The following is a 201,064-nucleotide window of genomic DNA, read 5'->3' on the forward strand; positions in this document are numbered from 1 at the left end:
TCTCCGGCACCGGCGGAGGGTGCCCTCGTCGGAAACGGCCGGCCGGACCGAGGACGGACACCCCCCACCCCGGCCCCGACCCACCACGCACCGCAGGCGAGACACCAGCCCACCACGCACCGCAACGGGCCGCCGCAGGCACCAAAGGGGCGCGGGGAACGGCGCGAGCAGCCACAACGCGACCCGCACAGGCGCCGCAGGCAACGGCGACCAGCCACAACGCACCCGCAGACGACAACGCACCCAGCGCCGCAGGCACCCGCGCCGCAGGCCCCCCTCAAGCCGGCGGAGCCCCCCACGTGGTCGTCCCCCGCGCCGCCCCCCGCCCCAGCCCCGTCCGATACGCGTCGAGGGCCGCCTCCACCCGCCCCGTCCGCCGCAGCAGATCCCCCAGCAACCGGCACAGGTCCGCCAGATCCCCCGCCGCCCCCGCCCGCTCCAGCAGACTCAGCGCCCGCACATAGTGCTCCTCCGCCGCCTCACTGTCCCGCCCGTCCTCCGCGATGATCCCCAGCAACCGGTGCGCCGCAGCGGCATGTACCGCCCCCCGCTCGCTGGACAGTTCCCCCAGCACCTCCCGCAACAGCTCCGCCGCCTCGTCCGACCGCCCCCGCCGGTGCAGCACGTCCGCCAGCTCCACGGCGACCTGGCTGCTGTACAGCCCGGCCCGCCCCGCTGTCAGCATGGCCCGCGCCTCGCGCAACTCCGCCTCGGCCCGCTCCAGTTGCCCGTCCTGCGCGGACACATACCCGCGCATCCAGTGACAGTGGGCCAGCTCGGTCCGGATCTGCAGCTGCCGGTACAGCTCGGCCGCCTTGGCCAGCGAGGCGTCCGCCTCGGCGAGCCGCCCCTCCGCGAGCATCGTCCGCGCCACCGACCGGTGCATCCGTGCGACGAGCGCCGGATCGTCCACCCGCGGCGCGAGCGCCAGCGCGAACTCCGCGGCCTGCGCGGCCCGCACCTGCGCCCCGAGGTCCATGTACGGCCCGATCGCCGACGCATACAGCAGCAACAGCGCGTCCGGATCGTGCAGTCCGCCACGGTTCAGCTCGTCGATCGTCGACTCCAGCAGGTACACGGCGTACCGCAGCTCACCGGCCAGGTAGTGCGCCACCGCCCGCCCCCGCACGGCGGGCGCCCGCGCCGGCAGCGGCGCGTCCGCGAGCCGCGCCTCGGCCCGCTCGAAGCACTCGCGGGCCGTCGTGAGATCCCCGGTGTCGATCCCGCACTCGCCGAGCCCGAGCAGCGCCTCCGCCTCGATCTCGGCGAGCCCATGCTCCTCCGCCTCCGCCAGCAGAGCCGCGTACCGGGCCGCCGCCTGCTCCGCGTCACCGCCGGCCAGGGTGCGCTGCGCCTCGGTGAGCCGCAGCCGCAGATCGGTGACGAGCCGCGCGGACCGTCCGGTCGCCAGCTCCTCGAACGCGACGCCGAGCCGCTCGGCGAGATGCCGCAGGGCCGCGTCGGACGGCCGCACCCGCCCGGCCTCCAGCGTGGAGATGTACGCCGGCGTGTACACGGGCTCGGCCAGCTGCCGCTGCGTCAGCCCCCGCCGGCTCCGCAACCGCTGCACCCGCCGCCCGATGACCTCGGGCGCGTCCCGCTCCCGACCCCCACCACCGCCGGCCCCACCGCCACCGGACCCACCGGACCCACCGGACCCGTCCGATCCACCGAACCCGCCCGATCCGCCGGACCCGCCACCCGAAACACCCATCCCCAGCCCCCAACTCCCGGAGTCACCCTTGCCGTTGGCTTCCGGCACCCCCTAGGTTAAACAGCGACTTAAGCCCACTTAACAAGCCACTGTCATCGTCCGCCCGCTGCGAGGTTGCCGTGCACGTCCGCCCCTCCGCACGCCACGACCAGCCCTGTACCCGCCCGCGCCCGGCCGGCGCTACCCCGGTCACCCGGGGCGTCGTCGCAGCCGTACTCGCCGTCGCGGCCTTGATCACGGCGGCCAACGCCTGCCCGGCGAAGGCGTCCACCCACCCCATCACCACGGTGCAGCCCCGCTGGCCCGGCCACCCGTAGACAGCCACGGGCAGCCGCATCCAGCCGGGCCAGCCGGACAGCCGCAGGCAGCCGCAGGCCCCCGCGCAGGAACCACCTCAGTGCGGCAGCTCCCGCCGCAGCGCCCGGTTCAGCGACTCCGCCAGTTCCTGGTCGCTCGGCGTCTGCGCGCCCCCGCCCCGCGGCCCCACGTCGTACAGCGGACCCAGGGTGGTGATCAGCGTGCGGGACACCGCGCCGTACAGGGGAGTGCGCGGGCGCTGCACGGCCTCGCGCAGGGCCGGCAGCAGGATCTGCCGGCGGTAGCTGAGACCGCCGAGCCGGTCCGGTGGCGTCCGGCCGGGGCTCTCGCCGGTCGGGGACGCCGACGGCGTCTCGGCGTACACCGGCGCGTGCGTGCATGCGGCGCCGTCCTCGTAGGCGGACGTCCGTGTCGCCGCGAACCCGGCCCGCAGCAGACACCGTTCGCTGTCCGGATCGGTGAGGAAGCGGATCAGGTCGTACGCGTGCGTCGCCCGCTCGCCCGCCGTCGTCGACGTGACCGCGAGGTCCTGCCCGCCGAGCACCGCCTTGCCGGGCAGCCGGGTCACCCCCAGCTTGTCCTTGAACGTCCCGTACAGCGTCGGATACACGTACGGCCAGTGCCGCAGGAACGCCGTGCGGCCGCGTGCGAAGTCGTCGAGCGAGCGGGCCTCGTCGGAGTCGTAGGCGTCCCGCAGCGTGTACGCCGTCCCGGTGCGCCGGCGCAGTTCGCCGATCCCGGCCGCGAGCTGCTCCTCATCGCCCCGGTAGCGCCCCGAGGAGTCGGTGAGCCGGACGTCGTCGCCCCACGCGGAGGCGAACGCCTCGACGGCGTTGACGGTCCGCCCCTCGTAGCCGTCGAGCTGCGTGGTCCACCCGGCCTCGTATCCCGTCGGCCGCTTGCGGTTGAGCGCCTCGATCAGCGCCCGCAGCTCGTCCCAGCTCACGCCGGTGCCGAGATCGCTGCGCCCGCTGACGGCCGCCACCTCGTCCCGCCGGTAGTAGAGCAGCCCGACATCGCTGTTGAAGGGCACCGCGTACCGTTCGCCGTCCCACCGGGAGGTGTCGTCCACGGACTCCACGAGATCGGACCCGCGTTCCACGGCACTGTCCGGCAGCGGCTGGATCAGCCGGGCCGCGGCGAACTCCGGCACCCAGGTCACGTCCAGATTGACCACGTCGTAGGAGGCGCTGCCCGACTGCAGCGCGCCGAGCAGCTGACTGCGCTGCGCGTCGGCCGAGCCGGGCAGTTCCACCAGCCGGGCCCGGTAGCCGCCCTCCGGCTGGGTGCGGTTCCAGGCGTCGATCAGCTGCTGCCGGATGCCGCCCTTGCCGGTGACGTCCCGTCCGCTGGCGACCATGATCCAGTGGGACGACGACGAGGACCCGGGCGGGGTGTCGTCGTCCGCGCCGCCCGTGCCCGTGCAGGCCGCCACGGCGAGCAGCGCGAGGACGGCGGCGAACCGTCGCAGTCCCATGCCTCCCGGCCTCATTCCTCCCCCGTCCCGGTCCGCGCGACCTCGTCGTGCAGCGCCGCCCCCAGGTCGTCGCCGGGGTCCAGGCAGCGCCCCGAACTCGCCGCGGCCACCCGCGCGTCGGGCCGGCCGCCGTCACAACCACCGTTGGCCAGCGACACCATGACGACCGGTACACGCGCCGTACGCGCCCGCTGGAGGACCTCGTCGAGCTGGTGTCCGCTCAGCCGGTTGTCGTCCTCGTCGTCGGTGAGGTAGACGATCAGCTGCGGCCGCTGGTCGTCGGTGCCGCGCCCGTGCAGGAACCCCAGGGCGTCCAGGAGCGCCGCGTGCGGGTCCGCCTCGGCGTCGCGCACGCGGGCCCGGCCGCCGGGATCGAGGGCGCGGACGCCGTCGGCGCGCCGGTGGGTGCCGAACGGCAGGAGCTCGCTGTGGGTGGGCCCCGACGTGCCGGCCACCGCCCACACGCCGTACTCGTCCCGGTCACCGAGCCCGCCCAGGGACTGCTTCAGCAGGCCCGGCCCCCCGCTGGGCCCCTCCCACAGCCCGGCCATGGAGCCGGAGCTGTCGAGCAGGAACAGCACCTGGCCGGGGCCGCCCGCGCTGCGGTAGCGCTCCAGCACGGCGTTCATAGCGGTCGGTTCGGCCGCCTCGCGCGGGGCGGCGGGGTCGGCCAGCACACCGGGCGCGGCCTTGCCCTGCCCGAGCAGCCGGTGCGGGGCGTCGGCGGAGCGAAAGCCGTAGTCGCCGAGGACCTTGCGGCCGCCGTCACCGCCGAGCCAGTCGTGGAACCGCTGTACGGCCTCGTCCCGGGCCTCCGCGTCCCGGTCGCCGTCCTCCCAGCGCACCCGTACGAACGCCGGCTGCAGGGCGGGCACGTCGTCGGGGTACTGCGCGACGCGCTCGGCGCGCACCATCTCCGAGGCGCAGCCGAGGCCGCTCTTGAGCAGGAACTCGGGCGCGAGCACGCCGGTGCGCCGGTCCTGGGCGGGGTCGTAGGGCAGGGAGCACAGCAGCTCGCCGGCGGTCGGCGCGGGCGACCCGTTCTGCCGCACGCTCCGTTCGACGGCCCGCGTGTCAGCTCCGCCGGCGTACAGCCCCAGCGTGGCGAGGAGCGCGGTGTCGGTGAACTCCGGGTCGGGACGCAGGACTGCGGAGCGCCCTCCGCGCGCCTCGAAGCGGGCGACCAGCTCGGCCAGCCCGCCGCCGGACCCGGCCGACGCCGTGCCGGCCCCCGCACCGGACACGGTGCCGGCGGCCGCGCCGGACCGGGAACCGTCCCCGCCCGGCACCGCGAGCACCACCGGTGAGTAGGCCAACGGCTCGCCCAGCTGCTCCACATGGGCGAAGACCCGTTCCCCCTGTCCGGCGGTCACCCGGGTGACGTCGGCCGGGGAGGCCGGGATCCACACGTCCGGCTGCGGTCCGACGTCCCGTTGCGGATCGTCGTCGTCGCGGGGCTGCTGCCAGGCGTCGGTGCGGTCCCGCAGCGCGGCGACCGCGTCGGCGGCGCCCGCGCTGTCGACCGTGATGCCGGTGCGGCGGCAGCCGTCACCGGTGTCCGACGCGACGTAGGCGTCCGCGGCCGCGGTCAGCGCCGGCTCCAGGTCGGGGTCGGTCAGCACCCGCAGCTCCAGCGGCGGGGCACACGGGGCGTCGTCACCGAGCAGTACGGCGACGGCGTAGCCCCCGGCGGCCGTGGCGGCGAGGGCGAGCAGCAGGATCAGCCAGAGGCGGAGCCGGCGCCGCAGCCGGGCCGCCGTCTCGCGCCAGAGGGCCGCGACGGCCCGTAACGCCGCCCGCCGCCCGCGCCGGGGCGCCCGCCGGGGCCGGGATGCCGGTTCGGTGCGGGGCCGGGGCCGGGGCACGGGCACAGGCACGGGCTCAGGTCCGTGCACCGGCCGACGGGCCACCGCACGCAGCAGGACGTCCTGCCCCGGCTCCCAGGCCGCCTGCGGATCCTGGTGGTCACCGGCCCCGGTGGGGACCCGCGCCTTCGCCATCCGCTCCTTCAGCGCGGCGTACAGATCGCTCAGCCACAGCTCGCCCCCGCTGCCGGCGCCGTCGGTTCCGCTCCTGTCGAGGGCGCGGACCAGGTGCCGGGTGAAGGGGGTGGCCCGGTTGCCGCCTCCCGGGTGGATGAGCCGGTTGGCCTGCACGCTCATCAGCAGCAGGATCTTCTGCCGTTCGCGGGGCTCGAAGCGGTGCCAGACACCGGCGGCGTTCCCGGCGTAACAGCAGTCCAGGATCACCACGATCCGCTCGGCGCCGCTGGCCGCCAGCACGGCGAGCACCTCGGTCAGCGGCACGGCGCCGGGGAACACGTCGTGCCGCCCCCGCGCCACGCGCGCGTTGCGCATCTGCAGGAAGAGTTCGTCGCCCGCGGCGGTGACGATGCCGTGCCCGGCGAAGTAGAGCAGCAGCAGCCCCCGCGCGTCCCGCGCCACCCGGTGCAGGGCCGCGGCGAACTCGTCGTGGGCGGGCGAGACGCACGGCACGACCTCCCCCTCGCGGAAGAGCCCGCCGCGGTAGAGGGCCTCGGTGAGGGTGGTGCGGTTGTAGCGGACGGCGGGCAGCTGCCCGGGCACGCCGTCGGGGGCGTCGGCCCTGGTGTGGTCGTACTCGGACACGCCGACGACGAGCGCCCGGTTCGCCTTCCCCCGCGGGTCGAAGCTCACCGGTTCAGTCCTCGTCGGAGTCCAGTGGCTCGACCCGTGTCCTCGGCGGTTCGCCGTCCTCGACGCGCCGGCGGTTGGCCTGCCAGGCCCTGACCGCGCGGCTGGTGTACTCGGCCAGCGCGGCGACCGTGGTGACGTCCCCGGCGATGCGGAGCGCGATCTCCCACGCGGAGCCCATGTGCTCCCCGGCCGCGTCCGTGCCCGGCCGCACCTCGATCTGCAGCGTTCCCCCGCGCACCAGGTCCTGGAGCGGCTGTTCCTGTTCCAGCCACGCCTGGAGCGCGCTCACGTCGGTTCTGCTCGCGCTCGCGTCCAGACTGACCCGTACGCCCACCCCGGCCACTGCGTCCCCCTCAGCCATGTGCCTCATCATGACACCGGCTCAGGTGGTGAAGGGAGACCTCGGACGGACCTCGCGCCCCTCGGGTGCGCGCCCCCGCGCCCGGCCGCTCACACCCGGGTCGCCGACTCCGGCCGGCCGTCCAACTGCCGCAGCTGGCCCAGCACATGATCCAGGGCGCCCTCCCGCCGCCCCGGCACGCGGCTGCGCACCTCGGCGAGCGCCGCGCCCAGGTCCCGCGCCCGGCCGGCGTCACGGATCGACGCCCACTGGTGGTGCGCCCGGTCCACCGCGGCCTCCACCGCGGGCGCGTCGGGGGCCTGCCCGGCGGCGAGCCGCGCCGAGGCGACCTCGAGCCAGGTACGGCAGCTGCGCACCGGGTCCCCGGCGAACATCGCGAGGTCGGCGCGGACCTCGGTCCAGTGCAGCGCCTCGTCGGAGCCGGGGCCGTGCGCCCGCCGGGCGGCCTGTTCCCACTGCGCGGCGAGCGCGTCGGCGTCGGCGTGCCGTCCTTCGCGCACCGCGGTGCTGAGCGCCACGTGCGGGTCGCCGGGAGCCGGTCCGGGCGCGCTCAGCACCAGGTCGTGCAGCGGGCCGTCCGCGGCGATCCGGGCCAGCGCCTGCTCGTGCAGCTGCGGCAACGGCGGCCGCCGCCCGCTGCGCAGGATCGTCGCGACGGCCTTCATGTACGCCGGTGCCGCCACGCTGCGCCGGCCGGGCGGCGGTGCGATGCGACCGTAAACGGCGGTGCCGCGGCCGGAGTCGAGGGCCGAGGTGCGCAGCCACTGCCAGCACTCGGCGTCGGCGTGCAGGTCGACCACGAGGGCGGTGCTGCCGCCGGCCCGCAGCCGCAGTTCCTCGCGGAACCAGTGCCAGGGGAAGGCGGTGTAGCGCACGCTGGCGGCGGTGGTGCGGGCCAGCGCCAGATGGGGCAGGCGCTGACGCCGGTCCAGCTGGAGCTGCCCGGTGACGAACACGGTCAGCGGCCCGGGCGCGGCCGCGGCGGCCCGCAGCCGGGTCAGCACGGCCTGCGGCTCGAGCGGGTCGGCGAGTTCGACGACGTTCGCGGTGTCCGTCCCGGCGAGCACGGCGGGCGGCACGGCGGCCAGGACGGGGAGCACGGAGGCCGCGTCCACCAGACATCCCCGCCCCACCGGCGAGGCCGCGAGCAGCAGCACGGTTCCGGCCATGGGCCACTCCCCCCTGACGACTGTCGTGGATCACGTACGGCAGCACCGTAACCGCTGCGGCTGCAAAGGGGGACCGGGGGACGGGACGACGGCCGGGGGCGGCGGGCCCCGCGGGGCGGTACGGCGCGGTACGGGGGGCGGTACCGGGGCGGTTGGGAGGCCGTACCGGGGCGGATGGCCTGGTTCGGTTCGAGGCCCGGAGCGTCGGGGGCGGGGCGCGTCCGGGGCGTGCGCGCCGTGGGAGTGCCGGATGCGGGATGCCGGATGCCGGATGCCGGATGCCGGGTCAGCGGAGACGGTGCACGGCGAAGACCGTCGTGTCGTCGGCGAGGTGGCCCCCGCAGTGGTGCAGGGTCGCGTCACGGACATGCGCGACCAGGCGGTCCGGCTCGGCGGTGCGGGGATCCGCCCTGACGGCGCGGGCGAGGTCCTCGGCCAGCGGGTAGAAGCAGCCGGTGTCGTCCCGGGCCTCGGTCACCCCGTCGGTGACCAGCAGCAGCGTCTCCTCGGGGGCCAGCGGCACCCGGCGCGCGCGGGGCGGGGCGCCGGTGAGGTCGCCGAGGCCGAGCGGAAGGCCGTCACCCTCCGGCAGGGGCCGTACGCTCGCGGGGCCCACCGCGAGCGGCGGCTCGTGGCCGAAGAGGACCAGGTCGACGGCGTCGGGCACGCCGGGCGGGAAGTGCAGCAGGACGGCCGTGGCGAAGCGGTCGGCGTCGGCGCGGCCGAGGGCGACCGTGTGGCCGCGGTGGCGCGCCATACGGGTCTCCAGACGCCGGGCGACGGTCAGCAGGTCCGGTTCGTGGTACGCCGCCTCCCGGAACGTGCCCAGCAGCGCGGCCGCCGCCTCGACCGCGCCGAGCCCCTTGCCCTGGACGTCGCCCAGCAGCACGCGGGTGCCGTGGGGGCCGGGCTGGATGTCGTAGAAGTCGCCGCCCATGCGGGCGTCGGTGTCCGCCGCGAGGTAGACGGCGGCGTGGTCGAGGCCGCCCCAGTGCGGGGGCAGCGGACGCAGCACGGTACGGCGGGTGGTGTCGGCGATCTGCATCATGTGCAGCATCCGCCGCTCGTCGCGCACCCGGACCGCGCAGGCCAGCGTGGCGAGCACACCGCCGACCGTGACGAGGACGAAGTCCGCCAGACCGGCCTGGTACCGGTTCGGCCACGCGCCGTCCACGACGACGTAGGTGACGACCGCGAGCACCGCGAAGGCGGCGGTGCCCCGCACCCCGCAGATCGCCGCGGCGATGCCGGGCACCAGCACGATCCAGGAGACGATGCGGAACTCTCCGGGTGTGTTGATGTCGACGACGGCGATCGCGGCGAGCAGCAGCAACGGCGGCACCCAGGCCACGCTGTGGCCGCGGATCTGCAGCAGCTGGTGGCGGTGCACGACGTCCCGGCGCGGCACGCGGGGCGAGCGGCCGGGAAGCCGTCGGCCTCCCGGAGCGGGCGCCTGCGCGCCCCCGCGCCGCGGGCCGCCATCGCCGCCGGCCAGGCCCTCGCTGTCCGTGCCGCCGCTCACGCACCCCAGCGAAACACGGGCCCGCGCGGCTCGCATCAGCGTCCGCCACAGGGGCACACGTCGACTTGCCGGTGGTCCCCGCCAGGTGTGCTCTGGAAGGCGGGGGCGAGGAGAGAGAGGAGCGCTCTCATGGCTCATGCGGCACCCGCACCCGGGAGCGGCCGTACGCGCGGCTCGATCGGCACCCGCCTCGGCGCGCTCGGCGCCCGCCGGGCGCCCAACGGACTGCCCGACGTCTTCAGCGAACGGACCCACACCCTGGCGAGGTACGGCGTCCCCGTCGTCCTCGGGCTCGTCTACGGCTACTGGGCCGCGGCCAACCGTCGCGGCGGCGGACCCATCACGGGCTGGAACCTGCTGTTCGGCTTCGTCACCGCGATCGTGTTCATCGTGGCGTGCATCGGCGTCGCCCTCTTCGCCCCGCGGCTCACGCGCGAACTGCACTCAGGCGTGAAATCGGCCTTCGCAGGCATCTCCATCGGCTTCCTGTACAGCCAGACAGGGGACTCCATCCTGCGCTCCGTGGCGCTGGGGCTGATCACCGGCGCGGCCATCTACCTGGTGTTCTTCTACCGCTACTACACGCGGGAGGACGCGGAGGGCAACCGCATCCGGTGAGGGGCGCCGTGCCGTGCGGCGGCCCGCCCGCCGCACGGCGGGACCGGCGCGCACACGTGGGCCCCGGTGTGGTGCACCGGGGCCCACGTTTCCCTCATCCCTCCACTCACCGGACCGCCGGAACCCGGTTCCGGGCGCCCGGAGAGGACTCGGACGAACCGCACGCGGCGCTTCCTGCTCCCCCGTACCGGAACGTCCGCCAGCACCAGGAAACACCCGTTCGGGTGAACGCTCCACCGGAGGGCGGAAAGCCCAGGTCCCGGCGGCGCGACGGCTCACCCGTACGGCGCACGCCCGCTGGCGGCGTCCGCGCCGGGGGCGTTGTCTTGAGGCGTGTCGTCACGACGCCTGCGGACCGCTTCGTCGGCCGTTCTCATCGTCCTGTCCTGCCTGCTGGTGCCGCTCGGCGCGCTGGCGGCCTGGGCGGCGTACGGCCTGACGGACACCGGGCGGTACGTCGCCACGATGGCGCCGCTGGCCGGTGACCCCGCCGTGCAGGGGCAGATCGCCGACACCGTCGGCGAGGGCATCCTGCGGCAGGTCGGCACCGGGACGGCGCACGGTGCGATGGGGCCGTTCGTGCACGACGCGGTGCGGTCGTTCACCCAGACCGAGGCGTTCCGCGCCGCGTGGGACACGGCGAACCGGTCCGCCCACGACGCCGTGCTGCGGGCGTTGCGGGAGGACGACGACCGGCCGGTGACCGTCGACCTCGCGCCGGTCGCCGCCCAGGTCAAGCGGCAGCTCGCCGAGGACCATGTGCCGCTGGCCGCGCGGATCCCCGTGCGCCACACGGAGGTCGCGCTGGTACCGGCGGACGATCTGTCGCGGCTGCGGAAGGGATATGACGTGCTGGAGGTCGCGGGGTTCTGGCTGCCCGTCGCGGCCGTCGCCCTGGCGGCCGCCGGGATCGGGCTCGCCGCGTGCCGGCGGCGGGCGCTGACCGCGACGGCCCTGGGCACGGCGGTGGGCGGGGCGCTGCTCGGGGTCGCGGTCGCGGTGGTGCGGCGGGTGACGTTGCGGGGGTTGCCGACGGAGGTCTCCGCGAAGGCGGCGGGGGCGGTGTACGACGCGCTGACCGAGACGTTGCGTACGGCGTCGTGGATGCTGCTGACGTTGGGACTGACGGTGGCGGGACTGACATGGCTGCTGGCTCGCGCCGGGCGTCGGCGCGGGGCGTCGGTGCCGGCACCGGACCCGACACCCGAGCCGGCGGCTCCACGGGTGTGAGGGGGATTCGTCTTCGTCTGCGGGCGGGTGACGGGTTGCTCGCGCCGTTCACCGCGCCCCTTTTTGTGCCTGCGGCGGCCCCTTGCGGTCCGGTGGCCGGTTGCGGTCGCGCCTACGGCCGGTGGGTGAGTCGGGGCCGGGGTGGGGCTGGGCGGTCCTCCACGGCGGACGGCAACCGCAACCCCCTAGGGGCGCGGGGAACTGCGCGACCGGGCACGACGCGCCCGCACACGGCAACGCACCCCCGGCCCGGGAGGGGGAAGCGGCCGTCTCTAGGGTCGCTGCCATGTCTGAGTTCCTCGCTTTCGACGACCACGGCCCCCACTCCTCGCTGCCGCCCCTGGTCCTTGTCCACGGTCATCCCTTCGACCGCACGATGTGGGCCCCGCAGGCCGCCGCCTTCGGGGCCGCCCGCCGGGTGATCGTCCCCGACCTGCGCGGCTACGGCGCCTCCCCGGTGGTGCCGGGCAGCACGCCGCTGTCCGTCTTCGCGCGGGACATCGAGGCGCTGCTGGACGACCTGGGCGTGGACGGCTTCGTGCTGGCCGGGCTGTCCATGGGCGGGCAGATCGCCATGGAGTGCTACGACCGCTTCGGCGACCGGATGCGCGGCCTGGTCCTCGCCGACACCTTCCCGGCGGCGGAGAGCGAGGACGGCAAGGCCGTGCGCAACGCCATGGCCGACCGTCTGCTGCGTGAGGGCATGCGCGGGTACGCCGACGAGGTGCTGGAGAGGATGGTCGCCCCGTACGCGGAGGAAGCCGTGAAGGCGCACGTGCACCGCATGATGACGTCCGCACCGCCCGAGGGCGCCGCCGCCGCCCTGCGCGGCCGTGCCGAACGCCCCGACTACCGCGCTCTGCTGACCCGGGTGGCCGTGCCGGCGCTGGTGGTGGTCGGCGCCGACGACACGTACACGCCGGTCGCCGACGCCGAGGCGATGCACGCCGCCCTCCCCGACTCCACCCTGGTGGTGATCGAGCGCGCGGCCCACCTGCCCAACCTGGAGCGCGCGCAGGAGTTCAACGCGGCGCTGGCCGCGTTCCTGTCCCGGGTGGACGCCACGGCCGCCGCCTGAGGACGCGGAACTGCCCGTGCGGCAGGCCGGCGGAGAGACCATCCTTGAGCTGTGGGTGCCTGCCGAGGAGCTGGACGAGTTCACCGCGCGCGTCGTGGACCGCATCGAGGTCGTGCACGTCTTCCCGCGACGTGGACTCCGGGGCCGCCCGGCGTGGTGGCGCCGGCGGTTCGGGGCGGCGGATGAGCGCCTGGTTCGCGGCCCTGCTGCTGGCCGCGGTGACCGTCCTGCTCGGGTGCCGGATCGCCGACACCGACGCCGTCACGCCCGTCCCCCAGCTGCTGGCCTTCCTGCCGTGGCTGCTGGTGCCGACCGGTGCCGGGCTGCTGCTGGCGCTGCTGGGCCGGTGGTGGGGCGGCGTGGTGTGGGGTGTGGTCGTGCTGGGCCTGCTCGCCTGGTTCATCCAGCCGTACGGCAAGGACAGCGAGCCCGCGGGGCCGGCCGTCGCCTCCTTCCGCGTCCTGACCTCGAACACGCAGTTCGGCCGGGCCACCGACGCCCTGGTCGCGGCCGTGCGGGAGCAGCGGCCGGACGTGGTGTTCGTGCAGGAATGCGACCACCTGCGGTGCGACACCACGCTGCGCCGGGAACTCGCCGCCACCTACCCGTACCGGCAGTCCGTGGACGGCGCCGGCTCCCAGGGCTCGGTCATCCTCAGCCGCTTCCCGCTCACCGCCGCCCCCGGCGTGCCCGCCTCCATGGGCATGCCCGGCGCCGTCGCCGACGTCCACGGGCACGCCGTACACCTGCAGCTGGCGCACCCCATGCCGCCGGTGCCCGGCGGGCTCGGGCCGTGGCGCCGCGAGCTGGGCCGGCTGCGCGACTTCGCCGCGGCCGCCCGGGGCACGCCGACGATCGTCGCCGGTGACTTCAACGCCTCCCAGGACCACGCCGCCTTCCGCCGCATCCTGGACACCGGCCTGTACGACGCCGCCCGGCTCGCCGGGCACGACCGCGCCCCGAGCTGGCCGTCCCGCACCACGCCCGTCTTCGGCGTGCAGATCGACCATGTGCTGCTGTCGGGCGACTTCTCCGTCACCCGGTCCCGCTTCCTGAAACTGGCCGGCAGCGACCACCGCACCCTCGTCACCGACGTCACCCTGCACCGGCGCTGACCCACCGGACAACGGCGACGCGGGCCGCCCTGTGCAGGAGGGCGACCCGCGTCCCGGTGGGGGTGTGGGGAGCGGCAGGGGGGCTAGCGGACCTTGTGCAGGGCCTTGTCCAGGGCGGCGGCGAAGCCGTACGCCCACAGCTGGTTGACGCGGGAGCGCTCGGTCGCGTTCGGGTAGGGGTTCGTGCAGGACGGGCCGGGGCCGCCGCCCGACATCAGCTCGCTGCACGGGCCGGAGTAGTGGTCCGGCAGTCCGAGGACGTGCCCGGTCTCGTGCGCGGTCACCCGCGTGGAGTCGTACTGCTGGTTCTGCCGGTAGTCGAGGAAGACGTAGCCGCTGCCGTGGCCGTCCGTGGAGGCGTACGAGCCACGGGAGTCGTTGCCCTCGTAGTACGCGAAGTCGGCGTTCGAGCCGGCGGCGAGCCTGACGTTGGCCACCGAGCTGTTCCATATCTGGGCGGCGCGGGATATCTGCGTTCTGAACGACGGCGCGCCGGAGGGGTCGTAGACCACGGTGACGGCGGCGGTGCTGCTCGGGTTCGCGGCCCGCTTGGCGGCGACCGACCTGACCACCGCCTCGAAGAAGGCCTGGTTCGCCCTGGCCTCGGCCGCCGAACCGGTGTAGCCCTGGTACTGCTGCGGGGCCGGCGCCGGGGAGGCCGCGGCCAGGCCGGGCGCGGCCAGGCCGAAGGCGATCGCGGTGGCCGCCGTGACGGCGGACAGGGGCATACGCATACGCATCGATGACTCCTGGGGTGGGGGTCGAGTCACTTGCCATCCGTGAGTGTCGGCGCCGCCGCGGCGCCTGTGATGATGCCAACCGGCGATAGCCCGGCCCTATCCCCGCCCAACCAGCCCTTTTACGCCGGTAGTTGAACCCCTGGTGAAACCCTGGCTTCCGCTTTACTCTCCGGGGGCATGGAGCTCGAGGTGAGGCACCTCCGCGCGCTGTGCGCCATCGCGGACACCGGCAGCCTGCACCGGGCAGCCCGTCAACTCGGCGTCTCTCAGCCCTCGTTGAGCGGCCAGCTGCGCCGGATCGAACAGGGGCTGGGCGGCGCGCTGTTCCTGCGCACCCGCACCGGCTGCCGCCCCACCCCGCTCGGCCGGCTGGTGCTCAGCCGGGCCCGGCCCCTGGTCGCCGACCTGCGCTCGCTGGTCGCCGAGGCCCGCGCCGCCGCCGCGGGCGGTCCCCATCTGCGCATCGGTTCCACCGCCAGCCGCGCCCTGCCCGGCTGGCTGCGCCGGCTGCGGCAACGCTGTCAGGAACCCAGCCTGCACATGGACGTCTCCCCGAACGCCCTGCTGCGCATGGTCGCCGACGGCCAGCTCGACGTGGCGTTCGTGCACGAGGTCGAGGGCTGCCCGCTGCGCGTCCCCGAGGGGCTGCGCACCCGCGTCCTGGTCGAACGCGAACCGCAGTTCGTGTCGCTGCCGGCCGACCACCCGGCCGCCGCCAAACCGGTCGTCGACCTCGCCGACCTCGCCGGGGACCGCTGGATGGTCGACCCCACCGTGGACGGCGAGTCGGACGCCGTCCACCGCATGCTGCGCCTCGCCGGGCTGAGCCCCCGTGTCCTGCACGGCGACTACCACACGGCCGCCTCCCTGGTCGCCACCGGCGAGGTCGTCACCGTCTGCCAGCCCACGTCCCTGTCCCGCCCCGAGTCGGCCGTACGCCGGCTGCGGGGCGACCCGCTCGGCGTACGGCTGCTGCTCGCGGCCCGGACGGAGACGGAACTGGACGGCGTGTGCCCGGCGCTGCGGGAGGCGTACTGGGAGGCGGCGCGCCAGTCCCCGGCGTACCGGGAGTGGCTGGAAGGCACCGCCGCCGCGCTCGCGTTCTCGCAGGCGTGAGGACCGGCGGGGGCTGCCGGGCGGGTGCGGGTCAGACGCCGATGTCCTCGCCGTCGGCCCGCCACACCGCCACGACCGCCGGTCGGACGATCTTCCCCGGGCCGTCGGGCCAGACGCTGGCCGGCTTCTCCACCGACGCCCCGTCGACCTCACCGGGATGCTGTACGGCGACCAGCACCCGCCGGTCCTGCACGAGCGGACCGCAGGTCTCGGCGCCGGTCGGCACGGTCAGGAACTGCTTCAGCTCACCGCGCCGCTCGCCCCGTGTCGCCACGCCGAACAGGCCGTCGTGCGAGCCGAGCTGGTTGCCGTCGGTGGAGATCCACAGGTTGCCGTGCGGATCGAAGGCCACGTTGTCCGGGCAGGAGATGGGGCTGACCCGGTCCTTGGGGAACCCGGCGAAGTAGGTGGACGCGTCGCCCGGGTCACCGGCGACGAGGAACAGCGACCAGGCGAAGGCGGTGGCGTCGGCCCGGCCGTGCCGCTCGGTCAGCTCCAGGATGTGCCCGTGCTTGTTGCCGTTGCGCGGGTTGGCCTCGTCGGCCGGGGCGTAACCGCTCTTCCCCCGGTTGGAGTTGTTGGTCAGGACGACGTACACCTTGCCGGTGTGCGGGGAGGGCTGGATGTCCTCGGGGCGGTCCATCTTCGTCGCGCCCACCTTGTCACCGGCGAGCCGGGTGAAGACGAACACCTCCTCGGCACTCATCCCCTCCACGTGCGAGACGGCACCGTCGGCGGTGGCGGTGGCCAGGGGGATCCACTGGCCGCCGCCGTCGAACTCCCCGTCCGAGGGGAGCGTGCCGCTGCCGTCGAACTCGGCGGCCGGTGAGTCGCCGGTCAGCCGGGCGACGTACAGCGTGCCCTCGTCGAGCAGCGACAGATTGTGCTCGCGCACGGCCCGGGAGCTGCCGTGGCGCATCCGCTTGGCTCCGACGAACTTGTAGAAGTAGTCGAACCGCTCGTCGTCGCCGGAGTACACGACGGGCCGCCCGTCCTCGGTGAGCCGCACGGTCGCGGCCTCGTGCTTGAACCGCCCGAGCGCGGTGTGCTTGCGCGGCGTGGAGGAGGGGTCGTACGGATCGAACTCGACCACGTACCCGAACCGGTGCACCTCGTTGGGCTCCTGCGCGAGGTCGAAGCGCCGGTCGAAGCGTTCCCACTTGCGCTCGGTGGCGCCGGTGCCGATGCCGTACCGCTTGTCGGTGGCGCGGCTGCCGTGGGCGAAGTACTGGTTGAAGTTCTCCTCGCCGTGCAGGGTGGTCCCCCACGGCGTGGTGCCGCCGGAGCAGTTGTTGAGCGTGCCGAGGACCCTGCGGCCGGTGGGGTCGGCGGAGGTCTTCAGCAGGTCGGAGCCCGCGGCCGGTCCGGTGAGCCGGAAGGGGGTGGTGGCGGTGACGCGCCGGTTGAGGTGATGCCGCGGGACGGCGGTCAGCCTGCCGCTGCGGTGGTCCTCCTCCACCACGACGGCGGACAGCCCGTGAGCCGCCCACGCGACCTCGGCCTGCTGCCGGGTCGGGTTCTCGGGGTCGTAGCCGCGGAACATGAGCACCTCGTCGGTGTACTCGTGGTTGGCGACGAGGAGCTGCCGGTGCCGCTCACCGGGCAGCGGCAGCAGGGCGAGGAAGTCGTTGTTGTACCCGAACTGCCCGGCCTGCGCGGCCGCGGTCTGCCGTTCCGGGTCGAAGGCGGGCGCCCCGCGCAGGATGGGCTCGCCCCAGCGGATCACCACGTTCTGGCGGTAGCCCTCGGGGACGGTGACCTGGTCGGCGGTGTTGGGCGCGACCGGCGTGAACCGCAGCCCGCGGGCGGCGCGGCCGTGGCGCTCCGACCCCGCGGTGGCGGCGGCGGCCGGTGGGGCGCCGGCGACGGTGACGCTCCCGGCCGCGGCGGCCACGGTGACGACGGCGGCGGCCCGCAGCGCGCTGCGGCGGCTGAGGGCGCCGGCGATGACGTCACCGACGTAGGCGTTGGCGCTGGTGTTGGGCACCTCGTGGAAGCAGGCGTCACCGCACCGGAACCGGCAGGTCAGGGCGGAGCGCCCACCCGGATGCACAGCGGACGGTGTCCCTATGAGCGGCAGCAGCTTGCGCACTTTACTCTCCCCTTGCGTGCCCTTGGTGTGATCGTGACGGTAGGGGCGTGCGCATGCGGAAGCACTGCGACCGGATGAACGGAGGGTGAACCCGCCGGGGCCTTCGGGGTGTTGACACCGGCGTTTCCGCCCTGCTCACCCCTCCCCAAGATCACCACTCGGGGCCGCTAACCTTACGTGTCCGTCCTGGCCAGGGATCTACGGGCATCAACTCACGCGAAGGGTTGCGCACATGGGCATTCTCACTCTCCTGCGGAACGCGTTCGGCCGATCACGCAAGGGACGCACGGCCGAGGCAGAGAGTGCGGAACCGACGGCGGAGCACCAGGTGACGGCGGCGGAGAAGCCGTCGGAGCCGGTGGAGCCGACCGCGGCCGAGGCGACCCCGGCGGCGGTGCCCGCACAGCCGCCGACGCCCACGGCACCGGCGACCCCGGACGCCGCTCCCCGCATCCCGGAACCCCGCCCGGAACTCCGCGATACCCACGACCTGGTGGCAGCAGCCTTCGACCACGTCACGGTCCCCAACCCGTCCCGCCCGACCGACCCGAACGCATCCACCCCGGAGCCCCCCGAGCCGGCCCCGACCGCCCAGACGCAGGAGAAGCCGGAGCCGGCGGAGCCGGAAGCGGAGTCGGCGAAGCCGGAGGCGGAGTCGGCGGAGCCTGAGGTGGCCACGGCGCAGCCGGAGGCGGAGTCGGCGGAGCCTGAGGTGGCCACGGCGCAGCCGGAGGCGGCGGAGTCGCAGACTGCGAAGCCGGAGGCGGGAGAGCCGGAGGCGGGAGAGCCGGAGGCGGGAGAGCCGGAGGCGGGAGAGCCGGAGGCGGGAGAGCCGGAGACGGCGACGGCGGAACAGGAGCCGGAGCCCGAGGCCGAGGCCGAGGCGACCAAGCCCGAGGCGGGCACGGCGCAGCCGGAGGCAGAGGCGACCGAGGAGAAGCCCCAGGCCACAGCCACAGCCACAGCCCCGGAGCCCACGCAGGACGCAGAGCCGGAGTCGGCGAAGCCGGAGGCAGAGGCGACCAAGCCCGAGCCGGAGGCAGAAGAGGCGGCGAAGCCGGAGCCGGAGGCAGAGGCGGAGCCGACTGCCGTGGCGCCGGCGTCCGTAGAGGTGGCCGCGGAGGCGCAGCCCGAGGCCGCCGCCCCGGAAGCGAGCACCGACCAGGCGCAGCCCGAGGCCGCGGAGGATCAGTCCGCCCCGGCCACCCCCGAGGCGACGGCGTCCGAGGACGAGCCGGCGGAGCCGGCTGCCGCCCCGGAGCCCGCGGCCGCCGACGGCGCGGACGCCCCGCAGGGGCCACCCGCACCCGACAACGAATCCCGCACGGGTGGTGCGGGTGGGAACGACACGGCCGAAGGCGAAGCCGAGGCCGAGGCCGAGGCCGAGCAGCCGGCCGACACCCCGGGCATCCCGCTCACCCGCCTCAAGGCCACCGCCCCCGCCCTGGCCACCGCCTACAAGGCCGCCACCGCCGCCCTCAAGAAGCAGAACCTCACCGGCGCCCGCGCCAAGGTCTACCTCGTCCTCGACCGCTCCGCGAGCATGCGCCCGTACTACAAGGACGGGTCCGCCCAGGCCCTCGCCGAGCAGACCCTCGCCCTCGCCGCGCACCTCGACCCCGAGGCCACGGTCCCGGTCGTCCTCTTCTCCACGGAGGTGGACGGCACCGGCGAGCTCACCCTCACCGACCACGAGAACAAGATCGACGAGCTGCACGCCGGCCTCGGCCGCATGGGCCGCACCAGCTACCACGCCGCTGTCCAGCAGGTGATCGACCTGCACCAGAAGTCGCAGGACCCCACCGCCCCCGCCCTCGTCGTCTTCCAGACCGACGGCGCCCCGGACGCGAAGACCCCCGCGACCCAGTCCCTCACGGACGCGGCGCAGAACCACCCCGCCCTCTTCTTCTCCTTCGTCGCCTTCGGTGAGCACGACAACAAGGCGTTCGACTACCTCCGCAAGCTGAAGACGGACAACACGTCCTTCTTCCACGCCGGCCCCGCCCCCCGCGAGCTCACCGACAAGGAGCTCTACGAAGGCGTACTGGCGGCCTGGCGGCCGTAAGCCCGCCGCAGGGACCCCGCACACGGGGGGGTGGACGCCGGACCACGGCCGTCCACCCCCCGAAACGCGTGTGAGTCGATCTTCACGCGCCCAGTAGGATTTCGACCATGGCGGCCACTGGATCCGAGAAGCAGGCGGGGAAGGCGTACTACGTCTCCACGCCCATCTACTACGTCAACGACGCTCCTCACCTGGGCCACGCCTACACGACCGTTGCAGGGGACGTGCTCACGCGCTGGCACCGTCAGCGCGGCGAGAAGGTGTGGTACCTCACCGGCACGGACGAGCACGGTCAGAAGATCATGCGCACGGCCGACGCCAACGGCGTCACCCCCCAGGAATGGTGCGACAAGCTCGTCACCGAGGCCTGGAAGCCTCTCTGGGAGCACCTGGAGATCGCGAACGACGACTTCATCCGCACCACGCAGAAGCGGCACACCGACCGCGTCCAGGAGTTCGTGCAGGACCTGTACGACAAGGACGAGATCTACAAGGGCGGCTACGAGGGCCCGTACTGCGTGGGCTGCGAGGAGTACAAGCTCCCCGGCGAGCTGCTCGACGGCGAGGGCGAGTACGCGGGTCAGAAGCTCTGCCCGATCCACAAGAAGCCGGTGGAGATCCTCAGCGAGGAGAACTACTTCTTCAAGCTGAGCGAGTACACCGACAAGCTCCTCGCCCACTACGAGGCGAACCCCGACTTCATCCAGCCCGAGTCCGCGCGCAACGAGGTGCTGAACTTCGTCCGCCAGGGCCTGCAGGACCTGTCGATCTCCCGCTCGACGTTCGACTGGGGCATCCCGATCCCCTGGGACGCCAAGCACGTCATCTACGTCTGGGTCGACGCGCTGCTGAACTACGCCACGGCGGTCGGCTACAACGAGAACCCGGAGAAGTTCGAGGCGACCTTCCCGGCCGACGTGCACCTCGTCGGCAAGGACATCCTCCGCTTCCACGCGGTGATCTGGCCCGCCATGCTGATGGCGCAGGGCCTGCCGCTGCCGAAGAAGATCGCCGCGAACGGCTGGCTGATGGTCGGCGGCGAGAAGATGTCGAAGTCGAACCTGACCGGCATCAAGCCGCAGGACCTCACCTCGCACTTCGGCGTGGACGCCTACCGCTGGTACTTCCTGCGCGCGATCGCGTTCGGCCAGGACGGCTCCTTCTCCTGGGAGGACTTCTCCGCCCGGTACACCTCCGAGCTGGCCAACGACTACGGCAACCTCGCCTCCCGGGTGGCGGCCATGGTCGGCAAGTACTTCGGCGGCACGCTGCCCGAGGCCACGGCCGACGGGGACGCCGAGAAGGCGATCCACGACGGGCTGGCCAAGGCGGTCGCCGAGGCGGACCGCCGCATCGGCGAGGAGCTGGACTTCCAGGGCGGCATCCTGGCGGTCTTCGACTTCGTCAAGCAGGTCAACGGCTACATCACCGAGCAGGAGCCCTGGAAGGTCGCCAAGGACGACTCTCCGGAGGGCCGGGCCCGGCTGGCGACGATCCTCTACACGGCCGCCGAGGCGCTGCGCGCGGTGGCGGTGCTGCTGAACCCGGTCATGCCGGAGACCTCGCAGAAGCTGTGGGACTCGCTGGGCGCGGAGCCCGTCCTGGGCGCGCTGGCCGAGCAGCGGGTGCAGGAGGCCGCCGACTGGGGCCGCCTGCCCGCCGGCGCCACGGTCACCAAGGGCGCGGTCCTCTTCCCGCGCCTGGAGGAGAAGCCCACCGCGTGACGCCGTAGGACGCACGGACCGCCCCCGAGGAGCCCCGCTCCCGGGGGCGGTCCGCTGTCCGCATCGGCGCGCCCGGCACCGCCCCGGCCCGGTGTCTGACAGCATGGGGCTTTCGTGAACCTCTCCGCGCCCCACCACCGTCTCCTCGAGGATGTCGTCACCGCCGGCACCCCGCACGGGCTGGTCCTGGCCGGCGGATACGCCCTTCAGGCGCACGGTCTGCTGACCCGCCCGCACGCCGACGTCGACCTCGCGACGCAGAGCCCCGACCCGATGGACCGGATCGCGGGTGACGTCCGCACCGCCCTGGAGGCGCGCGGCCGTCAGGTGCGTACCGTCTCCGTGACCCCGCTGACGGCGCAGCTCACCGTCACCGATCCGCCGACGGGCGAGGAATGTGCCCTGGCCCTGCACAAAGAGGCGTTCTGGCATCCGCCGGTGCTCAGCGAGGCCGGTCCCGCGCTGTCCCTGGAGGACGCGGTCGGCACCAAGATCCGGGCCCTGTACGACCGGGGCGCCGCCGTGGACCTGATCGACGCGCGGGCCGCCGCAGCCCGCTTCGGCTTCCCCGACCTGGAGGAGCTGGGCCGCCGCCATGCCCACGACCCCTTCGACCTGCCCACCCTCCAGTCCCGTCTCACCGGCACCGACTGGTACCCGGACAGCGCCTTCACGGCGTACGGCCTGCCGGCGGAGGAGATCGCCGCGCTGCGCGCCTGGGCCCAGCAGTGGTCCGACGACATCGCCGAACGCCTCCTGGAGGACGGTGCCTCACCCGATGACGCCGGCGACCCGGACGGGTAGATTGCGCAAGATCGCTGTCACGTTCATCCGGGGGGGAACCACATGGCACTGTTCGGCAACGCGCACACCATCGACTCGGGCGAGGCGCAGCAGGAGTACGCCCGGCTGCTCGGCCAGGGCGAGCAGGTGCACGCCGCGTATCTGCTGATCCGCGACACCATCCTGTTCACCGACCGGCGGCTGATCCTGATCGACAAGCAGGGCATCACCGGCAAGAAGGTGGAGTACCACTCCGTCCCCTACCGCAGCATCACGCACTTCGCGGTGGAGACCGCCGGCACCTTCGACCTGGACGCCGAGCTGAAGATCTGGGTGTCCGGCACGGCCGCCCCGATCGAGAAGACGTTCACCAAGGGCGTCGACATCTACGAGGTCCAGGCGATCCTGACGCAGTTCGTCGCCAAGTGACACCCGCCCGGTGACACCTTCCTGGTGACACCCGCCCGGTGACACCTCCCTGGTGACACCTGCCTGGTGACACCGAAGGCGCCCGGGGCCGACGAGGTCCCGGGCGCCTTCGCGTGCGTGGCCGACTACTTCGGCTGCGGCTTGACCACCGACAGGTGCAGCTCCTTCAGGCGGGCCGCCTCCAGCTCGGTCGGCGCGCCCATCATCAGGTCCTGGGCGTTGCCGTTGAGCGGGAAGGCGATGGTCTCGCGGATGTTCGGCTCGTCCGCGAGCAGCATGACGATGCGGTCCACGCCGGGGGCGATGCCGCCGTGCGGCGGGGCGCCGAAGCGGAACGCGCGGAGCATGCCGGCGAACTTCTCCTCGACGGTCTCGCGGTCGTAGCCCGCGATCTCGAACGCCTTGAGCATGATCTCCGGCTCGTGGTTGCGGATCGCGCCGGAGGACAGCTCGACGCCGTTGCAGACGATGTCGTACTGCCAGCCCAGGATGTCCAGCGGGTCCTGGGTCTCAAGGGCCTCCAGGCCGCCCTGCGGCATGGAGAACGGGTTGTGCGAGAAGTCGATCGCGCCCGTGTCCTCGTCCTTCTCGTACATCGGGAAGTCGACGATCCAGCAGAAGCGGAAGACGTTCTCCTCGAACTGGCCGGCGCGCTTGGCGGCCTCGACGCGTACCGCGCCCATGATCTTTGAGACCTCGTCGAACTCGCCCGCGCCGAAGAAGACGGCGTGGCCGGCCTCCAGGCCGAGACGCTCGGTGAGGACCTTGACGTTCTCCTCGGTGAGGAACTTCGCGATCGGGCCGGACAGCTGGCCGTCCTCGCCGACGCGGACCCAGGCCAGGCCCTTGGCGCCCTGCGACACCGCGAAGTCGCCGAGCTGGTCGAAGAACTTGCGCGGCTGGTCCTGGACCGCCGGTACGGGCAGCGCGCGCACGTGCTTGCCGGCGAACGCCTTGAACTCGCTGTTCTCGAAGACGTCCGTGAGGTCGACCAGCTCCAGCTTGGCGCGCAGGTCGGGCTTGTCCGAGCCGTACTTCAGCATCGCCTCGCGGAAGGGGATGCGGGGGAACGGCGATGTGACATGACGGCCGCCGCCGAACTCCTCGAACAGCTCGGTCATCAGCTTCTCGACGGGCTGGAAGACGTCCTCCTGCTCGACGAAGGACATCTCGATGTCGAGCTGGTAGAACTCGCCGGGCGAGCGGTCGGCGCGCGCGTCCTCGTCGCGGAAGCAGGGCGCGATCTGGAAGTAGCGGTCGAAGCCGGAGATCATCAGCAGCTGCTTGAACTGCTGCGGCGCCTGCGGCAGGGCGTAGAACTTGCCCGGGTTCAGGCGGGAAGGCACGACGAAGTCACGGGCGCCCTCGGGGGAGGTCGCGGACAGGATCGGCGTCGCCATCTCGTTGAAGCCCAGCGCCGTCATCTTGTGGCGGATCGCGGAGATCACGGCCGTGCGCAGCATGATGTTCTTGTGCATGCGCTCGCGGCGCAGGTCGAGGAAGCGGTACTCCAGGCGCCGCTCCTCGTTGACGCCGTCCTCGGCGTTGATCGTGAAGGGCAGCGGCTGCGCCGCGCCGAGCAGCTCGACCTCGGCGACCTCCACCTCGATCTCACCGGTGGGCAGCTCGGGGTTCACGTTCTCGGTTCCACGTGAAACAACGCGGCCGTCGACACGGACCGTGGACTCCTTGGAGATGGAGTCCAGCGCCTCGTACGCGGGCGTGCCGGGGCGGGCGACCAGCTGCGTGATGCCGTAGTGGTCGCGCAGATCGATGAAGAGGATGCCGCCCAGGTCGCGCCGATTGTGCAGCCAGCCACTCAGCCGGACGTCGGTGCCGACGTCAGAGGCGCGGAGCTCGCCGCAGGTGTGGGACCTGTACCGATGCATCGTCGTTCATCCAGTCTTCGCGGATCGGGTATCTCCGGGGCCCGGTGCCCGGACTTTTCAAGGGTACCGGCCGCCCCGCGATCGCCTCCCCACCCTTACCGCCCGGGCAGCCTCACAGGCTGCCGCACAGGCCGTCGTGCAGGCCGCCGTGCCGGCCACGCGGGCCGCCGTGCGGAGCCGCCGGCCCGCTGCGCCCACCTGCTTCGGTGGCATGATGCGAACAGATCTTCTTAAAGTGGGGCAATGCGTACTGGTGAGCCCCTGCCCGACGTGGAGGAGGTCCTCGCCGCCCTCGCGACCGGCCTGTGGCACTGGGACACCGCAGCCGGGCAGGTCACCGTGGACGCGGAGGCGGCGCGGCTGCTCGGGCTGCCCGCCGAACCGGCCGTGCTCACCGAGGCCCAGGTTCGCGCCCGGCTGCACCCCGTCGACTGGAACGAGATCACCGGCGTCATCCAGCTGGCGGTCGCCGAGGGCACCCTCGCCGAGGTGCGCATCCGGATCATGGACGAGACGGGCCGCGTCCTGCGCGTGGTGCGCTCGCGCTCCAAGCCGGCCTTCGACCGGGAGAAGAAGGCGTACGAACTGATCGGCACCCTCCAGGAGGTCACCGAGCCCGCGCCGGGCACTCCGGCGGGCCGCAGCGCGGTGACCGGCGACTGGCGGCGCTCCCGGGAGGCGTTCCTGCTGGACGCGGGCCGCGCGCTGGCCGAGGCCCGCTCCACGGCCGAGGTGCTGCGGGTGGCCGCGGGCCTGTCGATGCCGGGGTTCTCGCCGGACGGGCTCGCGGTGTTCGGCGCCGAGGCCGACCGGCTGACCATCATCGGCCACCACGGGCAGCAGCAGGGCGACGAGGGCCCCTTCGCCCAGATGGCGCTGAGCACGGACTATCCGGCCGCCGAGGTGGTGCGCACCGGCCGCGCGGTCTACCTGTCCTCGCCGGAGGAGTACAAGGCGCGCTACCCGCTCACCTGGCCACTCGCCCAGCGCTTCAACCGGCAGTCGTGGGCCTTCCTGCCGCTGACGGTCTCCGGTCGCACGATGGGCGCCTGGATGGCCGCCTTCACCTACCCGGTCGCCTTCACGCCCGACGAGCGGTCCGTGCTGACGACGGTGGCACGGATGCTCGCCCAGGCCCTGTCCCGGGCCGGCGCGGCCGAGACCGAGCGGGAGCTGACCGACGGACTGCAACGCTCGATGCTGCCGGTACTGGGCCCGAAGATCCCCGGCATGAGCATCGCCGCCCGGTACGTCCCGACCGGCGGCGGACTCCAGGTCGGCGGCGACTGGTACGACATGATCCCCCTGCCGGGCAACCGGTTCGCCCTGGTCATCGGCGACGTCCAGGGCCACGACGTACGGGCGGCCGGGCTGATGGGCCAGCTGCGCACGGCCCTGCGTGCCTACGCCGCCGAGGGCCACCGCCCCGACGCGGTCCTCTCCCGCGCCTCCCGCTTCTTCCACGGCATCACCCACACCGACGACCCCGGCGAGCTGCGCTTCGCGACCTGCCTGTACGTCGAGGTCGACCCGGCGTCCGGGGTCGTGCTCTCCGCGCGGGCCGGGCATCTGGACCCGGCGGTCCGCATGCCCGACGGAACGGTGCTGCACCGGCCCACGGCCGGCGGCCTGCCCCTCGGCATCGACCCGGACAGCGACTACCCGACCACCCGGCTCACCCTGATGCCCGGCGAGACGCTGCTGCTGTGCACCGACGGCCTGATCGAGACCGGCGGCCACGACCTGGACTCCGGCTGGGCACGGGTCCGCACGATCATGGAGACCCACGAAGGGAACCTCGACGCCCTCGCCGACGCCCTGGTCCAGGCGGTCCACGGCCCTTCCTCCCATCACACGACCGGCCCGCTCACCGACCGCCGCGAGGACGACATAGCCCTGGTGCTGCTCGGCCGGCACACGGCGGGCGAGGGCGGCTCCGCCGCCGCACGGACGCCGGTGCGGCGCTCGGTGCTGACCGTCGCGCAGGCCGAACCCGAGCGGGTCGCCACGGCCCGGCAGCAGCTGCGCGAACTGCTGCACGACTGGCCCTCCCCGGACCAGGTCGACTCCGCCGTCCTGCTGGTCTCCGAGATGCTCACCAACGTCCTCGTGCACACCGACGCCGACGCGCTGCTCGTCGCCGAGGTCGGCGGCCCACCGGGCGAGCGCCGCATCCGGGTGGAGGTCACCGACACCAGCGACGACCTGCCCCACCGCCGCCGGCCCGGCGAGCTGGCCTCCTCCGGGCGCGGCCTGGTCCTGATGGAACTGCTCGCCGACGACTGGGGCGTGGCCCCGCGCGGCGAAGGCAAGAGCATCTGGTGCGAGCTGGGCGAGAAGAACGGGGACGGCTTCGAGCGGGGCGAGAAGGCGGGAAACGGCTTCGAGCCGGACGAGACGAGCGAGGACGGTTTCGAGCGGGGTGAGACGAGCCGGGACGGCGAGGGCCGCCTCGACGAGCACCTCGACGGCCTGGAGAGCGGCCTGGAGAGCTAGGCGCACTCCGACGTCCACCCCGGAGCCGGACGTGGCTGTCGGGGCCTGGAGGAGCGGGACGCGGCCGGCTGGACGCGGCTACGGGGCGCGCTGACCGGACGGCCGCTGCTCGGTGCCGGCGGCGCCGGTCTCGCGGTGCCCCCGTTCCTGGTCGTCCTGGTCGCTCTCCGGGCCGACGCGGCCGCCCGGATGGCGCAGGGCGCAGAGGTAGCCGATGCCGAGGGCGATCGCCATGCCGTAGAAGACCCACTGGTTGGCCTCGGCGAAGTCGCCCCGGATCGCGGACATCGCGCCGCGCATGGTCGAGGCGAGCGGGCCGCCGCCGGTGGGACTGGTGGCGTCCGGGTTGCCGGTGACCGCCTCGGCCACGTCCCCGGCCGCCGAGCGCGCCGCGTCCGCCGGCATCCCGCGCCCGCGCAGGGTGTCCGTGACGTGGTCGGTCATCGCGTGGGTGAGCAGGGTGCCGTACACGGCCAGGCCGATGCTCGCGGCGAAGTTGCGCACGGTCTGCGTGACGCCGGTGACCTCGCCGTACGAGGCGCCGATCGCGCGGTTGACGGCGTCCGTGGAGGCCGGCGCGAGGATGAAGCCGATGCCGGCGCCCGCGAGCGCGGCGTAGGGCCACTGGTCGTGCATGGACAGGTCGGTCAGCTTCCCGGCCCACAGCGCGAACCCGACCGCACCGACCACACAGCCCGCCTTCATCGCGGGGCGCGCCCCCCGTTTGTCCAGGATCCGCCCGCCCCACTGGGAGGCGAGGGCGAAGCCGGCGAAGAAGTACAGCAGGTACAGCGCGGCCTGGTTGGGGGAGGCGCTGAGCGAGATCTGGGCGTAGACCGAGGCGAAGAAGAACAGCGGGACGAACGCCAGCATCGCGAAGAACAGCACCAGCACGTCGACGGTGAACGCCCGGTCGCGGAACACCGCGAGGTTGACCAGCGGGTGCCGCACGCCCAGCTCGTAGCGGCAGAAGACGCCGAGGACGGCGAGGCCGCCCACGATGCAGCCCCAGGTCGCCGCGGAGTCCCAGCCCCAGGTCGCCGCCTGCTGGAAGCCGAGGACGCTCAGGCCCATGCCGACGGCGATCAGGACCGCGCCGGGCACGTCGAGCGGCTCGTCGCGGCGGTGGGCGGGCACACGGGCGAGCGCGGTGAGGGCGAGCGCCACGATCGCGACGGGCACGTTGACCCAGAAGATCGCCCGCCAGGTCCAGTCCGTCAGCCAGCCGCCCAGCAGCGGGCCGATGGCGGTCAGGGCACCGGTGAGGCCGAAGAAGAGGGCGAGGGCGCGGCCCCTGCGTTCCACCGGGAACACCGCCACGACCACCGCGAGCGCCGCCGGGAACAGCAGCGCGGCGCCGAAGCCCTGGGTGGCCCGGAAGACCACGAGCCAGGTCAGCGGGGAACCGCCGGTGGGCACACAGCCGCACAGCACCGAGGAGACGACGAAGACCAGGGAGCCGGCGACGACGACGCGGCGCGGCCCGAACAGGTCGGCGAGGCGGCCGCCGAGCGCGAAGAACGCCGCGAGGGCGAGCAGGTAGGCGTTGACCACCCACTGCATGCCGGAGCTGGTCAGATGGAGTTCGGAGACGATGTCGGGGGCGGCGATCGACACGATCGTCTGGTCGATGAAGGTCATCGCCACGGCGCACATCATGGCCGCGAGGGCCAGCGGCTGCGAGGTCGCGCGTCCGGCGCCGACCGCGCCCCGGTTCCGTCTCGTGCGCGTTCCGCTCACCCGATCAGTCTGCGCCGACGCACCTCAGGCCGCATCCGCACCCGCACCCCCGTGGGCCTCACGCCCGCATCCGCACCCGCGCCTCCCGGGCCTCACGCCGCATCGGCGGGTTCGCCGCCGCGTTCCCTCAGTTCCTGTACGACGCCGAAGGCGGCCGCGGTGAGCGGTACGGCGAGCAGCATGCCGAGGATGCCGGCCACGGACGCACCCGCGGTGATCGCGAGCATGACGGTCGCCGGATGCATCTGCACGGTCCGGCTCTGGATCGCCGGTTGCAGCACATGCCCCTCCAGCACCTGCACGGCGAGCACCACCCCGAGCGCCCACAGCGCGATCACGAACCCGCGGTCGGCGAGCGCGACGAGCACGGCGACCGCACCGGAGATGAACGCGCCGAGATACGGGATGTACGCCCCGACGAACACCAGCGCGCCCAGTCCCACGGCGCCGGGCACGTGCAGGATCAGCAGGCCGACGGTGATGCACAGGGCGTCGATCAGGGCGATGAGGGTGGTGCCGCGCATGAAGCCCTCCACGGCCCGGTAGGCCCGCCGGGCCACCGCCTCCAGGGTGTCGGCGCCGCCGCGCGGAGCCAGTGCCCGCACCATGCCGGCGGCCTTGTCGGAGTCGCGCAGGAAGAAGAAGACGAGCAGCAGGGCGAGGACGGCCATGGCGATGGACTCGCCGACCACGCTGACCCCGCTGATGACGTTGTGCGCGGCGGTCCCGCCGAACTTGCCGAGCAGCCGGCGGCCGTTGGAGGCGAGGTCGTCCAGCGAGGTGCCGGCCGCCCCGAAGTGGTCGGCGACGCCCCGGGCCGCGTCCTTGAGGGAGGAGACGATCTGGTCGCCGGTGTCGATCAGCGCGGCCACCACGATGTACACCGCGCCACCGACCACGGCGACGACGGCGACACAGGTGAGACCGGCGGCCATCGACCGGTTGACGTGCGCCTTCACCAGCCACCGGTGCAGCGGCCGGAGCAGCGCGGTGCCGAGAAGCGCCAGCAGCACCGGGGTCACGGCCGTCCGCAGCTCCGAGCACAGCCGTACGCCGACCCAGCCGACGCCCGCGACGAGCAGGGCGAGCGCGCACCACGCGGCGAGACGGCGGGCGGAGTCGGGGAGCAGCTGCACCCCTTCAGCGCACCACGCGCCGGGCGGGCTGTCCCGTCGGGACGGCCCGCCCGGGTGACAGGGCGTCAGACAGCCGAGGTGCCAGGCGTCGAGCCCCTGGCTCACGGGGCGTCAGGCATCACCGCCCGGGCTCACGGGGTGTCAGCCCTGCGGACCTTCCTCCGTCATGCCGTGCACGGCCGGGACGGTGCCCAGGCGGCCCTTCTGGAAGTCCTCGAAGGCCTGCATGAGTTCGTCCTTGGTGTTCATCACGAACGGGCCGTAGTGGGCCATGGGCTCGCGGATCGGCTGCCCGCCGAGCAGCACGACCTCCAGGTCCGGCGTGTGCCCGTCCTGCTTGTCGTCCGCGCGGACGGTCAGCGAGGACCCGGCGCCGAACACGGCGGTCTGCCCCATGTGGATCGGGCGCCGCTCGGCGCCCACGCTGCCGCGTCCGGCCAGCACGTACGCCAGGCCGTTGAACTCCTGCCGCCAGGGCAGGGTGATCTCGGCGCCCGGCGCGAGCGTGGCGTGGACCATGGTGATCGGCGTGTGCGTGATGCCGGGACCGGCGTGCCCGTCCAGCTCACCGGCGATGACACGCAGCAGCGCGCCGCCGTCGGGCGAGGTGAGCAGCTGGACGGAGCCCGCGCGGATGTCCTGGTAGCGCGGCGCCATCATCTTGTCCTTGGCCGGGAGGTTCACCCACAGCTGCAGGCCGTGGAAGAGGCCGCCCGAGACGACCAGGTGCTCCGGCGGCGCCTCGATGTGCAGCAGACCGGAGCCGGCCGTCATCCACTGGGTGTCGCCGTTGGTGATGGTGCCGCCACCGCCCTGGGAGTCCTGGTGGTCGAAGATCCCGTCGATGATGTAGGTGACGGTCTCGAAGCCGCGGTGGGGGTGCCAGGGGGTGCCCTTGGGCTCGCCCGGCGCGTACTCCACCTCACCCATCTGGTCCATCATGATGAACGGGTCGAGGTGGCGGTAGTTGATCCCGGCGAACGCCCGGCGCACCGGGAAGCCCTCGCCCTCGAATCCGGCCGGCGCGGTGGTGACCGCGAGCACGGGCCGCGCCACGGCATCGGCGGGAGCGGTCACGCGGGGGAGCATCAGCGGGTTCTCGACGGTCACTGCAGGCATGGTCGGTACCTCCTTGGTACGCCCACTTTAGTTGAGCGTTGAACTTCCTGCCACTCGGAACCACAAAACTCCGGAACTCATTCCCGACTACGGACTCCCGCCGCCCCGGGACCCACGGTCACGGCACACCCCCAGCCCGCCATCCCGAACGCCGCCCCCCTCCGGCCGACGGACAGCCACCGCGGGACGACTCCGGCCCGGCGAAGGCGTACACGACAAGGACAGCCGAGGGCCACCCGCCGGACCACGGGACGGCAGCGGCGGCGGCAGCGCGGTAGGCCGACCCTTACGCTCCTACGCCCCGCGCGGCCGCGCCCCGGCGTGATCAAGGTGCGGCACACGACGGCCCCGCCCGCTCCGGACACCGACGAGCGAGCCGACACGGGCGCGCCCGCCTCCACACCCCCGGCGCCACACCCGGCGGCCCTCGCGAGCCGGCCGAACGGACGCCGCCCCACCCCCGCCCCCGCCATCACCGCAGACGCGGCGACCGCGACCGCGTCGCCGACGGCTTCGCCCTCACGACGGCCGGTTCACCGGCACCCGTGCCGGCCCGCGCGCCTCGCGGCGCAGGCGGCCGCCCCGGGCACCGCAGCAGGGGAGTACGACGGCGGTACCGCACCGCCGGCAGGCCGAGACAGGCGCCGGTCGCGGCTCCCAGCCGCCGCCGCAGGCAAACAGACGCCGGCCGCGACTCCCCGCCGACCCCCGGAGGGAACCGTCAGCCGCCGTACATCCGGCGCATCGCGAAATCGACCATCTGTTCGACCGCCTTCGCGTCGAAGACCATGCGGTGCTCGCCCTCCATGTCCAGGACGAAGCCGTAGCCGGTCGGCAGGAGGTCGATCACCTCGGCTCCGGTGATCACGAAGTACTTGGACTCCTTGCCCGCGTAGCGGCGCAGCTCCTTCAGCGAGGTGAACATCGGGATCACCGGCTGCTGCGTGTTGTGCAGCGCCAGGAAGCCCGGGGTGTCACCGCGCGGGCAGTACACCTTCGACGTGGCGAAGATCTGCTGGAAGTCCTCCGGCGCCATCTGCCCGGTGGTGAAGGCGCGCACGGCGTCGGCGAGGGACGGCGGCGACGGCTCGGGGTACAGCGGCGGCTGCTGCCCGTATCCGCCCGCCATCGGCTGCTGCGGCGGGGCGTACTGCTGCTGGGCGCCGTTCTGGTCGTAGCCGTACATGACCGTAAGCGTACTGACACCATGGCGAGGGGTGGGTCACAGATACCCGGATCGGGGTTGCGGGATATTACCGACGGGTAGCATCATCGTAGCTACTTGCTGGTACGTGTAAAGGCGCGAGGAGTCCAGTGCCTCGCCGAATCCTCAACGGAGCCGTCACCATGGGGCACTACAAGTCGAATCTCCGCGACATCGAGTTCAACCTCTTCGAAGTACTGGGGCGCGACAAGGTGTACGGCACCGGCCCGTTCGAGGAGATGGATCTCGACACCGCCAAGAGCGTCCTGGAGGAGCTGACCCGCCTCTCCGAGAACGAGCTGGCCGCGTCCTTCGCCGACGCCGACCGCAACCCGCCGGTCTTCGACCCGGAGACCAACACCGCGCCCGTCCCGGCGTCCTTCAAGAACAGCTACCAGGCGTTCATGGACTCCGAGTACTGGCGCCTCGGTCTGCCCGAGGAGATCGGCGGCACCACCTCGCCGCGCTCCCTGATCTGGGCGTACGCCGAGCTGATCCTGGGCGCCAACCCGGCCGTGTGGATGTACTCCTCGGGCCCCGCGTTCGCCGGCATCCTCTTCGAGGAGGGCAACGAGGTCCAGAAGCACATCGCCAAGGTCGCCGTCGAGAAGCAGTGGGGCTCCACCATGGTCCTCACCGAGCCGGACGCCGGCTCGGACGTGGGCGCCGGCCGCACCAAGGCCGTGCAGCAGGAGGACGGCTCCTGGCACATCGAGGGCGTGAAGCGCTTCATCACCTCCGGTGAGCACGACATGTCGGAGAACATCCTCCACTACGTGCTCGCCCGTCCCGAGGGCGCCGGCCCCGGCACCAAGGGCCTGTCCCTCTTCCTCGTCCCGAAGTACCTCTTCGACTTCGAGACCGGCGAGCTGGGCGAGCGCAACGGCGTCTACGCCACCAACGTCGAGCACAAGATGGGCCTGAAGGCCTCCAACACGTGCGAGATGACCTTCGGCGACCAGCACCCCGCCAAGGGCTGGCTGATCGGCGACAAGCACGACGGCATCCGCCAGATGTTCCGGATCATCGAGTTCGCCCGCATGATGGTCGGCACGAAGGCGATCTCCACGCTCTCCACCGGCTACCTCAACGCGCTGGAGTACGCCAAGGAGCGCGTCCAGGGCCCGGACCTGGCCAACTTCATGGACAAGACCGCGCCCAAGGTCACCATCACCCACCACCCCGACGTGCGCCGCTCGCTGATCACGCAGAAGGCGTACGCGGAGGGCATGCGCGCCCTCGTCCTCTACACCGCCTCGATCCAGGACGCCATCCAGATCAAGGAGGCCAACGGCGAGGACGCCTCGGCCGAGGAGGCGCTGAACGACCTGCTCCTGCCGATCGTCAAGGGCTACGGCTCCGAGAAGGGTTACGAGCAGCTCGCCCAGTCGCTGCAGACCTTCGGCGGCTCCGGCTTCCTCCAGGAGTACCCGATCGAGCAGTACATCCGGGACTCCAAGATCGACACCCTCTACGAGGGCACCACCGCGATCCAGGGCCAGGACTTCTTCTTCCGGAAGATCGTCCGCAACCAGGGTGCCGCGCTGAACTCCCTCGCCGAGGACATCAAGAAGTTCCTGGCGCTCGGCACCGGCGGCGAGGAGCTGGCCGGCGCCCGCGAGCACCTGGCCAAGGCCGCCGTGGAGCTGGAGGCGATCGTCGGCCTGATGCTGACCGACCTCGCCGCCACCGAGCAGGACACCAAGAACATCTACAAGGTGGGCCTGAACACCACCCGCCTGCTCATGGCCTCGGGTGACGTCGTCGTCGGCTACCTGCTGCTCAAGGGCGCCGCGATCGCCGCCGAGAAGCTGGCCACGGCCTCCGCCAAGGACAAGGCGTTCTACACCGGCAAGATCGCCGCCGCGAAGTTCTTCGCCGCCAACGTCCTGCCCGGCGTCACCTGCGCCCGCAAGGTCGCCGAGGGCGTCGACCTGGATCTGATGGAGCTGGACGAGGCCGCGTTCTAGGAACCGGCGAACACCCCGGGGACACCGCTCAGCCGGCGGGCTCCCCCTCCACACAGTCCTCACGAGGGCCTGCTCCCGCTGGACCGGGAGCGGGCCCTCGTCCGTCGTTAAGGTGAACCCATGAGCGAACCCTCACGCCCGGCCGCCGCCGCCACACCCTTCGACCGCGGCCACACCGACGACCTGATGACCTTCCTCGCGGCGAGCCCGTCGCCGTACCACGCCGTGGCCAACGCCGCCGAGCGGCTGGAGAAGGCCGGCTTCCGCCAGGTCGACGAGACGGACGCCTGGGACGGGACGAGCGGCGGCAAGTACGTGACGCGCGGCGGCGCCATCGTCGCCTGGTACGTGCCCGAGGGCGCCGCACCCCACACACCGTTCCGCATCGTCGGCGCGCACACCGACTCCCCCAACCTGCGCGTGAAGCCGCTGCCCGACGCGGGCGCCCACGGCTGGCGCCAGGTCGCGGTGGAGATCTACGGCGGCCCCCTGCTGAACTCCTGGCTCGACCGCGACCTGGGCCTGGCCGGCCGGCTCACCCTGCGCGACGGCGGCACCCGCCTGGTGAACGTGGACCGCCCGCTGCTGCGCGTCCCGCAGCTCGCGATCCACCTCGACCGATCGGTGGGCACCGAGGGCCTCAAGCTCGACAAGCAGCGGCACTCGCAGCCGATCTGGGGCCTGGGCGACGACGTCCGCGAGGGCGACCTGATCTCCTTCCTGGAGCAGGAGGCCGGCCTTCCGGGCGGCTCGGTCACCGGCTGGGACCTGATGACCCACTCCGTGGAGGCGCCCGCCTACCTCGGCCGCGACCGGGAGCTGGTGGCCGGCCCGCGCATGGACAACCTGCTGTCGGTGCACGCGGCCGTCGCGGCGCTCACCGCCGCCTCCGCCCGCGACCTGCCCTGCATCCCCGTCCTCGCCGCCTTCGACCACGAGGAGAACGGCTCGCAGTCCGACACCGGGGCCGACGGTCCGCTGCTCGGATCGGTGCTGGAGCGTTCGGTGTTCGCGCGCGGCGGGTCGTACGAGGACCGGGCGCGTGCCTTCGCAGGCACCGTCTGCCTCTCCTCCGACACCGGTCACGCGGTGCACCCCAACTACGCGGAGCGCCACGACCCCACGCACCACCCGCGTGTCAACGGCGGCCCCCTGCTCAAGGTCAACGTCAACAACCGCTATGCCACGGACGGTTCTGGCCGCGCGGTGTTCGCCGCCGCCTGTGAGAAGGCCGGCGTGCCGTTCCAGTCGTTCGTCTCCAACAACTCCATGCCGTGCGGCACCACCATCGGCCCCATCACGGCGGCCCGGCACGGCATCCGCACCGTCGACATCGGCGTGGCGATCCTCTCCATGCACAGCGCGCGGGAGTTGTGCGGCGCCGACGACCCGTATCTGCTGGCCAACGCGCTGGTCGCGTTCCTGGAGAGCTAGGAACGCCCGTCGCCCGCATGGGGGTTGACAACCGGGGTACCCGACTGTCCGGGCCGGAAAGACCGGACCGGACAGGGAGGCGACACTCATGGGCCTCGGCGGGTGCATCATCCTCATCGCCGTGGGAGCCATTCTCACGTTCGCGACCGACTGGCACATGCAGGGGGTCAACCTCGACCTGGTCGGCATCATCCTGATGATCGTCGGACTGATCGGTGTGTCGACCTTCAGCAGCATCGCGCGCCGCCGGCGCGTCATGGTGCCGCCGACGACGACCACGGTCGTCGAGGAGGAACGACACCACCACACGCGCGACGGCTACAGCGACGGCTTCGGCGTCTGACCCGTACGCCTACCGCTCCTGCTCGTCCATCCCGGCGAGCACCAGCGGCAGCCGGTCGGCGCCGCCCTCGGTGAGGCGGACCGGAACGCCCCAGTCCTGCTGGTGGACATGGCAGGCCGGGTACGGGTTCGCCGGGTCGTCGTCGCAGGACGCGGCCATCGCGGAGACGTGCAGGACGCCCTGCTCGACGGCGGGGTTCAGGGCGAGGGTGCGGGACAGGTCGGTTCCCGCGCCCTCGCCCTCCAGCAGCAGCTCGGGCGGGGTGGCGGAGACCAGCAGCCGGGTGGACGGGCCGTACCGAATGTCCAGCTTCTGCCCAGGCGGCGCCTGGAAGACGACGTCCAGCCGGAGCGCGCCGGGCGCGACCTCGGTGGCCTGGCGCCGGGTGCGGTGGGCCACGGCCTCCACCCGGACCGCTTCCTCCGGCAGCCGCAGCCGGGTCAGCCGGTGCCGGGCGGACTCCACCACCACGATGTCGTCGCCGGCCAGGACCGCGTCACTCGGCTCCCGCAGATCCGTGGCCAGCGTCGTGACCTCCCCGGTCGCGGGGTCGTAGCGGCGCAGCGCGTGGTTGTAGGTGTCGCAGACGGCGACCGAGCCGTCGGGCAGCGCGGTGACCCCGAGCGGGTGCTGCAACAGCGCCTGGCCGGCGGCGCCGTCGCGGTGGCCGAAGTCGAACAGACCGGTGCCGACGGCTGTGTGCACACTGCCGTCGGGCTCCACCCAGCGCAGCGCGCTCGTCTCGGAGTCGGCCAGCCACAGCCGCTCGGGCGTGGCCGCCAGCCCGGACGGCTGAGCGAACCAGGCCTCGGCGGCGGACCCGTCGACGAGTCCCTCATTGGTCGTGCCGGCGGTGACGGTCACCGACCGCGTCGCCGGGTCGTAGGCCCACAGCTGGTGCACCCCGGCCATGGCGATCCACACCCGGTCCTGCCACCAGGCAACGTCCCACGGCGACGACAGATCGACCTCCCGCGCGGGGCCCGCGGTGGGCGCGCCCTGCATCCACTGCCGCCCGGTCCCGGCGAGCGTGGTGACCTCACCGCTCGCGGGGTCGTAGCGGCGCAGGGCGTGATTGACCGTGTCGGCGACGACCACGGACCCGTCGTCGAGGAGCGCCAGCCCCTGCGGCTCGTTGAAGGCGGCTCGGTCGGGGCCGCCGTCGGTGAAGCCGCGCACACCGGACCCGATCCGCCGCACCACGCTCTCCCCGTCGGCCCGAAGCTCCACGAGCTGATGCCGGGTGGTGTCGCTGACCAGGAGGTTCCCGGACGGCAGCAGCACCGCCTTGCCCGGGAACCGCAGGGTGGTCGGCTCCGGCTCCGGCGGCACGTACGGCCCCTCGCCGCGCCGCAGGGTGCCCTTGGCCGCGTGCTCGGCCTCCAGTTCCGTCACCAGCCGCTCGATGGCGTGCACATGCCCCTCACCGGCGTGCTGCGCGACGACGTATCCCTCCGGGTCGATCACCACGAGCGTCGGCCACGCCCGCACCGCGTACTGCTTCCACGTGGCGAGCTCGGGGTCGTCCAGCACGGGATGCTCCACGCCGTACCGCTCGACGGCGTCCACGACGGCCCCGTGCTCGGCCTCGTGCACGAACTTCGGCGAGTGGACCCCGATCACGACGACGGTGTCCTGATGCTTGGCCTCCAGCTCCCGCAGCTCGTCGAGGACGTGCAGGCAGTTGATGCAGCAAAACGTCCAGAAGTCGAGCACGACGATACGTCCGCGCAGGTCGGCGAGGGCGTACTGGCGACCGCCGGTGTTCAGCCAGCCACCCTTGCCGACCAGCTCGGGGGCACGGACTCGGACGCGACGGGATGCGGAGCGGCTCATGGACCAAGGGTGCCACCCGCCTGTGACAGTCAGCCGAGCGCGTGGCCCGTCGTCGCGTCCACATGGGCCGGTACCTCGTCGTGGCGGTCGCCGACCGTGAGGGTGCCCGAGGGCTCGAGGAGCAGGATCTCCGCCGGGCCGGGGGCGTACGGCTTGTGTTCCGTGCCGCGCGGGACCGTGAAGAGCGAGCCCTGCGGCAGGACCACCGTGCGTTCCCCGGACGGCTCGCGCAGGCCGATGTGCAGTTCGCCGGAGAGGACCAGGAAGAACTCGTCGGTGTGCTCGTGGACGTGCCAGACGTGCTCGCCCTCCACCTTGGCGACGCGGACGTCGTAGTCGTTGACGGTGGTGACGATGCGCGGGCTCCACCGCTCGGTGAAGGAGGCGAGGGCGGTGGCCAGGGAGATCGGTTCGCTGCTCATGGCGTCATCCTGCGGCCGGCCGGCGGGGCGCGCGAGTGCTAGGAATCGCACATGCCGCAAGAATCCTCGCACCGTGTCGTCCTGATCGTGGACGAGAACTCCAACCCCTTCGAGATGAGCTGCGCCATCGAGGTGTTCGGCCTGCGCCGCCCGGAACTCGGCCGCGAGCTGTACGACTTCCGGCTGTGCGCGGACACGCCCGCGACCCGGATGCGGGACGGGTTCTTCACCCTCAGCGGTGTCGCGGGGCTGGAGGCCGCCGAGGAGGCGGACACGCTGATCGTGCCGAACCGCCCGGACACCGACACCCCGCGCTCCCCGCGCGTACTGGACGCGGTGCGTCGGGCGCACGCGCGGGGCACCCGCCTCATCGGCTTCTGCTCCGGCGCGTTCACGCTCGCGGAGGCCGGACTGCTCGACGGCCGCCGGGCGGCCTGCCACTGGATGTGGGCCCAGTCGTTCCGGGACCGGTTCCCCGAGGTACGGCTCGAACCGGACGTGCTGTTCGTGGACGACGGCGACATCCTCACCGCCTCCGGCAGCGCGTCGGCCCTCGATCTCGGCCTGCACGTGGTCCGGCGCGACCACGGCGCGGAGATCGCCAACCACGTCTCCCGGCGCCTGGTGTTCGCCGCCCACCGCGACGGCGGCCAGCGCCAGTTCGTGGAACGTCCCGTGCCCGCGGTGGCGGACGTGTCCCTCGCCCCCGTGCTGGCCTGGGCGCAGGAACGGATCGGTGAGCCGCTCACGGTCGCCGACCTCGCGGCACGCGCGCGTGTCAGCCCCGCCACCCTGCACCGCCGCTTCCGCAGCCAGCTCGGCACGACACCGCTGGCCTGGCTCACGGCCGAGCGCGTCACCCTGGCCCGGCGGCTGATCGAACGCGGTGAGGAACGGCTGGACGTGGTCGCCGCCCGCAGCGGACTCGGGACCGCAGCCAACCTGCGGGCGCGGCTGCGGCGCGAGACCGGACTCAGCCCGTCGGCCTACCGGCGGCGTTTCTCGGGGGTCGCCGGGGAAGCGCTCAGAGCATGAGATTCCTCGTGTACGACCGGCTCCTCGGCATCGGTGACGACTACTGGATCGAGGACAACCGCGGCAGCAAGGTCTTCCTCGTCGACGGCAAGGCCATGCGCCTGCGGGACACCTGGGAACTGAAGGACACCCAGGGGCGGGTCCTGATCGACATCCACCAGAAGATGTTCGCCCTGCGCGACACGATGGTGATCGAGCGGGCCGGCGAACCCCTGGCGACGATCAAACGCCGACGGCTGTCCCTGCTGCGCAACCACTACCGGGTGTCCCTGGCCGACGGCACGGAGCTGGACGTCAGCGGCAAGATCCTGGACCGGGAGTTCGCCGTGGAGTACGACGGCGAACTGCTGGCCGTGATCTCCCGGCGCTGGCTCACCGTCCGCGACACCTACGGCATCGACGTCATCCGCGACGACGCGGACCCGGCGCTGCTCATCGCGATCGCGGTGTGCGTGATCCACCTGGCGGAGAAGGAACGCGAGGACGACTGAGACGGCCTACGGCGGACGCCGGGGGGCGGGCGAGGGGCTGGCGGGGGCCGGTCCGTGCCGGGCCGGGGTTCGCTCCGGGGGCCGCCGTGCCGGGCTGCGACTGACCCGCCGGGCTGCGGCTGACGTGCCGGTGCCGTGCTCCCGGGGCCGCCGGCCGGCGCCGGGGATGGGGGTCGGCGCCGTACGCCGACGGCGGCCGGTCGGCGCCAGGGCGGCGCGGCGGCGCCGTATGCCGGCGGTGGGCCGGCCGACGCCAAGGCCGCGTGGCGCGACCGTACGCCGGTCGTGGGCCGGTGCCGGCGCCGAGGGCTGCGTGCAGGCGCCGTACGCCGGGGGCGGGCCGATGCCGGGGGCGAGGCTGCGTGCAGGCGCAGGGGCCGAGCGTCGGCGCCGTACGCCGACGGTGGGCCTGGGCCCGGCGTGCCGGGACCGGCGCTGGGCCGGTGCGGGGTCGGCACCGCCGTGCCGTCGTGCCGCCGCGGCGCTAGTGCCGTGGCGGCTCCAGCCCCAGCACCCGGTCCTTCAGCGCCGGGAACTGCTCACGGGTCGTGGCGACCTTCGCCGGGTCGAACTCCACCGTGAGGACCTCCTCCCCGGCGCCCGCCTCGGCGAGGACCTCCCCCCACGGATCGACCACGATCGAGTGACCCGCCTGCGGAACTCCCGCGTGCGTCCCGGCCGTTCCACAGGCGAGCACGAACGCCTGGTTCTCCACCGCCCGCGCCTGAGCCAGCAGCGTCCAGTGCGCCCGGCGGCGCTCCGGCCAGCCCGCCGGGATCACCAGGGTCTCGGCGCCCGCGTCGACGAGACCGCGGAAGAGTTCGGGGAAACGGAGGTCGTAACAGGTGCCCACACCAAGCGTCGTCCACGGCAGACGCACCGTCACCAGCTCACGCCCCGCGCCCATGAGCACCGCCTCGCCCTTGTCGAAGCCGAAGCGGTGGATCTTGCGGTAGGCGGCGGCGAGGTCACCGGAGGGGGAGAAGACGAGGGAGGTGTTGTAAAGGGGACCGTCGGGGTCCCGCTCGGGGATCGAGCCGGCGTGCAGCCACACCCCCGCGTCGCTCGCGGCCTTGGCCATCGCCTCGAAGGTCGGACCCTCGAGCGGCTCGGCCTCGGTGCCGAACTCCTCGTAGGCGAAGGCCCCGCACGTCCACAGCTCCGGCAGGACGACGAGGTCCGCGGAACCGGCCTGTTCCCGCACCAGGGAGGCGGCCCGCAGCCGCCGTTCCGCCACCGATTCGCCCTCGTTCACGGCGATCTGGATCAAAGAGGCGCGCACACTACCACCGTCCTGGCAAACGGGCCGCCCACGCGGGCGGCCACACGGCCTACGATCGTCACGAGAAAGCACTGCCGGGGTGCCTCGGAGCAGCGTAACTTAGCCATTCCAGACACCGCCGAGTGCAGCCGCCTCCCACTGGCACCGCCGCCACCACCTGCCCGTGTACCGACCGCCGAGGGGTCCCGTTTCCGTGAGTCTGCATCCCACTCTCCAGCCCTACGCCGATGCCTGGACCCACTCCATCGAGGCGATATCCGAGCTGGTGCAGCCGCTGGCGGACGCCGACTGGAACCGTCGTACCCCCTGCCCGGGCTGGTCGGTGCGCGACATCGTGTCGCACGTCATCGGCCTGGACTGCGAGATGCTCGGCGATCCCCGCCCCATCCACACGCTCCCGCGCGACCTGTTCCACGTCACCAACGACCATCAGCGCTACATGGAGATGCAGGTCGACGTCCGCCGCCACCACACGGCGCCGGAGATGACCGCCGAGCTGGAGTACACGGTCATCCGGCGCAACCGTCAGCTGCGCAACGACTCCCGCGACCCCGGCACCAAGGTGCGCGGCCCCCTCGGCGCCGAGCTCACGCTGGAGGAGTCGATGCGGCGGCACGCCTTCGACGTGTGGGTGCACGAGCAGGACCTGCGCACGGCCCTCGGCCGCCCCGGCAACCTGGACTCCCCGGGCGCGTACGTCGCGCGCGACATGCTGCTGGACGCGCTGCCGCAGGTCGTCGCCGAGCGCGCCCAGGCACCGCGCAGCTCGGCGGTCGTCTTCGACGTGCACGGCCCGGTCGAGTTCCTGCGCACGATCCGCGTCGACATCCAGGGCCGCGGCAGCCTGGAGAGCACCCCCGCCCTCGGCCCCGCCGCCACCCTCACCCTCGACTGGGAGACCTACGTCCGTGTGGCGTGCGGCCGCGTGCACCCGGACTCGGCGTCGGACCGCATCAAGACGGAGGGCGACCTGGACCTGGCGGCGGAGATCCTGCGCAACTTCGCGGTGACGCCCTGAGGGGGCACAACCCTCACGCCGGCACGTGCACCGTCTCCACCCGGCTCGCCACCAACCGCTCCCGCTCCCTGCGTGCCGCGCGCCTGCGCAGCCGCAGGATCTGTGAGACGCCGAGTGCCTGGAGCACGAACACGGCCGAGAAGGCCACGGTGTAGTCGTCGCCGGTGGCGTCCAGCAGCACGCCCACCGCGAACAGGGTCGTCATGGAGGCCACGAAACCCCCCATGTTGGTGATCCCGGAGGCCGTGCCCTGCCGTTCCGGCGGGTTCGCGGGCCGGGCGAAGTCGAAGCCGATCATCGACGCCGGCCCGCACGCCCCGAGCACCGCGCACAGCACGATCAGCAGCCACATCGGGGCGTGCGCGCCGGGGTAGGCGAGCGTGGCGGCCCACAGCAGCGCCGTCGTCCCGACGGTGCCCAGCGCCAGCGGCAGCCGCGCCTCGTGGTGCCGGGCGACGATCTGGCCGTAGACCAGGCCGATGACCATGTTGGACAGCACGACGAGGGTGAGCAGTTCGCCGGCCGTGGCGCGGCTGAGCCCCTGGTCCTCGACGAGGAACGGCAGCCCCCACAGCAGCAGGAACACCATCGCCGGGAACTGGGTCGTGAAGTGCACCCACAGCCCCAGCCGGGTTCCCGGCTCCCGCCAGGACGCGGCTATCTGGCGCCGCACATAGGCCGCGCCCTGGTGCGCCGGCGGCTCCGGCTCGAAGCCCTCCGGGTGGTCCTTCAGGAAGAGCAGCAGCAGGACGAAGACGACGACACCGGCGATCGCGCTGCCCCCGAACGCGGCGTTCCAGCCGATGCCGTGCAGCAGCCGCGCCAGCACCAGCGTGGAGACGAGGTTGCCGGCCATGCCCACCAGACCGGCGAGCTGCGCGACCAGCGGTCCGCGCCGGGCGGGGAACCAGCGTCCGCCGAGCCGCAGCACGCTGATGAACGTCATCGCGTCGCCGCAGCCCAGCAGCGCCCGCGAGGCGAGCGCCATGCCGTACGACGGCAGGAAGGCGAAGCCGAGCTGCCCGATCGTGAACAGCACGACCCCGAGACCCAGCACCTTCTTGGTGCCGAGCCGGTCCACGAGCAGGCCGACGGGTATCTGCATGCCGGCGTAGACGAGCAGCTGGAGGATGGAGAAGGTGGACAGTGCGGAGGCGCCCACGTGGAAGCGCTCGACGGCGTCGAGGCCGGCCACCCCCAGGGACGTACGGAAGATGACGGCGACGAAGTAGACGGCGACGCCGATGGACCAGACGGCGATCGCGCGCCGTCCGCCCGGCGGATCACCCGGCAGGGCGGTGGAGGAGGACGCGGAGCTCATCGGACCTCCCCCCGGGCCAGGTGGGAGAACCAGCCCACGTGCCGGTGGACGACGCCCACGGCCTGCTCCGCGTCTCCGGAGCGCAGCGCGGCGAGGATCTCCTCGTGCTCGGCGAGGGTCTTGGCGATCCGGTCGGGGTGGGAGTGCATGACGGCTACCCCCATCCGCAGCTGCCGGTCCCGGAGCTGGTCGTACAGGCGCGACAGGATCTCGTTCCCGCCGCTGCGGACGATCTCGGCGTGGAAGCAGCGGTCGGTGACGGCCGCGGCGGCGAAGTCGCCGGCGGCGGCCTGCGCCTTCTGCTTCGCGAGCAGCTGCTCCAGCCGCTCGATGAGCCCCGGCGGGGCGGGCACGGCCTTGCGGGCCGCGTGCTCCTCGACCAGCAGCCGCGTCTCGACGACATCGGCGATCTCCTGGGCGGAGACCGGCAGGACGAGGGCTCCCTTCTTCGGGTAGAGCCTGATCAGCCCCTCCACCTCGAGCCGCAGCAGCGCCTCGCGCACCGGGGTGCGGGAGACCCCGACGGCCTCGGCGAGCTCCCCCTCGGTGAGGAGGGTGCCGCCTTCGTAGCGGCGGTCCAGGACGCCCTGCTTGACATGGGCGTAGACGCGGTCGGCGGCGGGTGGTTGCTTCACGGGTGCGGACGGGGCGGATGGCATGCCGACAGGATAGATACATCACGTACGCAATCGGCACCCCGTTCCAGCATCCGGACGGGAGCACGCTCCCCCTCCACCGGCTCCCCCTCCGCGGACTCCCTCCACCAGCTCCCCCTCCGCCGGCTCCCTCCACCGGCTCCCCCTCCGCCGGCTCCCTCCGCCGGCTCCCTCCGCCGGCTCCCTCCGCCGGCTCCCCCTCCGCCGGCTCCCCCTCCGCCGGTTCCCCCTTCCGCCGCCCCGGAAGAGTGACGAACCGAACTACCCCCGAACCGTGTACAACCATCGGCGCCAGGTACGCGTCATACCCGTGCGGCCTCACCTGCTTTCCCCTCAACAGGCCGTTCCCTAAGGGGCATTCACACATAATCGGGGTATCTCAGTTGATTACCGCCATTTCCGGCATCAAGGGCACCCGGCTCCGTCGTGCCGCCGCGGTCACCGTCACCGCCGGCGCCCTGCTCACCACCGGCGCCCTCACCGCGGCCCCCGCGCAGGCCGTCACCACGCCGTCCATCGCCGCCAAGGGCGGCTACGTGATGAACAACGGCACCGGCAAGGACCTGTACAACAAGGCAGCGGACACCCGGCGTTCCACCGGCTCGACGACGAAGATCATGACCGCGAAGGTCGTGCTCTCGCAGCCGAACCTCAACCTGGACGCCAAGGTCACCATCCAGAAGGCGTACAGCGACTACGTCGTCTCCAAGAACGCCTCGCAGGCCCACCTGATCGTCGGCGACAAGGTCACCGTCCGTCAGCTGCTCTACGGGCTGATGCTGCCCTCCGGCTGCGACGCCGCCTACGCGCTGGCCGACAAGTTCGGCACCGGCACCACCCGCGACGCACGCGTGAAGTCCTTCATCGGCAAGATGAACGCCAACGCCAAGAGCCTCGGCCTGAAGAACACCCACTTCGACTCCTTCGACGGCATCGGCAACGGCGGCAACTACTCGACGCCGCGCGACCTCACGAAGATCGCCTCCAGCGCGATGAAGAACGCCAACTTCCGCGCGATCGTGAAGACGAAGTCCTACACCGCGAAGACCATCACCAAGACGGGCAGCACCCGCACGATGGGCGCGTGGACCAACACCAACACGCTGCTGAGCAGCTACAGCGGCACCATCGGCGTCAAGACCGGTTCCGGCAAGGAGGCCGGCTACTGCCTGGTCTTCGCCGCGACCCGGGGCGGCAAGACCGTCATCGGCACGGTCCTGGCCTCGACGAACGCCTCGGTCCGCGCATCGGACGCGACGAAGCTCCTGAACTACGGCTTCTCGAAGGCCTGACACCCCAGCACGCCGCACACCTGACGGGCCCGCCGCACCCAGCGGCGGGCCCGTCGCCCGTCCGTCCCGCCTCCATCCGGCCGGCGGGGGACCCAGGGCGGGGCGCCGCCGTACGTGCTCGACCGGCGCTGAGAAAAAGAAGGGCGGTCGCACGACGAACGTGCGACCGCCTTTCCCGTGACCCCGGCCTGCCCGCCGGAGACGGCTGTCACGCCCAGGTGATCAGCCGCTTCGGCTGTTCCAGGATCGCCGCCACGTCGGCCAGGACCTTGGAGCCCAACTCGCCGTCCACCAGGCGGTGGTCGAAGCTGAGCGCCAGCGTGGTGACCTGGCGCGGCTTGACCTTGCCCTTGTGGACCCACGGCTGGAGCTTGATCGCGCCGACCGCGAGGATCGCCGACTCGCCGGGGTTGAGGATCGGCGTGCCGGTGTCGACGCCGAAGACGCCGACGTTGGTGATCGTCACCGTGCCGCCCTGCATCGCCGCCGGGGACGTCTTGCCCTCGCGGGCCGTCGTCACCAGGTCGCTCAGCGCGTCGGACAGCTCCGGCAGCGTCTTGGCGTGGGCGTCCTTGATGTTGGGGACGATCAGGCCGCGCGGGGTGGCCGCCGCGATGCCGAGGTTGACGTAGTGCTTGACCACGATCTCCTGGGCCGCCTCGTCCCAGGACGCGTTGATGTCCGGGTTGCGGCGGATGGCGATCAGCAGCGCCTTGGCGATCAGCAGGAGGGGGTTCACACGGCGGCCGGCGAACTCCTTGTCCTGCTTCAGCTCCTCGACCAGCTTCATGGTGCGGGTCACGTCGATCGTCACGAACTCCGTGACGTGCGGCGCCGTGAACGCCGAGCCGACCATCGCCGCGGCCGTCGCCTTGCGGACACCCTTGACGGGGATACGGGTCTCGCGGCCCGTGTCGTACGACACCGGAGCGGCCGCAGCGGCAGGGGCGGCCGTCCTGGCGGGCTCGGGCGCCGGTTCCGTGGCCGGTTCCGTGACCTGCTGCGGGGCCGCCGCCGCGTGGACGTCCTCGCGGGTGATGACGCCGTCCGGGCCGCTCGGGGTGACCGTCGCGAGGTCGACGCCGAGGTCCTTGGCGAGCTTGCGCACCGGCGGCTTGGCCAGCGGACGCGGCCGGTCCACGACGTCCACGGGGGCGGCGTCGTCACGGCCGTGGCCGTTCAGCTCCGCCTGGACCGCCGCCGCGGCGGGCTCCGGCGCGGTGGCCGGGGCCTTGCGCGGGCGGCGCTTCGTGGAGGAGGTCGCCACGCCGTAGCCGACCAGGACCGGCTGGCGCCCCGAGCCGACGGGCTGCGCGCCCTGCGGCTCCTCGGCCTTCGGAGCCTCGGCCGCCGGGGCCTCGGGCTGCGGTGCCTGCTCGACCGGTGCGCCGCCGGCGACGTCGACCGTGATGATCGCCGTGCCCACGTCGACCGTGGTGCCCTCGGGGAAGCGCAGCTCGCGGACCACGCCGTCGTAGGGGATGGGCAGTTCGACGGCCGCCTTGGCGGTCTCGACCTCGCACACCACCTGGCCGTCGGTGACCGTGTCGCCCGGCTGGACGTACCACTTGAGGATCTCGGCCTCGGTGAGTCCCTCGCCCACGTCGGGCATCTTGAACTCGCGTACGGACCCTTCAGTCATCGTCGTCACGACCCTCTCCTCAGTACGCCAGGGCACGGTCGACGGCGTCGAGCACCCGGTCCAGGTCCGGCAGATACTCCTCCTCCAGGCGGGCCGGCGGGTACGGGGCGTGGTAACCGCCCACGCGCAGCACCGGCGCCTCCAGGTGGTAGAAGCAGCGCTCCGTGATCCGGGCGGCGATCTCCGCGCCGGAGCCGAAGAACACCGGCGCCTCGTGGACGACGACCAGGCGGCGGGTCTTCTCCACCGAGGCCTGGATGGTGTCGAAGTCCAGCGGGGAGACCGAGCGCAGGTCCAGGACCTCCAGGCTGCGGCCCTCCTCGGCGGCCGCGTCGGCGACCTCCTGGCAGAGCTTCACCATTGGGCCGTAGGCGGCGAGGGTCAGGTCGGTGCCCGCGCGGACCACCTGGGCCTTGTGCAGCGGGCCGGGGATCGCCTCGGTGTTGACCTCGCCCTTGTCCCAGTAGCGCCGCTTGGGCTCGAAGAAGATCACCGGGTCGTCGCTCTGGATGGCCTGCTGCATCATCCAGTACGCGTCGGAGGCGTTGGACGGGGAGACCACCTTCAGGCCCGCCACGTGCGCGAAGAGCGACTCGGGGGACTCGGAGTGGTGCTCCACGGCGCCGATGCCGCCGCCGTAGGGGATGCGGATGACGACCGGGAGCTTGACCTTGCCCAGCGAGCGGGCGTGCATCTTCGCCAGCTGGGTGACGATCTGGTCGTACGCCGGGAAGACGAAGCCGTCGAACTGGATCTCCACTACCGGGCGGTACCCGCGCAGGGCCAGGCCGATGGCCGTGCCGACGATGCCGGACTCGGCGAGCGGGGTGTCGATGACACGGTCGTCACCGAAGTCCTTCTGCAGGCCGTCCGTCACCCGGAAGACGCCGCCGAGCTTGCCGACGTCCTCGCCCATGATGAGGACCTTGGGGTCGGCTTCCAGGGCGCGGCGCAGCGACTCGGTGATCGCCTTGGCCAGGGCCATGTTCTTGAAGGGCGCAGCCTCCGGTGCCATGTCAGACCCCCTCTGCGTCCGTGAACGACGCCTGGTAGGCGGCGAACTGGGCGCGTTCCTCGTCGACGAGCGCGTGCCCGTCCGCGTACACGTTCTCGAAGATGGCGAAGTGGTCCGGGTCCACCATGGCGCGGACCGCTTCGCGCACTCGTTTGCCCAACGCTTCGCTCTCGGCCTCGAGTTCCGCGAAGAATCCCTCGTCCGCGTGGTTCGAGGCCTCCAGGTAGCGGCGAAGGCGAAGGATCGGGTCCTTGGCCTCCCAGGCGAGCCGCTCCTCGTCACCGCGGTAGCGGGTGGGGTCGTCGGAGGTGGTGTGGGCGCCCATGCGGTAGGTCCACGCCTCGATCAGCGCCGGGCCCTCGCCGCGCCGGGCGCGCTCCAGCGCCCACCGGGTGACGGCGAGGGAGGCCAGCACGTCGTTGCCGTCGACGCGCACGCCCGGGAAGCCGAAGCCCTGGGCGCGCTGGTAGAGGGGCACGCGGGTCTGCTTCTCGTTGGACTCGGAGATCGCCCACTGGTTGTTCTGGCAGAAGAACACGACCGGCGCGTTGTAGACGGCGGCGAAGTTGAACGCCTCGCTCACGTCGCCCTGGCTGGAGGCGCCGTCACCGAAGTAGGCGATGACCGCGCTGTCCGCGCCGTCCTTGGCGATGCCCATGGCGTAGCCGGTGGCGTGCAGCGCCTGGGAGCCGATGACGATCGTGTAGAGGTGGAAGTTGTTGCCGTTGGGGTCCCAGCCGCCGTTGTTCACGCCGCGGAACATGCCGAGGAGGTTGGTCGGGTCGACGCCGCGGCACCAGGCGACGCCGTGCTCGCGGTAGGTCGGGAAGACGTAGTCGTCCTCGCGGGTGGCGCGGCCGGAGCCGATCTGGGCGGCCTCCTGGCCGAGCAGCGAGGCCCACAGGCCCAGCTCGCCCTGGCGCTGCAGGGAGGTGGCCTCGGCGTCGAAGCGGCGGGTGAGCACCATGTCGCGGTAGAGGCCGCGCAGCTCCTCGGGGGTGATGCCGGCGACGTAGGCGTCGTACTCGGCGTTCTTGACCCGCTTGCCCTCGGGCGTGAGCAGCTGTACGAGCTCGGGCTCGGCGCTCTTCGCGGCGCGGGTGGTGCGGGTGGCGCGCTTGGTACCGGTGGTGCCGGCCGTCTTGCTGCCGTCGGTCCCGGCCTTGCTTGCGGCGCTGCGTCGCGGCTTGCGCGGGGCAGTGCTCTCCACGGTCACGTGTGCTCCTCCGTCGGTCCGGCCCCCGGGGTTGCCAGTGGGCCTGAAGGTCCCCCCTGCTCGATAGAGCTCGGGGGAGGCTCACCTGATCCGACCACCGGGCACGGGGTGGGTGCCACTCGGCCGGGAACAGGCGTGACAGGTGCCCCGGCGAGCGCCCTGCAACAATCACGTTACCCAGTGCTCCACATTTCTGTGAAACCCCTCCTGACCTGCGTTTTTACTCGGATTTCCAAGTATTTTTGATAGGAGGTCCGAGTACTGCGCGTGGTTTTCGGGGATGCCGCTGGTCACGGCCGTGCAGGGGGCCGGAACAGGGGGCACGTTATCCCGGCCACCCCCGGCTCGGGAAGAGCCTGCGGGTGACGGCACCCTCGGCGGGATTCGGCGAGATTCGGCAGATTCGGCGAGATTATGCGGGAGCTTGTTCCGGACCCGCGGTGGCCTTACGCCCATTTCGGCGCGGTGACACCTTTCAGCCCCGCCCTCCTCACTCCCCCGGACCACTTCCGGTACACCCTGCGACCGGAAATGACTGTCTGTGACAACGCCCAGCTCACGGCCTCGATTCCTGCCCTAGCATCGGGCGCGTGCCGCGCCCGTGTGTACCACCCCCCGCGCCCCCAGCGCCCCCGTTACGCGCCCTGCTGAGCCGCTACGCCGCCGGTTCCGCACTCGCCTGCGAGCCGGTCGCCCAGGGCCTGCTGAACCGCGGCTACCACCTGTGCACCACCCGCGGCCGCTACTTCCTCAAGCACCACTCCGACCCCGACACCGCCGACCCGGCCGCGATCGAGCGCCGGCACCGCGCCACCCAGCGCCTGGCCGACCTCGGGGTCCCCGTCGTCCCGCCGCTGGCCGGCCGCGACGGCCGGACCGTCGCCGTGATCGGCGGGCACGCCTACGCCCTGCACCCGTGGATCGACGGCCGCCACCGCCACGGCGGCCAGCTCACCCGGGCCGAGTCCGCGCGTCTGGGCGCCCTCCTGGGCGCCGTGCACGCCTGCCTGGAGCGCGTGATGCCCCCCAAGGGACGCACTCGCCCCTCCGCGAGCCCCCACCCCGTGGAGAGCGCCGACCCGGCGGCCACGTTCACCCTGATCGACGAGCTCCTCGCGCGCGTGCGCCGCCACCGCCCCGCCGACTCCTTCGACGAGCTGGCCCGCCACCGCCTGCTGGAGCGCCGCGAGCTGCTGCAGCGGCACGCCGACCGGCGCCCTCCGCGCGGCGGCCCGGTGGGCTGGGTGCACGGCGACTTCCACCCGTTCAACCTGCTCTACCGCGACAAGGCGCCCGCCGCGATCGTCGACTGGGACCGCCTCGGCGTGCAGCCGCGCGCCGAGGAGGCCGTACGCGCCGCCGTGATCTTCTTCGTCCAGCCGGGGGGCACCCTGCATCTGCCCAAGGTGCGCGCCTACGCACGCGCGTACCGGCGCGCCACCGGGGCCACGCCCTCCGAACTGGCGGCGGCCGTGCACCGGGTGTGGTGGGAGCGGCTGAACGACTTCTGGATGCTGCGCTGGCACTACGAGCGCGACGACCGGCGCGCGGACCCGCAGTTCCCGGCGGCGTCCGCGCTCGTGGTGTGGTGGACGCGGCGCTACGACGCGGTGTGCGACGCGTTCACGCAGTGAGCCGCCACCGCGTCCCGCCGCGCACGGACACGGGCGCCTGACGCCCCGTGGAGACAGCACGCGCGCGTGGCGCCCCGAGGGAGCTTCACGCGCGCGTGGCGAAGGCGACGGGGCGTCAGGGGGTGGTGCCGCTGCCCCCGACGGTCACGCCGGTCGTCGTCCCGCTGCCGGTCGTCGTCCCGCCGTTGTTCGTCGTACCGCTGCCGGTCGTCGTGCCGCCGTTGTTCGTCGTCCCGCCGTCCGTCGTGCTTCCGCCGTCCGTCGTGCCGCCGTCGGTGGTGCCGCCGTCCGTGGTGCCGCCGTTGCCCGTGCCGCCGTCCGTCGGGTTCGAGGACTGGGTACCGGAGTCGGTCGGCTCGTCGGAGGGCGGATTGCTGTTCTGCTGCGACGGCGTGTACGACGGGGTGTACGACGGCTGGTTCCACGAGCCGCCGCCCGAACCGGTGTTGTCGTCCGACGTCCCGCCCGAGCCGTCGTCGGTCGTCTCGTCGCTCGGCGACGGGGTGGGGCTCTCCTGCGTCTGGGACCGGGAGACGCTCGGCGACGGGGTGGTGTCCGGGTTGCCGCCCTTGGTGCCCGTGCCCTTGACGGCCAGCGCCACACCCGCGGCGATCGCGATCACCGCGAGCACCGCGAGGACCCACAGCTTCCCGCGGCCGCTGCCCTTGTTGCCGTGCCCCTCGAAACCGCCGTCGTCGCCGCTGCCGTACCCGGTGGGCAGGATCGGCTGCGGGATCTGCGCGGTACCGGGGCCGTGGTCGCCGGGGTGCGCCATGACGGCCGTGTGCGCGAAACCGCCCGCCGGGGTGTGCCGGCCGTCGTGCACCGCCACCGGGCCGGTGTTCCAGGTGCCGGTGTGGCCGCCCTGGTCGTACAGCATCTGCAGCGCGTACTGGACCAGGCCGCGCATCTCCTCGGCCGTCTGGAAGCGGTCGTCGGGCTCCTTGGCCAGCGACCGCATCACCAGGCCGTCCAGCTCCGGCGGGCAGCCGTCGGACGCCTCGGACGGCGGCGTGGGAATGTCCTGCACGTGCTGGTAGACCACCGACAGCGGGGTCTCGCCGGTGAACGGCGGCCGCAGCGAGAGCAGTTCGTACAGCAGGCAGCCCACCGCGTACAGGTCGGAGCGGTGGTCGACGGCCTTGCCGAGCGCCTGCTCCGGCGACAGGTACTGCGGGGTGCCCATCACCATGCCGGTCTGCGTCATCGTCGTCGACGCGCCGTGCAGGGCGCGGGCGATGCCGAAGTCCATCACCTTCACGGCACCGTTGTCGGTGATGATGACGTTGGCCGGCTTGATGTCGCGGTGCACGATGCCGTGCTGGTGCGAGTAGGCGAGCGCCTCCAGCACCCCGGAGACGATGATGAGCGCCTGCTCCGGGCCCGGCGCCTCGGCGTTGAGCAGCAGGTCGCGGATCGTACGACCCTCGACCAGCTCCATGACGATGTACGGCACGCTCTGGCCGCCGACGACGTCCTCGCCGGAGTCGTACACGGCGACGATGGCGTGGTGGTTGAGACCGGCCACCGACTGCGCCTCACGCGTGAAGCGGGCCTTGGACACCGGGTCCTCGGCCAGGTCGGCGCGCAGCAGCTTGACCGCGACGGTGCGCCCGAGGCGTACGTCCTCGGCCGCGAACACCTCCGCCATGCCGCCCCGGCCGAGCCGGTGCGTCAGCCGGTACCGGCCGTCGCCGACAAGCCCGCCGTTGCCCCAGTTCTCCGGCGCGTCCGACATACCGCCGCCAGTCGCCTCGGGGTCGGACGGGCCCTGAGCGCGCTGCTGCTGTGCCATCAGTCCTCGCCGTCGTTTCTGCCCGCGGTGCGCGCGGTGTTGTTACGGTCTCCGTCGGCCACGCTACAGCCTCGGCGCAAGGCGCCGGTCCCGGATGGGCGTGCTGACCGGTACGAGACGGACCGGCCATCAAACCCCGCATCCCTCCGCTCGTGCAAATTCTGTGTACCGGCCGTACGGCGCCTGTAACGCTTCCGCGACGCTTCTTTCGCGTACGGTCACGGAACGGGCACCGAGCTTGACGTGTCAGTGCCCTGGGGCAGACTTGGCCGGGAATAGCACAGTGGATCAACGAACATCCGAGATCGTCGGCGCCGAAAGGGCTGTGGGGGACGCGAGATGAGCCAGGACGGCGCACAGGGCCGCTATGCGGGGCAGGCGCTCGCGAACGGCCGGTACCAGCTGCGCGATCTGCTCGGCGAGGGCGGCATGGCGTCGGTGCACCTGGCCTACGACGCCGTGCTCGACCGGCAGGTCGCGATCAAGACACTGCACACCGAACTGGGCCGCGAACAGGCCTTCCGTGAGCGCTTCCGCCGTGAGGCCCAGGCCGTGGCGAAGCTCACGCACACCAACATCGTCTCGGTCTTCGACACCGGCGAGGACGATCTGGGCGGCGCGACGATGCCGTACATCGTCATGGAGTACGTCGAGGGCCGCCCGCTCGGCTCGGTGCTCGCCGACGACATCCACCAGCACGGCGCGATGCCCGCCGACAAGGCGCTGAAGATCACCGCCGATGTGCTCGCGGCGCTGGAGATCAGCCACGAGATGGGGCTGGTCCACCGCGACATCAAGCCCGGCAACGTGATGATGACCAAGCGCGGCGTGGTCAAGGTGATGGACTTCGGCATCGCACGCGCGATGCAGTCCGGTGTCACCTCGATGACGCAGACCGGCATGGTCGTCGGCACCCCGCAGTACCTCTCGCCCGAGCAGGCCCTGGGCCGCGGCGTGGACGCGCGCAGCGACCTGTACTCGGTCGGCATCATGCTGTTCCAGCTGGTCACCGGGCGACTGCCGTTCGACGCGGATTCGCCGCTCGCGATCGCGTACGCGCACGTGCAGGAGGAGCCGCCGCTGGCCTCCTCGATCAACCGCGCCCTGCCGCCGGCCGTCGACGCGCTGATCACGCGGGCGCTGAAGAAGAACCCGAACGAGCGGTTCCCGACGGCCGAGTCCATGCGCGACGAGTGCCTGCGCGTGGCGGCGTCCTTCCAGGCGGCCCCGCCGAGCATCGTCCCGGGCACCCAGACGCAGAGCGGATCGGGCGTCGGCTCCGCGGTGTTCCCGCCGCTCGACCAGAGCGCGCCGGCCCCGCACGGCAGCGTCCAGACGCCGTACCAGCCGGCCCCGGCACCGAACCCCACGCCGGTCCCGAACCCGTACGGCACCCCGTCGCCTGCCACGCCCGCCCCCGCGTACGGCTACCCGCAGCAGGGCGGCTACCAGACGCCGTACGCGGCGCAGCCGCCGGCCGCGTCGACGCCGCCGCCGTACAACATCACGCCGCAGACCTCGGCCCCGTCGGGCGGGGGCGGCAAAAGCAACAAGCCGGTGATCATCGGTTCGGTCGTCGTCGCCCTGCTCGCCGTCGGCGGCCTCCTCGTCGCCCTGCTGGCCAACCAGGGCAACGACGACAACCAGGGCCAGGACGGCGGGACGACCCCGACGGCGTCCGCATCCGCGTCCAAGGCGGCCGGCTACCTGGGCCCGGACCTCACGCGCACGGTCAAGAAGGACGAGTGCACCGAGCCGCAGAAGTCGTGGAACGACGAGACCAAGATCGAGCTCCCCGACTTCCGGTACAAGAACATCGACTCGGTGAAGGCCTGTGCGCAGGCCGCCGGCTGGAAGCTCGACATCAAGAAGGTCGACGAGAACACCTACGGCGACGGCACGGTCATGCTGCAGTTCCCCGCGCCCGGCACCGACATCGACCCGAAGAACGTCGAGGTCCAGCTGAACGTCTCCACGGGCAACCCGGCGTCGTAACGGCCCGGGGCGCGCGAGCGTACGAAGGGGGCCCGGCGGTGAACGCCGGGCCCCCTTCGTCACATCGGCGGACGGTGACTTCCGACGGCGGAGGGTGACCGTCGGCCTTGCGTCGGGCGCGCCTACAGGTACGGGCCGCCCGTGCGGCCGGCCGCGCGCAGGTCGTCCTGGCCTTCGTGCATCGCGCCCGGCGGGAGGGCGCGGCGCATCTGCTCCAGCTGGGCCCGCGCCGCCATCTGCTGGGCGAACAGGGTCGTCTGGATCCCGTGGAAGAGCCCCTCCAGCCAGCCGACCAACTGGGCCTGCGCGATACGCAGTTCCGCGTCGGTGGGGGTCACGTCGTCGGTGAACGGCAGCGAGAGCCGCTCCAGTTCCTCCACCAGCTCCGGGGCCAGACCGTCCTCCAGTTCCTTCACCGAACTGGCGTGGATCTCTTTCAGCCGGGCCCGGCTCGCCTCGTCCAGAGGAGCCACGCGCACCTCCTCGAGCAGCTGCTTGATCATGCTCCCGATGCGCATGACCTTCGCGGGCTGCTCGACCTGCTCCGTCACCGGAGTCTCGCGGGGCTCGTCGTCTGAGTCGACACCGCCGAGCGCCATGCCGTCCTGGCCCACGACCAGGATCTTCTGGGCGTTCTCCGGCGACCTATCGTTCCTCGGCATCTCCATACCGTCATTCTCTCGCACCCCTGTACCTCACCACGGTGGTGCCCCCTGCGGAGGTAGATCCACCCTTTCCGTCCGACGGGGCAATCCGGAATGCTGGGTCTGTCCGCCCGTGCCAGGCTTGTTCCATCGATCTTGGCGGCCTGTTCCCGGGAGGGGGTCACCGACGTGACTCCATGGCGGCGCGCGACACGCGCGACAAGGGTGTGCGGGGTTCTCGCGGGGGTCGCGGCGAGCACACTGGCGGGCGGGGCGGCCGCACCCGCCTCGGCGGCCGTGCCGGCGTCCACCGGCGTGCTCTCCGTGATCAGGCCCTCCCTCGGGGCCCCGGTGCCGCTCGCCGGCCCCTCCGCGCGTGAGCCTGCCCGCGAGACGGAGCCCTCCCGGGCCTCCGGCGGCTCCGAGGACTCCGCGGACGCCGGCGAGGCCGACGGCGCGGACGACGCGGACGGCTCCGCCCCCACCTCGTCGTCCGGCTCGTCGGACGACGACGCGCACGGCCCCGCCTCCTCGCACTCCTCCTCGGCGCACCCGTCGCACCATTCCCACTCCCCCGCGCGCCCGGACTCCTCCGCTCCCGCCGAGCGGCCCCCGCATTCCTCCGCCGCCCCCTTCTCCGCGCGGCCCGGCCCCTCCGCGTCCACGGATCCGTCCGCCTCCGCCTCCGCCGACGCGACCCGCCGGGCCGGAAGCCGGGCCGGAGAGGGGCGGGAGCGGCCGGGGCGCGCCCACGACCCGCTGCGGGAGAGCGCACAGGGCGAGGGGACGGGGGAGAACGAGGACGCCGGGCAGGGCGTCGACGACGACATGGCCGTGCCGCAGGAGACGTCACAGGAGGCCGGGCTGATCCCGTCGGCGTCCGCCCTGGCGCCCGCGCGGCAGTCGGCGGCACGGGCGGAGGGCCCCGTCGACCCGGTACTGCGGATCCTGCCGCTCGGCAGCGGTCTGGTCCTTGTCGGCCTGGGGCTGGCCCTCGGGCTGCTCGCCCTGCGACTGCGCCGCGATCCCCGGCTGTTCCGCCCCTGGACCGGGGGCCGCTAGATCCTTCGGTACCGCCCCTTGTCGCACCGCCGTATCCGAGTAATGTGAATTACATGATTACACCGGATCAGCAAGAGCGATTGCGCGGCTGGTTCGCCGGCCGGTTGCCGGACGATCTCTTCGTCAGGCTGGTGGAGGTGACGGTCGATCGCGAGGAGATCACCGTCATCGGTGAGATACCTCAGCCCCGGCTGCCCGACGCCGCTTCGGCCGTGGAGCGGGAGGCAGCGGCGCAGAGCCGGGTGCAGGAGTTCCGCGAGCGGTCCCGCGAGGAGCGGATGGGCGTGGCGCGCGAAGCCGAACACCGGTTCCGCAAGAAGGTGTCGTGGGGCGTCGAGTGCGGCGGTGCACGGGTGATGTTCACGCAGGTCGCCGCGCCGGTGATGACCCGGCTGCGGCAGCCCGAGCGGCAGGTGCTCGACACGCTGGTCGCCGCCGGCGTCGCCCGCAGCCGCAGCGACGCGCTCGCCTGGTGCGTACGGCTGGTACGGCGGCACACCGACGACTGGCTGACCGAGCTGCGGGACTCCCTGGAACACGTCCAGCGCGTCCGTGCCCAGGGCCCCGACGCCGAGTCCGCTGACGAACCCGACGACGGGGACCGGACCTAGGTCCTGGTCAGGGGGCGATCAGCAGCACCTTGCCGATGTGCCCGCTGTCCTCCACGACCCGGTGGGCGGCCGCCGCGTCACTCATCGGCAGCTCGCGGTCGACGACGGGCCGCACATGCCCTTCGGCCAGCAACGGCCACACATGCTCACGTACGGCCGCGACGATGGCCGCCTTCTCGCTGAGCGGCCGGGCCCGCAGCGAGGTCGCGCTGATCGCGCCGCGCTTGCTCAGCAGCGCGCCGATGTTCAGCTCGCCCTTCACACCGCCCTGCATCCCGATGATCGCCAGGCGGCCGTTGACGGCGAGCGCACGGACATTGCGGTCGAGGTACTTGGCGCCCATGTTGTCGAGGATGACGTCCGCGCCGGCCCCGTCGGTGGCCTCCCGGACCTCCTCCACGAAGTCCTGCTCGCGGTAGTTGACCAGGATGTCCGCGCCCAGCTCGGCGCAGTACTCCAGCTTCTCCTTGGTGCCCGCCGTCACCGCGACCTTCGCGCCGAGCGCCTTGGCCAGCTGGATCGCCATCGTGCCGATACCACTGGAGCCGCCGTGCACCAGCAGCGTCTCACCGGGACGCAGATGGGCGACCATGAAGACGTTCGACCAGACCGTGCAGACGACCTCGGGCAGCGCCGCGGCCCGCCGGAGGTCCAGGCCCCGCGGCACCGGCAGCAACTGCCCGGCCGGCACGGCGACCTTCTGGGCGTAACCACCGCCCGACAGCAGCGCGCAGACCTCGTCGCCGACGCTCCACCCGGACACTCCGGGTCCGAGGGCGGCGATCCGTCCGGAGCACTCCAGGCCGGGGTACGGAGAGGCGCCCGGCGGCGGTTCGTAGAACCCCTGCCGCTGCAGGATGTCGGCCCGGTTGACGGCGCTGGCCACCACCTCGACCAGGACCTCGCCCTCGCCGGGCACCGGATCGGGGACCTCGTCCCACACCAGCGCCTCAGGACCACCAGGTTCGGGAATCGTGATCGCATGCATGAGGGCGACGCTACTCCTGCACGCTGTCGCCCGCGGGCGAGGTCGGGCTCAGGCCGGGCCGGGACCTTCCTGCGGCTCGGGGACACGCACGATCGTGATGACCCGGTCCGCCAACTGCAGTACCCCCACGGCCGGATCGTCGTAACCGAGCACCCGGTGCCCACGGACAACGCTCACCACCAGGTCGGCCGTCTCACGTGGGCTGCGGCCCGCCTCCGCCCGGGTGACCGGACGCTCCACCAGGTCGAGCCCGCTGCCCTGCTGGATGAGGTCCTCCATGACCAGCCCCGCCGCGGGACTGAGGACGGACAGGCCCAGCAGCCGGCCCGCCGCACCCGCGCTGGTGATGACCTCGTCGGCGCCCGACTGCTTCAGCAGCGGTGCGTTCTCCTCCTCGCGCACCGCGGCCACGATCGTCGCCTCCGGGTTGAGCTGCCGGGCCGTCAGCGTCACCAGGACGGCCGTGTCGTCGCGCTGGGTCGCGATGATGATCCGCCCCGCCCGCTGCACCTCCGCCCGGCGCAGCACGTCACTGCGGGTGCCGTCACCGACCACGCCCGTGTAGCCCTCGGCGGTCGCGGCGTCGACCACTTTCGCCGACGGGTCGATCACCACGACCCGCTCCTTCTTCAGCCCTGTCGCGCACACGGTCCGGATCGCGGACCGTCCCTTGGTGCCGAACCCGACGACGACGGTGTGGTCGCGCACGAGGGGCCCTCCCGATTCGTGTTGGATCCTGACGGGCATGGTCCCGTCCGCAACCATGGTGCCGTCCGAACGGATCAACGAGACAGGGGCACACGCATGTCAGGGGGCACACGATGAAGGCCGAGCACCGACCGACGCGGGGGGCGCGGACGTCGTCGCTGCTGCGGTCCGTCTGGTACCGCTCCCGTACCGAGGCCCGCGACGACGCCGAGGCCGGCCGGACCATCGCCATGCCGACCCAGACGGCCACGCCCCCGCTGCAGCAGGTCCTGCGCCGCCTCGCCGTGGCCCTGCTGGTCCTCGTCGTCACCACACTGATCGTCTACGTCGACCGCGACGGCTACCGCGACAGCGCGGACAACTCCGTCGACCTGCTGGACGCGGCCTACTACGCCACCGTCACCCTCTCCACGACCGGCTACGGCGACATCACCCCGGTCGGTGACACCGCCCGGCTCGTGAACATCCTCGTCATCACACCCCTGCGGGTGCTGTTCCTGATCATCCTGGTCGGCACCACCCTCGAGGTCCTCACCGAGCGCACCCGTCAGCAGGTCCGCATCCATCGCTGGCGTGCCCGCACCCAGGACCACGTGGTGGTCATCGGATACGGCACCAAGGGCCGCCACGCCGTGCAGACGCTCGTCGGGCAGGGCATCCCCAAGGACCGGATCGTCGTCGTGGACGCCGAGCGCAAGGTGGCGAACGCGGCCTCCGACGACGGGCTGGTCTCCGTCACCGGTGACGCCACCCGGTCCGAGACGCTGCTCAAGGCGGAGGTGCAGCGGGCCGGCCGGGTCATCGTCGCCCCGCAGCGCGACGACACCGCAACCCTCGTCACGCTCACCGCCCGCCAGCTCAACCGGCGCGCCACCATCGTCGCCGCGGTACGGGAGGACGAGAACGCTCCGCTGCTCAAGCAGTCGGGGGCCGACACGGTGATCACCACGTCCAGTTCGGCGGGGCGCCTGCTCGGGGTGTCCATGGTGAGCCCGTCCGTGGCCCGGACGCTGGAGGACCTGATGACCCTGGGCAGCGGGCTGGACATCGCCGAACGGGCGGTGACCGCCGAAGAGGTCGGGAAGACGCCGCGCGCCTGTGCCGACCTGGTGGTGGCGGTCGTCCGTGGAAAGCAGCTGCTGGACTACACCGACCCCCGGCTGGCCGAACTGCGCGCCGGCGACCGGGTGATCACGGTCAGCCGGGCAGTGCCGGTGCCGGCGGAGGACTGAGTCTTCACGCGGCAGCGCGCCGGGGCACCGCGCACCGTTTCACGTGAAACAGCCAGCACGGCACCGTTTCACCTGAAACAGCCCGCACAGCACCGTTTCACGTGAAACAGCCAGCACGGCACCGTTTCACGTGAAACAGACGCCGATGCCCGCGGTCGCCCACGGCAGGTCCAGCATCTCGGTCTCCTGGCCCTGCTGGGCGCCTCCCGGCGGAACGACGGCGAGGGCGTCCGCCGCCGCGATACCGCGCAGCATCGCCGGGCCGTTGTAATGCAGCGGCACGGCCTGGTCACCGCGCAGGACGACGGGGACGAGTCGCGTGTCGTACGGGTGGCCGTGCACCGCGTCCCGCAGCGGCAGCGTGTAGCCCTCGGGCACCGGATGGGCCGCGAGGGCACGCACCAACGGCTGGGCGAGCGTGAGCAGGCCGGACACCGCGGCGAGCGGGTTGCCGGGGAGTCCGACGAGGTGGCGGCCGTCCTTGAGACGGGCGAGCAGCATCGGGTGTCCGGGACGCACCTTGACGCCGTCGACCAGCAGCTCGGCGCCGATGCGGCGCAGCGTGGGGTGGACGTGGTCGACGGGGCCCGAGGCGGTGCCGCCGGTGGTGACGATCAGGTCGGCGTCCGAGGTGGTGACGGCGGTGTGCAGGGCCTCTGCATCGTCCCCGAGCCGCCGTACGGCGGTGACGTCGGCGCCGAGCGCGCGCAGCCACGGCGGCAGCAGCGGGCCGAGAGCGTCACGGATCAGCCCGTCGTGCGGCAGCCCTTCGGTGAGCAGTTCGTCCCCGAGGACGAACAGGTCGACGCGGGGCCGGCGCACGGCGGTGAGGGTGTCGTATCCGGCGGCGGCGGCCAAGCCGAGGACCGCAGGGGTGACGAGGGCACCGGCGGGCAGCAACTGATCGCCGGTGCGGCACTCCTGGCCCCGTGGGCGGATGTCCTGGCCGGTGCCCATCTCCCGGGTGGCGTGCAGCCGGCCCTTGTCGTCGATACGGCCGTGTTCACTGCGGAGCACGGCCGTGGTGTCCGCGGGGACGCGTGCACCGGTGGCGATGCGGACGGCCTCGCCGTCCACGAGCGGTGCGGGTTCGCCGTGCCCCGCGAGCACGCCGGTCTCGCGGACGTCCCACGGACCCGGCCCGGCGACCGCCCAGCCGTCCATCGCCGAGGTGTCGAAGGAGGGGAGGTCGGTGAGGGCGGTGAGCGGGGCGGCCAGGCTGAGACCGAGCGCGTCGGCCAGCGGTACCGAGACGGTCGCGTCGCGCGGGTCGCGCCGCCGTCCGGCGCGGGCGGCGATCGCCCGGGCATCGGGCCAGGGGGTGGCCTTGTGACCGGCGTGGGAGTCGGCGTGGCCGTGCCGCTCGGCTGCCTCGGGCCCGGAGGCGGGTGCGGGGACGTGGTCGCCGCCGGAGCCGTGGCCGGCCCGCGCCGGGTAGGACCGGTCGTGCCGGGGCTGGTCCTTCACGAGGGCGAGCGCCTCGTCGACGTCGAGGTCGTCGGCGTCCCGCTCGTCCCGGACACCCCCGGCCGTCATCCGGCGTCCGGGCGGGTGTCGGGCGTGGCGTCGGGGGCCACATCAGGCTTGTCGCCGCCCTCGCCGGCCCAGCGCTGGGCGAGGGCCGCGGCCTTGTGGGCGGCGTCGGCGACGGCCTGGGGGCCGCCTCCGGCGCGGGCGGCCGCGTAGCCGACGAGGAAGGTGGTCAGCGGGGCCGCGGGCCGGGCCACGCCGTGGGCCGCGTCGCGGGCGAGGTCGAGCAGGACGCCGGTGTCGACGTCGAGGTCGATGCCCAGCTCGTCCTTGACCGTGGAGATCCATTCATCCAACACGTGCCCATGCTCCCTGATGCGTGCTCTGGCGGTGGCGATGTCGTCCCAGGTGTCGCAGTCGAAGGACGCGACCGGGTCGGTGATGCGAGTGAGGTCGAGGAGGGCCGTGAGCCGCCGCAGGGGCAGGCCGCCGAGGCCGCCGTGGTCGGCGCCGAGACGGGTGAGGGCGCGGCGCAGGCTGGCGGCGCGGTAGGCCGCGACGAGCGGCTGGTCGCGGCCGTCGGGGTCGCTGAGCAGCACACCGTCGGTGTGGGTCTCACGCAGGGCGGCGAGCAGCCGGGCGACGCTGTGCCGGTCGAGGAAGGGCAGGTCGGCGGAGAGGAGCAGGACCCGGTCGGCCGTGGTGTGCCGCAGTCCGGCGCCGAGGGCGGCGAGCGGGCCGCCGCCGGGCGGTTCCTCGCGGGCCCAGGTGACCGGGCGGGCGGTGGGCCGGGGGTCGGCGACCACGATGGTGGTGCGCGCGCCGGCGCAGGCCGCGAGGACACGGTCGAGCAGCGGCCGTCCGCCCACACGCACGCCGGGTTTGTCGGCGCCGCCGAGCCGCCGGGCGGCACCACCGGCCAGGACGACGGCGTCGTAGCTGTCCGGGGCGGAGCCGTCGCCGGGGCCGGGGGACTCGTAGGCGGTCACCCCCCGAGTATGCGCGCCCCCGCGATCACAGGGAACGCGGGAGCCTCACCGTGGGCACGGCGGACGCCGGGGGTGCGGCAGACGCCGGGGGTGCGGGCTTGGTGTGCCGTGCCCTCCGGCGCCCGCGGCCGCGCGCCACCGCGTGCGCCCGCCCGCACACCACTGCGCGCCCCCGGCCGCACACCACTGCGCCTCCCGGCGGCGTACCGCGGCGTGTACCGGCCGCGCGCCGCGGTGCCCGGCCGCACCGTCCTCACAGGGTGCGCAGCAGCACCGCCGGTTGTTCCACGCAGTCGGCGACGTACCGCAGGAAGCCGCCCGCCGTGCCGCCGTCGCACACCCGGTGGTCGAAGGTGAGCGAGAGCTGCACGACCTGGCGCACCGCCAGCTCACCGTCGTGGACCCACGGCTTGGGCACGATGCGTCCCACGCCGAGCATGGCCGCCTCGGGGTGATTGATGATCGGCGTGGAGCCGTCGACACCGAACACGCCGTAGTTGTTCAGCGTGAAGGTGCCGCCGGTCAGTTCGGCGGGCGTGAGCGCCCCGGTCCGGGCCGACTCGGTCAGCCGGGCGAACTCCGCGGTGAGCGACTCGGCGTCGCGGGCGTGCGCGTCCCGGACGACGGGCACGACCAGCCCGCGGTCGGTCTGCGCGGCGAACCCGAGGTGCACCTGGTCGAGCTGGACGACTTCCCTGGCTTCGGTGTCGACGGTGGAGTTCAGCTCGGGGAATCGGGCGAGGGCGGCGGTGCAGATGCGGGCCAGCAGGGCGATCAGGGAGATCTTCGGGCCGCCGGCGGCGTTCATCGCGGCCCGGGCACGCATCAGCTCGGTCGCGTCGGCGTCGACCCAGCAGGTCGCGTCGGGAATCTCCCGGCGGCTGCGGGACAGCTTGTCCGCGACGGCCCCGCGAACGCCCTTGAGGGGCGTGCGGATGCCACCGATGGCCGAGGACGACGCCCGGGAAGCGGGCGCGGACGAGGCCCGGGACGCGGGCGCGGTCCCTGCCGGAGCGCCGGCGGACACGCTCGTCCCCCGTACGGACGGCTCGGCGGCCGGCCGGCTCGGCTGCGCCGCGGCGGCGCGCAGCGCGTACTCCACGTCCGCGCGCAGGATCAGCCCGTCGGGTCCGGAACCGTGCAGTTCCCGCAGGTCCAGGCCGCCTTCGCGGGCGAGCCGCCGCACCAGCGGGGAGATGACGGGCACGGGGCCCTCGGGGTGCGGCCGGTCGGCGGCGCCTTCGGTGTGCGGGGTGTCGGGCTGGACGATCCCCGGCTCGCGGAAGCCCGCCAGGCCCGGCTCCGGGCGGGCCGTCCCGGACGCCCGGTCGGCCCCCTGTGCCCGCGCGCCGGGCGAGGTGCCGCGCCCCGGCGCGGACGCGCCGCCCGGCGTGCCCGGTCCGGTGAGCCCGGTCGGCCGCACCCGGCGGCGGCGGGCGGGGGGTGCTCCGGTGCCGTAGCCGACGAGGACGTTGCCCGACCCTTCGGCGGTGCCGGTGCCCGTTCGCGAACCCTCGGCGGTGGTGGACCGGGCGGTCGCGGCGTGCACGTCACCGTCGTCGCCGGAGGCTGGGGCGCCGACGGCCACCGTCAGCAGGGGCGCGCCGACGGGCAGTTCCTGGCCCTCCTCGCCGAAGCGGGCGGTGACCACACCGCCGTAGGGGCAGGGCACCTCGACCATCGCCTTGGCGGTCTCCACCTCGACGACGGGCTGGTCGACGGCGACGACGTCACCGACCTCGACCAGCCAGCGCACGATCTCCGCCTCGGTGAGCCCCTCCCCGAGATCGGGAAGCTTGAACTCCAGCACCTGTGCCATCAGCCCTCGGCCTCCCACTGCAGACGCGCCACGGCGTCCAGGATCCGGTCGACGCCGGGAAGATGGTGCCGCTCCAGCATGGGCGGCGGGTAGGGGATGTCGAAGCCGGCCACACGCAGCACCGGCGCCTCCAGGTGGTGGAAGCAGCGCTCGGTGACGCGGGCCGCGATCTCTCCGCCCGGGCCGCCGAACCCGCCCGACTCGTGGACGACGATCGCGCGCCCGGTGCGCCGTACGGACGCGCACACGGTCTCGTCGTCGAACGGCACCAGGGAACGCAGATCGACGACCTCGAGGTCCCATCCCTCGGCGCCGGCGGCCTCGGCGGCCTCCAGGCAGACGGGCACGGACGGGCCGTAGGTGATCAGGGTGGCGCTGCTGCCGGGGCGGCGCACCACCGCGCGCCCTATCGGCTCCACGGGCGTGGGCTCCTCGGCGTTCCAGGAGTCCTTCGACCAGTACAGCCGCTTGGGTTCGAGGAAGACCACGGGGTCGTCGGAGGCGATGGCCGCGCGCAGCAGCCCGTAGGCGTCGGCGACGGTCGCGGGCGTGACGACATGGAGCCCCGGAGTCGCCATGTAGTACGCCTCGGAGGAGTCGCTGTGGTGCTCGACGCCGCCGATGCCGCCGCCGTAGGGGACGCGGATGGTGATCGGCAGGGGCATCGTGCCGCGGGTGCGGTTGCGCATGCGGGCGACGTGGCTGATCAGCTGCTCGAACGCCGGGTAGGCGAAGGCGTCGAACTGCATCTCGACGACCGGGCGCAGGCCGTACATGGCCATGCCGACGGCGGTGCCGAGGATGCCGGCCTCCGCGAGCGGGGTGTCGGTGACGCGGTCCTCGCCGAACTCCTTGGCCAGGCCGTCGGTGACCCGGAAGACGCCGCCGAGGGTGCCGACGTCCTCGCCCATGACGTGCACGGCGGGGTCGGCCGCCAGCGCGTCGCGCAACGCGCGCGTGAGGGCCTGCGCCATGGTGGCGGGCTTGACGGCGACGGTCGTCATCGGTGCGTCCCTTCCCGGCCGGCCTCGTGCTCGGCCGCCAGCTCGGCCTCCAGCAGGGCACGCTGCTCGCGCAGTTGGGGTGTGGGCTCGGCGAAGACGTGGTCGAACAGGTCGGCGGCGTCGAGCTGCGGGTCGCGGTTCATGCGCTCGCGCAGGTCGGCGGCCATGGCCTCGGCGTCCTGGCGGGCGGCCTCGATGCCTGCCTCGTCGAGGAGTCCCCGCTCGGTCAGCTCGTGCTCCAGCAGCTGGATCGGGTCGTGCGCGCGCCAGGCGTCGACCTCGCCGTCGCCGCGGTAGCGGGTGGCGTCGTCGGCGTTGGTGTGGGCGTCCACGCGGTAGGTGATCGCCTCGACGAGGGTGGGGCCGCCTCCGGCACGCGCGTGCCGTACGGCGTCGGTGAGGACCTCGTGCAGGGCGGCGGCGTCGTTGCCGTCGACGAGCCGGCCGGGCATGCCGTAGCCGACGGCCTTGTGCGCCAGGGAGGGCGCGGCGGTCTGCTTGGCGAGCGGTACGGAGATGGCGAAGCCGTTGTTCTGCACCAGGAAGACGACCGGGGCCTGCCAGACGGCGGCGAAGTTCAGCGCTTCGTGGAAGTCGCCCTCGCTGGTGCCGCCGTCGCCGACCAGGGCGAGGGCGACCACGTCGTCGCCCTTGAGGCGGGCTGCGTGCGCGAGACCGACGGCGTGCGGAAGCTGGGTGGCCAGCGGGGTGCACAGCGGCGCGACCCGGTGCTCGTGGGGGTCGTAGCCGGTGTGCCAGTCGCCGCGCAGCAGGGTGAGTGCCTCGACGGGGTCGACACCGCGGGCGACGGCGGCGAGCGTGTCGCGGTAGCTGGGGAAGAGCCAGTCCTGCTCCTGCAGCACGAGGGCAGCGGCGACCTCGCAGGCCTCCTGGCCGGTGCTGGAGGGGTAGACGGCGAGCCGGCCCTGCTTGGTGAGGGCGGTGGCCTGGGCGTTGTAGCGGCGGCCGCGCACCAGGTGCGCGTACAGGCGGCGCAGCAGCGCGGGGTCGGCCTTGGCGGCGGCCTCGGTGCCGAGGACCCGGTAGGGCTCGGTGTCGGGCAGCAGCGGCGCGGGGTCCGTGCGGGGCTGCCAGGCGGGCGGCGGCGAGGGCTTGTAAGCGCCTCGCTGCTCCATGACCGTCATGACGGCACCTCCTCATGGGGGCGGCTGTAGGCGCAGCCTCTGTGATGCGCCTCACCTACCGATTGTTCGGTCGCCGGCACATTTTGGCTACGGGTGGCCTCAGGCTGTGGACAAACGGTTCTCCACAGCTTGGGATGAACGCAGTACGTCCACGGCAGGAAGGTGGGGGGACATGGCATCTGAACAAATGGCCGATCCCGCGGGCTCCGCGGCGACCCCGCCGGTCCCGGCGAGCCCGGCCGGCGGCGCTCCGCTGCCCCCCGCGCGGCCGCTGGACGCCATCGACCACGACATCCTGAAGATGCTCCAGACCGACGGCCGTGCCTCGATACGGTCCGTCGCCGAGCGCGTCCACGTCTCGCGCGCGAACGCCTACGCGCGCATCAACCGCCTCGTCGAGGACGGCGTCATCCGCGGGTTCGGCGCCCGCGTCGACCACGAGCGGGCCGGGCAGGGCACGTCCGCGTACATCACGCTGAAGATCGTGCAGAACTCCTGGCGGACGGTGCGCGAGCAGTTGCGGCAGCTGCCCGGCGCGTCCCACATCGCCTTGGTGGGCGGTGACTTCGACGTCCTGCTGCTGGTGCACACCCCGGACAACCGGGCGCTGCGCGAGGTGGTGCTCACCCGGCTCCAGGCGATCCCGGAGGTGCTCAGCACGCGCACGCTGCTGGTGTTCGAGGAGGAGGACCTGGAGCCGCAGGGCTGAGATCCGGTACGGGACCGTCAGCCCCCCGCCATGGCCACACCCAGCATCAGCGCGAACAGCATCGGCAGCAGCACACACCCGAGCCCGGCGCCGGCGGCCAGCATGCGCGGCGTGCGCAGGGAGCGGCGGTGCGGGAGCGTCCAGGAGAGCGCGAGCAGACCGACCGCCCAGTAGAAGATCCCGCCGAGAGCGCCGATGCCGTCCTCGGACCGGAACCACCAGTACTCCAGCACCAGGAAGGGCAGGCCGCACAGGGAGGCCACCAAAGGCGCCCGCCACCACGTCGGATGAGGCGTGGGCGGCCGCAGGTCGTCGTCGGACATGCCGCCCACCCCATCACCACCGGCGGACCGCAGCATCCGGTCACCTACTCACGCCCGCACGCACGCGTACTCAGGTGATTGGTCACCGCCCCCGCGGGCCAGGCGCGTACTCAGGCGAACGGTCACCGGCCCCGCGGGCAGGGCACGCACTCCGGTGGCCCGGCACCGCCCCAGCGCTCAGGCCTGCCGCAGCCCCCCGAAGACCAGCACGACGACCGCCTCGGCGACTTCCCGTTCACTCATGCCGCGGCCGTCGGGCCGGTACCACTCCACGATGGAGTTGATCATTCCGAAGACCAGCCGGGTCGCGAGCCGCACCTCCACGTCGCCGCGCACGTCCCCGTCCGCGGCCGCCGCCTTGAGCAGTTCGGCGACCCGGTGGTCGAACTCACGGCGCCGCTCCAGGGCCCACCGCTCGGTGGCGGTGTTGCCGCGCACCCGCAGCAGCAGCGTCACGTACGGCAGTTCGGCGATCAGCACCTCGACCATGCGCCGCACGACGTACTCCAGCCGGTCCGCGGCGCGCCCCACGCACGCGTGCTCCTCGTCGAGGATCGCGAACAGCCCGTCCAGCGCCCGGCTCACCGCACGCCGCAGCAACTCCTCCTTGCCGGCGACGTGGTGGTAGATCGACGACTTGGAGATGCCGGCCGCTTTGGACAGGTGCTCCATGGACGTGCCGTCGTAGCCGCGCTCGTTGAAGACGCGCACGGCCACGGACAGCAGCGTCTCCGGGGTGTACGTGTCGCGCTTGGCGGTGGTCATGGAGTGCCCTCCCGCGAGTCGGCGGCGTGCGCGTGGCGGTACAGCGCGAGGGAGGGCGCGTAACGGCCCGACGGCTCGCGCAGACTCAGCTCCTCCAGCAGGTCGTGCACCCAGGTGGCGCCCACCCGGCGGCCCCATTCGAAGGGGCCGAGCGGGTAGTTGACGCCCAGGCGCATCGCCGTGTCGATGTCCTCCTCGGTGGCCACGCCCTTGGCGACGGCGTCGTGCGCGAGGTCGACGATCCGGGCGACCGTGCGGGCGACGATCATTCCGGGGACGTCGCCGATGAGGCTGACCTTCTTGCCGAGCGCCTGGAACAGCCCGGTCGCCTCGGCGACGGCCCGGGCGGAGGTGTCCTGGGAGGCGGACAGGGCGATGCGGCCGGCCCTGCGGTAGTCCAGGGCGAGGTCGAAGTAGACGACGTCGCGGAACTCCACGGAGGTCTGGCCGTCGGCGAGGGCGAGGTGGCCACCGCTGGGCAGCACAAGGCGGGTGCCGTTGTCCTCGTCCTCCTCACGGACCTGGATGCCCGCCTCGCGGATCAGCGGAAGCAGTTCGGAGGCCGGGCCCAGGTCGCCCTCCGCGACGACGTAGGCGGGCGCCTTGTGCGGCTCGGCGGTGTGCGGCTCGGGCCGCTCGGCGCCCTCGCGGTAGTCGTACCAGCCCTGGCCGCTCTTGCGGCCGAGCCGGCCGGACTCCACCAGGCGGCGCTGGGCGAGGGACGGGGTGAAGCGCACGTCCTGGAAGAAGGACTGCCACACCGACTGCGTGACCGACTCGTTGACGTCCTGGCCGATCAGGTCGGTCAGTTCGAAGGCGCCCATCCTGAAGCCGCCGGACTCGCGCAGGACGGCGTCGATGGTGGCCGGATCGGCGCCCTGGTACTCCAGGACGGCGAACGCCTCGGCGTAGAAGGGCCGCGCGATGCGGTTGACGATGAAGCCGGGGGTGTCGGCGCAGGCGACCGGCGTCTTCCCCCAGGTCCGGGCGGTCTCGTACGCGCGCGTGGCGGAGGTGACGTCGGTGGCGTACCCGGAGACGACCTCGACCAGCGGCAGCAGCGGCGCGGGGTTGAAGAAGTGCAGGCCGACGAACCGGCCGGGCCGGCGCAGGGCGCCGCCGATCGCGGTGACCGACAGGGAGGAGGTGTTGGTGGCGAGCAGGCAGTCCTCGCCGACGACGTCCTCCAGGTCCCGGAACAGCTGCTGTTTGACGTCCAGCCGCTCCAGGACCGCCTCGACGACGAGCGCGCAGTCGGCCAGGTCGGTGAGGGAGTCGGCGGGAGTGAGCCGGGCGCGGGCCGCGTCGCGGGCGGCGGCGGAGAGGCGGTCCTTCTCGACGAGCCGGTCGAGGCGGGCGCCGATCGCTTCGGCCGCTTGACGGGCGCGTCCCGGCGCGGCGTCGTACAGCCGCACGGGGTGGCCCGCGACCAGCGCGACCTGGGCGATGCCCTGGCCCATGGTGCCGGTGCCGACGACGGCCACGGGGCTGCTGAGGTCGAGTGCTGTCATGTGCGCGATCCTCCCGCACGGGGTTTTCCACAGATGCGGCAGGCCCCCTTGTCCCGACCGATCGTTCGGTTACTCTAACTCTGTCCTGCTGTTCCCGCCCATGGTTTCGCCCAGGTCATGAACTCGACGAAGAGTTCTCGAGACAGGAGTTGGTCCCGCATGGCCGCCGAACTGACCGCGCACGACCTGATCGCCAGGCACCGGCCCACCCTCGACCAGGCGCTCGAGGCCATCCGCACGCGCGCGTACTGGTCCCCGCACCCCGAGCACCCCAAGGCCTACGGCGAGGAGCACGGCAGCCTGGACGCGGCGGCGGGCAAGGCCGCCTTCGACGCCCTGCTGGGCAGCCGCCTCGACCTCGACCAGCCCGGCACCGACGACTGGGTCGGCGGCGAGGTCTCCCCGTACGGCATCGAGCTGGGTGTGACGTACCCGCACGCGGACCTCGACGTGCTGCTGCCCGCGATGAAGGCCGGGCAGCGCGCCTGGCGGGACGCGGGCCCGCAGGTGCGCGCGGCGGTCTGCGTGGAGATCCTCAAGCGGATCAGCGACCGGACGCACGAGTTCGCGCACGCGGTCATGCACACCTCCGGCCAGGCGTTCATGATGGCGTTCCAGGCGGGCGGCCCGCACGCCCAGGACCGCGGTCTGGAGGCGGTGGCCTACGCGTACGCGGAGCAGACCCGCACGCCCGAGGCCGCCGAGTGGTCCAAGCCGCAGGGCAAGCGCGACCCGCTGACCCTGACCAAGGAGTTCACGCCGGTCCCGCGCGGCATCGGCCTGGTCATCGGCTGCAACACCTTCCCGACCTGGAACGGCTTCCCTGGCCTGTTCGCGTCCCTGGCCACCGGCAACGCCGTGCTGGTCAAGCCGCACCCGCGCGCGGTGCTGCCGCTGGCTCTCACCGTGCAGATCGCGCGCCAGGTGCTCACCGAGGCCGGTTTCGACGCCAACCTGGTGGCGCTGGCCGCCGAGCGGCCCGGCGAGGGCATCGCCAAGACGCTCGCCACGCGCCCCGAGATCCGGATCATCGACTACACCGGCTCGACCTCCTTCGGCGACTGGCTGGAGGCCCACGCCCGACAGGCGCAGGTCTACACCGAGAAGGCCGGCGTCAACACGGTGATCGTCCACTCCACGGACAACTACAAGGGGATGCTCGCCAACCTGGCGTTCTCGCTGTCCCTGTACAGCGGCCAGATGTGCACCACCCCGCAGAACCTGCTCATCCCGCGCGAGGGCATCCACACCGACGCGGGCCCCAAGTCCTACGACGAGGTGGTCGCCGACCTCGCGCAGGCGGTGGATGGCCTGCTCGGCGACGACGCCCGGGCGAACGCCCTGCTCGGCGCGATCGTCAACCCCGACGTCAAGGCCCGTCTGGAGGCCGCGGCCGGGCTGGGCGAGGTCGCCCTCGCCTCCCGTGAGATCGTCAACCCGGAGTTCCCCGGCGCGGTCGTGCGCACCCCGGTGATCGTCAAGCTGGACGGTGCCAAGCCGGACGACGAGGCCGCCTACATGAGCGAGTGCTTCGGGCCGGTCTCCTTCGCCGTCGCGGTCGACTCGCTCACCGACGCCGTCGAGCTGCTGCGGCGCACGGTCCGCGAGAAGGGCGCGATGACCGTCGGGGCGTACACCACCGACAGCGAGGCCGCGCAGCAGATCGAGGAGGTCTGCCTGGAGGAGGCCGCACAGCTGTCCTTCAACCTCACCGGCGGGGTGTACGTGAACCAGACGGCGGCGTTCTCCGACTTCCACGGCTCGGGCGGCAACCCCGCGGCCAACGCCGCACTGACCGACGGTGCGTTCGTCGCGAACCGCTTCCGCGTGGTCGAGGTGCGCCGGGAGGCGTAGGTCCGGCGGGTGTGCCCCGGGGACGCAGGCACACTCCCAGCAGATGCCCCTCACGGGGGCGTGCGCCTAGCGGGGCGCGCCCCCGGTGACGCTCCAGTGGTACAGCGTCATGGCCACGCTGGTGGCCAGGTTGTAGCTGGAGACCTGGGGGCGCATCGGCAGCGCCAGCAACTGGTCCGCACGCGCGCGCAGGGCGGCGGACAGCCCGCTGCGCTCGGAGCCGAAGGCGAGGACGGCGTCGTCGGGGAGTTTCACGCCCCGGATGTCCTCGCCCTCGGGGTCCAGCGCGAACACCGGACCGGGCGGCAGCTCCTCGACGTCCAGCCGCTCCACGGCGGTCGCGAAGTGCAGCCCCGCGCCGCCACGCACCACCGTGGGATGCCAGGGGTCCAGGGTGCCGGTGGTGACCACGCCGGTCGCCCCGAAACCGGCGGCCAGCCGGATCACGGCCCCGGCGTTGCCCAGGTTGCGCGGGTTGTCCAGCACGACGACCGGTGCCCGCCGGGGCAGACGCGCCAGCGTCCGCAACTGTGCCTCCCGCGCCGGCCGCACGGCCAGCGCGGCCACGCCCGTGGGGTGCGGGCGCGGCACCAGCGAGGCGTACGTCGCTTCCGGCACCTCGGTCAGCAGCTCCCGCAGCGTCCGCCGCACGTCCGGGGCCAGCTCGTCGGCCAGCGCGAGGGCGGCGCCGCGGTCGGTGGCGACCGCCACCGGGACGCCCGCCCCGAAGCGCAGGGCGTGCTTGAGGGCGTGGAAGCCGTCGAGGAGCACCGCCGAGTCGGCCAGGCGCCGCCAGTCGGCCAGCGGATCGGTCATGCCGTAGAGCCTACGTGCGGCTGCTCCGCGGCCTCCGCCGTGCGCGGCCGCGGAAGCTCGCCCCTCGCCCCGCGCGCGAACACACGGTCACGCACGCGTGCCGCCGGCCTCTCCAGCCGGCGCAGGAACGACGTGGGCAGGAAGACGGAGTCCGCGACGATCATCGCGAGCGAGAAGAACGGCAGGCCGAGGACGACGGCGATCACGGCGTGCTCGGTCATCATGGCGGCCAGCAGCACGTTCTTCACCCGCCGGTTGAACAGGGTGAACGGGAAGGCGACCTGCACGATCACGGTCCCGTAGGTCACGATCAGCATCATCGTGCCGCTGGAGGACATCAGATCGGCCAGCCACGGCCAGGGCGTGAAGTAGTCCAGGTGGAGCGGGTAGTAGACGGCGGTGCCGTCCTGCCAGCGCGAGCCCTGGATCTTGTACCAGCCGGCCGTGGCGTAGATCAGACAGGCCTCGGCCATGATCACCACGAGGGCGCCGTTGTGCAGCAGGTTGGCGATCACGTCGAGCAGGACGCGCGGTTCACCGCCGCGCGAGCGCCCCCCGACGAGCCACCGCAGGCCGTGCGCCAGCCAGGCCGCCCACAGCAGGGCCGGTATCTCCCACTCCTGGGAGCCGAACCGGCCGCCCGCGGTCGCCATGACCAGCACCACGCCGAGCACCGCCCACAGCGCGGGCCCCACACGGTCCGCCACCCGCTCGCCACGCGCGTGTGCCTGCTCGGCCCGCCGCTCCCGGCGCGCGTCCAGCGACCACACCTGGCCGCACCGCGTGAACACGAGGTAGATCGACATCAGGTGCAGCACGTTGTCGCCGCCGTCACCCATGAAGACGCTGCGGTTCTGCAGCGACAGCACGCCGACCATGAACAGCAGCGACATGGTGCGGGTGCGCCAGCCGAGGGCCAGCAGTGCCGAGGCGACCACGGCGAGCACGTAGACGATCTCGAACCACATCCGGCTGTCGGACCACATCAGCACGGTGAACGCGCCGTTGGTGCCGATCAGCTGCTGGGCCAGGTCCCAGCTCCACGGGCCGTCGGGGCCGTACAGCTCGGCGCGGTGGGGGAACTCCCGCAGCAGGAACAGCAGCCAGGTCGAGGCGAAGCCGATCCGGATCAGCGCGGTCTGGTACGGGCCGTGGGCGGCTTCGGTGACGCGGGCGATCGCGCCGGACACCGACAGGGCGAGGCGGTTCACCGGGCACCTCCGGGGGTGTCGTCCTGCGCCACCGTCCACCAGGGCAGCACCCGGAACACCGGCTTCTGGGAGACCTTCTCACTGCTCCACCGCGGCGGGGCCACGGCGGTCGTACGGGAGCGGAACTGCACGCGCTCGACGGTTGCGCCGGCACCGGCCACGCCCGACCGGTCCAGGCGCAGCACCGCGATGCGGCGCAGGTACGTCTCGGACAGCGTGCCGCGCAGCCCCACGGGGCGGCTGTCGCCGGTGTGGCTGGCGGTGAAGAAGTCCCAGGCGCGCCGCAGCTCGTTCTGCTGGGTGTGGCTCGGCAGCGGGTTGTGCTCGATGGCCCGGCCGTCCTGCGCGGACAGCCCGTACCAGCCGGTGGTGCGCAGGTCGCCGCCCGCGGTGCGGATCTCGGCGCGGACCTCGACGGCGATGTTCTGCTGGAGGGGGTTGGGCGCGAACAGCTTCCAGTTCTGCTCGAACTCCGGGTAGATCCACTCGTCGACTGCCGTGCCGTGCTTGCGGCTGACCGTGTTGGCGGGCGCGACGTGCAGGAACACCATGCCTATCTGCACGCACACCGCCACCGCCACGACGGCGAGCGCCAGCGCGGCCCCCACCTGGTAGCGGGGGGAGAGCGCGGCGACGCCGGTGCGCGGGGGTGCGGGGGACGCCTCGGTCGTCCGGGCGTCGGCCGTCCGGGCGTCGGTGGCCTGCGGGTCGGCCGTCTGCGGGCCGGCTGTCTGCGCGTCGGCCGTCCGGGCGTAGTCGGCCGGTGGTACCTGCGGCACGGGCGGCCGCTCCCGGTCCGCCGGGCGGTCGTCCGATCCCGGCGGCGCGCTGCCGCCGCCGTACGCGTCGTTCCCGCCGTACGTGTCCATTCCGCCCCGTCTTTCGATGTCCTGATGTCCGGCCCTGCCGTGCCCGCCCGCGGCCCCTGCCCCGGCGCCTGCGGGGATACGGCCGCGGCGCGCCCGCACGGAACGGTACTCAGCCCCAGCGGCCCCGCACAGCCCCACCCCGCACGGCGGTCCCACCGGCCCGGCACGGACGGAGAACCCACCGGACCGGCACGGACACAGGACCCGAGCGCCGGCCGCTCGTCCTTCCGCGCCGGGCGCGGCCTTCGCGCGAGGTTTTCCACAGGGCCGGCCGCAGGTTGTCCACAGCGGTTGACACCTTACGACGCCCGTCCCACCATGGAATCGCACGGACCGAACGATCGGTCGGGAGCATGCCGGGTCAGCACCCAAGGTCGAGGGGGACCAGATGGCGACAGCAGCCGCGCACGACACGAGCCGCACCACGGCGCCCGGCGCCCAGGACGGCGCCGAGGCCGGATACGAGCGTGCCTTCGACGCCGCCGTGGCCGCCGACGAGCGCATCGAGCCGCGCGACTGGATGCCGGACGCCTACCGCGCGACGCTGGTCCGCCAGATCGCACAGCACGCGCACTCCGAGATCATCGGCATGCAGCCGGAAGCCAACTGGATCACGCGCGCGCCCTCACTGCGCCGCAAGGCGATCCTGATGGCCAAGGTCCAGGACGAAGCCGGCCACGGCCTGTATCTCTACAGCGCGGCCGAGACCCTCGGCACCGGCCGCGACGAGCTGCTCGACAAGCTGCACACCGGCCGCCAGAAGTACTCCTCGATCTTCAACTACCCGACGCTGACCTGGGCGGACGTCGGCGCGATCGGCTGGCTGGTGGACGGCGCCGCGATCACCAACCAGGTCCCGCTGTGCCGCTGCTCCTACGGACCCTACGCACGCGCGATGGTCCGTATCTGCAAGGAGGAGTCCTTCCACCAGCGCCAGGGCTACGAGCTGCTGCTCACCCTGAGCAAGGGCACGCCGGAGCAGCACGCGATGGCGCAGGACGCGGTGAACCGCTGGTGGTGGCCGTCGCTGATGATGTTCGGCCCGCCCGACGACGAGTCGGCGCACTCGGCCCAGTCGATGGCCTGGAAGATCAAGCGCCACTCCAACGACGAGCTGCGCCAGCGCTTCGTGGACATCTGCGTCCCGCAGGCCGAGAGCCTCGGTCTGACGCTCCCCGACCCGGAGCTGACGTGGAACGAGGAGCGGGGTCACTACGACTTCGGGGCGATCGACTGGTCGGAGTTCCGGGACGTCCTCAAGGGCAACGGCCCGTGCAACGACCAGCGCATCACCCAGCGCCGACGCGCCCACGAGGAGGGCGCGTGGGTGCGCGAGGCGGCCGCGGCCCACGCGGCGAAGCACACCGGCACCGGCGCCGGGACGCACACCGGCATCAGGGGAGTGGAGCAGGCATGACGAACACCGACTGGCCGCTGTGGGAGGTCTTCGTGCGCTCGCGCCGGGGCCTCGCCCACACCCACGCCGGCAGCCTGCACGCGCCCGACGCGGAGCTCGCCCTGCGCAACGCCCGCGATCTGTACACCCGGCGCGGTGAAGGCGTGTCCATCTGGGTGGTCCCCTCCGCGGCGATCACCGCGTCCTCGCCCGACGAGAAGGACCCGTTCTTCGAGCCGGCCGCCGACAAGCCGTACCGGCATCCGACCTTCTACGAGATCCCGGACGGGGTGAAGCACCTGTGACCACGACGGTTCCCGCCACGGCGGCCCTCGCGCTGGGCGACGACGCGCTGGTGCTCTCCCACCGCCTCGGGGAGTGGATGGGGCACGCCCCCGTGCTGGAGGAGGAGGTCGCCCTCGCCAACATCGCCCTCGACCTGCTCGGCCAGGCCCGGGTGCTGCTGTCGATGGCCGGCGACGAGGACGACCTGGCCTATCTGCGCGAGGAACGCGCCTTCACCAACCTCCAGCTGGTGGAGCAGCCCAACGGCGACTTCGCGCACACCATCGCCCGGCAGCTGTACTTCTCCACCTACCAGCACCTGCTGTACGGCCAACTGGCCACCGGCGACGGCCCGTTCGCCCCGCTCGCCGCGAAAGCCGTGAAGGAGACCGCCTACCACCGCGACCACGCCGAGCAGTGGACGCTGCGCCTGGGCGACGGCACGGAGGAGAGCCACGCCCGCATGCAGCGCGCCTGCGAGACGCTGTGGCGCTTCACCGGCGAGATGTTCCAGCCCGTCGAGGGCCTGGACGGCGTGGACCGTGACGCGCTGCGCGAGAGCTGGCTCGCCTCGGTCGGGGAGGTGCTCGCCCGCGCGACCCTGACCCTGCCCGAGGGCCCGCAGTCCGGGGCGTGGACGGCCGGAGCCGGCCGGGAGGGGCTGCACACCGAGTCGTTCGGCCGGATGCTCGCCGAGATGCAGCACCTGCACCGCAGCCACCCGGGGGCGTCATGGTGACGACCACCCCGCTCGAGGAGGAACTGCTCAGGATCGCCGGTGCGGTTCCCGACCCAGAGCTGCCCGTGCTCACCCTGGAGGAGCTGGGGGTCGTGCGGGCGGTACGGATGCGCGGCGCGGACGCGGTCGAGGTCGAGCTGACGCCGACGTACACGGGCTGCCCGGCGCTGGAGACCATGAGCACCGACATAGAGCGGGCGCTGCACGCGCACGGCGTGCGCGAGGTCACCGTCCGCACCGTGCTCTCACCGGCCTGGTCCACGGACGACATCAGTGACGAAGGGCGCCGCAAACTGCGCGAGTTCGGCATCGCGCCGCCGCGCGTCCGGCGGGAGGGCGGACCGGTCACGGTCGCGCTGGGGCCGACACGCACCTCGGGCGGCGAGGAAGCGGACCCGGTCCGCTGCCCCCACTGCGGCTGCGCCGACACCGAGCTGCTCAGCCGTTTCTCCTCCACCGCGTGCAAGGCACTGCGTCGCTGCCTCGCCTGCCGCGAACCCTTCGACCACTTCAAGGAGTTGTGATGGCCCGCTTCCACCGGCTCCCCGTGGCCGAGGTCGACCGGCTCACCGACGACTCCGTCGCGCTGACCTTCGCCGTCCCCGAGGAACTGCGCGAGGAGTTCCGGCATGCGGCGGGGCAGCACCTCGCCCTGCGCCGGATCGCCGACGGCACGGAGATACGCCGGACGTACTCCATCTGCTCCCCGGCGCCCGCGCCGGACGGACCGGGCCCGCGCACCCTGCGGATCGGTGTGCGGCTGGTGGAGGGCGGGGCGTTCTCCACGTATGCGCTGAAGGAGATCAACGTCGGGGACGAGGTGGAGGTGATGACCCCGGCGGGGCGCTTCACCCTCGACCCGGCGCCCGGGCTGTACGCGGCGGTCGTCGGCGGCAGTGGCATCACCCCGGTGCTGTCGATCGCGGCCACCGTGCTGGCACGCGAGCCGCGGGCCCGTTTCTGCCTGGTACGCAGCGACCGGACGTCCGCCTCGACGATGTTCCTCGAAGAGGTCGCCGACCTGAAGGACCGCTACCCGGACCGGCTGCAGCTGGTGACCGTGCTGTCCCGGGAGGAGCAGCAGGCGGGGCTGCCGTCCGGACGCCTCGACCAGGAGCGGCTGACCGGTCTGCTGCCGGCGCTGCTGCCGGTCGGTGAGGTCGCGGGGTGGTTCCTGTGCGGGCCGTTCGGGCTGGTGCAGCAGGCGGAGCGGGCACTGCGCGAGCTGGGCGTGGCCCGGGCCCGGATCCACGAGGAGATCTTCCACGTGGACGCGGCCTCCCCCACACCGGCCTCCGGCGCCCCGGCGCACAGCGCCGTCACCGCCCGCCTCGACGGACGCGGTGGCACCTGGCCGGTCCAGGAGGGCGAGACGCTGCTGGAGACGGTGCTGCGCAACCGGCCCGACGCGCCCTACGCCTGCAAGGGCGGCGTGTGCGGCACGTGCCGGGCCTTCCTGGTCTCCGGTGAGGTGCGCATGGACCGCAACTTCGCACTGGAGCCGGAGGAGACGGAGGCCGGCTACGTCCTCGCGTGCCAGTCGCATCCCGTGACGGAACGGGTGGAGCTGGACTTCGACCGCTGAGACGGCCTCGACGGCTGAGACGGCCCCGACCGCTGTGAGACAGCTTGCGGACGGCGGCCCCGGCCGACGGCGGCCCCGTCGGCGGGCTGGCCCGTCGGTGGGGCGGCCCGTCGGTGGGGCTGCCGTCGGCAGGGCGGACCGTGCGGAAGGCGTCGGGACGACGTCCGAACAACACCGGGACGGCGTCAGGACGACAGGCCGGTCCCTACAGGACGTGCCCGGGCTTGCCCTCGTCGGTGATCACGGGGCGGCCGGTGGCGGCCCACACCTGCATGCCGCCGTCGACGTTCACCGCGTCGATGCCCTGCTGGGCCAGGTACATCGTGACCTGGGCGGACCGCGCGCCCGAGCGGCAGATGACGTGGACGCGGCCGTCCTGCGGCGCGGCCTCGGTCAGCTCGCCGTAGCGGACCACGAACTCGCTGATCGGGATGTGCAGGGCGCCCTCGGCGTGGCCCGCCTGCCATTCGTCGTGCTCACGGACGTCCAGCAGGAAGTCGCCGTCCTTGACGTCCTTGGCCTCGACCGTGGGAACACCAGCTCCAAAACTCATGCACCCGACGCTACCGGACGCGGGCGACGGTCCTACGGCTGCTGCCCGACCAGCGCCGCCAGTTCCGTCTCACGGGCGGTGATGTCGCTCTGCAACTGCCCGGCGATCTCCACGAGCAGCTGGTCGGGGTCGTCCGGGGCGAGGCGCAGCATGGAGCCGATCGCGCTCTCCTCCAGTTCCCGCTGGAGCACCGTGAGCAGGTCCTTGCGCTGGGCGAGCCACTCCAGGCGGGCGTACAGCTCCTCGCTGGGGCTGGGCCGGCGCTCCGGCGGCACCGGGCCGGCCGCCCACTCCGCGACCAGCTCGCGCAGCTCGGTCTCGTCGCCACGGGCGTAGGCGGCGTTGACCCGGGTGATGAACTCCTCGCGCCGCACGCGCTCGCTCTCCTCCTGGGCCAGGTCGGGGTGGGCCTTGCGGGCCAGCTCCCGGTACAGCCGGCGCGCCTCCTCGCTGGGCCGCACCCGCTGCGGCGGCCTGACCTGCTGCTCGGTGAGCATCGCGGCCGCTTCCGGGAACAGCCCGGACTCGTCCATCCAGCCGTGCATCAGGTCCTCGACCCCGGGGATCGGTTCCAGCCGGGCCCGCAGCTCCCGCGCGCGGCGCTGGTCCTCGGGGTCGCCGGTGCGCTCCGCCCGGGCCTCGGCGATCCTGGCGTCCAGCTCCTCGATACGGGCGTACATCGGGCCGAGCCGCTGGTGGTGGAGGCGGGAGAAGTTCTCGACCTCCACCCGGAACGTCTCCACCGCGATCTCGTACTCGATCAGCGCCTGCTCGGCGGCCCGCACGGCCCGCTCCAGCCGCTCCTCGGGCCGCGACTGCTCAGCTTCCGGGGTCGTCACCCGGCCAGCGTATGCGCTGTGCCGGGCCCGCGCCGGTGACGAGGGTTTTGGTGCCGCTTATGACCGGCTTCTCCACGCTGTGGTCACCGTCACACACGCCCCGGCCACCGCCGTCGTGGTGTGGCGTCCCCCACCGTGACTCACACCCCCGCCACGGCGTTGCCTCCCCCACGGCGACTCACACCGCCCTCATGGCGTTGCTCCCCCCACCGTGACTCACACCCCCGTCTCCGCCGCGATCCTCCCCGTCCTGATCGCCGCCACCAGGTCCGTGTGGTCCGCCTCCGTGCGGTCGGCGTAGGCCAGGGCGAACGTGGCGATCGCCTCGTCCAGTTCCTCGTTCTTGCCGCAGTAGCCGGCGATGACGCGCGGGTCGGCGCTGTGCGAGTGGGCGCGGGCCAGCAGCGCGCCGGTCATGCGGCCGTAGTCGTCGACCTGGTCGGCGGCGAGGGCGGCCGGGTCGACACTGCCCTTGCGGTTGCGGAACTGCCGGACCTGGAAGGGGCGGCCCTGCACCGTCGTCCAGCCCAGCAGGATGTCGCTGACGACCTGCATGCGCTTCTGCCCCAGCACCACCCGGCGACCCTCGTGCTCCACGTCCGGCACCGCGAAGCCGGCGGCGGCCAGATGGGGCACCAGGGCGGACGGCCGGGCCTCCTTCACCTGCAGCACCAGCGGTTCGCCCCGGTGGTCGAGGAGCAGCACGACGTACGACCGCGTGCCCACGCTGCCCGTACCGACGACGCGGAAGGCGACGTCGTGCACCGCGTGCCGGGCCAGCAGCGGCAGACGGTCCTCGGAGAGGGTGGAGAGATAGGACTCCAGCGACGCGGCCACCGCCGCCGCCTCGGCGTCGGGTACCGCCCGCAGCACCGGCGGCGCGGGCACGAACCGGCGCCCGCCGTCCTCGGCCGGCTCCGTCGACTTCGCCGCGAAACGGCCGCTGGTGTTGGCCCGCGCCTTCTCCGAGACGCGCTCCAGCGTGCCGAGCAGATCGTGGGCGTCGGTGTGGGAGACCAGTTCCTCGTCGGCGATGGCGTTCCACGCGTCCAGCACCGGCAGCTTCGCCAGCAGCCGCATGGTGCGCCGGTAGGCACCCACCGCGTCGAAGGCGGCCTGGCGGCAGACGTCCTCGTCGGCGCCGGCCTCGCGTCCTGCGAGCACCAGCGAGGCGGCGAGCCGCTTCAGGTCCCACTCCCAGGGTCCCGGCACGGTCTCGTCGAAGTCGTTCAGGTCGATGACCAGTCCGCCGCGCGCGTCGCCGTACAGGCCGAAGTTCGCGGCGTGCGCGTCCCCGCAGATCTGCGCGGTGATCCGGGTCATCGGCGTGCGTGCGAGGTCGTATGCCATCAGGCCGGCGGATCCGCGCAGGAACGCGAACGGTGTGGCCGCCATCCGGCCGACCCGGATCGGCGTCAGTTCGGGCAGCCGGCCCTGGCTCGACTCCTCCACCGCGCTCACCGCGTCCGGACGGCCGGCGTCGAGATCCAGCTCGGCGTGCGCCCGGCGCGGCACCCGGCGGCGCAGCGCCTTGCCCTCCTCCTTCGGCGAGCCCGCCCCGGGCCACTCGGCGAAGCCCCGTACCCGGGGAAGCCGCCGCAGGGCGGCCGTCGCCGTCCCCTCCGCCCGCGTGGACGCCTTCGGCCCTCCCTGCACCTCGGACACCACCGCACCGATCTCGGTCACCGCGACCGCCTCCCCCGAACATCAACCGACGGGACATCAACCGATCGGACATCAACCGACCGGACATCAACCGACCGGACATCAACCGACCGAACCAGAGCCGCGCGGCACCAGCCGCGCGACCACCAACGCGTGGAGACCGTACAGCCGGTGGCCGGATCCCGTCAGACCTGGGGACGACTCGGCGGTTGTGGACAACCCGGGCCCCCTTTCCAGCCACCGGGCCGCCGGGAAATCCCGGTGCCCGGACACCGCCCGGCGGTGTAGAGATGGGGGCGATGACGACCTCGGACAAGACGACGCTCCAGGAGCCGCCACCCCCGATGCACGAGGGCGAGGCCTCCACCGATCCCGCCCTCGTCCGCCGCCTCCTGCGCGACCAGTTCCCGCGGTGGGCGCACCTGCCCGTCACCCGCCTCGCCTCCGGGGGGACGGTGAACGCGATCTACCGCCTCGGCGACGAGCTGACCGTCCGGCTGCCGCTGCTCGCGGGCGGCGCCGAGGACCTCGACGACGAGGCGCGCTGGCTGCCGCGGCTCGCCCCGCTGCTGCCGGTGCCGATCCCCGAGGTGGTCGCCCTGGGCGAGCCCGCCGAGGGCTACCCGCACCGGTGGGCGATCCACCGCTGGCTGGACGGCGAGGTCCTCCACGAAGGCGAGGCGTCCGACGACCTGGCCCGCGACCTGGCGGCCTTCGTCACCACCCTGCGCCGAGCCGCCGACCCCGCCCACACCGCCCACACCGCCGACTCCGCCCTCGCCGACGGCCCCGCCCACACCGCCGACGGCCCCGCCCACACCGCCGACGGCCCCGCCCACACCGCCGCCGACCCCTCCCACACCGCCGCCCACACCGCCCTCGCCGACGGCCCCCGGGCCTACCGGGGCGCCCCCCTGCGCACGGTCGACGACGGGACCCGCGCGGCGATCGAGGAACTGCGCCGCACGGACGAGCCCTTCGACGCGGACGCGCTCCTCGCCGCCTGGGACACCGCGCTTCAGGCGCCGGACTGGACGGCAGCCCCCTGCTGGACGCACTCCGACCTCATGCCAGGCAATCTGCTGGGCGCCGGCGGCCGGCTGGCCGGCGTCCTCGACTTCGGCACGGCCGGCGTGGGCGACCCGGCCGTCGATCTCATCCCGGCGTGGAACCTGCTCACGCCCGGCACCCGCCGCGTCTTCCGCGACGGTGCCGACACCGACGACGCCACCTGGGCGCGGGGCCGCGGCTGGGCCCTGTCCATGGCGGCGACCCAACTGCCGTACTACCGGCACACCAATCCGGTGATCTCCGCCAACGCCCGTTACGTCCTGCACCAGATCCTGGACGACCGCTGAGACCTTCCTCACAGCGGACCCGGCCGGATCCACGGCCGCACCCGGCCATGAAAACGACGAGAGGCCGGTCGTTGAACGACCGGCCTCTCGCCTGTTGTGCGCGAGGGGGGAGTTGAACCCCCACGCCCTTGCGGGCACTGGAACCTGAATCCAGCGCGTCTGCCTATTCCGCCACCCGCGCATTGCGTGTGTCCTCCGGCTCCGTTCCTTTCGGCCCGGCGCCTTCCGACACCCAGAACATTAGCACGTCGTCCGGGGTGGATTCACATCCCTTCCCGCCGGCCCCCGCCCCCGCCCCGCGACCAGCGCGGCCCGGCGCCCGCACCCCCTGAACAGCGCGTCCGGTGCCGCACCCCGGGCAGCGCCCCGGCACCCTGGGAGCCCCGCGCAACGGCCGCCGGCACGCCGGGCGCCCCGCGCAACGGCCCCCAGCAGCCTCATGCCCCGCGCAACCGCCCGCGGCGCCCCGACAGCCCCACACCCTCCGCGCAACCCCCCGCGCCCCTCAGGTCTCGGCCGCACCCCCGGCACGTATCAACCTCGTACCGGTCCCGGCCGTCCCCCTTCAGGCGGAGGGAGCGCACAGCCGGGTGCGGGACACTGGTTTGCGGCCGCCTCTACGATCCTGGGCAGAAGTACCCCGCAAGGGGTACGAGGCATCAAGGACTCACCGAGGTGTCGACACCCAGTCGACCGGGCCGACAGGGGGAACCAGCCGATCGACCGGCGCGTGGATACGATCAGTAAGCAGTACCAGGTAGGGCAGTACCCGCACGGCGGGCAGCAGGACGGCAGGATCGACGGAGGAGGTGCCCCATGGGAGTCCTGAAGAAGTTCGAGCAGCGCCTCGAAGGTCTGGTCAACGGCACCTTCGCCAAGGTCTTCAAGTCCGAGGTCCAGCCCGTGGAGATCGCCGGTGCGCTCCAGCGTGAGTGCGACAACAACGCGACCATCTGGAACCGCGACCGCACGGTGGTCCCCAACGACTTCATCGTCGAGCTCTCCACCCCGGACTACGAGCGGCTGAGCCCCTACTCCGGACAGCTCGGCGACGAACTCGCCGGGATGGTGCGCGACTACGCCAAGCAGCAGCGCTACACCTTCATGGGCCCGATCAAGGTCCACCTGGAGAAGGCCGACGACCTCGACACCGGTCTGTACCGGGTGCGCAGCCGCACGCTCGCCTCGTCCTCCAGCCAGCAGGCGCCCGGCGCGCCCGCGGCGGGGCAGCAGGGCGGCTACGGCTACCCGCAGCCCGGACGGCCGGCCGCGCACGGAGCGCCCGGCGCGCCCGCCGCAGCGCCCCCCATGCCGTCAGCCCCGCCGCCCGGCGGCCGCCCCGGCGGGTACGGCTACCCGCAGCCGGCGAGCCCCCAGCGGCCCCCGGCCACCGCGCCGGCGTCCGGCGGACGCACCCGCTACTGGATCGAGATCAACGGCACCCGCCACCAGATCTCCCGCCCGACGCTGGTGCTGGGTCGCAGCACCGACGCCGATGTGCGGATCGACGACCCCGGCGTGAGCCGCAGGCACTGCGAGATCCGGACCGGAACGCCCTCGACGATCCAGGATCTCGGATCCACCAACGGCATCGTGGTGGACGGGCAGCACACCACCCGCGCTACGCTCCGCGACGGCTCGCGGATCGTCGTGGGCAGCACCACCGTTATCTATAGGCAAGCCGAAGGGTGAAGCGGGGGCAATGTCAGAGCTGACCCTCACGGTCATGCGGCTGGGTTTCCTGGCCGTCCTGTGGCTGTTCGTGATCGTGGCCGTGCAGGTCATCCGCAGCGACCTGTTCGGAACGCGCGTCACACAGCGCGCCGCCCGGCGGGACGCCGGCCGGCCGCAGCAGGCCCAGCGCCAGGCGCCACCGCAGCAGCGCCAGCAGCAGGGCGGCGGCCGCCAGCGCCGTAACGCCCCCACCAAACTCGTCGTGACCGAGGGCACGCTCACCGGCACCACCGTCGCGCTGCAGGGCCAGACCATCACCCTGGGCCGGGCGCACGACTCGACGATCGTGCTGGACGACGACTACGCCTCCAGCCGCCATGCCAGGATCTACCCGGACCAGAACGGTCAGTGGATCGTCGAGGACCTGGGCTCCACCAACGGCACGTACCTCGACCGGACGCGGCTGACGACCCCGACGCCGATCCAGCCGGGCGCGCCGATCCGCATCGGCAAGACCGTCATCGAGCTGCGGAAGTAGTGCTACGTCATGAATGAGCGCGAGCGGAGCGAGCACGCAGCGGCGGTTCACACCCCGGACCCCGGCGCGCTCCCGACCGGAGGGTGGGCAGTGTGGCTCGACACGACCGGCTGCATGCGGAGCCGACGGGCGAGGTGGGCATGAGTCTGTCACTGCGCTTCGCCGCCGGATCGCACAAAGGCATGATCCGCGAGGGCAACGAGGACTCCGGGTACGCCGGTCCCCGGCTGCTCGCGATCGCCGACGGCATGGGCGGGCAGGCGGCCGGTGAGGTCGCCTCCTCCGAGGTGATCTCCACCATCGTCGCCCTCGACGACGACATCCCCGGTTCCGACATCCTCACCGCGCTCGGCGCCGCCGTGCAGCGCGCCAACGACCAGCTGCGGCAGATGGTCGAGGAGGACCCCTCGCTGGAGGGCATGGGCACCACGCTCACCGCCCTGCTGTGGACGGGCCAGCGCCTCGGCCTGGTGCACGTCGGCGACTCCCGCGCCTACCTGCTGCGCGACGGCGTCCTCACGCAGATCACGCAGGACCACACCTGGGTGCAGCGTCTGGTCGACGAGGGCAGGATCACCGAGGAAGAGGCCACCACCCACCCGCAGCGCTCGCTGCTGATGCGCGCCCTCGGCAGCGGCGACCACGTCGATCCGGACCTGTCGATCCGCGAGGTGCGGGCCGGCGACCGCTATCTGATCTGCTCCGACGGGCTGTCCGGAGTCGTCTCCCACCAGACGATGGAGGACACCCTCGCCAGCTACCAGGGCCCGCAGGAGACCGTGCAGCAGCTGATCGAGCTGGCGCTGCGCGGCGGCGGCCCCGACAACATCACCGTGATCGTCGCCGACGTCCTGGACCTGGACACCGGTGACACGCTCGCCGGGCAGCTGTCCGACACGCCGGTCGTGGTCGGCGCGGTCGCCGAGAACCAGCACCACCACCACGACAACGGCATCATGCAGACGCCCGCCGGCCGCGCCTCCGGGCTGGGCCGGCACGCCGCGCCCGGTGGTGGCGGCGGTGAGTTCGGGCCGCCCGGCTCGGGCGACACCACCGGCTTCATCCCGGCCGGCAGCTTCGGCGACTGGGACGAGGACGACTTCGCCAAGCCGCGCAAGAGCCGCAGGTGGATCAAGAGATCCCTGTACTCGGTGCTGGCGCTGGCCGTCATCGGCGGCGGCCTGTACGGCGGCTGGCGCTGGACCCAGACCCAGTACTACGTCGGCGCCAAGGACGAGCACGTCGCGCTGTACCGCGGCATCAGCCAGGACCTGGCGTGGGTGTCGCTGTCGAAGGTGGAGACGGACCACCCCGAGATCGAACTCAAGTACCTGCCGCCCTACCAGCAGAAGCAGGTCAAGAACACGATCGCGGAGGGCGACCTCGCCGGTGCCCGCAAGAAGGTCGACGAGCTCGCCGTGCAGGCCTCCGCCTGCAAGAAGCAGGCCGAGCGCAACGCCGCCGAGAACGAGCACAACGCGAAGACGGGTCAGGGCGAGGCCGGAGGCACCACGGGAACCACTCCCGCCTCCTTCACGTCCAAGGTCACACCGACCCCTTCGGCCACAGGAAAACCGGGCACGAAGACCCCGTCGACCCCGTCCACCTCACCGACCCCCACCGCCCATCCCAGCCCCGGCCCCAGCCTCTCGGAGGAAGAGCAGAAGGTCGTCTCGCTGTGCGGTAAGCAGTAGGCAAGCCGTGAGAGGCCCTGTCACACGATGAGCAGTACTACCAACACGTCGTCGCACCACACGTCCACGATCGGCGCCATCGGCGCGCCGAGCCGGCGCAACACCGAGCTCGCGCTGCTGGTCTTCGCGGTCGCCATCCCGGTGTTCGCCTACGCCAACGTCGGGCTCGCGATCAACGACAAGGTGCCCGCCGGTCTGCTGAGCTACGGCCTGGGCCTCGGCCTGCTGGCCGGCGTCGCCCATCTCGTCGTCCGAAAGTTCGCGCCGTACGCGGATCCGCTGCTGCTGCCGCTGGCCACGCTGCTCAACGGCCTGGGACTGGTCGTCATCTGGCGGCTGGACCAGTCGAAGCTGCTGCAGTCCATCAAGCAGGCCGGCACCGCGGCGCCGCGGCAGCTGATGTACACCGCGATGGGCATCGCGCTGTTCATCGTCGTGCTGATCTTCCTCAAGGACCACCGCGTCCTGCAGCGCTACACCTACATCTCCATGGTCGGCGCGCTGTTCCTGCTGCTGCTGCCGCTGGTGCCGGGTCTCGGGCAGAACATCTACGGCGCGAAGATCTGGATCTCCGTGGCCGGTTTCTCCATCCAGCCCGGTGAGTTCGCCAAGATCGTGCTGGCGGTGTTCTTCGCCGGCTATCTGATGGTGAAGAGGGACGCGCTCGCGCTCGCCAGCCGCCGCTTCATGGGCCTGTACCTGCCGCGCGGCCGTGACCTCGGCCCGATCCTGGTGGTCTGGTTCATCTCCATCCTCATCCTGGTCTTCGAGACCGACCTCGGTACCTCCCTGCTGTTCTTCGGCATGTTCGTGATCATGCTGTACGTCGCCACCGAGCGGACCAGCTGGATCGTCTTCGGTCTGCTGATGTCCGGTGCCGGCGCGGTCGGCGTCGCGAGCTTCGAGCCGCACGTCCAGCAGCGTGTCCAGGCCTGGCTCGACCCGATGAAGGAGTACACGCTCTCCCGGCAGGGCGTCGCCGGCCACTCCGAGCAGGCGATGCAGGCGCTGTGGGCGTTCGGCTCCGGCGGCACCCTCGGCTCCGGCCTCGGCCAGGGCCACAGCGACCTGATCCGGTTCGCCGCCAACTCCGACTTCATCCTCGCCACGTTCGGCGAGGAGCTGGGCCTGGCCGGCCTGATGGCGCTGCTGCTGATCTACGGCCTGATCGTGGAGCGCGGCGTGCGCACCGCCCTCGCCGCCCGCGACCCGTTCGGCAAGCTGCTCGCCATCGGCCTGTCCGGCGCGTTCGCGCTGCAGGTGTTCGTCGTGGCCGGCGGTGTGATGGGCCTCATCCCGCTGACCGGTATGACGATGCCCTTCCTGGCGTACGGCGGTTCCTCCGTCATCGCCAACTGGGCCCTGATCGGGATCCTGATCCGGATCAGCGACACCGCGCGCCGCCCGGCCCCCGCGCCCGCCAGCAACCCCGACGCCGAGATGACCCAGGTGGTCCGTCCGTGAACAAGCCCCTGCGCCGCATCGCGATCTTCTGCGGCCTCCTGGTCCTCACCCTGCTGATCCGGGACAACTGGCTGCAGTACGTCAAGGCCGACTCGCTCGCCACCGACAAGGACAACCGCCGCGTCACCATCGCCCGCTACTCCACCCCGCGCGGCGACATCATCGTCGGCGGCGGGGAGGCGATCACCGGCTCGGCGAAGACCAGCACCAGCGGGCTGAACGACCTGAAGTTCAAGCGCACCTACAAGAACGGCCCCATGTGGGCGCCGGTCACCGGGTACGCCTCGCAGGCCTTCGGCGCCAACCAGCTGGAGTCCCTGGAGGACGGCATCCTCACCGGCACCGACGACCGGCTGTTCTTCCGCAACACCCTCGACATGGTCACCGGCAAGGAGAAGCAGGGCGGCAACGTCGTCACCACGCTCAACGCCGCCGCGCAGAAGGCCGCGTTCAACGGCCTGAAGAAGCAGGGCGGCAAGGGCGCCGTCGTCGCGCTGGACCCGGCCACCGGCAAGATCCTCGCGCTCGCCTCCTACCCGTCGTACGACCCGTCGGCCTTCGCCGGCAACTCCGACGACGACGCCAAGGCCTGGCAGAAGCTGCAGAAGAAGGAGAACGCCGCCGACCCGATGCTGAACCGGGCGCTGCGCGAGACCTACCCGCCGGGCTCCACGTTCAAGGTGGTCACCGCGGCGGCCGCGCTGGAGAACGGGCTCTACCCGGACGCGGACACCAAGACCAACTCGCCGCTGCCGTGGATCATGCCGGGCACCACGACCCCGCTGAAGAACGAGGGCAACATCCCCTGCGAGAACGCCACCATGCGCGAGGCCCTGCGGGTCTCCTGCAACAGCGTCTTCGGCAAGATCGGCGCCGACCTCGGCAACGACAAGATGCTGGCGGAGGCGAAGAAGTTCGGCTTCGACGCGGAGCAGTTCACGCCGGTGCGCTCCAGCGCCTCGGTCTTCTCCGACGACATGAACAAGTCGCAGACCGCGCTGTCCTCCATCGGCCAGTTCAACACCGCGGCCACCCCGCTGCAGATGGCCATGGTCGCCTCCGCCGTCGCCAACGACGGCAAGCTGATGAAGCCGTACATGGTCGACCAGCTCCAGACGTCGAACCTCGACCCGATCGAGCAGACCGACCCGCAGGAGCTGAGCCGGCCGCTGTCGCCGAAGAACGCGCAGGTCCTGCAGTCGATGATGGAGACCGTCGTCAAGGACGGCACCGGTAAGAACGCGCAGATCGACGGCGTCACCGTCGGCGGCAAGACCGGTACCGCCCAGCACGGTGTGGAGAACAGCGCGAACCCCTACGCCTGGTTCATCTCCTACGCCAAGCTCGCCGACGGCAGCTCCCCGGTCGCCGTCGCCGTGGTCGTGGAGGACGAGAACGCCAACCGGGACGACATCTCCGGTGGCGGTCTCGCCGCCCCCATCGCGAAGAGCGTGATGGAGGCGGTCATCAACAACAAGAAGTGAACCGGATCACGTCGTCTGCACATTGCCGCACGTTGCGATACCGGTCCTGTATCGGGTGACGGGCTTGGCCAGGTCACACAAACCGATCCGGGTACGGTAGGCCCGGACGACAGCCTCCGGCCGCACGGGCGTGCCGGTCGGGACCGATGGAGAGGGCTGGTAGGTAGCTATGGAAGAGCCGCGTCGCCTCGGCGGCCGGTACGAGCTGGGCCAGGTGCTCGGCCGTGGTGGCATGGCGGAGGTCTACCTCGCGCAGGACACCCGCCTCGGCCGCACGGTGGCGGTGAAGACGCTGCGCGCGGATCTCGCGCGTGACCCGTCCTTCCAGGCCCGTTTCCGCCGGGAGGCCCAGTCGGCCGCCTCGCTCAACCATCCCGCGATCGTCGCGGTCTACGACACGGGCGAGGACTACATCGACGGGGTCTCGATCCCGTACATCGTCATGGAGTACGTCGACGGCTCCACGCTCCGTGAGCTGCTTCACTCCGGCCGCAAGCTGCTGCCGGAGCGGACGCTGGAGATGACCATCGGCATTCTCCAGGCCCTGGAGTACTCGCACCGGGCGGGCATCGTCCACCGCGACATCAAGCCGGCCAACGTCATGCTGACGCGCACCGGCCAGGTCAAGGTGATGGACTTCGGCATCGCCCGCGCCATGGGCGACTCCGGCATGACGATGACGCAGACCGCGGCGGTCATCGGCACCGCGCAGTACCTGTCGCCGGAGCAGGCGAAGGGCGAGCAGGTCGACGCCCGCTCCGACCTGTACTCGACGGGCTGCCTGCTGTACGAGCTGCTCACGGTACGGCCGCCGTTCGTCGGCGACTCGCCCGTGGCAGTGGCCTACCAGCACGTACGGGAAGAGCCGCAGGCCCCGTCGGTCTTCGACCCCGAGATCACGCCGGAGATGGACGCGATCGTCCTGAAGGCCCTGGTCAAGGACCCGAACTACCGCTACCAGTCGGCCGACGAGATGCGCGCCGACATCGAGGCGTGCCTCGACGGCCAGCCGGTCGCCGCCACCGCCGCCATGGGCTCGGTGGCCTACGGCGGCTACCCCGACGACCAGCACACGACCGCGCTGCGCTCCGACGGCGGCCCCGCCGGGGCGACGACGATGCTGCCGCCCATGAACCCGGACGACGGCGGCTACGGCTACGACGACCGTCCGGACCGGCGCCGCCAGAAGAAGTCCAACACGTCCACGATCCTGCTGGTCGTCGCGGCGATCCTGGTCCTTGTCGGCGCGATCCTGATCGGCAAGTACATCTTCACCGGCAAGGGCGTCGGCAACGACCAGGTGCCGGTGCCGCAGTTCATCGGGATGTCGCAGGCCCAGGCGCAGAAGATCGCCGAGAACTCGGACCTCAAGCTGGCCGCGACCGAGAAACCCTGCGCCGACCAGGCCAAGGGCAACATCTGCTCGCAGGACCCGGCGGCCAAGACCGAGGTGGACAAGAACACCACGGTCAACATCGTGGTCTCGACGGGCGCCCCGAAGGTGGCGGTGCCCAGCGTGCTCGGCAAGAGCTTCGACGACGCGAAGGCGCTGCTGGAGGGCGACCAGTACCAGTTCAAGGTCGAGAAGAAGACCGAAATCTCGGCCGAGGACCCGGGCACGGTCCTCCGGCAGGACCCGGGCCTGGGTGACGAGGTCGAGAAGGGCACCACGATCACCCTCACGGTCGCCAAGGCCGAGGAGAAGGCGACGGTCCCGGACGTCACCGGCCAGTCCTGTGACGCCGCCAAGGCCCAGATGCAGGCCAACAACCTGACCGGCAACTGCACCGAGCAGGAGACCCAGGACCCGAACCAGGTCGGCAAGGTCATCTCGACCACGCCGGGCCCCGGCCAGGAGATCAGCAAGGGCTCCACGGTCCAGATCGTCATCGGCAAGGCCCAGCAGAACCAGCAGACCCAGGTTCCGCCGATCCAGGGCCAGCGCCTGAAGGACGTCAAGAAGGCCCTGAAGGACGCCGGTCTGCAGGTCGGCAACATCCAAAACTCCTCCGACGACAACGCCGTGGTCATCAGCTCCGACCCGCCCCCCGGCAGCACGGTCAACCGGGACACTCCGGTCAACCTGACCACCTTCGGCGGCGGAGGCAACAACGGCGGCAACAACGGTGGCGGCACCCAGTTCTTCGGCGGAGTGACGGGCTAGCCCACACGCCACCGGCCGTCCCACCGGCACCAACACCGGCACGACGAAAGCCCCGGCCCCCTCACGCGGAGGGTGCCGGGGCTTCGTCGTACCGTCAGCCCGCCAGTTCCTTCGGAGGGGTGCGGGCGCTGTCGACCTTGTCGACGCGGACCAGTTCGCCCCACACCACGTAGCGGTAGCGGGAGGTGTAGACGGGAGTGCAGGTCGTCAGGGTGATGTAGTGGCCCGGCTTGGTTTTGCCGGACTCCTTGGGGACCTGGCCGAGGACCTCGACGTTGTACTTCGACGTCTCGGGAAGGACGGCGTACACCTTGTAGACGAACCACTTGTCCTTCGTCTCGAAGACGATCGGGTCGCCCTTCTTCAGCTTGTCGATGTTGTGGAACTTCGCGCCGTGCCCGTCGCGGTGCGCGGCGAGGGTGAAGTTGCCGTCCTTGCCGGTCGTCGGCAGCGTCGCCTTGACCGGGTCGATGTAGTAGCCGGCGACACCGTCGTTGAGGACGTCCGTGGTGGTGCCCTTCTCGACCAGCACCTCGCCGTTCCTCATCGCGGGCACGTGCAGGAAGCCGATGCCGTCCTTGGTGTCGAGCGCCCCGGGCCCGGTGTCCTTCCGGGCCCAGTGCTCGCGGACCTTGTCGGCCTGCCGGCCGGCCGCCCGGTCGGCCACGACGTTGGTCCACCACAGCGAGTAGACGACGAACAGGCCGAGCACCAGGCCCGCCGTGATGAGGAGTTCACCGAAGACGCTCACCGCCATGGCGATCCGGCCGGTGCCCCGGCGACGCCCCGCCGGTCGAGGGGACGACGTCCCGGTGTCCTCTGCGGTCGCTGCCACTGTCCCTAGCCCTAACTGACGAGCGCATCCGGCTTGCCCTTGCTGCGCGGCCGTTCCTCGACCATCTTGCCCCAGACGATCAGCCGGTACTTGCTCGTGAACTCCGGCGTGCATGTCGTGAGGGTGATGTAGCGGCCGGGTGCGGTGAAGCCCGAGCCCGGCGGTACGGGATCGAGCACCTTGGTGTTGCTGGGCGACGTCACCGGCAGCGTCGACGTCATCTTGTACACGTAGTAGGTGTCCTGCGTCTCGACGACGACCTCGTCGCCGGGCTGGAGCCGGTTGATGTAGCGGAACGGCTCGCCGTGCGTGTTGCGGTGGCCGGCCAGTCCGAAGTTGCCGGTCCTGTCCCCCGGCATCGCCGTTTTCAGCGGCTCCTCGCCGTAGTGGCCGACCATGCCCTTGTCGAGCACCCGCTTGGTGCTGACGCCCTCGGCGATCGGGACGACCACGTCCAGCTTGGGGATGTGCAGGATGGCGAAGCCCTGTCCGGGCTCGAAGACACCCGGGCTGCGTTTGCCGTTCGCCCAGTCCTGCTGGAGGCTGTTCGCCTCCTGGCCGGCCTGCGCGTGGGCGCGCACGTTCGTCCACCACAGCTGGTAGGTGACGAACAGCAGCATCAGCACGCCGGTCGTGATGAACAGCTCCCCGATCACCCGGCTCGCGATGACACCGGGGCTGGGTTTGCGGGCCCTGGCGAGCCGCCTCGCCTCGACGCGGGAGCGGGGAGCGGGGCCCTGCCCGTCCTGCGGAGCGTCCTGCCCGGTCGCGGCGGAGCCGTGCCGGCCCCCGCGACGCCGCTTGGCGGCCTTCCTGCGGGCCGCGCGCCCGCCGGGTGTGACTCCGGTGGCTCCAGAGGCAGATGAGCCCTCAGAGGCCGATATGGGGCCCCGTTCGCGCCCACGCCCCGGCGGCTGCGCCACCCGTAGCGCCACCGTCTCGTCGTCGAAAGGCACCCCGGAGGGTTCGTACGCCTCGGACCCGTACCTCTCGTACGCCGCGGATCCGTTGGCATCGGCCCCGTCGGCCTCGGCCCCGTGGGGCTCGGGCCCGTAGGCCTCGGCTCCGTCGGCCCCGGGCCCGTACGCCGTGGAGGGATACGGCTCGGCTGGGTGCCCCCCGTTCCCGTACCTCTCGTTCCCGTACAGCTCGTCCCCGTACGTCCCGTCCTGCGCCCCGTACGGCGACGTGCCGTAGGGCTCGTGCGGCGCGGAGCCGTACGAGTCCTTGCGCTCGGGGCGCAGCGCGGTCACGCCGTGGCCCTGCCCACCACCGGGGCGAGCCCCGCCGACCTCGCCACCGCGCCTTCGTCGCCGCACTCCACCAGCCAGTTGGCCAGCATCCGGTGCCCGTGCTCGGTGAGCACCGACTCCGGGTGGAACTGCACGCCCTCGACGGGCAGTTCGCGGTGCCGCAGGCCCATGATGATCCCGTCCTGGGTGCGGGCCGTGACCTCCAACTCGGCCGGCACCGTCGGCGGCTCGGCCGCCAGCGAGTGGTAGCGGGTCGCGGTGAACGGGGAGGGCAGCCCGGCGAAGACGCCGCGGCCCTCGTGCTCGACCAGCGAGGTCTTGCCGTGCAGCAGCTCGGGCGCCCGGTCCACCACGCCGCCGTACGCGACCTGCATCGACTGCATGCCCAGGCAGACGCCGAAGACGGGGACACCGGTCGCGGCGCAGTGCCGGACCATCTCGATGCAGACGCCGGCCTCCTCCGGCTTGCCCGGGCCCGGCGACAGCAGCACGCCGTCGAAACCGTCCTGGGCGTGGGAGGTCGCCACCTCGTCGTTGCGCAGCACCTCGCACTCGGCGCCCAGCTGGTAGAGGTACTGGACCAGGTTGAAGACGAAGCTGTCGTAGTTGTCGACGACGAGAATGCGCGCGCTCACTGGTTGTCCACCGTCACATCGTTGAAGGGAAGCAGCGGTTCGGCCCACGGGAAGACGTACTGGAACAGGAGATAGACCACGGCCACGACGAGCACGATCGAGATCAGCGCCCGCACCCACGCGTTGCCCGGCAGATGCCGCCAGATCCAGCCGTACATGCCGTCCCTTCCGTTTCCCCACGGCACCGTCACTCACGCCGTACCGGAACCAGACTAACGGCGCGGCGCCCCCGGATCCCGTGCGTCCGCAAGGTACCCGCGCGAGGCGTGCCGGTGGTGCCTCGGTTTCACGTGAAACCGAGGCGAGAGGGGCCCTTACGGCTCCACGGGCTTGGCGTAGTGGAGGTCCACGGTGCCCGAGTAGCCCGGCAGCGTCACCGTCCCGTCCTCGGCGACCTTCCAGCCGAGGCCGTAGACGTTCACATAGACCATGTAGTTCTGGATCGCCGGCGACTCGGCGAGCGCCTTCTGCAGCTTGTCGGGATCCCCGACCGCGGTGATCTTGTACGGCGGCGAGTAGACGCGGCCCTGGAGGATCAGGGTGTTGCCCACGCAGCGCACGGCGCTGGTGGAGATCAGCCGCTGGTCCATCACCTTGATGCCCTTGGCGCCGCCCTGCCACAGGGCGTTCACCACCGCCTGCAGGTCCTGCTGGTGGATCACCAGGTAGTCCGGCTGCGGCTCGGGATAGCCGGGCAGCTTGGCGGTGGCGTTCGGCGGGGCGTCGTTCAGCGTGACGGTGATCGCCTTACCGGTGACCTTCTGGGTGCCCGCGCGCTTCTCCAGCCCCGCGAGCTTGTCGTCCTGGGCCTTGGTGCTGCCGTCGTCCCGCTCGGCCAGCGCCTCCACGTCACCGCGCAGCGCCGCGTTGGCGTCGTCCAGCTCCTTGTTCTTGCGGCTGCGCTCCTGGATGAGGTCGGACAGCTTCAGCAAGGACGTGTCCGTCCGGATATTGGTGCCCTTGGCCGTGTTGAAACTCGTGATGAACAGGAGCCCGGCGAGGGCGAAAACGGCGATCGTGAGCACCCGCACGGGCCGGAAACGGGGCCCGCGGGCAGGGCTGGATCCCGTCGGGGGAGAGTCGGCAGAATTGCTCAACGTACCCTTATCTCCTTCGGCGCCGCGGAAGCACTACGCTAACGGACGCCCGGGGGAGCACTCAGTGTCCCCAGTTACGCTGCCCCGAGCCCGACCCGTTCCCTGCGCGGCCACGCAGCGCATCGACAGGAGAGACCCTCGTGCCGAAGTCACGTATCCGCAAGAAGGCCGACTTCACGCCGCCTCCGGCGAAGCAGGCGACGAACATCAAGCTGGGCACCCGGGGCTGGGTCGCACCGGTCATGCTGGCGATGTTCCTGATCGGCCTGGCCTGGATTGTCGTCTTTTACGTGACGGACGGCTCGCTGCCGATCGACAGCCTGGACAACTGGAACATCGTGGTCGGTTTCGGCTTCATCGCCGCCGGGTTCGGCGTCTCCACGCAGTGGAAGTGACGGCCACGGGCCGGTGAACTCAGCTCTGCCCACGGCTATCCGCTGAGTTATCCACAGGTCGTGCATTTATCCACACCCGGCCTGGGGAAAAGAAACGACGATCTGTGGATAACTCCTCGCGGCTTGACGCTGGTACGACTGACACACTGCTTGCCGCACACCTGTTCGCCCCCTTCCTGACCTGCGCAAACCCGGGTCGGTGACAGGGGGCACAGCTGTTCTGGCACGCTGTGCACAAGATCGGGCACTAGTTGTGGACAACCAGTCGCTCAGGTGAGCTGGGACGTTCTCAACAGGGTCATCACCACGACGGCGGCGAGCACCACCGCACAGCTGCCGTACTGCACCAGCGCCCGCCGCTCCCGGGGCGCGTGCACCATGGCGTACCCGACGAGGACACCGGCGACCAGGCCGCCGATGTGGGCCTGCCAGGCGATGCCCCCGACCCCGAAGGTGATGACCAGGTTGATCGCCAGCAGCGCGAGCACCGGCCGCATGTCGTACTTGAGGTGGCGCATCAGTACAGCCGTCGCCCCGAACAGTCCGAAGATCGCTCCGGAGGCACCCAGTGACGGCTGGGCCGGGTCGGCGACGAGATAGGTGAGCGCGCTGCCGGCCAGCCCGGAGACGAAGTACAGCGCGACATAGCGTGCCCGGCCGAGGGCCGCCTCCAGGGGGCCGCCGATCCACCACAGGCTGAGCATGTTGAACAGGATGTGGACATAGCTGCCGTGCAGGAACATCGCCGTCAGCATCCGGTACCACTGCCCCTCGGCGACGCCCTCCACCCCGCCGAGTTCCGGGACGTAGGCCCGGCCCAGGAGGAAGAAGCGGTCCTCGAAGGCGGCACCGACGGCCTGCTGCACCAGGAAGACGGCGAGGCAGAGCCCGATGAGGATCTTGGTGACCAGGCGGGGGTCCGCGGTGACCGTGCCACCGGCGAGCGTGCGCGGGCGGGACGCCGCCGTGGCCGCGCGGCCCTCGCGGGCGGAGGAGCCGCGGACGCAGTCGGGGCACTGGAAACCGACCGAGGCGTCGACCATGCAATCCGGGCAGATCGGCCGCTCGCAGCGGGTGCACCGGATGCCGGTCTCGCGCTCGGGATGCCGATAGCAGGTCGGCAGGCTGCTGCGCGCGTCCTGCGGGCTGCTCGGCGCCTGGTCCATGAGATCCCCTCGGTCGTCGGGTACGCATCCGGTGCCACTCGGGTACAAAAGGAACCGCCCTGCTCATCCTTACGGACGAGCAGGGCGATTGGTTCCCTTCGGGAGCTGCCGGACCTCCGGCGCGTCCTCCTGCCGGAGCCCTGCTCAGCCTTCGCGGGACTCCACGACGACCGACTCGATGACGACGTCCTGGAGCGGACGGTCGGTGCGCGGGTTGGTCTGGGCCCCGGCGATCGCGTCGACCACCTTCTGCCCGGCCTGGCCGGTGACCTCGCCGAAGATGGTGTGCTTGCGGGTCAGCCACGCCGTCGGGGCGACGGTGATGAAGAACTGCGAGCCGTTGGTGCCCGGGCCGGCGTTGGCCATGGCCAGCAGGTAGGGACGGTCGAAGCGCAGGTCGGGGTGGAACTCGTCCGCGAACTGGTACCCCGGGCCACCGGTGCCGTTGCCCAGCGGGTCGCCGCCCTGGATCATGAAGCCGCTGATCACCCGGTGGAAGATCGTCCCGTCGTAGAGCCTGGCCTTGGTCTTCTGACCGGTCTCCGGGTGGACCCACTCACGCTCGCCGGTGGCGAGTTCGACGAAGTTCCTGACCGTGGCCGGCGCCTGGTCCTTGAAAAGCCGGATCTCGATGTCGCCGTGGTTGGTCTTCAGGGTGGCGTAGAGCTGCTCAGCCACGATGTGCCTTCCGTTGTCTTTCTGTGACTACCCGATCCTCGCACGGTCCGTCCCGCGCGTCGCCTTCCCGAGCGGAAGCAGGGATTTCGGCCACGGGCCCACCACCCCGGCGAGCGAGTCCTGCGGGACGGGAGCGCGCCGGGCCGATCCGTGGCATTGTCGACGACAAGCTCCGTTGAATCCCGTTCGTCCGCTATTCGCCCGCGATCGCGTTCTTCGGCACCCGGATGCGCGTCCCCGCATGCCGGAGAGCACACGGGCAGGCATGATCCGCAAAAGGGTGGAAAGTCGATTTACCGTACGCCACCGAGGAGGAGGAACCCGTGACCCGCATCGACAGCGTGCGCGCCGCGACCGGTTCGGCGAAGGACAGCGTGCTGCACGCCGCGGAAGTGGTGGCGCCCTACGCCGACACCGCCAAGGAGAGGGCCGCGCACTACGCGCACGAGGCACGCGTACGGCTCGCGCCCAAGGTGACGCTGGCCGCCGAGCAGGCCCGCGCCCAGTACGGCGTCCATCTGGCGCCCCGAATCGAGCAGGCCCGCGTGCAGGCCATGACGCATGTGCCGCCGAGGGTGGACCAGGCGGCCCAGGAGGCCGCCGTACGCACCCGCAAGGCTGCCCGTCAGGCCGCCGACTACTCCCGGCCGATGATCGAGCAGGCGGTCGCCGCGGCCGGCCCCGTCCGCGACGAGGCCGCCGCCCGGGGCGCCGCCGCGCTGGCCGCACTGCGCGGACAGGTCTCGCCCAAGGAGATCCAGAAGCTGGCCCGCAAGCACCGGCGCCGGGCCCGGGCCGGCCGGATCGCGAAGGTGCTGGCGGTGGCCGGCGCCGTGGCGGGCGGGGCGTTCGCGGCATGGAAGTGGTGGGACAAGCAGGCCAACCCGGACTGGCTGGTCGAGCCGCCCGCCGCGACCGAGGTGCCCGAGTCGGGCCGTCTGACCTCGGTCGACGGCAGCGGCGACAGCGCGCTCGACCCGGAGGTCCAGGCCAAGGAGGCCGAGGAGGAAGCGGCCCGCCGCGACGACGAGGGCTGAGACACCGCACGACGGAACAGCACGACGGAACAACCCGACGGGGCAGGCGACTTGCAGGACGAGGTCACCTGCCCCGCAGTGTTGCCCCGGCGGGACCGGCTGCCCCCCTGACCGGCCGCACGACGGCCCGAGCAACCCCGCGCGCCCGGCCGCGCTCCGTCCCGCCCGGCGGAGGCACGAAAAAACGCCCCCCGATCTGCGTCACCGCAGGTCGGGGGGCGTTTCCAGGTGGAGCCTAGGGGAGTCGAACCCCTGACATCCGCCATGCAAAGACGGCGCTCTACCAACTGAGCTAAGGCCCCTCAAAAGAAGCGTCCGGCCGGAAGAACCGCGATCCGGTGGGCGCCGCAGACCAGAGTACCGGGTCCACCCGGGGATCTCGCAAAAAGATTGGGGGGTCCCCGTAGTCGACCACGCTCCGTAAGATGCTCGGCGTGGTTCGCGGCAGCGAACCGCCGTTTTGGGGAAGCGATGGGGAGACGCAATGGACGCCGCACAGCAGGAAGCCACCGCAAGAGCGCGGGAACTGCAGCGGAACTGGTACGGGGAGCCGTTGGGGGCGCTCTTCCGTAGGCTCATAGACGACCTGGGTCTGAACCAGGCCCGGCTCGCGGGGGTGCTGGGACTGTCGGCGCCGATGTTGTCCCAGCTGATGAGCGGCCAGCGGGCGAAGATCGGTAATCCGGCGGTCGTCCAGCGGGTGCAGCTGCTGCAGGAGCTGGCGGCGCAGGCGGCGGACGGCAGCGTCAGCGCCGCCGAGGCCACCGAGCGCATGGAGGAGATCAAGAAGTCGCAGGGGGGCTCGGTGCTCAACAACACCACGCAGACGACCAGCACTTCGGGCGCGCCGACGGTCAAGCGGGTGGTCCGCGAGATCCAGTCGCTGCTGCGTTCCGTGGCCGCCGCCGGGGACATCATCGAGGCCGCGGACACCCTGTCCACGACCCACCCGGAACTGGCCGAATTCCTCCGGGTCTACGGCGCCGGCCGCACCTCCGACGCGGTCGCGCACTACCAGTCCCACCAGAACTGACCCTCCCGGCCCGTCACCGAACGGGAGCGACGGCCGGTCACGGGGGTTCGCCGGTCGGTCGCCGAGGGGGTTCGGCGGCCGGTCGCGGGGGATGCAACGGGGGTGACCCGAGGGGGAGGAGCGGCGCGCAGCGATGGGTGAGGTCTTCGCCGGGCGGTACGAGCTGGTCGATCCGATCGGACGGGGCGGCGTCGGCGCCGTATGGCGGGTCTGGGACCACCGTCGCCGTCGCTACGCGGCCGCCAAGGTGCTCCAGCAGCGCGACGCGCACGCGCTGCTGCGGTTCGTGCGGGAGCAGGCGCTGCGGATCGATCACCCGCACGTGCTGGCGCCCACCAGCTGGGCAGCCGACGACGACCAGGTCCTGTTCACCATGGACCTGGTCACGGGCGGCTCGCTGGTCCATATCGTCGGCGACTACGGCCCCCTCCCCCCGGCCTTCGTCTGCACGCTGCTCGATCAGCTGCTGTCGGGTCTGGCCGCGGTGCACGCCGAGGGGGTGGTCCACCGGGACGTCAAGCCCGCCAACGTCCTGCTGGAAGCCACCGGCACCGGCCGGCCCCGGCTGCGCCTGTCGGACTTCGGCATCGCGATGCGGCTGGGCGAGCCGCGGCTGACGGAGACGAACCTCGTGGTGGGAACGCCCGGTTACCTCGCGCCCGAGCAGTTGCTGGGCGCCGAGCCGGACTTTCCGGCCGATCTGTTCGCCGTCGGTCTGGTGGCGCTGTATCTGCTGGAGGGCGCCAAGCCAGACGCCAAGGCGCTCGTGCAGTACTTCACCGAACACGGCACCCCCGGTGCGCCCAAGGGCGTTCCCGAGCCGCTCTGGCAGGTCGTGGCCGCGCTGCTGCAACCCGACCCGCAGGCACGTTTCCGCACGGCGACGGGGGCGCGCAAGGCGCTGGCCGCGGCCGTCGAGCTCCTGCCGGAACCGGGGCCCGACGACGAGCTGATCGAGATCTTCGACCAAGTCGGTCCCCTGCCGCCGGGGTTCGGACCGCACGGCCCGCTCGCCGATCCGCGGGACGTGACCGTCGTACCGCCGCGTCCTGCACAGGCCGCGTTTCCGGAGCAGACCGTCTCCCGGGCGCAGGTCCTGGCCCAGGAGCAGGCCCTGGCCCGGGAGCAGACCGTGTCGAGGGGAGAGACCCTGTCCCGGGGGGAGGCCCTGTCCCGGGGCCAGGGCGTCTCATGGGAGCAGCCCGCCTCAGGGGCACAGACCGCCCCGGGAGCGCAGGTCGCCCCGGGAGCGCAGATGGCCCCGGACGCGCAGGCGGCCCCAGGGGCACAGGCCGTTTCCGGGGCGCAGGCCGTGTCAGGAGCCCAGGCCGTCTCAGGGCAGCAGCCCGGCGACGCACCCACTGTCGACACGCCCACCCACGTCCTGCCCGTCGTCCGGTACCGCGCCGACCCCGCCACCGCGTCGTACACCACACAGGAACCCCGGAGCTCCCCCAGGGCTGTGGACACCCCGGCCCCGGCCCCGGCCACGCGCCGCCGGCGCCGCCCCGGGCCGCCCGCCCGGGTCGCCGTGCCGCTGCTGCTGCTCGCCCTCGTCTGCTACGCCGTCGGGTTCTGGGCGCTGGCCCGCGTCTGACCGGCCCGGCGCCGCGCCAGCACCGTCCAGCCGCCGAGCACCGCCAGCAGCAGGGTCCCGGTGCCGATGCCGGCCACGGCGACGGCTCTGAGCACGGGGTCACCGGACGTGCCGCCGCCCCCGGCTCCGCCCGTGGCCCCGAAGACGTCCCCCGGTGACGGCCGCCCCGCGTAGTCCGGCCCCGCCTGCGGCTCACCGTCCACGCGCACCCTGAGCGTCAGCGGCAGCGCTCCCGGGCCGAGCCGGTCGGCCACGCGCGCCGCCAGGTGCACCACCAGGTAGTACGACCCGGCGAACCGCATCGCGCCGACCGTGTCCCGCACGGAGTACCGGTTGCGGTAGGCGACCGGCGGCACGGGCGGCAGGGCCGCCGACTTCTGGGCGCCGTCGTAGCCCACGCCGACGTCGGTGACGTGGCCGCGCACCGGGTTGAACAGCGCCAGCTCCAGAGCGCCGACGGTGTAGCCGCCCCGCTCGGCGGTGCTGCCCAGCTCGGCGCCGGCGGACAGCCGCTGCCCCCACTCCACGGGCACCTTGTAGTAGAGGGACTGCCCGGGGCGTACGGCGGTCTGCCAGACGCCCTCGCCGACGAGCGGCGCCGTGGCGAACCCGGCGCCCGCCGGGCGGCTCGCCGGGGTCCCCGACGGGGGTGCGGCGGACGCCGAGTTCCAGGCCGTGGGGGCGTCGGTGGGGCCGGGCCGGGCGAGGGGCGGCTCGGTGGCGGCGGTCAGCTCCAGGGCCCACGGCTGAGGCGAGGACGCGGTGGCGGCGGACCGGCCGGCCCGTTCCACGACGACGTAGTACGCCCCGGCGCCGCGGCACGCCGACCGGCCGGAGGTGCCGGTCTCCCGTGCGCCCCAGGCCGTCACGGGACGCGGGCTGCGGGACGCGCCGAACAACTGCGTGTCATAGGAGCAGGCGCGCCCGTCGGCGTCCTGGACGGACACCTTGAGGCCGTCCGAGGCGGAGACCTCGGCGTCCCCCGGTGGGACGGCCGTGGCGGAGACGTACGCGTTCGACGAGCCGTCCAGGTCGAGCCGGAAGTAGACCGGGCCCCTGCCGGTCAGCGTGGAGCGGTAGCTGCGTCCCGGCGCCAGGCCGGCGGCCTCCCCGGTGCCCTGCGCGGCGGCGACGGTACGGGCCCCGGGGTCGTACGCGTAGGAGCCCGGTACCGGAGGGGCGGGCGCCGCCTGTACGGGTGGGGCCGTCGCCAGCCCCATGCCCAGGACCAGCAGCGCAGCCGCCGTACGCCCTCCCATACGCGCCCTCTCCCCGTTCCGCAACCGGACCGTGCCCATCCTGCCCCGGCACTCCCGCGCCCATCCGGGGTATCGCGCAATTCGCGCCGCCCGGCCCCGGCAGCACAAAACCCCGACCGCTCGGGCGGCCGGGGTCTGCTGAATTCGGTGTCGGGTGGTCAGGAACCCGTGGGCACGGAGTCGGTCGCCTCCGTCCACAGGTCCTGCTCAGCGCGATCCGCCTGAATCTGGCGGTACACGAGGAGCCCGCCGATGGCGGCCAGTGCGACCAGGAGCAGCTTCTTCACCGCGCAACCTCGTCTTTCGTTGACGTAAGGGACCTCTGGCGCCCGACTATACACACCGGCCGATACCGATCGGTGACCTGCGTCGGGGCACCAACTGGCCATACGAAGCGGCGCGATGGAAGCGGATCCCGGCCCGGCGCCCCGGCGCCCCGCCGACCCACCACCCCGGCGTCCCATGGACCCGCCGACCCGCCGTACCGCCCCGCATTACCACCGTTCCCGTCGCGGCGCTCGTCGAGGCCCCGCACGGGGCCCCGCGCGGTCGGTACGTCCATCCGAGTGGTGTTCATCGGAACATCGACGCGCCACGGGCGTCGGTCCACCACTTCGCGATCCCCATACACATCATGAGGAAAGTACGCAAATCGCCCAACCCGAAAGTGAGGGGATCATGGCCCAGAACCAGGTCAAGCAGCTGTGGACGGTCATCGTGACCGCCTTCCTCGCGCTGTTCACGGCGCTCGGACTCGTCACCACGACCGCCGCCGCGGCGGTACCGCAGAGCGAGGCGCCGCGCAACAGCAGCAGCGACGACGCGGCGACCGCCCCCGAAGCGGCGGCACCGCCACTGCCCACCTGGTCCTGGCTCCACGCCCGGTCCCTTCCCCCGACGATGAAGCAGCGCATCCGGGCCGAGGCCCACGGGAAGTCCCCCAGCTGCCGCCACCGGCCGCTCGACGACACGGCGGCGACCGACGAACAGTGCGACAGCGCCGACGTCCCGGAACGGGCCGCCATCCCCGCACAGCAGCGCCCCATGATCCCCCTGCAGCGCTGACAGCGCCGCGCACGGCGCCCACGCCGTGCTCCCACCAGCACCTTTGACGTGACGGCGATTCGCGTACAACCGCACGCGCAACACCGGCCCGGCCGCTCGCAAGAGCCGCCGGGCCTCGCCGTGTGTACGGCCAGGACCGGGACGTCAGTGATGCCGGTACTGGTCGGTCATGTTCGGCGCCTGGCCGTGGAGCGTGAGGGCGTTGAAGGACACCCGGTCGTCGCGGGCCTGGAGCCGGCGGGTCTGCTCGATGCGCAGCCCGTCGGCGTTGTGCGTACCGCTGTTGCGCCGGCGCAGCAGCACGACGATCAGCGTGCCGACCACGCCGCCGAGCAGCCCGAAGAGAACACCTATCGCGATCACACGCCCCCCAGATGACACCCCATGTGACCCGCCATGCGGAAAGACCTCCGATCCTAGCCGGAGAACGTTCCCGAGCATCGGCTGATGTCGGCCAGAAATGCCGAAGACCCCCAGCCTTCACCGGCTGGGGGTCTTCGTGTCTGGTGGGGCTAACAGGATTTGAACCTGTGGCCTCATCCTTATCAGGGATGCGCTCTAACCAACTGAGCTATAGCCCCGCCGCGCTCTGCGGTGTATGTCCCGCGCGCTGACTCCTGAAGATTAGCGCACGAGGGGCGCAGTCCCAAAATCGGTTGTCCGCGACCTGCTCACTCGTCCTCGGCGAGCGTCAGCTCGACGCCGCCGACGAAGCCCGCGGAGAGGTTGTAGATGAACGCGCCGAGGGTCGCGAGCGCCGTCGCGAGGACCACGTCGATGACCGCGATGATCGTCGCGAACATCAGCACATGGGGGAGCGACAGGAAGGACTGCAGGTCGAAGCCGTTCGACTCGTTGGAGCCGGTCGCCTCCGAGATCGTGCCGCCGACCGTGGAGAACACGCCCATCGCGTCCATCACCATCCACAGCACCGCGGCGGCCACGACCGTGCAGATGCCGAGGGCGATGGAGAGCAGGAAGCTGACCTTCATCACCGACCAGGGGTCGGCCTTGGCCACCCGCAGCCGTGCCTTGCGCACCCGGGGCGTCGTACGGACTCCGGTGCGCGGGCGGCGTACGGCGTCCGACTGGTAGGCCTGCGGCGGGTGGTAGGGGTCGCCGCTCTGCTGCCCCTGGCGCTCGTCGGGCAGCGGCGAGGCCGGCTGCTGGCCTCGGGTGTCCGTCACGGTTCCCCCCTGGGATCCCTGGGTGTCGGAAGAGGGCGCGCCCTTGGCGGGCGCCTTGATCGCCTGGAGGTTGGTGGTCTGCGGGTCGTGCGCAGGGCCGTTACCGGCTGAGGCGTGCGCGGCGGAGCCACGGCCGCCGCCGTCCGTTCCCGTACTGGTACCGGTCGGTCCGGCGCCCGTGGCTCCGCTCACGCTGCTCACTCCTCGTGCTACTCGGCCGAGGGCGACTCACCCTCGTCCGTGCCGGTGGTCGCGGCGTCGTCGGCGATCTCGTCCACGGCCACGTCGCCGTCGACTTCCTCCGCCTCACGCCCCGCCTCGGCGTTACGGGCGATGCCGACCACGGCATCGCGCTTGCCCAGGTTGATCAGTTGGACGCCCATGGTGTCACGGCCCGTCTCCCTGATCTCGTTGACTCGCGTACGAATCACACCGCCCGAGAGGGTGATGGCGAGGATCTCGTCGGTCTCCTCGACCACCAGCGCGCCGGCCAGCGAACCGCGGTCCTCCACGATCTTGGCGGCCTTGATGCCGAGGCCGCCGCGGCCCTGGACGCGGTACTCGTCGACGCGGGTCCGCTTCGCGTACCCACCGTCAGTGGCAGTGAACACGAACGTACCGGGTCGCACCACATTCATCGAGAGCAGTTCGTCTCCCTCACGGAAACTCATGCCCTTGACGCCCGAGGTCGCACGGCCCATCGGACGCAGCGTGTCGTCCGAGGCGGTGAACCTGATCGACTGCGCCTTCTTGCTGATCAGCAGCAGGTCGTCGTCGGCCGAGACCAGCTCCGCGCCGATCAGCTCGTCGTCGCCGCCCTCCTCGCGCTCACGGAGGTTGATGGCGATGACACCGCCCGAGCGCGGCGAGTCGTAGTCCTTCAGCGGAGTCTTCTTCACCAGGCCGGACTTGGTGGCCAGCACCAGGTACGGCACCGCCTCGTAGTCGCGGATGGCGAGGATCTCGGCGATCGCCTCGTCCGGCTGGAAGGCGAGCAGGTTCGCCACGTGCTGGCCGCGCGCGTCCCGGCCGGCCTCGGGCAGCTCGTAGCCCTTGATGCGGTAGACGCGGCCCTTGTTGGTGAAGAACAGCAGCCAGTGGTGCGTGGTGGAGACGAAGAAGTGGTCGACGATGTCGTCTTCCTTCAGCTTCGTGCCCCGTACGCCCTTGCCGCCGCGCTTCTGCGCCCGGTAGTCGTCGGTCTTGGTCCGCTTGATGTAGCCGCCGCGGGTGACGGTGACGACGATGTCCTCTTCGGCGATCAGGTCCTCGATGGACATGTCGCCCTCGTAGGGGATCAGCTTCGTCTTGCGGTCGTCGCCGTACTTCTCGACGATCGCGGCCAGCTCCTCGCTGACGATGCCGCGCTGACGGACCGGCGAGGCGAGGATCGCGTTGTACTCGGTGATCTTCGCCTGGAGCTCGTCGTGCTCCTGGACGATCTTCTGCCGCTCCAGGGCCGCCAGGCGCCGCAGCTGCATCTCGAGGATCGCGTTGGCCTGGATCTCGTCGATCTCCAGCAGGTCCATCAGGCCGTGGCGGGCGACGTCGACGGTCTCACTGCGCCGGATCAGCGCGATGACCTCGTCGATGGCGTCGAGCGCCTTGAGCAGACCGCGCAGGATGTGCGCGCGTTCCTCCGCCTTGCGCAGCCGGAAGCGCGTACGGCGGACGATGACCTCGATCTGGTGCGTCACCCAGTGGCGGATGAACGCGTCCAGCGACAGCGTGCGCGGTACGCCGTCGACCAGCGCGAGCATGTTCGCGCCGAAGTTCGTCTGCAGGTCGGTGTGCTTGTACAGGTTGTTCAGGACGACCTTGGCGACCGCGTCCCGCTTGAGCACGATGACCAGGCGCTGGCCGGTGCGCGAGGACGTCTCGTCGCGGACGTCGGCGATGCCGCCGATCTTGCCGTCCTTCACCAGGTCGGCGATCTTCTGCGCCAGGTTGTCGGGGTTCACCTGGTACGGCAGCTCGGTGACGACCAGGCACTGCCGGTTCTGGATCTCCTCGACCTCGATCACCGCGCGCATGGTGATCGAACCGCGGCCGGTGCGGTAGGCCTCCTCGATGCCCTTGCGGCCCACGACGAGCGCGCCGGTCGGGAAGTCGGGGCCCTTGATGCGCTCGATCAGCGCGTCCAGCAGCTCCTCGTGCGAGGCCTCGGGGTTCTCCAGGTACCACTGGGCACCGGCGGCGACCTCGCGCAGGTTGTGCGGCGGGATGTTGGTCGCCATGCCGACCGCGATGCCGGCGGAGCCGTTGATCAGCAGGTTCGGGAAGCGGGAGGGCAGGACGGTCGGCTCCTGGGAGCGGCCGTCGTAGTTGTCCGTGAAGTCGACGGTCTCCTCGTCGATGTCGCGGACCATCTCCATCGACAGCGGCGCCATCTTGCACTCGGTGTAGCGCATCGCCGCGGCCGGGTCGTTGCCCGGCGAGCCGAAGTTGCCGTTGGAGTCGACCAGCGGCATCCGCATCGACCACGGCTGGGCCAGGCGGACCAGGGCGTCGTAGATCGAGGAGTCGCCGTGCGGGTGGTAGTTGCCCATGACGTCGCCGACGACACGGGCGCACTTGTAGAAGCCGCGCTCGGGACGGTAGCCGCCGTCGTACATCGCGTACAGCACGCGGCGGTGGACGGGCTTGAGGCCGTCCCGGACGTCGGGCAGCGCACGCGAGACGATGACGGACATCGCGTAGTCGAGGTACGAGCGCTGCATCTCCGTCTCGAGCCCGACGGGCTCGACACGCTGGGCGATGACGCCGTCACCTTCGGGGGTGACGGGGGTGTTCTCGTCGGCCATTGCTGGTGAAGATCCTTCCTGGTGCGGTCAGCTGAGACCGACTCAGATGTCGAGGAAGCGGACGTCCTTGGCGTTGCGCTGGATGAACTGCCGGCGTGCCTCGACGTCCTCGCCCATCAGCACCGAGAACAGCTCGTCGGCCTGCGCGGCGTCGTCGAGGGTGACCTGGCCGAGAACGCGGTGCTCCTGGTCCATGGTGGTCACGCGCAGCTCCTCGGCGTTCATCTCGCCGAGACCCTTGAAGCGCTGGATCGAGTCCTCGCGCACCCGCTTGCCGCGCTGGCGGCCCATCTCCAGCAGCGCGTCGCGCTCGCGGTCGGAGTAGGCGTACTCGATGTCGTCCTTGCCCCACTTGATCTTGTAGAGCGGCGGGCGGGACAGGAACACGTGCCCGGCCTCGACCAGCGGCCGCATGAAGCGGAACAGGAAGGTCAGCAGCAGCGTGTTGATGTGCTGGCCGTCGACGTCGGCGTCCGCCATCAGGATGATCTTGTGATAGCGGAGCTTCTCGATGTCGAAGTCCTCGTGCACACCCGTGCCGAAGGCGGAGATCAGCGCCTGGATCTCCTGGTTCTGCAGGATCTTGTCGATCCGCGCCTTCTCGACGTTGAGGATCTTGCCGCGGATCGGGAGGATCGCCTGGTACTCCGGGTTGCGGCCGGACTTGGCCGAGCCGCCGGCGGAGTCACCCTCGACGATGAAGATCTCGCACTTGGTGGGGTCGTTCGACTGGCAGTCGGAGAGCTTGCCGGGCAGGGACGCCGTCTCCAGCAGGCCCTTGCGGCGGGTCAGGTCACGGGCCTTGCGCGCGGCCACGCGCGCGGTGGCGGCCTGGATGCCCTTGCGGATGATGTCCGCGGCCTCGTTCGGGTTGCGGTCGAGCCAGTCGGTGAGGTGCTCGTAGACCGCCTTCTGCACGAAGGTCTTCGCCTCGGTGTTGCCGAGCTTGGTCTTGGTCTGCCCCTCGAACTGCGGCTCGCTCAGCTTGACCGAGATGATCGCGGTCAGACCCTCGCGGATGTCGTCACCGGTGAGGTTGTCGTCCTTCTCGCGCAGCAGCTTCTTGTCGCGCGCGTACTTGTTGATCAGGGACGTCAGCGCGGCGCGGAAGCCCTCTTCGTGGGTGCCGCCCTCATGGGTGTGGATGATGTTCGCGAAGGAGTACACGCCCTCGCTGTAGCCGCTGTTCCACTGCATCGCGACCTCGAGGGACAGGCTCTTGTCCTTGTCCTCGGCCTCCAGGTCGATGACGGTGGGGTGGACCACCTCGCCCTTGCGGGCGTTGAGGTACTTCACGAAGTCGACGATGCCGCCCTCGTAGTGGTACGTGACGGTCTTCGCCTCGTCCTTCTCGTCGGCGCCCGCCTCGTCCGCCCCGGCGGTGGCCTTCGCCGACTCACGCTCGTCGGTGAGCTTGATCGTCAGGCCCTTGTTGAGGAACGCCATCTCCTGGAAACGCCGCGACAGCGTCTCGAAGGAGTACTCCGTGGTCTCGAAGATGTCCGGGTCGGCCCAGAAGGTGACCGAGGTGCCGGTCTCCTGCGTCGCCTCGTGCTGGGCCAGCGGCGCCGTGGGGACGCCCATCTTGTAGTCCTGCGTCCAGCGGTGCCCGTCGGTCCTGACCTCGACGGAGACCTTGCTGGAGAGGGCGTTCACCACGGAGACGCCCACGCCGTGCAGACCACCGGAGACCGCGTAGCCGCCGCCGCCGAACTTGCCGCCCGCGTGCAGGACCGTCAGCACGACCTCGACGGCCGGCTTGCCCTCGGAGGGCACGATGCCCACGGGGATGCCGCGGCCGTTGTCGACGACGCGCACTCCGCCGTCGGCGAGGATCGTCACGTCGATCGTGTCCGCGTGGCCGGCCAGCGCCTCGTCGACGGAGTTGTCGACGACCTCGTACACGAGGTGGTGCAGTCCGCGCTCGCCGGTCGAGCCGATGTACATGCCGGGTCGCTTGCGGACCGCGTCCAGACCCTCGAGGACGGTGATGGCGCTGGCGTCGTACGAGGCCGTGACCTCACCGCTCGAGGTGCTCGCCGCGTTGTCCGCGCCGGCGTCGGTGGACGGGATGTTCTCGTTGGGGTTGCCGGAATCGGCCACGAAGCGCCCTTTCTGGCACAGCACAAGCCAGGCTCCTGGGGGTTCCCCCTGTGCAGGAGGGTTGCCGGAGCGGCTGCGGCATGGTGCGTTGGTAAGCCTTGATCAGCGTTGCTCAGCGTTTCCCGGACGGTCCCCGTGGTTGGGGCGGGATCGGCTTCCAGTCTACCGGTAGCACTGACATCGATGGGGGTTTGCCGGTACCTGAGTCCCGATGTGGCGCCCTGAACCGGCCTCTTCCGACTCCCGATATACGGAAGGGGGCTCCAAGAGGCTCACAGCGGCACTCAGCGCCTCGGGCTGTCAACCCTTTGCTACTCGTGAGTCAGATGTCGTTTCGTACGCTTATGCGGCGATTTTGTGTGTCTTGCCGTGCACGCGTGCGTGCGTTCCGTACGCGAGGGTGGGCAGCACCGCGCGGGGCCCGGCCCGCACGCGCGGAGAGGTGTGGATTCGGTGTGACGTCCCTCACTCGGGCACGCCGGCGCGGTCCGCGGGCGCACTCAGCCGTAGGTGTCGCCCGGCCCGGAGCTGCCGGGGGCGCGCAGGGGACCGTAGCGGCGCACCGGGCCGCTCGGGCCCAGCACCTTGATCATGCGGACGGCGCCCTGCCCCAGGTCCTCGTTGAGCCGCGCGACCAGCGTCGGCGCCAGCAGCCGCAGGTTGGTCGCCCAGGCCGTGGAGTCGCAGCGCACCACCAGCACGCGCTCGTCCTCGTCGTACTTCTCCGGCACGCAGTGCTTGGCCACGTCCTCGCCGACGATCTGCGGCCAGCGGCCCATGACACCGCCCACCGCGGCCGGTGTCTCCCAGCCCCGCTCGGTGATCAGCCGGTTGATCGCCGCACCGAGCGCCATCGGGTCGCGCCCGTCGGCGCGCGCGCCGGAGCGCAGGCCACCACGGCGCGCCTGCTTCTTCTGCTGCGCCGCGTCGCCACGCGCGCGTGCGGCCTCCTTCGCGGCGCGCAGCGCCACGCGCGCGAGGTCGACACCGGACGGCTCGGGCGCCTTCTCCGGCCGGTTCTCCGGCTGCTGTGCGGTCATACGCGCGTCACCTCGCCGTCCGCCACCGCGTACCGCGCTCCGCTGAGCACGTGCGGTACGTCGTCGTCGACCGCCGCCGTCACGAGCACCTGCTCGCCGGGCGCCACCAGCTCCGCCAGCCGCTCCCGGCGGCGGGCGTCCAGCTCCGCGAAGACGTCGTCGAGGACGAGCACCGGCTCGTTGCCCTCGGCGCGCAGCAGGTCGTAGGAGGCCAGGCGCAGGGCGAGGGCGTAGGACCAGGACTCGCCGTGCGAGGCGTAGCCCTTGGCGGGCAGCTGGCCGAGCTTGAGCATCAGGTCGTCGCGGTGCGGGCCGACGAGGGTGACGCCCCGCTCGATCTCCTGCTTGCGGACGTCCGCGAGCGCCGCCATGAGCTGCGCGTAGAGGTCCTCACGCGCGTGTGCCTCGCCGGGCGCGGACGGCTTGTACTCCAGAGCGATCGGCCCGCCGCCCGGGGCCAGCTGCTCGTACGCCTTGTCGGCCAGCGGCTGGAGCGCGGCGATCAGGTCCAGGCGCTGGGCGAGCAGTTCGGCACCGGCGCGCGCGAGGTGCTGGTCCCACACGTCGAGCGTGGACAGGTCCATGGAGCGGCCGCCGTGCCGGCGGGCCAGCGCGGCCGTCTTGAGCAGGGTGTTGCGCTGCTTCAGCACGCGCTCGTAGTCGGAGCGCACGCCCGCCATGCGCGGGGAGCGCGCGGTGATCAGCTCGTCCAGGAACCGCCGCCGCTCTCCCGGATCGCCCTTGACCAGGGCGAGGTCCTCCGGCGCGAACAGCACGGTCCGCACGATGCCGAGGATGTCCCGCGGCCTCACCTGCGAGGAGCGGTTGATGCGGGCGCGGTTGGCCTTGCCGGGATTCAGCTCCAGCTCGACCAGCTGCTGCCGCTCACCCTGCCGCACCTGGGCGCGTACGACGGCCCGCTCGGCGCCCATGCGCACGAGCGGGGCGTCGGAGGCGACGCGGTGGCTGCCGAGGGTGGCGAGGTAGCCGACCGCCTCCACCAGGTTGGTCTTGCCCTGCCCGTTGGGGCCGACGAACGCGGTGACGCCGGCCTCCAGCGGGACCTCGGCCCGGGTGTAGGAGCGGAAGTCGGCCAGCGACAGATGCGTGACGTGCATGGTCGTTCGCCGACCTCCCCAGCCTTCGGGTAGTGCTTGTACTGCTTCTCGCGGCGCGCCGTGCCGGCGCGCGTTTTCCGGCGCGCCTGTCGGGCGCGCTACTTCTTCTCGACCGCGTGGCCGCCGAACTGATTGCGCAGCGCCGCGATCATCTTCATCTGCGGCGAGTCCTCCTGGCGGGAGGCGAACCGCGCGAACAGCGACGCGGTGATCGCCGGCAGCGGCACCGCGTTGTCGATCGCGGCCTCCACAGTCCAGCGTCCCTCACCGGAGTCCTGTGCGTAACCGCGCAGGCCCTGAAGGTGCTCGTCCTCGTCGAGGGCGTTCACCGCGAGGTCCAGCAGCCAGGAGCGGATGACCGTGCCCTCCTGCCAGGAGCGGAAGACCTCGCGGACGTTCTCCACGGAGTCGACCTTCTCCAGCAGCTCCCAGCCCTCGGCGTAGGCCTGCATCATCGCGTACTCGATGCCGTTGTGGACCATCTTCGCGAAGTGGCCCGCTCCGACCTTGCCGGCGTGCACCGCGCCGAAGTCGCCCTCCGGCTTGAGCGCGTCGAAGACCGGCTGGACCTTGGCGACGTTCTCGGCGTCGCCGCCGTACATCAGGGCATAGCCGTTCTCCAGGCCCCAGACGCCGCCGGAGACCCCGCAGTCGACGAAGCCGATGCCCTTGGCGGCCAGCTCCCGCGCGTGCTTCTCGTCGTCCGTCCAGCGGGAGTTGCCGCCGTCCACCACCACGTCACCGGGCTGCAGCAGCTCGGCCAGCTGGTCGATGGTCGACTGGGTGGGCTCGCCCGCCGGGACCATCACCCACACCACGCGCGGGCCGGAGAGCTTGCCCGCAAGCTCCTGAAGGCTGTGGACATCCGCGACGTCGGGGTTGCGGTCGTATCCGATGACGGTGTGGCCGGCGCGGCGGATCCGCTCGCGCATGTTGCCGCCCATCTTGCCGAGGCCGACGAGACCGAGCTCCATCAGTGGTGTTCCTTAAGGTCGCTGTGTGGCGTGCGGGGCGCATTGGCACCCGTGGGGCACCCTCGTCCCCCTGTCCGAGCCTAGTCCCGGACGGTCGCGCACAGCTGTGGGCACAGGCGCTCAGACGTGGGCCCTCACCTGGGGATTTCGGCGCCCGGTGGTCCACAGGCTGTGGACCACCGGGCGCCTTCGCTCCGGAGTCGGGGCGCGATCAGCCGCTCAGCCGCACCGGCATGATCAGGTACTTGTACGCGTCGTCCGCCTCGGCGTCCACGGCCGGCTTGCCGCTCAGCAGCGCGGGCTTGGTGGACGTGGTGAACGACAGCTGCGCCACCGGCGAGTCGATCGCGCTCAGGCCGTCCAGCAGGAACGTCGGGTTGAAGGCGATGGAGATGTCGTCGCCCTCGAGCTGGGCGTCGACCCTTTCCACAGCCTGTGCGTCGTCGCTGGAGCCGGCCTCCAGGATCAGCACGCCCTGCTCGAAGCTCAGCCGCACCGGGGTGTTGCGCTCGGCGACCAGGGCCACACGCTTGACGGCCTCCACGAAGGGGGCGGTCTCGATCACGGCGACGGAGTTGAACTCCGTCGGGAACAGCGTGCGGTACTTCGGCAGGTCGCCCTCGAGCAGACGGGTCGTGGTGCGGCGGCCCGCGCCCTCGAAGCCGATCAGGCCCTCACCGGCACCCGAGCCGGACAGCGCCAGGATCACGCTGTCGCCGCTGGTGAGTGCCTTGGCGGTGTCCTGGAGCGTCTTGGCGGGCACCAGGGCGACCGCGGAGACGTCCGGGTTCTCCGGCTTCCACAGGAACTCGCGGACCGCGAAGCGGTAGCGGTCGGTGGAGGCCAGGGTGACCGTGTCGCCCTCGATCTCGATGCGCACACCGGTGAGGACGGGCAGCGTGTCGTCCCGCCCGGCGGCGATGGCCACCTGCGAGACGGCGGCGGCGAAGACCTCGCCGGGGACCGTGCCCGTCGCGTTCGGCATCTGCGGCAGCGCCGGGTACTCCTCCACAGGCAGGGTGTGCAGGGTGAACCGGGACGACCCGCAGACCACCGTCGCCCGTACACCGTCTGTGGAAATCTCCACGGGCCGGTTGGGGAGCGCCCGGGAGATGTCGGCGAGCAGGCGGCCGGACACCAGGACCGTGCCCTCCTCCTCGACCTCGGCCTCGACGCTCACGCGAGCGGAGACCTCGTAGTCGAAGCTGGACAGGCTCAGCTGGCCGTCCTCCGCCTTCAGCAGCAGGCCGGCGAGGACAGGCGCCGGCGGACGGGCCGGGAGGCTGCGGGCCGCCCAGGCCACTGCCTCCGCGAGTACGTCGCGTTCCACCCGGATCTTCACGGTAAGCCGCCTCCTGCTGTTGCCGGCGCTTGTCGCCCTGCTTCGCCTTCGTCGTCTGTCTCGGTGTCACGGGCCCCGTCGGGGGGAAGGACACCGGGACCAGTCTGACGCACCGCACTGACAGTAGGTGCCCGTCGGGGTCAAGTCGCGACGAGGGGCAGCCGGTCAACCGGCAGCGAGTTGTGCACAGGTCCCACTTCGAAACGGTTTCCTCGCTCTCTCTAGTCGTTGGTAGTAGTAGGGCCTGTGGATACCGTGGATAACCTCGTTTGCGCAGGTCAGAACCCAAATTTTGTCCACGGGGCCTGTGGGCGGAGCCGGTGGACAACCGGGGCCTTCTGTGGAGAACAGAAAGTTCTGCACACGCCATCAACAGGCAGCGGCGAGTTCTCCCCAGAAGCGTCCCCAGGTTTACCCACGTTTCCCACAGCCCAACCCGGCAGCTTCGTGTGACGGCTTTCACTCGTGTCGGTGAGAGGGCGCGTCGGCTTGCCGAACAGTGGACAGACATGTGGAGAAGCGGGCGATCTCTGGGGACAACGGCCCTCAGCCTGTGAGTTACCCGTGGACAACTTCATGCACAGGGTGTGGACCGGCGACTTGTCCACACCCTGTGGATCTTCTTCGTCCACGGATCCACAGGCACCTGAGCTGGGCCGATGGCTTTCCCCCAGGCTCCCCTGTGGACACGATCTGGACAACTTGGCAGTCCCCAGGATGTGGACGCGAAAAAGTCCCCGAATCTGTGGAGAGAGGCCGTAACCCGGCGGTTAATCGAACAAGAGATGACAGAGGGGCGACGGTGATGGGAGCCGTCGGAGGGGCGGCGGAGGTCGGCGGAGGGCGGCGGAGGGGCGGCGGAGGGCGGCGGAGGGGCGGCGGAGGTCGGCGCGGGGCGTCGGAGGCTGTCGGACGTCGGGGGCCGTCGGACGTCGGGGGGACGGCCGGCGTAACTCGTCCCGAGGCCGTTGCCGGGGGTGTCGAGGGTCCCTTGCGGGCCCCGGATGCGTCGGAGGGCGCCCCCGGGCACGTCGGAGGGCGCCCCGGAAACGACGGAGGCCCCCCGGACGCGTCGGAGGGCGCCCCCGGAAACCCGGAGACGCCCTCTGGACGAGTCGCCGTCGCGGCGATCAGCCGTTCTTGATGCGGTTGGTCAGCTCGGTGACCTGGTTGTAGATGGAGCGGCGCTCGGCCATCAGATTGCGGATCTTGCGGTCCGCGTGCATCACCGTGGTGTGGTCCCGGCCGCCGAACAGCGCACCGATCTTCGGCAGCGACAGATCCGTCAGCTCACGGCACAGATACATGGCGATCTGCCGGGCGGTCACCAGCGCGCGCCCGCGCGACGTGCCGCACAGGTCCTCGACCGTCAGGCCGAAGTAGTCCGCCGTCGCGCTCATGATGGCCGTGGAGGTGATCTCCGGTGCCGAGTCCTCGCCGCCCGGGATCAGGTCCTTGAGGACGATCTCCGTCAGGCCCAGGTCCACCGGCTGCCGGTTGAGCGACGCGAACGCCGTCACCCGGATCAGCGCGCCCTCCAGCTCCCGGATGTTCCGCGAGATCCGGGAGGCGATGAACTCCAGTACCTCCGGCGGCGCGTTCAGCTGCTCCTGCACCGCCTTCTTGCGCAGGATCGCGATCCGCGTCTCCAGCTCGGGCGGCTGGACGTCGGTGATCAGCCCCCACTCGAACCGGTTGCGCAGCCGGTCCTCCAGCGTGACCAGCTGCTTCGGCGGCCGGTCGGAGGACAGCACGATCTGCTTGTTGGCGTTGTGCAGCGTGTTGAAGGTGTGGAAGAACTCCTCCTGCGTCGACTCCTTGTCCGCGAGGAACTGGATGTCGTCGACGAGCAGGATGTCCATCTCCCGGTACCGCTTGCGGAAGCTGTCGCCCTTGCCGTCGCGGATGGAGTTGATGAACTCGTTGGTGAACTCCTCCGAGCTCACGTACCGCACGCGCGTACCCGGGTACAGGCTGCGCGCGTAGTGCCCGATGGCGTGCAGCAGGTGTGTCTTGCCGAGGCCCGACTCGCCGTAGATGAACAGCGGGTTGTACGCCTTCGCCGGTGCCTCCGCCACGGCCACCGCGGCCGCGTGCGCGAACCGGTTGGAGGCGCCGATGACGAACGTGTCGAACAGGTACTTCGGGTTCAGCCGCGCGGTCGGCTCCCCGGGGCCGGAGGCCGGCGCGGGCTTCGCCGCCAGCGGTCCGGGCGCCCCGGTGGTGGGCAGGTTCGGGCCCACGGGGCCGCCGCGGTGCACGTGCCCGGAGCCGGGCGGCGGCTCGGGCAGGTCACGGCGGCCGCCGTCGCGCTGGTCGTAGTCACGGTCGTAGTCGCGCTGCGGACGGGTGTCCCGGGTGTCATGGGTGTCGCGGCGGTCGTACTCACCGCGGGGCTGGTCGTAGGACGGCCGCTCCGTGGCGGGCGGCCGGTAGTCCGCCGACGACGCGGAGGCGTACGGGTCCTTCGCCGGGCCGCCCGACGCGTACGGGTCGTTCCCGCCCGGCCCGGAGCCGTACGGATCCTTGCCGCCCGACGACGCGGAGGCGTACGGGTCCTTCGCCGGGCCGCCCGACGCGTACGGGTCCTTGCCGCCCGGCCCGGAGCCGTACGGGTCCTTCGCGCCGTGTCCCCCGGAGCCGTACAGATCCCGCTCCGGGAAGCCGAGCCGCTGCTGCTGCCAGCCGTAATCGTCCTGGGAGGGACGCGGCCAGGCGCCGGGCTCGGGGCGCTGGTACTCGGACGGGTAGGCGGGGCGGGCCGTGGGGAGCTGGTCGCCGGACTCGCCGCGGTGCCGGCCGTACCCCTCGTACTGGTCGTACTGCGGGGCGGCGGGCGGCTCGGGCTCCTCGTAGCGCGATTCCTCGTACCGCGGTTCCTCGTAGCGCGACTGCGGCGGGGCGGCGGGTGCGGCGGGGGCCGGGGGCTCGCCCGCCGAGTCGTCGACGGTGATCGCGATCCGGATCGGCCGGCCGCACTCGCGGCTCAGGGTCTCGCTGACGATCGGCGCCAGACGCCCCTCGAGGACGTTCTTCGCGAACTCGTTCGGTACGGCGAGCAGGGCCGTGTCGGCGACGAGCGCCAGCGGCTGGGTGCGCCGGATCCAGTGCTCGTCCCTTCCCTCGACCCCCTGATCGCGTCCCTCGCCGAGGAGCTGCTCCAGCACTCGTGGCCACACTGCGGCAAGATCGGCAGGTACGTCAGCCACAGGGCACGCTCTCTCAGAGAGTCCCTCGAACGTGTGGTTCGGGGACGGGTGGGATGTGAATCGGGTGGTTGAGGGGACAAGGGAACGAATCGGAGTCAAGCCACGGTAGTCAGCGCGGCCGGTACGGTTCAAGTTGTTGTCCCCAGGCTGTGGACAAGTGTCTCCCGGCGACTGTCGGTTTGACCGGATGGCGTAGTCCCGCGTACCGTGACCAGGTCGAGTTGTCGATGGCTGCTGCCGCCTGCCTCCGATGGGCACAGATCGCGTACAAGGTGATCGGACAGCGGTGCACTCGGGCGTAACGCGAGCTACTCGTGGGCGCACGGTGACAGCCAGGACGGCACCCCGCCAACCCCGATTCTTTCTGGAGCCCCCGAGTGAGCAAGCGCACCTTCCAGCCGAACAACCGTCGTCGCGCGAAGACCCACGGCTTCCGCCTGCGGATGCGCACCCGTGCCGGCCGCGCGATTCTCGCGAACCGCCGCAGCAAGGGTCGCGCCAGCCTGTCCGCCTGATCCCGATCAGGTCATGACGTCGTGCTGCCCACCGAGAACCGGCTGAGGCGGCGCGAGGACTTCGCGACCGCGGTACGACGAGGTCGTCGGGCAGCGCGCCCGTCGCTCGTCGTCCATTTTCGCAGCGGTGCCACGGACCCGCACGCGCCAGGGGAGAGCGCTCCCCCGCCGCGTGCGGGTTTCGTCGTGAGCAAGGCCATCGGCGGCGCGGTCGTGCGCAACACGGTGAAGCGCAGGCTTCGCCATCTGATGCGCGACCGGGTCACCCAGCTGCCCCCCGGTAGCCTGGTAGTCGTACGAGCGATGCCCGGTGCGGGCGACGCCGACCATGCACAGCTGGCCCGAGACCTGGACGCCGCCCTTCAGCGGCTGCTGGGAGGGGGCGCGCGATGAAGTACCCACTGCTGGCCCTGATCAAGCTCTACCAGTGGACGATCAGTCCGCTGCTCGGGCCGGTGTGCAGGTACTACCCGTCGTGCTCCCACTACGGCTACACGGCGATCGACCGGCACGGTGCGATCAAGGGAACAGCGCTCACAGCCTGGCGCATTCTGCGGTGCAATCCGTGGTCGCCGGGCGGAGTGGACCATGTTCCGCCGCGCAAGCGCCCGCGGTGGCACGAAATGCTGCGTGACGCCTGGCGTGCACGCAGGGGCGGGACCTCCGCCGCCGCACCGGCCACCGACGGGGAGATCCCTTCGAGCCCGGCCGCAGAGACCCCGCCCCATGCCCAAGGAGCATGATTAGTGGACACGATTGCCAGCCTCTTCAGTTTCATCACCTGGCCCGTCTCCTGGGTCATCGTCCAGTTCCACAAGGTGTACGGGGCGATCTTCGGGCCTGACACCGGGTGGGCCTGGGGCCTGTCCATCGTGTCCCTGGTGATTCTGATCCGCATCTGCCTGGTCCCGCTCTTCGTGAAGCAGATCAAGGCCACGCGCGCGATGCAGACGCTCCAGCCGGAGATGAAGAAGATCCAGGAGCGCTACAAGAACGACCGGCAGCGCCAGTCGGAAGAGATGATGAAGCTGTACAAGGAGACGGGTACCAACCCGCTCTCCTCGTGCCTTCCCATCCTCGCTCAGTCGCCGTTCTTCTTCGCCCTGTACCACGTGCTCAACGGCATCGCGACGGGCAAGACCATCGGTGTCATCAACGACCCGCTGCTCGCCAGTGCCCGTAAGGCGCACATCTTCGGCGCCCCGCTCGCGGCGAAGTTCACGGACAGCGCCGACAAGGTCGCCTCGCTCGGCGCGACGCTGACCGACGTCCGGGTCGTGACCGCGATCATGATCGTCCTGATGTCGGCGTCGCAGTTCTACACGCAGCGCCAGCTGATGACGAAGAACGTCGACACCACGGTGAAGACGCCGTTCATGCAGCAGCAGAAGATGCTGATGTACGTCTTCCCGGTCATGTTCGCCGTCTTCGGCATCAACTTCCCGGTCGGTGTCCTCGTCTACTGGCTGACCACCAACGTGTGGACCATGGGCCAGCAGATGTACGTCATCCACAACAACCCGACCCCGGGTTCCAAGGCGCAGGCCGCCTACCTCGAGCGCCTTCACAAGCACGTCACGCACCACGGCAAGGTCGGGCGGCGCAGGGACAAGGCCATCATCAAGGCCATCGTCGCCAAGGGCCGCGACCGCAACGAGTTCGAGCGCAAGTTCATCAACGGCCTGAGCAAGGCCGGCCTGGCCGCCCAGACCGACGGCACGGTGATCCGCGGCGAGAGCCAGGTCGACACGGTGGCCGAGGACGGCACGCCCATCACCGGTGGCCAGCCCAAGCGGCAGCAGCCCAAGCGGCAGTCCAAGGCCCAGCGTCAGTCGGGCACGACGAAGGCGGCCGATGAGCCCACGTCCACCGGCCCGTCGCTGAGCAAGTCCGAGGAGCCGGAGGACACCAAGCCCGCCGGTGCCGCCGGCAAGGCCGCCCCGAAGCAGGGCTCCGGTACCCGCAGCAAGGCCCAGTCCGGCCAGCGCAAGGGTCCGCAGCGGCCCAAGTCCCCGTCCAAGAAGTAAGAAGGAGCCCATCCCGTGACGGAAGGCACCACCTCCGCCGCTGCCGAGGGTGCAGACACCCTCTCCCGCCTTGAGCAGGAGGGCGAGATCGCGGCGGACTACCTCGAGGGTCTGCTGGACATCGCCGACCTCGACGGCGACATCGACATGGACGTCGAGGGCGACCGGGCCTCCGTGTCGATCGTCAGCGACACGGGCAGCCGCGATCTGCAGAAGCTCGTCGGCCGCGATGGCGAGGTGCTCGAGGCGCTGCAGGAGCTGACCCGGCTGGCCGTGCACCGGGAGACCGGGGACCGCAGCCGGCTGATGCTGGACGTCGCCGGCCACCGGGCCAAGAAGCGCTCCGAGCTGTCGGAGCTGGGCGCCAAGGCCGCCGCCGAGGTCAAGAGCAGCGGTGAGGCCAAGCGGCTCAAGCCGATGACCCCGTTCGAGCGGAAGGTCGTCCATGACGCGGTGAAGGCCGCCGGCCTGCGCAGCGAGTCAGAGGGCGAAGAGCCGCAGCGCTTCGTCGTCGTCCTGCCCAACTGACGTCGGTACGTACGTCACTCCGGCCCCGTCTGATGCGCAGGCGGGGCCGGACTTTGTCAGCCTGTAGGTCTGGTGATCGGCGCCCGTCGGCGCTGATGCGGTACGGAAGGACGGTCCCCGTGACGGAGGCAGCGGAGCTCCCCCCTGCGCCCGAGCAGGCGCGCGACGTGTTCGGTGATCGCTTCACGGATGCGGTCCGATACGCCGAGCTCCTCGCCGAGGCCGGTGTGCAGCGTGGGCTCATCGGGCCGCGAGAGGTGCCCCGCCTGTGGGAGCGGCACCTGCTGAACTGTGCGGTGCTCTCGGAGGTCGTCCCCGAGGGCGTGACCGTGTGCGACGTGGGCTCCGGTGCGGGCCTGCCCGGCATCCCGCTGGCGCTGGTGCGCGAGGACATCAAGATCACTCTGTTGGAGCCGCTGCTGCGTCGCACGACCTTCCTCACGGAGGTCGTGGAACTGCTCGGACTCGACCATGTGACCGTGGTGCGCGGCCGCGCCGAGGAGGTCATGGGCAAGCTGCCTCCCGTCCACGTCGTCACGGCCCGTGCGGTCGCCCCGCTGGACCGACTGGCCACCTGGGGCATCCCGCTGCTGCGTCCCTACGGCGAGATGCTCGCGCTCAAGGGCGACACCGCGGAGGAGGAGCTGAAGAGCGCGGCCACCGCGCTGAGCAAGCTGGGCGCGGTGGGGACGTCGATCCTGCATGTCGGCGAGGGCGTGGTGGATCCCCTGTCGACCGTGGTGCGGGTCGAGGTCGGTGAGAGCCCCGGCGGCGTGCGCTTCGCGGCGAAGCGTGCGAAGGCGGCACGGACGGGTCGGACGCGTCGGCGGCGTTGATCGCCTCCGCAGACGAGACGTACTCCACACAAGCTGCGCCGCGTACGCCTGACGGAGTGTCGCGGCAGTTCGGCCTGGCGTGCGCTGCATCGTGTTTCACGTGAAACGTCGCTCACTGCTGCACGGCATCATCAGTCGGGGCCGCGCTGCGGCCGACCCCCGCGACCGTAAGCCCCTCGGTTCACTCGATGAGCCCTCTGTCGACGAGACAGGGTCCCCCGTGGGGGGCACGGAGTTGTCCACAGAGGTGGATTTCTCCACAGAAGACCAGACCTCACTGGTTCACGACCCCGAAGACATGCGAGGCTCTGTTCATTGCGAGCCTGAAGTCGAGGAGAGTGAATCCTTGCGGTCCGACGCCAACATCGCGGGACCGATGACCGATCCGGTCCCCGGTCCCCGTACTGAGTCCATCGGGGACGATGTTTCACGTGAAACACCGCCCCCGATGGACGACACTCCGATCGGTCGTGCTGCCCAGCTTGCGGTGGAGGCTCTGGGCCGCGCCGGTGAAGGTCTGCCGCGACCGGAGCAGACCCGTGTGATCGTGGTCGCCAACCAGAAGGGCGGCGTCGGCAAGACGACGACGACCGTCAACCTCGCTGCCTCGCTGGCACTGCACGGCGGCCGGGTGCTGGTCATCGACCTTGATCCGCAGGGCAATGCGTCCACGGCCCTGGGCATCGACCACCACGCCGAAGTTCCGTCCATCTACGACGTGTTGGTCGACAGCAGGCCGCTCGCCGAAGTCGTACAGCCGGTCCCCGATGTCGAGGGCCTCTTCTGTGCCCCGGCCACCATCGATCTGGCCGGTGCGGAAATCGAGTTGGTCTCGCTCGTGGCGCGCGAAAGCCGGCTGCAGCGGGCGATCCAGGCCTACGAGCAGCCGCTGGACTACATCCTCATCGACTGCCCGCCCTCGCTCGGCCTGCTGACGGTCAACGCGCTCGTCGCGGGCCAGGAGGTCCTGATCCCGATTCAGTGCGAGTACTACGCACTGGAGGGCCTGGGCCAACTGCTGCGCAACGTCGATCTGGTGCGGGGGCACCTCAACCCCACGCTGCACGTGTCGACCATTCTGCTCACCATGTACGACGGCCGGACGCGCCTGGCGTCCCAGGTCGCCGAAGAGGTGCGCACCCACTTCGGTGACGAGGTGCTGCGGACGAGCATCCCGCGCTCGGTCCGTATCTCCGAGGCGCCGAGCTACGGGCAGACGGTTCTGACCTACGATCCGGGGTCGAGCGGTGCGCTGTCCTATCTTGAGGCGGCACGAGAGATCGCGCTGAAGGGCGTCGGCGTCAGTTATGAGGCTGCGCACGCCCACATCGGCGCCCAGAGCAACCCGAACATGGTGGAGGGCATCCAGTGAGCGACCGACGGAGGGGGCTGGGACGTGGACTCGGTGCGCTGATTCCTGCTGCCCCGACCGAGAGGACACCTGCCGCGACGGCCCTGGGAGGTGGCGCGTCGGCATCCCCGGCGTCGGTCCCGGTGCTGACGGGCGAACGAGGGGTGGCCGCCGCCAAGCTGGCCACGCTTCCCGCTGTTTCACGTGAAACCGAGGAACCGACGGCATCCGTTCCCGAGATGCCCGCGCCGCCCCTCGGCGCCCACTTCGCGGAGATCCCTCTCGACGCCATCCGGCCGAACCCGGAACAGCCCCGCAAGGTCTTCGACGAGGAGGCCCTGGCCGAGCTCATCACCTCCATCAAGGAGGTCGGTCTGCTGCAGCCGGTCGTCGTCCGGCAGGTGGGCCCGGCCCAGTACGAACTCATCATGGGCGAGCGCCGCTGGCGGGCCTGCCGTGAAGCCGGCCTGGACGCGATCCCGGCGATCGTGCGGGCCACGGAGGACGAGAAGCTCCTCCTGGACGCGCTGCTCGAGAACCTGCACCGGGCCCAGCTGAACCCGATCGAAGAGGCGGCCGCCTACGATCAGCTGCTCAAGGACTTCAACTGCACGCACGACCAGCTGGCGGACCGCATCGGCCGTTCCCGCCCGCAGGTCTCCAACACCCTGCGTCTGCTGAAGCTGTCGCCCAAGGTGCAGAACATGGTGGCCGCGGGTGTGCTCTCCGCCGGTCATGCGCGGGCGCTGCTCGGTGTCGACGACCATGAGGATCAGGACCGGCTGGCTCACCGCATCGTCGCGGAAGGGCTCTCGGTCCGTTCGGTGGAGGAGATCGTGACCCTCATGGGGTCGCGCCCGCAGAAGGCTCAGCGTGCCAAGGGTCCGCGGGCCGGTGGCCGGCTGTCCCCGGCGCTGTCCGATCTCGCGAGCCGGCTCTCGGACCGTTTCGAGACGCGGGTGAAGGTCGACCTGGGCCAGAAGAAGGGCAAGATCACTGTCGAGTTCGCCTCGGTGGAAGACCTCGAGCGGATCCTGGGCACGCTCGCCCCGGGCGAGGGTCCGGTCCTGCCCAGGGGTCTCCAGGAGGACGACGGCGCGGAGGAGTCCGACGTCTGAGTGCCCGGCAGGAGCGGGCCGTGTCCGGTGTGTCCCGGAACACGGCCCGCTCTTTGCTTTCTGCCGGTATCGATGGAATCGCATCGTGGATACGATGCGTTGGGGAATGGCGCATCCACCTGGCAGGCACCTTTCAGTGGGAGGCAGGGAGCCGTGCGAACGATGAGCCGGACCGGACTGGTGAGCGCGGGACTGGGCCTGGGCGCGGTCGGCGGATTTGTCGGCAGCCTGCTCAGGGAACGGAGTGCTCTGACAGCCGCCCGAGGTTCGGCGGGCGAAGAAAGCGAGGAACAGCCTTCATGGGGCGTCGGCTCGTACCGCTCACGCTGGACAACCTTCAGGACCTTCCCAAGCGTTGTCGTTCGTGTGTCTTCTGGGAGCTCGATCCCGTCAGTGGCGAAGCCGCGGTAAAGGCCGGCACACCGGCTCTGGAGAAGGAAGCCTGGATCTCCGCGGTCCTGCTCGACTGGGGCTCCTGCGGCCGTGTCGTCTATGTGGACGACAAGCCGGTGGGCTATGTGCTCTACGCGCCGCCCGCGTACGTTCCCCGCTCGACGGCTTTCCCCACCAGCCCGGTCTCACCAGACGCCGTACAGCTGATCACCGCATTCATCCTGCCGGGGTACCAGGGGCAGGGGCTCGGCCGGGTGATGGTCCAGACGGTCGCCAAGGATCTGCTGCGGCGCGGCTTCAAGGCCATCGAGGCGTTCGGGGACGCCCGCTGGAAGGAACCGGCCTGCATGCTCCCCGCCGACCATCTGCTGGCCGTGGGCTTCAAGACGGTCCGCCAGCATCCGGCGCATCCGCGTCTCCGGCTGGAGCTGCGCTCCACGCTGTCGTGGAAAGAGGACGTGGAGCTGGCGCTGGACAGGCTGCTGGGCGCGGTGCAGAAGGAGCCGGTGCTGCGACCGCTGTGATCCTCCGGAACATGCAAGAGGCCGGCCCGTGAGGGCCGGCCTCTTGATGTTTCACGTGAAACGTCAGCCGATGAAGTCCTCGAGGTCGCGCACGATGGCGGCCTTCGGCTTGGCGCCGACGATGGTCTTGGCGACCTCGCCGTTCTGGTAGACGTTCAGCGTCGGGATGGACATCACGCCGTACTTGGCGGCCGTCGCCGGGTTCTCGTCGATGTTGAGCTTGACGACCTCGATCTTGTCGCCGTACTCGGCCGCGATCGCCGCGAGGGACGGAGCGATCTGGCGGCACGGACCGCACCAGGCGGCCCAGAAGTCCACCAGGACAGGCTTGTCGCTCTTGAGGACGTCCTGCTCGAAGGAGTCGTCGGTCACGTTCTTCAGGTCGGCCACGGCGGGCTCTCCTTAATCCGTTGAGGCGTGGGGCGGAAGGGGGATCAGACGGAGGTCTTCTCGGGCTCGGCCTGCTGCTCGTTGTCGGCGAGGGCAGCGAGGAAGCGCTCGGCGTCCAGGGCGGCGGAGCAGCCGGTGCCGGCCGCGGTGATCGCCTGGCGGTAGGTGTGGTCGACCACGTCACCGGCGCCGAAGACACCAGTGAGGTTCGTCCGCGTGGAGGGCGCGGCGACCTTGAGGTAACCCTCCTCGTCCAGGTCCAGCTGGCCCTTGAACAGCTCGGTGCGCGGGTCGTGGCCGATCGCGATGAACAGACCGGTCACCGGCAGGTCCGAGAACTCACCGGTCTTGAGGTTACGCAGCTTCAGACCGGACAGCTTCTGCTCGCCCTGGATCTCGGCCACCTCGCTGTCCCAGACGAACTTGATCTTCGGGTCGGCGAAGGCACGCTCCTGCATGGCCTTGGAGGCACGCAGGGTGTCGCGGCGGTGGACGATGGTCACGGACTTGGCGAACCGCGAGAGGAAGGTGGCCTCCTCCATCGCGGTGTCACCGCCGCCGATCACGGCGATGTCCTGGTCCTTGAAGAAGAAGCCGTCGCAGGTGGCGCACCAGGAGACACCGCGGCCGGAGAGCGCGTCCTCGTTCGGCAGCCCGAGCTTGCGGTGCTGCGAGCCGGTGGTGACGATGACGGCCTTGGCCTTGTGGACGGTGCCCGCGGTGTCCGTGACGGTCTTGATCTCACCGGTGAGGTCGACGGAGACGATGTCGTCCGGGATCAGCTCGGCACCGAAGCGCTCGGCCTGGGCGCGCATGTTGTCCATGAGCTCGGGACCCATGATGCCGTCGCGGAAGCCCGGGAAGTTCTCCACCTCGGTGGTGTTCATCAGGGCACCGCCCGCGGTCACGGCGCCCTCGAACACCAGGGGCTTCAGCGACGCGCGCGCGGTGTACAGCGCCGCCGTGTAGCCGGCGGGCCCGGAGCCGATGATGATCACGTTACGGACGTCGCTCACGGCTTGATTCCTCGTCTCTGGACTGCGTCGTACGGCCGGTGGAGCCCCGTTCAGACTCTCACCCCACCCAACGGATCCTAAGGGGCGTGCATTCCCGCCGTGTCCGTGCACACGGGCGGGCTGTCCTCAGGGACGGGTGTACGAGTTCTGGAGCAGAACCTTGGCGGGGCCGGCCGAGGGATGAGTGACGCAGGTGGCGTCCATGAGATACGCGTCGACCCGGTTCACATCGGAGGCGTCGGGCACGACCACGAGCAGAGCGTCCTTGCCCTGGAAGGTACCGGTCTCGGTGCCCAGGGCGGCCTCGTCGCGGCCCAGGCCCTTGCGGACACACGCGGGGACGGTGGGCTGGGAGCGGAAGACCTTGGGCTGCTCGGTGCCGGTCCTGGAGTCGGCGCCGAAGCTGTGGGGCGTGCGCGAGCCGTCGGCGGCCTTCTGCTGGGCGAGCAGGCGGTCGACCTGCTGTCCCAGCTTGGCCTCGGAGAAGGTGTCCGCGGCGGTGGACCGGTGCTGCTGTGCCGTCGTTCCTGAGGTGCCGCCTGTCAGAGAGGACACCAGGAGGGCTCCGAGCCCGACCGCGGCGGCCGCACAGGCGGCGCCGATGAAAGCGACCGTACGGCGGCTGCGGCGCGTGCGGTGCTTGCGGCCGGGCCCGGTGGTGGCCGTGCGGGCGTGACCGGCAGGGCGATCGGAGACGGTCGTTGTTTCACGTGAAACATGAGCGTCGTCCTCGCCGACCGAGGAAGGGGCCGCCTCCTCGGAGCGCTCGTCCGGGGTGGTGGCGCTCAGCAGGGCTTCGGCGGCGAGTGCGGCGTCGATGCGGCCCGCGACATCGGCCGGCATCCGCGGCGGGCCCGGCAGGGTGCCGAGCAGCCCGCGGATCTCCTCCAGCGAGGCGTACACGTCCGCGCACAGCTCACAGGACTCCAGATGCCGCCGGACGTCCGTGGTCCGCGCCGGCGGGAGCAGTCCCTCGGCGAGGTCGGAGATCTCGGCGACATCCGGGTGCCCGGCCATGTCCGTCGTGGATGTCACGCTCGCCCACCTCCGCCCTTCACAGCAGCTGAGTCGCTCGGTCCTGCTTCGTCGGACCCCGGGTCGCCAGACCCCGGGTCGTCGGACCCCTGGTCGTCGGACCCCTGGTCGTGGGGTTCCGCTGCCGGTGGGACGGATGTCCCGTGCACCCGGTTCCGTCCCGCGTCCGGTTTTCCGCTGTCGGAGGTGTTCTCGGGCCGAAGATGCGTGAGCAGCGGAACCAGTCTGGCTCTGCCGCGGGCGCAGCGGCTCTTCACCGTCCCCGTCGGTACATCGAGGACGCGGGCGGCCTCGGCGACGGGGTAGCCCTGCATGTCGACCAGGACCAGGGCGGCCCGCTGGTCGGCCGGGAGGGTGCCGAGCGCCTCCAGGAGCTGACGGTGCAGGTCATTGCGTTCCGCGGGGGCCGAGGCGGACTCGTGCGGTTCGAGCAGCTGCTCCAGCCGCTCGGTGTCGTCGACCGGCGAGGTCTTGCGGGAGGCCGCCTTGCGGGCGCGGTCGAGGCAGGCGTTCACGGTGATCCGGTGCAGCCACGTCGTGACCGCCGACTGTCCGCGGAAGGTGTGGGCGGCCCGGTAGGCGGACACGAGGGCGTCCTGCACCGCGTCGGCGGCCTCCTCACGGTCCCCGAGCGTCCGCAGGGCCACGGCCCACAGCCGGTCCCGGTGCCGCCGCACGAGCTCACCGAAGGCGTCGGGGTCTCCCTGGACGTGGCAGTCGAGCAGCTCCTGATCGCTCACACCGTCGTATCCACTGCCGTCCGCCATCCGACCCCCTCCCCCTCGGTGAGATGTCAGCCCTTGAACGTCACATCGGTGATGGCCTGCTTCCAGCCCGCGCTGCTGTAGCCGTCCGAGGGCGCGTTCGGCACTGCGGTGATCCACAGCAGGACGTACTGCGTCTTCACCCTCTTCGACGCCTTCACCGTGAGCGAGGTGCCGCTCGTGGTGGCCTTGCCGATCTCCTTCATACCGTCGACCGACGTGGACGGCGTCAGTGAGTCCGTGGCGTACAGGTGCACGGTGGTGTGGTCGCCCGGGTACCGGAGCGCTATCGACGCGGACTGGACGTCCTGCTCCGTGCCCAGGTCGTAGACGATGCCCACGCCCGGCTTGTACGGAGCGAGGACCGGTCCCTCGTTGTAGCGCTTGGTGCGCCAGTACGAGGAGCTGTCCCCGTCGTAGGTCTTGTCCACGTCGCCGGGGGCCTGGGGGGAGCCCTCCGCCACGTACTCCTCGGCGTGCTTGATGGCGATCGGCTTGACCGGTCGGGTCTGCTCGTCGCCCTTGCCGTTGCCGTCCGTGGTCTGTGTCTGGTCGGTCTGGTCGGACGAGCCGCCGCGGTCCATCAGGGCGTCCGCGAGCTGCCAGCTGCCGAGGCCCAGCGCGGCGATCAGCAGGGCGGACACCGCCCACTTCAGCGCCTTGCCGGTACGGCTCTGCAGCGGGGGCGGCGGGGTGGGCACCGGCTGCGTCACACCGGGGTGCGGCGAGGGGCGGCCGTAGGCGCCCTGCTGGTACGTGGTGCGCTGGTACTCGGGCGGCGCGGTGAACGCGGGCTCCGGAGGACGGATGCGGGGCATCTCGCCGATCGCCTTGACCAGCTCCTCCGGCGTGGTGCAGGGAGCCTCGTGCCGGGAGGCGGTGGCGCCGTCGTTGGCGAGGGCACGCATGGCGAGCTCGGACAGGCCGCGGTGGACGCCGGCCCGCACCTGGTCGGGCGGGATGAGACCGAGGTCCTTGGGCAGCCCGGACAGGCCGTAGGCGTCGTTCTCGTACGGCCAGCGCTGGGTGAGCGCCGCGTACAGCAGAGCGCCGATCGCCTCGGTGTCGGTGCGCTGCGGGGTGTCGGAGCTGATCCCGCGCAGCGCGGCGTTGACGGCCAGGCCGCGGATGCGCCACTGACCGGTGGAGGTGCGCAGGACGGCGTTGGGGTTCAGACGCAGATGGGCGAGGCCCTCGCGGTGGGCGGCGGCCATGGCGGCAGCGATCTGAGTGACCATCTGGTAGGCGTCGTGCGGCTCCAGTGGGCCGCCGGACAGCAGCGTGGTCAGTTCGGTGGCGTCGGGCAGCCACTCGTGGACGACGTAGACGAGGTCGTTCTCCTCGACGGCGTCCAGGACCTGCACGAAGCGGGGGTCACCGAGCAGCGCGGAGGAGCGGGCCGCCGCCAGCACGGAGCGGGCCCGCGCGTGATCGGCCGGCAGGACGTGGATGCCGACGGCGCGGCGCAGCTTCTCGTCGACCGCGCGCCAACTGCTGAATCCGTCCAGACGGGTGACGCATTCCTCGAGTCGGTAGCGTCTGGCCAGTTTGTGACCGCTGTGCAGCTCGGGCGGTGAGACCTTCCCGGGACGTTCCGCCGTCCCGCCACTCCCCTGTGCCTCGTCGATGTCCGTGTCCCGCTCCCGGTTCTGGGCCACCCCGTCGGCCGTGGACTGGTCCGCCTGTGCGGTCAGCGACTCGTCGTCGCTGTTGTCTGCCACGTCGACGGCAGCCGTGCTCCGTTCCGCCACCGTCGTTCCTGCCTCCCCATCTTTTGCGCGCCGTGCGACGACGAGCGCGCCGTCCGACGCCGTGACCAATTGTGCCCACAGTCCGCCGCTGTGCACGACACACGGTGGCGTCCGTTGGTTGTACGCCTCGTGCGCCTACCCCCTCTCAGCGGCCCAGTCGTCCGCGCACCATACCGACGAGCGAGTTCAGTTCCTCGATGCGCATACGGCGGGCGGCCGCGTAGAAGACGCCGAGGAGGACGATTCCGCCGGCCAGCAGGGCCGCGAAGGAGCCGGCCACGCCCTGGCCGAGCACGTGCCCGATGCCGTAGCAGGCGGCGCCACTGAGCGCGGCGGCCGGGACAGAGGCGATGCACAGCCGCGCGTAGGTGCGCAGGACCTGGGCTCCGTCGAGGTCCCCGCCGAGGCGCTTGCGGAGCCGGGACCAGGCGACACCGACACCGATGGCGTAGGCCAAGCCGTACGCGGCGGCCATGCCGACCACCGCCCAGCGGGCCGGCAGCAGGAAGTAGCACAGCGCCGAGGCACCCGCGTTGACCGCCGCCACGATGACCGTGTTGTAGAAGGGCGTGCGGGTGTCCTCGTAGGCGTAGAAGGCGCGCAGGACGACGTACTGCACGGAGTACGGGATCAAGCCGAGGCCGAAGGCCATCAGCATGTAGCCCATGTTGGTGGCCTCGCTGGTGCCCGACGAGCCGAAGATCAGCGTGCACATCGGGATGCCCAGGGCGAGGAACCCGAAGGCGATGGGCACGATCGCGACGGCCGTGGTGCGCAGGCCCTGCGAGATGTCGTCCCGGACGGCGCCGGTGTCGTCCTCGGCCGCCGAGCGCGAGATGCGCGGCAGCAGGGCGGCCATCAGCGACACCGTGATGATGGCCTGCGGCAGGCCCCAGATCAGCTGGGCGTTGGCGTAGGCGGCGAAGCCGGTGCCGTCGACCGGGGAGGCCTTGCCGGCCGACGTGGACAGCTGGGAGACGACCAGCGCGCCGGCCTGGTTGGCGAGAACGAAGAGGAAGGTCCACTTGGCGAGGGTGACGGCCTTGCCCAGGCCGTGACCGCGCCAGTCGAAGCGCAGCCGCAGCCGGAACCCGGTCTCCCGCAGGTAGGGGATCATCGCCAGCGCCTGCACGACCAGGCCGAGCAGAACGCCCACACCGAGCAGCCGCTGGCCCTCCGGCGGGATGTTGGTGACCTTCATGCCGGAGTGCTCGGCGGTGCCGTAGACCCAGATGAACATGGCCAGCGTCACGATGATGACGATGTTGTTCAGGACCGGCGTCCACATCATCGCGCCGAACTTGCCGCGCGCGTTCAGGATCTGGCCCATCACGACGTGGATGCCCATGAAGAAGATCGAGGGCAGGAAGTAGCGCACGAAGGTGATGCCGACCTCGTTGGAGGCGGGGTCGGAGGCGACCGAGTCCGACAGCACCCGGATCAGCAGGGGCGCCGCGAAGACCGCCGCGACCGTGAGCAGGCCGAGCGCCACCATGACCAGGGTCAGCAGCCGGTTGGCGTAGGACTCGCCGCCGTCCTCGTCCTCCTTCATCGAGCGCACCAGCTGCGGCACGAAGACGGAGTTCAGACCGCCGCCGACGGTCAGGATGTAGATCATCGTCGGCAGCTGGTAGGCGACCTGGAAGGTGTCACCGAGGACACCGATGCCCAGCGCGGACGCGATCAGCGCGGAGCGGACGAAGCCGGTCAGGCGGGAGACCATCGTGCCCGCCGCCATCACGGCGCTCGACTTCAGCAGACCGGCGGCACGGCCGCCCTTCTTCGACGGCGCGGCGGGGACGGCCGCCGGAGCCTCCACGTCGGCCGAGGCGTCCGCGGCGACGGGCTGCGCGGCAGGGGTGGCGCCCAGGTGGAGCGTCTGCTCGGCGCTGGGGGCGGGTGGCGCCTGGTGCGGGCCCGCCGGTCCCTGGGCGGTGCCCGGCGCGGCCGCCGGGCCCGGGACCGACGGCTGCTGCTCGTAGGACGGGTGCCCGGCGCTCTGCTGCTGGTCGCGGAAGAGGTGGGCGAAGGCGTCCGGCTCGTGGCGCCCCTCGCCGGCCTGGCTGACCAGGTCGTCCACGCCGACGTACTGGGTGGTGCGGGGATCGTCGCCGAACGGCAGGTACTGCGTCGGGCCGTCCGGCTCCGGCGCGGGCGTCTGCGCCCACACGTGCGGGTCCGGGGCGTACGGCGACTGCTGCGGCTGCGCGTACAGCTGCTGCGGCGGCGGGAAGGTGCCCGGCGGGGGCGGCGGGTGCGCGGCCCGGTCGTAGAGCGCCTCGGCGACCGGGTCCTGCGCGGAGAGATCCTGCCCGCGGTAGGGGTCCTGGTCGTAGGCGTCCTGGAGGTACATGTCCGCGGGGTGCTGCGGCGGTACCGGGCCGTTCTCCGGCGGCGGGCCCTCGGGGTGGCCCGAGCCGCCCACGGCCTGGCCGCGGTCACCGTCGTACGGCGCGTTCATGGTTACCCCACCTCATCGTCCCGGGCCCACCGGCCACGACATCCTCAACGGTCCACTCTCTCACCCGTCCCGGACGGGTCGGGGTTTTCCGCTGCGGTGTCCGGTGTCGGGTCACTCGGCTGCGTGCCGTCTGCCCCCGGCTGGGGGGCGGACTCCTGCGTGAGACGGTCCTGGGGGCTGTCCGGGTTCGCCTCGGCGGCCGCCGTCTCGCCGGGCTCGCCGGCGGCGTCGCCGTCGCGCTCGGGACCGGTGTCCTCGGCGGCACGGGCCGCGGCCCGCTTGCGCTGCGTGTACATCCGGAAGCCTGCCAGGACGAGCAGCAGGACGCCGCCACCGATGACCAGCATCACCGTGGCGGTGATCTCGGTGACCTTCACGTCGAAGTAGACGGGGGAGCCGTACTTGCGGCCGTCCTCCGTGAACAGCTGGGCGATCACCGTGGTCTGGCCGTTGACGTTCGCGGACGTGGTGAACTTCACCGTCTGGCTGTGTCCGCCCGCGACCGTGACCGGCTGCTCGTCGAAGGCCCCGCCGCCGATCTTGAGGCGGGTGGGGTTGGTGGAGGTCAGGCGCAGCACCAGGTGGTCGGAGCCCTGCAACAGGTTGTTCTGTACGGACACCGGGATGGTGGCGCTGCGCCCGGACAGCTTGGTGTCGGACTTGTCGACCAGCTTCACCTGGTGGGCGAGCGTGTCCAGGTAGTCCTCCACGCCCCGGCGGAACGCCCGTGCCTGACCGGCCTGGCCGCGCCACGACGTGGCCATCTCGCGGTTCATGGCCCGCCCGAAGGGGGTCACGACCCGGGACGGGTCGGTGAGGATCACCTGGAAGTTGTCGAGCTTGTCCTGCGTGGCCGCGATCTGTGCGAAGGCCGACCGCGGCAGCTCCTGCCGGCGCAGGGACCACGGGTACGCCGACCCCGAGGGGATGGTCGTGGTGGCGTCCGGGTCGGGCTTGGCCTTCGCGGCCGCCGTCAGCTGCTGCGGCTGCGACCACGTGCTGCCCTGGAGCGCCGCCACGGCTTCCGCCATCGCCTGCGCCTGGCTCGCGGTCGGCATCCGCTGCGGGGCGACCACGATGCTGCGTTCCTTGTCGGACTGCTGGTTCAGCGCGAGGCTCTGCGCGAGGAACTCCTGCACCGCGAGCGAGGAGGCGGAGGCCGTGGTCAGGTCGCCCTGGAACTGCGTGGACAGCCGGGCGTCGGCGACGACCGCCGTGGTACCGCCGCCGACGGGGCGGGCGGCGGAGGGGGTGTAGGGCAGCCCGGCGGTCTCCCGGAAGCTGTCGCTGCGCGCGATGACCTTGTCGGCTCCCGCAGAGGTGGCGACCTTCATGATCGACGGGTCGACGGCACCGGCCACGGGCCAGGCGAAGTCGGTGGCCGGCGTGACGTGGAGCACGGTCTGCACCGTGAGCGTCGCGACGTCGGTGGCCGCCTTCAGCTGGCTGAGCGAGCCGGTCACACCGGTGCCGTTGTGGGCCAGGGAAGCCAGGTCCGGGTCGCCGAACGGCAGCGCGACGACCTCCTTGCCCGCCACCGCCTGCTGGAGCTCGGCGAGCCACTGCTTGGCGACGGCCTGGTTGCGGCCCGGGGTCGTGGTGCCGTCGGCGCCCCGGACCTTGTAGCTGCCCGTCATCGCGTCCACGGACGACAGCAGATCGGGGTCGATCACCCAGGTGACGTCGATGCTCCTGCCCAGGGCGACCATCTGCTGCAGGCGGCCGCCCGGGGCGATCTCCTTGGCCAGATCGTCGTTGAGGAAGACCGGCGTCTGCTGCTCGCCGGGGCTCGTCTCGGCCGTCATCCGCACCGATGACATCAGCGGCCACAGAACGGTCGTCTTCGTCTTGGTGTCGGCTTCGTCGGGCTGCCACGGCAGGAAGGTGCGCTGGATGCCCAGGACCTGTTCCCACGACTGCGCGGCCGTCTTGCCGGACAGCGAGACCCCGAGCTGGTAGACGCCGTCACTGCCGAGGTCCAGCTTGTCCACCGGTACGGAGATGCTGAAGTGCTCGGCGACGCCGGGGGTGAGCTTGGCGAACTTGGTGATGTACGTGCCGCCGATCTCCGAGCCGTCGGCGCCGGGCGTGTAGGCGCCGCGCTCGGCGGCGGCGTCGATCTCGGAGCGGGTGGACAGCTCCGGACCGACCCGCAGCCCCACATGGGCGTCGGTGACCGCCTGCCGGCCGTTGTTCGTCACCGTGCCGGAGACCGTCAGGGTGTCGCCGTCGGAGAGCGCGCTGGGGGTGAGCGATTCCACGGCCACGGACACCGAGCGCGAGCCCGAGGCGTCGGGCGCGGCAGGCGGTGCGGCCTGGGCGGACGGTGCGGCGGGCAGCTGCAGCGCGCCGGCCAGCAGGGGCACTCCCATGAGCAGGGCGGCGGTGCGCCGCAACCAGCGGCGGGCAGGTGAGGGACTGGTCCCCTGGATGTCTGCCGCCTCGGCCACGCGCTCGCCCGTCCCTCGTCGTCGTCAGTGGTCGTCGGAATGTGCGTCCACGCATGGTAACGATGCGCGCTGAGTGGAAGTGCCGCGGTCCGCGCCACAAGATCAGCGACCGCAAGATCAGCCAGGGCTCACGCGACCGTGACGGCGAGCGTACGGAGGGTGCCGTCGTCCCGGCGGCGCACCCGTGGCACAGATCACGACATGGATCCCTATAAGCATGGATCCGTATATAGAGGAGCGCTTCTCCGCGCGGCCCGCCGGTGCACGTACCCTGTTCTGTTGTGCCGAACGCCAACGAAGACACTCCCACTGCCCTGAGCCAGGCGCAGCAGCGCGCCGTGAGCGAACTGCTGCGGGTGGCCCCTGTCGCCGACGACCTCGCCCGCCGTTTCCAGCAGGCGGGCTTCTCGCTCGCCCTGGTCGGCGGCTCGGTGCGGGACGCGCTGCTCGGCCGGCTCGGTAACGACCTGGACTTCACGACTGACGCCCGGCCCGAGGACGTCCTGAAGATCGTGCGGCCCTGGGCGGACGCCGTCTGGGAGGTCGGGATCGCCTTCGGCACGGTGGGTGCGCAGAAGTCCGGCTACCAGATCGAGATCACCACCTATCGCTCCGAGGCCTACGACCGCACCTCCCGCAAGCCGGAGGTGTCCTACGGCGACTCCATCGAGGAGGATCTCGTCCGCCGTGACTTCACGGTGAACGCGATGGCCGTCGCGCTGCCGGAGAAGGAGTTCATCGACCCGCACGGTGGTCTGGTGGATCTGGCGGCGCGCGTCCTGCGCACCCCGGGCACCCCGGAGGCGTCGTTCTCCGACGACCCGCTGCGCATGATGCGGGCCGCGCGCTTCGCCGCCCAGCTCGACTTCGAGGTCGCGCCCGAGGTCGTGACGGCGATGACGGAGATGGCCGAGCGGATCGAGATCGTCTCCGCGGAGCGGGTACGGGACGAGCTGAACAAGCTCATCCTCTCCGCCCACCCGCGCAAGGGCCTGGCCCTGCTGGTGGACAGCGGGATCGCCGAGCGTGTCCTGCCCGAGCTGCCGGCGCTGCGGCTGGAGAGCGACGAGCACCACCGGCACAAGGACGTCTACGACCACACGCTGATCGTCCTGGAGCAGGCGATCGCGCTGGAGGAGGACGGCCCCGACCTGACGCTCCGGCTGGCCGCGCTGCTGCATGACATCGGCAAGCCGCGGACGCGCCGCTTCGAGAAGGACGGACGGGTCTCCTTCCACCATCACGAGGTGGTCGGCGCCAAGATGACCAAGAAGCGGCTGACGGCGCTGAAGTACTCCAACGAGCTGGTCAAGGATGTCTCCCGGCTGGTCGAGCTCCACCTGCGCTTCCACGGCTACGGCACCGGCGAGTGGACGGACTCCGCGGTGCGGCGTTACGTCCGTGACGCCGGCCCCCTCCTGAGCCGCCTTCACAAGCTGACCCGCTCCGACTGCACCACCCGCAACAAGCGCAAGGCGGCCGCGCTGTCCCGTGCCTACGACGGACTGGAGGAGCGCATCGCCCAGCTGCAGGAGCAGGAGGAGCTGGACGCGATCCGCCCGGACCTCGACGGCAACCAGATCATGGAGATCCTGGGCGTCGGCCCCGGCCCGGTGATCGGCCAGGCCTACCAGCACATGCTGGAACTCCGTCTGGAGCACGGTCCGATGGAGCACGACCAGGCAGTGGCCGCCCTCAAGGACTGGTGGTCCGAGCAGGGCTGAACGTACGAAACGGGGTCATGTTTCACGTGAAACATGACCCCGGGAACGTCGAAGGGGCGGTGTTTCACGTGAAACACCGCCCTTTGCGTCCGTGCCGCGTTACTTCTTGACCTCGTCGAGGCAGAGCACCACGTCGTGAGCGCCGCCCGACTGGACGTACCAGACCGGGGCGACGCCCTGGCACTTGTTCTCGTCGCTGGAGAACTCGAACTTCTTCACGACCTTGTACTGCGCGTCGGTCGAGGAGCAGTCGACTTCCTCGAGCTTCGCGTCGGTGTCCGTGCCCTTGTTGTGCATGCAGGCGCCGACCGACGTCGACTCGGCGTCGTTGCGGTTCATGAACCAGCTGATGCCGAAGACGCCGCCGAACTTCACCAGGGCGATGATGATCGCGACGATAACGCCGGAGATCACCTTCAGCACCTTCTTCCCGCCCTTCTTCGCCGGAGCGGCCGGAACCGGCGGCGGGACCGGGGCGCCGGGAGCGCCCTGGTTCGGGAACGGGGCGTAGGGAGCACCCTGCGGCGGGATGCCGGGCTGACCAGGCTGCTGACCCACGGGCGGGGGAGGCGTCTGGGCGTACGGGTTCTGGCCGTGGGGCGGCGGAGTGGTCACTTTGGGGGTCCCCCTCGAACGTGGGTGCGCAGGGCGCGAGATAAGACCCACGTAAATTACTGGGTCCTTGTGGCCACTTTGCTTTCCCGAGTTCACTCTGTGGCTCGGATGTGACACTTACCGGCGCCTAAAACGGGTCATAGCCAAGGCAACCGCCCCATAGACCAGGGACACGGTGACCACCAGCGGGACCGAGCGCCCGTCCGGCGGCAGCATCAGCGCGGCAACGCCGGCCGCGCCCACGAACGCGACGTTGAACAGCACGTCGTAGAGCGAGAAGATCCGGCCGCGGAAGGCGTCGTCGACCGTGGACTGCACCACGGTGTCGGTCGCGATCTTCGCGGCCTGGGTCACCAGCCCCAGCACGAACGCCGCGACCAGGACGGGCCCCTGAGCGAACGTCAGCCCCAGCGCCGGCACCAGCACCGCCGCGCAGGCCGAGCAGACCTGGATCCAGCGCACCGGACCGAGCTGGCCCACCGCGGACGGGGACACGACGGCCGCCGCGAAGAAACCCGCGCCCGAGACGCCGACGGCCAGCCCCAGCAGCGCCAGCCCCCGGTCCGGGTCGGAGCTCCACGCGTACCGGCACAGCATCAGCACGGTGACGGTCAGGGCGCCGTAGCAGAAGCGCATCAGCGTCACCGCCGTCAACGCCCAGGCGGCCTCACGGCGTTGCGGCGCGGCCAGATGGCGTGCGCCCGCCGCGAGCCCGCGTGCGGTGCCCTGGACCGCCCTGGTGAGCCGCGTCCGCACCAGCGCCCGGTCGGGGCCCAGCAGCCCCACGGCCAGGCGCAGGGAGGCGAGCGCGGAGCACAGGTACAGAGCGGCGGCCAGCAGGACCACCGCCGCGTCGGAGCCCGCGGCCAGCAGCCGCACGGCGAAGGCCAGTCCGCCGCCGGCGGTCGCCGCGAGGGTTCCGGCGGTCGGCGACAGGGAGTTGGCCATCACCAGTCGCTCGGCGTCGACCACACGCGGCAGGGCGGCGGACAGACCGGCGAGCACGAACCGGTTGACGGCGGTGACGCACAGCGCGGAGACGTAGAAGAGCCAGTCGGGGACGTGAGCGACCATCAGCGTGGCCGTCACGGCGGCCATCAGGGCGCGCAGCAGGTTGCCGTGGACGAGGACCTGCCGACGGCGCCAGCGGTCCAGCAGGACGCCGGCGAAGGGGCCGACCACGGAGTAGGGCAGCAGCAGGATCGCCATGGCGGAAGCGATCGCCGCGGGCGAGGTCTGCTTCTCCGGCGAGAACACGACGTAGGTGGCGAGGCCGACCTGGTAGACCCCGTCCGCGCCCTGGGAGAGCAGCCGTACCGTGAGCAGGCGCCCGAAGTCCCTGAAGCGGAGCAGAACGCGAAGATCACGGACGACGGCCATGCGGCACAGCCTCACACACGCAAGGGTCCCCGGGGCACAGTGCCCCAGGGACCCTTCCGGCCCTGGCAGGAGCTAGCGGCGCTCAGTTCAGCGCTCGACCTCGCCGCGGATGAACTTCTCGACGTTCTCGCGGGCGACGTCGTCGAAGTACTGCACCGGCGGGGACTTCATGAAGTAGGACGACGCCGACAGGATCGGGCCACCGATGCCGCGGTCCTTGGCGATCTTCGCGGCGCGCAGGGCGTCGATGATGACACCTGCGGAGTTCGGGGAGTCCCAGACCTCGAGCTTGTACTCCAGGTTCAGCGGGACGTCACCGAAGGCGCGGCCCTCGAGGCGGACGTAGGCCCACTTGCGGTCGTCGAGCCAGGCGACGTAGTCGGACGGGCCGATGTGGACGTTCTTCTCGCCGAGGTCCCGGTCGGGGATCTGGGAGGTGACGGCCTGCGTCTTGGAGATCTTCTTGGACTCCAGGCGCTCGCGCTCGAGCATGTTCTTGAAGTCCATGTTGCCGCCGACGTTCAGCTGCATCGTGCGGTCCAGGATGACGCCGCGGTCCTCGAACAGCTTCGCCATGACGCGGTGCGTGATGGTGGCGCCGACCTGGGACTTGATGTCGTCACCGACGATCGGCACGCCGGCCTCGGTGAACTTGTCCGCCCACTCCTTGGTACCGGCGATGAAGACCGGCAGGGCGTTGACGAAGGCGACCTTGGCGTCGATGGCGCACTGGGCGTAGAACTTCGCCGCGTCCTCGGAACCGACGGGCAGGTAGCAGACCAGGACGTCGACCTGCTTGTCCTTGAGGACCTGGACGACGTCGACGGGCTCGGCGTCCGACTCCTCGATGGTCTGGCGGTAGTACTTGCCGAGACCGTCGAGGGTGTGACCGCGCTGGACGGTGACACCGGTGGTGGGCACGTCGCAGATCTTGATGGTGTTGTTCTCGGAGGCGCCGATGGCGTCCGAGAGGTCGAGGCCGACCTTCTTGGCGTCGACGTCGAAGGCGGCGACGAACTCGACGTCCTTGACGTGGTAGTCGCCGAACTGGACGTGCATCAGGCCCGGCACCTTGGACGCCGGGTCGGCGTCCTTGTAGTACTCGACTCCCTGCACCAGCGAGGCGGCGCAGTTGCCCACGCCGACGATGGCTACGCGAACCGAACCCATTCCGGTTGCTCCCTGTGTGTACGAGTGAGGCCCGAGGTGGGCGCTCACGTGGCGGTGTCGTCGGGCGTATCCGTCCCGGGGGTGTCCCCGGTACGGGGCAGGCCGCCCGACGCTCCAGATGTCCTGTCCTGCTGAGCGGCCCCCCCGGCGGAACGCATGTCCCTTCCGGCCCGCTCGCTCTCGATGAGCTCGTTCAGCCAGCGCACTTCGCGCTCCACGGACTCCATTCCGTGGCGCTGGAGCTCGAGGGTGTAGTCGTCGAGGCGCTCCCGGGTGCGCGCGAGTGAGGCGCGCATCTTCTCCAGCCGCTCCTCCAGCCGGCTGCGGCGGCCTTCGAGGACGCGCATACGGACGTCGCGCGAGGTCTGCCCGAAGAAGGCGAAGCGAGCGGCGAAGGTCTCGTCCTCGTACGCGTCGGGCCCCGTCTGCGACAGGAGCTCCTCGAAGTGCTCCTTACCTTCCGCCGTCAACCGGTAGACGATCTTGGCGCGGCGCCCTGCGAGCGGAGCGGCCAGGGCGTCCTCGGTGCCCGGCCCCGTCTCCTCCGTCAACCAGCCGTTGGCGACCAGCGTCTTGAGGCAGGGGTAGAGCGTCCCGTAGCTGAACGCACGGAACACACCCAGTGACGTATTGAGTCGTTTGCGCAGCTCATAGCCGTGCATCGGAGATTCGCGGAGCAGGCCGAGTACGGCGAACTCGAGGATCCCGGAACGCCGGCTCATCGTCGCCTCCTCTCTGCCGCGACCCGTGTGACGGGTGCCGTTGACGGTCTTTATGTCGAGCTGATGTATCGACTCGATACATCACGACGATAGAACGACCTTCCGGGTGCGACAAGAGGAGCGACGGTGAACGGGATCACATCACTGATTCGTCACAACTGAGTTGCCTGATTTGGGGTGAACTTCGTGGCTCGGCAGGTTTTGACGGTGCGTAGTCTGTGCGCCATGCAGCCCACCGGGAACCGAGTGACGCCTGAGGGCGTCGTCGTCCTCGGTGCAGTACGGGTGAATGCGGAACCGACCACATCCGTACTTCGGGGGGACCGGAAACCAGCCGCCGTTTCCAGGCGCGCACGGGTGCGCCTGCCCTAGGAGTAATCGTTCGATGAGCGAGCACCGTCGCAAACCGCCACAGCCGCAGGGAGGCGGTCGTGCCGCGGGCCGACGCGGTACGTCCGGTTCGTCCTCCGGCCGCCGGGCGGCACCGCGAGGCGCCACCGGGTCTCCGTCCGACGCCTACGGGCCGGACGCCTACGGGTCGGAAGGCGAGGAGCGGCCCTACGGCGGCCGCGCCGAGGCCCGCAGAGCGGCGCAGAGGGGCGGAAGCCGGCGCCGAGCGGCCGATCCGGGCCGTGGCGGGCGCCGCCCCGCGCCCGCCGGCCCGGGGCGGGGCCGCGGGCGAGTGGCCGATCCCGGCAAGAAGCGGATCATCGACTACCCGCGCGCGGGCAAGTACGGCTGGCGTCGCTGGATGCCGTCCTGGAAGCTCGTCTCCGGTCTGTTCCTGTGCTTCCTCGGCAGCCTGGTCGCCGTGGCGGGCATCGGATACGCCATGGTGAGCGTCCCGGACCTGGCCAAGACGGCGACCTCGCAGAACAACGTCTACTACTGGGCCGACAAGAGCCAGATGGTCGCCACGGGCGGTGAGACCAACCGCCAGATCATCAACCTGGAGCAGATCCCCAAGGCGATGCAGTTCGCCGTGATCTCTCAGGAGAACAAGACCTTCTACACCGACAGCGGCATCGACCCCAAGGGCATCGCCCGGGCCGTGCTGAACATGGCGCGCGGCGGCGAGACGCAGGGTGGCTCCACCATCACCCAGCAGTACGTCAAGAACGCGATGCTCAACGACCAGTCGCAGACCCTGACGCGCAAGTTCAAGGAGATCTTCGTCTCGATCAAGGTAGGGGCCACCGTCAAGAAGGACGACATCATGGCCGGCTACCTGAACTCGGCCTACTACGGGCGCAACGCCTACGGCATCCAGGCGGCCGCGCGGGCCTACTTCAACAAGGACGCCGTCGACCTGAAGCCCGGCGAGTGCGCGTTCCTGGCGGCGATGCTCAAGGGCGCCACCTACTACGACCCGGCCGGTGCGACCTCGATCGACCCGGCGGCGACCGCCGACGCCAACAGGAAGCGTGCCTTCAACCAGATGCAGGACACGCTGAACAAGATGGTCGAGTACGGCCATCTCAGCGCCGCGGAACGCGACAAGTACCGGACCCTCCCCACGGTCCAGAACCCGCGCTCCAACACCCGGCTGAGCGGTCAGATCGGCTACCTCGTCGACCTCGCGAACAGCTACCTGGTCACGCACAGCGACGAGACCCACGTCGACCAGCAGAAGCTGCGTGAGGGCGGCCTGTCGATCTACACCACCTTCGACAAGAAGAAGATCCAGGAGCTCGAGGCCTCCGTCACCAGGGTGCAGAAGGCCAACATCAAGCCGAAGCTGCGCCCCGAGACCGACACCCACGTGCAGTTCGGCGGGGCCTCCGTCGACCCGGGCACCGGCGCCATCAAGGCGATCTACGGCGGTGAGGACGCGACCAAGCACTTCACCGACAACGCGGACGCCACCGGCGCCCAGGTGGGTTCGACGTTCAAGCCGTTCGTGCTGGCCGCGGCCATGCAGTGGGGCAAGCGCAACCCCGAGCTGGGGCCGGACCAGGCCCAGGACGAGCGCACCATCGTCTCGCCCAAGAGCCTGTACAACGCCAAGAACAAGCTGAAGATCAAGGACTACCAGGGCAACGTCTGGACGAACGAGAAGGGCGAGGAATGGCTCCAGACCAACGACGGCCAGAAGTCGTACGGTGACCCGCCCAAGTACCTCATCGACCTGCGCGAGGCCATGCGGGAGTCGGTGAACTCCCCCTTCGTCCAGCTCGGCATGGACGTCGGCCTGGACAAGGTCAAGCAGGCCGCCGTCGACGCGGGCCTCCTGGAGAGCAGCCTGGCCGGCACCAGCTACCCGTCCTTCTCCATCGGTACCTCCGACCCCAGTGCCATCCGTATGGCCGGGGCGTACGGCACCTTCGCCGCCAGCGGCAAGCAGCGCGACCCGTACTCGGTCGAGAAGGTCGTGAGCAAGGACGGCGTGACCTTCGAGCACAAGACCAAGACCAACCCGGCCTTCACCCCGAAGGTCGCGGACAACGTCACCGACGTGCTGAAGACCGTGGTCGACAAGGGCACCGGTACCGCCGCCAAGCTCCCCGGCCGCGACGTGGCCGGCAAGACGGGCACCACCGACGGCAACAAGTCCGCCTGGTTCGTGGGCTACACCCCGCAGCTGTCCACGGCGATCACCATGTTCCGGTACGACGACGACGCGTCCAACAAGAACCGGACCTTCCTCGAGATGTTCGGTACCGGTGGCCAGAAGAAGATCCACGGTGCCTCCTTCCCGGCGCAGATCTGGCACGACTACATGGCGGAGGCGCTGAAGGGCGAGCCGTCCGTGCCGTTCCCGGCACCCGAGCCCATCGGCGAGATCATCAACGAGCAGCCCTCGCCGTCGCCCACTCCGTCGGCGACCGCATCGGAGTCGGAGAGCCCGTCGCCGACACCGTCGCCCAGTCACAGCGCCCCGAGTCCGTCGCCGTCGACGAGTGAGTCCTGCAAGCCCTGGGACTGGACCTGTGACCCGTCCACCGGCGGTGCGACCGGCGGCGGCACCGACACCGGCGGCACGGACGGCGGTGCGTCGACCTCGCCGTCGCCCTCGGACAGCGCCGGAAACCCGCGGGGCAACCAGAACGGTGGCGGAGGTGGCCTCTTCGGAGGCCCGGCCGGATAGCCACCGACCACCCGAAGCGGGTGTTTCACGTGAAACATCCCGACGTTTCACGTGAAACAGGGGCCGCCGCACCGACTCAGGTGCGGCGGCCCTCGGCGTTTTCCCAGCCTCGTACGGCAGGATGTGCCCCATGCCCAGTGCAGAATCGACGCCGACGAGCGTGCACGAGCCGGACACCGTCCGGCCGACCCGGGACGACAAGATCGCCACGGCCGGCAGCGAGCTGATCGGCGGTCCCCTCGGACGGCGCGCCCTGACCGGGGCCTCGTGGTGGACGCCCGTCCGGATCGTCGCCCTGGTGGCGATCGGTATGTTCGCCCTCGGGCTGGTGCAGAAGGCGCCCTGCTACAACGGCGCCTGGTTCTTCGGAGCCAGCTCCCAGTACACGCACGCCTGCTACTCCGACATCCCGCACCTGTATCAGGGGCGCGGGTTCGCCGACGGGCTCGTGCCGTACTTCGACAAGCTGCCCGGGGACATGGACTACCTCGAGTACCCGGTGCTGACCGGCGTGTTCATGGAGGTGGCGGCCTGGCTGACGCCCGGCAGCGGCAGCATCCAGCACCAGGAGCAGTGGTACTGGATGGTCAACGCCGGGATGCTGATGGTCTGCGCGGCCGTCATCGCCGTCTGCGTCTCACGCACCCACGCCCGCCGGCCCTGGGACGGCCTGCTCGTCGCGCTGGCGCCCGCCTACCTCCTGACGGCCACCATCAACTGGGACCTGCTCGCCGTCGCCCTGACGGCCGCCGCGATGCTGATGTGGTCCCGTGGCCGCTCCGTGGCCTTCGGTGTCCTGCTGGGGCTCGCCACGGCCGCCAAGCTCTATCCGGTCTTTCTGCTGGGCCCGCTGCTGGTGCTGTGCTGGCGCGCGGGCAAGTGGCGCGACTTCGCCCAGGCGGTGGCCGGCGCGGCCGTGTCCTGGCTCGTGGTCAACCTGCCGGTGATGCTCTTCGCGTTCGAGGGCTGGTCGAAGTTCTACCGGTTCAGCCAGGAGCGGGGCGTCGACTTCGGCTCGTTCTGGCTGATCATGGCCCAGAACTCCAGCCATCCGCTGAGCACCGACACCGTCAACACGCTCGCCACAGCGCTGATGCTGCTGTGCTGCCTGGGCATCGCGGTGCTCACCTTCACCGCCCCGCGCCGCCCCCGGTTCGCCCAGCTGGCGTTCCTGATCGTCGCCGCGTTCATCGTCACGAACAAGGTCTACTCGCCGCAGTACGTCCTGTGGCTGGTGCCGCTGGCCGTGCTGGCCCGGCCCAAGTGGCGGGACTTCCTGATCTGGCAGGCGTGCGAGGTGGCGTACTTCCTCGGCATCTGGATGTACCTCGCGTACACCACCAGCGGAGACGCCCACAAGGGTCTGCCGACCGACGGCTACCACTGGGCGATCGGCGTGCACCTGCTGGGGACGCTGTACCTGTGCGCCGTCGTGGTGCGCGACATCCTCATGCCGGAGCGGGACGTGGTGCGCCGCGCCGGTGACGACGACCCGTCCGGCGGGGTCCTCGACGGCGCCGAGGACGTGTTCGTCCTGGGGCCCGCCGCCCATCCCCCGCGGCATGCCGCCCACTTCGACACCCCGGAGGTGGAGTGGGGCAACGGCCGCGACCCGGCCGGGGGTTCGCTCTGAGCGAACATCCCCTGGGGGCGTATGACAAAGGCCGTACACGGGTGCTCCCGTGTACGGCCTTCGGCGTTCGCCGTGCGGCTCAGCGGTCCATGAGCCGGTCGAACTGCGTCGTGGTGTGCCGCAGATGGGCCACCAGCTCGTCACCGACCTTCGGCTCCGCCGCGTCGGCGGGCACGAACAGGATGGACACCTGCATGTGCGGCGGCTCGGCGAACCAGCGCTGCTTGCCGTCCCAGACGAATGGAGAAAGGTTCCGGTTCACCGTGGCGAGCCCGGCGCGTGCGACGCCCTTGGCGCGCGGCATGACGCCGTGCATCGCCTTCGGGGCCTCCAGCCCCACCCCGTGCGAGGTACCCCCCGCCACGACGACGAGGAAGCCGTCGGAAGCCGCCTTCTGCTGCCGGTAGCCGAAGCGGTCGCCCTTGGACACGCGCGTGACGTCCAGGACCGCGCCGCGGTACTCGGTGGCCTCGTGGTCGCCCAGCCACAGCCGCGTGCCGATGCGGGCGCGGAACCGGGTCTGCGGGAACTGCTGCTGGAGCCGCTGGAGTTCGTCGGCCTTGAGGTGGCTGACGAACATCGTGTGCAGCGGCAGCCGGGCCGCACGCAGCCGGTCCATCCAGCCGATGACCTCCTCGACGGCGTCGGAGCCGTCGGTGCGGTCCAGCGGCAGGTGGATGGCGAAGCCCTCCAGCCGGACGTTCTCTATGGCGGCGTGCAGCTGCGGCAGGTCCTGCTCGCTGATGCCGTGCCGCTTCATCGAGGACATCACCTCGATGACCACCCGGGCGCCGACCAGGCCGTACACGCCGTCAATGGAGGAGACCGACCGCACCACCCGGTCGGGCAGCGGCACCGGCTCCTCGCCGCGCCGGTAGGGGGTCAGCACCAGCAGGTCACCGCTGAAGAAGTCCTTGATCCGGGCGGCCTCGTACGTCGTGCCGACGGCGAGCAGGTCCGCACCCAGGCGCGTGGCCTCCTCGGCCAGCCGCTCGTGACCAAAGCCGTAGCCGTTGCCCTTGCAGACCGGGACCAGCCCCGGGAACTGCTCCTGCACGTGCTTGTGGTGCGCCCGCCAGCGCGCGGTGTCGACGTAGAGCGTGAGCGCCATGGCCGGACCTGGAACCTTTCTCGTGGTTGCGGGGTGTCAGAGGTGTCGCAGCGGTCTGTCAGAGGTATCGAAGCACCGAACGGGACGTCAGCGGCGCGACATGTAGATGTCGAGCGCCTTGTGCAGCAGCTTGTTCAGCGGGAAGTCCCACTCGCCGAGGTACTCGGCGGCCTGGCCGCCGGTGCCGACCTTGAACTGGATCAGGCCGAAGAGGTGGTCGGACTCGTCCAGCGAGTCGGAGATGCCGCGCAGGTCGTAGACGGTCGCGCCGAGCGCGTAGGCGTCGCGCAGCATCCGCCACTGCATCGCGTTCGAGGGCCGCACCTCGCGGCCGATGTTGTCGGAGGCGCCGTAGGAGTACCAGACGTGGCCGCCGACGATCAGCATCGTGGCCGCCGCCAGGTTCACACCGTTGTGGCGGGCGAAGTACAGCCGCATACGGTTGGGGTCCTCGCTGTTGAGGGCCGACCACATGCGCTGGAAGTACGACAGCGGGCGCGGCCGGAAGTGGTCGCGCACGGCCGTGATCTCGTACAGCCGCTGCCACTCCTCGAGGTCGTGGTAGCCGCCCTGGACGACCTCGACACCGGCCTTCTCCGCCTTCTTGATGTTGCGGCGCCACAGCTGGTTGAAGTTCTTGTGGACCTCTTCCAGGGAACGGTTCGCCAGCGGCACCTGGAAGACGTAGCGGGGCTGGACGTCACCGAAGCCGGCGCCGCCGTCCTCGCCCTGCTGCCAGCCCATACGGCGCAGCTTGTCGGCCACCTCGAAGGCGCGCGGCTCGATGAAGTCGGCCTCCAGGTCGCGCAGGCGCTTGACGTCCTGGTCCTGGATGCCCTTCTTGATGGTGTCGGCGTTCCAGCGCCGGATGACCACCGGCGGGCCCATCTTCACCGAGAAGGCGCCCTGCTGCTTCAGGTGGGCGAGCATCGGCTCGATCCACTCCTGCAGGTTCGGCGCGAACCAGTTGATGACCGGGCCTTCGGGCAGATAGGCGAGGTAGCGCTTGATCTTCGGCAGCTGGCGGTAGAGCACCAGGCCCGCGCCGACCAGTTCACCGGTGCGGTCGTCGAACCAGCCGAGGCTCTCGGAGCGCCACTCCGCCTTCACGTCCGCCCACGCCGGGACCTGCATGTGACTCGCCGCCGGCAGGGTCTGGATGAAGGCCAGATGCTGCTCGCGACTGATGGTCCTCAGGGTCAGGGTCATTCGGGGCGCTCCTCGGGCTGGTGTGTCCCCATGGGTCAGGGGCTCCGGCTCTGGTGCCGAAGCCTACTGCGCCCGCGGAGCGCCCCTGCTGGGCGCACGGGACATCTCGCCCGGCCGCGCGGCGGCCGGGTGAGTTGCGTGCTGCTGGAGAGGGAGGTGCGGGCTGGGTCAGAAGACGCCGCCGAAGAGGCCGCCGTGCGCCATCCCGAGCAGGAAACCGACACCGGATGCGCCCAGGCCCACGATGATGCCGAAGCGCTCACGCGTGGTCACCGAGATCCACTGGCCGTAGGCACCGGTGAGGATGCCCACCAGTCCGGCCCAGGAGCTGAGCAGGTGCAGATCGTCGGCGACCAGGCCGGTGATGAAGGCCAGGAGTCCGAGGACCAGCGTCACGACGAGCAGCGTGTCCTGGAGGGGATGGGACTTTCCGTCCGTGGCCAGGAGGCCGGAGGGGGTCTTGGGTCGCAATACCTGTGCCATAGGGCACCTCCTGCGGAAGACGGCGCATCGTAGCGCCATACACACCCGATGTGTACAGATTGACGGGCTCCCCGGCCGGATTTCAACCGGAAGCCGGTGTGCGGGTAGTCTGTACCGTCTGCACCGGTGTCTGCCCAGGCCCAGTCGAAACAGTCCAGGCGATTCCGCCGGCCGACCTCGATTGTCAGTGGCGGCCGATACCGTTGCGTACGCATCACAACCCTCCTGCCACGGAACGACCGTGGCCGTTGAGTCCAAAGGAGGTGGGTTCCACATGCGTCACTACGAGGTGATGGTCATCCTCGACCCCGATCTCGAGGAGCGCGCTGTCTCCCCGCTGATCGAGAACTTCCTCTCTGTCGTCCGTGATGGCGGCGGAAAGGTCGAGAAGGTCGACACCTGGGGCCGTCGTCGTCTCGCGTACGAGATCAAGAAGAAGCCCGAGGGCATCTACTCGGTCATCGACCTGCAGGCTGAGCCCGCGGTCGTCAAGGAGCTCGACCGGCAGATGAACCTGAACGAGTCGGTCCTCCGGACCAAGGTCCTCCGTCCCGAGACCCACTGAGCCTCCCGCTCAGCTGATCTCGGGATTCCGAGCAGCACCACAAGCAGCCAGCAGCAAACCCGCCGAGAGGTTCCCCCATGGCAGGCGAGACCGTCATCACGGTCATCGGCAATCTTGTCGACGACCCCGAGCTGCGCTTCACCCCTTCCGGTGCGGCGGTCGCGAAGTTCCGTGTCGCGTCCACCCCCCGCACCTTCGACCGTCAGACCAACGAGTGGAAGGACGGCGAGAGCCTCTTCCTGACCTGCTCGGTCTGGCGCCAGGCGGCGGAGAACGTCGCCGAGTCGCTCCAGCGAGGCATGCGCGTCATCGTGCAGGGCCGGCTGAAGCAGCGGTCGTACGAAGACCGTGAGGGTGTCAAGCGCACGGTCTTCGAGCTGGACGTCGACGAGGTCGGCCCCAGCCTGCGCAACGCCACGGCCAAGGTCACCAAGACCGCCGGCCGCGGTGGCCAGGGCGGTTACAGCGGCGGTGGCGGCCAGCAGGGCGGCGCCGGCTGGGGCGGCGGCCCCGGCGGTGGCGGCCAGCAGGGCGGCGGCGCTCCTGCCGACGACCCCTGGGCGACCGGCGCTCCCGCCGGTGGCAACCAGGGTGGCGGCGGCTGGGGCGGCGGCTCCGGCGGCGGTGGCGGCTACTCGGACGAGCCCCCCTTCTAGGCCTTCGGTCCGGTCCTTCGGGGCCGGTCCCGGTCGAGGGCGGGTCGTACCCAAACTTCTTGATCACACAGGAGAATCACCATGGCGAAGCCGCCTGTGCGCAAGCCGAAGAAGAAGGTCTGCGCTTTCTGCAAGGACAAGGTCACGTACGTGGACTACAAGGACACGAACATGCTGCGGAAGTTCATTTCCGACCGCGGCAAGATCCGTGCCCGCCGCGTGACCGGCAACTGCACGCAGCACCAGCGTGACGTCGCCACGGCCGTCAAGAACAGCCGTGAGATGGCGCTGCTGCCCTACACGTCCACCGCGCGCTAAGGGAAGGGTGACCGAATCATGAAGATCATCCTGACCCACGAGGTCTCCGGCCTCGGTGCCGCGGGCGATGTCGTCGACGTCAAGGACGGTTACGCTCGCAACTACCTGATCCCGCGGAACTTCGCGATCCGCTGGACCAAGGGTGGCGAGAAGGACGTCGAGCAGATCCGTCGTGCTCGCAAGATCCACGAGATCCAGACCATCGAGCAGGCCAACCAGATCAAGGCCCAGCTCGAGGGTGTGAAGGTCCGTCTGGCCGTCCGCTCCGGCGACGCCGGTCGTCTCTTCGGCTCCGTCACCCCGGCCGACATCGCTTCCGCGATCAAGGCTTCCGGTGGCCCCGAGGTCGACAAGCGCCGCATCGAGCTCGGTTCGCCGATCAAGACCCTGGGCGCCCACGAGACGTCCGTGCGTCTGCACCCCGAGGTTGCCGCCAAGGTCAACATCGAGGTCGTCGCGGGCTGATCACCGCGTGATCGCTGCGCTCGCTCGAGCCAGTGAAAGGGGCCGCACCGTGAGGTGCGGCCCCTTTCGCATGCCGGGAGTTGGTCCTGAGGCGGGGACGCGCAGGGGTGTTTCACGTGAAACGACCCCGGGGGTCGTGGCGCTGTTTCACGTGAAACGGTCGGCGCGTCAGCGCGTCGCGCCCGTCACCAGCCAGCGGCCCGAGCGGGCGCGCAGCCAGAGGGTCAGGAGCCGTACGGTCATCATCAGCGTCATCGCCACCCACAATGCGGTCAGTCCGCCGCCCAGCGTCGGGACGAGCAGTGCGGCCGGGGCGAAGACCGCCAGCGTGAGCAGCATCGCCCAGGCCAGATACGGTCCGTCGCCGGCTCCCATGAGTACGCCGTCCAGGACGAACACGACGCCGGAGACCGGCTGGGAGAGGGCCACGATCAGCAGTGCGGGCAGCGCGGTGTCGGTCACCGAGGAGTCGCTGGTGAACAGCGGCAGGAAGAGCGGACGGGTGAGCACCACCAGGACGCCGAGGGCGATGCCGACCGCGATGCCCCACTCCACCATGCGCCGGCAGGCGGCTCGGGCGCCGTCGCTGTCGCCCGCACCCAGGTAGCGGCCGATGATCGCTTGCCCCGCGATGGCGATGGCGTCGAGGGCGAAGGCGAGCAGGCTCCACAGCGACAGGATGATCTGGTGGGCGGCGATGTCGGCGTCACCGAGACGTGCGGCGACGGCGGTGGCGATCATCAGGATGGCGCGCAGGGACAGCGTGCGTACCAGGAGGGGGACGCCTGCCTGGGCGGAGGCGCGGATGCCCGCGGCGTCGGGCCGCAGGGAGGCGCCGTGCCGACGGGCACCGCGGATCACCACCGTGAGATAGACGGCGGCCATGGCGCACTGCGCGATGACCGTTCCCCATGCCGAGCCTGCGATACCGAGACCGGCGCCGTAGACGAGGGCCGCGTTCAGGGCGCCGTTGGCGACGAAGCCGCCGATGGCGACGTAGAGCGGTGTCTTCGTGTCCTGCAGCCCACGCAGGACACCGGTCGCGGCGAGCACGACGAGCATGGCGGGTATGCCGAGCGAGGAGATCCGGAGGTAGGTGGTGGCGTACGGTGCCGCGGTGGACGAGGCGCCGAAGAGGTCGACGATCGCCGGAGCCAGCGGAAGGACCAGGGCGATGACGGCCGCGCCGAGCAGCACCGCCAGCCAGATGCCGTCCATGCCCTGGCGGATGGCGGCCGGGAGATCGCCGGCGCCGACGCGACGGGCCACAGCGGCCGTGGTCGCGTAGGCGAGGAAGACGAACACGCTCACGGCGGTGGTGAGCAGGGCGGAGGCGACGCCGAGTCCGGCGAGCTGGGCGGTGCCGAGGTGGCCCACGATGGCGCTGTCGGCCATGAGGAAAAGAGGCTCGGCGACGAGGGCGCCGAAGGCCGGAACGGCCAAGGCGACGATCTCGCGGTCGTGGCGGCGGCGGGTGACCCTCGAGGTCGCGGGAGCCTGTGTCATGAGCACCAATCTAGTCGTCCACAGGTAAGAGATGCAATGGACTAGAGACCCTTACTGGCCGGTTCGGTGAGTGACTTCTCGCGCAGTGTTCGAAGTGATCTTGAGCCGACCGGGGAAGTTTTTCTTCTGCACAGCCCGTGGATGTCGAAACCGCAGGTCAGAGGCGTTGCTTTGACGGAGGAGCGAGCTTGTTCACAGCGCTGTCCACCGGCTCGTGCACAGGTTTCGCCGAGTTCTCCACAGCATCCGGGCCGTCGTCCACATGGCCTGTGGATAACCAGATTGGCTGACGCCCCCGTGGGGCCTACCGTGGTCCGGCGCCCGCTCCGTCCGCCCGTGTGCAGAACCGCCACAAAACCGACGCGTTGCAAGTGGAGTTGGGTCTCTCGGTTTGTCAGTGCCGTCCCTTAGAACAGAGGGGCACGGCGAGGTCCGCTCGGCGGACGGGAGGAGGTGGCTCGGTGAGCATTTCCGAGCCCTTGGACGATCCGTGGGCCGACAGCGGTCCGAGTGATCGCCTCCCCGCTTCCCGCCGACGCGGTGACGGGGTCCGGACGCGTGAGGAGCAGCACGACCGCGGGCGGGACAGCGGCGGCTGGGAAGGCGCCGGTTCGGCCTTCGAGCGGGTACCGCCCCAGGACCTGGAGGCCGAGCAGTCGGTCCTCGGCGGCATGCTGCTGTCGAAGGACGCGATCGCCGACGTCGTCGAGATCCTCAAGGGCCACGACTTCTACAAGCCGGCGCACGAGACGATCTTCCAGGCGATCCTCGACGTCTACGCCCGGGGCGAGCCGGCCGACCCCATCACCATCGCCGCCGAACTCACCAAGCGGGGTGAGATCAACAAGGTCGGGGGCGCGTCGTATCTGCACACCCTCGTCCAGACGGTCCCGACGGCGGCCAACGCCGAGTACTACGCGGAGATCGTGCACGAGCGAGCGGTCCTGCGCCGTCTCGTCGAGGCCGGCACGCGGATCACCCAGATGGGATACGCGGCCGACGACGACGTCGACGAGATCGTCAACCGCGCCCAGGCGGAGATCTACGCCGTCACCGAGCAGCGCACCAGCGAGGACTACCTGCCGCTCGGCGACATCATGGAGGGCGCCCTCGACGAGATCGAGGCGATCGGCTCACGCAGCGGCGAGATGACCGGTGTGCCCACGGGCTTCACCGACTTCGACTCGCTCACCAACGGTCTGCACCCCGGCCAGATGATCGTCATCGCGGCCCGTCCCGCCATGGGTAAGTCCACCCTCGCGCTGGACTTCGCGCGCGCCGCGGCGATCAAGCACAACCTGCCGAGCGTGATCTTCTCCCTCGAGATGGGGCGCAACGAGATCGCGATGCGCCTGCTGTCCGCCGAGGCGCGGGTCGCCCTGCACCACATGCGCTCCGGCACGATGACCGACGAGGACTGGACGCGCCTGGCCCGCCGGATGCCCGACGTGTCCGCGGCTCCGCTCTACATCGACGACTCCCCGAACCTGTCGATGATGGAGATCCGCGCCAAGTGCCGCCGTCTGAAGCAGCGCAACGACCTCCGCCTGGTCGTCATCGACTACCTCCAGCTGATGCAGTCCGGCGGCTCCAAGCGCGCCGAGAGCCGTCAGCAGGAGGTCTCGGACATGTCCCGTAACCTCAAGCTGCTCGCCAAGGAGCTGGAGGTCCCCGTGATCGCGCTCTCCCAGCTCAACCGTGGCCCCGAGCAGCGCACGGACAAGAAGCCGATGGTCTCGGACCTGCGTGAGTCCGGCTCGATCGAGCAGGACGCCGACATGGTCATCCTGCTGCACCGCGAGGACGCCTACGAGAAGGAGTCACCGCGCGCGGGCGAGGCCGACCTGATCGTGGCCAAGCACCGTAACGGCCCGACGGCCACGATCACGGTCGCCTTCCAGGGCCACTACTCGCGCTTCGTGGACATGGCGCAGACCTGAGGCGCCCGCCCGCACGCAGCGGGAAGCTGCTCAGTGCCGCGTCTCGTACCTGGTCACGACCACGCCCCCGGGAAACGTCCGTGTCTCCACCAGGTTCAGGTTCACCCAGCTGTCCAGTGCGGTGAAGAACGGTGTGCCGCCGCCCACCAGGACCGGGTGGGTGGCGATCGCATACTCGTCGATCAGCCCGGCGCGCATGGCCGCCCCGGCGAGCGTCGCGCCGCCGATGGTCATGGGGCCGCCGTCCCCGGCCTTGAGCCGGGTGATCTCGGCGATCGCGTCGCCGGTGACCAGGCGGGTGTTCCAGTCGACCTTGTCGATCGTCGAGGAGAACACCACCTTCGGAGTGTCCCGCCAGTTCCGTGCGAACTCGATCTCCGCCGGGGTGGCCTGGGGCTGCTGGTCGCCGGTCGGCCAGTAGGAGCTCATCGTCTCCCACAGCTTGCGCCCGTACAGCGTCAGGTCACTCGCCTGCTCCTGGTCGAGCCACCACTGGAACAACTCGTCACTCGGCGGTCCGCTCCAGCCGATGTCGTCACCGGGCGCGGCGATGTAGCCGTCCAGGGACAGGTTCATGCCGTAGATCAGTTTGCGCATGGCCCAGCCTTCCGTGCGGGGGTGTCCGACGTGGAGACCAGCGTGGCCCGGGAAACTCATCGGTGCGCGATCCGGGCTCGCCGGTGGCCCTCGGGGCTCAGCGCGGCGCACTCGGCCGGCACGGGCCCCGCCGGGCGGTGCCGCGCCCGGCGAAATGGACTCGACGTGGGTTGCCGCGACGGGTGGACTGGGCGCATGACGACATCTCAGGAAGAGTTGCTGCCCGCCACCCGGCGCGCGTTGCTGCACCGGATCGCCGTGGCCCAGACGGACGGCAGGGCCCCGTCGCTCGTCGCGGCCGTCGTCCGCGGCGGACGCACCGTCTGGCACGGTGCGCGCACCTCGGTCGACGGTCATGGGCCCGACGAGAACGTGCAGTACAGGGTCGGGTCGATCACCAAGACCTTCACGGCCGTGCTGGTCCTGCGGCTGCGGGACGAGGGGCTGCTCGACCTCGGTGACGCATTGGAGAAGCACCTGCCCGGAACCGGCGTCGGCGAGGTGACGATCCGTGATCTGCTGGCGCACACCGGCGGGCTGGCGGCCGAGTCGCCGGCACCGTGGTGGGAGCGCACCCCGGGCACACTGCGGCCCGAAATCGCCGACGTTCTGGGAGAGGAACCCTTCCGGCACCCGGTCGGACAGCGGTTCCACTACTCCAATCCCGGTTACACGCTGCTCGGGGCCCTGGTCGAGGAGGTGCGGGGCGAGCCGTGGGAGGACGTGCTGCGGCGCGAAGTGCTCGAACCCCTGGGCCTTCGCCGCACGGATGTGCGTCCCAGTGCGCCGCACGCCGGAGGCTGGGCCGTGCATCCATGGGCGGACGTGATGATGCCCGAACCCGCGGAGGACCTGGGGAGGATGGCCCCTGCGGGACAGCTGTGGTCCACCACGGGCGACCTGGCGCGCTTCGCCGCCTTCCTGGCCAAGGGAGACGACCGGGTGCTCTGCGCGCAGTCCCTGCACGAGATGCGCACACCCACGGCCCCCTCCGAGGCGGCGAACGTGGCCGACGGCTACGCCTACGGGCTCGGCCTGGAGATCCGGCGCCACGGCGGGCGGCTGCTGACCGGGCACTCCGGGTCGCTTCCGGGGTTCCTGGCCGGCCTCCAGTTCAGCGTGGAGGACGACGTGGCCGCCGTCGTGCTCGCCAACTGCACCTCCGGTCCGCCCGTGGCCACCGTGGCCGCGGATCTCGTGGGGATCGTTGCCGAGGCCGAGCCGCGTATCCCCGAGCCCTGGCGTCCGCTGCGGGAGGCCGATGCGGTGGCGCTGGACCTGGCCGGGCCCTGGTACTGGGGTACGCAAGGGTGCGCCGTGCGGCTGACGGCCGACGGACTGGCGTCGCTGGAGCCCCTCACGGGCAACGGCCGGCGCTCCCGCTTCCGGCCGAACGGTGACGGCACATGGACGGGGTTGGAGGGCTACTACGCCGGCGAGGTCCTGCGGGCCGTACGGCGGCCCGACGGCTCCATCGACCACCTCGACCTCGGGTCGTTCACCTTCACCCGGCAGCCGTATGACGCCGGCGCGGAGGTACCAGGGGGAGTGGATCCGCAAGGGTGGCGGGGCATCGGCTGACGCGTTGTCGTTCCGGTCGCGGGGGCTGTTTCACGTGAAACACGCGTGGGACGGCCCCCGGGTCGCGTCGGTCACAGCGGCAGCTTGAAACCGAGGTGTGAGCCCTCGAACCCGAGCCGCTCGTAGAACCGGTGGGCGTCGGTGCGGCTCTTGTCGGAGGTCAGCTGCACCAACTGGCAGCCCAGGCGCCGGGATTCGTCCACCGCCCACTCGATGAGCCGGGTGCCCAGTCCGCTGCCGCGCTCGTCCGCGTGGATCCGCACCGCTTCGATGATCGACCGGGTGGCCCCTCGCCGGGACAGACCAGGAATCAGCGTCAGCTGAAGGGTGCCGACGATGCGACCCTCGCGTACGGCGACGACCAGGTGCTGGTTCGGGTCCGCGGCGATGCGCTCGAACGCGGTCAGGTAGGGCGCGAGGTCGTCGGGGGACTCGCGCTGGGCACCCAAGGGGTCGTCCGCGAGCATGGCCACGATGGCCGGGACGTCGTCGGGGACGGCGGCCCGTATCTCAAGATCTCCCATGCCCGCACCCTATGCCCGCTCCCTAGGCGGGCACGGGTGCCTTCAGCGTTTCCACGACGTGGACCAGCGGGGCGAGGTCCGGGTTTTTCGCCGCCTCGTCGAGGGCCTCGCGCAGTGCGGCGTCGTTGGTGGGCCGGGCCTCCTCCAGAAGCTTCAGTCCGGCGTCGGTGACGTTGGTGTAGATGCCGCGACGGTCGGTGGGGCACAGATAACGCTCCAGCAGACCGCGGTCCTCGAGCCGGGTGACCAGGCGGGTGGTGGCGCTCTGGCTGAGGACGACCGCGTCGGCGACCTGCTTCATCTGCAGATGTCCGCCGTCGCCGTCGTGCTGCCGGCTGAGCACGTCGAGCAGCGAGTACTCGCGCACGCTCAGCTCGTGGCGAGCCTGCAGAGCGCGCTCGATGTGCGTCTCGATCCTCCCGTGCAGCAGGGAGAGTGCGCACCAGCCCTGAGCGAGAGCGGTGAGCGCGGGGTCCGTCGCTGTCATCGGTGTCTTCCTCCGTCCCGGAGCGGCTGCTACCAGGATAGGGCAGCAGCGCAATAGTGCGCGCTTGCAAGTAACCCGCGTCTGCAACTATTGTGGACGCACGCAAAGCGCACCTGCAATCGTCTGGGAAGGTGTACCCCTCCATGCCTCTCGCGCTTCTGGCCCTCGCGATCGGGGCCTTCGGAATCGGAACGACCGAGTTCGTGATCATGGGCTTGCTGCCCGAGGTCGCGGGCGACTTCGGGGTCTCCATCCCGACGGCCGGCTTCCTCGTCACCGGCTACGCGCTCGGTGTCATGTTCGGCGCCCCGCTGATGACGGTCCTCGGCACCAAGGTCCCCCGCAAGCGGATGCTGATGCTGCTGATGGCCCTGTTCATCGCCGGCAACCTGCTGTCCGCCCTCGCTCCCGCCTTCGGGATCATGCTCATCGGCCGCGTGGTCGCCTCACTCGCCCACGGCGCCTTCTTCGGCATCGGCTCGGTGGTCGCCGCCGAACTGGTCGCCCCCGACAAGAAGGCCGGCGCCATCGCGATGATGTTCACCGGCCTGACCGTCGCCAACGTCGTCGGTGTGCCGCTCGGCACCCTGGTCGGCCAGCACATCGGCTGGCGCGTCACCTTCGGCATCGTCGCGGCCCTCGGCGTCGTCGGCCTGCTCGGCATCGCCAAGCTCGTCCCCGACATGCCCAAGCCGCAGGGCGTGCACCTGCGCCACGAGCTGGCCGCCTTCAAGAACGTCCAGGTGCTGCTCGCGATGGCGATGACCGTTCTCGGCTTCGGCGGCGTCTTCGCGGCCATCACCTACATCGCGCCGATGATGACGCACGTCGCCGGGTTCGCGGACGGCTCCGTCACCTGGCTGCTGGTGCTGTTCGGCCTCGGCATGGTCGGCGGCAACCTCGTCGGCGGCAAGTTCGCAGACCGTGCCCTGATGCCCATGCTGTACGTCTCCCTGGGCGCCCTGGCCGTCGTCCTGGCGGTCTTCACGCTCACCGCGCACAACAAGATCCTTGCGGCCGTCACCATCGCCCTGATCGGCGCGCTGGGCTTCGCCACCGTCCCGCCGCTGCAGAAGCGCGTCCTCGACCAGGCCCATGGCGCCCCCACGCTGGCCTCGGCCGTGAACATCGGCGCCTTCAACCTCGGCAACGCCCTGTCGGCCTGGCTCGGCGGTCTCGTGATCTCGGCCGGGTTCGGCTACACCGCCCCCAACTGGGTGGGGGCCGTCCTTGCCGCAGGCGCTCTCGTCCTCGCCGTGCTCTCCGCCGCACTGGAGCGCCGGGCCGGAGCGTCCAGCACCGTGGTCGCCGGCTCAGCGGCCGCCGAGCAGCGCGCCGTCGTCCACCACTGATCCCCGCGGAACCATCGGCGCCGGGCCAGGGCCGTCCCGGCGCCGGCAGGACCTGCCCTGGGGCAAGGCCCTCGGGCATCACCGGAGCGGCACCCCCGTGCACCGCTCTCCCGCACCACCGCACATCCCCTCACCAAGGAGACCCCGTGAGCACCACCACCGCCCTGACCCCCCTGACCACGCAGGACGCCGAGATCCTCGTCGCCGCCGCCCGCCGGGCCGCCGAGGCGGCCGGTGCCACCGTGAGCATCAGCGTGCTGGACGCCGGCGGGCACCTCCTCGCCTTCCGAAGGGACGACAGGGCCGTCCTGATCTCGGGGGAGACCAGCACCCGCAAGGCCTACACCGCGCTCCAGCTCGACGCCCCGACCGCGGACCTGGTCGACGCCGTCCAGCCCGGCGGCCTCTTCCACACTCTGCCCACCGCGCTCGACCGGCCGCTGCTGTTCATCGCGGGTGGCCTGCCCGTCCGTCGCGGCGGACGCCTGATCGGCGCGATCGGCGTCGGCGGCGGCGCGCCCGAGCAGGACCATGCCTTCGCCACCGCGGCCGTCGAGGCGCTCGCCTGAACGGCAACATCCTCACAGCACAGCGCCGGTCCCCAAGGGGACCGGCGCTGTCGTGCGCTTACGGCCTGGCTCAGCCCGCTGCCACCGTCACCGGCGCGAACCGCCGGCTCCAGTCACCCGGCAGGTCGGTGATGCCGTGAGACATGACGGAGTTGAAGGCGACGGACTCCATGCCGCGCTCCTTGACCCAGGACAGCAGCTCCTCGTGCCGGACGTCGATGTCCGTGCGCAGCGGACGGTCGGTGCCCGCTGCGAGGGAGATCATCAGCGCCTTCGCCGTCGCGGTGTCCCGTGCGATGAGCGGGCCCACGACATGGGTGTCCATGTTGGGCCACGCGGCGGCGTAGCCGGTGATCCGGCCCCCGTCCTCCGCGACGCGCAGCTGGTCGGCGAAGGCGGGCAGTCGCGTCACGATGGGCGTGCGGTCGACGCCGAACACCTCCTCGTCGAGACGGAGGATGGCCGGGAGGTCCTCGGCCGTAGCCGCCCGCGTGGCCACGGGGTCCACCGCGACGTCCGGAGTCAGGCGACCGACCACCATCTCCGCCCGGCCCGTGGTCTTGAAGCCCAGCTCCTCGTAGAGCGGGCGGCCGTTCGGCGTGGCGTGCAGGGTGAGCGGCGTGGTGCCCCTCTCCGCGAGGACGTGGCGCATCATCCGGCGCCCGACGCCCTGGCGGGCGTGGCGGTCGGCGACCAGCACCATCCCGACGGCAGCGAGAGCGGGCCGCTCCCGTGGTCCGTACTCGGTGACGACGCAGGCGCTGACGAGGCCGCCGTCGGGGTCATCGATGCCGTAGGCCGTCCCCGCGGTGAGGAGGAATCCCCACTTGTGTTCCTCCCGGGGCCAGCCACGGTTCTCGGACAGGTCCGCGCAAGCGCTGAGATCGCGAAGCGTCAGACGGCGGATGGGCAGAGCGGCGAGGGAAACAGTCGGCACGCAGGTCAGGCTGTCCGACGGCAGGCCCCTGCGTCCACCTGTTTCACGGCACACGTACGTGCTTTTGGCCATGTCGTGGTCCGGCGGACAGCTCTGGGACAGACGGGCGACGTTTCACGTGAAACAGGCGCCGAACCCCGTCAGCCCAGGTCCGGCGCGTGCATGGCGCGGACGCCCTCGATGTTCCCGTCCAGGTAGTGCCGCAACGACAGCGGAACGAGGTGCACAGAGGCGATACCGACGCGGGTGAACGGTACGCGGACGATCTCGTACTCACCGGCCGGTTCGTCCACCTCGGGACCGTGCCGCTGGGAGAGGTCCATGGATTCCAGGCGGCAGACGAAGAAGTGCTGCACCTTTACGCCGGTCGCACCGCCGTCCTCGCCGATGTGCTCCACGGTGTCCACGAAACAGGGCACCACGTCAGTGATCTTGGCGCCGAGCTCCTCATCCACCTCGCGGTGCAGAGCATCGACCACGGTCGGATCCTCGGGCTCCACCCCGCCGCCGGGTGTCAGCCAGTAGGGGTCCATGCCAGGCTTGGTGCGCTTGATCAGGATGAGGTCGTCACCGTCCAGCAGGACGGCGCGGGCGGTGCGCTTGACCACGGGTCGGACGGTCATGGGAGAAATGTGGCCCGGCGCGTTCCGCATGAAACATCCCCGCTGGTTTCACGTGAAACATCGCGAAACGTCATCAAGTGAACTCGCTCCGTGATGCGGCGGGGACACGCTCAGGACCAGTCGGCCGCTGCCCGCAGGAGCCGTTCATGAGCCCGCGCGATGTGCGGCATGGCCAGCGTTCCCGTGCGTACCACCAGGAAGTACGTCCGCAGCGGAGGCACCGGCGGATGATGCAACGCCACGATCTCCCCGCGCTCCAGGGCGCCCGCGCACAGATAGCGGGGCAGGACGGCGAGCCCCGCCCCCGCCGCCGTACAGGTGAGGACCGCGCGCAGGTCGGGGACGATGACCGCGCCGGAGGGCACGGGACGGGAGTCGAAGACGGAGGCCCAGTAACGGGAGACGAACGGGAGCGACTCATGGACCTCCACGACAGGGAGGCTTTCCAGGGCTCGGGCGCCCACGCGTCGCAGTTCGTCGCGGCGGACCTGTTCGGCCCGGTGCGGGGCGGCCACCAGGACGTGCTCCTCGTCGCACAGCGCGGTCGCGGTCAGCAGGGCGCCACGGGGCCGGGTGGTGCTGATGGCCAGGTCGTGATGGCCGGCCGCCAGGCCTTCCAGCGTCTCCTCTGCGGTACCGAAGGACGCGCGCAAGGTCAGTCCCTGCCCGTCGCCACGGGCCGGTTCCGTCAACGCCGGCAGGGCCCGCTCCGCGATGAACTCCGGAGGCCCGGCCAGATGCAGGCTGCGTAACGACGTCTCCTCGTCGACCCCTGTCTCGGCGATCTCCACCAGGGCGTCCAGATGCGGCGCCGCCTTGTGGGCCAGCTCGTCGCCGATGCTCGTCGGGGTCACCCCACGCGCTTGGCGCAGGAACAAGGGGCGGCCGAGCTGCCGCTCCAGGGTGCGGATCTGCGAGGTCACGGCGGGCTGGGACAGGCCGAGCAGAGCAGCCGCCCGGGTGAAGGACCCGGCGCGGTGCACGGTCACGAAGGTGCGCAGCAAGGCCAGATCCATGGCGTGCCCTTCCCCTCTCGCCGTCCGTTCAGGGTCCCCGGCCACGCACCCCACTATAAATATGTCGATAGGTCTCTGTCGTTACCGTGATTGGACACTGACAGGGAGTCAACTAGCCTGGTTCGCGCGGTTCTTGGACTGCGGAACCGCGGACGGTCCGAGCCACGAGGGGGGAGGCTCGGACCGTCCGTCGCCCTGAGCCGGACACCTTTCCGGCGTCCGTGCGCAGGTCAGCCGGCGGACTCCTCGAGCGCGTGCAGCAGATCGGCCACCAGGTCCTCGGGGTCCTCCGCACCGACCGACAGCCGGACGAAGCCCTCCGGCACCGCGTCACCGCCCCACCGGCCGCGCCGCTCGGCAGTGGAGCGCACACCGCCGAAGCTGGTGGCGTCGTCCACCAGCCGCAGCGCGTCCAGGAAACGGTCGGCACGCGCACGCGTGGGCAGCGTGAAGGAGACCACGCACCCGAAGCGCCGCATCTGCTGGGCAGCGACCTTGTGCGACGGATCGTCGGGCAGCCCCGGATATCGCAGCCCGGTGACGTCGGGGTGCTCCCGCAGCGCCTCGGCCACCCTCAGCGCCGTGGTGTTCTGCCGGTCGGCGCGCAGCTGCAGCGTGGCCAGGGACCGATGCGCCAGCCAGGCCTCCATCGGCCCGGGGATCGCACCGACGATCTTGCGCCAGCGCCGCACCGCAGTCATCGCCTCACCGGCGCGACCGGTGACGTAGCCGAGCAGGACGTCGCCGTGCCCGGTGAGCTGCTTGGTCCCGCTGGCCACGGCGAAATCGGCGCCCAGCTCCAGCGGGCGCTGCCCGAGGGGCGTGGCGAGCGTGTTGTCGACGGCGACGAGAGCGCCACGCGCGTGTGCCGCCTCGGCCAGCCGCCGGATGTCGCACACGTCGAGGCCGGGGTTGGACGGCGACTCGATCCACAGCAGCCGCGCGCCGTCGAGCACGTCCAGCTGCGCGTCACCCCCGGTCGGCGCGGTGCGCACCTCGACGCCGAACGCCTCCAGCTGCGCGCGGACCAGGGGCAGCGCCTGGTAGCCGTCGCTGGGCAGCACGACCGCGTCCCCGGAGCGCAGCTGGGAGAACAGCACGGCGGAGATCGCGGCCATCCCGGAGGCGAACGCCAGCGTCTCCACGCCGTCCTCGCCCGGCGCCTCCAGCTCGCCGATGGCCCGCTCCAGCAGCGTCCACGTGGGGTTCTCGTCACGGCCGTAGGTGTACGGCCCCGTGGGGTCGCCCGGCAGGTGGAAGTGGGCCGCGAAAACCGGGCCCGGCAGCGTCGGTTCGTGCTTGACCGGTTCGGGCAGTCCCGCCCGCACCGCGCGCGTGCCGTCGCCCCGGCTCTCCCGCACCGCGCGCGTGCCGTCGCCCCGGCTGTCGCGCACCGCGCGCGTGCCGTCGTCCCGACCCTCGCCCGCGTCGCTCATGCCGCCCGTCCCTCCATCTGCTCGCGTACCGCGGCGAGCAGTCCGTCGCTCGCCGCCTCCACCATCTCAAGGCACTCCTCGAAGCCCTCCATGCCCCCGTAGTAGGGATCGGGCACGTCCAGGTCGTCCCCGGCCGCGGGGTCGTAGGAGCGCAACAGCCGCACCTTCGCCGCGTCCTGGCCGGTGGGCGCGAGGCGGCGCAGTGCCTTCAGATGCCCGGCGTCCAGCGCGATCACGAGATCGAGCCGGGCGAACCAGGACGGCTGGAACTGCCGCGCCGTGTGCTCGCTGCCGTACCCCGACTCCCGGAGGACGGCGACCGTGCGCGGGTCCGCGCCGTCGCCCTCGTGCCAGCCGCCCGTGCCGGCGCTGTCGACCTCGACCAGATCCGCGAGACCGGCCTCCTCGACGCGGGCGCGGAAGACCGACTCGGCCATCGGGGAGCGGCAGATGTTGCCGGTGCAGACGAAGCAGACGCGGTAGGTCATGGCGCCTCAGTCCTCGTCGGGAAGGACGACGTGCAGGGCCCAGGACACGACCGAGATGATCAGGCCGCCGATGACGGCCGTCCAGAAGCCCTCGACATGGAAGCTCAGGTCGAGCTTGCCGCACACCCACGAGGTCAGCAGCAGCATGAGCGCGTTGACGACCAGGGTGAACAACCCGAGCGTGAGGATGAACAGGGGGAAGGTCAGCACCTTCACGAGCGGCTTGACCAGGAAGTTGACCAGGCCGAAGACCAGGGCGACGATGATCAGCGTGCCGGCCTTCTTGCCGGTGCTCGATCCGGTCAGGGTGATCTTGTCAAGCAGCCACACGGCGACCAGCAGGGCGCCGGCGTTGGCGATCGTCTTGACTACGAAATTCTTCATGTGTCTGATCGTGGCAGACGGACACGGCCAGGAGCAGAGGCGAGGGCGAACAAGGCGATGAAGGCATTCCGGCTGGACGAACTGGAGGCGGAACGCGCCGCCAACGAAGGCGCCTACCTGCAGTTTCTGCGTGAGCGGAACATGTCCGTCGGCCTGTACGCGCTCAACGCGGGAGAGCACGACCCGCAGAAGCCGCACAACCAGGACGAGGTGTACTTCGTCGTCAGCGGCCGCGCCGCGATCACCGTCGGTCTGGAGACGACGGAGGTGGCGCGCGGCAGCGTCGTGTACGTGCCCGCCGGGGTCGCCCACAAGTTCCACCACATCAGCGAGGACCTGCGCGTTCTCGTGGTGTTCTCCCCGCCGGAGGGCTGAGACCGGCCTCGGGGTTCCCTAGGGGACGGGTCAGGGGAGGACCGGGGATGCGAGGCGCCCGCGGGCGCCCTCGCCGGCCCTAGCATCGAGTGCAGGACATCCGGAAGGGTCCGGCACCGTCAACGGGCCGGTGAGGAAAGGGCGAAGGCGATGCGAGAGATTGTCGCGGGACTGCCGTGGTGGGTGAAGTGGGTCGCGGTGCCGGTCATCGCGCTCGTCGTGTTCGGCAGCGTGCTGGCCACGGTCGTGGGTTTTGTGATCGGACTGCTCTTCAAGCTGCTGGTCTTCGTGGCCCTGGTCGGCGGCCTGATCTACATCGTGCGGAAGTTCACCGCCGGGTCGTCCTCGCGCAGCGACTGGTAGGGGACGGCCGGTGATCGCCGAGGTGATCACCAAGGGGAATCGCCGGTTCCCTCGGGGGAGGGAAGTTTTCCGGACAGCCATTCTGTCCACGGCGGCGGACGGTTAGAGTCCGGAATCCGACGCGGGGCCGATCCCCCGCGCAGGGCGGACACCCCCGCACCCGTGTTCCGGCACGGGCTCCCCTCGCGCTTCGGGAGTGACCCTTGGCCACGGTTGACACCACACCCGCAGAGCCGCACGCACCCCCCACGCGGACCTGCTCGCCCGCACCCCCGCTGCAGCGGCCGGCCCCCACGGCACCCACCGAACAGCCCCCTGCGGCGACGACTCTCATCAGCTCCGTGCAGCGCGCGATGCGTCTGCTGGAAGCCGTCGCCGAACACCCCTACGGCGCCCCCGCCAAACAGCTGGCCCGGGAGACCGGTCTGGCCCTGCCCACCGCCTACCACCTGCTGCGCACCCTGGTGCACGAGGGCTATCTCCGCCGCGAGAAGGGCCTGTTCTTCCTTGGTGCGTCGGCCGAACGGCTGGGCAGCGGCGGAGCGGAGCAGAAACGTCGCAGCACGATCGTGGACACCCTCGCGCAATGGCGCGATTCCATCGGTGTGCCCGTGTATTACGCGATGTACCGCGAGGGCGAGATCGAGGTCATGTGCGTCTCGGACACGCCCGGCAACCCGGCGGTCGAGGAGTGGGCCGACTTCCGAGAGACGGGACACGCACACGCCATTGGACAGTGCCTGCTCTCCCAGCTGGACGACGGCGCCCGCCGCGACCACCTGGCCCGCTACCCGGCGCAGCCCATCACGCCTTACACGGTGTGTGACAACCACGCGCTGCTGCGACGGCTGGAGCAGATGCGGCGCATGGAGCCGGTGATCGAGCGGCAGGAGTACGCCCTGGGGACGGTGTGCGCCGCGGTGCCGATCACGGTGGGCACCACGGCCGCCACGATGGCGATCTCGCTGCCCGTGCACCAGGCCGACCGGCTGCTGCCCGCGGCGCGGAAACTCCAGGACGAGATCGGGCGCCTGCTGGGCTCGCTGGCCCTGTCTATCAGTATCTGAAAACTCACTCCTTGTGATCTCGTGTGCACGTTCAGCAAGATACCTCCAGTGTCAAGGGGTTCATTCCCGGCCAGTCGACGGCAAGTGACGGGGTAGGCGAATGCGCGAGTCCGTGCAGGCAGTGCAGGCAGAGGTCATGATGAGCTTTCTCGTCTCCGAGGAGCTCTCGTTCCGCATCCCGGTGGAACTGCGGTACGAGACCTGTGATCCCTATGCCGTACGGCTGACTTTCCACCTTCCCGGGGACGCGCCGGTGACCTGGGCGTTCGGGCGTGAGCTGCTGCTCGACGGGGTGGGGCGGCCGTGCGGAGAGGGCGATGTCCGGATCGCACCGGTCGAGGAGGACACGTTGGGCGAGGTGCTGATCCGGCTCCAGGTCGGCGGCGACCAGGCGCTGTTCCGTTCGTCGGCCCCGCCGATCGTGGCGTTCCTGGACCGCACCGACAAGCTGGTGCCACTCGGCCAGGAGGGTGCGCTCGCCGACTTCGACGCCCATCTGGAGGAGGCGCTCGACCGTATCCTCGCCGAGGAGCAGAGCGCGGGCTGACACGTCGCGTCACCACGGTGGCGTAACGGTTCACCGCTGTGGGACGGGGATTTGCAGGAACGGTTCTGCAGGGCGGTGACACGGTGACCGTCGCGCTGGTGACGCCGTCGGCCGTCGGGTACGGCGGCGCCGTCGACGGGGCGGCTACGGGCGCGACGGTACGGTCGCGCGGCCGGCGGTACGGCTACGCCGTCGCCCGGCATCTCAGCGCTCGCGCCGGCACCCGGCGTTTCAGCGCTTGCGCCGGCGCCCCCGGCCGCCGCGGCCTGCGGGCACCGGGATCGAGCCGGTACCGGTGCCGGTCCCACCGGCGGCGCTCTGGCCGGCCGCTGTCGGCCCCTGACGGTCGGCGGCCACCACCAGAGCCGCGAGCGCCGTGGTGACCGGCACCGAGGCGACCAGGCCGATCGATCCCACCAGCGTGCGCACGATCTCCTCCGCGACCAGTTCGCTGTTGGCGACCGTGCCCACGCTGCTCTGCGCGATGGAGAAGAGCAGCAGCAGGGGCAACGCGGCACCGGCGTAGGCGAGGACGAGGGTGTTGACGACGGACGCGATGTGGTCGCGGCCGATCCGGATCCCGGCCCGGTACAGCCCGCGCCGGCCCATCGACGGGTTGGCCTCGTGCAGCTCCCAGACGGCGGAGGTCTGGGTGACCGTCACGTCGTCGAGCACGCCGAGGGATCCGATGATGACGCCGGCGAGCAGCAGACCGCTCATGTCGATGGACGGGTACAGGCCATGGATCAGGCCGGTGCTGTCGTCCGTGTTGCCCGTCAGCGCGGCCCAGCCGATGAACAGCGAACCGAGGACGCCGATCAGCAGCAGGGAGACCAGTGTGCCCAGCACCGCCACGGACGTCCGGGCCGACAGCCCGTGGCACAGATACAGGGCGATGAGCATGATCGCGCTGGAGCCCACGACGGCGACGACCAACGGGTTCTCGCCCTGCAGTACCGCCGGCAGGATGAAGAAGTTCAGCACCAGGAAGCTGATGGCCAGCGCGACGAGTGCCATCACCCCGCGCATCCGTCCCACGACGATGACGGCGAGCGCGAAGATGCCGGCCAGCAGGGCCATCGGGAAGCGCCGGTCGGCGTCCGTGACGGAGTACTGAAGGTCCTTCGGTGCCGAGGGCTCGTAGGCGACCACCACCTTCTCGCCCTGGTGCAGCTGCCGTGTCTGGTCGGGCTGCACGATCTCGGTGAACGTCCGGCCCTTGTCGTTGCCGGAGTCGACGCGGACGGTGGCCTTCTTGCAGGCGCCGTCGGCCTGTTGCCGGGTCGGGGACCCCTGCGCGGTGGACGTGTCGCCGGTCGGCGTACCACCGGAGGCGTTGACGGACTTGCAGCTCACCTCGACCACCTGGGTGACCGTGGCCTGCTGGGTCTGCCGGTCGAAGCCCACACCGGAGCGCTGGTGGGAGGGGGCACCGCCCGGCCACAGCACGCCGAGGCCGACGACCACCGCCACGGCGAACGGGATGAGGATCGCCGCGATGACCTTGCGCAGATGCCGGGAGACGGGAGCGGCGGGCCCGTGACTGTGCGAGTGCCCGTGCCCGCCGCCCGCGGAATGCGCGGCACCGTGTCCGCTTCCCGCGGCGTGCCCGGCACCGTGTCCGTGCCCGCCACCGGACGCGTGCCGATGCCCGTGCCCGGCGCCCGGGGCGTACCCGTGCCCGGCTGCCGGCGTGTGCCCGTGCTCCGGCCCGTCCTCGGCGCCCTGGCCGTGGCCGGTCGGGCCCTGGCCGTGCGGCGGCTCGGGCGGCGGATACGGGGGCTGGTGTGTGGTGGTCACCGCCCGATCATCGCAAGAACGGCAGGGGCCCCCTGTTCATCGCGCCTGAATTGACGCTAGCGTGGAGGCACCTTTGCACACGCGGGAGCTCGGAGCACCGGGCTGAGAGGGCGCTGACCTCCGTCTTCGCGATGTTTCACGTGGAACATGTGGCGTTCCACACGAAATGTCGGCAGACGGTGACCGCTGCGTCGACCGCCGAACCTGTTACCGGGTAATGCCGGCGTAGGGAGTAGGTCTCATGACCAACAAGGACGTACGCACGCCTGCCTCCGTTCAGAGCGAGTCGGCTCAGGAGGCCGGGAAGTCCATCGGCTGGCACAAGGCATACGTCGAGGGTTCGCGCCCCGACCTGCGGGTGCCGGTCCGTCAGGTGCACCTCACCAACGGGAAGGCGGTCACGCTCTACGACACGTCCGGCCCGTATACCGATCCGCTTGTCGACACCGACGTCCGCAGGGGCCTGTCGCCCCTGCGGGAGAACTGGATCATCGCCCGCGGCGACACCGAGGAGTACGCGGGCCGCCCCGTCCGCCCGGAGGACGACGGGATCAAGCACACCTCGCCGCGCGGCGGCCTGCGCAATCTCGACGCGGTCTTCCCCGGGCGGCCGCGCCAGCCCCGCCGCGGCCGCGACGGCCAGGCGGTCACGCAGCTCGCGTACGCCCGCCGGGGCGAGATCACGCCCGAGATGGAGTTCGTGGCCCTTCGGGAGAACGTCTCGCCCGAGGTGGTCCGCGAGGAGATCGCGGCGGGCCGAGCCGTGCTGCCGGCCAACGTCAACCACCCGGAGATCGAGCCGATGATCATCGGCAAGCGGTTCCTGGTGAAGGTCAACGCCAACATCGGCAACTCCGCAGTGACTTCTTCCATCGAGGAGGAGGTCGAGAAGATGACCTGGGCGACCCGCTGGGGCGCCGACACGGTCATGGACCTGTCCACGGGACGCAACATCCACACCACCCGCGAGTGGGTGCTGCGCAACTCCCCCGTCCCCATCGGCACGGTGCCGCTCTACCAGGCGCTGGAGAAGGTCGACGGCAGGGCCGAGGAACTGACCTGGGAGATCTACAAGGACACGGTCATCGAGCAGGCCGAGCAGGGCGTGGACTACATGACGGTCCACGCGGGCGTGCGTCTGGCGTACGTGCCGCTCACCGCCAACCGCAAGACGGGCATCGTCTCGCGCGGTGGTTCGATCATGGCCGCGTGGTGCCTGGCGCACCACAAGGAATCGTTCCTGTACGAGAACTTCGAGGAGCTCTGCGAGATCCTCGCCGCGTACGACGTGACGTACTCCCTCGGTGACGGTCTCCGGCCCGGCTCCATCGCGGACGCCAACGACGAGGCGCAGTTCGCGGAGCTCCGCACGCTCGGGGAACTCAACACGATCGCCAAGCGTTTCCACGTACAGACCATGATCGAGGGCCCGGGACACGTCCCGATGCACAAGATCAAGGAGAACATCGACCTTCAGCAGGAGATCTGCGATGAAGCTCCGTTCTATACGCTCGGCCCGCTGACCACCGACGTCGCGCCGGCGTACGACCACATCACCTCCGGCATCGGCGCCGCGATGATCGCCTGGTGGGGCACGGCGATGCTCTGCTACGTCACGCCCAAGGAGCACCTGGGCCTGCCCAACCGGGACGACGTCAAGACCGGTGTCATCACCTACAAGATCGCCGCCCACGCGGCCGATCTGGCCAAGGGGCACCCGGGCGCGCAGGAGTGGGACGACGCGCTGTCCGACGCCCGGTTCGAGTTCCGGTGGGAGGACCAGTTCAACCTCGCGCTGGACCCGGACACGGCGCGGGAGTTCCACGACGAGACCCTGCCGGCGGAACCCGCCAAGACGGCCCACTTCTGCTCGATGTGCGGGCCGAAGTTCTGCTCGATGAAGATCTCGCAGGACATCCGCCGTGAGCACGGCGGCAGCAAGGCCGAGATCGAGGCCGGGATGGCGGAGAAGTCGCGGGAATTCGCGGCGGCGGGCAACCGCGTGTATCTGCCGATCGCGGACTGAGTCGCACCGCCCGGACCGCCCGGACCGCCCGGACCGCTTCGACAGGTCCGGGCGGCCCGGGGTGACGCGGACTGTCCCGTGGGGGCCCGGCGTTGGACGGCTCGCGGCGGACGTCCGATGCCCCCGCGTGCGCTCGTCCTCTCCGGGGCGTGCGCCGGCGCTTCACTCCGGCTGGTGCTCCGGGCCACCGAAGTCGGGGCTGCTGAAGTCGGGGCTCGTGAAACTCGGGCGCGGGCCTGCGGCGGGGCCGTCGTCGGGGCTGGTGAATCCCGGCCGGTCGTAGCCCAGGCGCGGGATGCGGCTGGACGGCACCGACGGGGACACGGGGTGCGCCGGGCTCGTACCGGGCTCGGCCAGGGCGTCGCGCAGGAACGGCACGATGCCGCGTTCCAGCAGGGCTTCGTGCCAGGCGTCACGAGCCTGGGTCAGCTCCTGCGGAGGTTCACCGTGGGCGCCGGACTCGAGCGAGGGGCGGTTGCGCAGGGCCGTGAGCAGCAGCCCCACGGTGGCGACGAGGATCGTGGCCGCCGTCAGGGCGCCGAAGACCCATCCGGCGGTGAGCATGGTCCGGGCGAAGGCCGGCTCGGGGTCGAGCATCTTCAGGATGTAACCCACCAGCAGGAATATCGCGGCGGCGGTGCCGGAGAGGACGGGGGCGAGGACGGCGACCACGGCGACGGCGCCCGCGCCCGTGCTCTCGGCCATCTCGCCCACGGTGGCGGCGAGTCCCATCGGGGCGCCGGCGGGGTCGGCGGACGCGGACGTGCGCTCGGCCGTCAGGGCGGCGGCCGGGGCCGGCTGACGCAGCTCCTCGCGCACCTTGACGTAGTGCTGGTACTCGGTGGCGGCGGAGGCGGTGATGAGGGAGGTGGCGCTGAGCGCCATGGCGCGCAGCTGTTCGAGGGTGAGACGTCGGCCGGCGGCGGACAGTTCGGGACGGTGGGCTGCGGAGCGCAGCGCCTCATCGAGGATCCGTTCGTAGTCCTGACGGTCCTCGCTCAGCAGGTGCTGCGGAACGCTGTTCATGTGCATCCCCCGATGCTCCGTAGGGCTTGGGGCTCGCATGGCGACGAGCCGTCGGGCAGAAACGGAGGGGAGCCTGCTACGGATAAGCCGATGGTAGAGCGGCGACGGCTCGCGGTGACAGGGGGTTTCCACAAATTGCCGACGCGCCCGGTGTGTTGAGCGGATCCGGGCCGTCCGCCGGGCGGCGGGGGAGATTGCGCCGCGGGGCGGCGCGCGGGAACGCTCAGCCGCCCAACGGGAGCTCCTGGACCAGCAGTTTTCCTGCCATCGTCACACCGCCGTCCATCGCGATGGCGAGCCCGTCGGCGTAGACGTGCGGGCCCTCGACGAGCGGGCCGGCGCTGTCCTCGCCGTCCTCGGAGCCGACCTCGCCCAGCAGATACGGAATCGGGCTGTGGCCGTGAACGATGCGGGTGCCGCCGTACGTATCGAGCAGCGAGCGCACGGCGTCGGCGCCGCCCTCGTCACGGAAGGAGAAGCGCTTGGTGAACTTGCGGAACAGATCCCAGCACTCGTCGGCGTCGTTGCGGGTCAGCGTCTCGCGGACGGTGTCGTTGACGGCCTCGATCGAGTCGCCGTAGTCGAGGTAGGCGGTGGTGTCGGAGTGCACGAGCAGATAGCCGTCGACCTCCTCCACCGCGTCCAGACGCGCCATCCACTGCAGGTGGTGGTCCTGCAGGCGGTCCATGTCGGTCTTCTGGCCGCCGTTGAGCAGCCAGGCCGCTTGGAAGGTGGCGGTGCCCGCGCCGGAGTTGACGGGCGTGTCGCCGAACCGCTTGGCCCCGAGCAGCAGCAGTTCGTGGTTGCCCATGAGGGCCTTGCAGTAGCCGCCGGCCGCGGCGGCCTCCGCGGACAGGCGCATGACCAGGTCGATGACGCCGATGCCGTCGGGTCCGCGGTCGGTGAAGTCGCCGAGGAACCACAGCCGGGCGGTGCCGGCGCACCACTGGCCCGCCGCGTCGATCAGCCCCTTCTCCTGCAGGGCGGCGATCAGCTCGTCCAGATAACCGTGCACGTCGCCGACGACGAACAGGGGACCGGGGCCGGCGCCGGGCTGCGCCGCGGCCGGGGCCGGAGCGGCCACCGGGTCGACGGTCACCTGCACGGTGTCACCGCGGTTGATGACGGGCAGATCGCGCTCGGTGGGCGTGTAACCCTCGGGCACCTGCAAGGGGTCCTCGACGGGCGGGGCGCCCTCGCCGGGGTGGGCGCCGTGGATGAACGGACCGGTCTCATGGACGTACGCGGGCACGCGGAAGTCGCGCAACGTCGCCGTCCGCTCCACCTCGGGTCCCTGACCGGCCCCCTGAGTCATCGACCCCTCCACCATCGCGCCGCATCTGCACCGCTTCGGACTGCCTGGTCGCAGCGGCCCGCGGTGTCGTGGGCCCATCATAGGAATGCGGATCGTGCCGTGTGATGACCCAGGGGTGGTGAATCGGAACAAGACTCCTGTTCACCGCGGCTTTCGCCCCGTTTGGGAAGGGCTTTCCCCACCTGGTCCCCTCCCCTCCACGCCGCAGCGGGGAGCGGCACGCCCGCCTCGCCGCCCCGCCACCGGCCCCCGGCCGGTGCGCGCGGCGGACCCCCGCGCTCCTGTCGAGGCACGCATCGGACCCCCCACGCTCCTGCCGAGGTGCGCAGCGAGCCATCCGTGCTCCTGATGAAGCGCGCGGCGGGCCACCCGTGGCTACCCGTCCCCCTCCGGGGTGCGCGGCGGGCTGACCGTCGTGCGCTGCGGGCGGCGCTGAGAGGACGTTCGGATGATCAGCTCGGTCGGTATCACCTGCTCGACCGGCTGGTCCGATTCCACCCCCTCGATGGCGTCGATGAGCAGCTGCACCACGGCCGTGCCGATACGGCGGGGCTTGAGCGAGAGAGTCGTGATGGGCGGCTCGGTGCTCGCGTACACGGTGGACTCGCTGCAGCACACCAGCAGCAGGTCCTCGGGCACGCGCAGCCCGTAGCGGCGGGCGGCGGCGAGCAGGTCGGTGCCGTTGGGGTCGAACAGGCCGTAGACGGCGTCGGGACGGTCGGGCCGGGCGAGGAGCCGGTCCGCGGCCACGGCGCCCGCGCACGGGTCGTGCGCCGGGTAGGCCTCGTAGACCGGGTCCTGGCCGACCCGCTCGCACCAGCGCAGATAGGCGGTGGTCGACAGGTGGGTGTAGGTGTCGGTCGTGGTCCCCGTCAGCAGGCCGATGCGGCGGGCGCCGGCGTCGGCGAGATGGTCGAGGATGTTCATGACGGCGGCCTCGTGGTCGTTGTCGACCCAGGCGGTGACGGGCAGGGACCCGACGGGGCGGCCGTCGGAGACCACCGGTAAACCCTGCCGGACCAGTTCCGTGACGACGGGGTCCTCGTCGGAGGGGTCGATGACGACGGTGCCGTCCAGTGCGACGTTGGACCACACGTCGTGGCGGGAGGTCGCGGGCAGGATGACGAGCGCGTAGCCCCGGGCGAGCGCGGCGGAGGTGGCGGCGCGGGCCATCTCGGCGAAGTACGCGAATTCGGTGAAGGTGAAAGGTTCATCCCCGTACGTCGTCACGGTCAGACCGATGAGGCCCGACTTGCCGGTACGGAGGGTGCGGGCGGCGGCGGAGGGGCGGTAGCCCAGCCGGTCGGCGACCTCGCGGACGTGGCGCCGGGTCGCGTCCGGGAGCCGGCCCTTGCCGTTCAGGGCGTCGGAGACGGTTGTGATGGAGACTCCGGCGGCGGCGGCCACGTCTCTGATACCCGCCCGGCCCGGCCGGCTGCCTCGGCGTGAGGTTTCCGCGCGGCTCACCTGGTGCTTCCCTGCTGCTGTCATGGCGAGGTGATAGTAGGGCTCATGACGCGGGGTAGTGCGGACGCATATGCACGCGTTGACAGGCACGTTTCTGCATGGCGAAACGCCCTCAAGTACCTGCGAAAACAAGGAAGTTAACCGTTTCTATCGCAAGACATGATGCGTCGGCGCGGATAGGCCTGCCAAGCACCCGATGTTTCGAAGAGGTCTCAACTCACCTTGACGAGGGATGCGCGCCACGGCGTGAGCTACCGGCGCATAGATATATGTACGGCGCGCCCCCCACCTCGTACGCCCGGCCGGACCCTTCGTGCGTCTTCGTACGACGATGCCCGTGATGCCCCCGGGGCCGGAGGGGTGCCGCTGCGCGGACGTGTGGCGTACGAGGTCCTGCAGACCGGTACGCAGCGCGGCCCAATCCTCATAAGGTGAGCAGTATTGGAAGCCGGCGGCGGTGACGGGCCGCCGGTGGTCGTGAGGAGGACTGCGGTGAGCGAGACGAGCCCGAAGCTGCGCGCCGAGCTGGAGGGGATTCCCACCTACAAGCCGGGCAAGCCCGCCGCGGCGGACGGCCCGGTGGCCTACAAGCTGTCCTCCAACGAGAACCCCTATCCGCCGCTGCCCGGCGTGATGGAGCGCGTCACCGCCGCTGCCCACCACTTCAACCGCTACCCGGACATGGCCTGCACGGGCCTGATGAACGAGCTGTCCGAGCGCTTCGGGGTCCCGCTCTCTCACGTGGCGACCGGCACGGGCTCGGTCGGCGTGGCCCAGCAGCTGATCCAGGCGACCTCCGGCCCCGGCGACGAGGTGATCTACGCCTGGCGCTCCTTCGAGGCGTACCCGATCATCACGCAGATCAGCGGGGCGCGCTCGGTGCAGGTGCCGCTGACCGAGGGCGATGTGCACGACCTGGACGCCATGGCGGACGCGATCACCGACCGGACCCGGCTGATTTTCGTCTGCAACCCGAACAACCCCACCGGCACCGTGGTGCGGCGGGCCGAGCTGGAGCGCTTCCTGGACCGGGTGCCCAGCGATGTACTGGTGGTGCTGGACGAGGCGTACCGGGAGTTCATCCGTGACCCCGAGGTGCCCGACGGTGTGGAGATCTACCGGGAGCGGCCGAACGTCTGCGTGCTGCGCACGTTCTCCAAGGCGTACGGCCTCGCGGGACTGCGGGTCGGCTTCGCGATCGCCCACGAGCCGGTCGCGGCGGCGCTGCGCAAGACGGCGGTGCCGTTCGGCGTGAGCCAGCTGGCCCAGGACGCGGCGATCGCCTCGTTGCAGGCGGAGGACGAGCTGCTCGGCCGGGTCGGCTCGCTCGTGTGCGAGCGCACACGAGTGGTCGACGCGCTGCGTGCGCAGGGCTGGACGGTGCCCGAGACCCAGGCCAACTTCGTGTGGCTGCGGCTGGGCGAGCGCACGCTCGCCTTCGCGGAGGCGTGTGAGCAGGCCGGCGTGGTCGTCCGGCCCTTCGCGGGCGAAGGGGTGCGGGTCACCGTCGGAGAGGCCGAGGCCAACGACATCTTCGTGAAGGTGGCGGAGAACTTCCGCAAGGAGCTGTAGGGCTCCGGCTCCGGAGGGCCAAGGAGGCGAAGGGCTTCGAGGGGAGGGGCCGAAGGACTTCGAGGCAAGGAGCCGAAGGGCTCCGTCGACAGCTGGCGGAGAGAGACGCCGCGGGTGCGGCCGCGGCTTGAAGTGAGCTGTCCGGGTGTGGGTCGAGGGCTGGTTCAGTCGAGAGGCTGGGTCAGCCCTCGATCAGTTCCACGCGGATGGGGTCGCCGTCGCGCACCGTGGCCAGTGCGCGGGCGTCCCCGTCCAGGCGTCCCATCACATTGCACGGACTGGCCAGGCGGCACTCGTCACCCCGCGAGATCGGCGTCGGCCCGTAGGGGAGGGCGAGCGCGTCGCCGTCCGTCCAGAACGCCACGGTGCCCGGCTCGACGACCTGCTGGGCCGTGGTTTCACGTGAAACCGAGACCCCGGTGTCGAAGTAGACCTCCTCCCCCCAGGTGCGGGCGACGGAGGCGAGGGGCAGGGCCTTGGCCAGGGCCTGTGTGGTGGCGGTGTCGTCGAGGGTCGCGGTGAGGTGTCCCGCCGGCCAGGAGATCCGGATCTGAGTCGTGCTGCTGTGCGTCTGCATGGCGCGCAATTCAACACAATGTTGAACTCGCTGCCAAGAGTCTGCCGCGACGGTCAAGGGGGGACCCCCTGTCGAACGTCGAAAATCGGTGCGTCATAATGGCTTGTGAATGTGAATGCATTCACAAGCGTGTCCCGTTGCTCCCGCGTTGTCTGCGACAAACAGGGGCAAACGGCTGCCGTACCACGGCGAGGTAAGGAGACTGACGACGTGGACCTGGCTTTGGCGCCGGAGACCCTGGCGCGCTGGCAGTTCGGCATCACCACCGTCTACCACTTCCTGTTCGTCCCGCTGACGATCTCTCTCGCCGCGCTCACGGCCGGGTTGCAGACCGCCTGGGTGCGCACGGAGAAGGAGAAGTACCTCAGGGCCACCAAGTTCTGGGGCAAGCTCTTCCTGATCAACATCGCGATGGGCGTGGTCACCGGCATCGTGCAGGAGTTCCAGTTCGGCATGAACTGGTCGGACTACTCACGCTTCGTCGGCGACATCTTCGGCGCGCCCCTCGCCTTCGAGGCCCTGATCGCCTTCTTCTTCGAGTCGACCTTCATCGGCCTGTGGATCTTCGGCTGGGACAAGCTGCCGAAGAAGATCCACCTGGCCTGCATCTGGATGGTGTCGATCGGCACGATCCTGTCGGCGTACTTCATCCTCGCCGCGAACTCCTGGATGCAGCACCCGGTCGGCTACCGGATCAACAAGGCGAAGGGCCGGGCCGAGCTGACCGACTTCTGGGCCGTGCTGACCCAGAACACCGCGCTCAGCCAGGCCTTCCACACCCTCTCCGCGGCCTTCCTGACCGGCGGCGCCTTCATGGTCGGCATCGCCGCGTACCACCTGGCCCGCAAGAAGCACATCCGCGAGATGAAGACCTCGCTGCGGCTCGGCCTGATCACCGTGGTGATCGCGGGCCTGCTGACCGCGGTCAGCGGCGACACCCTCGGCAAGGTCATGTTCAAGCAGCAGCCGATGAAGATGGCCGCCGCCGAGGCCCTGTGGGACGGGCAGAAGCCGGCCCCGTTCTCCGTCTTCGCCTACGGCGACGTGGAGAAGGGCCACAACAGCGTGGCCATCGAGATCCCCGGCCTGCTGTCCTTCCTGGCCAACGACGACTTCACCTCGTACGTCCCCGGCATCAACGACGTCAACAAGGCCGAACAGCAGAAGTTCGGGCCCGGCGACTACCGGCCCAACATCCCGGTCACCTTCTGGGGCTTCCGCTGGATGATCGGCTTCGGCATGACGTCCTTCGCCCTCGGCATCGCCGGCCTGTGGCTGACCCGCAAGAAGTTCCTGCTGCCGCAGCATCTCAGGGTCGGCGACGACGAGGTGCCGCACCTGGTCCTGTTCAAGGACAAGGCACTCAGCCCGAAGCTCACCACCTGGTTCTGGCGCATCGCGATCTGGACCCTGGCCTTCCCGCTGATCGCCAACTCCTGGGGCTGGATCTTCACCGAGATGGGCCGCCAGCCGTGGGTCGTCTACGGCGTCCTGCAGACCCGTGACGCGGTCTCCCCCGGCGTCTCCCAGGGCGAGGTCATCACCTCGATGTCCGTCTTCGGCGCCCTGTACGCGATCCTCGCCGTCATCGAGGTGAAGCTGCTCGTCAAGTACGTCAAGGCCGGGCCGCCGGAGCTGACCGAGGACGACCTGAATCCGCCCACCAAGATCGGCGGCGACTCCCGGGACGCCGACAAGCCGATGGCCTTCTCGTACTAGGCCGAGGGAGCTGCACAGACATGGAACTGCACGACGTCTGGTTCGTCCTGATCGCCGTCCTGTGGACCGGCTATTTCTTCCTGGAGGGCTTCGACTTCGGGGTCGGCGTCCTCACCAGGCTGCTGGCCCGCGACCGCGCGGAGAAGCGGGTGCTGATCAACACCATCGGCCCCGTCTGGGACGGCAACGAGGTGTGGCTGCTCTCGGCGGGCGGCGCCACCTTCGCGGCCTTCCCCGAGTGGTACGCCACCCTGTTCTCCGGCTTCTATCTGCCGCTGCTGGTCATCCTCGTCTGCCTGATCGTCCGCGGTGTCGCCTTCGAGTACCGCGCGAAGCGACCCGAGGAGACCTGGCAGCGCAACTGGGAGACGGCGATCTTCTGGTGCTCGCTCATCCCCGCGTTCCTGTGGGGCGTGGCCTTCGGCAACATCGTCCACGGCGTGAAGATCGACAGGAATCTGGAGTACGCCGGGACCGTCGGCGACCTGCTCAACCCGTACGCCCTGCTCGGCGGCCTGGTGACGCTGACCCTGTTCACCTTCCACGGGGCGGTGTTCACGGCGCTGAAGACCGTCGGCGAGATCCGGGAACGCGCCCGGAAGCTGGCCCTCAAGGTCGGCCTCGTCACCGCCGTCCTCGCGGTGGCCTTCCTGGGCTGGACGCAGGCCGACAGCGGTGACGGCAAGAGCCTGATCGCCCTGGTGGTCGCCGTGGCGGCACTGGTCGCGGCCCTGGTGGCCAACCAGGCGGGACGGGAAGGCTGGTCGTTCGCCCTGTCGGGGGTGACCATCGTGGCCGCGGTGGCCATGCTGTTCCTGACGCTGTTCCCGAACGTCATGCCGTCCACGCTGAACCCCGACTGGAGCCTGACGGTGACCAACGCCTCGTCGAGCCCCTACACCCTGAGGATCATGACCTGGTGCGCCGCGATCGCCACGCCGGTCGTGCTGCTCTACCAGGCATGGACCTATTGGGTCTTCCGCAAGCGGATCGGCACTCAGCACATCGCCGAACCCGCGCACTGAGGCCGAACCCGCGCACTGAGGTGTGTTTCACGTGAAACCAATCGATCCGCGTCTGCTCCGGTACGCCCGGGCCACCCGCCGTTTCCTTCTGGCGGTGGTCGGCCTGGGCGCCCTGGGGGCGGTGCTGGTCATCGCCCAGGCGATGCTCATCGCCGAGGTGGTCGTCGGCGCCTTCCAGCACGGGATGGCGGTGTCCGCGCTGCGTAATCCGCTGCTGCTGTTGGTGGCCGTCGCCGGCGGCCGCGCCCTGGTGTCCTGGCTCACCGAACTTGCCGCTCACCGGGCGAGCGCCGCGGTGAAGTCGGAGCTGCGGGGCCGGCTGCTGGAGCGGGCCGCAGGGCTCGGGCCGGGCTGGCTGAGCGGCCAGCGGACCGGATCGCTGGTCACGCTCGCCACGCGTGGCATCGACGCGCTGGACGACTACTTCTCGCGCTACCTGCCACAGCTGGGGCTCGCGGTGGCGGTGCCCGTGGCCGTGCTGGCGCGGATCGTCACCGAGGACTGGGTGTCGGCGGCCATCATCGTCGCCACCCTGCCGCTGATCCCCGTCTTCATGATGCTGATCGGCTGGGCGACCCAGTCCCGGATGGACCGGCAGTGGCGGCTGCTGTCCCGGCTGTCCGGGCACTTCCTCGACGTCGTCGCGGGGCTGCCCACGCTCAAGGTGTTCGGCCGGGCCAAGGCGCAGGCCGACTCGATCCGGCGGATCACCGGCGAGTACCGCCAGGCGACCATGCGCACCCTGCGGATCGCTTTTCTGTCCTCCTTCGCCCTGGAGCTGCTGTCCACGCTGTCCGTCGCCCTGGTCGCCGTCACGATCGGCATGCGGCTCGTCCACGGCGAGATGACGCTCTACGACGGCCTGGTCGTCCTCGTCCTCGCGCCGGAGGCGTATCTGCCCCTGCGGCAGGTGGGCGCCCAGTACCACGCGGCCGCCGAGGGACTGGCGGCGGCGGAGGAGATCTTCGCCGTACTGGAGACTCCGCTGCCGCCGTCGGGCACGCGGGCCGTGCCGGCCGGAGGCATCGCCTTCGACGGCGTCTCCGTGCGCTACCCGGGCCGTTCCGCGGACGCGGTGACGGACGTGTCCTTCGCCGTCGCACCGGGGGAGACGGTCGCCCTGGTCGGCCCGAGCGGTGCGGGCAAGTCGACCCTGCTCAACGTCCTGCTGGCCTTCGTACGGCCGACCGGCGGGCGCGTGCGGATCGGGGGCGCCGACCTCGCCGACCTCGACCTGGAGCAGTGGCGGTCGAAGATCGCCTGGGTGCCGCAACGGCCACAGCTGTTCGCCGGCACGGTCGCCGACAACGTCCGCCTGGCCCGCCCCGACGCCGACGACACCGCCGTACGGCGGGCGCTCGCCGACGCCGGGGCACTGGACTTCGTGGACGCGCTGCCCCAGGGGCTCGGCACCCTGCTGGGCGAGGACGGGGCCGGGCTGTCCGCCGGGCAGCGGCAGCGCCTCGCGCTGGCCCGCGCGTTCCTCGCCGACCGGCCGGTGCTGCTGCTGGACGAGCCGACGGCCGCACTCGACGGCCGGACCGAGGCCGAGGTCGTCGAGGCCGTGCGTCGCCTCGCCGTGGGCCGCACCGTGCTGCTGGTCGTCCACCGGCCGGCGCTGCTCAAGGTCGCGGACCGGATCGTGCGACTCGAGGACACGGATCGCGCGATGCGGCCGGAGGCCACCACGGCACCGGCCGCGAGCGCGGCAAGCGGAAACGACGACCGGCACGCGGCCGCCGGGGCGCACCCCACCGACCCCGCGGCGCAGCAGCGGACCAGCCGGGGGAGTGTCCTCGCCCGCGTCCGCGCGATGTCCGGGGCCCGGCGCGGACGGCTGCTGCTGGCGCTGCTGCTCGCCGGCCTCGCGCTGGGCAGTGCCGTCGGTCTCATGGCCACCTCCGGCTGGCTGATCTCCCGGGCCTCGCAGCAGCCGCCCGTGCTGTATCTGATGGTGGCCGTGACGGCCACCCGCGCCTTCGGCATCGGCCGCGCGGTGTTCCGCTACGGGGAGCGGCTGGTGTCGCACGACGCGGTGCTGCGGATGCTCGCGGACACCCGGGTCGCGGTCTACCGGCGTCTGGAGCGGCTGGCACCCGCCGGACTGCGCGCCCGGCACCGGGGCGATCTGCTGGCCCGGCTCGTCGGTGACGTGGACGCGTTGCAGGACTACTGGCTGCGCTGGCTGCTCCCCGCCGGGGCCGCCGCGCTCGTGTCGGCCGCCGCGGTCGGCTTCACCGCCTGGCTGCTGCCGGAGGCCGGTGCGGTCCTCGCCGTCGGTCTCCTCACGGCCGGCGTGGGCGTCCCGGCGCTCACCGGCGCCGTCGCCCGCCACGCCGAACGCCGGCTCGCACCCGCCCGCGGTGAGCTGGCCACCCGGGTCACCGATGTCCTCACCGGCACCGCGGAACTCACCGTCGCCGGTGCCCTGCCGGCCCGTACCGCCGAGGCCGCCCGCGCCGACCGGACGCTCACCGGGATCGCCGCACGCGCCGCCGGTGCCACCGCGCTCGGGGACGGGCTCACCGCGCTCCTGTCCGGGCTGACGGTCGCCGCCTCCGCCCTGGTCGGCGCCCAGGCGGTCGCCGCCGGACGGCTCAGCGGCGTCGCGATGGCGGTCGTCGTGCTGACGCCGCTGGCCGCGTTCGAGGCCGTGACGTCCCTGCCGCTCGCCGTGCAGTACCGGCAGCGGGTGCGCCGGAGCGCCGAGCGCGTCTACGACGTGCTGGACTCCCCCGCGCCCGTCGAGGAGCCGGAGCGGCCGCTCTCGGCGCCCGCCACGCCGTTCCCGGTCGTCGTGCGGGGCCTGACCGCCCGCTACCCGGGCCAGGACCGCGACGCGCTCGCCGGTGTCGACCTCACCCTGCGTCCCGGACGCCGGATCGCCGTGGTCGGCCCGTCCGGGTCCGGCAAGACCACCCTCGCGCAGGTCCTGCTGCGCTTCCTGGACCCGGCCGCCGGGTCGTACACCCTGGCCGGTGCGGACGCCAGCGCATTCGACGGCGACGACGTACGCCGCTTCGTCGGGCTCTGCGCCCAGGACGCGCACCTCTTCGACAGCTCGGTGCGCGAGAACCTCCTGCTGGCGCGGAAGGACGCCGCCGAGGCCGATCTGCGGGGGGCGCTGGCCCGGGCCCGGCTGCTCACCTGGGCGGACAGCCTGCCCGACGGTCTCGACACGCTGATCGGTGAACACGGCGCGCGGCTGTCCGGCGGGCAGCGGCAGCGTCTGGCCCTGGCCCGTGCCCTGCTCGCCGACTTCCCCGTCCTCGTCCTGGACGAGCCCGCCGAGCACCTGGACCTGCCGACCGCCGACGCCCTCACCGCCGACCTGCTGGCCGCCACCGAGGGCCGTACGACACTGCTCGTCACGCACCGGCTCGCCGGTCTCGAGGCCGTCGACGAGGTGATCGTGCTCGACGAGGGCCGTGTCGTGCAGCGCGGCCCGTATGCGCGACTCGTCGCCGAGGAGGGGCCGCTGCGGCGGATGGCCGCCCGGGAGGCGGAGGCGGAGCTGCTGGTGGCAGCGCACTGACGGCACCGGGGCAGCCGCGGACGGGGGCCCCGCACGGGCCCGCCACCCGACACGCCGGAGGACCCCGCTTCGCACCCGTCCGCAGCACACCGCTCCCCCAGTCGTACGACACGGACAGGGCCGCGTGACACGTACCGCGCGACGATCGGCGGCATGCGCTCACTTCGCCGCCGCCCGCTGCTCCTCGCTGCCCTGCTCAGCACGCTGGCGGTGCTCGCGGCCGCCCCTGCCCCGGACGACGGCGAACCAGGCGCCGACTCCGCTGCCAGGGCCGGGGCGGAGGTCGCGCGGCTCTACCAGGACGCGGCCGCGGCGACCCAGCGGTACGAGCAGGGCCGCCGGGAGGCCGGCGCCCAGCGTCTGCGGGCCCTGCGCGCGGAAGCACTGCTGGAACGGCAGCGGCAGCAGCTGGGGGTGCTGCACAAGGACCTGGGCCGTATCGCGCGGGCCCAGTACCGCAGCGGCGGCGGGCTGCCGATGACCGCGCGGCTCCTGCTGACCGACCGCCCCGAGGAGGCGTTGCGCGGACAGCACGCCTTCGCCCGGGTCCAGGGGACCGTGACCCGCGCCATCGACCGGAACCACCGGGCCGAGGCCAGGCTGAGCGCCGACGAGGCCAGGGCGGCGGCCACCTGGCAGGCGCTGGAGCAGCGCAGCGCCGCGCTCGCCGCGCTGAAGAAGGGCATCGAGGCGAAGCTCGAGGACGCCCGGACCCGGCTCCAGGGACAGGCCGATGCGTCCGTCGCGGCGGGCAGCTGCCGCGGTGCCGTCCGCCTTGCACAGCCGCCACTGGACGGTACGCGCGCGTGGGTCGCGCCGGTGGAGACCTATCAGCTGTCCGCGGGCTTCGGCAGCGACGGCTCGCACTGGGCGCACCGGCACACCGGGCAGGACTTCGCCGTGCCGATCGGCACGCCGGTGCGGGCGGCGGGCGCGGGGCGGGTGGTGCGGGTGTCCTGCGGCGGCGCCTTCGGCATCGAGATCGTGCTCGAGCACCCGGGCGGCTACTACACGCAGTACGGCCATCTGGCCTCCGCCGGCGTCGATGCGGGGCAGCAGGTGCTGGCGGGAGAGTGGATCGGCCAGTCCGGCACGTCCGGCAACTCCACCGGTCCGCATCTGCACTTCGAGGTGCGGATCACGCCCGAGATGGGGTCGGCGCTCGATCCGGTGCCGTGGCTGGCGGAACGCGGCGTGCGCGTCGGCTGACGCCGACGGGGCGCGGGGTGACCGGCACCGGCTGAAGGCACCGCGCCCCGGTCGGCACCGCGCCCCGGTCGGCACCGCGCCCCGGTCGGCACCGCGCCCCGGTCGAAAGGCACCGCGCCCCGTGTGAAAGGCACCGCACCGCACAGCCCGCGCCGACGAGGTGGCCGGCACCGACTGCCGACTGAAAAGCACCGCACTCCACGGCCGGTCTGGGTCCGGGCGAGGGCGTGGTCCTGGGCGGTGTCCGCACGGGCCGAGCCCCCGGACGCCCCCAGGGGCCGCTGTCGGCCGCTATGCCCAGGTCGACGGGGCCTGGCCGCGCTCGGCCAGCAGCCGCTCGATCACCACCGCCACGCCGTCGTCGTTGTTGGCGACCGTCCGCCCCGAGGCCGCGGCGATCACGTCCGGATGGGCGTTGCCCATGGCGTAGGACCGGCCCGCCCAGGTCAGCATCTCGACGTCGTTGGGCATGTCCCCGAAGGCGACGACCTCCTCGTGCGAGATGCCGCGCTCGGCGCAGCACAGGGCGAGCGTGCTGGCCTTGGAGACGTCCGGACCGCTGATCTCCAGCAGGGCGCTGGGGCTGGACCGGGTGACGTTGGCACGCTCGCCGATCGCCAGCCGGGCCAGGGTGAGGAACGCGTCCGGCTCGATCGAGGGGTGGTAGGCGAGGATCTTGAGCACCGGCTCGTCGGGCAGTGGGCCGTTCGGCCCGAGCAGCTCCTCGGCGCTGAGCAGGACGTCGGGGATCTCCATGTGCAGCTTCGGGTAGTCCGGCTCCTGGTTGAAGCCGTAGGTCTGCTCGATGGCGTACACGGTGCCCGGCGCCGCGTCCCGCAGCAGTCGTACGGCGTCCAGCGCGTTCTCCCGGGCCAGCTCGCGCACCTTCACGAAGCGGTGGGCGCCGGGGCCGCCGTGCAGGTCGACCACGGCGGCGCCGTTGCCGCAGATCGCCAGGCCGTGGCCGTGGACGTGGTCGCTGACCACGTCCATCCAGCGCGCCGGGCGGCCGGTGACGAAGAAGACCTCGATACCCGCCTCCTCGGCGGCGGCGAGGGCGGCGACTGTGCGCGGCGACACCGACTTGTCGTCGCGCAGCAGGGTGCCGTCGAGATCGGTGGCGATCAACCGCGGCGGGAGAGCGGAGGCCGGGGTCTCGGGCTGTCGGGTCGCTGAGGTCACCGGGCCATTGTCCCGCATATGCCCGCACGACCGTGCGGCACTGTGCACATCTGAGGGCATCTGAGGGTTTCCCCCATGCCGAGCCCTCGACCTTGACGGCTCAGGGCGGCTTCCCCGGCCCCGCCGGAATTCCGCCGCCATGTCATCCCAGCTGCGCGAGCGCCTCCATGGCGATGTCCTCGAAGACCTTCTGGTCCGCCGCGAAGTCCGAGTCGGGGATCGGCCAGTGGATGACGATCTCGGTGAACCCCAGCTCCCGGTGGCGGCCGGCGAAGTCCACGAAGGCGTCCAGCGACTCCAGGGGACGGCTGCGGTCCGGGGTGAAGCCGGTCAGCAGGACCTTGTCCATCCCGGCCACGTCCCGCCCGATGGCGGCGCAGGCCTCGGACAGCTTCTGCATCTGGGCGCCCAGCGCCTGCACCGACTGCTCGGGGGTGCCGTTCTCGTACAGCTTCGGGTCACCCGTGGTCACCCAGGCCTGTCCGTGGCGGGCGGCGAGCTTCAGCCCGCGCGGTCCGGTCGCGGCCACCGCGAAGGGCAGCCGGGGCCGCTGGACACAGCCGGGGATGTTGCGCGCCTCCTGCGCCGAGTAGAAGGTCCCGTCGTAGGTGACCGCGTCCTCGGTGAGAAGCCGGTCCAGCAGCGGCACGAACTCGGCGAACCGGTCGGCGCGCTCCCGCGGCGTCCACGGCTCCTGGCCCTCTGGCAGCAGCGTCGTGGCGTCGAAGCCGTTGCCGCCCGCGCCGATGCCCAGGGTGACCCGGCCACCGGAGATGTCGTCCAGGGAGATCAGTTCCTTGGCGAGGGTCACCGGGTGCCGGAAGTTCGGCGAGGTCACCAGCGTCCCCAGGCGCAGCCGGTCGGTGACCGACGCGGCCGCCGTCAGGGTCGGGATGGCGCCGAACCACGGGCCGTCCCGGAAGCTGCGCCAGGAGAGGTGGTCGTAGGTGTACGCGGTGTGGAAGCCGAGCTCCTCGGCCCGCGTCCAGGCCGAACGGCCGCCTTCGTGCCAGCGACGGTAGGGGAGGATCACGGTGCTCAGGCGCAGACTCATAACCCCCGAGGGTAGGGGCACACCCCTGTTTCACGTGAAACGATCACCGGTGCCCCGCGCCGAAGCCTGTCAGTGCCCGGCGCCGACGCGTGTCAGTGCCAGGCGCCGACGTCTGTCAGTGGCTCTCGGGGAAGCGCAGGTAGCGGGGCGGTACGGCACGGGTCAGCCACACCCCGTTGGCGCTGACGTGGAAGGCATGGCCGTCGTGGTGCATGGCACCGGCGTCGACCGCCAGCACCACGGGCCTGCCGCGGCGTGCGCCCACGCGGACGGCGGTCTCCCGGTCGGCCGAGAGGTGCACGTCGTGGCGGTTCATGGGCCGCAGCCCCTCGGCGCGGATCGCGTCCAGATGACGCGCGACGGTGCCGTGGTAGAGGTACGGCGGCGGGGTGGCCGGCGGCAGGCCCAGTTCCACGTCGACGCTGTGGCCCTGGCTGGCGCGGATCCGGCCACCCTCGATCGCGAAGCGCTGCTTGTCGTTGACGGCGACGACGTGGTCCAGTTCCTCCCGGGTGATCGGGAAGCCGTGGCGGGCCGCCGCGGCGAGGAGCGCGTCGATCTCGACCCAGCCGCCCTCGTCCAGCACGACGCCGATGCGGTCCGGCCGGTGCCGCAGATGCTTGGACAGGTACTTCGAGACCCGCACGACGCGTCTGTCGTCCGTGTCGTTTTTGTTCATGCCGTCATCATGACGCGAGAGAGCTGGATCACGCACATTTTTTTCGAGCGCAGGTTTGATCCACAAGCAAGTGCGGTTATCCACAGGCTACTTGGTCACTCTGTGGACAACCACACTCACGCTAACAGCTGTTGATCAACACCACCGGGCAACAAGGGGTGTTGTCACGACACCGGTGGCTCGACCCGCGCCAGCGCCCTCAACATCCGAGGAGTGAACCGTGACATGGCGTGGAACAGGCGCGCCTCGGGCGTCACCGGCACCACGGCGGCGTTCCGCACCACGGCGTCCAACACGGCGTCAGCAACCTTCTCGGGCGGGTAGTTTCGCGCGCCGTAGAGCCGCGCCGTGCGCTTCTGCCGTCGCCGTTCCTCCTCCGCGTCCACACCCGCGAAGCGCGCCGTGGCCGTGATGCTGGTGTTGACGAAGCCGGGGCAGATCGCGCTCACCCCGATGCTTCGCTCGGCGAGTTCGGCCCTCAGGCACTCGCTGAGCATCAGCACGGCCGCCTTGGACGTGCTGTAGGCGGACAGTGCGCGGGACGGCTGGTACGCGGCCGCTGAGGCGACGTTGACGATGTGGCCGCCCTGGCCCCGCTCGGCCATCTGCCGCCCGAACAGACGGCAACCGTGCACGACCCCCCACAAGTTGACGTCCAGGACCTTGCGCCAGTCGTCCGGTGTGGTGTCGAAGAAGCTGCCGGACAAGCCGATCCCGGCGTTGTTCACGAGCACGTCGACGACGCCGTACTCGACGGCGACCTTCTGCGCGAGCTTCTCCATCGCCTGCTCGTCGGAGACGTCAACTGCCTCCGCCCACGCGGCCGGTGCGCCCACCAGCCGGGACATCTCGGCGGTCCGCGCGGCCGCCTCGGCGTCCCGGTCGACGGCGATCACCCGCGCCCCGGCCTCGGCGAACGCGAACGCCGTGGCCCGGCCGATACCGCTGCCCGCTCCGGTGACGAGGACGAGCTGTCCGCCGAAGCGGTCGGCGTGGCGGCCGGTGGCCCGCACCTGCTGCCGCCCGTCCTCGACCGAGGTGACGAACTCGGTTATCCACGCGGACAGTTGGTCGGGTCGCGTCCGCGGCACCCAGTGCCTGGCCGGCAGCGTGCGACGCGTCAGCTGCGGAGCCCACAGCTCCAGATCGTCGTAGAGCCGCTCGGACAGGAACGCGTCCTGTACCGGCGTGATGAGCTGCACGGGCGCGTGCGCGTACGCGTCCGTGCGCGGCCTGCGCAGCCGGGCGCGGACGTTGTCGCGGTACAGCCAGGCGCCGTGCGCCGCGTCGGTGGGCAGCGACGCGGTGGGGTAGTCGCCGTCGGGCGTGCGCTCGACGCGCCGCAGGATGCCGGGCCAGGCCTTGCCGAGCGGACCGCGCCAGGCCAGTTCGGGCAGCTTCGGCGTGTGCAGCAGGTAGACGTACCAGGATTTGGCGCCCTGGCCGAGGAGCTGACCGACACGGCGGGGCGTGGGATGAGTGAGCCGCCTGTTGATCCAGTGGCCGAAGTGGTCCAGGGACGGCCCGGACAGGGAGGTGAAGGAGGCGATGCGGCCCTCGGTGCGCTTGACCGTGACGAACTCCCACGACTGCACCGAGCCCCAGTCGTGCCCCACCAGGTGCACGGGCCGGTCCGGGCTGACGGCGTCGGCGACCGCCAGGAAGTCGTCCGTGAGCTTCTCCAGCGTGAATCCGCCGCGCAACGGCTTCGGCGCGGTGGAGGCGCCGTGGCCGCGCACGTCGTACAGCACGACGTGGAAGCGGTCGGCGAGCCGGACGGCGACCTCGGACCAGACCTCCTTGCTGTCCGGATAGCCGTGCACGAGGATCACCGTCGGCCGGCCCGGGTCACCCAGTTCGGCCACGCACAGTTCCACGTCGCCGGCGCGCACCCGGCGCTCACGAGCACCCATGACCGTCACTTGTCCTCCGCCCAGCGCCGCACGTGCGGCAGATCGTCGTCCAGCCAGAAGGCACTCTCCGCGGGATCCTCCGAGTCGGTCACGACCAGGATCTCCTCGAACTTCGCGCCCGTACCGCGGAAACCCAGGTGGGGTTCGACCGCCCACAGGCCCGGCTGCGGCGGATGGTCGGAGAAACGGTACGGCGACCACAGCGGCGACCAGCCCTCGCGGTGACCGTGCACGGCGTCGGAGAGCAGTCCTTTCAGCGACTGGGTGCCGAAGCCGAACAGGCGCGGGGCGAAACGGCGTTCCCGCACCCGGTCCACCTTGTGCGCGATCACGCCGAAGGGGTAGGCGCGGTGCCGGTTGGCGTAGCCCTGGCGGACCATGAGCCGGTCCACGTCCTCGTAGATCTCGCGCAGCGGCCGTCGCTCGCGCACCTCGCGCAGGATCAGCTCGCGGTGCGCCTCCAGGTCCGCCATCAGCTTGTTCTGCACCGGGTTCGGCCCGAGCGAGCCGGAGTAGCCGATGTCCGCGGTGTACCCCTCGTACACCGGGGCCATGTCCAGGATGAAGGGCATCCCGGGCTCCAGGCGCCGGTCGGTGGGGAAGAACTGCAGCGGCACCCGGAAGTTCACGAACGCGGTGCGGTCGCCGAACCAGGCGAACGGCATGTGGAACCAGTCCCGCACCCCGCGCTCGCGCAGCCACTCCCGCTGCATCCGCGCCGCCTCGCGCTCGGTCACTCCTGGTCGCAACCGGGCCGCCACCGCCTCGGCGCATTCGTAGGCCAGGCGCTGTACCCGCTGGAAACCTCGCAGCTCAGCGGAGATCTCCCGGGTCACTGCGGTCGTCATCCCAACGCCTCCAGCGGTCCTCGTCGACTGCGGTACGTGCCCGTAACTTGACCTGAGCGAATCTGGCACTTGTTAGACGCGGAGTCAATAGGTGGGGAATCAAGGAGACGCGGACAGGGGTGGAGGGGCCGTCCGTAGCTCTCAGGCACCACATCCCCTACGGGCCCGTACGACTGGAGTCTGATACCAGGACGGCTCTGCGGTCTGACGATTTCCGTGGCCTGCGTCACTACTGTTCACGACGTGACTGTGATCGCGACCGAAAGCCTGAGCAAGCGGTTCCCGAGGGTGACCGCGCTCGACCGGCTGTCCGTGGACATCGGACCCGGTGTGACCGGACTCGTCGGAGCCAACGGCGCCGGCAAGTCCACCCTGATCAAGATCCTGCTGGGTCTGTCCCCCGCGAGCGAGGGCCGCGCCGAGGTGCTCGGCCTCGACGTCGCCACCAAGGGCGCCGCCATCCGCGAACGCGTGGGCTACATGCCGGAGCACGACTGCCTGCCGCCCGACGTCTCGGCCACCGAGTTCGTGGTGCACATGGCCCGCATGTCCGGCCTGCCGCCCACCGCGGCCCGCGAGCGCACCGCGGACACCCTGCGCCACGTCGGCCTGTACGAGGAGCGCTACCGCCCCATCGGCGGCTACTCCACGGGCATGAAGCAGCGCGTCAAGCTCGCCCAGGCCCTGGTGCACGACCCGCAGCTGGTCTTCCTCGACGAGCCGACCAACGGCCTCGACCCGGTCGGCCGCGACGAGATGCTCGGCCTGATCCGCCGCGTGCACACCGACTTCGGCATCTCCGTCCTGGTCACGTCCCACCTGCTGGGCGAACTGGAACGCACCTGCGACCACGTCGTCGTCGTCGACGGCGGCAAGCTCCTGCGCTCCAGCTCCACCACCGACTTCACGCAGACCACGACCACCCTCGCGATCGAGGTCACCGACAGCGACGAGCACCCCGACGGCACCCGCGCGGTCCGCGAGGCGCTGCACGCGCGCGGGGTGACCACCCACGACGACGGCGGCGGCCTGCCCGGCGCCGGCCACACCCTGCTGCTGACCGCGCAGGGCGAGGAGACCTACGACCTGATCCGGGACCTGGTCGCCGACCTCGGCCTCGGCCTGGTGCGCATGGAACAACGCCGGCACCACATCTCGGAGGTCTTCACCCATGGCGACGACAGCCGCGGCGACGACAGCCGGAAGGAGGCCGTGAGCCATGGCCGTTGAGCAGCCCCTCGCCCCGTCCTCCCGGGACGGGTCCCGCATCCACGACATCGGCTACCGCGGCTACGACGGCCCGCGCCTCGGCCGCGCCTACGCCCGCCGCTCGCTGTACACACAGTCCCTGCGCGGTGCCTACGGCCTCGGCCGGTCGGTCAAGTCCAAGGTGCTGCCGATGCTGCTGTTCGTGGTGATGTGCGTGCCGGCCGCCATCATGGTCGCGGTCGCCGTCGCCACGAAGGCCAAGGACCTGCCCGTCGACTACACCCGCTACGCGATCATCATGCAGGCCGTCATCAGCCTGTACGTCGCCTCGCAGGCACCCCAGTCGGTCTCGCGCGACCTGCGCTTCAAGACCGTCCCGCTGTACTTCTCACGGCCCATCGAGACCGCCGACTACGTACGCGCGAAGTTCGCCGCGCTGGCCTCGGCGCTGTTCCTGCTCACGGCCACCCCGCTGCTCGTGCTCTACGTCGGCGCGCTCCTCGCCAAGCTGGACTTCGCCGACCAGACCGAGGGATTCGCACAAGGACTCGTCTCCGTGGCACTGCTGTCGCTCCTCTTCGCCGGGATCGGCCTGGTCATCGCCTCCGTCACACCGCGCCGGGGCTTCGGCATCGCCGCCGTGATCGCCGTCCTGACCATCTCCTACGGCGCCGTCTCCGTCGTCCAGGGCATCGCCTACGCGCAGAACAGCACCGGAGCGATCGCGTGGCTGGGCCTGTTCTCGCCGACGACGCTGATCGACGGTGTCCAGTCCGCGTTCCTCGGCTCCTCGTCCGCCTTCCCCGGCGGCGACGGACCCTCCCACGCCCAGGGAGCGATCTACGTCCTCGTCACCCTCGGCCTGATCGCCGCGAGCTACGGGCTGCTGAACCGCCGCTACAAGAAGGTGGGACTGTGACCGCCCACCCGTCGCCCGCCACCACCCTTCCAAGGAATGGGCTGCGCCCATGAGCACTCTGTCTCTCGACCATGTCTCCCGCTGGTTCGGCAACGTGGTCGCCGTCAACGACGTCACGATGACCATCGGGCCCGGCGTCACCGGCCTGCTCGGCCCCAACGGCGCCGGGAAGTCCACCCTGATCAACATGATGGGCGGCTTCCTCGCCCCCTCCACCGGCACCGTCACCCTCGACGGGCAGGCCGTGTGGCGCAACGAGCAGATCTACCGGCACATCGGCATCGTCCCCGAGCGTGAGGCGATGTACGACTTCCTCACCGGCCGCGAGTTCGTCGTCGCCAACGCCGAACTGCACGGCCTCGGCGACAAGGAGGCCCAGCGGGCCCTCGCGACGGTCGAGATGGAGTACGCGCAGGACCGCAGGATCGCCACGTACTCCAAGGGCATGCGGCAGCGCGTGAAGATGGCCAGCGCCCTCGTCCACGACCCCTCGCTGCTGCTGCTCGACGAGCCGTTCAACGGCATGGACCCGCGCCAGCGCATGCAGCTGATGGACCTGCTGCGGCGCATGGGCGACGAGGGCCGCACCGTGCTGTTCTCCTCGCACATCCTCGAGGAGGTCGAGCAGCTCGCCCGGCACATCGAGGTGATCGTCGCCGGACGCCACGCGGCGAGCGGCGACTTCCGCGAGATCCGCCGCCTGATGACCGACCGGCCGCACCGCTACCTGGTGCGTTCCAGCGACGACCGTGCCCTCGCGGCCGCGCTGATCTCCGACCCGTCCACCTCCGGCATCGAGGTCGACCACGCCGAGGGCGCGCTGCGCATCCAGGCCGTCGACTTCGCCCGGTTCACCGCCCTGCTGCCGCGCGTCGCCAAGGCGAACGGCATCCGGCTGCTGACGGTCTCGCCCTCCGACGAGTCCCTCGAGTCCGTCTTCTCTTACCTGGTCGCGGCGTAGGAGGCCGAAGATGTACGACCCCACTGTCGCCCGGCTCACCTACCGAGCCCTGCTCGGCCGTCGCCGGGCCCTCATCCTCGGCGCGCTGCCGCTGCTGCTGATCGTGATCTCCGTCGCCGTGCGCGCCCTCACCGGCGCCGACGACCAGACCGCCTCCGACGTCCTCGGCGGCTTCGCGCTCGCCACGATGGTGCCGATCATCGGCGTCATCGCCGGCACCGGCGCGATCGGGCCCGAGATCGACGACGGCTCGGTGGTGTACCTGCTGTCCAAGCCGCTCAAGCGGCCCACGATCATCGTGACCAAGCTGATCGTCGCGATCGCCGTGACGATGGTCTTCTCCGCCGTGCCGACGCTCGTGGCGGGCCTGATCCTCAACGGCAACGGCCAGCAGATCGCCGTCGCCTACACGGTGGCCGCGCTGGTCTCCTCCATCGCCTACGCGGCCGTGTTCCTGCTGCTGGGCACCGTCTCCCGGCACGCGGTGGTCTTCGGCCTGGTCTATGCCCTGGTCTGGGAGGCGCTGTTCGGCTCCCTGGTCCCCGGCGCCCGCACGCTCAGCATCCAGCAGTGGTCCCTCGCCGTGGCCCACAAGGTCGCCGGCGGTGACCTGGTCACCTCGGACGTGGGGCTGACGACGGCGACGGTGCTGCTGATCGCGGTCACCGTGCTGGCCACCTGGTACGCCGGGCAGAAGCTGCGGGCGCTCACCCTGGCGGGCGAGGAGTAGGAACCGCCGGCCCTCGCCCCGCCGGTGGCCGCCGGCCCTCGCCCCGCCGGTGACGCCGGCGGGGCCACGTGATTAATCGGTGGCGCCCAACTCGCCGTTCCGGCACAGTAGTCGGTGTCCACACCGCCGGACGATCGCGTCCGGCGCCACCGTCTGGGAGAGGAGCGGGGCGATGTCCATGCACGGCAGTACGTCCAGCTCCCGACAGGGCAGCCCGCGGCGGACCACGGTGTAGTTACGCCACCGTCGAGTCCCCACCGCACGGGGAGCTGCCCGGGGCGGCCGCTTCGAGCACGCGATGTCGCTCTCGCGTGGGCCGCCCACCCGGAGGATTGGCCGAGTGGTAAGGCACCGGTTTGCTAAACCGTGGTCGGGTCGAAAGGCCCGCGCACGTTCGAATCGTGCATCCTCCGCGAGACGTTGCCACTGGGGCTGGCTGAGGTGGGGCCGCGCCGTTGTTGTCCGCGGTGCGTTGCCGGGTGCGGGTGAGGGGGTGGCTGGTCGCGCAGTTCCCCGCGCCCCCAGGGACCTACGGTTCCGTCGCCGACAACGCGCCCACCTGCGGCAGACGGCAGCTGCAACGCCCCAGGCTGCAACGCCCCAGCGGGTGCAACGCCCCAGCGGGTGCAACGCCCCAGCGGCTGCAACGCCCCAGGGGCGCGGGGAACTGCGCGACCAGCCCACCACTACCCGCACCCGGCGACGGAATCAGCCCCCGGGACGGAGTCCGCACCCGGCGACGGAATCAGCCCCCGGGACGGAGTCCGCACCCGGCGACGGATCAGCCCCCCGACGGCGCGGCCCCCGCTACGGCAGCAGCCGCTCCAGTACCGCCGCGATCCCGTCCTCCTCGTTGGAGGACGTCACCTCGTCGGCCACCGCCTTGAGCTCCTCGTGCGCGTTGGCCATGGCCACGCCCCGCGCCGCCCAGGCGAACATCGGTACGTCGTTCGGCATGTCGCCGAAGGCGATCGTGTCGGCCGCCTTCAGCTTCAGCCGGCGCGCCGCCAGCGAGAGCCCCGTCGCCTTCGACAGACCCAGCGGCAGCAGTTCGACGATGCCCGCGCCCGCCATGGCGACGCTGACGAAGCCGCCCGCCGCACGCCGGGCCGCCTCGGCCAGCTCGTCGTCCGACAGCTCGGGGTGCTGAATGTAGATCTTGTTCAGCGGGGCGCTCCACAGATCGGACGCGTCCGCGAACGGCGTCGCGGGCAGCGAGCCCGTGAGCGCGTACCCCGGGCCGACCAGCACCTCGCCGTCCAGGCCGTCACGGCTGGCCGCCAGATACAGCGGGCCGACCTCCGCCTCGATCTTCGCCAGCGCCACCCCGGCCAGCTGCCGGTCCAGGGTGACCGTGGTCAGCAGGCGGTGCTCCCCGGCGTCGTACACCTGCGCGCCCTGGCCGCACACCGCGAGGCCGCGGTAGCCGAGGTCGTCGAGGATGTGCCGGGTCCAGGGGACGGCGCGGCCGGTGACGACGATGTGGGCGGCGCCCGCCGCGGTGGCGGCGGCGAGCGCGTCACGGGTGCGCTGCGAGATCGACTCGTCGGAGCGCAGCAGCGTTCCGTCGAGGTCGGTGGCGACGAGCCCGTAGGGGAAACTCACTTGGCCACCGGCTCCAGGACCTCCCGGCCGCCCAGGTACGGGCGCAGCACCTCGGGCACCCGGACGGAGCCGTCGGCCAGCTGGTGGTTCTCCAGGATCGCCACGATCGTGCGCGGTACGGCGCACAGCGTGCCGTTGAGCGTGGCCAGCGGGCGGACCTTCTTGTCCTCACGGACGCGGATGGACAGCCGACGGGACTGGAACTCGGTGCAGTCCGAGGTGGAGGTCAGCTCGCGGTACTTGCCCTGGGTCGGGATCCACGCCTCGCAGTCGAACTTGCGGGAGGCCGACGCGCCGAGGTCGGCGGAGGCGACGTCGATCACGCGGAAGGGCAGCTCGAGCGAGGTCAGCCACTGCTTCTCCCACTCCAGCAGCCGCTTGTGCTCCTCCTGCGACTCCTCGGGGGTGACGTAGGAGAACATCTCGACCTTGTCGAACTGGTGCACGCGGAAGATGCCGCGGGTGTCCTTGCCGTGCGAGCCGGCCTCGCGGCGGAAGCACGGCGAGAAGCCGGCGTAGCGCAGCGGCAGCTGGTCGGCGTCGATGATCTCGTCCATGTGGTACGCCGCCAGCGGCACCTCGGACGTGCCGACCAGGTACAGGTCGTCCTTGTCGAGGTGGTAGACGTCCTGCGCGGCCTGGCCGAGGAAGCCGGTGCCGGCCATGGACTGCGGGCGCACCAGCGCCGGGGTGAGCATCGGCGTGAAGCCGGCGGCGGTGGCCTGGGCCAGCGCGGCGTTCACCAGGGCCAGCTCCAGCAGGGCGCCGACGCCGGTGAGGAAGTAGAAGCGGGAGCCGGAGACCTTGGCGCCGCGTTCGGTGTCGATGGCGCCGAGCAGCTGGCCGAGCTCCAGGTGGTCCCTGGGCTCGAAGCCCTCGGCGCCGAAGTCGCGGATCACCCCGTGCGTCTCGAGGGTGACGAAGTCCTCCTCGCCGCCCACGGGGACGTCGGGGTGGACCAGGTTGCCGAGGCGGAGCAGCAGCTCCTGGGTCTCGGTGTCGGCGGCGTCGCGCTCGGCCTCGGCGGCCTTGACGTCGGCCTTGAGCTGTTCGGCCCGCTTGAGCAGGTCGGCCTTCTCGTCGGCGGAGGCCTTGGGGATCAGCTTGCCGAGCGACTTCTGCTCGTTGCGCAGCTCGTCGAAGCGGACGCCGGAGGACCTGCGCCGCTCGTCGGCAGACAGGAGAGCGTCGACGAGCGCGACGTCCTCTCCACGGGCGCGCTGAGAGGCGCGCACACGGTCGGGGTCCTCACGAAGCAGGCGAAGGTCAATCACGCGGTCAAGGCTACCGGTGCCGGGTGACGGCTCACGACTCACTATTGGAGGGGCGCGCCGAATAGTTCCTTACGGTGCGTTATGGGTCAATTGCGCGGTGTGTCCATTCAGGGCTCCGCCGGCTCGATTGGCTTGTGGGTGGCGGGACTTGGGGCCCGCGCCGTCCACAGGAATCCACAACCCGCGGAAAGTTATCCACAGGGTGTGAGAAAGATCTGTGGACTTCGGAATTGATCACTCCGTGACCGTAACCGGACCTGAGGATTCCCGGCGCACAGGTCTTTTAGTCGCACTTTCGAGTGGAAAGTGTTCGCTCCAAAGGATTGTTCAAAGGAAACAGGTGGACGAAGTGTGACCCGTGCACCTGTGGGCGCACTTGGGTCCTGTAGGCCGATTTGTCGACTGACTGAGGCTTCTCTGTCGACTTGTCCCCAGGTCGAGAAGCCCACCTGTGGATAACTTCTGTGGATAACGAAGATATGCAGGTAGGACTGGCGTGGACCGCTCAGAACCGCCCGTCCTGGCAGCGCGCCACCCAGTCGGCCGCCGCGACGAACTCCTCGTCCGACGTCCCGAGCAGCAGCGGCCGTACGTCCTCGGGCCCCGCCTCCGCCCGCGGGTACGAGCCGAGGAAACGCACCTGCAGACAGATCCGCTTCAGCCCCATCAGGGCCTCGGCCATCCGCCGGTCGGAGATGTGACCCTCGGCGTCGATGCAGAAGCAGTAGTTCCCGATGCCGGCGCCGGTCGGCCGGGACTGGAGCAGCATCAGGTTGATGCCGCGGGTGGCGAACTCGCCGAGCAGGTCGCGCAGCCCTCCCGGATGGTCGTCGCGCTGCCACAGCACCACGGAGGTCTTGTCGGCGCCGGTCGGAGCGGCCGGCCGGGCAGGGCGGCCGACCAGCACGAACCGCGTCTGCGCGGTCTCCGGGAAATCGTGGATACCGGTCTCCAGCGCGTCGAGACCGTAGCGCGCGGCAGCGAACTCCCCGGCGAAGGCGGCGTCGTAACGGCCCTCCTGGACGAGGCGGGCGGCGTCGGCGTTCGAGGCGGCCGACTCCCAGTCGGCGTCGGGCAGGTTCGCCCGCAGCCAGTTGCGCACCTGCGACTGGGCCGCCGGGTGGGCGGAGACCGTCTTGATGTCCGAGAGCTTGGTGCCCGGCCGGACCAGCAGCGCGAAGGTGATCGAGAGCAGCACCTCGCGGTAGATCATCAGCGGGGCGCCCGCGACCAGCTCGTCCAGGGTGGTCGTGATGCCGCCCTCGACCGAGTTCTCGATCGGCACGAACGCCGCCTCGGCCTCCCCGGCCCGCACGGCGTCCAGCGCGGACTGCACCGACACGTACGGGATCAGCTCCCGGGTGGCGGCTTCCGGCAGGGTGCGCAGGGCGACTTCGGTGAAGGTCCCCTCCGGGCCGAGATACGCATAGCTCGCTGGCATGGTCTCACCCTAATGGCCGCAGGGCGCCCCGGCTCAGGCGTCTCACGCAGGCCACTCGACCGAGTGGTTTGAACCCGGAAAGCGCGTGTGCCGCGGCACCCGTCCGGTATCCCGTTCCGTCACCCCGTCCGTATCCCGGCCCGTCACCCCGTCCGGTATCCCGGCCCGTCACCCCGTCCGGTATCCCGGCCCGTCACCCCGTCCGGTATCCCGGCCCGTCACCGCGTCCGGTATCCCGTTCCGTCACCCCTCCAGCAACCGCTGCCCCACGTACTCCCCCTTCGCCGCACCGCCCGGCACCGCGAAGAGCCCGCTGGTCTCGTGGCGGATGAACCGCGACAGCGCGTCCCCGCGGTCCAGCTTGCGCTGCACCGGGACGAAGCCGCGCAACGGGTCGGCCTGCCAGCAGATGAACAGCAGCCCCGCGTCCGGCACCCCGTCCGCGTCGAAGCCGTCGTGGTAGGAGAAGGGGCGCCGCAGCATCGCCGCGCCGCCGTTGCGGTCGGGCCGCGTGATGCGGGCGTGCGCGTTGACCGGGACGACGTACTCGCCGTTCGCGTCGGTCTTCTCCAGGTCCATCTCGGTGGTCTCGGTGCCGCCCGACAGCGGCGCCCCGTCGGACTTGCGCCGCCCGATCACCGCCTCCTGGTCGCGCACCGGCAGCTTCTCCCAGTCGTCGAGGAGCATGCGGATACGGCGTACGACGGCATAGGAGCCGTTCGCCATCCAGGCGGGCTCGCCACCGGCCGGCACGAAGATCCGCCGGTCGAAGTCGGGGTCGGCCGGCTTGGGGTTGCGGGTGCCGTCGACCTGGCCCATCAGGTTGCGGGCCGTCATGGGGTGGGCGGTGGAGCCCGGCGTGCGGTTGAAGCCGTTCATCTGCCAGCGCAGCCGGGCGGCCGAGCCGGTGTCCTTCTGGATCGCGCGCAGGGCGTGGAAGGCGACCAGGGCGTCGTCGGCCCCGATCTGCACCCACAGGTCGCCGTCGCTGCGGGCCTTGTCGAGCTGGTCGGAGGAGAAGGCGGGCAGCGGGTCCAGGGCGACCGGCCGCTGCTTGTCCAGCCCGGTCTTCCCGAAGAAGCTGTGCCCGAAGCCGAAGGTGACCGTCAGCGAGGACGGTCCGGCGTCCCGGGCCACGCCGGTGTCGTCGTGGGCCGCCGGCTCGCCCGCCATGAGCCGCTCCGCCGTCGCCGACCAGCGGCGCAGCAGCGCGGCCGCCTCCTTGCGGCCCGCGCCCGGGACGAGATCGAACGCGGCGAGATGGCCGCGGGCCTGGAGACCGTCGGTGATGCCGGGCTGATGTTTCCCGTGAAACATCGCGCGACCGGCTCCGAGCGAGGTGAGCGGCGTGGCCTGCGCGGGCGCGGCCGCGTACCCCGCCGCCGCACCGGCCGCGCCGAGTACGAGCCCGGTGGCGCCGGCGGTGCCGAGCAGCCGGCGCCGCGAGACGCCCTGCGGCTCCGCGGCACGCTCGGAACCCGCGGCAGGTTCCGCGGAGCGCGTGGAAGCCTTGGTGGACCGGGCGGACGAGGGGGACTGGTCGGGCATGGTGCACTCAGCCGATCTGCGCGTTCTTGGAGACGGTCACCTGGTCGATGTCGGAGGTCCGCACGGTCACGGCGACCTTCCAGTCGCCGGCCATGGGGATCTGCACCCCGTCCGCCGACCAGTGTCCGGTGGTGATGTGGTCCGGGGCGACGGGCAGCGGCCCGATGGCCTTGGCGGTGAGCGTGAAGGCGATCTTCAGCTCGGGCACGTCGTACGCGCTGCCGTCGGGGCGCGTGACATAGACGTGCATCTCGTTGGCGCCGACGCGGGCGGGGTCGAGGTCGATGCTGACGACGCCCTTGCCGTCCTTGCCGCCGGTGTCGAACGGGATGTCCAGCGTGACGGCGCCCGACCCGGCGACCGCCGAGGAGGAAGAGGAGGAGGACGAGGTGGCGGCCTTCGCGGCCTCCTCCGTGCGGCCCGGCTCGGTGGAGGTGAGCACGGTGGTCACCGCGAGCAGGACCACCGCTACGGCGGCCTCCGCGAGGACGGACCGGCGCAGCCCGAAGCGGTCCGGATCGGCGTCGCGCTGCTGCTTGCGCCGGGCGGCCTCCATGGCGGCCTGCTGCCGGGCGAGCTGGGCGGCGCGCGAGGGGTCGGCGGCGGGAGCGGTGACGCGTTCCCTGGTCTTGGTCTGCCGGACGGCCGGGTCGCTCAGCCGGCCCGTCCACCGCCGGGAGACCGACGCGAGGCCGACGAGCACCGCCACCAGCCCGATCTTGACCAGCAGCAGCTGTCCGTAGCGGGTGTCGGTGAAGGCCGACCACGAGCCGAGCTGGCGCCAGGACTGGTAGACGCCGGTGGCGACGAGGGCGAGGACGCTGCCGAAGGCGACGGTGGAGAAACGGCGCACGGCGGCGGCCTCGACCGGGGTGTCGGCCGGCGCGAAGTACAGGGCGACGAGCAGCGCGGTCAGCCCGCCGAGCCAGGCGGCGACGGCGAGCAGGTGGACGACGTCGACCGGCATCGCGAGGCCCGCCTGGAGTCCCACGGAGGCGTGTTCGGCCATCGCCCAGCTCGCCGCGAGGCCGGCGGCGACGACGGTGCCGCCGATCGCCAGCCCGAAGGTCAGATCCCGTTTCTCCTCCTCGTCGCGTTTGTCGTACGCGCCGAAGAGGACCGCGATGAACAGCGCCGCCGCGGCGAGCAGCAGCAGGCGGGAGACCAGCGCCGCTCCGGACTTGGTCTGCAGGACCTGGCCGAGCAGGTCCAGGTCGAGGATGTCGGCCGCCTTGCCGGAGGTGGTGTAGGCGCCGCGCAGGAGCAGCAGCGCCAGGGTGGCCGCGGTCAGGGCGACCCAGCCGGACACCACGAGCCGCTGCACGGCCCGCACCCCCGTGCCGCGCCGCCAGCAGGCCAGCACGAACGCGGCACCACCGGTCAGGACGATGAAACCGGCGTACGACACATACCGGCCGAGCCCGTACAGCCCGCCGACGACGCCGCCCCCGGCCCCCTGCCCGCCGACGGAGACGGAGGTCTTGGAGGGGGCGCCGATGGAGAAGGTGTAGGCGCCGGAGACGGGATGGCTGTCCGCCGAGACCACCTGATAGGTCACGGTGTACGTGCCGTCGGGCAGCCCGCTGTGCAGGGCCACGGCGTACGTGGTGCCGCTGACCTCGGACGGCTTGCCGTCGTCGACGCGCTTGCCCTTGGGGTCGAGGACGCGCAGCGCGTCGTCGTTCAGGGCGACCTTCTCGGAGAAGGTCAGGGAGACCCGGGCGGGCGCCTGCTTGACCACCACCCCCTGCTGGGGGTCGCTGCCGGTCAGCGCGGCGTGCGCGGAGGCCGGCGCGGCACCGGCGAGCAGCGCGCCGAGCGCGGCCACGAACAGCAGCACGAGGGTCCGGACGCGGGGGGCGATGGTCGGGCTCACGGTGGCTCCCTCAGTGTCCGGTCGCGGGGGTGTACGTCGCGGCCTTCACCGGCATCCGGACCTGGATGGTGCCGGACCGGGCGAAGTGCAGTGCGACGGTCACGTTCTCGCCCTGCTTCGGCTTGCGCTTCAGCCGGTCGAACATCAGGTGGTTGCCGCCGCTGGCGAACACGACCCGGCCGTGCGCCGGTACCGGGAGCGCGGCCACCTCACGCATCGCTCCGCCCGCCGTCTCGTGGACGGTGACGCTGCCGGCTATGTCGCTGGTGACGGAGGTCAGTTCGTCCTTCGTTCCACCGTCGTTGGCGAGGGTCAGAAAGCCGGCCGCCATGTCCGAGACGGGCTCGGGCATGTAGGCGGAGCTGACGGACAGCACGGCCTTCCCGGACCCGGCCTTTGTCGTGGAGCCGGCACCGGAGTCCGGGCCGGAGGAGCCGCAGCCGGTCAGGAGCAGGGCGCCGGTCAGGGCGGCGGCAGCCGCGGCGCAGGCCCTCACGGGTTCTCCCCCTTGACGATCTTGGGGAGGTCCTTGGTGTAGTCGTCGACGGTGGTGTCCTCGCCGTAGTAGAGGTAGCCGCGGTCGGTCTTCGGGGAGAAGGCGAAGACCTGGGTGCCGTGCACCGAGACGAGCTTGCCGTTCTTGTCCTTCGTGGTCGGCTCGATGGAGATGCCGAGGGTGCGGGCGCCCGCCTGGATGGTGGCGAAGCTCCCGGTCAGCCCGATGAACTGGCTGTCGATGCCGTTCAGCCACTTGCCCAGCTCGGCCGGGGTGTCGCGGCCGGGGTCGGTGGTGACGAACACAACCCGCAGCTTGTCCTGTTCGGCCTTGGGCAGCTGCTTCTTGGCGACGGCGATGTTGCTCATCGTCAGCGGGCACACGTCGGGGCAGTGCGTATAGCCGAAGTAGATCAGTGTCGGCCGGCCCGCGGTCTCCTTGCGGAGGTCGTACGTCTTGCCGTGGGTGTCGGTCAGGACCAGGTCCGGCTTCTCGAACGGCTGGTCGAGGACGGTGCCCGCCTTGCCGGAGCCGGACTCCTCGGAGACGACGGAGACGGGACTGGAGCTGTCGCTGCCGTCACCGCCGCCGCAGGCGGTCAGGGTCAGTGCGGCGGCGGCGAGGAGGGCGGCCGCCGCGAAGGTCTTGGTGCGCATGGAGAGGGATCCCAGAGGTCGGCCGGTGCCGTCGGCGGTCCAGGCGGCGTCCCGCGGCTGGAACGGGCCGGTGGCCTCGGGCAGTTCGCGCCGGCAGGCGCCGGGCAGGT

Annotated in this window: 172 protein-coding genes, 4 tRNA genes, 1 pseudogene and 1 riboswitch; of the genes and pseudogenes, 76 read left to right on the plus strand and 101 right to left on the minus strand. The window is 71.4% G+C overall.

Features of this window, described 5'->3' with window-relative positions; translation table 11 throughout:
- Positions 1–277: 277 nt before the first annotated feature.
- The 6 genes from AB0E88_RS15430 to AB0E88_RS15455 form a co-directional block, all read right to left on the minus strand.
- Positions 278–1,582 (minus strand): helix-turn-helix domain-containing protein, encoded by a 1,305-nt coding sequence (locus AB0E88_RS15430; protein ID WP_361630423.1) that lies wholly within the window; start codon positions 1,580–1,582, stop codon positions 278–280.
- 526 nt (positions 1,583–2,108) lie between these two features.
- On the minus strand, positions 2,109–3,509 hold the full coding sequence (locus tag AB0E88_RS15435; RefSeq protein ID WP_361629947.1) for an extracellular solute-binding protein: 1,401 nt from the start codon (positions 3,507–3,509) through the stop codon (positions 2,109–2,111).
- 11 nt (positions 3,510–3,520) lie between these two features.
- Entirely contained in the window at positions 3,521–6,184 is a 2,664-nt protein-coding gene (locus AB0E88_RS15440; protein ID WP_361629950.1) for a substrate-binding domain-containing protein, read from the minus strand.
- 4 nt (positions 6,185–6,188) lie between these two features.
- Positions 6,189–6,545, minus strand: coding sequence for a hypothetical protein (locus AB0E88_RS15445; protein WP_361629953.1), 357 nt, complete (start codon positions 6,543–6,545; stop codon positions 6,189–6,191).
- An 89-nt stretch (positions 6,546–6,634) separates the two neighbouring features.
- The gene (locus tag AB0E88_RS15450; RefSeq protein ID WP_361629956.1) at positions 6,635–7,714 is read right to left on the minus strand and encodes a hypothetical protein; all 1,080 of its coding nucleotides are present in this window, start codon (positions 7,712–7,714) and stop codon (positions 6,635–6,637) included.
- A gap of 286 nt (positions 7,715–8,000) precedes the next feature.
- Positions 8,001–9,122, minus strand: coding sequence for a PP2C family protein-serine/threonine phosphatase (locus AB0E88_RS15455; RefSeq protein WP_361630426.1), 1,122 nt, complete (start codon positions 9,120–9,122; stop codon positions 8,001–8,003).
- A 243-nt stretch (positions 9,123–9,365) separates the two neighbouring features.
- Here AB0E88_RS15455 and AB0E88_RS15460 point away from each other — a divergent pair, with 243 nt between their 5' ends.
- From AB0E88_RS15460 to AB0E88_RS15475, 4 genes are all read left to right on the plus strand, one after another.
- Positions 9,366–9,854, plus strand: coding sequence for a hypothetical protein (locus tag AB0E88_RS15460; protein ID WP_361629959.1), 489 nt, complete (start codon positions 9,366–9,368; stop codon positions 9,852–9,854).
- Positions 9,855–10,187: 333 nt separating this feature from the next.
- Positions 10,188–11,084 carry a hypothetical protein gene (locus tag AB0E88_RS15465; protein ID WP_361629962.1) on the plus strand — a complete coding sequence of 299 codons (897 nt, stop codon included), beginning with the start codon at positions 10,188–10,190 and terminating at the stop codon, positions 11,082–11,084.
- Positions 11,085–11,370: 286 nt separating this feature from the next.
- Complete coding sequence (locus tag AB0E88_RS15470; RefSeq protein ID WP_361629965.1) at positions 11,371–12,162, plus strand: alpha/beta hydrolase; 792 nt, start codon at positions 11,371–11,373, stop codon at positions 12,160–12,162.
- A gap of 182 nt (positions 12,163–12,344) precedes the next feature.
- A complete protein-coding gene (locus AB0E88_RS15475) occupies positions 12,345–13,277 on the plus strand; it encodes an endonuclease/exonuclease/phosphatase family protein (RefSeq protein WP_361629968.1) in 933 nt (310 codons plus the stop codon).
- A gap of 83 nt (positions 13,278–13,360) precedes the next feature.
- Here AB0E88_RS15475 and snpA read toward each other — a convergent pair whose 3' ends face one another.
- Positions 13,361–14,017, minus strand: coding sequence for a snapalysin (gene snpA, locus AB0E88_RS15480; protein WP_361629970.1), 657 nt, complete (start codon positions 14,015–14,017; stop codon positions 13,361–13,363).
- Positions 14,018–14,194: 177 nt separating this feature from the next.
- Here snpA and AB0E88_RS15485 point away from each other — a divergent pair, with 177 nt between their 5' ends.
- Complete coding sequence (locus AB0E88_RS15485) at positions 14,195–15,133, plus strand: LysR family transcriptional regulator (protein ID WP_361629973.1); 939 nt, start codon at positions 14,195–14,197, stop codon at positions 15,131–15,133.
- 31 nt (positions 15,134–15,164) lie between these two features.
- On the opposite strand, the gene AB0E88_RS15490 is transcribed toward AB0E88_RS15485, so the two are convergent.
- On the minus strand, positions 15,165–17,225 hold the full coding sequence (locus tag AB0E88_RS15490) for a PhoX family protein (protein WP_361629976.1): 2,061 nt from the start codon (positions 17,223–17,225) through the stop codon (positions 15,165–15,167).
- Positions 17,226–17,457: 232 nt separating this feature from the next.
- Between AB0E88_RS15490 and AB0E88_RS15495 the strand changes: the two genes are divergently transcribed.
- The 4 genes from AB0E88_RS15495 to AB0E88_RS15510 all read left to right on the plus strand — a co-directional run bounded on the left by AB0E88_RS15495 (position 17,458) and on the right by AB0E88_RS15510 (position 22,226).
- On the plus strand, positions 17,458–19,290 hold the full coding sequence (locus AB0E88_RS15495) for a VWA domain-containing protein (RefSeq protein ID WP_361629979.1): 1,833 nt from the start codon (positions 17,458–17,460) through the stop codon (positions 19,288–19,290).
- A 107-nt stretch (positions 19,291–19,397) separates the two neighbouring features.
- Positions 19,398–21,014: a methionine--tRNA ligase gene (gene metG / locus AB0E88_RS15500; protein ID WP_361629982.1), complete on the plus strand. Its 1,617-nt coding sequence runs from the start codon at positions 19,398–19,400 to the stop codon at positions 21,012–21,014.
- A gap of 114 nt (positions 21,015–21,128) precedes the next feature.
- Positions 21,129–21,818 carry a hypothetical protein gene (locus tag AB0E88_RS15505; RefSeq protein ID WP_361629985.1) on the plus strand — a complete coding sequence of 230 codons (690 nt, stop codon included), beginning with the start codon at positions 21,129–21,131 and terminating at the stop codon, positions 21,816–21,818.
- Positions 21,819–21,860: 42 nt separating this feature from the next.
- Positions 21,861–22,226, plus strand: coding sequence for a PH domain-containing protein (locus AB0E88_RS15510; protein ID WP_361629988.1), 366 nt, complete (start codon positions 21,861–21,863; stop codon positions 22,224–22,226).
- A 125-nt stretch (positions 22,227–22,351) separates the two neighbouring features.
- On the opposite strand, the gene aspS is transcribed toward AB0E88_RS15510, so the two are convergent.
- Positions 22,352–24,115 carry an aspartate--tRNA ligase gene (aspS, locus tag AB0E88_RS15515; RefSeq protein ID WP_361629991.1) on the minus strand — a complete coding sequence of 588 codons (1,764 nt, stop codon included), beginning with the start codon at positions 24,113–24,115 and terminating at the stop codon, positions 22,352–22,354.
- A gap of 243 nt (positions 24,116–24,358) precedes the next feature.
- Here aspS and AB0E88_RS15520 point away from each other — a divergent pair, with 243 nt between their 5' ends.
- Positions 24,359–26,611 (plus strand): SpoIIE family protein phosphatase, encoded by a 2,253-nt coding sequence (locus AB0E88_RS15520; RefSeq protein WP_361629994.1) that lies wholly within the window; start codon positions 24,359–24,361, stop codon positions 26,609–26,611.
- A 78-nt stretch (positions 26,612–26,689) separates the two neighbouring features.
- Here the strand turns inward: AB0E88_RS15520 and AB0E88_RS15525 are convergent, their stop codons facing one another.
- From AB0E88_RS15525 to AB0E88_RS15540, 4 genes are all read right to left on the minus strand, one after another.
- Positions 26,690–28,270 (minus strand): MFS transporter, encoded by a 1,581-nt coding sequence (locus AB0E88_RS15525; RefSeq protein WP_361630429.1) that lies wholly within the window; start codon positions 28,268–28,270, stop codon positions 26,690–26,692.
- 173 nt (positions 28,271–28,443) lie between these two features.
- Complete coding sequence (locus AB0E88_RS15530; protein WP_361629997.1) at positions 28,444–29,487, minus strand: AI-2E family transporter; 1,044 nt, start codon at positions 29,485–29,487, stop codon at positions 28,444–28,446.
- A 141-nt stretch (positions 29,488–29,628) separates the two neighbouring features.
- Positions 29,629–30,606: a pirin family protein gene (locus AB0E88_RS15535; RefSeq protein WP_361630000.1), complete on the minus strand. Its 978-nt coding sequence runs from the start codon at positions 30,604–30,606 to the stop codon at positions 29,629–29,631.
- Between the two features lie 721 nt (positions 30,607–31,327).
- A complete protein-coding gene (locus AB0E88_RS15540) occupies positions 31,328–31,792 on the minus strand; it encodes an SseB family protein (protein WP_361630003.1) in 465 nt (154 codons plus the stop codon).
- A gap of 161 nt (positions 31,793–31,953) precedes the next feature.
- Here AB0E88_RS15540 and AB0E88_RS15545 point away from each other — a divergent pair, with 161 nt between their 5' ends.
- The 3 genes from AB0E88_RS15545 to AB0E88_RS15555 all read left to right on the plus strand — a co-directional run bounded on the left by AB0E88_RS15545 (position 31,954) and on the right by AB0E88_RS15555 (position 35,557).
- Positions 31,954–33,780: an acyl-CoA dehydrogenase gene (locus tag AB0E88_RS15545; protein ID WP_361630432.1), complete on the plus strand. Its 1,827-nt coding sequence runs from the start codon at positions 31,954–31,956 to the stop codon at positions 33,778–33,780.
- A 120-nt stretch (positions 33,781–33,900) separates the two neighbouring features.
- Positions 33,901–35,214, plus strand: a complete 1,314-nt coding sequence (locus AB0E88_RS15550; RefSeq protein WP_361630006.1) for a M18 family aminopeptidase — start codon at positions 33,901–33,903, stop codon at positions 35,212–35,214.
- Between the two features lie 88 nt (positions 35,215–35,302).
- Positions 35,303–35,557, plus strand: coding sequence for a DUF6458 family protein (locus AB0E88_RS15555; protein WP_361630009.1), 255 nt, complete (start codon positions 35,303–35,305; stop codon positions 35,555–35,557).
- 9 nt (positions 35,558–35,566) lie between these two features.
- On the opposite strand, the gene AB0E88_RS15560 is transcribed toward AB0E88_RS15555, so the two are convergent.
- On the minus strand, positions 35,567–37,393 hold the full coding sequence (locus AB0E88_RS15560) for an NHL domain-containing thioredoxin family protein (protein ID WP_361630012.1): 1,827 nt from the start codon (positions 37,391–37,393) through the stop codon (positions 35,567–35,569).
- 29 nt (positions 37,394–37,422) lie between these two features.
- Entirely contained in the window at positions 37,423–37,815 is a 393-nt protein-coding gene (locus AB0E88_RS15565) for a cupin domain-containing protein (RefSeq protein WP_361630015.1), read from the minus strand.
- Positions 37,816–37,866: 51 nt separating this feature from the next.
- Between AB0E88_RS15565 and AB0E88_RS15570 the strand changes: the two genes are divergently transcribed.
- Both AB0E88_RS15570 and AB0E88_RS15575 read left to right on the plus strand, forming a co-directional pair.
- Positions 37,867–38,850 carry a helix-turn-helix domain-containing protein gene (locus tag AB0E88_RS15570; RefSeq protein WP_361630018.1) on the plus strand — a complete coding sequence of 328 codons (984 nt, stop codon included), beginning with the start codon at positions 37,867–37,869 and terminating at the stop codon, positions 38,848–38,850.
- Positions 38,847–39,341, plus strand: a complete 495-nt coding sequence (locus AB0E88_RS15575; protein WP_361630021.1) for an LURP-one-related family protein — start codon at positions 38,847–38,849, stop codon at positions 39,339–39,341. The genes AB0E88_RS15570 and AB0E88_RS15575 overlap by 4 nt, the downstream gene beginning before the upstream one ends.
- A 484-nt stretch (positions 39,342–39,825) precedes the next feature.
- On the opposite strand, the gene AB0E88_RS15580 is transcribed toward AB0E88_RS15575, so the two are convergent.
- Positions 39,826–40,623, minus strand: coding sequence for a carbon-nitrogen family hydrolase (locus AB0E88_RS15580; RefSeq protein ID WP_361630024.1), 798 nt, complete (start codon positions 40,621–40,623; stop codon positions 39,826–39,828).
- 193 nt (positions 40,624–40,816) lie between these two features.
- Here AB0E88_RS15580 and AB0E88_RS15585 point away from each other — a divergent pair, with 193 nt between their 5' ends.
- On the plus strand, positions 40,817–41,641 hold the full coding sequence (locus AB0E88_RS15585) for a maleylpyruvate isomerase family mycothiol-dependent enzyme (protein ID WP_361630027.1): 825 nt from the start codon (positions 40,817–40,819) through the stop codon (positions 41,639–41,641).
- Positions 41,642–41,654: 13 nt separating this feature from the next.
- Here AB0E88_RS15585 and AB0E88_RS15590 read toward each other — a convergent pair whose 3' ends face one another.
- Both AB0E88_RS15590 and AB0E88_RS15595 read right to left on the minus strand, forming a co-directional pair.
- Positions 41,655–42,962, minus strand: a complete 1,308-nt coding sequence (locus tag AB0E88_RS15590; RefSeq protein ID WP_361630030.1) for an MFS transporter — start codon at positions 42,960–42,962, stop codon at positions 41,655–41,657.
- A complete protein-coding gene (locus AB0E88_RS15595) occupies positions 42,959–43,621 on the minus strand; it encodes a GntR family transcriptional regulator (RefSeq protein WP_361630033.1) in 663 nt (220 codons plus the stop codon). Before AB0E88_RS15595 ends, AB0E88_RS15590 begins: the two co-directional genes overlap by 4 nt.
- A gap of 380 nt (positions 43,622–44,001) precedes the next feature.
- Between AB0E88_RS15595 and AB0E88_RS15600 the strand changes: the two genes are divergently transcribed.
- Positions 44,002–44,910 carry a D-alanyl-D-alanine carboxypeptidase gene (locus AB0E88_RS15600; protein ID WP_361630036.1) on the plus strand — a complete coding sequence of 303 codons (909 nt, stop codon included), beginning with the start codon at positions 44,002–44,004 and terminating at the stop codon, positions 44,908–44,910.
- A 208-nt stretch (positions 44,911–45,118) separates the two neighbouring features.
- Here the strand turns inward: AB0E88_RS15600 and AB0E88_RS15605 are convergent, their stop codons facing one another.
- From AB0E88_RS15605 to pdhA (AB0E88_RS15615), 3 genes are read right to left on the minus strand one after another with little or no spacing between them, the layout of a single operon-like run.
- A complete protein-coding gene (locus AB0E88_RS15605; RefSeq protein ID WP_361630039.1) occupies positions 45,119–46,561 on the minus strand; it encodes a dihydrolipoamide acetyltransferase family protein in 1,443 nt (480 codons plus the stop codon).
- A gap of 10 nt (positions 46,562–46,571) precedes the next feature.
- On the minus strand, positions 46,572–47,567 hold the full coding sequence (locus tag AB0E88_RS15610) for an alpha-ketoacid dehydrogenase subunit beta (RefSeq protein WP_361630042.1): 996 nt from the start codon (positions 47,565–47,567) through the stop codon (positions 46,572–46,574).
- A gap of 1 nt (position 47,568) precedes the next feature.
- Positions 47,569–48,783 (minus strand): pyruvate dehydrogenase (acetyl-transferring) E1 component subunit alpha, encoded by a 1,215-nt coding sequence (pdhA, locus tag AB0E88_RS15615; protein WP_361630045.1) that lies wholly within the window; start codon positions 48,781–48,783, stop codon positions 47,569–47,571.
- A gap of 590 nt (positions 48,784–49,373) precedes the next feature.
- On the opposite strand from pdhA (AB0E88_RS15615), the gene AB0E88_RS15620 reads away from it, so the two are divergent.
- Positions 49,374–50,417 (plus strand): phosphotransferase, encoded by a 1,044-nt coding sequence (locus AB0E88_RS15620; RefSeq protein ID WP_361630048.1) that lies wholly within the window; start codon positions 49,374–49,376, stop codon positions 50,415–50,417.
- 115 nt (positions 50,418–50,532) lie between these two features.
- On the opposite strand, the gene AB0E88_RS15625 is transcribed toward AB0E88_RS15620, so the two are convergent.
- Entirely contained in the window at positions 50,533–52,212 is a 1,680-nt protein-coding gene (locus AB0E88_RS15625; protein ID WP_361630051.1) for a protein kinase, read from the minus strand.
- A 339-nt stretch (positions 52,213–52,551) separates the two neighbouring features.
- Here AB0E88_RS15625 and AB0E88_RS15630 point away from each other — a divergent pair, with 339 nt between their 5' ends.
- The gene (locus tag AB0E88_RS15630) at positions 52,552–54,207 is read left to right on the plus strand and encodes a protein kinase (protein WP_361630054.1); all 1,656 of its coding nucleotides are present in this window, start codon (positions 52,552–52,554) and stop codon (positions 54,205–54,207) included.
- A gap of 122 nt (positions 54,208–54,329) precedes the next feature.
- Here the strand turns inward: AB0E88_RS15630 and AB0E88_RS15635 are convergent, their stop codons facing one another.
- Entirely contained in the window at positions 54,330–54,875 is a 546-nt protein-coding gene (locus AB0E88_RS15635; RefSeq protein WP_361630057.1) for a bacterial proteasome activator family protein, read from the minus strand.
- A 165-nt stretch (positions 54,876–55,040) separates the two neighbouring features.
- On the opposite strand from AB0E88_RS15635, the gene AB0E88_RS15640 reads away from it, so the two are divergent.
- Together AB0E88_RS15640 and AB0E88_RS15645 are read left to right on the plus strand one after the other, a co-directional pair.
- Complete coding sequence (locus AB0E88_RS15640) at positions 55,041–55,913, plus strand: hypothetical protein (RefSeq protein WP_361630060.1); 873 nt, start codon at positions 55,041–55,043, stop codon at positions 55,911–55,913.
- Between the two features lie 53 nt (positions 55,914–55,966).
- Complete coding sequence (locus AB0E88_RS15645; RefSeq protein WP_361630063.1) at positions 55,967–56,524, plus strand: hypothetical protein; 558 nt, start codon at positions 55,967–55,969, stop codon at positions 56,522–56,524.
- A gap of 7 nt (positions 56,525–56,531) precedes the next feature.
- On the opposite strand, the gene AB0E88_RS15650 is transcribed toward AB0E88_RS15645, so the two are convergent.
- A complete protein-coding gene (locus tag AB0E88_RS15650) occupies positions 56,532–57,512 on the minus strand; it encodes an NAD(P)H-quinone oxidoreductase (RefSeq protein ID WP_361630066.1) in 981 nt (326 codons plus the stop codon).
- 48 nt (positions 57,513–57,560) lie between these two features.
- A pseudogene (locus AB0E88_RS15655) lies at positions 57,561–58,220 on the minus strand (NAD(P)-binding protein); the annotation flags it as partial.
- A 113-nt stretch (positions 58,221–58,333) separates the two neighbouring features.
- Between AB0E88_RS15655 and AB0E88_RS15660 the strand changes: the two are divergent.
- Positions 58,334–59,452 carry a potassium channel family protein gene (locus tag AB0E88_RS15660; RefSeq protein WP_361630068.1) on the plus strand — a complete coding sequence of 373 codons (1,119 nt, stop codon included), beginning with the start codon at positions 58,334–58,336 and terminating at the stop codon, positions 59,450–59,452.
- A gap of 126 nt (positions 59,453–59,578) precedes the next feature.
- Here the strand turns inward: AB0E88_RS15660 and AB0E88_RS15665 are convergent, their stop codons facing one another.
- The 5 genes from AB0E88_RS15665 to pdhA (AB0E88_RS15685) all read right to left on the minus strand — a co-directional run bounded on the left by AB0E88_RS15665 (position 59,579) and on the right by pdhA (AB0E88_RS15685) (position 65,879).
- Positions 59,579–60,988, minus strand: a complete 1,410-nt coding sequence (locus AB0E88_RS15665; RefSeq protein WP_361630071.1) for a molybdopterin molybdotransferase MoeA — start codon at positions 60,986–60,988, stop codon at positions 59,579–59,581.
- Complete coding sequence (locus tag AB0E88_RS15670; protein ID WP_361630074.1) at positions 60,985–61,911, minus strand: NTP transferase domain-containing protein; 927 nt, start codon at positions 61,909–61,911, stop codon at positions 60,985–60,987. The genes AB0E88_RS15665 and AB0E88_RS15670 overlap by 4 nt, the downstream gene beginning before the upstream one ends.
- 253 nt (positions 61,912–62,164) lie before the next feature.
- Positions 62,165–63,730 carry a dihydrolipoamide acetyltransferase family protein gene (locus AB0E88_RS15675; protein WP_361630077.1) on the minus strand — a complete coding sequence of 522 codons (1,566 nt, stop codon included), beginning with the start codon at positions 63,728–63,730 and terminating at the stop codon, positions 62,165–62,167.
- Complete coding sequence (locus AB0E88_RS15680) at positions 63,730–64,734, minus strand: alpha-ketoacid dehydrogenase subunit beta (protein ID WP_361630080.1); 1,005 nt, start codon at positions 64,732–64,734, stop codon at positions 63,730–63,732. The genes AB0E88_RS15675 and AB0E88_RS15680 overlap by 1 nt, the downstream gene beginning before the upstream one ends.
- The gene (pdhA, locus tag AB0E88_RS15685; RefSeq protein WP_361630083.1) at positions 64,731–65,879 is read right to left on the minus strand and encodes a pyruvate dehydrogenase (acetyl-transferring) E1 component subunit alpha; all 1,149 of its coding nucleotides are present in this window, start codon (positions 65,877–65,879) and stop codon (positions 64,731–64,733) included. Before pdhA (AB0E88_RS15685) ends, AB0E88_RS15680 begins: the two co-directional genes overlap by 4 nt.
- Positions 65,880–66,066: 187 nt before the next feature.
- Between pdhA (AB0E88_RS15685) and AB0E88_RS15690 the strand changes: the two genes are divergently transcribed.
- Positions 66,067–66,588, plus strand: a complete 522-nt coding sequence (locus AB0E88_RS15690; RefSeq protein WP_361630435.1) for an Lrp/AsnC family transcriptional regulator — start codon at positions 66,067–66,069, stop codon at positions 66,586–66,588.
- 17 nt (positions 66,589–66,605) lie between these two features.
- Here the strand turns inward: AB0E88_RS15690 and AB0E88_RS15695 are convergent, their stop codons facing one another.
- The 3 genes from AB0E88_RS15695 to AB0E88_RS15705 form a co-directional block, all read right to left on the minus strand.
- Positions 66,606–66,911: a hypothetical protein gene (locus AB0E88_RS15695; RefSeq protein WP_361630086.1), complete on the minus strand. Its 306-nt coding sequence runs from the start codon at positions 66,909–66,911 to the stop codon at positions 66,606–66,608.
- Between the two features lie 177 nt (positions 66,912–67,088).
- Complete coding sequence (locus AB0E88_RS15700) at positions 67,089–67,676, minus strand: TetR/AcrR family transcriptional regulator (RefSeq protein ID WP_361630089.1); 588 nt, start codon at positions 67,674–67,676, stop codon at positions 67,089–67,091.
- Complete coding sequence (locus AB0E88_RS15705) at positions 67,673–69,187, minus strand: 3-hydroxyacyl-CoA dehydrogenase (RefSeq protein ID WP_361630092.1); 1,515 nt, start codon at positions 69,185–69,187, stop codon at positions 67,673–67,675. Before AB0E88_RS15705 ends, AB0E88_RS15700 begins: the two co-directional genes overlap by 4 nt.
- A gap of 159 nt (positions 69,188–69,346) precedes the next feature.
- On the opposite strand from AB0E88_RS15705, the gene paaN reads away from it, so the two are divergent.
- Positions 69,347–71,041: a phenylacetic acid degradation protein PaaN gene (gene paaN / locus AB0E88_RS15710; RefSeq protein ID WP_361630095.1), complete on the plus strand. Its 1,695-nt coding sequence runs from the start codon at positions 69,347–69,349 to the stop codon at positions 71,039–71,041.
- Between the two features lie 66 nt (positions 71,042–71,107).
- Here the strand turns inward: paaN and AB0E88_RS15715 are convergent, their stop codons facing one another.
- Genes AB0E88_RS15715 through AB0E88_RS15725 form a run of 3 tightly spaced genes read right to left on the minus strand, consistent with a single transcriptional unit; the run spans position 71,108 to position 73,937 of the window.
- A complete protein-coding gene (locus tag AB0E88_RS15715) occupies positions 71,108–71,857 on the minus strand; it encodes a TrmH family RNA methyltransferase (protein ID WP_361630098.1) in 750 nt (249 codons plus the stop codon).
- Positions 71,854–73,068, minus strand: coding sequence for an HTTM domain-containing protein (locus tag AB0E88_RS15720; protein WP_361630101.1), 1,215 nt, complete (start codon positions 73,066–73,068; stop codon positions 71,854–71,856). Before AB0E88_RS15720 ends, AB0E88_RS15715 begins: the two co-directional genes overlap by 4 nt.
- Positions 73,065–73,937: a DUF5819 family protein gene (locus AB0E88_RS15725; protein WP_361630104.1), complete on the minus strand. Its 873-nt coding sequence runs from the start codon at positions 73,935–73,937 to the stop codon at positions 73,065–73,067. Before AB0E88_RS15725 ends, AB0E88_RS15720 begins: the two co-directional genes overlap by 4 nt.
- A 388-nt stretch (positions 73,938–74,325) precedes the next feature.
- On the opposite strand from AB0E88_RS15725, the gene paaA reads away from it, so the two are divergent.
- Genes paaA through AB0E88_RS15750 form a run of 5 tightly spaced genes read left to right on the plus strand, consistent with a single transcriptional unit; the run spans position 74,326 to position 77,942 of the window.
- The gene (gene paaA, locus AB0E88_RS15730) at positions 74,326–75,354 is read left to right on the plus strand and encodes a 1,2-phenylacetyl-CoA epoxidase subunit PaaA (RefSeq protein ID WP_361630107.1); all 1,029 of its coding nucleotides are present in this window, start codon (positions 74,326–74,328) and stop codon (positions 75,352–75,354) included.
- On the plus strand, positions 75,351–75,638 hold the full coding sequence (paaB, locus tag AB0E88_RS15735; RefSeq protein WP_361630110.1) for a 1,2-phenylacetyl-CoA epoxidase subunit PaaB: 288 nt from the start codon (positions 75,351–75,353) through the stop codon (positions 75,636–75,638). Before paaA ends, paaB begins: the two co-directional genes overlap by 4 nt.
- Positions 75,635–76,357, plus strand: a complete 723-nt coding sequence (paaC, locus tag AB0E88_RS15740; RefSeq protein ID WP_361630113.1) for a 1,2-phenylacetyl-CoA epoxidase subunit PaaC — start codon at positions 75,635–75,637, stop codon at positions 76,355–76,357. Before paaB ends, paaC begins: the two co-directional genes overlap by 4 nt.
- The gene (gene paaD / locus AB0E88_RS15745) at positions 76,351–76,881 is read left to right on the plus strand and encodes a 1,2-phenylacetyl-CoA epoxidase subunit PaaD (protein WP_361630116.1); all 531 of its coding nucleotides are present in this window, start codon (positions 76,351–76,353) and stop codon (positions 76,879–76,881) included. The genes paaC and paaD overlap by 7 nt, the downstream gene beginning before the upstream one ends.
- The gene (locus tag AB0E88_RS15750) at positions 76,881–77,942 is read left to right on the plus strand and encodes a 2Fe-2S iron-sulfur cluster-binding protein (protein ID WP_361630119.1); all 1,062 of its coding nucleotides are present in this window, start codon (positions 76,881–76,883) and stop codon (positions 77,940–77,942) included. Before paaD ends, AB0E88_RS15750 begins: the two co-directional genes overlap by 1 nt.
- Positions 77,943–78,147: 205 nt before the next feature.
- On the opposite strand, the gene AB0E88_RS15755 is transcribed toward AB0E88_RS15750, so the two are convergent.
- The 3 genes from AB0E88_RS15755 to AB0E88_RS15765 form a co-directional block, all read right to left on the minus strand.
- Positions 78,148–78,495: a rhodanese-like domain-containing protein gene (locus AB0E88_RS15755; protein ID WP_361630122.1), complete on the minus strand. Its 348-nt coding sequence runs from the start codon at positions 78,493–78,495 to the stop codon at positions 78,148–78,150.
- Between the two features lie 32 nt (positions 78,496–78,527).
- Positions 78,528–79,334, minus strand: coding sequence for a hypothetical protein (locus AB0E88_RS15760; RefSeq protein WP_361630125.1), 807 nt, complete (start codon positions 79,332–79,334; stop codon positions 78,528–78,530).
- Between the two features lie 216 nt (positions 79,335–79,550).
- Positions 79,551–80,990, minus strand: coding sequence for a DUF2252 domain-containing protein (locus AB0E88_RS15765; protein WP_361630438.1), 1,440 nt, complete (start codon positions 80,988–80,990; stop codon positions 79,551–79,553).
- A 353-nt stretch (positions 80,991–81,343) separates the two neighbouring features.
- On the opposite strand from AB0E88_RS15765, the gene AB0E88_RS15770 reads away from it, so the two are divergent.
- Entirely contained in the window at positions 81,344–82,357 is a 1,014-nt protein-coding gene (locus AB0E88_RS15770; RefSeq protein ID WP_361630441.1) for an aminoglycoside phosphotransferase family protein, read from the plus strand.
- A 97-nt stretch (positions 82,358–82,454) separates the two neighbouring features.
- Here the strand turns inward: AB0E88_RS15770 and AB0E88_RS15775 are convergent.
- Positions 82,455–82,538 (minus strand) — tRNA-Leu (locus AB0E88_RS15775).
- A gap of 635 nt (positions 82,539–83,173) precedes the next feature.
- Here AB0E88_RS15775 and AB0E88_RS15780 point away from each other — a divergent pair.
- From AB0E88_RS15780 to pknB, 6 genes are all read left to right on the plus strand, one after another.
- Complete coding sequence (locus AB0E88_RS15780; RefSeq protein WP_361630128.1) at positions 83,174–84,049, plus strand: DUF3662 and FHA domain-containing protein; 876 nt, start codon at positions 83,174–83,176, stop codon at positions 84,047–84,049.
- 10 nt (positions 84,050–84,059) lie between these two features.
- Positions 84,060–84,569: an FHA domain-containing protein gene (locus AB0E88_RS15785; protein WP_361630131.1), complete on the plus strand. Its 510-nt coding sequence runs from the start codon at positions 84,060–84,062 to the stop codon at positions 84,567–84,569.
- 140 nt (positions 84,570–84,709) lie between these two features.
- The gene (locus tag AB0E88_RS15790; RefSeq protein ID WP_361630134.1) at positions 84,710–86,263 is read left to right on the plus strand and encodes a Stp1/IreP family PP2C-type Ser/Thr phosphatase; all 1,554 of its coding nucleotides are present in this window, start codon (positions 84,710–84,712) and stop codon (positions 86,261–86,263) included.
- A 27-nt stretch (positions 86,264–86,290) separates the two neighbouring features.
- Positions 86,291–87,727: an FtsW/RodA/SpoVE family cell cycle protein gene (locus AB0E88_RS15795; protein ID WP_361630137.1), complete on the plus strand. Its 1,437-nt coding sequence runs from the start codon at positions 86,291–86,293 to the stop codon at positions 87,725–87,727.
- The gene (locus AB0E88_RS15800) at positions 87,724–89,211 is read left to right on the plus strand and encodes a penicillin-binding protein 2 (RefSeq protein ID WP_361630140.1); all 1,488 of its coding nucleotides are present in this window, start codon (positions 87,724–87,726) and stop codon (positions 89,209–89,211) included. The genes AB0E88_RS15795 and AB0E88_RS15800 overlap by 4 nt, the downstream gene beginning before the upstream one ends.
- 169 nt (positions 89,212–89,380) lie before the next feature.
- On the plus strand, positions 89,381–91,375 hold the full coding sequence (pknB, locus tag AB0E88_RS15805) for a Stk1 family PASTA domain-containing Ser/Thr kinase (RefSeq protein WP_361630143.1): 1,995 nt from the start codon (positions 89,381–89,383) through the stop codon (positions 91,373–91,375).
- Between the two features lie 94 nt (positions 91,376–91,469).
- On the opposite strand, the gene AB0E88_RS15810 is transcribed toward pknB, so the two are convergent.
- The 5 genes from AB0E88_RS15810 to AB0E88_RS15830 form a co-directional block, all read right to left on the minus strand.
- Positions 91,470–92,210, minus strand: a complete 741-nt coding sequence (locus AB0E88_RS15810; protein WP_361630146.1) for a class E sortase — start codon at positions 92,208–92,210, stop codon at positions 91,470–91,472.
- An 11-nt stretch (positions 92,211–92,221) separates the two neighbouring features.
- Positions 92,222–93,463: a class E sortase gene (locus AB0E88_RS15815; protein WP_361630149.1), complete on the minus strand. Its 1,242-nt coding sequence runs from the start codon at positions 93,461–93,463 to the stop codon at positions 92,222–92,224.
- Positions 93,460–94,098, minus strand: coding sequence for an aminodeoxychorismate/anthranilate synthase component II (locus tag AB0E88_RS15820; RefSeq protein ID WP_361630152.1), 639 nt, complete (start codon positions 94,096–94,098; stop codon positions 93,460–93,462). The genes AB0E88_RS15815 and AB0E88_RS15820 overlap by 4 nt, the downstream gene beginning before the upstream one ends.
- Positions 94,095–94,256 (minus strand): hypothetical protein, encoded by a 162-nt coding sequence (locus AB0E88_RS15825; RefSeq protein WP_361630155.1) that lies wholly within the window; start codon positions 94,254–94,256, stop codon positions 94,095–94,097. Before AB0E88_RS15825 ends, AB0E88_RS15820 begins: the two co-directional genes overlap by 4 nt.
- 156 nt (positions 94,257–94,412) lie before the next feature.
- Complete coding sequence (locus AB0E88_RS15830; protein ID WP_361630158.1) at positions 94,413–95,195, minus strand: DUF881 domain-containing protein; 783 nt, start codon at positions 95,193–95,195, stop codon at positions 94,413–94,415.
- Between the two features lie 140 nt (positions 95,196–95,335).
- Here AB0E88_RS15830 and crgA point away from each other — a divergent pair, with 140 nt between their 5' ends.
- Positions 95,336–95,590 (plus strand): cell division protein CrgA, encoded by a 255-nt coding sequence (crgA, locus tag AB0E88_RS15835; RefSeq protein ID WP_361630161.1) that lies wholly within the window; start codon positions 95,336–95,338, stop codon positions 95,588–95,590.
- Positions 95,591–95,859: 269 nt separating this feature from the next.
- On the opposite strand, the gene AB0E88_RS15840 is transcribed toward crgA, so the two are convergent.
- Together AB0E88_RS15840 and AB0E88_RS15845 are read right to left on the minus strand one after the other, a co-directional pair.
- Positions 95,860–96,756 carry a rhomboid family intramembrane serine protease gene (locus tag AB0E88_RS15840; RefSeq protein ID WP_361630164.1) on the minus strand — a complete coding sequence of 299 codons (897 nt, stop codon included), beginning with the start codon at positions 96,754–96,756 and terminating at the stop codon, positions 95,860–95,862.
- A 144-nt stretch (positions 96,757–96,900) separates the two neighbouring features.
- Positions 96,901–97,434 (minus strand): peptidylprolyl isomerase, encoded by a 534-nt coding sequence (locus AB0E88_RS15845; protein WP_361630167.1) that lies wholly within the window; start codon positions 97,432–97,434, stop codon positions 96,901–96,903.
- A 323-nt stretch (positions 97,435–97,757) separates the two neighbouring features.
- Between AB0E88_RS15845 and AB0E88_RS15850 the strand changes: the two genes are divergently transcribed.
- Positions 97,758–98,471, plus strand: a complete 714-nt coding sequence (locus AB0E88_RS15850) for a DUF5324 family protein (RefSeq protein ID WP_361630170.1) — start codon at positions 97,758–97,760, stop codon at positions 98,469–98,471.
- 229 nt (positions 98,472–98,700) lie between these two features.
- Here AB0E88_RS15850 and AB0E88_RS15855 read toward each other — a convergent pair.
- Positions 98,701–98,773 (minus strand) — tRNA-Ala (locus tag AB0E88_RS15855).
- 182 nt (positions 98,774–98,955) lie between these two features.
- Between AB0E88_RS15855 and AB0E88_RS15860 the strand changes: the two genes are divergently transcribed.
- Positions 98,956–99,504 (plus strand): DNA-binding protein, encoded by a 549-nt coding sequence (locus tag AB0E88_RS15860; RefSeq protein WP_361630173.1) that lies wholly within the window; start codon positions 98,956–98,958, stop codon positions 99,502–99,504.
- Positions 99,505–99,637: 133 nt separating this feature from the next.
- The gene (locus AB0E88_RS15865; protein WP_361630176.1) at positions 99,638–101,101 is read left to right on the plus strand and encodes a protein kinase; all 1,464 of its coding nucleotides are present in this window, start codon (positions 99,638–99,640) and stop codon (positions 101,099–101,101) included.
- On the opposite strand, the gene AB0E88_RS15870 is transcribed toward AB0E88_RS15865, so the two are convergent.
- Both AB0E88_RS15870 and AB0E88_RS15875 read right to left on the minus strand, forming a co-directional pair.
- Positions 101,065–102,360, minus strand: coding sequence for a hypothetical protein (locus AB0E88_RS15870; protein WP_361630179.1), 1,296 nt, complete (start codon positions 102,358–102,360; stop codon positions 101,065–101,067). The two genes, AB0E88_RS15865 and AB0E88_RS15870, sit on opposite strands and share 37 nt — an antisense overlap.
- Before the next feature lie 158 nt (positions 102,361–102,518).
- Positions 102,519–102,647 (minus strand): DLW-39 family protein, encoded by a 129-nt coding sequence (locus tag AB0E88_RS15875; protein ID WP_003999697.1) that lies wholly within the window; start codon positions 102,645–102,647, stop codon positions 102,519–102,521.
- 391 nt (positions 102,648–103,038) lie between these two features.
- Between AB0E88_RS15875 and AB0E88_RS15880 the strand changes: the two genes are divergently transcribed.
- Entirely contained in the window at positions 103,039–103,425 is a 387-nt protein-coding gene (locus tag AB0E88_RS15880; RefSeq protein WP_361630182.1) for a DUF6344 domain-containing protein, read from the plus strand.
- 144 nt (positions 103,426–103,569) lie between these two features.
- Here the strand turns inward: AB0E88_RS15880 and AB0E88_RS15885 are convergent, their stop codons facing one another.
- From AB0E88_RS15885 to dnaA, 10 genes are all read right to left on the minus strand, one after another.
- Positions 103,570–103,788, minus strand: a complete 219-nt coding sequence (locus AB0E88_RS15885) for a hypothetical protein (protein WP_361630185.1) — start codon at positions 103,786–103,788, stop codon at positions 103,570–103,572.
- Between the two features lie 141 nt (positions 103,789–103,929).
- Positions 103,930–104,006, minus strand: a tRNA-Ile gene (locus tag AB0E88_RS15890).
- A 90-nt stretch (positions 104,007–104,096) separates the two neighbouring features.
- Positions 104,097–104,804 (minus strand): DUF3566 domain-containing protein, encoded by a 708-nt coding sequence (locus AB0E88_RS15895; protein WP_361630188.1) that lies wholly within the window; start codon positions 104,802–104,804, stop codon positions 104,097–104,099.
- 17 nt (positions 104,805–104,821) lie between these two features.
- Complete coding sequence (gene gyrA / locus AB0E88_RS15900; RefSeq protein WP_361630191.1) at positions 104,822–107,416, minus strand: DNA gyrase subunit A; 2,595 nt, start codon at positions 107,414–107,416, stop codon at positions 104,822–104,824.
- Positions 107,417–107,458: 42 nt separating this feature from the next.
- Complete coding sequence (gene gyrB / locus AB0E88_RS15905) at positions 107,459–109,543, minus strand: DNA topoisomerase (ATP-hydrolyzing) subunit B (protein ID WP_361630194.1); 2,085 nt, start codon at positions 109,541–109,543, stop codon at positions 107,459–107,461.
- A 476-nt stretch (positions 109,544–110,019) separates the two neighbouring features.
- Positions 110,020–110,559, minus strand: a complete 540-nt coding sequence (locus AB0E88_RS15910; RefSeq protein ID WP_361630197.1) for a DciA family protein — start codon at positions 110,557–110,559, stop codon at positions 110,020–110,022.
- The gene (gene recF, locus AB0E88_RS15915; RefSeq protein ID WP_361630200.1) at positions 110,556–111,677 is read right to left on the minus strand and encodes a DNA replication/repair protein RecF; all 1,122 of its coding nucleotides are present in this window, start codon (positions 111,675–111,677) and stop codon (positions 110,556–110,558) included. The genes AB0E88_RS15910 and recF overlap by 4 nt, the downstream gene beginning before the upstream one ends.
- A gap of 98 nt (positions 111,678–111,775) precedes the next feature.
- Positions 111,776–112,651, minus strand: coding sequence for a phosphogluconate dehydrogenase (NAD(+)-dependent, decarboxylating) (gene gnd, locus AB0E88_RS15920; protein WP_361630203.1), 876 nt, complete (start codon positions 112,649–112,651; stop codon positions 111,776–111,778).
- Positions 112,652–112,862: 211 nt separating this feature from the next.
- On the minus strand, positions 112,863–113,993 hold the full coding sequence (gene dnaN / locus AB0E88_RS15925) for a DNA polymerase III subunit beta (protein ID WP_361630206.1): 1,131 nt from the start codon (positions 113,991–113,993) through the stop codon (positions 112,863–112,865).
- Positions 113,994–115,123: 1,130 nt separating this feature from the next.
- A complete protein-coding gene (gene dnaA / locus AB0E88_RS15930; RefSeq protein ID WP_361630209.1) occupies positions 115,124–117,202 on the minus strand; it encodes a chromosomal replication initiator protein DnaA in 2,079 nt (692 codons plus the stop codon).
- A 377-nt stretch (positions 117,203–117,579) separates the two neighbouring features.
- Here dnaA and rpmH point away from each other — a divergent pair, with 377 nt between their 5' ends.
- The 9 genes from rpmH to AB0E88_RS15975 all read left to right on the plus strand — a co-directional run bounded on the left by rpmH (position 117,580) and on the right by AB0E88_RS15975 (position 124,494).
- Positions 117,580–117,717 (plus strand): 50S ribosomal protein L34, encoded by a 138-nt coding sequence (rpmH, locus tag AB0E88_RS15935; protein ID WP_005482975.1) that lies wholly within the window; start codon positions 117,580–117,582, stop codon positions 117,715–117,717.
- 21 nt (positions 117,718–117,738) lie between these two features.
- The gene (gene rnpA, locus AB0E88_RS15940) at positions 117,739–118,110 is read left to right on the plus strand and encodes a ribonuclease P protein component (RefSeq protein WP_361630213.1); all 372 of its coding nucleotides are present in this window, start codon (positions 117,739–117,741) and stop codon (positions 118,108–118,110) included.
- Positions 118,107–118,460 carry a membrane protein insertion efficiency factor YidD gene (yidD, locus tag AB0E88_RS15945; RefSeq protein ID WP_361630216.1) on the plus strand — a complete coding sequence of 118 codons (354 nt, stop codon included), beginning with the start codon at positions 118,107–118,109 and terminating at the stop codon, positions 118,458–118,460. Before rnpA ends, yidD begins: the two co-directional genes overlap by 4 nt.
- Positions 118,461–118,463: 3 nt before the next feature.
- Complete coding sequence (gene yidC / locus AB0E88_RS15950; protein WP_361630218.1) at positions 118,464–119,744, plus strand: membrane protein insertase YidC; 1,281 nt, start codon at positions 118,464–118,466, stop codon at positions 119,742–119,744.
- Positions 119,745–119,759: 15 nt separating this feature from the next.
- A complete protein-coding gene (locus tag AB0E88_RS15955; protein ID WP_361630221.1) occupies positions 119,760–120,272 on the plus strand; it encodes a R3H domain-containing nucleic acid-binding protein in 513 nt (170 codons plus the stop codon).
- Positions 120,273–120,391: 119 nt separating this feature from the next.
- Positions 120,392–121,108, plus strand: a complete 717-nt coding sequence (rsmG, locus tag AB0E88_RS15960) for a 16S rRNA (guanine(527)-N(7))-methyltransferase RsmG (protein WP_361630224.1) — start codon at positions 120,392–120,394, stop codon at positions 121,106–121,108.
- A 298-nt stretch (positions 121,109–121,406) separates the two neighbouring features.
- Positions 121,407–122,480: an AAA family ATPase gene (locus AB0E88_RS15965; protein ID WP_361630444.1), complete on the plus strand. Its 1,074-nt coding sequence runs from the start codon at positions 121,407–121,409 to the stop codon at positions 122,478–122,480.
- Positions 122,477–123,577, plus strand: coding sequence for a ParB/RepB/Spo0J family partition protein (locus AB0E88_RS15970; protein ID WP_361630227.1), 1,101 nt, complete (start codon positions 122,477–122,479; stop codon positions 123,575–123,577). The genes AB0E88_RS15965 and AB0E88_RS15970 overlap by 4 nt, the downstream gene beginning before the upstream one ends.
- Positions 123,578–123,876: 299 nt before the next feature.
- On the plus strand, positions 123,877–124,494 hold the full coding sequence (locus tag AB0E88_RS15975; protein ID WP_361630230.1) for a GNAT family N-acetyltransferase: 618 nt from the start codon (positions 123,877–123,879) through the stop codon (positions 124,492–124,494).
- A gap of 63 nt (positions 124,495–124,557) precedes the next feature.
- Here the strand turns inward: AB0E88_RS15975 and trxA are convergent, their stop codons facing one another.
- The 7 genes from trxA to AB0E88_RS16010 form a co-directional block, all read right to left on the minus strand.
- Positions 124,558–124,884, minus strand: a complete 327-nt coding sequence (gene trxA / locus AB0E88_RS15980) for a thioredoxin (RefSeq protein ID WP_361630233.1) — start codon at positions 124,882–124,884, stop codon at positions 124,558–124,560.
- A gap of 44 nt (positions 124,885–124,928) precedes the next feature.
- The gene (trxB, locus tag AB0E88_RS15985) at positions 124,929–125,900 is read right to left on the minus strand and encodes a thioredoxin-disulfide reductase (protein WP_361630236.1); all 972 of its coding nucleotides are present in this window, start codon (positions 125,898–125,900) and stop codon (positions 124,929–124,931) included.
- 126 nt (positions 125,901–126,026) lie between these two features.
- Positions 126,027–126,935, minus strand: coding sequence for a zf-HC2 domain-containing protein (locus tag AB0E88_RS15990; RefSeq protein WP_361630239.1), 909 nt, complete (start codon positions 126,933–126,935; stop codon positions 126,027–126,029).
- On the minus strand, positions 126,932–127,702 hold the full coding sequence (gene sigM, locus AB0E88_RS15995) for an RNA polymerase sigma factor SigM (RefSeq protein ID WP_361630242.1): 771 nt from the start codon (positions 127,700–127,702) through the stop codon (positions 126,932–126,934). Before sigM ends, AB0E88_RS15990 begins: the two co-directional genes overlap by 4 nt.
- Before the next feature lie 26 nt (positions 127,703–127,728).
- Positions 127,729–129,450 (minus strand): protein kinase family protein, encoded by a 1,722-nt coding sequence (locus AB0E88_RS16000; RefSeq protein WP_361630245.1) that lies wholly within the window; start codon positions 129,448–129,450, stop codon positions 127,729–127,731.
- Positions 129,451–129,595: 145 nt separating this feature from the next.
- A complete protein-coding gene (gene murJ / locus AB0E88_RS16005) occupies positions 129,596–131,911 on the minus strand; it encodes a murein biosynthesis integral membrane protein MurJ (protein WP_361630248.1) in 2,316 nt (771 codons plus the stop codon).
- Between the two features lie 44 nt (positions 131,912–131,955).
- Positions 131,956–134,361: a DUF6049 family protein gene (locus tag AB0E88_RS16010; protein WP_361630251.1), complete on the minus strand. Its 2,406-nt coding sequence runs from the start codon at positions 134,359–134,361 to the stop codon at positions 131,956–131,958.
- Positions 134,362–134,642: 281 nt separating this feature from the next.
- Between AB0E88_RS16010 and AB0E88_RS16015 the strand changes: the two genes are divergently transcribed.
- Entirely contained in the window at positions 134,643–136,085 is a 1,443-nt protein-coding gene (locus AB0E88_RS16015) for a CCA tRNA nucleotidyltransferase (protein WP_361630254.1), read from the plus strand.
- Between the two features lie 99 nt (positions 136,086–136,184).
- On the opposite strand, the gene AB0E88_RS16020 is transcribed toward AB0E88_RS16015, so the two are convergent.
- The 4 genes from AB0E88_RS16020 to AB0E88_RS16035 all read right to left on the minus strand — a co-directional run bounded on the left by AB0E88_RS16020 (position 136,185) and on the right by AB0E88_RS16035 (position 139,972).
- Positions 136,185–136,700: a hypothetical protein gene (locus AB0E88_RS16020; RefSeq protein ID WP_361630257.1), complete on the minus strand. Its 516-nt coding sequence runs from the start codon at positions 136,698–136,700 to the stop codon at positions 136,185–136,187.
- Between the two features lie 117 nt (positions 136,701–136,817).
- Positions 136,818–138,080 (minus strand): MFS transporter, encoded by a 1,263-nt coding sequence (locus AB0E88_RS16025; protein WP_361630260.1) that lies wholly within the window; start codon positions 138,078–138,080, stop codon positions 136,818–136,820.
- Positions 138,081–138,167: 87 nt separating this feature from the next.
- Entirely contained in the window at positions 138,168–139,250 is a 1,083-nt protein-coding gene (locus tag AB0E88_RS16030; RefSeq protein ID WP_361630263.1) for an inositol-3-phosphate synthase, read from the minus strand.
- Positions 139,251–139,294: 44 nt separating this feature from the next.
- On the minus strand, positions 139,295–139,972 hold the full coding sequence (locus AB0E88_RS16035) for a PadR family transcriptional regulator (RefSeq protein WP_361630266.1): 678 nt from the start codon (positions 139,970–139,972) through the stop codon (positions 139,295–139,297).
- 385 nt (positions 139,973–140,357) lie between these two features.
- Here AB0E88_RS16035 and AB0E88_RS16040 point away from each other — a divergent pair, with 385 nt between their 5' ends.
- Entirely contained in the window at positions 140,358–143,060 is a 2,703-nt protein-coding gene (locus tag AB0E88_RS16040; protein ID WP_361630269.1) for a transglycosylase domain-containing protein, read from the plus strand.
- A 130-nt stretch (positions 143,061–143,190) separates the two neighbouring features.
- Positions 143,191–144,693: a glycosyltransferase 87 family protein gene (locus AB0E88_RS16045; protein WP_361630272.1), complete on the plus strand. Its 1,503-nt coding sequence runs from the start codon at positions 143,191–143,193 to the stop codon at positions 144,691–144,693.
- Positions 144,694–144,772: 79 nt separating this feature from the next.
- Here the strand turns inward: AB0E88_RS16045 and AB0E88_RS16050 are convergent, their stop codons facing one another.
- The 3 genes from AB0E88_RS16050 to AB0E88_RS16060 form a co-directional block, all read right to left on the minus strand.
- On the minus strand, positions 144,773–145,804 hold the full coding sequence (locus tag AB0E88_RS16050; RefSeq protein WP_361630275.1) for an alanine racemase: 1,032 nt from the start codon (positions 145,802–145,804) through the stop codon (positions 144,773–144,775).
- Between the two features lie 87 nt (positions 145,805–145,891).
- Positions 145,892–147,013 (minus strand): peptidoglycan bridge formation glycyltransferase FemX, encoded by a 1,122-nt coding sequence (gene femX, locus AB0E88_RS16055; RefSeq protein WP_361630278.1) that lies wholly within the window; start codon positions 147,011–147,013, stop codon positions 145,892–145,894.
- Between the two features lie 168 nt (positions 147,014–147,181).
- Positions 147,182–147,496, minus strand: a complete 315-nt coding sequence (locus AB0E88_RS16060) for a hypothetical protein (RefSeq protein WP_361630281.1) — start codon at positions 147,494–147,496, stop codon at positions 147,182–147,184.
- Between the two features lie 274 nt (positions 147,497–147,770).
- Between AB0E88_RS16060 and rpsF the strand changes: the two genes are divergently transcribed.
- The 4 genes from rpsF to rplI all read left to right on the plus strand — a co-directional run bounded on the left by rpsF (position 147,771) and on the right by rplI (position 149,500).
- Positions 147,771–148,061 carry a 30S ribosomal protein S6 gene (rpsF, locus tag AB0E88_RS16065; RefSeq protein ID WP_014673750.1) on the plus strand — a complete coding sequence of 97 codons (291 nt, stop codon included), beginning with the start codon at positions 147,771–147,773 and terminating at the stop codon, positions 148,059–148,061.
- A 77-nt stretch (positions 148,062–148,138) separates the two neighbouring features.
- Complete coding sequence (locus AB0E88_RS16070) at positions 148,139–148,717, plus strand: single-stranded DNA-binding protein (protein WP_361630284.1); 579 nt, start codon at positions 148,139–148,141, stop codon at positions 148,715–148,717.
- Positions 148,718–148,798: 81 nt separating this feature from the next.
- On the plus strand, positions 148,799–149,035 hold the full coding sequence (rpsR, locus tag AB0E88_RS16075; protein ID WP_003949403.1) for a 30S ribosomal protein S18: 237 nt from the start codon (positions 148,799–148,801) through the stop codon (positions 149,033–149,035).
- Positions 149,036–149,053: 18 nt separating this feature from the next.
- The gene (gene rplI, locus AB0E88_RS16080; RefSeq protein ID WP_361630287.1) at positions 149,054–149,500 is read left to right on the plus strand and encodes a 50S ribosomal protein L9; all 447 of its coding nucleotides are present in this window, start codon (positions 149,054–149,056) and stop codon (positions 149,498–149,500) included.
- A gap of 168 nt (positions 149,501–149,668) precedes the next feature.
- Here rplI and AB0E88_RS16085 read toward each other — a convergent pair whose 3' ends face one another.
- Positions 149,669–151,006, minus strand: coding sequence for an MATE family efflux transporter (locus AB0E88_RS16085; RefSeq protein WP_361630290.1), 1,338 nt, complete (start codon positions 151,004–151,006; stop codon positions 149,669–149,671).
- A gap of 461 nt (positions 151,007–151,467) precedes the next feature.
- Between AB0E88_RS16085 and dnaB the strand changes: the two genes are divergently transcribed.
- A complete protein-coding gene (dnaB, locus tag AB0E88_RS16090) occupies positions 151,468–152,946 on the plus strand; it encodes a replicative DNA helicase (protein WP_361630293.1) in 1,479 nt (492 codons plus the stop codon).
- A 30-nt stretch (positions 152,947–152,976) separates the two neighbouring features.
- On the opposite strand, the gene AB0E88_RS16095 is transcribed toward dnaB, so the two are convergent.
- The gene (locus AB0E88_RS16095) at positions 152,977–153,543 is read right to left on the minus strand and encodes a dihydrofolate reductase family protein (protein WP_361630296.1); all 567 of its coding nucleotides are present in this window, start codon (positions 153,541–153,543) and stop codon (positions 152,977–152,979) included.
- A gap of 195 nt (positions 153,544–153,738) precedes the next feature.
- Here AB0E88_RS16095 and AB0E88_RS16100 point away from each other — a divergent pair, with 195 nt between their 5' ends.
- Positions 153,739–155,124 carry a serine hydrolase domain-containing protein gene (locus tag AB0E88_RS16100; protein WP_361630299.1) on the plus strand — a complete coding sequence of 462 codons (1,386 nt, stop codon included), beginning with the start codon at positions 153,739–153,741 and terminating at the stop codon, positions 155,122–155,124.
- Positions 155,125–155,195: 71 nt separating this feature from the next.
- On the opposite strand, the gene AB0E88_RS16105 is transcribed toward AB0E88_RS16100, so the two are convergent.
- Together AB0E88_RS16105 and AB0E88_RS16110 are read right to left on the minus strand one after the other, a co-directional pair.
- Positions 155,196–155,648 carry a GNAT family N-acetyltransferase gene (locus AB0E88_RS16105; RefSeq protein WP_361630302.1) on the minus strand — a complete coding sequence of 151 codons (453 nt, stop codon included), beginning with the start codon at positions 155,646–155,648 and terminating at the stop codon, positions 155,196–155,198.
- A 22-nt stretch (positions 155,649–155,670) separates the two neighbouring features.
- On the minus strand, positions 155,671–156,135 hold the full coding sequence (locus tag AB0E88_RS16110) for a MarR family transcriptional regulator (protein ID WP_361630305.1): 465 nt from the start codon (positions 156,133–156,135) through the stop codon (positions 155,671–155,673).
- A gap of 143 nt (positions 156,136–156,278) precedes the next feature.
- Between AB0E88_RS16110 and AB0E88_RS16115 the strand changes: the two genes are divergently transcribed.
- Both AB0E88_RS16115 and AB0E88_RS16120 read left to right on the plus strand, forming a co-directional pair.
- Positions 156,279–157,487, plus strand: coding sequence for an MFS transporter (locus AB0E88_RS16115; protein ID WP_361630308.1), 1,209 nt, complete (start codon positions 156,279–156,281; stop codon positions 157,485–157,487).
- A 146-nt stretch (positions 157,488–157,633) separates the two neighbouring features.
- The gene (locus AB0E88_RS16120) at positions 157,634–158,056 is read left to right on the plus strand and encodes a heme-binding protein (RefSeq protein WP_361630311.1); all 423 of its coding nucleotides are present in this window, start codon (positions 157,634–157,636) and stop codon (positions 158,054–158,056) included.
- Positions 158,057–158,126: 70 nt separating this feature from the next.
- Here the strand turns inward: AB0E88_RS16120 and AB0E88_RS16125 are convergent, their stop codons facing one another.
- The 6 genes from AB0E88_RS16125 to AB0E88_RS16150 form a co-directional block, all read right to left on the minus strand.
- A complete protein-coding gene (locus AB0E88_RS16125; RefSeq protein WP_361630314.1) occupies positions 158,127–158,993 on the minus strand; it encodes a GNAT family N-acetyltransferase in 867 nt (288 codons plus the stop codon).
- A 140-nt stretch (positions 158,994–159,133) separates the two neighbouring features.
- Positions 159,134–159,616 carry an NUDIX hydrolase gene (locus AB0E88_RS16130; RefSeq protein ID WP_361630317.1) on the minus strand — a complete coding sequence of 161 codons (483 nt, stop codon included), beginning with the start codon at positions 159,614–159,616 and terminating at the stop codon, positions 159,134–159,136.
- A 110-nt stretch (positions 159,617–159,726) separates the two neighbouring features.
- Entirely contained in the window at positions 159,727–160,632 is a 906-nt protein-coding gene (locus AB0E88_RS16135) for a LysR family transcriptional regulator (RefSeq protein ID WP_361630320.1), read from the minus strand.
- Positions 160,633–160,862: 230 nt separating this feature from the next.
- Positions 160,863–162,068 carry a cystathionine gamma-lyase gene (locus AB0E88_RS16140; RefSeq protein ID WP_361630323.1) on the minus strand — a complete coding sequence of 402 codons (1,206 nt, stop codon included), beginning with the start codon at positions 162,066–162,068 and terminating at the stop codon, positions 160,863–160,865.
- Complete coding sequence (locus tag AB0E88_RS16145) at positions 162,065–162,556, minus strand: low molecular weight protein-tyrosine-phosphatase (protein ID WP_361630326.1); 492 nt, start codon at positions 162,554–162,556, stop codon at positions 162,065–162,067. Before AB0E88_RS16145 ends, AB0E88_RS16140 begins: the two co-directional genes overlap by 4 nt.
- 6 nt (positions 162,557–162,562) lie before the next feature.
- Positions 162,563–162,940 carry a phage holin family protein gene (locus AB0E88_RS16150; protein ID WP_361630329.1) on the minus strand — a complete coding sequence of 126 codons (378 nt, stop codon included), beginning with the start codon at positions 162,938–162,940 and terminating at the stop codon, positions 162,563–162,565.
- A 57-nt stretch (positions 162,941–162,997) separates the two neighbouring features.
- On the opposite strand from AB0E88_RS16150, the gene AB0E88_RS16155 reads away from it, so the two are divergent.
- The 4 genes from AB0E88_RS16155 to AB0E88_RS16170 all read left to right on the plus strand — a co-directional run bounded on the left by AB0E88_RS16155 (position 162,998) and on the right by AB0E88_RS16170 (position 165,292).
- A complete protein-coding gene (locus AB0E88_RS16155; protein ID WP_361630332.1) occupies positions 162,998–163,315 on the plus strand; it encodes a cupin domain-containing protein in 318 nt (105 codons plus the stop codon).
- A gap of 150 nt (positions 163,316–163,465) precedes the next feature.
- Positions 163,466–163,678 (plus strand): DUF5326 family protein, encoded by a 213-nt coding sequence (locus tag AB0E88_RS16160; RefSeq protein ID WP_361630335.1) that lies wholly within the window; start codon positions 163,466–163,468, stop codon positions 163,676–163,678.
- Between the two features lie 341 nt (positions 163,679–164,019).
- A complete protein-coding gene (locus tag AB0E88_RS16165; RefSeq protein ID WP_361630338.1) occupies positions 164,020–164,745 on the plus strand; it encodes an IclR family transcriptional regulator C-terminal domain-containing protein in 726 nt (241 codons plus the stop codon).
- A 100-nt stretch (positions 164,746–164,845) separates the two neighbouring features.
- Entirely contained in the window at positions 164,846–165,292 is a 447-nt protein-coding gene (locus AB0E88_RS16170) for an SsgA family sporulation/cell division regulator (protein ID WP_361630341.1), read from the plus strand.
- Positions 165,293–165,523: 231 nt separating this feature from the next.
- Here the strand turns inward: AB0E88_RS16170 and AB0E88_RS16175 are convergent, their stop codons facing one another.
- Positions 165,524–167,092, minus strand: a complete 1,569-nt coding sequence (locus AB0E88_RS16175; RefSeq protein WP_361630344.1) for a YibE/F family protein — start codon at positions 167,090–167,092, stop codon at positions 165,524–165,526.
- Between the two features lie 71 nt (positions 167,093–167,163).
- A riboswitch (TPP riboswitch) is annotated at positions 167,164–167,341 on the plus strand.
- Here AB0E88_RS16175 and thiC point away from each other — a divergent pair.
- Positions 167,334–169,118 (plus strand): phosphomethylpyrimidine synthase ThiC, encoded by a 1,785-nt coding sequence (thiC, locus tag AB0E88_RS16180; RefSeq protein WP_361630347.1) that lies wholly within the window; start codon positions 167,334–167,336, stop codon positions 169,116–169,118. It overlaps the preceding riboswitch by 8 nt.
- Before the next feature lie 162 nt (positions 169,119–169,280).
- Here the strand turns inward: thiC and AB0E88_RS16185 are convergent, their stop codons facing one another.
- The 3 genes from AB0E88_RS16185 to AB0E88_RS16195 all read right to left on the minus strand — a co-directional run bounded on the left by AB0E88_RS16185 (position 169,281) and on the right by AB0E88_RS16195 (position 172,950).
- Complete coding sequence (locus tag AB0E88_RS16185; protein WP_361630350.1) at positions 169,281–170,150, minus strand: hypothetical protein; 870 nt, start codon at positions 170,148–170,150, stop codon at positions 169,281–169,283.
- A 217-nt stretch (positions 170,151–170,367) separates the two neighbouring features.
- Complete coding sequence (locus AB0E88_RS16190) at positions 170,368–171,474, minus strand: metallophosphoesterase (protein WP_361630352.1); 1,107 nt, start codon at positions 171,472–171,474, stop codon at positions 170,368–170,370.
- A 360-nt stretch (positions 171,475–171,834) separates the two neighbouring features.
- Positions 171,835–172,950, minus strand: a complete 1,116-nt coding sequence (locus AB0E88_RS16195) for a LacI family DNA-binding transcriptional regulator (RefSeq protein WP_361630355.1) — start codon at positions 172,948–172,950, stop codon at positions 171,835–171,837.
- Positions 172,951–173,418: 468 nt separating this feature from the next.
- Here AB0E88_RS16195 and hisC point away from each other — a divergent pair, with 468 nt between their 5' ends.
- The gene (hisC, locus tag AB0E88_RS16200; protein ID WP_361630358.1) at positions 173,419–174,498 is read left to right on the plus strand and encodes a histidinol-phosphate transaminase; all 1,080 of its coding nucleotides are present in this window, start codon (positions 173,419–173,421) and stop codon (positions 174,496–174,498) included.
- Positions 174,499–174,679: 181 nt separating this feature from the next.
- Here the strand turns inward: hisC and AB0E88_RS16205 are convergent, their stop codons facing one another.
- A complete protein-coding gene (locus AB0E88_RS16205) occupies positions 174,680–175,075 on the minus strand; it encodes a cyclophilin-like fold protein (RefSeq protein ID WP_361630361.1) in 396 nt (131 codons plus the stop codon).
- Positions 175,076–175,285: 210 nt separating this feature from the next.
- Between AB0E88_RS16205 and AB0E88_RS16210 the strand changes: the two genes are divergently transcribed.
- The 4 genes from AB0E88_RS16210 to AB0E88_RS16225 all read left to right on the plus strand — a co-directional run bounded on the left by AB0E88_RS16210 (position 175,286) and on the right by AB0E88_RS16225 (position 182,563).
- On the plus strand, positions 175,286–176,794 hold the full coding sequence (locus AB0E88_RS16210) for a cytochrome ubiquinol oxidase subunit I (protein ID WP_361630364.1): 1,509 nt from the start codon (positions 175,286–175,288) through the stop codon (positions 176,792–176,794).
- 20 nt (positions 176,795–176,814) lie between these two features.
- On the plus strand, positions 176,815–177,819 hold the full coding sequence (cydB, locus tag AB0E88_RS16215) for a cytochrome d ubiquinol oxidase subunit II (protein ID WP_361630367.1): 1,005 nt from the start codon (positions 176,815–176,817) through the stop codon (positions 177,817–177,819).
- Positions 177,820–177,850: 31 nt separating this feature from the next.
- Positions 177,851–181,354: a thiol reductant ABC exporter subunit CydD gene (cydD, locus tag AB0E88_RS16220; RefSeq protein WP_361630370.1), complete on the plus strand. Its 3,504-nt coding sequence runs from the start codon at positions 177,851–177,853 to the stop codon at positions 181,352–181,354.
- 153 nt (positions 181,355–181,507) lie between these two features.
- Positions 181,508–182,563, plus strand: a complete 1,056-nt coding sequence (locus AB0E88_RS16225; RefSeq protein ID WP_361630373.1) for a M23 family metallopeptidase — start codon at positions 181,508–181,510, stop codon at positions 182,561–182,563.
- 291 nt (positions 182,564–182,854) lie between these two features.
- On the opposite strand, the gene AB0E88_RS16230 is transcribed toward AB0E88_RS16225, so the two are convergent.
- The 5 genes from AB0E88_RS16230 to AB0E88_RS16250 form a co-directional block, all read right to left on the minus strand.
- Positions 182,855–183,763 carry an HAD-IIB family hydrolase gene (locus AB0E88_RS16230; protein ID WP_361630376.1) on the minus strand — a complete coding sequence of 303 codons (909 nt, stop codon included), beginning with the start codon at positions 183,761–183,763 and terminating at the stop codon, positions 182,855–182,857.
- A gap of 124 nt (positions 183,764–183,887) precedes the next feature.
- A complete protein-coding gene (locus tag AB0E88_RS16235) occupies positions 183,888–184,799 on the minus strand; it encodes an LLM class flavin-dependent oxidoreductase (RefSeq protein WP_361630379.1) in 912 nt (303 codons plus the stop codon).
- Positions 184,800–184,914: 115 nt separating this feature from the next.
- Entirely contained in the window at positions 184,915–185,478 is a 564-nt protein-coding gene (locus AB0E88_RS16240; protein ID WP_361630382.1) for an RNA 2'-phosphotransferase, read from the minus strand.
- Between the two features lie 164 nt (positions 185,479–185,642).
- A complete protein-coding gene (locus AB0E88_RS16245; RefSeq protein ID WP_361630385.1) occupies positions 185,643–187,400 on the minus strand; it encodes an SDR family oxidoreductase in 1,758 nt (585 codons plus the stop codon).
- Entirely contained in the window at positions 187,397–188,239 is an 843-nt protein-coding gene (locus AB0E88_RS16250) for a M24 family metallopeptidase (protein WP_361630388.1), read from the minus strand. The genes AB0E88_RS16245 and AB0E88_RS16250 overlap by 4 nt, the downstream gene beginning before the upstream one ends.
- A 249-nt stretch (positions 188,240–188,488) precedes the next feature.
- On the opposite strand from AB0E88_RS16250, the gene AB0E88_RS16255 reads away from it, so the two are divergent.
- The 5 genes from AB0E88_RS16255 (at position 188,489) to AB0E88_RS16275 (ending at position 192,471) form a co-directional block, all read left to right on the plus strand.
- Positions 188,489–189,469: an ABC transporter ATP-binding protein gene (locus tag AB0E88_RS16255; RefSeq protein ID WP_361630447.1), complete on the plus strand. Its 981-nt coding sequence runs from the start codon at positions 188,489–188,491 to the stop codon at positions 189,467–189,469.
- The gene (locus AB0E88_RS16260) at positions 189,459–190,367 is read left to right on the plus strand and encodes an ABC transporter permease subunit (RefSeq protein WP_361630391.1); all 909 of its coding nucleotides are present in this window, start codon (positions 189,459–189,461) and stop codon (positions 190,365–190,367) included. Before AB0E88_RS16255 ends, AB0E88_RS16260 begins: the two co-directional genes overlap by 11 nt.
- A gap of 49 nt (positions 190,368–190,416) precedes the next feature.
- Positions 190,417–191,328, plus strand: a complete 912-nt coding sequence (locus tag AB0E88_RS16265; RefSeq protein ID WP_361630394.1) for an ABC transporter ATP-binding protein — start codon at positions 190,417–190,419, stop codon at positions 191,326–191,328.
- A gap of 10 nt (positions 191,329–191,338) precedes the next feature.
- Positions 191,339–192,058 carry an ABC transporter permease gene (locus AB0E88_RS16270; protein WP_361630397.1) on the plus strand — a complete coding sequence of 240 codons (720 nt, stop codon included), beginning with the start codon at positions 191,339–191,341 and terminating at the stop codon, positions 192,056–192,058.
- 326 nt (positions 192,059–192,384) lie between these two features.
- Positions 192,385–192,471 (plus strand) — tRNA-Ser (locus AB0E88_RS16275).
- Between the two features lie 394 nt (positions 192,472–192,865).
- Here the strand turns inward: AB0E88_RS16275 and AB0E88_RS16280 are convergent.
- The 7 genes from AB0E88_RS16280 to AB0E88_RS16310 form a co-directional block, all read right to left on the minus strand.
- Entirely contained in the window at positions 192,866–193,663 is a 798-nt protein-coding gene (locus AB0E88_RS16280) for an HAD family hydrolase (RefSeq protein ID WP_361630400.1), read from the minus strand.
- Positions 193,660–194,937, minus strand: a complete 1,278-nt coding sequence (gene serS / locus AB0E88_RS16285) for a serine--tRNA ligase (protein WP_361630403.1) — start codon at positions 194,935–194,937, stop codon at positions 193,660–193,662. The genes AB0E88_RS16280 and serS overlap by 4 nt, the downstream gene beginning before the upstream one ends.
- 505 nt (positions 194,938–195,442) lie before the next feature.
- The gene (gene pheA, locus AB0E88_RS16290; protein ID WP_361630406.1) at positions 195,443–196,378 is read right to left on the minus strand and encodes a prephenate dehydratase; all 936 of its coding nucleotides are present in this window, start codon (positions 196,376–196,378) and stop codon (positions 195,443–195,445) included.
- Between the two features lie 243 nt (positions 196,379–196,621).
- Positions 196,622–197,926 carry an iron uptake transporter deferrochelatase/peroxidase subunit gene (efeB, locus tag AB0E88_RS16295; protein ID WP_361630409.1) on the minus strand — a complete coding sequence of 435 codons (1,305 nt, stop codon included), beginning with the start codon at positions 197,924–197,926 and terminating at the stop codon, positions 196,622–196,624.
- A gap of 7 nt (positions 197,927–197,933) precedes the next feature.
- Positions 197,934–199,802, minus strand: coding sequence for a copper resistance protein CopC (locus AB0E88_RS16300; protein ID WP_361630412.1), 1,869 nt, complete (start codon positions 199,800–199,802; stop codon positions 197,934–197,936).
- Between the two features lie 10 nt (positions 199,803–199,812).
- Positions 199,813–200,298: a copper chaperone PCu(A)C gene (locus AB0E88_RS16305; protein WP_361630420.1), complete on the minus strand. Its 486-nt coding sequence runs from the start codon at positions 200,296–200,298 to the stop codon at positions 199,813–199,815.
- On the minus strand, positions 200,295–200,954 hold the full coding sequence (locus tag AB0E88_RS16310; RefSeq protein WP_361630450.1) for an SCO family protein: 660 nt from the start codon (positions 200,952–200,954) through the stop codon (positions 200,295–200,297). The genes AB0E88_RS16305 and AB0E88_RS16310 overlap by 4 nt, the downstream gene beginning before the upstream one ends.
- Between the last annotated feature and the right edge of the window lie 110 nt (positions 200,955–201,064).

The organism is Streptomyces sp. NPDC028635 (assembly GCF_040637635.1).
Taxonomy (GTDB): Bacteria; Actinomycetota; Actinomycetes; order Streptomycetales; family Streptomycetaceae; genus Streptomyces.

Coding starts and splice junctions, on each gene's coding strand:
- AB0E88_RS16260 (WP_361630391.1), top strand. CDS start 189,459: ATGGCCGTTGAGCAGCCCCTCGCCCCGTCCTCCCGGGACGGGTCCCGC.
- AB0E88_RS16190 (WP_361630352.1), bottom strand. CDS start 171,474: ATGGTGGAGGGGTCGATGACTCAGGGGGCCGGTCAGGGACCCGAGGTG.
- AB0E88_RS15590 (WP_361630030.1), bottom strand. CDS start 42,962: ATGAGCTCCGCGTCCTCCTCCACCGCCCTGCCGGGTGATCCGCCGGGC.
- pdhA (WP_361630083.1), bottom strand. CDS start 65,879: ATGACGGTCATGGAGCAGCGAGGCGCTTACAAGCCCTCGCCGCCGCCC.
- thiC (WP_361630347.1), top strand. CDS start 167,334: ATGACCAACAAGGACGTACGCACGCCTGCCTCCGTTCAGAGCGAGTCG.
- AB0E88_RS15595 (WP_361630033.1), bottom strand. CDS start 43,621: ATGCCATCCGCCCCGTCCGCACCCGTGAAGCAACCACCCGCCGCCGAC.
- AB0E88_RS15755 (WP_361630122.1), bottom strand. CDS start 78,495: ATGAGTTTTGGAGCTGGTGTTCCCACGGTCGAGGCCAAGGACGTCAAG.
- gyrA (WP_361630191.1), bottom strand. CDS start 107,416: ATGGCCGACGAGAACACCCCCGTCACCCCCGAAGGTGACGGCGTCATC.
- AB0E88_RS16155 (WP_361630332.1), top strand. CDS start 162,998: ATGAAGGCATTCCGGCTGGACGAACTGGAGGCGGAACGCGCCGCCAAC.
- AB0E88_RS15675 (WP_361630077.1), bottom strand. CDS start 63,730: ATGGCACAGGTGCTGGAGTTCAAGCTTCCCGATCTCGGGGAGGGGCTC.
- paaN (WP_361630095.1), top strand. CDS start 69,347: ATGGCCGCCGAACTGACCGCGCACGACCTGATCGCCAGGCACCGGCCC.
- paaB (WP_361630110.1), top strand. CDS start 75,351: ATGACGAACACCGACTGGCCGCTGTGGGAGGTCTTCGTGCGCTCGCGC.
- AB0E88_RS15715 (WP_361630098.1), bottom strand. CDS start 71,857: ATGACCGATCCGCTGGCCGACTGGCGGCGCCTGGCCGACTCGGCGGTG.
- AB0E88_RS15780 (WP_361630128.1), top strand. CDS start 83,174: ATGGGAGTCCTGAAGAAGTTCGAGCAGCGCCTCGAAGGTCTGGTCAAC.
- AB0E88_RS16240 (WP_361630382.1), bottom strand. CDS start 185,478: ATGAACAAAAACGACACGGACGACAGACGCGTCGTGCGGGTCTCGAAG.
- AB0E88_RS16050 (WP_361630275.1), bottom strand. CDS start 145,804: ATGGCGCTCACGCTCTACGTCGACACCGCGCGCTGGCGGGCGCACCAC.
- AB0E88_RS16110 (WP_361630305.1), bottom strand. CDS start 156,135: ATGACAGCGACGGACCCCGCGCTCACCGCTCTCGCTCAGGGCTGGTGC.
- AB0E88_RS15555 (WP_361630009.1), top strand. CDS start 35,303: ATGGGCCTCGGCGGGTGCATCATCCTCATCGCCGTGGGAGCCATTCTC.
- AB0E88_RS15770 (WP_361630441.1), top strand. CDS start 81,344: ATGCACGAGGGCGAGGCCTCCACCGATCCCGCCCTCGTCCGCCGCCTC.
- AB0E88_RS15510 (WP_361629988.1), top strand. CDS start 21,861: ATGGCACTGTTCGGCAACGCGCACACCATCGACTCGGGCGAGGCGCAG.
- AB0E88_RS15645 (WP_361630063.1), top strand. CDS start 55,967: ATGATTACACCGGATCAGCAAGAGCGATTGCGCGGCTGGTTCGCCGGC.
- AB0E88_RS15470 (WP_361629965.1), top strand. CDS start 11,371: ATGTCTGAGTTCCTCGCTTTCGACGACCACGGCCCCCACTCCTCGCTG.
- AB0E88_RS15690 (WP_361630435.1), top strand. CDS start 66,067: ATGGCCGATCCCGCGGGCTCCGCGGCGACCCCGCCGGTCCCGGCGAGC.
- AB0E88_RS15650 (WP_361630066.1), bottom strand. CDS start 57,512: ATGCATGCGATCACGATTCCCGAACCTGGTGGTCCTGAGGCGCTGGTG.
- AB0E88_RS16310 (WP_361630450.1), bottom strand. CDS start 200,954: ATGCGCACCAAGACCTTCGCGGCGGCCGCCCTCCTCGCCGCCGCCGCA.
- AB0E88_RS16230 (WP_361630376.1), bottom strand. CDS start 183,763: ATGCGGGACAATGGCCCGGTGACCTCAGCGACCCGACAGCCCGAGACC.
- AB0E88_RS16145 (WP_361630326.1), bottom strand. CDS start 162,556: ATGACCTACCGCGTCTGCTTCGTCTGCACCGGCAACATCTGCCGCTCC.
- AB0E88_RS15475 (WP_361629968.1), top strand. CDS start 12,345: ATGAGCGCCTGGTTCGCGGCCCTGCTGCTGGCCGCGGTGACCGTCCTG.
- AB0E88_RS15975 (WP_361630230.1), top strand. CDS start 123,877: ATGGGGCGTCGGCTCGTACCGCTCACGCTGGACAACCTTCAGGACCTT.
- AB0E88_RS15625 (WP_361630051.1), bottom strand. CDS start 52,212: ATGGCACAGCAGCAGCGCGCTCAGGGCCCGTCCGACCCCGAGGCGACT.
- AB0E88_RS16100 (WP_361630299.1), top strand. CDS start 153,739: ATGACGACATCTCAGGAAGAGTTGCTGCCCGCCACCCGGCGCGCGTTG.
- paaD (WP_361630116.1), top strand. CDS start 76,351: ATGGTGACGACCACCCCGCTCGAGGAGGAACTGCTCAGGATCGCCGGT.
- AB0E88_RS16085 (WP_361630290.1), bottom strand. CDS start 151,006: ATGACACAGGCTCCCGCGACCTCGAGGGTCACCCGCCGCCGCCACGAC.
- AB0E88_RS16150 (WP_361630329.1), bottom strand. CDS start 162,940: ATGAAGAATTTCGTAGTCAAGACGATCGCCAACGCCGGCGCCCTGCTG.
- AB0E88_RS15550 (WP_361630006.1), top strand. CDS start 33,901: ATGAGCGAACCCTCACGCCCGGCCGCCGCCGCCACACCCTTCGACCGC.
- AB0E88_RS15825 (WP_361630155.1), bottom strand. CDS start 94,256: ATGTACGGCTGGATCTGGCGGCATCTGCCGGGCAACGCGTGGGTGCGG.
- AB0E88_RS15870 (WP_361630179.1), bottom strand. CDS start 102,360: ATGGGAGGGCGTACGGCGGCTGCGCTGCTGGTCCTGGGCATGGGGCTG.
- AB0E88_RS15695 (WP_361630086.1), bottom strand. CDS start 66,911: ATGTCCGACGACGACCTGCGGCCGCCCACGCCTCATCCGACGTGGTGG.
- AB0E88_RS15445 (WP_361629953.1), bottom strand. CDS start 6,545: ATGGCTGAGGGGGACGCAGTGGCCGGGGTGGGCGTACGGGTCAGTCTG.
- AB0E88_RS15460 (WP_361629959.1), top strand. CDS start 9,366: ATGGCTCATGCGGCACCCGCACCCGGGAGCGGCCGTACGCGCGGCTCG.
- AB0E88_RS15630 (WP_361630054.1), top strand. CDS start 52,552: ATGAGCCAGGACGGCGCACAGGGCCGCTATGCGGGGCAGGCGCTCGCG.
- sigM (WP_361630242.1), bottom strand. CDS start 127,702: ATGGCGGACGGCAGTGGATACGACGGTGTGAGCGATCAGGAGCTGCTC.
- AB0E88_RS16070 (WP_361630284.1), top strand. CDS start 148,139: ATGGCAGGCGAGACCGTCATCACGGTCATCGGCAATCTTGTCGACGAC.
- AB0E88_RS16225 (WP_361630373.1), top strand. CDS start 181,508: ATGCGCTCACTTCGCCGCCGCCCGCTGCTCCTCGCTGCCCTGCTCAGC.
- AB0E88_RS15840 (WP_361630164.1), bottom strand. CDS start 96,756: ATGGACCAGGCGCCGAGCAGCCCGCAGGACGCGCGCAGCAGCCTGCCG.
- AB0E88_RS16030 (WP_361630263.1), bottom strand. CDS start 139,250: ATGGGTTCGGTTCGCGTAGCCATCGTCGGCGTGGGCAACTGCGCCGCC.
- AB0E88_RS15535 (WP_361630000.1), bottom strand. CDS start 30,606: ATGCCTGCAGTGACCGTCGAGAACCCGCTGATGCTCCCCCGCGTGACC.
- AB0E88_RS15725 (WP_361630104.1), bottom strand. CDS start 73,937: ATGGACACGTACGGCGGGAACGACGCGTACGGCGGCGGCAGCGCGCCG.
- AB0E88_RS16185 (WP_361630350.1), bottom strand. CDS start 170,150: ATGCACATGAACAGCGTTCCGCAGCACCTGCTGAGCGAGGACCGTCAG.
- AB0E88_RS16095 (WP_361630296.1), bottom strand. CDS start 153,543: ATGCGCAAACTGATCTACGGCATGAACCTGTCCCTGGACGGCTACATC.
- AB0E88_RS16170 (WP_361630341.1), top strand. CDS start 164,846: ATGCGCGAGTCCGTGCAGGCAGTGCAGGCAGAGGTCATGATGAGCTTT.
- AB0E88_RS15910 (WP_361630197.1), bottom strand. CDS start 110,559: ATGACCGCACAGCAGCCGGAGAACCGGCCGGAGAAGGCGCCCGAGCCG.
- paaA (WP_361630107.1), top strand. CDS start 74,326: ATGGCGACAGCAGCCGCGCACGACACGAGCCGCACCACGGCGCCCGGC.
- AB0E88_RS16205 (WP_361630361.1), bottom strand. CDS start 175,075: ATGCAGACGCACAGCAGCACGACTCAGATCCGGATCTCCTGGCCGGCG.
- AB0E88_RS16250 (WP_361630388.1), bottom strand. CDS start 188,239: ATGACGACCGCAGTGACCCGGGAGATCTCCGCTGAGCTGCGAGGTTTC.
- AB0E88_RS15610 (WP_361630042.1), bottom strand. CDS start 47,567: ATGGCACCGGAGGCTGCGCCCTTCAAGAACATGGCCCTGGCCAAGGCG.
- AB0E88_RS16025 (WP_361630260.1), bottom strand. CDS start 138,080: ATGGCCGTCGTCCGTGATCTTCGCGTTCTGCTCCGCTTCAGGGACTTC.
- AB0E88_RS16140 (WP_361630323.1), bottom strand. CDS start 162,068: ATGAGCGACGCGGGCGAGGGTCGGGACGACGGCACGCGCGCGGTGCGC.
- rpsF (WP_014673750.1), top strand. CDS start 147,771: ATGCGTCACTACGAGGTGATGGTCATCCTCGACCCCGATCTCGAGGAG.
- AB0E88_RS15750 (WP_361630119.1), top strand. CDS start 76,881: ATGGCCCGCTTCCACCGGCTCCCCGTGGCCGAGGTCGACCGGCTCACC.
- AB0E88_RS15660 (WP_361630068.1), top strand. CDS start 58,334: ATGAAGGCCGAGCACCGACCGACGCGGGGGGCGCGGACGTCGTCGCTG.
- AB0E88_RS15860 (WP_361630173.1), top strand. CDS start 98,956: ATGGACGCCGCACAGCAGGAAGCCACCGCAAGAGCGCGGGAACTGCAG.
- recF (WP_361630200.1), bottom strand. CDS start 111,677: ATGCACGTCACGCATCTGTCGCTGGCCGACTTCCGCTCCTACACCCGG.
- snpA (WP_361629970.1), bottom strand. CDS start 14,017: ATGCGTATGCGTATGCCCCTGTCCGCCGTCACGGCGGCCACCGCGATC.
- AB0E88_RS16135 (WP_361630320.1), bottom strand. CDS start 160,632: ATGGATCTGGCCTTGCTGCGCACCTTCGTGACCGTGCACCGCGCCGGG.
- AB0E88_RS15570 (WP_361630018.1), top strand. CDS start 37,867: ATGCCGCAAGAATCCTCGCACCGTGTCGTCCTGATCGTGGACGAGAAC.
- AB0E88_RS16035 (WP_361630266.1), bottom strand. CDS start 139,972: ATGAGCCGGCGTTCCGGGATCCTCGAGTTCGCCGTACTCGGCCTGCTC.
- AB0E88_RS16130 (WP_361630317.1), bottom strand. CDS start 159,616: ATGACCGTCCGACCCGTGGTCAAGCGCACCGCCCGCGCCGTCCTGCTG.
- pknB (WP_361630143.1), top strand. CDS start 89,381: ATGGAAGAGCCGCGTCGCCTCGGCGGCCGGTACGAGCTGGGCCAGGTG.
- efeB (WP_361630409.1), bottom strand. CDS start 197,926: ATGCCCGACCAGTCCCCCTCGTCCGCCCGGTCCACCAAGGCTTCCACG.
- metG (WP_361629982.1), top strand. CDS start 19,398: ATGGCGGCCACTGGATCCGAGAAGCAGGCGGGGAAGGCGTACTACGTC.
- AB0E88_RS15545 (WP_361630432.1), top strand. CDS start 31,954: ATGGGGCACTACAAGTCGAATCTCCGCGACATCGAGTTCAACCTCTTC.
- AB0E88_RS16040 (WP_361630269.1), top strand. CDS start 140,358: ATGAGCGAGCACCGTCGCAAACCGCCACAGCCGCAGGGAGGCGGTCGT.
- AB0E88_RS16045 (WP_361630272.1), top strand. CDS start 143,191: ATGCCCAGTGCAGAATCGACGCCGACGAGCGTGCACGAGCCGGACACC.
- AB0E88_RS15790 (WP_361630134.1), top strand. CDS start 84,710: ATGAGTCTGTCACTGCGCTTCGCCGCCGGATCGCACAAAGGCATGATC.
- rplI (WP_361630287.1), top strand. CDS start 149,054: ATGAAGATCATCCTGACCCACGAGGTCTCCGGCCTCGGTGCCGCGGGC.
- AB0E88_RS16105 (WP_361630302.1), bottom strand. CDS start 155,648: ATGGGAGATCTTGAGATACGGGCCGCCGTCCCCGACGACGTCCCGGCC.
- AB0E88_RS15795 (WP_361630137.1), top strand. CDS start 86,291: ATGAGCAGTACTACCAACACGTCGTCGCACCACACGTCCACGATCGGC.
- AB0E88_RS15785 (WP_361630131.1), top strand. CDS start 84,060: ATGTCAGAGCTGACCCTCACGGTCATGCGGCTGGGTTTCCTGGCCGTC.
- AB0E88_RS15435 (WP_361629947.1), bottom strand. CDS start 3,509: ATGGGACTGCGACGGTTCGCCGCCGTCCTCGCGCTGCTCGCCGTGGCG.
- AB0E88_RS15540 (WP_361630003.1), bottom strand. CDS start 31,792: ATGTACGGCTACGACCAGAACGGCGCCCAGCAGCAGTACGCCCCGCCG.
- AB0E88_RS15700 (WP_361630089.1), bottom strand. CDS start 67,676: ATGACCACCGCCAAGCGCGACACGTACACCCCGGAGACGCTGCTGTCC.
- AB0E88_RS15680 (WP_361630080.1), bottom strand. CDS start 64,734: ATGACGACCGTCGCCGTCAAGCCCGCCACCATGGCGCAGGCCCTCACG.
- AB0E88_RS15665 (WP_361630071.1), bottom strand. CDS start 60,988: ATGACGGCCGGGGGTGTCCGGGACGAGCGGGACGCCGACGACCTCGAC.
- AB0E88_RS15560 (WP_361630012.1), bottom strand. CDS start 37,393: ATGAGCCGCTCCGCATCCCGTCGCGTCCGAGTCCGTGCCCCCGAGCTG.
- AB0E88_RS16160 (WP_361630335.1), top strand. CDS start 163,466: ATGCGAGAGATTGTCGCGGGACTGCCGTGGTGGGTGAAGTGGGTCGCG.
- AB0E88_RS15965 (WP_361630444.1), top strand. CDS start 121,407: ATGCGAGGCTCTGTTCATTGCGAGCCTGAAGTCGAGGAGAGTGAATCC.
- murJ (WP_361630248.1), bottom strand. CDS start 131,911: ATGAACGCGCCGTACGACGGTGACCGCGGCCAGGCCGTGGGCGGCTCG.
- aspS (WP_361629991.1), bottom strand. CDS start 24,115: ATGCATCGGTACAGGTCCCACACCTGCGGCGAGCTCCGCGCCTCTGAC.
- AB0E88_RS15880 (WP_361630182.1), top strand. CDS start 103,039: ATGGCCCAGAACCAGGTCAAGCAGCTGTGGACGGTCATCGTGACCGCC.
- AB0E88_RS16270 (WP_361630397.1), top strand. CDS start 191,339: ATGTACGACCCCACTGTCGCCCGGCTCACCTACCGAGCCCTGCTCGGC.
- AB0E88_RS16195 (WP_361630355.1), bottom strand. CDS start 172,950: ATGACAGCAGCAGGGAAGCACCAGGTGAGCCGCGCGGAAACCTCACGC.
- AB0E88_RS15450 (WP_361629956.1), bottom strand. CDS start 7,714: ATGGCCGGAACCGTGCTGCTGCTCGCGGCCTCGCCGGTGGGGCGGGGA.
- AB0E88_RS15565 (WP_361630015.1), bottom strand. CDS start 37,815: ATGAGCAGCGAACCGATCTCCCTGGCCACCGCCCTCGCCTCCTTCACC.
- AB0E88_RS15520 (WP_361629994.1), top strand. CDS start 24,359: ATGCGTACTGGTGAGCCCCTGCCCGACGTGGAGGAGGTCCTCGCCGCC.
- AB0E88_RS15575 (WP_361630021.1), top strand. CDS start 38,847: ATGAGATTCCTCGTGTACGACCGGCTCCTCGGCATCGGTGACGACTAC.
- AB0E88_RS16265 (WP_361630394.1), top strand. CDS start 190,417: ATGAGCACTCTGTCTCTCGACCATGTCTCCCGCTGGTTCGGCAACGTG.
- cydB (WP_361630367.1), top strand. CDS start 176,815: ATGGAACTGCACGACGTCTGGTTCGTCCTGATCGCCGTCCTGTGGACC.
- AB0E88_RS15525 (WP_361630429.1), bottom strand. CDS start 28,270: ATGATGTGCGCCGTGGCGATGACCTTCATCGACCAGACGATCGTGTCG.
- femX (WP_361630278.1), bottom strand. CDS start 147,013: ATGACCCTGACCCTGAGGACCATCAGTCGCGAGCAGCATCTGGCCTTC.
- rpsR (WP_003949403.1), top strand. CDS start 148,799: ATGGCGAAGCCGCCTGTGCGCAAGCCGAAGAAGAAGGTCTGCGCTTTC.
- AB0E88_RS16060 (WP_361630281.1), bottom strand. CDS start 147,496: ATGGCACAGGTATTGCGACCCAAGACCCCCTCCGGCCTCCTGGCCACG.
- pheA (WP_361630406.1), bottom strand. CDS start 196,378: ATGCCAGCGAGCTATGCGTATCTCGGCCCGGAGGGGACCTTCACCGAA.
- yidD (WP_361630216.1), top strand. CDS start 118,107: ATGAAGTACCCACTGCTGGCCCTGATCAAGCTCTACCAGTGGACGATC.
- AB0E88_RS16115 (WP_361630308.1), top strand. CDS start 156,279: ATGCCTCTCGCGCTTCTGGCCCTCGCGATCGGGGCCTTCGGAATCGGA.
- AB0E88_RS15485 (WP_361629973.1), top strand. CDS start 14,195: ATGGAGCTCGAGGTGAGGCACCTCCGCGCGCTGTGCGCCATCGCGGAC.
- AB0E88_RS15495 (WP_361629979.1), top strand. CDS start 17,458: ATGGGCATTCTCACTCTCCTGCGGAACGCGTTCGGCCGATCACGCAAG.
- AB0E88_RS15705 (WP_361630092.1), bottom strand. CDS start 69,187: ATGACAGCACTCGACCTCAGCAGCCCCGTGGCCGTCGTCGGCACCGGC.
- AB0E88_RS16235 (WP_361630379.1), bottom strand. CDS start 184,799: ATGAGTCTGCGCCTGAGCACCGTGATCCTCCCCTACCGTCGCTGGCAC.
- AB0E88_RS15865 (WP_361630176.1), top strand. CDS start 99,638: ATGGGTGAGGTCTTCGCCGGGCGGTACGAGCTGGTCGATCCGATCGGA.
- gnd (WP_361630203.1), bottom strand. CDS start 112,651: ATGGAGCTCGGTCTCGTCGGCCTCGGCAAGATGGGCGGCAACATGCGC.
- AB0E88_RS15635 (WP_361630057.1), bottom strand. CDS start 54,875: ATGGAGATGCCGAGGAACGATAGGTCGCCGGAGAACGCCCAGAAGATC.